The sequence below is a fragment of the Lysobacter concretionis Ko07 = DSM 16239 genome, assembly GCF_000768345.1.
In the GTDB taxonomy this organism is placed as follows: domain Bacteria; phylum Pseudomonadota; class Gammaproteobacteria; order Xanthomonadales; family Xanthomonadaceae; genus Novilysobacter; species Novilysobacter concretionis.
In genome coordinates this window covers 230,687-440,546 of record NZ_AVPS01000004.1, presented here as the reverse complement: position 1 = coordinate 440,546, position 209,860 = coordinate 230,687, and the positions used below count along the sequence as shown (strand labels likewise).

Below are 209,860 nucleotides of genomic sequence, written 5' to 3'. Positions count from 1 at the left end.
AGCTCACTTTCGGCCCGTTTTTACACGAATCCCTGCCGACCCTCTATCTGGTGAACCCCGCGGTTGAGATGACACTGGAGCTATACGTCTCTCAGCAACTCGAGGAGGCGCTGACTGTCCAGTACGAACGAATCAAGGATCGGCGTGTCCGGGACACTTTCGTCAAGCGCCTGGAAAACCAGATCGAGACACTGCTCAAGGACTGCATCGATTGGGACTTGAAAGAGCCGACCGAGGCCCAGCTCAGTTACGCGACGCTTGTAGCCAAGCAAGTTGGCATTTCCCTGCCGAGCGAGGCACGCAAGTATCGGTTCCACGCCGCGATGTTCCTGGAGGGTAATCCCCCCACAGGTTAGCTGACCCCAGAAGTGGAATTTTCTCGTACGCTTTCCCGAGGAGGTTCCAATGAAGAAGTCCCGCTTCACCGACAGCCAGATCATCGCCGTGCTCAAGCAGGCGCAGGCCGGCACGCCCGTCCCGGAGATATGCCGCGAACACGGCATCAGCTCGGCCACGTTCTACAAGTGGCGCAGCAAATTCGGCGGCATGGATGCGTCGATGATGTCCCAGCTCAAGGAGCTGCAGGACGAGAACCGGCGGCTGAAGAAGATGTACGCCGACGCGCAGCTGAGCGCCGACCTGCTGAAGGAAGCGCTCTCAAAAAAATGGTGAGGCCATCTCAACGCCGGGAGATGGCCCGAACAGCGATCGAGGGCGGGCGCACGAACATTCGGCACGCCTGCCGGACCTTCGAATTGAGCGAGACCTGCTACCGCTACCAGGCCACGTCGTCGGACGAGAATGCACGCATCGCCGACTGGCTGGTGCGGCTGACCACGGCGTATCGCGATTGGGGCTTTGGCCTGTGCTTCCTGCACCTGCGCAACGTCAAAGGCTTTGGCTGGAACCACAGGCGGGTCTATCGCATCTACCGGGAGCTGGAGTTGAACCTGCGGATCAAGCCGAAGAAGCGCCTGGTGCGGGAGAAGCCCGAGCCGCTGGCCGTGCCCGATACGATCAACCAGATCTGGTCCATGGATTTCATGCATGACCAGCTCAGCGACGGCCGGAGCTTCCGTCTGTTCAACGTGCTGGACGACTTCAACCGCGAAGGGCTGGGCATCGAAGTGGACCTATCGCTGCCGGCAGCGCGGGTGATCCGTTCGCTGGAGCAGATCATCGAATGGCGCGGCAAACCCCGTGCGATCCGCTGCGACAACGGGCCGGAATACATTAGTGGCGCGCTGCTGGCCTGGGCCGAGCGACAGGGCATCCGGATTGAGCACATCCAGCCTGGGAAGCCACAGCAGAACGCCTATATCGAACGCTACAACCGCACGGTGCGTTATGCCTGGCTGGCCCGGATCCTGTTCGACACCATCGAGCAGGTGCAGGACAAGGCCACGCGCTGGCTATGGACGTACAACCACGAGCGCCCCAACATGGCACTCGGCGGCATTACCCCGATACAGAAACTGGCACGTGCCGCTTAGCTCCACTTTTGGTGTCCGTTAAAAACGGGGGGATTACCAACCCAATTATGCAAAAACGGCCGAATTTCCATAATTATGGAAATCCCGCTCGGCATGCATAATCGTTGGTGAGATGCTCGAAGAGGTGCCTCCTACTTCCCCACAGCCCGTTTTGACGCTGCTGTTCTAGCCCCGATAGCCAGCCCTAATCCCCTGCCCGGCTTGGGCCGCTCCGGCCAGAAGCGGTCTTTAGATTTCTACGAAAGCCAGGCCGGGGAGCTTGGCGCACGCAGCTTCGCATATTCCTTGATAGTCACGAACTGGACCGAACAGACTTCGCAGATGCCTAATGCCCCGAATCATTAAGCTGCGGGAGCGGCCGCTCTAGGTTGTATCCACCGTTCGGCATTTTCACTGAGAACCGACCAAGACCATCCCCGGTGGGTTCACGTCTGACAGATCTCGCCTCGACCCCAGGCGTGTTTGGGCTAAGTCAATCAGTCTGCCGCCTAAGATGGGGTAACCCAGAACCAATTGGGCAACAGCCTGTTGCCCAATTGACGTTGAGGCTGGAGACACCATCTGATGCCTGTGCCAAGCTGAACTTACTGCGCGTTCCCAGCCGAATTTTGGGCAGCAGACTGCTGCCCGAATCGGGGTTGGACAATCATTCAACCAGTTTCGGTTCAATCAATCCGGTTTGACGGTGCTTGCAGCGCCAAGAGACCAATTGCTCGGAAGGCACGGCTGGTGCGCCAAGGTTCGTCCAACAGGCTGTTGGACAATTGCAGCTGGCGTTATTGGCCGCCATTCCGAACGTCGGTTTCCGGCCACAAGCGGACATTCGCAAATAACGATTTGCTCTGCTACGAGTCTCTTCCCCAGGTGTACGAATCCAAGCATTCGTATCCGCCCTAAGTCACAGGATGGCCCCAGCGCTGGCGACCAAGACTGGACGGTCTGCATGCCCTTGGGCGTGGAACGCGCGGCATGGTCGTGGTTCGCACATGCATCCGCAGATCTGTCGCTGCGCAAAGGAAGATCACGGCGCACGAGTACGGTTCGGCGATGACCTTGCCGGTGCTCCCGCGCGGCCACGGCGGCGACATAGGGCCACGCTAGTACTTAGAGTCGTCGAGTTCGTTCGCCCGGCCAGGGTAGTAGCTCAGCTCGAGCGACGAATTCAGCCGGATGACCGCGGTGGTGTGCCAGTAGCGGGTGGGCTCGCTGCCGTAGCCTCCGGCGCGGCGACGCAAGCGCACCAGCCACAGCAAGTCTGCGTCGCGGGCTGCCAGGTACGCGCGCACGAGGTCGGTGCGGCACCACAGGCGCGAGCCTTCGCTTGCACCTTCCTCATGTCGGCTCGACTCGATCCACGCGTCGGCCCGCAACACGGTCTCGCCGGCGGCGTTCTCCCAGGTGCGGTCGAAAGGTTCGACCGATCGCAGGTTGCCGAACGTGGTCGCATCCTTGCTCAACCGCGGGCGCTGCACCGCGCCGTCGGCGCCCAAGGCGTCCGTTTCGTCCAGGTGCGCATAGGCCTCCTCGCGCACGATCCACGGCAGGTAGGCGCATCGCGCCGAGGTCACGCCGTCGTCCTCGTACGCCTGCAGCTGCGGCAGGTACGCCTGGAAGGGCACTTGCGCCGCCACGTCCTTGGCCAGCGCGACGCTCTTGTCCCGCGGCGCCAGCGCCGACATCACCCGGATCTCGATGCCTTCGTTGGATTGCCAGCTGCCGTCGACCGTGAGCCACTCTCCGATCGCCTCGCCGATCCCAAGCAGCGCCTGCAATTCCGACGGGGCCGCGGTGAGGTCCACCGACGATTCGCCGACGATCGTCAACGAGACCCATGCGTCCAGCGGCTGGCGGTCCGTGCCGTCCGCTAGCCACAAGCCGTCGGGGTGCGTCAAAGTCTCGCGCAACAGCCAATCGGCCCAGGGATCGTCCACCTCGTAACCAGGCCACACCACCGCATGCTCGGCGAGCAGATCTCCCGCCACCGAGAACCGGGCGTGCCACGCCAGCTGCTCGCCGTAACCCTGGTATTCCGAGTCGATACCGCGGGAATAGTGGTCCCGCCCCGGCCGTGATCGTCCTTTCCGATCGCTCATGTATGCGATCTCGGCGTCGTGTTGGCGAACCTTGGCGACGAGAGCATCGACCGTTTCCCACTGCGGCCGCCGGAACAGGCGCGCCAGCGGCGAGACGTCGTCCTTGCTGAAGTCGTAATCCAAGTGCAGTTCGGGCTGGGGCTCGGCCATACCTTCGGGGCGCATGGAGGAGAAATCGCTCCCGTAGTAGTTCTTCTCCTTCCTGATCGCGAAGCTCGAACGGTTGACGCGCTTCAGCTTCTGGAGGCGCGCCTTGGACAGGCTCACCTGACCCGCGTCCGCGCACGCCAGCAAGGCCTGCGCCGCGAAATGCCGCCGAAGCACGTGGCGGTCTGCGGAGTCGAACGCGATCGCTTCGAGGAAGTCGGCGTGTCGAGCGATGTCCTTTGGCGCCTCCAGCGCGATGCGGGCCATCGCGATCAGCAACCACAGCTGGGCGTGCTGGTAGAAGACCGGCAGTTCCGGCGCCTGAAAGGGCGCCGCGTCGCGGCGCCGATACTTCGTCACGACGGCATCCAGCACCTCGGCGCGTCCCAGGCGGACCGCCGTGCGCAGGCTATGGGCGGCCAACCACCGCCGCCGAGTGACCGGCGATCCGAGCTGGAACCAGATCATGCCCGCGGTCGCCTCGACCGCATCCCCGGTGAAGCTCAGCGACTCCTGCCATTCGCCGTCCTCGGTGTTGGACGCCAGCCGCGCCGGGCCGCTCTGCAAAAGGCGCGTCAGGGACTGCTCGCCCACGCCGGGCGTGGTTCGCGCATTGAACTCCGCAGCGAAGTTGAGCCACACCGAGGCCGGCACCGGCATCTTGGGACGGGTGAATTCGTCAATCAGGAGCATCAACACGTCGCGACGCTCCAGACCGCAAATCTCCTCGAGGGCGCGGACATGCGAGATCGCCAGGTACTCGAAGGAGATGTACTCGCGCGCGTTCACGCGTGCGATGACCGGCGCGCACGCCTTGAGCGCGTCAGCCACGGCGAGCGAGGCGCCCGCCCATTGCGCCTTGCAGGTGCGCAGCTCCTGTTCCTTCTCGTAGAGGCTCAACATCTCGAGCCGCGCGATGAGCGCGAGATAGTCAGGCCAGGCCTGGAAGGCCACCTTCGGACGCAGCGAATCGAGGACATCGCCCGAGAAGCGCATGTTCCGGTGATGCGTGCGGGCCGCATCGAGAACGCGCCCCACCGCGACCTCATCGAGCGGATCGATGCCATCGGCGAGCTGCAGGATGTGCGCCTTCGCCGCGGCCTGTTCGGCTTCCCAGGTTCGCGGCGAGGCATCGGCGCCCGACGCCCGCCAGTTCGCGCGCGTGTTGTGGTCGTCGCGCTTCACTTCGATCCGGTCTGCAGCGGCGTCCAGGTATTGGCGCTCCCACGCGTTCTCGCCCAGCACCGCGCCGGCAAAGCGGGCGAGCGCGCGGGGCGTGTCCGAGCCCAGTGAACCGGGGTTGTTCTGCAGGTACTGCGTGACGAGTTCGGTGGCCACGCCGGGGGCGCGTGCCGACGGCTTGCTTTCGAAGGTGGCGACAAGCTGCGTCGTCCCGCACACGTACAGCTCCGCCGGGTTGGACAGTCGCAGCAGCGTCATCGCGAGGGTCGCATCGAGCTTGTCGTCCTGGACCAAGGCCCGCACGTACGGCAACAGCGTGTAGTCCAACGAGATCCGACTGCGATCCTGCCATCGCGCCAGCTTGCCCAGCCCGGCCAGACCGGCCGCCCTGCTCATCGCGGCGCCGTAAGAACCCCAGCTGAACTTCTGCTCCTCGCCCAGGTTGAGCTCGCAGATGTTGGACAGAGCGTGGCTCTCACGCTGACCGAGGCCCTCGCCCGTCAAGGCGCCGGCGAAGTGCATTAGCCCCTCGACGTAGCGGTAGTCGCCCGAGCCGATCGCGTCCATCTGCTCGAGCCCCTTGCGGAAATACGCGACTGCTTCGGCGGGGCTGGCCATCGCGATCGCCTGACCGAGTCGGGCGAAGTGCTTCGCGCGATCGGTGACGTCGTGTTCTCTCTCGGTAGCCGCGTTCGCCTTGATCGCCAGCGCACCGGCCATCGCGTGGAAGGCCGGCCGCGATGCCAGCAAGGCGACGAGCCCAATCAGGTTCGACAGGGGGGTGGTGTCCGACTCGCTGGCTGCATCGATGTAAGCGGTCACCTCGTCGGCAGGAAATCCGTCATTCGCAGTGAGAGCTACCGCGAGCAAGCGCTCGCCGACCGCGTTGTGCTGCTGTTGCGCCGAGTGTCCGCCCGAGTGGTAATCCGAAGTGTTGCGCAGCGTGATCCACCGCGCCGTCAGCGGCGACAAGGTTGGGTTGGCGGCCTCCGAGCCGACCAGCGCCTGCGCGGAGTCACGCGCGAGGTCCAGCCACCGCGACAGTCGCCGGGCGATGAACTCCTTGGCCGACGAGTTGTGGCTGTAGTGATAGCGCGAGTCTTCCTTGGCGTCCCGAGCGGCCTTGGCCTTCGCCTGGTAGTCCGCGTCCAGTGAGTCATTGAGGGCCTTGCGGAACTCCTCGTCCGGCAGGTCGGAGGGCAACGTCGCCGCGAGCTCGGCCAGCTCGCGCGGCAGCAGGTGGCGCGGGCCAATCGGCGTGCCGGCCGCACAGCAGGCGATTACCTGCCGGGCGATATAGGTGGCGATCTCACCCGTCCAATACGACGAATCCATGAACACGTGCAGGCTGGGCGGGACCAGCGGCACCGCCGCAAGGATCGCGGTCGCCTGGGCGGGCATGGCCATGCGCACCGCCTTTGCCGCGGCCTCCACCATGCCCTTCACGAGAGCGCGTTCCTCGGGTCGGTAGTGGTCGCGAAGCTTCACCGGACCGCTCGCCGTGCACGTTGCCGCAAGCGACTCGAGCTGGGCGCGCTGCTGCTCCGGATTCCCGGCCGTGTAACGGATCGCTGCGGCGATTGGCCCGATGGACGCCAGTGCGTCGACGCAGGCTCGGATTACCTCGGGCGGGAGGATACGCGCCGCTTCGGGCCGTCGCGCCAGCTCAAACATCGCCTCGGCAACGTCGTACCCGTACTCGGCGCTGACCCAACCCGACAGGTCCCGGGCCGCGGCCGTGCCGTCGCCCTTGAGCAGGCGGCAGAACGGGAGCGACGCCATGTCGAGCACCGTCGGGTGCGCGCGGTCGTGCTCGTCGTTCCTCTGATTGAAATAGTGCTCACGCCACTCGTAGACCCACTGGGCGTGCCAGATCGCCTCGGCGGTCTCGCCCATCAGCGCGTGCGCGATCGCCAGGCGGGCGTGGCGGGAACCGGGCCATTTGGTTCGCGCATCGAACATGCGCCGAAGCGAATCCGGATCGGCCGACGCGACCACCAGATCGGGGTAGTCCAGCAGGTACGTCGTTCCCCGCTGGTCCATCGCCGCCAAGGTCGACAACTCGACCAGCAGGGGCACGAGGCGGTCGAGGTCGTTGACGCGAACGGCGTGCGCCACCGCGGCGCGCAACCGCGCATGGCGAACCGCCTGCTGGCCCACAGTACCGGTGATGCTTGCCGGCAGCCGCTCGTCGAAGGCGAGCTGGAAGAGCTTCTCGCCATCTTCGAGTTGCAGCAGCAGGTCGGGGAGCGTGGTGGCGGCGTAGGCCGACTGGGCCTGCATGGCGAACAGGTTGTTTGCCAGCTCGCGCAGCGGCGCCGCGTCGCCGGCGTACTTCCGCCGGATGAGCGTTTCCGTGGGCTCATCGCGGAACATCAGGCCGTGCTTGGTCTGCTCCAACAGCGGCGACAGGTCCGCAGCGAAGCTGACGACCGCACCTTCGGGCATGCCATTGACCTGAGCGAACTCCTTGAGCGGAACCGGCGGAGGCAGGGTCGCCAGGCCTGCGAGGAAGGCGCGGATGCTGTGCTCGGCATTGCCCAGCTTGCGCGCCTCTACCAGGGCCTGGTCGATGCGGTGCTGGATGAGATCGTCCAAGTCGATTGGCTTGTCGATCTCGCTCGGCGCCAGCAGGTCCGGTTCCGCCGCCAGGTGCTCCAGCACGCGGGCGTTGCCTTTAGACCGGGCCTGCCCCACCTGGACCATGACTTCGGTCAGCTTGGTTACTCGGGTGCGCAGGAACGCCCGGGTTTCCTGCTCGACGAAGGGCTGCAGTTCGAGCGCTTCGGCGGAGATCTCGCCGGTCGCGGCCAGCCGCCGGTGGGTTCGGGCGCTGACGACGACCTGCAGGCCGCCAATGGGAGCGCCATGCTCCAGGCTCTGCAGCAACAGGCGCGGGAACGAATCCTGATTGCGATCGCGGGCGATCTCGCTGGCGTTGTCGATTGCGTCGAGCAGCAGGACTAGCTGCCGGTCCGCCGAGCCCCGGCGCAACGTCGCGACTACCTGCTCCAAGCGCGTGCGGAAGGCGCGGAGGATGTCCTCGCTATGGCTGGTCGATGGCAGCAAGGGGTCGCACAGGCCCCGACAGGCGAGCTCATTGGCGATGTGCACCAGGCCGCGGCTCGGCAGGTGCCTGCTGTCGTCCGACGCACGGTATTGGCCCATGCCGAAGCAGTCGAAGAGGATCGTCTCGTGCTGGTCACCCAGGCGGGCGGCCAACGAGCTCATGAAGACCGTCTTTCCGAAGCCGCCCTCGGCATGCACGACCAGCGGTCGTGTGAGCCGCGGGATGCGTTTGACGGTGTCGTCCAGCTGCACGCGATCGACGACCTTCCCGATCGGCGGAAAACTCGCCGGTGCCGGAAGCAGGTCCCGGTTGTCGGACAGGTGCAGCGCAGCCAGCACGTCCGTGCGCACGATGACGTTGTGGTGCTGCTTGACCAAACCGGCCTTGTCGCGGGCCATGTCGCGGATGTCCGCAAGCCGGCGGCGGGCCATGTGGTCCCTGGCGTCCGACCAGTCCACCAGAGTGAGCGCGAGCTGTTGCTTGTTTTCGCGCAGATTGCCCGTCAGCCCGATCATTTCCAGGCGCGCGGCAAACTCGGCGAGATCCTTGCCCGTCAGCTTGCAGGCGGCCGCCACCTGCTTCGCCTGCGCTTTTGCCTCGCCCTTGAGCGGGCTTCGCGCCGCCAGCCCATTGATGGCCTCGGCCAGCGCGGGCTCGATCGGCCGGTTGGTGACCAGCTCGAAGCGCAACTTCTTCCGTGCCTTCTCGGTACCAAGCGACCTCTTGCAGGCGCGATACGTGCGTGCGAACTTGCCGATGGTCTTCTTGGCGTCGGCCGCACGAAAAGGCTTGTGTTCGGCCGCCTTGGAGTACTTCACTTGAACCGCGACCACGCGATTTGCGTGCTGAAGGGTGGCACTGCGTCCAAAGTACAGGACCGCGTCGGCGATCTCGTTGCCTTCGGTCGAGACACCGCTTTGGTCTTCGTTGGCGAAGCCTTCAACGGCGATGCCGACCAGCTCGTCCCGGGGCAGCAGCAAGCCCAAGCACTTGCGAGCGACCCATGCTTCGTGGAACTCGTGGCCGTCGCGGGAGGCCCGGACGGTGTCCACCGCCGGGCGTGTCCGAGGCTTCGCTTTTGTCTTGGCCTTGGGCGACGCCTTGGGCTTCGGCGCGGCCTTCGGCGGCGTCGCCGTCTTGCGCGTTGCCGTGGATTTTCGCTTCGCCTTTGCCATTACCTGTTCCACCGAGACCCCCTGCAAGGATACCGGGGTGGCGTCTGCCAGGAGCGGCATCGAGGAGCGAGCGGGATATAGTAGTGGGCCCATGACGAAGGGCTATGAAAGGAATGGGATGGGACAGCGCGTTATCGCCGATAACTGGTCACTGCAAGCCGTCAGCGCATTGCTGACGACAGGACTCGACCCCGAGGACAACCCAGGTATCGGCCCGCTCACCGATCCGGCGCAGGCGGCCCAGCCCTTGCCGCAGGCAGTGATCGACATCGAAGCGTTGTTCGACCTGCTGACCGACGTCCTGCTACGCGATCAGATTCTGGTCGATGACCGGTTTCACGACGCCTGGTTCGGCCAAGGTGAGCCGCTCAGCGAACTCGCGAGGCGTTCCATCGTTCGTCCACACGGATTCCTGGATTACCCCGAGCGCCTCGAGGCCCCGAGGAACGGGTTCCTGGCTAAGCTGTTGCTCAACGAGACGATGTCGAAGGAACAGTCGGACAACGAGGCCGCCTGGGACCGGGATCGGACGACGCCACACACGTTCACGTCGCAACTGGTCTGGGGCGGCGCTGGCATGCTGGCACGGGCGTTCGTCTACGCAACGCCATATACGCCGCATCCGCTCCGGCGACGACTCTTCCAGCGCGCTGGCGTCGCATTGCCTAGTCCGCCCACAGCACTGGGTGAATTCAAGCAAGAAATTGCCAAGCACCGAGACCAGTTGTATCCAGCCTCACCGAAGGACGACGGCGTCCTAGGCGTGCACGTCGTCCTTCCGGCCCTGCCTGCGCTCGTGCTCAGAGAGGCTTCGTCGCTCGAGGACATGTTCGTGGTCGCATCGCAAATGCGCGACCGACTTTCCGAAGTGCGCGCGTGGCTAAGCCAGTTCCAGGAGGCCATTTCGGCGGGTGAGTTCAAGGCGATCTCGGTGGAGCGCAAACGTCTGGCTACCTTGGGCAAGGACGTCGGGCGTGCCTTGGGCAAGGCACCGGCGGATGCGCCGACGCTCAACATCGGGTGGGGCTGGTTCAAGCTGAACTTCAAGCCCGATCTCACGGGCTGGATGCCAAAGTTCGATCGCGTGCAGACACAGGTCAGCGCGCTGACCTTCGCTCCAAGCGGCCACAGGGAACTGGTAAAGCTGCTGGGCTTCTTGGGCCACCAGCACTCGTCGGTCGCGACGCGCACCATCGAGCATTTCGCCAAGCGCGCAAGCGTCTTCTAGTTCAAACGTTTTGGGCCCGGTATGTGACCACTGGCCACATTAAGAGGTTCTGCCGAGGTGGCCCAATTGCCGCTTTGGATCGAAAGCCGACCTTCCCTACCCCCGATAACGCCCCCCTAATCGGGATATCACCGTCTTCCCGGGGCGCTGCCGATGACTGCCAAGCCATTCGACTCTGACCATCGGAGCTTGGCCCCATTTGCAAACTCTTCGCCCACATATCAGACAGGCCCCTATTTACTACCCAGAATTCCTGTCGCCGCGAAACCACTTCGAATTGAGCGCCTGATCCAAGCGCTCGTCATCACTCTCTTTGTGTGGGCACTCCATCGAAATCCCTGGCCGTTCAGTAAATAAAGAATCGAACATCCACGGTCTCGGCGAATGCTCAACTGGAAAGAAGATCCAATCGCCCTTCATTTTGGCGAATGGGCGCTCCTGTTTGAACTGCAACTTTTCCCACTCATCCTCATTATTGACATACATTGGGCCAGGCAGCCCCACGCCCACCACCCGAACATTCCTGAGCTGTCGACGAAGCCTTTCCTGATACGCAACGGCACCCGGACACTTCCTGGTCAGAAATACTTGCGTCGCGTCAAATTTCACAAAGTGAATGCTACCGTTGGCTACCAACATCCTCGGGTGGTGATAATCAAAATCGTTGCAAGACCATATGGCGTCCGAGCGCGCGATCGCAAGGATCGGCTCGATAGAATCACCGACCGTTGCGCCGGATTCCTTCCAGCCACGCACACATTCATCGGCGACGAACACGCAATAATGCAGGTGACTCCTCACCAACGTGTAGAAAAGCAAGTCACACGTAGAGTCAGGAAGCCCAACGAGAAATCGCCATCGCTCAACTCGTTCGAACTCTCCAATCGAACCGTGGATACTCGAACACGTCTTCCTCCATAGCCAAAATCCAATTGCAACCGGACAACATTCCAGCAGCTCATCGGGATTTCTCTCATCCTCCTCGAGCTTCTCACCGAACATCCGATAAGGTGTATCCAGACACGCTGGATGACGCCTCCGATAGCGATTGATGAAAATCTGCATAACACGTCGACAAGCACTTCGGTACCGACCGGACAGATCCAGAGTCCATCTGAGTTCCGGATCGGCATGCGAATCTCGATACGATGTCGCGCTGCGGACAGGCGCCTCCCACTGCAATAGAGCCTCCTCCCCCCTACTGTCGTGGGACCAATGAAATGGCGATGAGTAGTCAAGGGCACGGAAGCTAGCCGAGAAGCTGTCAAGAACCGCTCGACGAAGCCACTCCGGACGATGGTTGCGGGCACTGCAGAGCGCCTCCAAGAGAATGTACTTCGCACCCACCGCTTGCAATGGATGCGATTCGTCGATGTGGATAACCCGAACACCGGTCAAGATTTCAAGATCCGTGTTCGCGGGACCCAACCACACGAGAGCGTCTTGAACCCGTTTACTCACCTCCATTAGGAACTCATTGGTATGCTGGGTCTCGATCATCCCGTCCCGCAGCAAACTCCTGCCGCAACTAGGACAGCAAAACGGCTCTTCTTTCGATGATTCGTATCGCAGCCTGTGCTCGCAATGCACGCATGTAGTCTGTAATGTAATTTGATGGACCGGACACTTCTCCACAGCCATGTGCTGATGAAGCCGCAGGTGCACTCCGCTCGCCATGCATTCAGGACAGAAGCGGAGCCACTGTGACCGCCAACGCAGCGGCGTTTCCTTTTTGGTGAGATGTTCTATCACACTCAGATAGTCTCTGAGGGTAAGACCCTGCAACGAAGGCACGAGGGGCGTTTGCTTAACGAAGCGAAGCCACGCCATCTCACCTGAATATCGAAGTGTGGCTGGATGATGCGCCACCATTCCACTATACGATTGTCGAATATGTCTAATGTAAAGAGCACATGGCTTAGCAACGAACCACGCCAGCTTATTTAGTACTGCGTAGATAGACTCTTCGCGAATAAGAGTCTGATCGCACCATGGCACAAAGGGCTTGTCCGATTGTGCGACAGAGGCTTCAGGCATCTTCATAATCCCTCCTTCAGTTTCTGTATGACGATCTCCTCAATAATCGTCTCTGACAAGGTCATATCTTTGGCATCACGATCTTTGAAGGCTATTGCCGCCTCGGCCAAGATAGATGCAACAGCCTCCATAGCCAGTCCGTTTCTTAGTTTTACTGAAGGAACGGTGCGACGGACTACTTCCCACATCATCCCGGCGTGATTCGCGAAGCGGAACCCCCCATCGAACGCCTTCGGAAACAGCAGCTGTGTGTAGGTTAGCTGGCTGCCCACCGGGAACTCGGACTTGCGGTCGACGGCCTCGCAGATGGCCAAGAAGTCCTCCTCCTTTCTGCAGCCTAGAAACTGATACACCGTTTTCATGAAGCGAACACCCAAGTCCGACCGCCCGTCTCTATACAGTTCCTCTCGCCGTTGTTTAAGTTCCCGCTGCCCGAAGAGCACAGTCGTAACTTTGACGCCAGCTCGGGACAAACTGTTGATCACGGCTTTGAGCCAGCCAAATTCCCGATTGTTGAACTCCTGAGCTTCGTCAATCAGGATAAATAGATGTCTGGCTTCCCCCGACAGAGCTAACAATGCGCGATTTACCTGGTCTCGCTTGCCGGCCAGGGTGATATCGACCTTGTGTACGTATCGGATTGACATCAGAATTTGTGCTAGCAGTCTCCCTTCTGCGGATTGCTGATCTTCGGCAGCCTCCAGCCACAACACCCCGCAACCCGCTATCCGTTCCCTGAGCACTGCCTCAATTGCCATGAGGCAAGACGATTTCCCTACCTCAGGGTCTGCCCAGAACGCAATGGACCCCCGCCCTTTCCGAGCAAGTTTCAGCACTCGCGCCACTGCGTCCTGGACCGAACGTGTAGGCAAAATAGCGCTCTCAGTGATTATTGGGTGTTCATTCCAGAGCCGCGCCCGCTCGCCGATGAGCTCATCCAGTGACGTCATTGTTCGCCCCTATTGAATGCCCCAAGATCCTCCATGTTCCACAGCTCATCTTCGTTGCTGGAGGGAAGATCAGGCTCATTAAGTTGATCGATCGCATCCTGCAGACAGTCGCTTGCCGTTTTCGGTGCTGACTGGGCGCGGACCCGTTGCTCTTCAGCAAACGCATTGGCGGCGCCCACCACCCCCTTCGCGTCAACACCTTTCACCCGAGTTAGTCGCTTTGACAAAGCGGCGTTGTGCGCGTTGACTGGGTCTTCGTCGAATCCTACTTCCAAGTATCCGCTGCGTAGGTCACTATTGATATGCCTGCGCGTATCTCGTGAATGAGGTGAGTGTCGCCAACGCCCACGTACAACGACAGTGTCAACTTTTACTCCGTTGTGGAAAACGTCAAACTGGCGAATATCATTGCGATCCACGTGAGCGAAGACTTGTTTGTCGAGCAAGTCCCATCTATCCGCAAGATTCTTGCCGAAATATTCTTCCTCTTCAAAGTATATCTGCGGCCTGCGCCCCTTCTCTCTACTCCCTCGAACAAAGCAAGGAACAATACTTAACTCCAAACCCGCTACGCCAGGTAACAACGGCGGCAACACCGGGAAAATCATCCCCAATCCGTCATCATCATTCACCAAGCTTTGAAGACGCTCCAATGGTCTCGCGCCGTGGTTCCTCTTGCCGACCTTTCCATTATGATCCGCGACAACGGCTTCAATGAGATCGAGCAAATCTGCAAGCCTCACCTGGGCTTTTGTGGCCGCTCCTTCAGGGTCTTGGCGGAGCGGATCAAAGGGATTTGAGCCAGTCGTCGAGGCGACTCTATGAAAGCCTGCTCGTTCAATCTCACCAAAGATGCGCTCTACAACCGGTCGACGATCGAAGCGGCGCACTGGCCCGAAATTCAGATCGCACCCGGCAATATCGCAAACGCGATCAACGACGGAATTGGCAATGTGCGAGAGCGCGTTATCGACTAGCAGTTGGTTAAACCCGCACCAACTGAATGGTCCTCCGAGATCTCCGGGAAATCCTCCGTGCGGCGTATACTCCATCCCTTCTGAAAAAACGTACTTTTCGCGCTTACCTAATGCCGCGTTGATTGTTGCAAGAATATCTTCGCTATTGGCCTCGCGACGCAAAATTGGCAGATAGCCGAGAATAACTGAGCTGCTTCGGTCGGCGCACAAGACAATTGTGACGCGTTGCACCGGAAGCCATCGCGTTATATCTCCAGCTGGTATGCCGATGGAACCGATAAAGTGGCACTTGTGTTCATCGAGTTCGACGACGTCGAACGGCCGAACTGCGGTTAGGCGCGACGCGTAGCCGGTGCCTGTTTTAGATTTTGCCTTCGCCCGGTCACCGAACTGAGTCGCGACAATGTCGTCGTATCGAGCATGGATAAACCTTTTTACATACGCGTTTATGGCACCTTTGGCCTTGGTCTTGGTGTTGAATGGCCATTCAAACTCCGCGACGCCCTTACTACGACATAACGAGATAAATTTCTTATGAGCTGACCTATGTCTCAGCTTGTTCTCGTGACCGCTTGCTCTCTTCGCACTGTTGAGCATGTATTTGTCTAACGCTTCCTTTACGTCTTCGTTCCTCCTGAAGAATAGCTGGAGCGCGCCGCTCAAACCTCCCTGACCATTGCGCCCCGAAGGGATTAGAGATTTAGTCCGCACTGGCGCCTTGACGCGCAGTCTCGGCAACAATCCTCGCCAGCCGAGTTGGCGACCCTCCCCGTCAAAGCAGAGGCAGCGATTGAAGGCGCGTAGAAACGACGTTCTGCTCACTGAACTGTCTTTAAGGTAGTTACTGATAGGTCCACCTGATACGTAGAGGTTGATAGCCTCTGTGAGGATCGCAATGCGCGCCATTTCAGTATCGTCCAGCCCCTCAGTCGAGATTGGATCCCACTCATCCGTACGAATCCAATCTCGCGGCGCCGTTTTCCGCGTGTATCGGACTGTGCTCATGACTCGGTACTTTGGATCAACGTATTTAGTGACCAAGGACGCGTATCGCAATCGGAAGTTGCCTGCCGCTTGCGGAGAACGCAGGCGATCGCTCCGTAAAGAAGGGCTGGACTCTCAACCTCGAGGAACGCACGCGTGAGTTGGCGGATAGTCTGCGGACCACGACGCAACCTAAGTAGGATCTGCAGCTCAAGAGCTGAGATGGGATGCCGACGAACGCGACGAATACATGGAATGATCCGTCGCCAGTTCTCAGTGCGCTGGGTATTTGCGTCCAGATGTGGGAGACGGATTTCAATCCGCCCATCCGACGTATCGAATGGGTCCCTGTAGTCAGCTACAGGCGCTATTTCGCGAGACAGGAAGATCTGATATTCATTGCCTCTCCCGGTCCGAGCATGTGCAAACTCGCGGCCTTCCTTACTTGCTGATCCCGCCTGATCTGTCCGTCGTAGTGGGGAATAGTCAACCTCGGTGAGCCGAGGCTCTCCTTCTAAAAAATAGAACAACTCCATTGCAGCGTCTGAAGAAAGAATCAGAGCTTTGTCGTCGAATGGTGGGCGCACCACCCAAATGTTGAACGGAGCTTCACCTCTTAAACGAATGGCCTCTGCCAGGACGTTGCGACGCTTCTGCGCCGGCGTTGGTTCACGGTTCTTTCTCACTACCTCCTCCCACACCAAGGTGCAAGCGGCGATCGCGCGAAAGAGAGCAAAGTAAACCCTCGACGCATGACTTCCATCGCCATAGGATGACTTGCAATCGGGTGCACGAACCCGTTGCTGCTGATAGCCGGTCCTGCCAGGGGCCGGCTATTTTTTGTTCGTTAGAATTGATCTGGTGGCTAAGTCATTGTTTATTTGGTCATTTCCGCACTCCGAAGGTGGACGACCTCACCGTACCCTGATTGCTGGCATACTGTCCTCAACGGAAATTTGGATATCCGTCTATGGGCCGTCAACATTCCAGCGAGCATGACCTTCTCTGTCCCCGTCTGTGGTCTCGCTTTCTTAAGCGGCACTTCAAGTGTGCTGATCTCGATGACTTGAACGCCCAGTTGCCTCTGCGTATAGAAGATGGGGAGAAGTTCTGCTTTGGCATTGAGCCGATTCCCCTACCGGAGCGTGTACGCCCGCGACTCTTTGAGCGCGCCTACGAGTTGGGGCGAAACCCGGATGGGAACTATGTTCTAGAGCTTGACGACGAGAACTCCCGATTCAATCTGTTCACGCGCGTATCTCAGCGCGTGCCGTGTTCGGAGCCTTGGCTTCTCAAGGACCTACGCCCATACATGCTGGACGAGGTCCCTGCCATCGACTGGAGTTTCTTCATTTTGCCTCGTTTGCTTGCAGCCTTAGACGTCATGCTTGTACACGCTGGGCCACTGGATGGATGGGAGAAAGTTGATCCTGACGGTGTAAGCCAGGCAGAGCAAGTATCTTTCGAAGGACTCGTTGAGGCTGCAGTTCCCCAATGCTTGGCCCTTCTATTCTCAGTTGCCCATATTGCTACGTGGTACCAACCACCTCGGCACCCTGAGGCGCCATCGAACTTTATACGGGCGGCGTATGACGCAGTCGATCAATTCTCAGCTTCGCTTTACCGTCGCGGGTTTGACGATGCAACTCTGATCGGGGAACCTCTTTGCCGGCTATTACGCTCAGCGGTCGCCGACATCCACCTTTGGGGGGCGAGAACAATGCCCTCGGAGGGAAAGTTGGGACCTATGCTAGGCCGTAGATTAATTCTACTTCCAAATTCAGACAGCTTAAGGGTGCCGTTGCAGCAACTGCATTCTCACGGAACCTACGGCTTTGAGATGTTTTTCGCGTCGGCTCGCGACGATAGGCGATTCAACTTCACACATGATGAGCTTGAGTCTGCGGCCCGCGAGCTTTTGGAAGCAAGTTCTCGAGTCAGGGACCGCCTTATAAGCCAAGCCGAGGCTCTATTCATCTAGCGGTCCAACCAATCGCTGCGCGGCTGTTCACACGCGCAAAAAGTATCAGCTACTCTCGATTCTCGGAAAATGTATCAATTACCGTGACTCCATCCAACCACTAAATCCGATACAAAGCCGGAACCGACGTCATTAAGTAATTGATTCACAAAGGATTTAGATGTCCCACTAGCACTGACCCCGGCTACCACCCCGCATGACGCTCACTCCCACGATCCGCACCGAACTCACCGGCCCTTGGTCCGGTTTTGGTTCCCAAAGGCCACTTCTGGACGCCCGAGCCACAACATCGAACCCGAACACATGGCTTGGATGAGCCTCACCGCCAACATCGCCTGTGAGTGGCGCTTGATGAAGCACCTGCGCCCGCTTCAATCCAGACCAGGCCGCCCGTTCGCTGGCAGCGATGAGTAATACAGCGCCAGGTCGTGGATGTCGCCCGGCTCCAGGCGTTCGGCCACGGTGGTCATGATTCCGGCATACGCGGTGCCGCCGCGGTCGCCGCGCTTGAACAGCGACAACTGCAGTTCGATGTAGGCCGCGGGCTGTCCTGCGATGCGCGGATACAGCGCATTGCGCGGACCAGGTCTGGGGCCATGACACTCCACGCAAGACGCGACCCGCCTTGCCGCCGAGCCCTCTTGCGCCAACTGCGCGCCGCGGGCGATTGCCGCGAGTGTGGCGTCATCCCGGCCGTAATCGCTGCGGCCGTCAGTTGTTTCACCGCCGTGGCGGCCGCCCTCCGCCGTGGCGTAGTACTTCGCCATCGTTCGCATCTCATCGAGGTCCAGCCCGGCCGCGACCGGCTGCATCACACCGCTGTGACGGTCGCCGCGGGCATAGGCTTGCAGGCTGGCGAGCAGGTAGGGTTCGCCCTGCCCTGCCACCGAAGGGAACGCACCGTTGCCGTCGCCCTCACCGTGGCGACCGTGGCAGCGTGCGCAGTTGGTCAGCGCCTGCGGCTGCGTGGCCGGTCGGGTCGGGCCGCTCTCGGGAATGGCGGCTTCCCCGCCATAGGCCAGCCGTCGGAATTCCGCCGGTTCCAACGCCGGCAACCGCCGAAGGAAAGCGACCATCGCCCAGATCTCGTCGTCGCGCCGTTGCGACGGCCACGCCGGCATCGCGGTGTACTTGATGCCGTGTTTGACGATCCAGAACAGTTCACGGTCATTCCAGTCATCGACCATCGGGGGCAGGTACGGCGGTTCCGGGACGCTGTGCAACATCACTTCCGCCCGAGGATGGCCCGGTGCCCCGTGGCACGGCAGGCAGCCCGCGGCGTAATGACCGGCACCCTTCAGCACCATCGCCAACGTACCCAACGATTGTTCTTCGGCGGACGGCGACGTTATCCCCAAAGCGTGCGTCTGCACCGAGCGGCGCATCGTGAAGTTCAGCAAGACCCGGGTGATCGGCCAATGCCCCTGGCTGGCGGCCACCGGCATCATGCCGGCCGAGACGAACAACAGCGCGGCCAGGCCGAACACCGTGGCGGCCAGCAACAGTCGGCCAAGCACCATCGCCCACGAGCCCCCGGCGAGGCGCAACCACAGCCAGCGCGGCAGTTTCGCGATCGCGGCCAGCCATCCCCGGATGCCGTACCGGTCAGCCATCGGCCACCGCCGCATGCCGCTCGCGCAGCAGTCCCAACAGCAGCATCAGCGCCCCGGCCATGTAGGCGACGCCGCCGAACAGCAGCATCAGCACCCCGCCCAGGTGCTGGTCCTGCAGCGCGGTCAGGCCGGACCCCACGTCGGCGCCGTGGCCGTAAAGCGGCCGCGCGGCCAGCGCCAGCAGCACGCCGAGCAGGGTCATGTGCATCGAGGTCAGCAACAGCCCGGCGATGCCGGTCGCGGCACGCAGGTGCCGTTGCGCCCCGCTGCCGCCGAACGCGGCCAGCCAGACCAGCAATCCGACCGCGAGGAAGCTGCCCTGCTCGACCACCAGCAAACCCGCCGAGTGCCGCGCCGCGTGGTGTGGCGCCGGCGCATGCCAGGCCCAGACCACGATGAACTCGATGACCGAGGCGACCAGCGGCGACAGCAGCACGGGTACCAGCAACGCCTTTGTCGCGTCGCCGTTGCTCGGCGATGCGTTCGCCGCCAGCCACCGCACCGGATCAAGCCGGCCGCCGGCCACGCCGGCCGCGAGCAACGGCGCGGCGACCGCGACCACCGACATGTGCATACCCATGTGCGCGGCGAATGAATGCCGCGACCATTCCGGCAGCGGCGCGAACCACACCGCGGCCAGCACCGATAAGCCGCAAGCCAGTGGCCAGACGCCGTGGCGGCCGATGCAGGTCATCGGCATGTCCCGAACACCCCGATCACGAACGCGGAATAGACCACCGCGACGAAACTCAGCCCGCACAGCAGCAGCGTCGCGAAGCCCAGGAAGCGGTGGCGATCGTCGGCGCTGGCGGCATCGTGGGGCAACTCCGCATCGCCCCACCGATGCTGACGCCAACTGCGCCAGCCGATGCCGGCGATCACTGCCAGCGCCACGACCGTGTAGGCGACCAGTGCGACCCGCGCCGCGCCCAACGGTGCGGCCACCGTCATCGCCTTCGCGCACCAGATCGCGGCGGTGATGTAGGACAACAGGAAGTGGAGCGCCCACGTCACCGGCCCCGCGGTCAGCAGCCACAGACTGGCGCGGCTTTCAGACAGGACACGGTCCCTGGCCAACCGTCGGCCCGGCGCCGGGGCGGGCCGTGTGCGGGAATCCTGTTTGCGTGGCGTTGTCATCGTCGACCTCAGGCTGCCAGCGGAAAACCGGCAATCGTCGCGACCGTCACCAGCACGGTGATCGCGACGAAATGCCAGTAGAGGGTGACGTTCTGGATGTCGATGTCGTGTTCGGCGGTCATCCGGCCGGCCGCGCGACGGGCGATGCAGTACAGCTGCATGACCACGCCGACCACGATATGCGCCGTGGTCCAGCCAACCAGCAGCCACACCGTGGCCGCATAGGCGTGCCCGGTCGGGTCCATGCCGGTCAGCCACGGCCCCGCCAGCAGCGCGGCGGCGGCCGCTAGCGCGAGCACTGCCCCACTCACAGCAGCGACATGGAAACCGACGCCCGAAGCGCGGCGGTTCAATCCACGCGCCAGCACCGTGGCCGCCCACGCGGCGAGCGCCAGTCCCAGCGCCGACATCGGCCACAGCAGCCCCGGCCCGGCAGTCGGGTCCGGCGGGAAATCCTCGTGCACGGTCCAGAAGAAGAAGTAGCCGAACACGAGGCTGGCGAACGCGGCCATGTCGCCGATCATTGTGATGAACATCGCCCACCACCCCACCGATACCTGCCCGGACGCGTACAACGGCAGGCGCAAGCCGAGGCCGACGTCCTTGGCGGGTTTTTCCGGCACCAGCGCGGTGCCGGTCCACAACCAGACCAGGATTGCGACCAGCGCCAGCACCGCGCTGACGCCTGCGGCGACGTACTGACTGAACACCGGGAAGATGAACGCACCGCCGGTGAACACCGCCGCCCAGAACGTCACAAAGGTAGGCCCCGGCACGCGCAGGCATTGCTCCGGCACCGCATCGACCGGCGAGGTAACCAGCGTCTCGCGCAGGCCTTCCGGCGCGTCGGCGAGATAAAAGCGTCCCTCGTCGACATCGTCCATCAGTCCCGGTTGGTCCCACAGCGGGTAGCGGCTCTGGACGACCGGGATCGACCGCACACCCCACGAGCGGGGTGGCAGATGCGCCAGCCACTCCAGCGTGCCGGCACCCCATGGATTGCGCTCGCAATGGCCGCCGCGGAACGCGGTTCGCAAGGCGTCCAGCAGCAGCACCGCGAACCCGGCTGCGAGCACGAACGCGCCCACCGTCGAGATCAGGTTGAGCAGGTCCAAGCCCTGCCCGCCTCGATAGGTGAACACCCGCCGCGGCATCCCGGCCAGGCCGCTGACATGCATCGGCAGGAACGCGATGTTGAAGCCGGCGAACATCAGCCAGAACGCCAGCCGCCCGAATCGTTCGGACAACTGCTTGCCGAACACCAACGGGTAGAAGTAATAGGTGCCGGCGATCACCGGGAACACCATCCCGCCCATCAGCACGTAGTGCAGGTGGGCGACGATGAAATAGGTGTCGTGGGCCTGGAAGTCGAACGGCGCCAGCGCCACCATGCCCCCGGTCAGTCCACCGAGCACGAAGATCACCAGCGCACCGAGCACGAACAGCATCGGCACCGAACGCACCACCCGGCCGGCCAGCACCGTCGCCAGCAGCGCGAAGATCTGTATCCCGGTCGGCAACGCCACCGCCTGCGAGGCGGCCGAGAAGAACGCCAGCGAGATGTTCGGCAGGCCCGTGGTGAACATGTGGTGGACCCACAGGCCGAAACTCAGGAAACCGGTGCCGACGGCGGCCAGCACGATCCAGCTGTAGCCCACGATCGGATGGCGCGCGAAGGTCGGCACGATCATCGCGACCAGCGCGATCGCCGGCAGGAAGATGATGTAGACCTCGGGGTGTCCGAAGATCCAGAACAGGTGCTGCCACAGCAGCGGATCGCCACCGCGGGCCGGGTCGAAGAACGGCCAGTCGAGCATGCGCTGCAGCTCGAACATCAGGTCGCCGGCGATCAGCGGCGGGAACGCGAACAGGATCATCGCGCCGACCACCAGGATGTACCACGCATACAACGGCATCAGGTTCACGCGCATGCCCGGCGGCCGGGTCTTGAGCACACCGACGATCAGTTCGACTGCGGCGGCGATCGAGGCGACCTCGATGAAGCTCAGTCCCAGCAGCCAGATGTCGGCACCGAGCCCGTCCTGGTACTGCGTCGTCAGAGGCGGGTACATGAACCAGCCACCCTGCGGCGCCGCGTCGAAAAAGATCGAGCCACACACGAACACACCGCCGATCAGGAAGCACCAGAACCCGTACGCGGACAGCCGCGGGAACGGCAGTTCGCGTGCACCGAGCAGCGACGGCAGGATCAGGATCGAGAACGCCTCGAAGATCGGCACCGCGAACAGGAACATCATCACCGAGCCGTGCAGCGTGAACAGCTGGTTGTAGGTGGTCGCGCTGACGAAGTCGTTGTCCGGCAGTGCCAGTTGCACACGCATCAGCAGCGCCAGAACCCCGGCAAACAGGAAGAAGGTGATCGCGGTGACCGTGTACCACTTGCCTACCTGGCTGTTGTTGACCGACGACCAGTAGCGCCAGCCCGTCGGGGTCTTCCAGGCGGCTTCGAGCCGTGCGGCTTGGGCGCGACCGTTCCGGGCATGCCTGCCGGTCATTGCAGGCCCTCCAGGTAGCTTGCGATCGCACGCTGTTCCGCCTCGGGCAGCACTCCGAATTGCGGCATCGTGGCGTCGGGCTTAACCGTATGCGTGTCGGCGATCCAGCGTTGAAACCCCGCCGGGTCGTTCGGCAGGGTGCCGGCGGCCAACTCCAGGCGGCTGCCGACGTGGGTCAGGTCGGGGCCGACCACGCCAGCGGCCGCGGTACCGCGGACCGTGTGGCAGGCGCCGCAGCCATTGCGGCGGAACGCGTGTTCCCCTCGTCGCGCAATTGCATCGAGCGGCGCTGTTGCGGACGCGGCCTGGTGTTCCAGCCAGCGCGCGAACGGTTCTGGCTCCATCACCACCACCGCCAGGCGCATGAACGCGTGCGAGGTGCCGCAGTACTCGGCGCAGGCGCCCTGGAACGTGCCGGTGCGGGTCGGCTCCAGCACCAGCGTGGTGGTGCGGGCCGGGATCATGTCGAGCTTGCCGCCGAGCGAAGGGATCCAGAACGAGTGGATCACGTCGGGACTGGTCAGGATGAACTCGACGCGCCGGCCGACCGGCAAACGGATCTCGTTGGCCAACACCACTGGTACTGCATCGTCGGGCCGGTAGGTCACGCGCCACCACCATTGCTCGCCGGAAACCGCAATCCGCAGGCCGTCATGCGGTGCGGGTTCGCGCAACTGCGGCATCAGTACAAGACCGTGCATCAGCAATGCGCCGAGCACCACGGTAGGGACGACCACCCCGCCGACCACAATCAGCCAGCGGGCGACACGGCGATCCGGCGGATTGTCGCGCCGACGTCCAGCGTGTATCGCGATGCTGACGACCACCACCCAGACCGCGCCGGCGCCGATTGCCATCAACCAGAACAGGCGCGCGATTGTGGCGGCCTCCACTCCACCCGGATCCAGCGCGGAGGACCCGCCGTTGCAGCCGGTCAGCGCGGCGAGCGCAATCCCGACCCCGCAGGCGCGATGCACGGCGCGTCCGAAGCCAAGCCATGTCGGCCGTGGTTTCGTGTCGCCACATCGCATATCCGTCCCTCCGCCTTGGCGGCCCTGTCGAAGCACCGTGATGAGTCGATCGGCACCCGCTCGCCCCTGTCACCGTTGCCGAGGGATGACCGAGATCTTGCCGTCGTTCTCGACCGTCGCCTCCTTGATGTCCTCCAGCCGCTCGATGCCTTGCGTGTAGCGGGCGGACATCAGGATCTCCTGCTCGTCGACGCGCGCCTTGTCGAGATTTTCCTTCAGCACCTTCCCTTCTTTGATCAGGGGCAAGGGCAGCCCTTCCAGCCATCGGTTGGCCGCGGCGGAGTAATGCTTGAAGAATGAGAGCAGGACGCTCATGCCGGTCAGCGTCATGATCAGGATGATCGCGTTGGTGACCGAGTTATCGCTGTCGACCATCGCCTGATTGGTCACCTCGGAAATGATCAGAAGCAGCACCAGCTCGAATGGCGTGGTTTCCGCCAGCGTTCGTTTTCCCGAGATGCGGAAGATGAGCCACAGGAACAGATAGATGATGATTCCGCGCAGCACCGATTCCATCTGACACCACCTCAGGGGTAGACAACGTGGTCAATCGAGAGCGGCGCGGCACCCGCCACGGACACCTGGCCGGTGTAACGCCCGAATGTGGCCGGCCGGAAGCGGATAACGATGCTGATCGGTGAGGTCGCCGACGCCGCCATCAGGAACGCGAACTCGGTATAGCCAACGCCTCCCATCTGCGCATCAGGCGCCGGGACGATGGAATCCACTTCCATGAGATCCATCAGGACGTTGTCGATCCGCAGGCGCACGACGCCGCCCGTCGCGACCGAGGGATGGGCCTGGAACCGGTACTCCGTCGGAGCATGGGATCGCAACAGGCGGTCGTACTCGACCGCCAACGCCTGCGTCGAGCCGGATCGGGCATGGCTGATCGGACCACCGCCGAAAGCCCCGAGCAGCGTCGCTGTCAACAGCAGCGCGATGATGATCCAACCAACACGTTCGACGCGCCACGCGGCGCGGTGATGCCGCATCACCGCGTCCATGCCTGTAGTTGCGTTTTGCTGTTCGTGGTCGGAAGGACTGGAAGGGGTCATGTCGAGGCGGCTGGTGGAGGTTTCATGGCGCCCTTGAGGCCGCCTTGGCCTTTTGGGCCGCGATCAAGCTGCCGACGGGATTCGACTGCTTCCACATTTCGTAATCCTCATCGAGCCGGGCCCGCTCGTCCGGGGAAAACAGCTCGCGCGCCATTTTGAACATCGTCGTCTCTTCTTCCTTGGCGTGATGTTCTATGAACTCGCCGAAGACCTTCGTTCGCCCCGCAAACACGGGAGTTCCCGGAGCGGCGGCATGGACCTCGGGGAGGACGCTGTTTTCGACGGCATGGTGCTCGGCCAGCGCCTCCGCATGGGTCTGCAAGCCATCACGGTCTGCCCGCTCCTTGAACGCGGGGTAGAAGACCTCCTCTTCCCATTTCGCATGGGGTATCAACGCCGACTCGATCTTCCCAAGAAGATCGGCGCGCTTCTTGACCGCGCGGTCTGTCGTCTCCTTGAGGTCGGCGAACAGTCCGCGCAAGACATCGTGTTCGGCCTTCAGCGTTTTCAGGATGTCCTGTGCCATCTGCTTCACCTTGCGTGCGGTCGAGAGACAACCGTCTCCCGCCTGCGGTGCAGGGAAGGTGAATCCATTTCCGCCGGCAGTACGCATGCGCGAATGTGTGGTGCACGTAGGCTTCGATACATGCCAGGCGGATGAACCATTCAGCGTCCTGGCGTTTCCCGCACCGCTCGCGCGCTCGCTGCGCACGCCGCCGGCCATCACCCGTTGCAGCAAGCGCCGCGAAAGCGGACATCTCGGGTGTGCACCATCCGGTTACTGGCCTCCGGGAAAGGCCGAACTCCGGCCGCCCGGAATCTGCGGATCTTTACCTCGGAATGGGCGTTTCGGCATCACACGAAACTGGTGGGCGATGTTTAAGATATGTCCGCCGGGAGTGCTTGCAGATGTGAAACACCGGAGACTCTGCATGATCAGCAACAGCAGCGACCAGGACGGTTCACAGAAAGAAGCGGACCGAAGCGCGCATATCACTTTGTACTGCGCCGACGGATCCGACCGGCAGTTGTCGATGGACAAACTCATGCCGCCCACCCACGACGATGACCTGCTCTGGGTGGATATCGACCGCGATTCGCCCGAGCTTGTTGCTGACGTTTGCCGCGCGCTCCAAGTGCCCAGCGCAGGGTGCACCCATCTCGCCGGACGGGCATCGGCCCCCCAACTGCGGCGCTACGGGAAATTCATGTTCATCCATGCGATCGCGGTCGAGCATCGCGGTGGCCTGGAGTTTGAGGGCACCATGCTGGCGATCGCGGCGGGACCGAATGTGGTCATAACGGTGCACCACAAGCCGATCGAATTTATTCCATCACTGCGAAAGCGTGAGCACGGCGAAACAAAGCTGGGATTATTGACTGCTCCAAGCTTCGTCGCCTCATTGCTCGATTGGCATCTGGACACCTACTTCGACGCGGTTTCGGATTTCGAGGTGGCAGTCGAGCATCTGGAGGAGTCGATCCTGGACGGGTCTCAGAACGAGAGCACACGTCAATTGAGTCGTCTACGGCGCGGGGCATCGTGCCTTCGGCGCATGCTGGCTCCGCACCGTGGCGTGTTCTCCGGTTTGAGCCGTCCCGACTTCGATCCTGAGGATGATGAAGTGACGATCGGACATTTCCGGAGAGTGGACGAGCACTTCAATCGCGCCATGGCCGCGGTGGAAAATACCCGCAGCCTGGTGGTCGGCACCTTCGAACTGTTCAGCAATCAAATCGCCTTGCGCACGAACAGCGTCATGCGCGTTCTGACCTTTGCCACGGTCATCATCGGCTGTCAGACCGTCATCGCGGGCGCTCTGGGCATGAACTTCAAGGCCTCCCTGTTCGAGACCGCCAGTTTCGGCTTCTGGGCTGCGATCGCCGTGATGGTGGGCATCACAATGGTGGCGGCGTGGATCGGCAAGCGGAAAAAGTGGTTCTAGTCTTTACCTCATAACGCCGCTCCAAGACCAGATCCGTCGGGAAGCCCCGGTAATCCCCCCGAACAACCGCCAAGAACACCGACGCCCTGCAACGCCAGATCCAAAGGTGGAGTTGTTCCCCCGTCCTATTTGCACGCCTCATGCACTTTGTCGCCCCAGTACCGCATGAACGCCATGTTCCGTTTGGGGTTTTTCTCATAGGCATTGTCGCGCTGTCGCTTCATCGCCTCACAACGATTGGGCACAGCCCTGACCACCGCACCCATGCGAGGCGCATTCCCCCGGGCGAGGTGTGCAAGGTATGCCGCATCGCTCGCGGATTTTTTCCTGGCGCTATGGATTCGCTGCTGCTCGGCGCTGTTCAGCGGCTCGGGAGTGGCGTCCCAGGTTTTCTTGACCTGCGCTGCATGACTGCAGGGCTCCGACTGGAAGCTGGTTACGCCCCCTTTGTCGACGCACTTGTAAACCGACTGCGCCGAAGCGCCGAAGCTGGCCAAAGCCAGACAGAAGAACCAGGTTCGCATCGCTCCACTCTCCTTGTGAGTTGAGGCGAGCGTAGCAAAGCAGCACCCCCGTCGCCCTGCCCTCGCGGCGGCTTTCACGCAGGACTTCCGTGCGCTGGCTCAAATTGGCTGTTCCCCAGAGTTCTGGAGGCATCCAAAATGACCGTTCGAGACCGAAAAGACCCTCCCGCGCCTGACAGCAAGCCCGGCGTGCGCGAGCTGCCCGAGCAACGGCAGAAGCGGAAAGAGCACGAGAGTGAAAATCAGGACGAAGCATTGGAGGAGACCTTCCCGGCGAGTGATCCTGTCTCTCCGTTCGTGCCCGCCAAGCGTCCCGATTGACCGGCCCCGCCATCAAGCTGACCGCCGTGCCGCCGACCGCATGCGCGTCCAAGCCAGCGCATCCTCCCGCCAATACTGACCACCCAGCGAGAAGATGTTGCGGCCTCTCAACGAGAAGATGTTGCGGCCTCTCCACTTGCCTTCGATGCGATCCGTCGCATCCCAGCTTCGTGGCGCCATCCCCGCCCCGCAATGAAGGTTGGCATCGGCCGAAACCAAATCACCCGGCACCGGGAAAGGTCTGCAGCTCGTCACTGGATCCCCGTCTCCGCCGGGACGAGGGCACTGGTTCGGATCCTTCCTAGAACGTGATGGGCACACGCGCCGTCAAGGTGACATCGGGCGTGTCGCGGGTCACGCCAACGCCGAGGGCGACGTTCAACGTGTAATCGTCGCTGAAGCGGTAGGACGCTCCCAGCAGCAATGTCCCGAGGGTGACCCGGACAGCGCCCGGTGCGTCTCCGCCGTTCTGCTGGGTCTTGCCGACGAAGCTGGTGTCGTAGCCGATGCTGATCGCGGCCTTCTCGTTCAGTGCCAGCCCCATGCCGACGTTGAACCCCCAGATGTCGCCCGCCTCGATGGTGCCGATCGGCTCGCCCACGGTTTGCGGGAATCCTTCCGGCGCCCCAGTCAGCACCGTGCGGACGACATTGCTGCGCTTGAAGTTGTGCAGGTAGCTCAGGCTGCCGAAGAACACCACCGGGTCGGACGGGTACAGCCAGGTGACGCCGGGCTGGATCGCCTGGAAGCCGCTGCCGGTCGGCAGTTCCAGCGGCAGGCCGGTACCGGTGGCATTGGCGACGCAGCGGGTCACGCAGTCGGTGACGACCTCGAACGGGTCCTTGCCGGTGCTGCTCTTGTAGCGCAGCCAGCCGACATAGAAAGGCTTGTCCGGCCCGCCTCGGTTGAGCTGCATGCGCACTGTGGCCTCGACGTCACCGATACCGTTGCCGCTGGCGTTGAACACGTTGTCCACCGCGCTGCCGGTGAAGATCTCGCGACTGACCGTATCGCTGCTGGTGTAGACATAGGGCACCTTGGCCTCGACCTCCAGCCGATTGGTCAGGCCGTAACGACCGGTCAATGCCACTGTGCCGGTGGTGGTCTTGACCTGACGCACGTCAATCAGGCCGATCAGGATGGCCGGGATGATGGTGTAGCCGACCAGCGCGACGCGATTGCTCGAGGAATAGCCGAATTGCAGGGCCGGTTCGAGCACGAAGCTGCCCTTCGGCGTCAGGACGCCAGGCTGGTCGAAGATCTGCGCGACTTCGGGGGGCCGCAGGCTCTGTTCGGGCGCGCGACCGACCGGTTGCGGCTTGCTCCGCGGGTCGGCCGGCGGGGTCCGGGCGACAGCCGATGCAGTGGCGGGCGGCGCCGGAACCGGATCGCTTCGACCCTGAATCCATGGCGCAGCCGCAGTTCCACGTCCGCGTGCCGTCGCCAACCGCTCCTCGTCCAGCGCACGTTGCAGCATCGCAACGCTGCTCTCCTGCTCGACCATCTGGCTGCGCAGCGTGTCCAGGCGTTCCGATTGCTGGTCGAGCTGTCGTTGCAGCGAGTCGAGCCGGGCACCGTGATCGGGTACAGCCTCGGAACCGCCCACGACACTCTGTGCCTGCACCCGCCCGGCGATGGCGAGCGACAGACAACTGGCCATCGCCACCGAGCACACCGTGAAACCCATCGTCCGTTTCTTCATCAGACTGATCTGTCCTGGTTGGGCGAAGACGCCGCCCCACAATGGAATCACGAAGCGATCACGGGGACCCTGCCGCACCCTGCAACGCGCTTTGCAATGCGGCATTGGCATTCAACTCCTGGAACATCCCCAACGTCCCGACTTCCACGTCGAGCGTGGTCAGCGAGCGGATGTCCTGGCCATCGAGGGTGTTCTGGATCACAAGCCCGTTGATCGCACCTGTTGGGTTGAACGTATTTCCGCCTCCAACCTGGACGTGCATGCCCTGCTTCACTTCCGCCAGCCCCTGCGCCTGCTCCGGCGTCATGCGGCCGATATCGGGTATATGCACGCTCGCCGTGGCCACCAGGGCTCCGTTGACATAGACCAGCCGCTCGATGCCGAACGAGGCAACCAGACCCGAAGGCAGCTCGAAACCGCCGCGCATGACATCCAGCTGCCCGGCCGGGACCGCAACCCACTCCGGTCCCAGATGGCGGCTTACCGCATCCACCGGCCCCCCTGCGATGCACGGCCATGCCGCACCACCCAGCAGGCAGGCCAGAAGCAGGCTGCAGCGATCCGTTCTCATCAAATATCTCCTGGCCCGAACTTCGGCATCACGATGTCGTACAGCCCCTGGCGGCCGATTCCCGCCTGCAATGGTGCTGGTGGCGCGGTGCGCCAGTCGCGTGTCTGATTGAACCGGGCGACTTCACGCCGGTTGTGGATCACGAACAACACGCCGTTGTCCCACAGCGCCCGGAAACGGCGGACCGACATCGCCCGCGTGCCGCGTGCCGGATCGCCCAGCAACACCCGCCCGTCACGCAAGCCCTTGATCACGACAAAGTGCCGATAGCCACGGTCGTTGAGCAGCACGATGGCTGGCAGCCCCTCCTCCAGCAGTTTTTCCACAGGCAACTCGAATCCGTCGGCGATGAATCCTTCCGACGCAAGGTAACGACGCATGTCGAGCAGCGAGAACCCCTCCGTACGGATCTTGGGCTGGTTGCCGTGCCGGTACATCTGCAGGAACACCTGCTCCTCGCTGACCGGGTGGCCGTACTGGTAAGTCAGCAAGGTCGCGGTGGCTGCCGATCCGCAACTGAAGTCGTACCGCTGGGCCACCGTGGTCTTGAACCGTGCTTCCTTCAGGCTGGTCAGCTTCAGCGTGTAGCTGCCCCCATGCGGTGTACGCATTTCCACGGATGAGGCAGGGGCCTCCCAAGGCACCATGAGCGTGGCTGCGCCCAGCAACAGTGCAAGCCAGTTCGCCACGCGTTTCACAGCCCCGGATCTGCGAACTGCACATTGACGATCATCGCGTTCTGCACCAGCACGTTGGAGCCGCTGTTCTGGATCACGGTATTGATGCCAGTCGCATCCGCGAACGCATTGCCGGTCAGGGTGTTGGTACCGCTGGTGACATTGTCGGCGTGGTTGCCGGTCACCGTGCCGTTGTTGCGGATGTCGTTCTGGGCATCGCCGCCACGCAGCTTGTCCAGATCGGTGGGTCCGACCGCAACGCCAAAACCGTCGACGTTTTGATGAATCGGCATCGGCAGCTCGCCGGCGTTGGCCGCCATCGTCGGCGCAGTGACGCCGTCCGACAAGTGGAGGGGCAGAACGGAAACATCAGGCTCACCGGTCAGTCCCGGCTCGCCGGCGATTACCGTTCCGAAGCAGCACGCCAGGCCCAAAACCAGGGGGCCCAAAACCCGTGGGCACAACATCAACAGGCCACCCACGCGGGGGCGGCGGACAGCGCAGTATCGGCGCATGATCGATCTCCTTGGATAGCTTGCGTTCCGGCCGGCACATCGACGGCAGTGTCGCCACTGCCGTCCTCCGGACTGCCCGTCACGGGCAGCGCTGGCCGACCCGCATCACTCGTCGCGGCACCGGGCCGCGACGCACGCGGGAACGCTTATTGGCCGCCGACCGACAGGTTGGCCTGGACGGTCACGCCCTGCTGGATCAACGACGCTGCACCGCTGTTCTGGGCAACGACCATGATCCCGGCGGCCGCATTGGCCGAGCCATTCATGTAATTGGACATGTCGAAGCTGCCGGCATCGGCCGAGGTCGAGCCGCCATCGCCGCCGCGCCCGCCGTTGCCACCGATGCCATCACCGCCGGTGCCGCTGCCACCGATGCCCTGCCCGCCATCGCCGCCGCGTCCGGTGCTGGCCGTGGCGTCGCCGCTAAAGCCGGAATCGGCGCTGTCGGCACTGCCGGAATCGGCACTGGCCGTTGCATCAGATGTCGCATCACCCGACGTCGACGTCGCGGCCGTGTCGGAAGTGGCATCGGCCGTCGCATCCGCCGTTGCGTCGGCGGTCGAATCGCCCGCGCGGCGCTCACGCGCATCCGCCGTCGCGCTGGGATACGCATCGGCATAGGTATCGGCGTAGGCAATGGCGCCCGCCGCCGAGTCGGCATCGGAGTCGGACGAGGAACCGGCATCGCCGCTGTCGCTGGATGCGGAGCCAAGACGCACGCTGGCCGCGATCGCGCTGCCGCTGTCGCCGCCGCTGCCGGCAAGCCCGTCGCCACCGCTGCCTTCACCGCCGGTGCCGTCACCGCCATTGCCACCGTCGCCGCCATTGGCATTGCCGGTATTGCGGGCCACGTTGCCGATGTCATAGACGCTGACACCGCTGACATAGCCATTCAGTTCAGTTTTTGCGATGGCCTTGTTGGTGTTGAATGAGCTCGCCCAGTTCGCCGTGGCGGTGCTGTTGTTGTTGGCAGCCGCGCTGCCCTGCCCCGAAGCGTCTGCCTGGCCGCGGTTGTCGCGGTTGTCACCGCTGAAGTCCTCGCTGGCGTCGACATCCACCGCAACGTCAAGGGCGACATCCGTGGTGTCGTTGTCTTCTATGGTCTGGCTGTTGTCACCAGGGCCGGCTTCGTCCGCGGACTGGGCCCATGCCTGGCCGGTAAATCCAAGTGCGATGAGCACTGCCGATGCCACGATGGTTTTGCGAATGCGCATGGTCGTTCTCCTTAAAAAGTGTGCCGGCCGGCAAAAAGGAGGGGGAGGAGCCGGTCATGGCACCCATAGATCAACGCATCAGCCGTGCCAAAACCCCGCCAGGCCGCCGGGCGCCTGCCGCAGCCTTGCCTGGAGCCGGCTGCGGCCGGAGCGTCTGTTTCCTCCCGATGGCAAATCGCCCGGAAAGTGTTTCATTCGTGATACACGCCGGTGGGGAAAACCGCACGGATTGACGATACGCCGCCGGTAAAGGCCGGTAGACCGGACCGGAAACCGACCGGTTCGTCAAACGCAGGTGTATCAATGCCGTTACACCCTTTGTGTCGCGCTTGTTACACCTTTGGCGTTCCAGACTTCCGGAGACCGGACCGCACGCGTTTATTTGCGCGCCGCATTGCGTGCAGCGCGTAACCGGTCGAGCTTTTCCCTGAGCTTGATTTCCATGCCCCGCTCCACCGGCTGGTAGTAGACCCGCTCGCCCATGGCATCGGGGAAGCCGGTCTGGTCCAGCGCGATGCCGCCTTCCGCATCGTGGTCGTACTGATAGCCCCTGGCGTAGCCCAGTTCCTTCATCAGCTTGGTGGGTGCATTGCGCAGGTGCAGCGGAACGTCCTGGGTGCCGTACTGGCGCACGTCCTTCTTGGCCGTGTTGAAGGCGGCATAGACGGCGTTGGACTTGGCGGTGCTGGCAAGATAGATCACCAGTTGCGCCAGCGCGAGGTCGCCTTCGGGGCTGCCGAGGCGGTCGTAGGTATCCCACGCGTCGATCGCCATCTGCTGCGCACGCGGGTCGGCCAGGCCGATGTCCTCGGTTGCCATGCGGGTCAGCCGACGGGCCAGGTAGGCGGGATCGCAGCCACCGTCGATCATCCGGGCAAACCAGTACAGCGCGGCATCCGGGTTCGAGCTGCGCACGGATTTGTGCAAAGCGGAGATCTGGTCGTAGAACTGCTCGCCACCCTTGTCGAAGCGGCGGGTGCGGTCGGCCAGCACCTGGGCGAGCGTGGCCTGGGTGATCTCGCCCTGCTCGCCCAGCGCCAGTTCGGCGGCGATCTCCAGCAGGGTCAGACCGCGGCGGACGTCTCCATCGGCGGCACCGGCGATCTGCATCAGCGCCTCGTCGGACACCTTCAGCCCCTGCCCGCCCAGTCCGTTGTCCTCGTCATCGAGCGCCCGCTGCAAGGCGATGGCGATGTCCTCGGCGGAAACCGCGTCCATCACGTGCACGCGGCAGCGCGACAGCAAGGCGGAGTTGAGTTCGAAGGACGGGTTTTCGGTGGTGGCGCCGACGAACAGGATCGTGCCGCGTTCGATATGCGGCAGGAAGGCGTCCTGCTGGGTCTTGTTGAACCGGTGCACCTCGTCGACGAACAACACCGTGCGGCGGCCTTCGGCAAACCGCTGCGCTGCCTCGGCCAGGACCTGCCGCACTTCGGGCAAGCCGGACAGCACGGCCGATATCGCGCGGAATTCGGCGTCGGTGTACTGCGCGAGCAGCAGCGCGAACGTGGTCTTGCCGCAGCCCGGGGGCCCCCACAGGATCATCGAATGGGCGCGGCCGGATTCGACTGCGCGACGCAGGGCCGATCCGGGCGCCAGCAGGCGGCGTTGGCCGACCATCCCGTCCAGGGCGGCCGGCCGCATCCTTTCGGCCAGTGGACGCAGCGCGCTGTTTTCAACGCTGAGCAGGTCGGCCGAGCGGCCGGAAACGGTGATATTCGGGGTGCGGGATCTGGCCAACGGAGGCGACACTTCGACAAGGCGGGAATCGGGTGGCCAGCGTAACAAAGCCACGGTGTTGCCTACGCACCCAGCCCCGGCGCATTACGGGCTTCGCCCCAATGCGTCCTACGGTGGAGCGGAAGCGGAACGTTGCGCCGCAACGGAAAACGGCGGGATCGCTCCCGCCGTCGGTCACTGAGGTGGATCGGAAGACGTAGGGCGCATTAGCCGCAGGCGTAATGCGCCACATCGTTCAGCCATCGATCACCCGGTGCGCCGGACCTTCGCGCCCGGTGTCGGCGCATTACGGCTTTGCCTGATGCCCTACGTTCAGCCTTCGCCGATCACATCGACGCCCTTGGGTGGCGTGTAGCGGAAGGTGCCAGTGGCAAACGCGGGGTTGCGGCTCCACGAACCGAACTTGATCTCGGTGCGCTGGCCGACGGCGTCCTGCACTTCCATCCTCACCAGTTGGGCGTTGGAGAAGCCGAGCCGCGCGGAGCGGAAGCTGGCTTCGTCCTCGTTCCTGGGCGTCAGGCTCAACCAGGCCAAGCCGTCGGCATCCCCGGCTTCCTTGACCACGAACTTCTTGTCCAGCGTCGCCGGCTCGAACAGTGCCGCCAGCGGGCTGCCCTGCTCTTCCGCGCCTTGCGGGCGCACGGTCACCTGCTCCAGGTCGGGATCGTAGATCCAGACCTTCCTGCCATCGGCAACGATGACCTGCGGGTACGGCTTCACATATTCCCAGCGGAACAGGCGCGGCACCGACAACTGCACGTGGCCGGTGGACGTCTCCTTCAAGCGGTCCTGGGCGTCGTAGACCTGCTGGGTGAACTGCCCATCCAGCCCCTTCAGGCCCTTGGTGAAGCTCGTGAGATCGTCACGCGCTCCTGCAAAGGCGGTACCGGCGACAAGCGTGCCCAGCAGCAGGCCGGCGCTCCAGCGAATCATCTGGTTCATGCAATCGATCTCCGGATCGTGGTCTGGGTGTGGAGTGTGTGGGAGACAGGCTGAATAGGTGTTCGACGCTGGATGGTTCGTTCAGTCCTGGCCGATATCGATGCAAAGCGCACGCGTCGATGTAGGAACGCCGTAAGTCGCGATTGCACGGCGATTCCTGGTGTCGAGACAATCGCGACTTACGTCGCTCCTACGGAAGCTGATCCAGAGCACGACGAAGCGCGGTCGTCGGAAGCCTGTCAATCGCGCGGTGGCGGCGGCGCGAGCACGCTGCGGTCGCCATTGTGCTCCGGCGGGGTGACGATCCCGGCCGCTTCCATCGCCTCCACCAGGCGGGCGGCGCGGTTGTAGCCGATCTTGAGCCGGCGCTGCACGCCCGAGATGGACGCGCGCCGGGTCTCGGTCACCACGCGCACGGCCTCGTCGTACAAGGGGTCGGATTCGTCGCCGCTGCTGGCGGTCTCCGGCAGGCCGGTGGCACCGACCACCACGCCGTCGCCCATCGTCTGCACTTCCTCCAGCACGCCGTTGATGTAGTCGGGGCCGCCGCTGCTCTGCTTGAGGAACTCGACCACGCGGTGCACTTCCTCGTCGGACACGAAGGCGCCATGCACGCGCTCCGGCATCGCCGTGCCGGGCGGCAGGTACAGCATGTCGCCGTTGCCCAGCAGCGTTTCCGCACCGGACTGGTCGAGGATGGTGCGCGAGTCGATCTTGCTCGACACCTGGAACGCGATGCGGGTCGGGATGTTGGCCTTGATCAGGCCGGTGATGACGTCCACCGACGGCCGTTGGGTGGCCAGGATCAGGTGGATGCCGGCGGCGCGCGACTTCTGCGCCAGCCGGGCGATCAGCTCCTCGACCTTCTTGCCGACGATCATCATCATGTCGGCGAATTCGTCGATGAAGATCACGATGAACGGCAGCGGTTCCAGCAGCGGCGCCACTTCGTTGATCTCGGGATTGGGCTTGAACAGCGGGTCGCTCATCGGCTGGCCGGCGTCGATCGCGTCGCGCACCTTCTTGTTGAAGCCGGCCAGGTTGCGCACGCCGACCGCGCTCATCAGCTTGTAGCGCCGCTCCATCTCGGCCACGCACCAGCGCAGGCCGTTGGCGGCCTCCTTCATGTCGGTGACCACCGGCGCGAGCAGGTGCGGGATGCCTTCGTATACCGAAAGCTCGAGCATCTTCGGGTCGATCATCAGCATCCGCACGTCCTTCGCGGACGCCTTGTACAGCAGGCTCAACACCATCGCGTTGACCCCGACCGACTTGCCCGAGCCGGTGGTGCCGGCCACCAGCAGGTGCGGCATCCGGGCCAGGTCGGCGACCGTCGGACGGCCACCGATGTCCTTGCCCAGCGCGATCGTCAACGGGCTGGACGACTTGTCGTATTCCTTCGAGCGAAGCAGCTCGGACAGGTAGATCATCTCGCGCTGTGTGTTCGGCGTTTCCAGTCCGATCACCGCCTTGCCCGGGATCACGTCGACCACGCGTACCGACTTCACCGACAGGCCGCGCGCGATGTCCTTGTCGAGCGAACTGATCTGGCTGACCTTGATGCCCGGCGCCGGCTCGATCTCGAACCGGGTGATCACCGGACCGGGATACGCACCGACCACGGTGGCATCGATGCGGAAATCCTTGAGCTTGAATTCGATCTGCCGCGACAGGGTTTCCAGCGTGTCGGCGTTGTAGCCCTTGGGCTGCGGCTTGGGATCGTCCAGCAACGACAACGGCGGGATACCCGTGCCATCGGCGACGTTGAGCAGCGGGATCTGCTGCTCGCGCCGGGCCCGGTCGCTGCGCTCCACCGCGGCCGGCGCCGGCGGCTCGATCTTCACCGGCGCACGCCTGGCGCGCAGTTCGGTGTCGATCTTGCGCACTTCCTCGCGCTCCTCGCGCATCGCACGGGTCTGTTGCCAGTCGGCGGCCTGCCTGCTGCCGCGGCGGAACAGGCGCGACAGCAGCGGTCCCATCGCCAGCACCCAGTGGCCGATCCTGTCCATTACCGCCAGCCACGAGATCCCGGTCGCCAGGGTCACCGAAACCAGCAGCAACGCGAGCAGGAACAGGTTGCCGCCCACCGGGCCGAAACCGCTGTAGAGCGAACGCCCGACCAGTTGGCCGAGGATGCCGCCCGCGCCGGCGGAGAAATCGAGCACCGGGCCCACGCGCAGCTGCAGCAGGCCGGTGGCCGACACCAGGAAGCCGACGATCCCCACCAGGCGCAGCGCAGGGCCCAGGTCGGCATCGCCATCGCCGTCGATGTCCATGCCGAACAGGGCGATCCAGGCGACCAGGCCGAGCATGACCGGCAACAGAAAAGCGACGTAACCCGTCAGGTACAGCAGCACGTCCGCCAGCCACGCCCCGACCCGGCCGCCGACGTTGTGCAGCGGCGCGGTGACGCTGCCCGACTGCGACCAGCCCGGATCGGTCGGCGAGAACGTGAGCAGGCTGGCGAACAGGTACAACAACAGCGGCGCGATCGCGATCATCGCTATGTCGCGCATCAGCTGTTGCCGCTTCGGCGACGGTCCCGAGTCGCGCGTGGCGTCGGTCGTTTTTTTCCTGCGGGATGCCGTGGACGCTTGCGCCACCGTGATGTTCTGCCTTAGCTAAGTTGCGTTAGCCATTGAATATACGTGAAAAGTACACGTCGGCCGATCAGCGCGGCGGGTTGCAACGCTGCATCCCCGTGTCCGCCTTGTGTTGCCGGTAGGTCGCCGCCAAGCTATCAACCCCATCGGCCGCCTGACCGGGCCACGCCCGACGCCGCTCCGGCGCATCCTCCAACCTTCGCGATTATACCCATGACCCCAAGCAAGCACGCCCGCCTCATCATCCTCGGCTCCGGCCCCGCCGGCTGGACGTCGGCGGTCTATGCCGCCCGCGCCAACCTCAAGCCCTTGCTGATCACCGGCATGCAGATGGGCGGTCAATTGATGACCACCACCGACGTCGACAACTGGCCCGGCGACGCCCACGGCCTGCAGGGCCCGGACCTGATGACGCGCATGCAGGCCCATGCCGAGCGCTTCGATACCGAGGTGGTGTTCGACCACATCCATTCCGCCGACCTGTCGCAGCGGCCGTTCCGGCTGGCCGGTGACAGCGGCGAATACACATGCGACGCGCTGGTGATCGCCACCGGCGCCAGCGCCAAGTACCTGGGCATCGAGTCCGAGACCAAGTACATGGGCAAGGGCGTGTCGGCCTGCGCGACCTGCGACGGGTTCTTCTACAAGGAGCAGGAAGTGGCGGTGATCGGCGGCGGCAATACCGCGGTCGAGGAAGCGCTGTACCTGTCCAACATCGCGCGCAAGGTCTATCTGGTGCATCGCCGCGACAGCCTGCGGGCGGAGAAGATCCTGCAGGACAAGCTGTTCGCCAAGGCCCAGACCGGCAAGATCGAGCTGGTCTGGGATCACTCCGTGGACGAGGTGCTGGGCGATGACACCGGCGTTACCGGCATGCGCCTGCGCTCGACCAAGGACGACCGCACCCGCGAGATCGCGGTCAACGGCTTCTTCGTCGCCATCGGCCACACCCCGAACACCTCGCTGTTCGAGGGCCAGCTGGACATGAAGGGCGGCTACCTGCAGATCAAGTCCGGCCTGGACGGCAACGCCACCCAGACTTCGGTACGCGGCGTGTTCGCCGCCGGTGACGTGGCCGACCAGGTCTACCGCCAGGCGATCACCTCGGCCGGCTTCGGCTGCATGGCGGCGCTGGACGCGGAAAAATTCCTCGACCTGGGCGAGTAGCCGCGTTTGCGGAATGCCTTGAATGGCAGTCCGCGCGGCCGCGAGTGCCCGGACAAGGATGTCCGGGCCGGGCGACCCAGCGCTGGCGATACTTCGCCACGGATGGCTGCCGCCATCTCCGCCGCCATCTCCATTGGGCCATCATGGTGCGTCCATGCCCCGCACCCGCATCATTGCAAACCTCTACGATGTCCCCGCCGAGCAGTGGGACGCGCTGCATGACGGCCGCAACCCGTTCATCCGGCACGCGTTTCTGGCCGGGCTCGAGCAACACGGTTGTCTGCGCCCGGAATGGGGCTGGACCCCGCGACACCTGACCCTATGGGACGGCGACGCGCTGGTGGCCGCCGCGCCGGGCTATCGCAAGGACAATTCCCACGGCGAATTCGTGTTCGACCACGCGTGGGCCAACGCCTACGCGCGGCACGGCCTGGAGTATTTCCCCAAGTCACTGTGCGCGGTTCCCTACTCGCCCGTCACCGGGCCACGGCTGCTGGCGCATGAGCCGGCGCATCGGCGCGCGCTGCTCGCGGCCATGGTGGCCGATGCGGAGCGCGAAGGATGGTCGTCGGTCCACGTCAACTTCCATCCGGGCGACGAAGAGCCGATATTCCAGAACTCCGCAGCCGGCGACGACTGGCTCGCCCGCATCGACGTCCAGTACCACTGGCACAACGACGCGGGCTGGCGGGATTTTGCCGACTACCTGTCCGCGTTCGACCACAAGCACCGCAAGAACATCCGCCAGGAACGTGCCAGGGTCGCCCGCGCCGGGGTGACTTTCCGGGTCGTCGAAGGCGGCCAAGCCAGCGATGCGGACCTGCTCGACATGCACCGTTTCTATCTGCAGACGTTCGCCGAATACGGCAACCACCCGACGCTGAGCCTGGCCTTCCTGCATCACCTGGCGGAAACCATGCCCGGCTCGCTGGTGCTGTTTTTCGCCGAACGGGCCGGGCAGCCGATCGCGGGTGCACTGTGCCTGCGCGGCGGCGACACCTTGTATGGACGTTACTGGGGCGCCCTCGAAACCGTCGCCGGGCTCCATTTCGAGACCTGCTACTACCAGGGCATCGACTACTGCCTGCGCGAAGGGCTGACCCGGTTCGAGCCCGGAGCGCAGGGCGAGCACAAGCTGGCGCGCGGATTCCTGCCGGCCCTCGTGCACAGCCGCCACTGGATCGCCGACCCGTCATTCCGCGCCGCCCTGCGTGACTGGTGCCAACAGGAAGCCGCCTCCGTGCGCCGTTACGCGGCCACCCTCGGCGGCCACTCGCCGTTCAAGCGCGGCGACGGCGACAATGGCCGGCATGCCGATCCAACTGCCCGAACTGCCGACTGATCCCCACGCACCGTTCCCGGACCCGCGCCGGGCCTTGCGCGAACCCGACGGCCTGTTGGCGATGGGCGGCGACCTGTCCCCGCCCCGCCTGCTCAACGCGTATGCCAGCGGGGTCTTTCCCTGGTATTCCGACGGACAGCCGCTGCTGTGGTGGTCGCCCGATCCGCGCACCGTGTTTGAAACCGCCAGCGTGCGCCTGTCGTCGCGCTTCCGGCGCACGCTGCGTCAATCGGACTGGATCGTCACCGCCGACACGGATTTCGACCAGGTCATCGCCGCCTGCGCCCACGCGCCCCGGGCGGGCCAGCCCGGCACCTGGATCACCAGCGGGATGCTCGACGCATACGCCCAGCTGCACCGTCTCGGGCATGCCCACTCGATCGAGGTACGGGCCGGCCCCCGGCTGGTCGGGGGCTTGTACGGCGTGTCGATCGGGCGGATGTTCTTCGGCGAAAGCATGGTCAGCCTCGCCTCAGGCGGCTCCAAGGTTGCGCTCGCCGCCCTGGCCACGCACCTGAGCGAATGGGGCTGGCCGCTGCTTGATGCGCAGGTCGAAAACCCGCACCTGCTCAGTCTGGGCGCCACGTCATGGCCTCGCGATCGCTTTCTCGACCGGGTGCGTGCGCTGGTGGCGCAGGCCGAACCGCCCGGTTCATGGAGCAGGCGGTTCGGCACGTTTCCGGCCCGCCTGCTGGCAAGCGCGGACAGCAGGCCGTCAACCTGAAAATCCCCGGTGCCGGCACCGGGGATGGTGCGAAACATGAACGCGGGGCAGCCTGGTTTTGCGCCATCGACCCGGTCGTGGCAGAATGCCCGGCTTCGCGGCCGCATTCTTGCGCCGCCATTCGAGTGATACAGGAACCACATGGCAAAAGACGACGTGATCGAATTCGAGGGCACGGTGGCGGAAACCCTTCCGAACACCCTGTTCCGCGTGCGCCTCGAAAACGGGCACGAGATCATCGCCCACATTTCCGGCCGCATGCGCAAGAACTACATCCGCATCCTGACCGGAGACAAGGTCAAGGTGGAGATGACTCCGTACGACCTGACCAAGGGACGGATCACCTACCGCAACAAGTGATTGCGGTGGCGTGCGACAGAAAAGGCGGCCATTGGCCGCCTTTTTCGTTGTTCCCGATGATTGCCGATTCCCGGCAAACGACCGGACCGTGCAGTCAGCATCGGCCCGGCTTGTCCGCCATTACCTCACGGTCGCCGGCAACAGCTTCTCCGGCTCGGCCTGCGCATCGACCACCAGCTCGTCGTTCCTGACCTCGATCGTGACCCGTCCGCCGTTCGCCAGCTTGCCGAACAGCAGTTCATCGGCCAACGGGCGCTTGATCTTGTCCTGGATCACGCGGGCCATCGGCCGTGCGCCCATCAACGGATCGAAACCATGCTGGGCCAGCCATTCGCGGGCCTCCGGCGTCGCGGTGATGGTGACGCCCTTCTCGTGCAGCTGCGCCTCCAGCTCGATCATGAACTTGTCCACCACGCGCAGGATGTGCTCGAAGCCGAGCGCGTCGAACTGCACCACCGCGTCCAGCCGGTTGCGGAACTCCGGCGTGAAGCCCTTGCGGATCGCTTCCATCGCGTCGGTGCTGTGGTCCTGCTTGGTAAAGCCAATCGTGCGCCTTGCCGCCTGCGTCGCGCCGGCATTGGTGGTCATCACCAGGATCACGTTGCGGAAATTCGCCTCGCGGCCGTTGGTATCCGTCAGTGCACCGCGGTCCATGACCTGCAACAGGATGTTGAAGATGTCCGGATGCGCCTTCTCGACCTCGTCCAGCAGCAGCACGCAATGCGGGGTCTTGACGATCTTCTCGGTCAGCAGGCCGCCCTGGTCGAAGCCGACATAGCCCGGAGGCGCGCCGATCAGGCGCGACACCGAATGCGGCTCCATGTACTCGGACATGTCGAAGCGGACCAGTTCGATGCCCAGCTGCAGCGCCAGCTGTTTGGTGACCTCGGTCTTGCCCACGCCGGTCGGGCCGGCGAACAGGAAGTTGCCGATCGGCTTGTCCGGATTGCCCAGGCCGGAACGCGACAGCTTGATCGCCGAGGTCAGCGAGTCGATCGCCGGGTCCTGGCCGAAGATCACCATCTTCAGGTTGCGCTCCAGGTTCTTCAGCACGTCCTTGTCGGTGGCCGATACCTGGCGGGCCGGAATCCGCGCCATCTTGGCGACGATGGTCTCGATCTCCTCCACGTCGATCAGCGCCTTGCGCACCCCTTCGGGCAGCAGGCGCTGGCGTGCTCCTGCCTCGTCGATCACATCGATCGCCTTGTCGGGCAGCAGGCGGTCACCGATGTGCTTGACCGACAGGTCGACCGCCGCCTGCAGCGCGTCGTCCTCGTAGGTGACGCCGTGATGGGCCTCGTAGCGGGGCTTGAGGCCCTGCAGGATCTCGAAGGTCTCTCCGACCGTCGGCTCGACGATGTCGATCTTCTGGAAGCGCCGCGCCAGTGCGCGGTCCTTCTCGAAGATTCCGCGATATTCCTGGAACGTGGTCGAGCCGATGCAACGCAGGTCGCCGGAGGACAGCGCCGGCTTGATCAGGTTGCTGGCATCCATCGTGCCGCCGCTGGCGGAACCCGCGCCGATGATGGTGTGGATCTCGTCGATGAACAGGATCGCGTCGGGCAGCTTCTTCATCTGCGCCAGCACCGCCTTCAGCCGCTTCTCGAAGTCGCCGCGGTACTTGGTGCCGGCCACCAGCGCTCCGAGGTCGAGCGCGTAGATGGTGGCGTCGGCCAGCACCTCGGGCACATCGCCGTCGACGATGCGCTTGGCCAGGCCTTCGGCGATCGCGGTCTTGCCCACGCCGGCCTCGCCGACGTACAGCGGGTTGTTCTTGCGGCGTCGGCACAGCACCTGGATGGTGCGCTCCACCTCGTCGGCACGGCCGACCAGCGGGTCGATCCTGCCGTCGTGGGCGAGCTGGTTGAGGTTGATCGCGAATTCCGAAAGCGCATCGGCCTTGCCGTCGCCCTCGCCTTCGACCGGCTGGGCCTCGCCCTCGACATGCTGGTTGTCGCCATCGTCGCCGTGACGGGCGATTCCGTGGGACAGGTAATTGACCACGTCCAGCCGGGCGATGTCCTGCTGGTTGAGGTAGTACACGGCGTGCGAATCCTTCTCGCCGAAGATCGCCACCAGCACGTTCGCGCCGGTGACCTCCTTCTTGCCGGAGGACTGCACGTGATAGACCGCGCGCTGCAACACGCGCTGGAAGCCCAGGGTGGGCTGGGTGTCGCGGTCGACATCGTCGGGCAGCACCGACACCGAGGTCGCGATGGCCTGCTCCAGATCGCCGCGCAGGCGCGGAGCATCGGCATCGCAGGCCTTCAGGACGGCCTCGGCGGACGGGTTGTCAAGCAGTGCCAACAGCAGGTGTTCGACCGTCATGTACTCGTGGCGTGCCTCACGGGCGCGCTTGTAGCACTGGCCGATGCTGTACTCGAGATCCTTGCTGAACATGGGGCGTGTGCCTCCGAAAGCTACTGCAACCCTAGATGGGGGTGCCGGCCCACTTTTCCATGTCGCCGGCAGATCAGGCCCTTTCCATCGTACATAGCAGGGGGTGTTGGTTCAGCCTGGAAAACTCGTTGACCTGCGCCACCTTCGATTCGGCCACCTCGCGCGTGAACACCCCGCAAACGCCTCGGCCACGGGTGTGCACGTGGAGCATGATCTGGGTCGCCTTCTCCGCGGTCATCGGGAAAAACCGCATCAGCACCTCGACCACGAAATCCATCGGGGTGTAGTCGTCATTGAGCAACAGCACCGAGTACAGCGGCGGGCGGGCGATTTCCGGCTTGCCGGTTTCCACCATGACGCCGTGGCCATGGTCGAGTTCGTGGTCGGTATGTCTGGGCATGGCGGGTAGTGTAAATGTCCCGGCCCCGCGACGGGGCCGACCGGCGGGTCGATGGACGCCCGCGCGGGTGGCCGGCAAAATGGCCGCCACGTTGTTTACTGGATCAATCTTGAGCGATCGCGAAAGGCGTTTCTGGCAACCCGATGTCACTGTCGCAACCGTGGTCGTGTGTGCGGGGCGCTTGCTGATGGTCGAGGAGACCTCGCAAGGGCGGCTCGTGCTGAACCAGCCGGCCGGCCATCTGGAGCCCGACGAGAGCCTGCTGGAAGCCGCGCTGCGCGAAACCCGCGAGGAGACCCGTTGGGACGTGCGCCTGACGGCGTTCATCGGCGCCTACCAATGGAAAGCTCCGGTTGCCGATGATGGCCGTGGCGACCGTCATTACATGCGCTTCGCGTTTGCGGCCGAGCCGGTGTCGCACGACCCGGCACGTGATCTGGATACCGGAATCGTGCAGGCCTTGTGGCTGACGCCGGGCGAGCTCCAGGATCAGGCCGGCCGTCACCGCAGCCCGCTGGTCTGGCGTACCGTCGCCGACTATCTGGCCGGACGACGGCACCCTCTCGACCTCGTACAGCAGTTGGCATGAACGCTCCACACCGCCCCTCCCCGCGCACGTCATTCCCGCGCACCATCGTCGGCATGTCCGGCGGGGTCGATTCGTCCGTGGCCGCCCTGCTGCTGCGCGATGCGGGGGAGCCGATCGCCGGGCTGTTCATGCAGAACTGGGCGGACGACGGCAGCGGCGAGTGCCGTGCCGAGGACGACCGCCGCGATGCCGTCGCGGTATCGGGCCGGCTCGGCATCCCGATCCATTTCCGCGATTTTTCCGGCGAATACTGGGCTGGTGTGTTCGAGCACTTCCTGGCCGAGTACGCCGCCGGCCGGACGCCCAACCCGGACGTACTGTGCAACCGGGAAATCAAGTTCAAGCACTTCCTGGATGCCGCCCACGATCTGGGGGCCGACTTCATTGCCACCGGCCATTACGCCCGCATCGATCACGACGGCCGTCGCCACCGCCTGTTGCGCGGCATCGATCGCGACAAGGACCAGAGCTACTTCCTGCACCAGTTGGGACAGGAACAACTGGCAGCGACCCGCTTCCCGCTCGGCGACCTGCACAAGCCCGTGATACGCCAGATGGCGCGGGATGCAGGCCTGCCGACCGCGGACAAGAAGGATTCCACCGGGATCTGCTTCATCGGCGAGCGCGACTTCCGCGAATTCCTCGGGCGCTATCTGCCCGTCCGCGACGGCGAGATGCGCACGCCCACCGGACAGCCCATCGGCCGCCATCCAGGCGTGTTCTATTTCACCATCGGCCAGCGCGAAGGCCTCAACATCGGCGGCGTGCGCGGGTTCCAGGCCGCGCCGTGGTACGTGGTCGGCAAGGACGTGGCCAGCAACGTGCTGTATGTCGATCAGGGCAGCGATACGCCCTGGCTGAAGTCGCAGACGCTCTGGTCGGAGGCCGCGCACTGGATTGCCGGCGCGCCGCCAGCCGGCCGTTTCACCTGCACGGCGCAGACCCGTTACCGTCAACTCGACGAGGCCTGCGAGGTACGCGTCAACGACGACGGCACACTGGAAGTCCGCTTCCTGTGCCCCCAACGTGCCGTCACGCCGGGGCAATCGCTGGTGCTCTACGACGGCCCGGTCTGCCTTGGCGGCGCGGTCATCGCGACCACGGATGCTCCACTCGAACAACGCCTGAGGGCCAACACTGCATGACCGACACCCGCAACAACCGCCTTGCCGACCGCGTGCTCGCGCTGGCCGGCCTGGTCCAGGCCCTGGCCCAGGTGCGCCGGATCGCCGACACCGGGCAGGCCAATGCCGCCGTGGTCGACACCCTGCTGGAATCGGTGTTCCGGATCGACGCCGAGTCGACCGAGGCGATCTATGGCGGACGCGCGTCCCTGCGGCCGGGGCTGATGCTGTTGCGCGATTACTTCGGCGGCAAAGGCCACGATGCCCAACTGCCTCGTCTGGCGCTGGCGGTGATGCAGCTGGAGCGCCGCTTCGCGCGCGACCACGACATGGGCGAACGCGTGCGACGTGGCATCCAGGCCCAGGCGGAGACCGCGGAACGGCTGGGGCGCAGTCATCCGGAAGTCCTGGCCGCGCTGGGCAGCCTGTACGCCGACACCCTGAGCCACCTGCGTCCGCGCGTGCTGGTACAGGGAAACCCCCATTACCTGGGCCAGTCCGATGTGGTTGCCGAAGTGCGGGCGGTGCTGCTCACCGCGGTGCGCGCGGCGGTGTTGTGGCGGCAGATGGGCGGCAGCCTGCTGGATTTCCTGTTGCGTCGGCGCGACATGGCCGCGACCGTGGAAGCACTGCTGCGCTGAGCTTCGGGAGGCGGTATTGCGCCCTGAACGCGGGCAGTTTTTGGCGGCTTCCGGCATAATGACGGGGCTCGAACGCAGCTGATGCACCTTGATCGGGGTTGTCGCGTCCGGATTTCCGGCCAATCCCGGACAAGGTCGCCTGCCCTCCCCCCGCTATTCCAGCCACGGAGCTTCCAAATGGCCGACTCCTTCGCCACACGCGCGCAACTCGACGTCAACGGCAAGTCCTACACCTATTTCAGCCTGCCCACCCTGGGCAAGCGCTTCGACCTGGGCAAGCTGCCCTATTCGATGAAGATCCTGCTTGAGAACCTGCTGCGCCATGAAGATGGCGGCATCACGGTCGGCAAGGACCACATCGAAGCGGTGGCGCAGTGGAATCCGACCGCCGAAGCGTCCACCGAGATCGCCTTCATGCCGGCGCGCGTGGTCCTGCAGGACTTCACCGGCGTGCCCTGCGTGGTCGACCTGGCGGCGATGCGCGATGCGGTGACCCGGCTGGGCGGCAATCCCCGGCAGATCAACCCGCAGATTCCGTCCGAACTGGTGATCGACCACTCCGTGCAGGTCGACGTGTTCGGCCGCCCCGACGCGCTGGACATCAACGGCCAGATCGAGTTCGAGCGCAACAAGGAGCGTTACGGCTTCCTGCGCTGGGGCCAGAAGGCGCTGGAAAACTTCAAGGTGGTGCCGCCCAACACCGGCATCGTCCACCAGGTCAATCTGGAAAACCTCGCCCGCGTGGTGATGGAGCGTGAGGTGGGCGGCGAGCTGCTGGCGTTCCCCGACACCGTGTTCGGTACCGACAGCCACACCACCATGATCAACGGCATCGGCGTGCTCGGCTGGGGCGTGGGCGGCATCGAGGCCGAGGCCGCGATGCTGGGCCAGCCCTCGTCGATGCTCATCCCGCAGGTGGTCGGCTTCAAGCTGACCGGCAAGCTGCCCGAAGGCGCCACCGCCACCGACCTGGTGCTGACCGTCACCCAGATGCTGCGCAAGCACGGTGTGGTCGGCAAGTTCGTCGAGTTCTACGGTGAAGGCCTGCAGCACCTGCCGCTGGCCGACCGCGCGACGATCGGCAACATGGCGCCGGAATACGGCGCGACGTGCGGCATCTTCCCGGTCGATGCCGAGGCGGTGAAGTACCTGCGCCTGTCGGGTCGCAGCGAGGAGCAGATCGCCCTGGTCGAGGCCTACGCCAAGGCTCAGGGCCTGTGGCACGAGCCGGGCCAGCCGGAGGCCACGTACTCCTCGACCATTGGCCTGGACATGTCCGAGGTCAAGCCGTCGCTGGCGGGCCCGAAGCGTCCGCAGGACCGCGTCCTGCTGAGCGACATGAAGGACAACTTCCGCACCAACGTGACCGGCTTCACCGCCCACCGCAGCGTGGGTTGCGCGGACCAGGCACTGAAGGCGGAAGGCGGCGGGCAGCCGCAGGCCGAGCACCTGGCTGCCAAGCCGGTCTCGACCATCCGCCTGCACGACAAGGACCACGCGCTCAGCGACGGTTCCGTGGTCATCGCGGCAATCACCTCCTGCACCAACACCTCCAACCCGGCGGTGATGCTGGGTGCCGGCCTTCTCGCCCGCAAGGCGGTGGCGCGTGGCCTGACCGCCGCACCGTGGGTCAAGACCTCGCTCGGGCCGGGTTCGCGCGTGGTCACCGACTACCTGCAGAAGGCCGGCGTGCTGGCCGATCTGGAAAAGCTCGGCTTCTATGTCGTCGGCTACGGTTGCACCACCTGCATCGGCAACTCCGGCCCGCTGCCGGATGCCGTGTCCAAGGGCATCGCCGAGAACGACCTCGCCGTCGCCGCGGTGCTGTCGGGCAACCGCAACTTCGAAGGCCGCATCCATGCCGAGGTGAAGATGAACTACCTCGCCTCGCCGCCGCTGGTGGTCGCCTATGCGATTGCCGGTACCGTGGACATGGACCTGGCCACCGACTCGCTGGGCAAGGACCGCGACGGCAACGACGTCTACCTGCGTGACATCTGGCCGACCAACAAGGAGATCGGCGACATGATCGCCGCGACCGTCGGACCGGAGCTGTTCGCGCAGAACTATGCCGACGTGTTCAAGGGCGACGCCCGCTGGAACGAGATCGAGTCGCCCGATGGCGAGTCCTTCGCGTGGGACGAGACCTCGACCTACATCAAGAACCCGCCCTACTTCGACGGCATGACGATGGAGGTCGGTTCGATCGACGACGTCCACGGTGCGCGCGTGATGGGCCTGTTCGGCGATTCGATCACCACCGACCACATCTCCCCGGCCGGCGCGATCAGGAAGGACTCCCCGGCGGGCCGTTTCCTGCAGTCGCGCGGCGTGCAGCCGGCCGACTTCAACAGCTACGGTTCGCGTCGCGGCAACGACGACGTGATGGTGCGCGGCACCTTCGCCAACATCCGCATCAGGAACCTGATGCTGGACGACGTGGAAGGCGGCTATACCAAGCACTTCGGCAAGGACGGCGCCAGCGAGCAGATGGCGATCTACGACGCGGCGATGAAGTACAAGGCCGAGGGCGTGCCGCTGGTGGTGTTCGCCGGCAAGGAATACGGCACCGGCTCCTCGCGCGACTGGGCGGCCAAGGGCACCATCCTGCTGGGTGTCAAGGCGGTCATCGCCGAGAGCTTCGAGCGCATCCACCGCTCCAACCTGGTCGGCATGGGCGTGCTCCCGCTGCAGTTCAAGGACGGCGAAAGCGCACTGACGCACGGTCTGGATGGCTCGGAGGTGATCGACGTGACCGGTCTGGACGACGGCGCTTCCAGGACCGCCACCGTCGTCGCGAAGAAGGCCGACGGCAGCGAGAAGCGCTTCGAGGTCGACGTGCTGCTGCTGACGCCGAAGGAAGTCGAGTACTACCGCCACGGCGGCATCCTGCATTACGTGCTGCGGGATCTGGCGAAGAAGGCGGCGTAAGCGCTTTCACGCAAACAGAAAAAGCGGCTTCGGCCGCTTTTTCTGTGGGTGATTGTCCCAATACGCCAGCGCCCCACTGTTGCCCGGACCCGCGTCCGACGGCGTCTACCGCTTGAATCGGGCAGCAATCTCCAATGCGGTCGAATACGGCTCCGGATCATTGCGGTTGCTGAGCAGCACCACCGTCAGGCGCTGCTGCGGATAGCGCACGATCACGTTGCGGAAGCCGATCGTCTCGCCCGAATGCCACAGGCTGTCGCCGGTGATGCGCCAGCCGAAACCGTAGTCGACGTCCGGATCGTCGGTGGTCGTTGCCGCGGCGAACGCCATCCGTCGTGACTCGTCCGCGAGCAGCCGGTCGTCGTAGAGGACCGCGTCCCACTTCGCCAGGTCGTCGATCGAGGAATAGATCCCGCCATCCCCGAGCACCGCGCTGGTCGGACTCTGGTCGGTGCGCGTCCAGACGCCGTCGACTGCCGTATAGCCATAGGCGCGGTGGCTGATTTCCGGGCCGCCGCGCACATAGGCCAGGGTGTTCTCCATGCCGAGCGGCTGGAAGATCCGCTCGCGCAGGAATGCCGGATACTCGTGACCCGAAGCCCGCTCCACGGTCAATGCCAACAAGGCGTAACCGCTGTTGCTGTACCGGTAGGCGGAGCCGGGAGCAAAATAGGTCCGGTCCTGGGCTTCCAGGATTTCCAGCACGTCGGCGTCACGCAGCTGCCTGTCGAACACGTCCGGCATCACGTCCTCGTAGTCGATCAGCCCCGAGGTGTGGGTGAGCAGGTGGCGCAGGGTGATGGCCTCGCCGGCCACCGGCAACGATGGCAACCATTTGCGCACGGGGTCATCCAGATGCAGCCGATCGTCCTCCGCCAACAACAGGATCGCGGCAGCGGTGAACTGCTTGCTCACCGACGCCAGACGGAAATTGGTCTGCGGCCCGACCGCGGTGCCCTGCTCGAGATCGGCCAGGCCGTAGCCGCGACGCAGCACCGGCTGGCCATCCTGCAGGACCAGCAGTGCGGCACCCGGGCCGCTGCCGTCGTATTGCTGCATCAGGCGATCGACTTCCGCGGGCACCGCATCAGCCGCCATCGACTCACCGGAGGAAACACCGCCGGCAATCGCGAAGGCGGAAGCCAACAGCAAGGCGGGAATACGCATGGTGTGCTCCGGATAATGAAGGCATCGGCGGTCCTCAGCGTCCGGTGCATTCGCCGATACGGGTAAACGAAAGGTCTTCGTAGTCGTAGCTGAAGTCCGCATCGGGATCGACCTTGGCCATGGTGAGGTTCTTCGCCTCGTCACCCTCGCCGCCGGCGAAGAACAGCCAGGCCTCGGCATCGACCTGGTCGGCGTCCCAGTCGACCAGATAACGATCGCCGGCGCGCATCACCACGCCGGTCAGCATCGGCGACTTGGCCGCGCTGAACCGCACCACGCCCGATTGCCCGCAGACCGACACCTCGCCGAACCACGGATCGCGCCAGCGCCCCAGCCAGCGCGCCATGTCATCGGCCGAAGCCGGTTTTCGCGCGGCGGCCTCCGGCATCGGGATGGCCGCGGGCGTCGGGGACGCGCGGGCCAGCTCATCGGCATACCGGGTCACGGAGCTGTCCCGATCCGGCGAGGTGAAGTGTTCGACCAGCACCTGGTTGAGCACGGTCCGGGCTGCATCGCCGCTGCCGTTGATCAGCACCACGAAGCCGCTGCGTCGCTCCGGCAGCAGGTGCAGCACGGAGTACATGCCCGACAGGGTGCCGGTATGCGAGACGCTCCATTCGCCATGGATGTCCGCCAACCGCCAGCCGTAACCGTAGGCGCGGAAGTGGCTGTCGTCCCACGCACGCTGGCGGCGCGAGATCGGCAACGGCGTGTGCGGCGTCCACACGGCGCGACGTTGCGTGTCGGAGAGCCAGACCTGTTGCGCTGCTGTGGGCACCAGCCAGTTCTGCGCCCAGACCAGCATGTCGTTGAGGCTGCAGCGGATGCCGCCGGCAGCGGCCGAGGTGATGGCGGCGACCACGGCGTCGTTGCTGCCGGTCACCACGTTGCGCCCGTCCTGGCGCCGGTGCGGCCGGGCGATGTTGCCGACTTCGCGCGCATTGAACTCACCTACCCGGCAGCGCGACAGGCCGAGCGGCTCGAACACCTCGCGCCGCACCAGTGCTTCATAGGACGCGCCACCAGCCGCCGCGGCGACTTCGCCGGCGACTACATACAAAAGATTGTCGTAGGCGTACTGCGACCGGAAGCTGTGCTGCGGCTTCAGGTGCGCCAGGCCGGCGATGATGTCGTCGCGGCCGTAGTGGTTCGGCTCCGGCCACAGCATCAGGTCGCCGGCGCCTTCGCGCAGACCGCTGTTGTGGATCAGCAGGTCGCGCACCTGCATCTCGCGGGTCACCCAAGGGTCGTACATGCGGAACTGCGGCAGGTGCTTCACCACCGGGTCGTCCCAGCGCAGCTTGCCGGCATCGACCAGACGCGCGAGCACGCTGGCGGTCATCGCCTTGGTGTTGGAAGCGATCTTGAACAGGCTGTCGGCCGTGACCGGCTCGCCGGAACCGGCCGCCAGTTCCCCCGCGGTGCGGATGTAGACCACTTCGCCGTCCTCGATCACCCCGACGGCGAGCCCCGGCAACTGGTAGCGCGCCATGACCGCGTCGAAGTGCTCGTCAAGGCGGTGGTTGCCGGGAGAATCCGCCGCGGCTGCACACAGGGGCAGGCACGCGAGGATGGCGAGGATGGAGCGCTTTGCGATGCGGATCATGCGGTTTGCCAGTTCCCTGCCGGCTGCTCGCCGGCGATCATTTCCTCGAAGGACTGCCGACGGCGGATGACCGCGTACCGTCCGTCGTCGAGCAACACCTCGGCCAGCAGCGGCCGCGAGTTGTAGTTGGACCCCATGGAGGCGCCATAGGCGCCCGTGGCGGCGACCAGCAGCAGGTCGCCGGCCTTGCAGGCCGGAAGCTCCCGCGCCACCGCGAAGGTATCGCCGGTTTCGCACACCGGACCCACGATGTCGTACGTCACGGCCGCGCGCGGTGGGCCGGAGACCGGGACGATGTCGTGCCAGGCGTCGTACAGCGAAGGCCGCAACAGGTCGTTCATGGCCGCATCGACCACCAGGAACCGGCGCTGCTCGCCCTGCTTGACGCGTATCACCCGCGTCATCAGCACGCCGGCCTCGGCGACCAGGTAACGTCCGGGTTCCAGCACGATCCGGCCTTCGAAACCGGCCAGTGCTTCGCGGATCACCGCGACATAGGCGCCCGCCTCGATCGGCCGGTCGTGGCCGCGCCGGTAACAGACTCCCAGCCCGCCCCCCACATCGATGCTGTTGATCGTGTGTCCGTCGCGTACCAGCTCACGCCAGAACTCCGCGACCCGCGCCAGCGCCAGCCGGAACGGTTCCAGTTCGAGGATCTGCGAGCCGATATGCACATGCAGCCCGTCCAGCCGCACATGCGACAAGCCGGCTGCGCTGGAGAACCAGCTGCGGGCTTCCGCGATGCTCACGCCGAACTTGTTTTCGGCCTTGCCGGTGGAGATCTTCTCGTGCGCGCCCGCCTCGACATCCGGATTGATCCGGACCGCCGCATGCGCGAGCGTCCGTTGCGAGCTGGCAATGCGGTCGAGCATCAGCAGCTCGTGATGCGATTCGACGTTGAAGCGGGAGACCCCCGCAGCCAGTGCCTCGGCGATCTCGTCCCCGCTCTTGCCCACGCCGGAGAAGACGATCCGGTCCGCCGGAATGCCGGCCCGGAGGCTGCGCCACAGCTCCCCGCCGGACACGATGTCCGCGCCCACGCCGGCCTCGTTCATCAGCTGCAGGATGGCCAGGTTGCTGTTGGCCTTCACCGCGAAACAGATCTGCGCATCCAGACCCTGCAACGCGGCCTGCAACATGGCGATGCGTTGCCGGATCGCGTTCGCCGAATAGGCATGGAACGGCGTCGGCAGCCGGCTGGCGAGATACTCCAGGTCGACCCCGTCAAGACTCGCCGCGTCCGGGGTGGGGACTTCAGCCCGCGGGGCCGCATTCGTCATCAGGTTCATGGCTCGATCGATGTCGCGCGGCGGCAATGCCTGCGCGCATGGTTGTTCAAAATGGGATCCCGGAAAAAAGGCGGCCCGCTTCCGCAGGCCGCCAAGGGGACACTCAGATATCCATCGTCCCGGGTGCCGGCATCAGAAGTTCCAGGTCACCACCAGCTGCGCGTAGCGCGGCGACTGCCAGCGGGTGCCGGTGCCGAAGGTGTCGCGGCGGACGCCAGGCTGGCCTTCGTAGCGGCCACGGACGTTGATCACTTCCTGCTCGTTCAACAGGTTGTAGACCGAGAAGCGGGCCTTGAGGTCGATCCCTTCCACCGGCAGCGCCCACGTCACGCTCGCGCCCACGTTGTACGTCCACGGCATGCGGCCGAAGGCGCCACGCTCGCTGCGCTCGTACACCCGGCTCTGCCACGGATCACCGCTGCCGCAGTTGGCAACGCACAACCAGCCGGTGCCGCCGCCACTGCCTTCGCTGGTCGGGCTGGCAACCGTGCCGCTCTCGCCCGGCCACGTGACGCCGAAGGCGCTGATCGGGCCGCCGGACAGTGCACTGACCGTGCCGCCGACCGACCACACCTCGTTGAACCGGTAGCTGCCACGCAGCTTGATCTGGTGTCGGTGATCGTTGAACAGGTCGCCGTAGCGGTCGTTGTTGGCCGGGTGATCCCAGTGCTGGACCATGCCGGTATCGCCGTAGTTGGTATCGGAGTTGACCGGGCCCTCGTGGTTGCCTTCCAGCTTCGACCACAGGTAGGAAGCGTTGAACGCCCACTTGTCATCCCAGGCGCGGTCGATCTGGAACTCCAGCGCCTTGTAGGTGCGCTTGGGCTTCGAGTACCCGATGACTTCCTCGCTGCCGGCCTTGATGTAGCCCTCCTTCGAGGTGTCGATCGTCACCCAGCCGTCCTGCGCGCAGCCCTGGGCCTTCGTGCCCCACAGGGTCAACTCGTCGCCCGGGTTGGCGATCGGCCAGACGTTGCCGTGGCGCACGCCGCACAGCGCGTTGATGCGCACGTCGTCCATGGCGTTGGGCATGCGGCGGTAGGTCGCGTTGACGCCCCAGGACCAGGCCTGGCTGATCATCGTCTGGAAGCCGAGGATCGCCTCGTCCTGGTAAACCGCATCCAGATCGCGGTCCACCGGTTCGTTGGACAGGTTGTAGCTGTCGTCCACAGGCCCGATCTGGGCGCCGAGGACCGGTGCCATATACGGTGCGCCCGTGACGGGATTGATCTCCTGGCGCCAGCCATTGAGCGCGTAGTAGGTGTACTCGTCGGTCAGGCCGCCGGCGAAGTTGTAGCTGATGATGCTCGTGACCGGCATGTAGTAGCGGCCGAGGTTGCCGAACAACTTGGTGCTGCCGTCGCCCTTCATGTCCCACGAGAAGCCCAGGCGCGGCGACACCAGTTCGTCGAGCTTGATGTAGCTGTTGCCGCCGGCGTCGAAGTTCTCGAAGCTGTCGACGCGCAGGCCAAGGTTGACCAGCAGGTTGGGGGTCACGCTCCAGACGTCCTCGACATAGAAGGCGCTGGTCTCGATGTCGAACACACCGCCGTCCGCGCGACGACGAGCCATCAGGAAGGCGTCCACGCCGCCCGGCACCACGGCACCGTTGCCGAGCACCTGGCCCGGTGACGTACCGTAGGCGGTGAATACCTGGCCGGTCGGACCCGGGTAGCGGGTGGTGCGATCGGTGGTCATCAGCTCGTGGTCCCAACCGAAGCGCAGCAAGTGGTCACCCAGCGCCCACTCGAAGTCCAGGCGCTTCACCTTGCGCTCGTCCTCATGCGAGATCACCGAGCCGCCCGGATGGCAGCCGAGCACCGGTTCGCCCATCGCGCGGTACTGCGGCCCATAGCTGGCGTTGTTGTAGCTCACGATGTCGCACAGCGCATCTGCAGGGGAGCGGTTGAAGCTGCTGCTGCGGTTGATGCCGTACATGCCCTTGGCGGTGAAGTTCTCGCCGAAATGCCCGGTATAGGTGAGCGACCCGCTCTTGCCTCCACTCGACGCCGTCGAGAGGCTGGGCGCATCGCTGCCCACCGTGCCGGAGTCGAAATCGTAGGTATAGACATGGCTGTCAGAGTCGCCTTCATCGGAAAAGGCGAGCAGTTCGAGCAGGTGGTCGTCGGTGATGTTCCAGTCCAGTTTGGTGCCCCAGAACCCGTTGTCGCCCTTGCTGGTGGTCCAACTGTTGCCGGCGTTGTTGGTGAAGCCGGAGTGGCTGTCGCGTTGTTCGTACATCGCAAACAGGAACAGTTTGTCTTCGACCAGCGGGCCGGACGCCCAGACGTTGGTCTTGGCGAAGCTGCTCCGGTCATGGCTGCCGCGTACGTTGACGCGGCCGTCCGCGTAAAAGCGGTCGTCGGCGCTGGACTTCGCGGCACTCGGCTCGAAGGTGACCTCCACTCCGCCCTCGAACTCGTTGCTGCCCGAGCGGGTGACCGCGTTGATCACGCCACCGGTGGCGCGGCCGAATTCGACCGAGTAACCGCCGGTCTTGACCTGGTACTCGCGGAAGAATGCGAACGGGGCGGTCGAGAAGCTCTGCCGACGATAGAAATCAGTGACGTTCAGGCCATTGATGAAAATCGAGTTCTCCGCTACCGAAGAACCGCCGAACGAGATGCCGCCGAACGACGAGTTGCCGCCGACAACGCCCGGTGCCATCAACGCCACCGAGGTCAGGCTCTGCTCGACCGGCAACCGCGCCCACTCCTCGCGGGTGATGTTGGTGGACGATTCGGTGGAGTGCACGTCCACGCGGTTCACCACGCGGTTGCCGACCACCGTCACCGCGCCGAGGTTGGAGATCCCGCCTTCGCTGCCGAGGTTGACCGTGGTCGTGCCGCCCAGGGCGACGCTGACCACGATCGGCTCGCCTACCGGCTGGCCGTTGCGGGTGAGCTGCAGGTTGTAGTCGCCCACCTGCAGTTGACCGAGCCGGTAGGTCCCGTCGGCATTCGCCGTCACGCTGCGGGTCACTCCGGTGCTGGTGCTGGTGACAGTGATCTGGTCCCCACTGACGGCACGACCGGCGACCGAACCGGTGGCACTTTGCGCCATCACCATCGGTGCCATGGTGGATAGACAGGCCCCCAAGGCAATGCAGAGGGCGGCACGACGGAGTTTGGTATGACTGGCCTTCATTGCGGTTCTCCCCGGAACAAATGTGTGTGTTAGTTGGCTTGTGGCAGCAGTTGCCACTCGAAGTCGTACGTCCACTGATCGAAATACAGGTTGCCGCCGTCCCACTCGGCTTCGCCGCGCTGCAGGTCGACGGTTTCCGAACGCGGGTGCTGCTTGGCCGGCACGAACCCGCGCGAGTAGTCGTCGTTGAAGGCGATGCGATACGCGTCCAGGCCGCCGAGGTAAAACCCGGCGAGGTCTGCACTGGCCGCAGGCAGGCGCCCGAAGGTGACGTCCATCGGCACCCAGCCGTACGGAGCCAGGTACATCCAGCCCCAGTCGTGCATGTTGTTGTAGCGGTCGTCGGAGAAGATCCAGCCCGACTGCCAGCGTGCGGGAATGCCGTTCATGCGCAGCAGGGTGATCAGCAGCAGGGTCTGCTGGCCGCAATCGGCGTGGCCCTGTTCCAGCGCGTGCTGGCCGATGTTGGTGATGGTCGAGTACTCGCGGGCGCCGGCCCAGGGGATCGAATCCACTGATGCGAACAGCTTCTGCGCGATCCGGTACGGGTTGGTCTCGTCGCCCACCACCTGCGCCGACTTCAGGCGCATCGCATCGCTGAACACCACATGCGGCGCGCGCTCGGCCACGTAGGGCGCCAGCTCGGGGGTGATCTGTGCCGGCACCACCTTGTCCGGGTCGATGTCGACGTACTGGGCGTGGACGGTGAGCTCGTAGCTGACCGAGAACTGCGTCGGCTTGCCGGCCACCGCCGGCGCTTCCATGTACACCGTGCGCTGCAGCGCCGACTCGGGTGCGAGCTGGTGGCTTGCCGGCATCGTCGAGTGCAGCGTGATGTCGTCCTGCTGCCCCGGGATTGCCCGCGGGAACGGCAACCAGGCGCGGATGGTCTCGCCGGCGGGTACGGCGTCGGGTTTCACCGTCAGCGACTGCGTCACCTGCACGCGTCGCGGCGCCACGGCGCGGTCGCCACTGGCCAGGGCGGCCGCGCGCACTTCGGCATGGTGCGGGTGCGCAGCCTGCAGCGGACTGTCGTAGAAGGTGAGGGGCGTGGCCCGGCGCTGACGCGCCTCCTCGCTCAGACGGTAGAGGTTGGCCGGTCCGCGGTTGAACCAGCGGCGCTCGCCGTCGATCACCCGCGCCTCGATCAGGCCGGCCGCGTCCCAGCGTGCGAACTCGGCATCGGTCATATCCGGAATATCGCGGCGCAGGCGTTTCTTTGCGCCCGCTTCGTCCAGGCTGAAGTCCATCAGGATCCGCCGCATGCGCTCGCGTTCAAACAACAGCCGGCTGCGGACTTCCGCGTCGAGCGAACCGTCCTGCGCCGCCGCTGCCAGAGTGGCTTCGGCCTGCTCGAACCGGCCGTCGTCGACCATCGCTACGACCTCCCCCACCGGATCCTCGGTCGGCATCTGTGCGAACACCGTGCCCGGGAGCAATGCCGCCGACAGCAGCCCGCCCATCAGGAACCACCGCGGAAACCGGCCGGCGGTCCCTTGTCCCTGGCGTTTACGTGTCATCCCCAGTGCGAACCTTTTCAGAGCACCATCCACCCGTGAATACCCCTTTGCACGCAACTTCCCTGGACGTTGTGTAGCACGCCCCGGAGACGGAAGCAATAATATATTCCTTTACTTCGTGATATAAGAATGTTGTATTCCGCGCTGCACCATGACGGCCCGAAGCGGCTGCCCCTGCTCACTATCGGAAGGTCTGACGATGCGATTGCTGCCCCTCGCCGCCGCCACACTCGGTCTAGCCATCGCGCTGGCCGCGCCCCTGCAGGCACGTCAGAACCCGTCGCCGCCCGCGTCCACCACGGTCCCTGCACACGGCGTTATCGGCGTCCCGGACGAAGCCTACCTGACGCCGGAATTCTGGATCGCGCAGATGTCCGCGCCCGACCGGGTCCTGATGGACCGCGCGGCGATCGGTGAGCAGAACGCGCGCTTGTTCGAACTCGATGCGTCCATGCATGACCTGCGCGCCCTGCCCGCCAGCCTGGATCGCGCCACGGTCCGGGACTGGATCGAGAGCCTGTCCACCCGCCCGACCTCCGGACGCTGGGATGTCGAAGGCGTGGCAGTACCGACATCCGTGCTGGACGCGATGGTCGACAACCTCGCCCTTGATGCCACCCCGCCGACCCAGCCGACCCGCTACGGACTGGTTGTCCATCGCGCCGCGTTGCGCGGCTTTCCCACCGCGCAGCGGATGTTCAGCCGGCAGGGCGAGACGGACATCGACCGCTTGCAGGAAAGCGCGTTGTTTCCGGGCACGCCGGTGGTCATCAGCCACCAGAGCCGCGATGGCGACTGGCTGTTCGTGGTCAGCCCGCGCTATGCGGCATGGATCGAGAAGCGGCATGTCGCCGAAGGCAGCGCCGACGACGTGTTCGGTTATGTGGAACGCGCTCCGTACCGGATCATCACCGGCGGTGTCGAGCGCACCGTGTTCACGCGCGAAGAACCGCGGGTCTCGCAGCTTCAACTCGACATGGGCGTCCGGGTGCCGCTGGCCGACGCCGCGCTCGACCAGCCCGTCCATGGCCAGCATCCCTACACCGCGCACGTGCTGAGCCTGCCGGTGCGCGGCGCCGATGGCAGCCTCGCGTTCTCACCGGCACTGCTGCCGCGCCGCGCCGACAGCGCCGCCGACTATCTGCCGCTGACCTCGGCCAACCTGGTCCGCCAGGGCTTCAAGTTCCTCGGCGAGCGCTACGGCTGGGGCCACGCCTACGATGCGCGCGACTGCAGCGGCTTCGTCTCGGAGATCTACCGCAGCATGGGCGTGCAGCTGCCACGCAACACCAGCGCGCAGGCGGTCAGCCCGGCGCTGCAGCACGCGCTGTTTTCCCGCACCGACAGCCGCGCCCGCCGCATGGCCGCGGTCGCAGACCTGCAGGTGGGCGATCTGGTCTACATCCCGGGTCACGTGATGATGGTGATCGGGCACATCGATGGCGCGCCGTACGTGATCCACGACACCAACGGCGGCAGTTATCTGGGCGCCGACGGCAACCTGAAAGCCATGAAGCTCAACGGCGTCTCGGTGACCCCGTTGCTGCCGATGATGTTCAACAAGGACGAAAGCTACGTCGACCGCATCACCAGCATCGTGCGCCCGCACGGCGTGCTGGACGGAATTGCACCGTAGCGCCAAACCCCATCGAATCCCGAGTCCAGACAAGCAACCCATGAAGATCACCCACATCGAATTCGGCATGCTGCGCGTGCCGCTCAAGACGCCGTTCAAGACCGCCCTGCGCACCGTGGACCAGGTCGAGGACATCGTGGTGATGGTGCACACCGACAGCGGCAACATCGGCTACGGCGAGGCGCCGGCCACGGCGGTCATCACCGGCGATACCCACGGCTCGATCATCGGCGCCATCCGCCACTACATCTCGCCGCGGCTGATCGGCGAGGACATCGCCGACCTCAACCGCATCACCCGCCTGATCCAGACATCGATGGAGAAGAACTCCAGCGCCAAGGCGGCGGTGGAGATCGCGATCTACGACCTGTTCGGCCAGCTCTACAACGCGCCGCTGTACAAGATGCTGGGCGGCGGCGACCCGGTCATCACCACCGACATCACCATCAGCGTGGACACGATCGACAAGATGGTCGCCGACTCGATCAGCGCGGTGGATCGGGGCTTCGACTCGCTGAAGATCAAGGTCGGCAAGGACATCGGCGTGGACATGGAGCGCGTCAAGGCGATCTACGCCGCGGTCGAGAACCGCGCCCTGCTGCGGCTGGACGCCAACCAGGGCTGGTCGGCGAAGGAAGCGGTGTACGCGATCCGCGGTCTGGAAGACGCCGGCGTGCGGCTTGAGCTGGTCGAGCAGCCGGTCAAGGCGCACGACCTGGAAGGCATGCGCTACGTCACCGAGCGCGTGCACACGCCGATCATGGCCGACGAGAGCGTGTTCGGTCCGATGGAGGTCATCAAGCTGATCAACATGCGCGCCGCCGACATCATCAACATCAAGCTGATGAAGACCGGCGGCATCTCCAATGCGATCCGCATCGCCGACATCGCCGCGATGCACCAGATCGAGTGCATGATCGGCTGCATGCTCGAGACCAGCATCAGCGTGGCGGCGGCGGTGCACGTGGCGGTGGCCAAAGCCGACGTGATCACCAAGATCGACCTGGACGGACCATCGTTGTGCAAATTCAACCCGGTCGACGGCGGTGTGATCTTCAACGAGTCCGAGATATCGGTGACCGATGCGCCCGGTCTTGGCATCCGCGAGATCCACGGACTGGAACCGATCGACACCGGCACAGCCGCGGCCTGACATGTCCGCCCTGCTGAAGATCCGCTCCCGGCGCGACCAGATGTCGGCGATCGAACGCCGCATCGCCGACTTCGTGCTCGACAATGCCCAGCTGCTGCGCGACTACTCGTCCCAGCAGCTCGCCAACGCGCTGGGCATCAGCCAGTCCAGCGTGGTCAAGTTCTGCCAGAAGCTCGGTTTCAAGGGCTACCCCGACCTCAAGTACTCCATCGGCGAGGCCGTCGCGCGGGCCGACAACGGCGACGAGCCGGTCAACGACGCCGACGCCGATGTCGACTCCGATGACGCCATGGCCTGCGACCTGTGGCGCCGCAAGACCGAAGCCGAAGAGGAAACGCGTTCGATCAACCCGCCCGACACCGTCACCGCGGTTGCCGCAGCCATCGCCGCCGCGGCCGATGGTGGCAAGGTGTTCCTGATCGGCCTGGGTGCGGACGACATCCGCGCCCGTGCGTTCGCGCTCAGGCTGTCGTTGCTCGGCATCCTCGCCGTCCACAACTTCGACCCGGCGCACATGGCCGCCAGCGTCTCGGCCGCGAATGCCGGCGACGTGCTGCTGGTGTTCTCCGAGCACGGCAAGCCACCTCCCCTGTGCTACATCGCGCGTTATTTCCGCGAACGCCAGGGCACGGTGATCTCGATCACGCGGCACACCTCCAATCCGCTGCGCGCCTACGCCAACCTTGCTCTGCTGGTCTCCGCGCACGACGATCGCGCGCACATCGAACCGCTGCTCTACCACTCGGCCTTGCAGCACCTGCTGGACCGCGTCTTCGTCCTGGTGTGCGAAGCCGGGCGCGAGGAGCAACTGCAGGCCAATCTCGAACGGCTCCAGCCCATGCTGGAGCCCTGATGTCAGCGCCCGGATGTCACTGACCTGACCGCCGTTGCCATGCAAGACCAAGGAGTCCGTCCGATGCGTTTGCCCCGCCATTCCCGCTGCACCAGCCTGCGATGGCTCTCTGCCCTCCTGGCTGTCTCGCTGGCCGCCTGCGCCCCGTCCGTGATGCCCGGCACCGCCGCGGTGCCCTGGCACGATGCGCAGCAGCTGGTGCTGGTCACCGTGGCGGATTGGGATGTCGACCACGGCACGCTGCGCACCTATGAGCGCGATGGCGACAGCTGGCTTGAAGCCGCCTCGCCACAGCCGGTGGAGATCGGACGCGAAGGCTCGGCCTGGGGCCTGGGACTGCACGACGCGCAACCCGAAGGCCCGACCAAGCGCGAAGGCGACGGCCGCAGCCCGGCCGGCGTGTTCACCATCGGCGAGGCCTTCGGTTACGCCGCCGGCGCGCAGACCGCCCTGCCGTATGCGCCGATGCAGGCATCCAGCTATTGCATCGATGTCAGCGACTCGCCGCTATACAACCGGATTGTCGATTCGCGCGAAGTGGGTGAGCCGGCCATCGCCGGATCCACCGAGCCGATGCGCCGTGACCTGCATGCCGACGGCGACCTGCGGTACCGCCTGGGCTTCGTGATCGAACACAACCGTGCGGCGACACCAGGCGCGGGCAGCTGCATCTTCGCCCACCTGTGGAAGTCGCCAACCACCGCCACCGCCGGCTGCACCGCGATGGACGACGCGGTCATGGAGTCGTTGCTGGCGTGGCTGCGCCCCGAGCGAAAGCCCGTCTTCGTGCTGTTGCCCGACGCCGAGTACGCACGGCTCCAGGCACCGTGGGGATTGCCGGCCATGGCAGCCGCCCCGTGAGTGCGACGACGCGGGTCCTGCTCTCGCTGGCCATCGGCGCAGCGACCGGCCTGTCGCTGGCCTGGGCCGACGCGGGGCTGGCGATCCGGGTCGCCGACGCGGTGCAGCCGATCGGCCGGCTCTGGCTCAACGCATTGCAGATGACCGTGGTGCCGCTGGTGCTGGCGCTGGTGATTGTCGGCATCAGTTCCGCCGCCGACGCCGCGGCATCGGGACGTATCGCACGCAAGGCCATCGGGGTGTTTGTGGTGCTGCTGTCACTGGCGGCGCTGTTTGCCGCGGTGACTGCGCCGGCGCTGTTGTCGATGCTGCCGCACGATCCGGCCCTGGCCAGCGCACTGGACGGTGGCAGCCGCGAAACCTCCACCCTGCCCGCCCCGGCCGGATGGTCGGACTGGGTGACCGGCGTCATTCCCGCCAATGCCATCGCCGCGGCGGCCCAGAGCGCGATGCTGCCGCTGGTGGTGTTTGCGCTGTTTTTCGGCTTCGCCCTGACCCGGATCGCCCCGGCCAGACGCGCCTTGATGGTCGAGTTTTTCCAGGCCATCGCCGACGCGATGATCGTGATCGTGCGCTGGGCGCTGTGGGCGGCGCCGGTGGGTGTGTTCGCGCTGATCCTCGCCGTCACCGCTCGATCCGGACTGAGCATGCTCAGCGCGCTGGGCATCTACATCGGCCTGCAGTGCGTGCTCTATCTGAGCGTGACCCTCGGCATGCTGCTGGTCGCGGCGGTCTGGGGCGGCGAGCCGATCCGGCGATTCGCCGCGGCCATTGTCCCGGCGCAGGTCGTCGCGGCGAGCACGCAGTCGTCGCTGGCATCCCTGCCCGCGATGCTGGAAGTCGCCAACGACCGGTTGCGGTATCCGACCCACGTCACGGGCCTGGTGCTGCCGATGGCGGTAACGCTGTTCCGCATCACCAGCCCGGTGCAGTACATCAGCGCCGCCGCGTTCATCGCCTGGGCCTACGGTATCGAGCTGGGCGCGGCGCAGCTCGTTGCGGGCAGCGCACTGGCCGTCGTCATCAGCCTCGGTTCGGTAGGCCTGCCCGGCCAGGTCAGCTACATGGCGACCAACCTGCCGGTCGCACAGGCGATGGGTTTGCCGGTCGCACCGCTCGGCCTGCTGCTGGCGGTCGACACGATTCCCGACGTGTTCGCGACACTGGGCAACGTCACCGCCGACCTCACCGCCACCAGCGTGGTCGCACGTTCCGCTGTGCAGGTCGAGCAACCCGGCGTACCGGTGAACGTCGAGCCGTAAGAACGCCGTGATCGTGTCGGGCAGACCCTGCCGGATCAGCCGCAGGGTCATGCCGCCTCGCCGCGCAACTCCGGAATGTCACACCTCGCCATCCGGCTCGAGAACAGCCCCCGCTTCGCCTTGCCAGCCCCCGGACCCTATGCTCCAATCTTTGGAGCGCTGCGGCGCCGCGGATCCGCGCTTTTTCTTCGCGGACGCACCACGCAGACACGCGCCACACAAGCACCACACCAACCAAGGGGATCGCGATGAGTGTTGAACGTCCATGGCTTGACCAGTATCCGGCCGGGGTCCCCGCGCAGATCGATGTCGACGAGTTCCCTTCCATCGTCGCGGTACTGGAAAGCGCGATCGCCAGTTTTCGCGACCGGCCGGCGTTCGCCAACCTCGGCAAGACACTGACCTATGGCGAGATCGACACCCTCAGCGCGCAGTTCGCGGCTTATCTGCTGGGCGAGCTGAAACTCAAAAGGGGCGACCGGGTCGCGATCATGCTGCCCAACTGCCTGCAGTACCCGATCGCAACATTCGGCGTGTTGCGCGCCGGCTTGACGGTGGTCAATACCAACCCGATGTACACCGCGCGCGAGCTCCGGCACCAGCTGGTGGACTCCGGCGCGACCGTGCTGCTGGTGCTGGACAATTTCGGCGACACGGTTGAAGAAGTATTGCGCGACACGGCCGTCACCAAGGTGATCACCACCGGCCTTGGCGACATGCTTGGCGCGAAGGGCGTGATCGTCAATTTCGTTCTGAAGTACATCAAGAAGATGGTGCCCGAGTACCACATCCAGGGCGCGATCCGGTTTGCCGACACCCTCAAACTGGGCCGGAAGCACGCCCTGCCGACGATCGATGTGCATGCCGACGACATCGCCTTCCTGCAGTACACCGGCGGCACCACCGGCTTGGCCAAGGGCGCGATGCTGACCCACCGCAACCTGGTCGCCAACATGCAGCAGGCCGCCGCGTGGGTGGGCACCAACGTGGTGCCGGGCCAGGAAGTCATCATCACCGCGCTGCCGCTTTACCATATCTTCGCGCTGACCGCGAACGGCCTGGTGTTCATGAAATTCGGCGGCCTGAATTACATGATCACCAACCCCCGCGACATGCCCGGCTTCGTCAAGGAGCTCAGGAAGGTCTCGTTCACGGCGATCACCGGTGTCAACACGCTGTTCAACGGACTGCTCAACACGCCCGGCTTCAACCAGATCGACTTCTCCAAGCTTCGCCTGACGCTGGGCGGTGGCATGGCGGTGCAACGCTCGGTCGCCGAGCGCTGGAAAAAGGTCACAGGCTGCACTTTGATCGAGGCCTACGGACTGACCGAGACGTCCCCGGCGGCCTGCATCAACCCGATGGACCTGGCCGAGTACAACGGTGCGATCGGCCTGCCCATCCCGTCCACGGATGCCTGCATCAAGGACGAGGATGGCAACATGCTGCCCACCGGCGAGATCGGCGAGTTGTGCATCAGGGGCCCGCAGGTGATGAAGGGCTACTGGCAGCGGCCGCAGGAGACCGCCGAGGTGATGGATGCCGACGGCTGGCTGCACACCGGCGACATCGCGAAGATGGATGAGAAGGGTTTCTTCTACATCGTCGACCGCAAGAAGGACATGATCCTGGTGTCGGGTTTCAACGTGTACCCGAACGAGATCGAGGACGTGATCGCGATGATGCCCGGCGTGCTCGAAGTAGCCGCCATCGGCATGCCCGACGAGCACTCCGGCGAGGTCGTGAAGCTGGTGGTGGTGAAGAAGGACCCGTCGTTGACCGCCGAGCAGATCACGGCCTACGCGCGCGAGAACCTGACCGGTTACAAACGGCCCAAGGCGATCGAATTCCGCACCGAGCTGCCCAAGACCAACGTCGGCAAGATCCTGCGTCGCGAACTGCGCGATGAGCAGGCCAGATGATCGACTGACTCGGAATCGCGACTGCCCAGTCCCCTCTCGATGAGGGGACTTTTTTTGCTTGCAAGTTCGCGCTGAGGGAAACCAGTGCCCGGAGGCTGTAGACGTATCAGGCGCAGGCCGTAATACGCCGCTCCCATCCCCGAGCCGGTTTGTCGCGGATCAGCCTTCCGGCCGCATGTACGGGAACAGCAGCACGTCGCGGATCGAGGACGAGCCGGTCAGCAGCATCACCAGCCGGTCGATGCCGACGCCCAGGCCGCCGGTGGGCGGCAGACCGATCTCCAGCGCGCGGATGTAGTCGGCGTCGAAATGCATCGCCTCGTCGTCGCCGCCCTCCTTCGCCTCGACCTGGGCCAGGAAGCGCGCCACCTGGTCTTCCGGGTCGTTGAGCTCGGAAAACCCGTTGGCCAGTTCCTTGCCACCGACGAACAGCTCGAAACGGTCGGTCATGCCCGCATCGTCGTCGCTGGCGCGCGCCAGCGGACTGACCTCGACCGGATGACGGGTGATGAAGGTCGGCTGGATCAGGGTGTGTTCGACGGTCTTCTCGAAGATTTCCAGCAGCAGCTTGCCCCAGCCGTATCCCGGCTTGACCGCGACTTTCAGCCGCGCGCAATGGGCGCGCATGGCTTCGATGTCGCGCAGTTCCTCGCGCTTGATCTCGGGATTGTGCTCGAGCACCGCATCGCTCATCGTCCAGCGCCGGAACGCCGGGCCGATGTCGATCGACTGGCCGTCCCATTCGACCTGGGTGGTGCCGAGCACCGACGTCGCAATGTCGCGGATCATGGCCTCGGTCAGGTCCATGACCTCGTTGTAGGTGGCGTAGGCCTCGTACAACTCGAGCATCGTGAACTCGGGGTTGTGCCGGGTCGACACGCCCTCGTTGCGGAAGTTGCGGTTGATCTCGTACACCCGCTCCAGCCCGCCGACCACCAGCCGCTTGAGGTACAGCTCCGGGGCCACACGCAGGTACAGATCCAGGTCCAGCGCGTTGTGATGGGTCGTGAACGGCTTGGCCGTGGCGCCGCCGGGGATGTAATGCATCATCGGCGTTTCCACTTCCAGGAAGCGCCGGCTGTCGAGCCACTCGCGCATCGCCCGGATGATCTTGCTGCGTTTGACGAACACCTCGCGCGCCTCCGGCGAGACGATCAGGTCGACGTAGCGCTGGCGATATCGCTGCTCGACATCGGCCAGACCATGGAACTTGTCGGGCAGCGGACGCAATGACTTGGTCAGCAGGCGCAACTGGTCGACCTTGACCGACAGCTCGCCGGTGCGGGTGCGGGTCAGCACGCCCTGCGCGCCGACGATGTCACCGACGTCCCAGCCCTTGAACGCGGCGTAGGTATCGCCCAGCGCATTGGCCTGCAGGAACAGCTGCAGGCGGCCGGACTCGTCCTGGATCTGCACGAAGCTGGCCTTGCCCATCACCCGCTTGAGCAACAGGCGGCCGGCCACGGCAACACGATGGCCCCTGGCCTCCAGCGCTTCGGCCGTCCACGCCTCCACATCGGCGTAGTCCGCCTGCAGGTCGCCGGCATAGTGGTCGCGACGGAAGTCGTTCGGGAACGCGATCCCCTCGCCACGCAACGCCGTCAGTTTCGCGCGACGCTCGGCGATGAGCCGGTTTTCATCCGGCTTGTTCTCGTCCGGTTGATTGGCGTCGGGCCGGTGGCTTCCATCGCGCGGCGGTGCAGTGTCGGTCATGGTCATTTCATTTGCGGATAAGGAGGCTTGCAGGAGCGGCGCGTGCAAGGAACAACTACTTCTACTTCGCGTCGGAGCGTTTGGCGCCGACTTCCAGGCCCGCCTTCAGGCTGGCCGAGACAAACTCGTCCAGATCGCCGTCGAGCACGTTCTGGGTATCGCTGCGCTCGATACCGGTACGCAGGTCCTTGATCCGGCTCTGGTCGAGCACGTAGTTGCGGATCTGGCTGCCCCAGCCGATGTCGGACTTGGTCGCCTCCACCGCATCGCGGACTGCATTGCGCTTCTGGATCTCCAGCTCGTACAGCTTGCCGGCGAGCATCTTCATCGCGCGGTCGCGGTTGGCGTGCTGGCTGCGCTCGGTCTGGCAGGCCACCACCGTGCCGGTGGGCACGTGGGTGATGCGCACCGCCGACTCGGTCTTGTTGACGTGCTGGCCGCCGGCACCGGACGAGCGGTAGACGTCGGTCTTCAGGTCAGCCGGGTTGATGTCGACCTCGATGTTGTCGTCGATCTCCGGCGCCACGAACACCGAGGTGAAACTGGTGTGGCGGCGGTTGTCGGAATCGAACGGCGACTTGCGCACCAGACGGTGCACGCCGGTCTCGGTCTTCAGCCAGCCGTAGGCGAAATCGCCCTCGACCCGGAACGTGGCGGATTTCACCCCGGCCACGTCGCCGCCGCTGACCTCCATCAGCTCGGCCTTCCAGCCGCGCGACTCGGCCCAGCGCAGGTACATGCGCAGCAGGATCTCGGCCCAGTCCTGCGCCTCGGTACCGCCGGCGCCGGCCTGGATGTCGACGAACGCCGCGGCGTTGTCCATCTCGCCGGAGAACATGCGCTGGAACTCCAGCTCATCGACGGCCTTGGCGTAGGTCTCGACGTCAGCAATCACCGCCTGCGCGGTGTCGTCGTCGCCTTCCATCTCGGCCAGCTCCAGCAGCTCTTCCGCGCCGGTCACGTTCTCGGTCAGGCTGCGGATGCCGGTGACGACCTTGTCCAGCGACGAGCGCTCGCGACCCAGCGACTGGGCCCGCTCCGCATCGTTCCAGACGTCGGGGCTTTCCAGCTCCCGGTTTACTTCTTCAAGACGTTCGACCTTGGTGTCGAAGTCAAAGGTACCCCCTGAGCGCATCCAGCCGATCCTTGAGATCGGCGATGCGCTCGTGGACGGGATTCAGTTCGATCATGTCCGTGATTTCATTGCAAAAGACGACCGCCGATTCTAGCAGGCACAAGGCTTGCCGGCGCCCCGGACTTCTCCGGAGTCCCGTTGATCATCAAGGCGCGCGGCCTGGCCGAGTGGCTCCTTGGCGGCAAACGGCGACCGTCAGGCTCAAGCGGCTTCGCGGTGCACCACGACCAGCTGGATCGCGTCGCCGCCGCGATAGTCGTCGGCTTCCAGCCGGTAGGCGATTCGGACCCGCGCAGGCGGTTCCTGTCCCGTCCAGCCGCCGAACTCGATCGCGTTCAGGCGTATCGCGCCGTGGCCGAGTTCGAGCTTCAGATGCCGCTCACCGACCACGCGCCAGCTCAACACTTCGAATTCGCCATCGAACTGCGGTTCCGGGAAGCCCTGTCCCCACGGCCCGCCATCACGCAATGCGTCCGCGCTGCGACGGGTGAACTCGTTGCCCGCCAGTTCGCCGTCGCTGAGGATCTCGGCCTGCAGCAGTTCTTCGCCCAGCGTGGCGGCGACGCAGTCGCGGAACGCCAGCGCAAAGGCCTCCATCGAAGCGGCGCGCAGTGACAGACCGGCCGCCATCGCATGGCCGCCAAAGCGTTCGATCAGGCCGGGATTGCGCGCATTCACCATCGCCAGGGCGTCGCGGATATGGAAGCCGGGAATCGACCGGGCCGAGCCGCGCAGCATGTCACCGCCCGGCTCGGCCGGGGCAAACGCGATCGCCGGGCGGTGCAGGCGTTCCTTCATTTTCGACGCGACCAGCCCGACCACGCCCGGGTGCCAGTCCGGATCGAACAGGCAGACCGCGAGCGGCGCGCTGGCGGCATCCAGCACCACCTTGGCGAACGCAGCCTCCGCCTCCTCGGTCATCTGCTGCTGGACCGCGCGGCGCTCGGTGTTGATCCGGTTGAGGGTATCGGCGATCCCGCGCGCCTGGTCCATGTCGTCGGTCAGCAGGCACTCGATGCCCAGCGCCATGTCTTCCAGCCGGCCGGCCGCATTCAGTCGCGGCGCGATCGCAAAGCCGATATCACTCGCGCTCAGCCGGGCTGGATCGCGCTGGGCCACCTCGATCAGCGCGCGCAGGCCGGGACAGCCCTGCCCCGCGCGCAGGCGGCGCAGGCCGGCCGCCACCAGGGCGCGGTTGTTGGCATCCAGCGGCACCAGATCAGCGACCGTACCGACCGCAACCAGGTCGAGCAGCCGGGTCAGGTCGGGGCCTTTTCCGTCCACACCGGTATCGAGCCTGCCGGCATCGCGCAGCCGCCGGCGCAGCGCCAGCAACACGTAGAACATCACGCCGACCCCGGCCAGCACCTTGCTCGGGAACCGGTCGCCAGGCTGGTTGGGATCGACGATGGCATCAGCCGGCGGGAGCGTGTCTCCGGGCAGATGGTGGTCGGTCACCAGCACCTGCCAGCCCAGCGCCTTGGCGGCGGCGATGCCGGCGTGGCAGGCGATACCGTGGTCGACGGTGACCAGCAGGGTCTCCCCCGGACCTGATCCGGGGCCGGGCTCCATGGCCGCCAGCTCGGCCACCAGCGCCGGCGACAGGCCGTAGCCATGGATCATCCGGTTGGGCACGGCGTGGGAGACGCGGCGGGCGCCCAGCATCCGCAGGCCACGCACCGCGACGGCGCAGGCGGTGGCGCCATCGCAATCGAAATCGCCCACCACCAGGATGTGGCGGTCGTCCGCGATCGCGTCGGCCAGCAGCGCGGTTGCCGCATCCAGCCCGGACAGCGTGTCGGGCGACAGCAGGTTCGCCAGCTTCGGGCGGGCCTGCTCGATGGCCATCGCGCCGCGGGCGCTGTAGATGCGTTGCAGCAGCGGTGGGATCTGGGTGGGCCACGGGCCGGATTCCGCCGCGATGCGCCGACGGAGCTTGCCGATCGGCTTCACTCGGCCCCGGCCGTTTCGGGGCGCACGAACGAATGCCAGGGACGACGCCAGAATCGCCAGCGCTGCGTACGCGTCAGCGCGAGCTGGAGGCCATCGGCGAAAACAATCGTGGCTCGCGCCAGCCGGCCGGCCTGGAGTTCCGCCAATACCGGCAACCACCAGTCGCGATCGAAAACGGCCAGGTCACGCAGATGGCGCAGGTCGAACAGCTGCCCACCCTCACCCCCCTGCCAGCGCGGCGGCAACGGCCCGCTGCGGGCGCCGGCGGACGTTGCAAAGGCGACCAGGGTGTCGTCGTCACTGAACAGGCTCTGGTGGGACGTGCGGACGGAATCGGGCACCCGGCCCGCGCCCCAGAACCACAACGAGTTGACCGGTGCCAACCCCGCCGCAGCCCGCTCGGCGTTGCGCGGGTGGTTATGCAGGACCACCTGCGCCTCGCTCAGCAGTGCACGCCAACGACGCCCTTCCGGGCCTTCAGGCAACTGGTCGAACAGGTCCGCGCCCAGCGCCTGGTCCAGCGAGGCCATCACCGGCAACGTCGCTCCCGGCGGCAACTGCAGGTACCAGCGGCCCGGGTGCGGCGCGTCGATGGGAAAGCCCATATCGCCAAACAGCGGTTTCAGTGCCGGCAGGAACGCCGCGCTGTCCGCCGCGGTCAGCGACAAGGCCTCCCCATGCGACAACAGGCGGGCGCCGTTGATGTCGGGCTGGATGTAGACCGGATCGGCGCGCAACCAGGCCGACCCTTGGGCGTCACCGGCATCGCGCTGGCGGGTCACCGCTGCGACCGGCCAGCCGCGTGGCAGGATCTCGAACTGGCGCTCCACCGGATCGCCTGCCACCTGCGCACTGTCGGCCCGCCCGAACCAGCGGCCCGCGGACTCCGACAGGCGCTGCCCGCCAAACCGGCTGCGCGCGGGCAGCAGCAGCGTGACCGTGTTCGCCGTCATCCTCAGACGACGTAGCGGACGGCGACGATGTCGTACTCGCGGGTGCCGCCCGGGGCATCGATGGTGATGCTGTCGCCTTCGTGACGACCGATCAGGGCGCGCGCGACCGGCGAGGAAATCGCGATCAGGCCCAGTTTGATGTCCGCTTCCAGGTCGCCAACGATCTGGTAGGTCCGCTCCTCGTCGCTGTCGGTATCGACCAGGTCGACGGTCGCGCCGAACACGATCCGGCTGCCGGCATTGAGGGCGGCGATATCGATGATCTGGGAATTCGACAGCTCGCCTTCGAGCTGCTTGATGCGGCCTTCGATGAAACCCTGCTGCTCGCGGGCGGCGTGGTATTCGGCGTTTTCCTTCAGATCGCCGTGCTCGCGCGCCTCGGCGATGGCATGGATCACGGCCGGTCGCTGGACGGACTTGAGCTCTTCCAGTTCGGCGCGCAGACGCTGCGCACCCTTGGAGGTGATGGGGGCTTGCATGGGTGTTTGATCCTCTGGCCGGCGCATGGCCGGCACGGTGTTTTCCGACAGCATGTTTTCCGACAGCCGATTGTGCCCGGGTCGGTCAGGGCAAAGCTAGGCGGTGGCGTTGACCGTGGCATGCAGCTCCTGCAGCGACCAGACCGGGCCGGTGTCGCGGTAATCGAGCGACAGCAGCAGGGCGCGGGCGCCCGAGATCGTCGTCGAGTAGGTCACCCGCTGCTGCAGGGCCTCGCGGCGGATCGAGAACGAATCGGAGATCGCCTGGCGGCCTTCGGTGGTGTTCACGATGTAGACGATCTCGCCGTTCTTGATCAGGTCGACGATGTGCGGGCGGCCTTCGTTGACCTTGTTGACCAGTTCGCACTCCAGGCCCTGCTCGCGCAGGAACCTGGCCGTACCGCCGGTGGCGACCAGCGAATAGCCGCGCCGGACGAGTTCCTGCGCCACCGGCAGCACGCGCTGCTTGTCCGGATCGCGCACGGAGACGAAGACCTTGCCGCCGGCCGGCAGCCTGGCGATGCTGGCCGCTTCCTGCGCACGCGCCATCGCCGCGCCGAAGTTGCGGCCCACACCCATGACCTCGCCGGTGGAGCGCATTTCCGGCCCGAGGATCGGGTCGACGCCCTGGAACTTGGCGAACGGGAAGATCGCTTCCTTGACCGAGTAGTAGTCGGGAATGATCTCGCTGGTCGCGCCCTGCTCGGCCAGGGTCTTGCCGGCCATGCAGCGCGCGGCGATCTTCGCCAGCGGAATGCCGATGGCCTTGGACACGAACGGCACCGTGCGCGATGCCCGCGGATTCACTTCCAGCAGGTAGATCGTGTCCTCGCCGGCCTCGTCGGTCTGCACTGCGAACTGGGTGTTCATCAGCCCGACCACGTTCAGCGCCTTCGCCAGCGCGACGACCTGCTCGCGCAGGCGCGCCTGGGTGTCGGCCGACAGCGAGTACGGCGGCAGCGAGCACGAGGAGTCGCCCGAGTGCACGCCGGCTTCCTCGATGTGCTCCATCACGCCGCCGATCAGCACGTTGCCGTCCTTGTCGGCAATGATGTCGACATCGACCTCGATCGCGTTGTCGAGGAAACGGTCCAGCAACACCGGCGACTTTTCCGACACACGCACCGCATCGCGGATGTAGCGCGCCAGGTCGGCATCGGAATGCACCACTTCCATCGCCCGGCCGCCCAACACGTAGCTCGGGCGGACCACCAGCGGATAGCCGACTTCGCCAGCCAGCAGCAAGGCCTCTTCGGAATTGCGCGCGATCCGGTTCGGCGGCTGCTTCAGGCCCAGCTTGTCCACCAGTTGCTGGAAGCGTTCGCGGTCCTCGGCCAGGTCGATGCTGTCCGGGCTGGTGCCGATGATCGGCACGCCGGCGGCCTGCAGGGCCTCGGCCAGTTTCAGCGGGGTCTGGCCGCCGTACTGCACGATCACGCCCTTGGGTTTTTCCAGATCGCAGATCTCCAGCACGTCTTCCAGCGTCAGCGGCTCGAAGTACAGGCGGTCGGAGGTGTCGTAATCGGTCGACACGGTCTCCGGGTTGCAGTTGACCATGATGGTCTCGAAACCGTCCGCCCGCAGCGCCAGCGCGGCATGCACGCAGCAGTAGTCGAACTCGATGCCCTGGCCGATCCGGTTCGGGCCGCCGCCGAGCACGATGATCTTGTCGCGGTCGCTCGGGTTGGATTCGCACTCGTCCTCATAGGTCGAGTACATGTACGCGGTCGTGGTGGCGAACTCGGCCGCGCAGGAATCCACGCGCTTGTAAACCGGCCGCACGCCAAACGCGCGACGCAGCGAACGCACCGCGGTCTCGTCGGTGCCGGTCAGCTGCGCCAGGCGTGCATCGGAGAAACCCATCCGCTTGAGCGCACGCATCCGCTTCGCATCCAGCGCGGACAGGCCGGCGTCGGCGACAACCTTCTCCGCGGCGATGATCTCTTCCATCTGGTCGAGGAACCACGGGTCGACGAACGACAGCGCGTTCACTTCTTCCACGCTCATGCCGGCGCGCAGCGCATCGCCGATGTGGAAGATGCGCTCCGGTCCCGGCTCCTTGAGCTCGCGGCGGACAGTGGCGAGACCTTCCTCGCTGGTCAGGTCCAGGCCGGTGGGATCGAGGCCGACCTTGCCGGTTTCCAGTCCACGCAGCGCCTTCTGCAGCGACTCCTGGAAGGTGCGGCCCATCGCCATCACCTCGCCCACCGACTTCATCTGGGTGGTCAGGCGCGAATCGGCCTGCGGGAACTTCTCAAACGCAAATCTCGGAATCTTGGTGACGACGTAATCGATGGACGGCTCGAAGGACGCCGGGGTCGCGCCGCCGGTGATGTCGTTGCGCAGCTCGTCCAGCGTGTAGCCGACGGCGAGCTTGGCGGCGATCTTGGCGATCGGGAAACCGGTTGCCTTCGACGCCAGCGCCGAGGAACGCGACACGCGCGGGTTCATCTCGATCACCACCACGCGGCCGGTCTCGGCGTTGATGCCGAACTGCACGTTGGAGCCGCCGGTGTCCACGCCGATCTTGCGCAGCACCGCGATGGAGGCATCGCGCAGGCGCTGGTATTCCTTGTCGGTCAGGGTCTGCGCCGGGGCGACGGTGATCGAGTCGCCGGTGTGCACGCCCATCGCGTCGAAGTTCTCGATCGAGCAGACGATGATGCAGTTGTCCGCGGTGTCGCGGACCACCTCCATCTCGAACTCCTTCCAGCCCAGCACCGATTCCTCGACCAGCACCTCGTTGGTCGGCGAGAGCTCCAGGCCGCGCTTGACGATCTCCTCGAACTCTTCCTTGTTGTAGGCGATGCCGCCACCGCTGCCGCCCAGGGTGAAGGACGGGCGGATGATGGTCGGGTAGCCGACCGTCGCCTGGATCTCGACCGCCTGCTCGAAGGTCCTGGCCACCGCCGCCTTCGGGCATTCCAGGCCGATCTCGGCCATCGCCACGCGGAACAGCTCGCGGTCCTCGGCCATCATGATCGCGTCGCGCCTGGCGCCGATCAGCTCGACGTTGTACTTCTCCAGCACGCCGTGGTCGGCCAGGTCGAGCGCGCAGTTCAAAGCGGTCTGGCCGCCCATCGTCGGCAGCAGCGCGTCGGGGCGTTCCTTGGCGATGATCTTCTCGACCGTCTGCCAGTTGATCGGCTCGATGTAGACCGCGTCGGCCATTTCCGGGTCGGTCATGATCGTGGCCGGGTTGCTGTTGACCAGCACCACCCGGTAACCCTCGTCACGCAGGGCCTTGCAGGCTTGCGCGCCGGAGTAGTCGAACTCGCAGGCCTGGCCGATCACGATCGGGCCGGCGCCGATGATCAGGACGGTCTTGATGTCGGTGCGCTTTGGCATGTCAGTTGGCCTCCATCAGCGCAACAAAACGGTCGAACAACGGGGAAACATCCTGCGGTCCCGGACTGGCTTCGGGATGACCCTGGAAGCCGAACACCGGCGCGCCGGGGAACTCGATGCCCTGGTTGGAGCCATCGAACAACGAGCGATGGGTGATCCGCACGTGGGCCGGCAGCGTGGCCTCGTCGATGGCGAAACCGTGGTTCTGGCTGGTGATCATCACCCGGCCGCCGTCGTCCACACCCGCGGCCAATTCCTGCACCGGATGGTTGGCGCCGTGGTGGCCGAATTTCATCTTCATCGTCTTCGCGCCGCTGGCCAGGCCGAGCAACTGGTGGCCCAGGCAGATGCCGAACATCGGGATCCGACGATCGATGAACTCGCGGATCGCCGCCACCGCGTAGTCGCAGGGCTCCGGATCGCCGGGGCCGTTGGACAGGAAAATGCCGTCGGGCTGGAGCGCCAGCACCTCGGCCGCCGGGGTCTGGGCGGGCACCACGGTCACCCGGCAGCCACGCGCGGCCAGCATCCGCAGGATGTTGCGCTTGACGCCAAAGTCATACGCGACCACGTGGAAGCGTCCATCGGTCTGCGCAAACACGTTGTTGTCCAGATCCAGCTGGCCGGCGGTCCATTCGTAACGCTCGCGCGTGCTGACTTCCTTCGCCAGGTCCATGCCCTTCAGGCCCGGGAACTTGCGCGCCGCCTCGATGGCCTTGTCGGCATCGATGCCCTCGCCGGCCATCAGCGCACCACTCTGGGCGCCGTGACTGCTCAGCAGCCGGGTCAGTTTGCGGGTGTCGACATCGGCGATCGCCACCACACCGCGTGCAGCCAGCCACTCGGGCAGTGCGATCTGGTTGCGCCAGCTGCTCGGCCGGCGCGGCACGTTGCGCACGATCAGGCCGGCGGCCCAGACACGGCCGGATTCATCATCCTGGTCGTTGATGCCGGTGTTGCCGATATGCGGATAGGTCAGGGTCACCAACTGTCGGGCGTAGGACGGGTCGGTCAGGACTTCCTGATAGCCGGTCATCGCGGTGTTGAACACCACTTCGCCGACCGACAGGCCGGGTGCGCCTACGGAAACGCCCTCGAAGAGGGTGCCGTCTTCGAGGGCAAGGATTGCGGGTTGAGTCACGGGGGAATCGCCTTGGCTGCCAGGGGATGCTGAGTCCATCGAGCGCAGCGCTGACCGGAATGCAGGCTGCAGCAAAGCGCGGACGCGGCTTTGTACCGGTCCGACAAATGGGGTTCAGGCGAACGGGGATTCTAGCGATGAAGTCGCTCCGACGCCAGCGTCTGGTACGCCCGCGGGGACAACATCCGCCCCGATGGATGTGCTGCTCCTGCAGGAGCAACGCGAATCGCGCTCCAAATCCCACTCACGGAACCGACTCTGGATCGCTGCGTCGCTTCTACGGCCGCCGACCCGGCAACGGGACGCGGGGAGCGTTCACAGCATGTCGCGCAGCCGATACCGCCCCGGCTCCCGTCCCGCCAGCCAGACGGCGGCGTGCAGGGCACCGTGGGCGAAGACATCGCGGCTGGTCGCACGATGGACCAGTTCGATCCGTTCGCCGGGACCGGTGAACTGAACCGTGTGTTCGCCGACGATATCGCCGGCGCGCAGAGAGGCGTAACGCGGCTGCGCACCGCCCTGCTCCGCGCGTACACCCAATGCCAGGGCCGTACCCGACGGAGCATCCAGCTTGTGCTTGTGGTGGGACTCGACGATGTCGCAATCCCAGGCCCGCAGCACCGTGGCGGCGCGTTCCACCAGGTCGCCCAGTACCGTGACGCCCAGGCTGAAATTGGCGGCCAGCAGCACCGGAATCCTGCTGGCCGCCGCATCCAGTGCAAGCTGTTGCGACGCAGCCAGTCCGGTCGTGCCCGACACCAACGGCACACCACGCTCCACGCACAGGGCCAATACCGCATCCAGGCCGGCAGGCAGGCTGAAGTCGATGGCGACATCGAACGCGGGCACCCCGTGCAACTCCGACAGGGCGAAGTACGGCAACCTGTCAATCACCCGCTGTGCCGGCTTCCCGCGTGACACCGCGGCAACCACCTGCAGATCGTCTCGCCCGGATGCCAGGCGCAGCAAGGCCTGGCCCATCCGGCCGGTGGCACCGTGGATCAGGATGCGTATGGGTGAATTCATCAGGCGAGGCTAGCTGGCCGCAAACAGGTCGACAAGCGTCGTGCGCGGCCCGGAAGCCATCAGGAGGACGTCATTCGATCCCAGAAGCCCTTCACGCCATCCATGAAGGTCGAGGAGCGCGGCGAATGCCGGCGCGCGTCTTCGCCGGTGAACGTGGCTTCAAGCTGCTGCAGCAATTCGCGCTGCTCGCTGGTCAGGTTGACCGGGGTTTCCATCACCACGCGGCAATACAGGTCACCGGGACGGCGGCTGCGCACGGACTGCACGCCCTTGTCGCGCAGGCGGAACACCTTGCCGGCCTGGGTCTCGGCCGGAATCTTCAGCTCCACTTCGCCGCCCAGGGTCGGCACGCGGATCGCTGCGCCCAGCGCCGCCTGGGTCAGGCGGATCGGCACCTCGCAGTGCAGGTCGTCACCCTCCCGCTGGAAGATCTCGTGCTCACGCACGCGGACCTCGACATACAGGTCGCCGGGCGGCGAGCCGGCCGGACCGGCCTCACCCTCTCCCGTCAACCGGATGCGGTCGCCATTGTCGACACCGGCCGGAATCTTGACCTGCAGGCTCTTGGTGTCCTCGACCCGGCCCTGGCCATGGCATTTCCCGCAGGGGTTCTCGATGGTCTGGCCACGGCCGCCGCAATGCGGACAGCCCTGCTGCATCGAGAAAATGCCGCGCTGGAAACGGACCTGGCCACGGCCATTGCAGGTGCCGCAGGTTTCCAGCTTGCCGTCGGCCGAGCCGCTGCCATCGCAGCTGTCACATTCGTCGAGGGTGGGAATCTCGATCTGCTTCTCGACGCCGCGGACCGCCTCCTCCAGCGACAGCTCCATCACGTAGCCGATATCGGCACCGCGACGCGGGCCGCGCCCACCGCCACCAAAGATGTTGCCGAACATGTCGCCGAAGATATCGCCCATGTCGGCGTAACCGGCGCCGCCACCTGCACCGCCGCCCATGCCGTGCTCGAATGCGGCATGGCCGTGCTGGTCGTACATGCGCCGTTTGGAGGCATCGGAAAGCACTTCATAGGCCTCCTTGCACTCCTTGAAGGCGGCTTCCGAGGTTGCATCGCCCGCATTACGGTCCGGATGGTGCTTCATCGCGCAGCGGCGATAGGCCTTTTTCAGCTCCTCGTCGCTCGCCGTGCGGGATACGCCCAGGACTTCGTAATAATCGCGCTTGCTCATGTGATGCCATTTTCCCCTGCCCCGACGGTTACGGCCGGGACGCGGTATTGGTGAAACAACAAGGGCCCGGGACCAGTGGACGGTCCCGAACCCTTACCCGTGCCCCTCTCGCGGAGGGGCGGACAAATCACTTCTTGTCGTCGTCTTTGACTTCGGTGAATTCGGCATCGACCACGTCGTCGGCCGCCTTGCCGGCACCGGCATCGCCGCTGTCCGCCTCGGCGCCGGACTGCTGGGCCTGCACGGCGGCGAACAGGGCCTGCGCGGCCTCTTCCAGCGCTTTGCTCTTGGCCTCGATCTGAGCCTTGTCGTCGCCCTTCATGGCGGTTTCCACCTCGGCGATCGCCGCCTCGGTCGCACCGATCAGCTCACCCGGCAGCTTCTCGCCGTTCTCCTTGATCGCGGTACGCGCCGAGTGGACCAGACCATCGGCCTGGTTGCGCGCCTGCACCAGCTCGTGGAACTTCTGGTCCTCTTCGCGGTTGGCTTCCGCGTCGGCGACCATCTTCTGGATCTCTTCCTCGGACAGCCCGGAGCCGGCCTTGATCTCGACTTTCTGTTCCTTGCCGGTCTTCTTGTCCTTGGCGGTGACGTGGACGATGCCGTTGGCGTCGATGTCGAACGACACCTCCACCTGCGGCATGCCGCGCGGCGCCGGCTCGATGCCGGTCAGGTCGAAGCGGGCCAGCGACTTGTTGTAACGGGCCTGCTCACGCTCGCCCTGGAGCACGTGCACGGTCACCGCGGACTGGTTGTCGTCGGCCGTGGAGAAGGTCTGCGATGCCTTGGTCGGCACGGTCGTGTTCTTCTCGATGATCTTGGTGAACACGCCGCCCAGGGTCTCGATACCCAGGCTCAGCGGGGTCACGTCCAGCAGCAGCACGTCCTTGACGTCGCCGGCCAGCACGCCGCCCTGGATCGCAGCACCCACGGCAACCGCCTCGTCCGGGTTGACGTCCTTGCGCGGCTCCTTGCCGAAGAACTCGGTCACCGCCTGCTGCACCTTCGGCATGCGGGTCTGGCCGCCGACCAGGATCACCTCGTTGATGTCGCTGGCGCGCAGGCCGGCGTCGTTGAGCGCGGTGCGGCACGGGTCGATCGACTTGTTGACCAGGTCCTCCACCAGCGACTCCAGCTTGGCGCGGGTCAGCTTGATGTTGAGGTGCTTCGGGCCGGAGGCGTCGGCGGTCACGTACGGCAGGTTGACCTCGGTCTGCTGCGCGGTGGACAGCTCGATCTTGGCGCGCTCGGCCGCGTCCTTCAGACGCTGCAGGGCCAGCGGATCCTTGCGCAGGTCGATGCCCTGGTCCTTGTTGAACTCCTCGACCAGATAGTCGATGACGCGCTTGTCGAAGTCTTCGCCACCCAGGAAGGTGTCGCCGTTGGTGGCCAGCACCTCGACCTGCATTTCGCCGTCGATGGAGGCGATCTCGATGATCGACACGTCGAACGTGCCGCCACCCAGGTCGTACACGGCCACCTTGCGGTCACCGCCCTTCTTGTCCATGCCGTAGGCCAGCGCGGCCGCGGTCGGCTCGTTGATGATGCGTTTGACGTCCAGGCCGGCGATCATGCCCGCGTCCTTGGTCGCCTGGCGCTGGCTGTCGTTGAAGTACGCCGGCACGGTGATGACCGCTTCGGTGACCTTCTCGCCCAGGTAGTCCTCGGCGGTCTTCTTCATCTTGGCCAGCACTTCGGCGGAGATCTGCTGCGGCGCCATCTTCTTGCCGTCGCCGGTCTCGACCCAGGCATCGCCGTTGTCATGGCCGATGATGCCGTAGGAGACGTGGTCAAGGTCCTTCTGCACTTCGGGATCGGTGAACTTGCGGCCGATCAGGCGCTTCACCGCGAAGAAGGTGTTCTTGGGGTTGGTGACAGCCTGCCGCTTGGCCGAGGCGCCCACCAGAATCTCGCCGTCCTTGGTGTAGGCGACGATGGAAGGCGTGGTGCGATCGCCCTCCGCATTCTCGATGACCTTTGCCTTGCCGCCTTCCATGACCGCCACGCACGAGTTGGTCGTGCCCAGGTCGATACCGATGATCTTGCCCATGGTCTTGTTTCCTCTGGAATCCTGAATGTTTGCGAATGTTTGGGGCGGTTGATCCGCCGATGACCGCTATCTGGGGGTTGCCCGGCGATGGTTCAAGTTGTGCCGGTTCAAGTTGCCCGCCCAAGTTGCCCGCTCAAAATGCCCGGCTTCACATGGCCCGCCCGGGCGCGGTCACTCCTGTTTGCTCACCACCACCAGAGCCGGGCGCAGCAGGCGCTCGTTCAGCAGCCAGCCCTTCTGGTAGACCTGCACGACCTGTCCCGGCGCATGCTCGGCGCTGTCGACCGTGCTCATCGCCTGATGGTGTTCGGGATTGAATGGCTGCCCGACCGGGTTGACCTCGGCCAGTCCGTTTTCACCCGTCACCTTGAGCAGTTGCCGGAGGGTGAGCTCAACGCCTTCGCGCAAGGCCCCAGGCTCGCCCGCGGCGGCGTCCAGGCCGGCTTCCAGGCTGTCGATCACCGGCAGCAGGGCCGCCAGCAGGCGTTCGTTGGCGAACTTGCGCGCCATCTCGACGTCACGGGCCAGGCGCTTGCGCTGGTTGTCGATATCGGCTCGATCGCGCAAGGCGTCTTCGCGCAGTTGCGCCAGTTCGGCATTGGCGGCCGCCAGCTCGACGGCCAGCGGATTGTTGTCGGCGGGGTTGGTTTCGACGGCCTGCTCGGCCGGATCCCGGGTCGGTTCGGTGGTCATGCTCTGCTCTGGTCCTGGCGCCGCAGGGCGCGTTGTCCTTGACTGCCCCAGCAATGGGGTCGGCGCTGGTCAATTCAAGACAACCCCACGCAGATTGTTCGGCGTCGCCTCCCGGCTCACCGGATGAGACGTCCGTCTGCGAGGCTCCCTGCCCGCCTGTATTACAACTGCGCGCCTACGCCCCGCGACCGTCAGCCTGCACACCGGTCGCACTCCCCTTTAAACTCGCCGCCAGATGCTTACCCACCTCTCACTCAAGCACTTCGCCGTGGTCAGCCAGGCCGAACTCACGTTCGGTCCGGGGCTGACCGTGATCTCGGGGGAAACCGGCGCCGGCAAATCGTTGCTGGTGGACGCGCTCGGACTGCTGTCGGGCCTGCGGGCCGACAGCGGCGTGGTGCGCCATGGGGCCGAGCGCGCGGAACTGGTCGGCGAATTCACCCTCGACGACGTGCCTACGGCTGCCCAGTGGCTGCGGGAGCAGGACCTCGACGAGGACAGTACCGATCCCGATCCGCGCTGCCTGATCCGGCGGGTGATCCGCGCCGACGGCGGCTCGCGCGCCTGGATCAACGGACGCCCGGTCACCTTGGTACAGCTGGGGGAACTGGCTGCGCAGCTGGTCGAGATCCACGGCCAGCACGAACACCAGGCCCTGCTGTCACGCCCCAGCCAGTTGGCGCTGCTGGACGCCTACGCGCGCACGACGGTGGAATGCCGCGCCGTGGCCGAGGCGGCCGGACGCTGGAGCGCCTTGCTGCGCGAACGCGAGGAGTTGTCGGCGCAAGGGGACGTATCGGACCGCATCGACTGGCTTGAGCACCAGCACGCCGAGCTGGAGCGCGAGACGCTGGAGCCCGAGTCGATCGAGCAACTGCTGCTCGACCACCGCCGCCAGGCGCACGCCAGCGACCTGATCGAGGCCAGCGAAAACGCCTTCCGGCAACTCGGCGGCGATGACGGCCCCTCCGTGTCGCGCGCGCTGCAGCAGGTGCGCCATGAACTGCAACGCGTGACCGGGCACGAGCCGCGGCTGAATGAAGTGGACGGCATGCTCGCCGCCGCGGCGATCCAGCTCGACGAGGCCACAACCCTGCTGGACCGGATCCGCGGCGATCTCGACATCGACCCCTCGATGTTCGATGCCATCGAGCGACGCCTCGCCCGCCTTCACGACCTTGCCCGCAAACACCGGGTCGCCCCCGATCAACTGGCCACCCGGCGTGAGGCGCTGGGGCTGGAGCTGGAAGCCCTGCGTGGTGCCGGCGAACGGCTGCGGAAGCTGGACGCTGAAATCGAGACCGCCCGCCTGCACTGGCGCCAGGCCGCCGATGTGCTGGGCGAGAAACGTCGCCAAGCCGCCGGCGTGCTTGCCAAGGCCACCACTGCCCTGATCGGCGAGCTGGGCATGGGTGGTGGCCATTTCCAGATCGCCATCGAACCCTCCGGCTCCGACAAGCCCGACCCCAATGGTGGTGAACGGATCGAATTTCTTGTGGCGGCCAACCCCGGCCAGCCGCCCCGGGCGCTGCGCAAGGTCGCGTCCGGCGGCGAGCTGTCGCGCATTTCCCTGGCGATCGAGGTTGCCGCGCTGGGGCTGGATGCCGTGCCGACGATGGTGTTCGACGAGGTCGACTCCGGCATCGGCGGCGCTGTGGCCGATATCGTCGGCCAGAAGCTGCGTGCGCTGGGAGCGAGCCGGCAGGTGCTGTGCGTGACCCACCTGCCACAGGTCGCCGCGCAGGGCCACGCCCATTACCGGGTCAGCAAGGCCGCCGCCGACGGCGTCACCCAGAGCCAGGTACAGCTGCTGGATGCGGAACAACGCCAGGAGGAATTGGCGCGCATGCTCGGTGGTGTGGAGCTGACCCATGAGGCGCGTGCCGCGGCACGACGCCTGCTCAGCGATGTGAGCTGAAGCGAAAAGCAGGCAACCCGATGTGTGCTGCGCGCTGCGGCGCGCTCGATCACGCCGCGGCTGATGGTTATCGCGGCGCCTTCTTCTTGCGTACGTACAACACCAGCGAGTGGTCCTCGATCTCGTAGCCGTACTGCGCAGCGATGACATGCTGCAGGCGCTCGATCTCCTCGTTCTCGAATTCGATGATCTTGCCGGTATCGACATCGACCATGTGGTCATGGTGACCGCCGCGATCGAGCTCGTAGACCGACTGGCCGGCCTCGAAATTGTGCTTGAGCACCAGTCCCACCGCCTCGAACTGGGTCAGCACCCGGTACACGGTCGCCAGCCCGATGTCCTCGCCCTGGTCGAGCAGTTGCCGGTAGATGTCCTCGGCGGTCACATGACGCGGCTTGGACTGCTCCAGGAACTGCAGGATCCGTATGCGCGGATGCGTCACCTTGAGGCCGGCGTTTCGAAGATTCTGGGTTTCCATCGTGGGCTCCTGACGGGGTCCGCGGCGGGCGGCATACGCCCGGCGACACCGGATGACATGGAAAGCGGGAGGCCGCGCGGCGGCGGCGGCAGTGTATCATCGCCCCGATATCCGCCTGCTGCAGACCCCGATGCCCAAGCACCCATTGCGTACGATCCTGCTCGTCCTTGCCGTCGCCGCGACTACCGCCGGCTGCGGCATCGTCTACCGCCAGCCCATCTACCAGGGCAACCTGCTGGAAGAAAGCGCAGTCAAGCAGTTGCAGGTCGGAATGGACAAGCAACAGGTCCTCGGCCTGCTCGGCACGCCCTCGGTGCAGGACCCCTTCCACCACGACCGCTGGGACTACACCTCCACCCAGCGGCTGGACCGGCTGGCGCGCACCCGCATCAAGAACCTGACCCTCTGGTTCGACGACAGCGGACTGGTGAAATGGGATGGCGATTATTTCCCCGAGCAGGATGCGGAGATCTCCAGGAACTCGGTCAAACAGTTCGGACGCAACCTGGCCAAAGAGAAGAAAAAGTAGGCGGCATAAAGCCGGCTCTCGCCGGTTCGGGCTGCGCTTCAGGCCCCGGACTTTCTCGCGCGGCGACGCCGCGCCTCCTTGGGATCGATCGTCAGCGGCCGCAGCAGTTCAACCCGGTCGCCATCGTGCAGTGGTGTTTCCAACGCCGCATTGATGCCGAACACCGCATAGCCGGTGATGCCGTCGATGCGATCCATGCCCGATGCCTTCAACGCATCGCCCACGCAGGCTCCCGGCGACAACTCCAGCTCGATCCATTCGTGTCGCCCGGGCCAGGCGCAGATCACCCCGACTTTCACTCGACGCCACTCACTCGGCACCGCGGTCGGCGGCACGGATGAAATCATCGACCATGCGGTCGGCAAGCTTCTGGAAACCGATGGCCATCGCAGGTCCCAGCAAGCGCATCGCCGGCTCGAAGCTGAGACTCAGGCTGATCTTGCAGGCCGATTCATCCAGGGCGTGGAACTCCCAGCGCCCCGACAGTTTCCGGAACGGCCCGTCCACCAGCGCCAGATCGATGTGGTGCGGCGCCGAGAACGTGTTCCTGGTCGTGAACCAGGTCTTCAACGCACCCAGTCCCAGATCGAGCCGGGCCACCATGTGGGTGTCGGACGACTCCAGCACCTGCGCCTCGTTGCACCAGGTGAACCGGCGCGGATAGGCAGCCACGTCGTTGACCAGCGCAAACATCCGCGCGGCGGAGTGATCGACAAGGGCGGAGCGCTGGATCGTGGTCATGGGTGTGCGACAGACATCATCCGGTATCACGCCCGGCCCTGGATCGGACACAATAGACGCAATGACAAAAAACAAAGACAACAAGACCGGCAAGGATAAGGGAAAGGCGGGCGGTGGCACCATCGCGCTGAACAAGCGCGCACGCTACGACTACCACCTTGAGGACCGCTTCGAAGCCGGCCTGTCCCTGCAGGGCTGGGAGCTCAAATCGATCCGCGCCGGCCGCGCCAACATCGGCGAAAGCTACGCGGTCGTCCGCGGTGGCGAGATGTTCCTGTTCGGCGCGCAGATGACGCCGGTGATCTCGACCTCCAGCCACGTCGTCGCCGACCCCATGCGCACCCGCAAGCTGCTGCTGCACCGGCGCGAGATCGACAACCTGATCGGGCTGGTGGAGCGCGACGGCTACACGGTGATCCCGACCTCGATGTACTGGAAAGGCAACAAGGTCAAGATCGAGCTGGCGCTGGCCAAGGGCAAGCAGAATCACGACAAGCGCCAGACCAGCAAGGATCGCGACTGGGCGCGGGAGAAGCAGCGGACCCTGCGGGCACACAACAAGAACGCCTGAGTGCCATTGCTCCGGCTGGCCCTGTTGCCAGTAGCCTTGTTGCCCGTTGCGTCAGCCTTCCTCCCTGTCCGGATCGCCCGGCAAGGTGAAGTAGAACGTCGCGCCCTCCCCTTCACGCCCTTCGGCACGGATGGTGCCGCCATGCCGCTCCACGATCCGTTTGGCGGAGGCCAGGCCGATCCCATGGCCTTCGAATAGCGATTGGGGATGCAGCCGCTGGAACGGCCGGAACAGCTTCTGGACGTAGTCCTGCGAGAACCCGGCGCCATTGTCGCGGATGAAAAACTCGTTGCCGCGGTGGCCGAATTCGATCCGCGCCTGGTCGCGGTGGCGGGTGAACTTCCATGCGTTGCCGAGCAGGTTGCCCAGCAGGTTGCGCAGCAGGCTGGAATCCCCCTCGGCATGCAGGTGCGGGGCAATCTCGACCTCGACATCCCGACGTTCCCGGTCGGCGGTGCGCAGATCGTCGATGATTTCGCTTGCCATCCGCGCCAGGTCGACGGGCTCGGTCTTGAGCGCACCCCGGCTGACCCGCGACATCTTCAGCAACGCATCGATCAGCTCCCCCATCCGCCCGGCCGCGCCACGCACCCGGGCGAGGTAGTCCAGCCCGGCCTCGTCGAGCTTGTCCGCATAGCGCTCGGCGAGCACCTTGCTGAACCCGTCGATCGCGCGCAGCGGCGCACGCAGGTCGTGGGAGACGCTGTAGGCGAACGCTTCCAGCTCCTGGTTGGCCTGGCTCAGCTCGCGCGTACGCAAGGCGACCCGCGCTTCCAGCGTGCGGTTCAACGCGCGCACCTTCGCCTCCGCCCGCAGGCGGGCAGTCACGTCCTCGACCTGCACCAGTCCGGCGATCCCCTCACCCACGCTGCCCGGAAGCGGTGAATAGGTAAGTTGGACATGACGTGGCTCGCCGCCCTTGCGATGCAGCCGCCGGGTCTCACGCCGCACGCCTTCGGCATCGCCCGGCTGGGCCGGCTCACGCGCCTCCGCGGGGCTCTCGTCGTCTTCGAAAAAGGCATCGAAACGCTCACCGGCCAGGGCCGCCGATGAAAGGCCCACGATCTTGCCCAGCGCGGCGTTGGCTTCGACGATCCGGCCGCTGTTGTCGAGGATGCCTTTGCCGATCGCGGAGTACTCCATCGCCGTCCGGAAGCGCTCCTCGCTGTGCCGATAGTCCTCGGTCAACCGCAATGCAACGGCGTGGACACGCGACTGGTTGCGCGCAAGCATCCAGGCGATCGCGTACATCAGCAGCGAGGCAAACAGGCCCAGGGCGAGGATGTTCTGCAAGCCGCCCAGACGCGGCACCGCCTCGGCCAGCGGCGGTGAATCGAACTCCATCCGCCAGCGTCGACCATAGTTCTCGAACTCCACCGTGTTCCGGAATGCGGGAGCCGACCCGCCCGCATTGCCCTCCGTGGCGAACAACAGCGAGGGAGTCTGGTCGGTGATATCGAATATGCGGAAGCGGGATTGGCGGTCGGCGAGCACTTCGTCGATGAACGCGTCGACCCGGAATGGCACATACACCCAGCCCAGCATCGACGCCTTGCGCGCTGCAACGGTGTCGGGCCGTTTGGCGTCGCGATACACCGGCAGATACAGCAACAGGCCGGCATCCCCGGGCGACCGGTCCTGCAGCAGATGCACCGGGCCGGACAGCGAAGGCTTGCCGGACTCCATTGCTTTCCTCATTGCGCCGCGCCGGACCGGCTCGGAATACATGTCGTAACCGATGACGGACCGGTTCTCTGCGGTTTGAGGTTCCAGGTAGAGGATCACCCCGAGACTCTCGCGATCCCCATGAGGCCGTACATCCAGCAACCCCCATCCCGCCTGACGCCATTCCTGCTTGAGATCCTCCACCCGCGACTGGCGCAGGTACCCGCTGAATCCGAGACCCGATATGCTCGGGAAACGTCGCGACAACTCCATTCCCTCCACATAACCGAGCCACTGCTGCGGCGTGGGCCGTGTCACCGACGCGAACAGGGAGATGCCGCCACCGGCAAGCAGTTCGAAATTGACCATTCGCTGCTGCAGAAGATCGGCGACGCCCTGGGTTTCGGCGACGAAAGCCAGCTCGCTGGCGCGCAACTCCCGGTCATAGGCGATACGCCATAACGCAAACACCGAAGCCAACGAGGCCAGCAGGACAACCAGTGCCCACAACTGCCCCCGCAAAGGCCGCAGGCGACTGAGAAAGGAGCGTGCCGGGGTTTCGTCGATCGAGGTATCCATCCCCGGAAGCATACAAGGCACACAGCAGGCCAAGAGCCACATGAACAGCTCTTCGTGCACGACACAGGTTCGCTTGTGTACTCGCCATGCAGCCCTATACTGGGCGGGTCAGCAATCTTGTAGTCCCCGGGGGTGCACTGGCTTCGACGGGGGTCGCGAAATCGCTTGGCGCATGCCGAGGGGGTAGCTTTCCTCGTAAATCCAGCTGCAAACTTCTAGTTGCCAACGACGACAACTACGCACTGGCCGCTTAAGGCCTAAGCCCCGAAATCGCTTGTGTCCGTGCTCGCGACGTAGGGTCATCATCACGGAATCGCCGGGAGTGGCCGCCTGCCAGCACCCGGTTAACCCAAAGCAGGCTGGTTCCCGGATGCGCTTCGCGCACCGTGCTGTCCGGGAGCGAGATCCAACGGTGAGCTAAGCATGTAGTGCCGGGGATGGAGTGCCTTCGGACGGGGGTTCGAATCCCCCCACCTCCACCAATTGAACGTGCGAAACCAAGGCCCCGCAAGGCTCTCAAGCTTGCGGGGCTTTTTGTTCGGGCCATGAATGCATGGATGACGTGGTCTGGCCGACGCTGCCTGGCATCATCGGCCCGGTTCCTCCCCGCCTGCGCGAAATCACGCCGGTTTACTCCGGTGCCTGTACGGTGAAGCCATCGACAGAGGAGGCGACGATGTCCACGTTCAATCATTCCACCAGCTTGCGGGAGGCTGACCGCGATCGGCGACCCAATCCGGCTCTTGATGAAACGCCGGAGGAGCGGGCGGCGCGCAAGCAGCACGAGAGCGACAATCAGGACGAGGCACTATTGGAGACTTTTCCGGCAAGCGATCCGGTATCGCCCTTCATTCCTGCAAAGCCGGGAATGACCGCGGCGCTGAGTCTCCTGTAGGCGGTCGCAGACGTTCCAGAAGCCGGTTGGGTGACGGCAAGCTCAATAAAAACGGGCCCTTGCGGGCCCGTTTGTCTGACTCAGATGAGCCCGATCAGTAACGGATAGGCACCAGGGTCAGCTCCACACGGCGGTTCTGCGCGCGGCCTGCCTCGGTGTCATTGCTGGCGATGGGCCGGCTCTCACCGGCGCCGGTAACGATGAAGCGGTCACGCATGAGCCCCCGCGACATCAGGTAGTTGCCCACCGCATCGGCGCGGCGGACGGACAACGTCTGGTTGTAGGCGTCTGAACCGACGCTGTCGGTGTGGCCGGCCACCTCGATGATGGTCTGGTTGTACTCGCTGAGGGTCCGGGCCAGGTTGTCGAGCACGGGATAGAACTGGGGTTGCAGCGAGGAGCTGTCAAAACCGAAAGTGATGTTGTCGGGCATGTTCAAGGTGATGTTGTCGCCCTGACGCACGACACCGACGCCGGTACCGGCCATCTGTTCGCGCAGTGCGCGCTCCTGCCGGTCCTGGTAGTTGCCGATCGCAGCACCCGCCAATCCGCCGACACCGGCACCCACCAGGGCGCGCTGACGACGTTCGGTGGCATCGCTTCCGCTGAGCAAGCCCGCGACCACGCCGGCTACGGCACCAATGGCCGCTCCCTTCTGGGTGCGCGCATTGGGGTTGGGTTGCGCGTAGGGATCCTGGCTTCCGTAGGCACCACCGGGGGTGACGCAGCCGGCGAGCATAGTGCTCAGTGCTGCGGCGGCGAGTACGTACTTGGTCTGGTTCTTCATGATGGCGTGTCCTTTCTTGGTGATGGCATGGGTAACAGGGGCAAAGCTAAACACGTTGTCGTATGAACAAGGTGATTGGGCCATTTCCCTATTCAGGTTCCAGCCGGAGTTCCGTGCGCATGTCCGGATTCGGACGTGGAACGCGTGGTCTGTGAAGAGCGTACGGGAGAGTGTGCCTTGGAACTGGAAACCGATTCCCTCGTGACCGAGACCACAACCGTTTCTTACCACCTGAGCGAACTGGCGATCGCTCTCGACCCCGACTCGCCGCGCCACGCGATGCCGCAACTGGTGGCCGGCGATCGGGCGATCCTGGATATCGGCTGCGGTATCGGTCAGACGCTGGTGGCCTGCGCCCAGGCTCCCGGACGGCGGCTGGTAGGGCTGGATATCGATCACGATTGCCTGACCTATGGACGGCAACATTTCGGGCATATCGAGTTTGTCCACGGAACGGCCGAGCAACTGCCGTTCCGGGAAGGCGCGTTCGACCTGGTGGTGTCCCGGGTTGCGCTGCCGTATTCGGATATCGGGCGATCCCTGCATGAAATCGCGCGGGTGCTCGGCAGCGACGGTCGGGTATGGCTGAGCCTGCACTCATTCGCGAAGACCTGGGCGGAGTTCAAACGATCGCTTGGCCGTCGCGACTACAAGGATGTGCTGTTCCGCGCATACGTGGCGACCAACGGGTCGCTGCTTCATTGCCTCGGCCGGCAATTCCGCTTTCCACGCAACCGGCGATGCGAATCGTTCCAGACATCGTGGGGAATGCGGCGAAGTCTGGAAAAGGCCGGGTTCACCGACATCCATATCCGGCGCGGTGAGCACTTCATCTGTACCGCGCGCAAGCGCGGTGGTGCGCAGTAGCGCTATTCGAAGCTGCCGACCGAGTCGTGGGACAGGTTGTCGAAGCGCGTGTATTCACCGAAGAACTTCAACTTGATCGATCCGGTCGGGCCGTTACGCTGCTTGCCGATGATGATCTCGGCCAGACCCTTGTCGGGCGAGTTTTCCTTGTTGTAGTAGTCATCGCGGTAAATGAACATGATGACGTCCGCGTCCTGCTCGATCGCGCCCGACTCCCGGAGATCGGCCATCACCGGGCGCTTGTCGGCACGGGTTTCCAGCGAGCGGTTGAGCTGCGACAAGGCGATCACCGGCACGTTGAGCTCCTTGGCCAGGTGCTTCAGGGAGCGCGAGATCTCGGAGATCTCGGTGGCGCGGTTTTCGGTATTTCCCGGCACCGCCATCAGCTGCAGGTAGTCGACCACCACCAGGCCCAGATCGTGCTCGCGCTTGAGCCGGCGGGCCTTGGCGCGCAATGCGTCCGGCGACAGGCCCGGCGTGTCGTCGATGAAGATCTTGGATTCCTTCAGCATCCGGATCGCACTGCTGACCCGGCTCCAGTCCTCGTCCTCCAGCTGGCCGCTGCGCAGGCGCTGGGCATTCACCCGGCCGTTGGACGAGATCAGGCGCAAGGCGAGCTGGCTGGCCGACATCTCCATCGAGAACACAGCGACCGCCTTCTTGCTCTTGATGGCCGCGTACTCGGCGATGTTCAGCGCCAGCGTGGTCTTGCCCATCGCCGGACGGGCGGCAAGGATCAGCAGGTCGGTCGGCTGCAGTCCGGCGGTCATCTCGTCGAGCTCGGTGTAACCCGTGGACAGGCCGGTGACCGACCCGCCCGCGGCATAGCGCGTCTGCAGCACGTCGAAGGCTTCCGACAACGCGGTGTTGATCGCGGTGAAGTCGGTGCGACCGCGCGCGCCGGCCTCGGCGATGGCGAATACCTGCTGCTCGGCGGCGGACAGGATTTCGCTGCTCTCCCGGCCTTCGGGCTGGAAGCCGTCGTTGACGATGGTGGTGCCGACCTCGATCAGTTTCCGCAGCACCGCCTTGTCGCGGACGATCTCGGCGTAGGCCTTGATGTTGGCGGCCGACGGCGTGGTGCTGGCCAGCTCGATCAGGTAGGCGCCGCCGGCGACCTGCTCGGACTCGCCCATCGACTCGAACCATTCGCCCAGGGTGACGGCATCGAACGGCTTGCTTTTCTCCGCCAGTTCGCGGATCGCGCGGAAAATCAGCTGGTGGTCGCGCCGGTAGAAGTCGTGCTCGCCCAGGCTGTCGCCGACGGTGTCGTAGGCGTCCGGCGCAAGCATCAGGCCACCGAGCACGGCCTGCTCGGCCTCGATGGACTGCGGCGGCACGCGCAACTGGTCGAGACGTTGATCCGCGCGGCTCTCGAAACGCGAATCGCCGCGGTATTCACCGCGGAAGCCGGGGCGTGCACTCATCGAAAGTAGGGTTCCTGACTAGGGCCATGGCGGCGGAAGCTCGCCGGCCGAATGAGCATCCTAGGGCCGGACGCGCGGAAGGGTTGCAGACAACTCTGTGGATAACCGGTGGACAGCGCGGGACAAGTCCGCCGCCTGGACGCTATCCCATGGACGCGTCTCAGCGATTGCGATCCCGGCTTGGCATCATGCAGAAAAACGAAGGGCACCTTGCGGCGCCCTTCGTCTGGATCAGCGGCGGGACCGGGCACATGACCCGGAACCGTTTGCGGTCAATCAGACCGTTTCGCCTTCGACAACCACCGTGACGGTGGATTCGATATCGGCGTGCAGGTGGATGACCACCTCATAGCTGCCGGTGCGGCGGATCGCGCCTTCGCCCATGATCACCTCGGACTTCTCGACCGCGTAGCCGGCCTTGGTCAGCTCCTCGGCGATGTCACGCGTGGTGATGGAGCCGTACAGCTTGCCTTCGGTCGCGGCGTTGGCGCGGATCGTGATCGATGCGCCTTCGAGCTTGGCCTGGCGCGCCTCGGCATCAGCGTGCAGGGCCTTCGCCTTGGCTTCGTACTCGGCGCGACGGGCTTCGAACTCGGCCAGGTTGGCCGCCGTAGCCGGCGCCGCCTTGCCCTGCGGGACCAGGAAGTTGCGGCCGTAACCCGGCTTGACGTCGACCTTGTCGCCGAGCTTGCCGAGGTTCTGCACGTTCTGCAGGAGGATCAGTTGCATGGTGTTGCTCCGTGTTCGTTAGCGGGGCGCGGGGCCCCGCAACTGGTGGCTGTCCGAACGGACGTTCACCCCGCCTCTACGAAAAGAGGCGGGGAAACAGGCTCAGGCGTTGTGGTTGTCGGTGTACGGGATCAGCGCGAGGTAGCGGGCGCGCTTGATGCACGTGGCCAACTGGCGCTGGTACTTCGCCTTGGTGCCGGTGACGCGGCTGGGGACGATCTTGCCGGTCTCGGTGATGTTCTGGCGCAGGGTGTTGAGATCCTTGTAGTCGATCTCCTTCACGCCTTCAGCGGTGAACTTGCAGAACTTGCGGCGACGGAAAAATTTGGACATGAGTGCGCTGCTCCTATGGGGGCGTGATCAGGCGGTTTCGGCAGCGTCGTCGGAATCTTCCGATTCCGCATCGCTGTTGGCGTCGGACTTGTCGTCGTCGCTGTCGTCGTCACGACGACGGCGCTCGCCACGGTCGGAGCGCTCGGGCTTGTCGCCCTTCTCGTCCTTGAACTTCATGATCAGCGACTGCTCGGTCTCGGCCTCGTCACGCTTGATGACCAGGTGGCGCAGGATCGCGTCGTTGAAGCGGAAGCTGTCGACCAGCTCGTTCAGCACGCCCTGGCTGCACTCGATGTTCATGAGCACGTAGTGGGCCTTGACCAGGTTCGCGATCGGGTACGCCAGCTGGCGACGGCCCCAATCTTCCAGGCGGTGGATCTTGCCTTCGCCGCCTTCGATCAAGCCCTTGTAGCGCTCGATCATGGCCGGCACCTGCTCGCTCTGGTCCGGGTGGACCAGGAACACGATTTCGTAATGACGCATGGTGTTGTCCTTGTGGATATCGGCCTTGCGGCCGGGCAGCCCCCCACAGCCGGATGGCGTGCAGTGGAGCAAGGTTCCGACGGTCAATGCCGCAGGAAGCCGGAAATTATCGCAGTTTTCCGGCCCGTCAACCAGTTGCCGGGCTGTTTATCCGCTGTCCGGGCCCGAATGGGAGGGATCGGCGGCGCCGGCCCATGCCGCGAGCGTGCAGCTATTCCACCTGATCAGGCCCGGTCGGCCGCCGTGGTGAAGCTCTCGCCGCAGCCACATTCGGCGCTGGCGTTGGGATTGCGGAACAGGAACTGCTCGCCCAGCCGCTGCTTGACCAGATCGATCTGGGTGCCGTCCACCTGCGGCAGGCTCAGCATGTCCACATAGATACGCACGCCGTCCTGCTCGAACACGGTGTCTCCCGCGCGCTCTTCCCTGGCAAGGTCGGCATGGTGCTGCCAGCCCGAACACCCGGTCTTGGTGGCACCGAACCGCAGGCCGATCGCATCGGGGGTTTCGGCCAGATAGCGCTGGACACGGGCAAGCGCGGCGGGGGTCAGGGTGATGCTCATAGAACCTCCAGATACATGACGTCAATCATACCGGCCTTGAAGCGCACGCCGGCCTTGCTGCAGGTACCGGCGTTCATGCAAGCACTCCGGTAAACTGCGGCCCTTCCCATATCGGCCCGAACAGGCAAGGAATCAAGGCATGACGGCGGTCCGCGCATGACGACAACCAGCGTCCAACACGCACTCGCCGGCAAGCTGCCCGCGGGCGGCGAAGTCACTGTCCGCGGCTGGGTGCGTACCCGGCGCGATTCCAAGGCCGGGCTGAGTTTCGTCAACGTCAGCGATGGCTCCTGCTTCGCGCCGATCCAGGTCGTGGTGCCCAGCACCCTGTCCAATTACGAGGACGAGGTGAAGCACCTGACCGCCGGCTGCTCGGTGATCGCCACCGGCGAGCTGGTCGCCTCCCAGGGCAAAGGCCAGGGCTTCGAGATCCAGGCCCACACGCTGGAGGTGGTCGGCTGGGTCGATGACCCGGAAACCTACCCGATCCAGCCCAAGGCCCACTCGCTGGAGTTCCTGCGCGAGGTCGCCCATCTGCGCCCGCGCACCAACCTGTTCGGCGCGGTCACCCGCATCCGGCACTGCCTGGCGCAGGCCGTGCACCGGTATTTCCACGAGAACGGCTACTTCTGGATCAGCACACCGATCATCACCACGTCCGATGCCGAAGGCGCCGGGCAGATGTTCCGGGTGTCGACCCTGGACATGGCCAACCTGCCGCGCGACAAGGCGGGTGCGGTCGATTTCAGCCGCGATTTCTTCGGCAAGGAAACCTTCCTGACCGTGTCCGGCCAGCTCAACGCCGAGGCCTACGCGCTCGCGCTGAGCAAGGTGTACACGTTCGGGCCGACGTTCCGGGCCGAGAATTCCAACACCACCCGCCACCTGGCGGAGTTCTGGATGGTCGAGCCGGAGATCGCGTTCGCCGACCTGATGGAGAACGCACGGGTCGCCGAGGACTTCCTCAAGTACCTGTTCCGCGCAGTGCTGGACGAGCGCGAGGACGACATGGCGTTCATCACCGAGCGCGTGCAGAAGGATGCGCTGACCCGGCTGGAAGGGTTCGTCAACGCGCCGTTCGAGCAGATCGACTACACCGACGCGATCACCCTGCTGCAGAAATCGGGGCACAAGTTCGAGTTCCCGGTGGAATGGGGCCTGGACCTGCAGACCGAGCACGAGCGCTGGCTGACCGAGCAGCACGTCGGCCGGCCGGTGGTGGTCACCAATTACCCCGAGCACATCAAGGCGTTCTACATGCGCCTCAACGACGACGGCAAGACCGTCGCGGCGATGGACGTGCTGGCGCCGGGCATCGGCGAGATCATCGGCGGCAGCCAGCGCGAGGAGCGCCTGGACGTGCTGGACGCGCGCATGGCCCAGTTCGGCCTGGATCCGGAGCTGTACCAGTGGTACCGCGATTTCCGCCGTTACGGCTCGGTGCCGCACGCCGGATTCGGACTCGGCTTCGAACGGCTGGTGGTGTACGTCTGCGGGCTGAGCAACATCCGCGACGCGATCGCCTTCCCGCGTGCGCCGGGCAACGCGGAGTACTGATGCCGATGACCTGCCGAGGTGGCAACCCGTGATCCTGTTCTTCGCCCTGCTCTGCCTGGCCGCGGCCATCGCCGGCGCAACCGCGTTCGTGATCTTCTGGCCGCTGACGCTGGTGCACCTGAGGGATCGCCAGCCCAAGCTGCTGGCGGGCTTCGGCCCCAATGCGTTCGCACAACCCTCGGCGTGGACGTGGCTGCTGCTTGGCGGCTACCGCAAGGCGGCCGATCGCAACCTTGACGGACTTGCCACCCCCGCCCGGATCGCCTTGCTGGTGATCATCGGGGGGCTGGTGTGTTCAGGCGTTCTGTATCTGGCTTCGGGGTTGCTGTGATGAGTGCTGAAACGGAAACCACCGGAAGCCAGGAGCAATGGTGGCTGGCGACACTCGGACGCACTGTTGTCTGGGCGCGTCTGCGGGTGCTGGAAGCCGGCACCGCCGAAGTGCTGGACAGCGACGGCAACACCCTGCCCTTCGACAGCGAGGATTCCGCGCGCGCTGCGTTGATGGACGCCGAGTTCGCCGCGCTGGACGGCATGGACGCGGACGATGCCGACGCACGCGGGCTCCGGCTGGAAGATCTGGTTCCGCCACAAGCCGAAGACGACGCGCAATTGCGTGCCCTCATGGTGCAGACCTTCGCCCTGCGGCACTGATCCGGCGTCATCGACCGTACCGCCTTGAGTGGGCGGTTCGGCCTTGGCTGATTTGACTTGGAGGGCAACATGGACCTGAACCTCAGTGGCAGGCATGCGCTGGTATGCGGTGCCAGCCAGGGCATCGGGCTGGCGACGGCGACGGCGCTGGCCGGATTGGGCGCCGATGTGACCCTGCTCGCGCGTCGCGATGCACTGCTGCGTGAACTGGCCGGGCAGTTGCCCAGGATCCGCGATGGACAGGTGCACGGCTGGATCGCCGCCGATGCCGTCGATACCGAACGCCTGCGGGCGCAAGTAGAGGCGCTGGCGGCCGGCAAGCCGGTGCACATCCTGGTCAACAACAGCGGCGGACCGCCACCGGGCACGGTGCACGGCACCGGCATCGCCGCGTTCGAGTCGGCCCTGCGCCAGCATCTGTTCGCCAACCACGCCGTCACCGAAGCGGTCATCCCGGGCATGGAGCGTGATGGTTACGGCCGTATCGTCAACGTCATCTCCACCTCGGTGAAGGAACCCATCAAGGGGCTGGGCGTGTCCAACACCACGCGCTGGGCGGTGGCGGGCTGGGCCAAGACGCTGGCGACCGAGTTGGCACCCAAGGGCATCACGGTCAACAACGTGTTGCCGGGCTCGACCCTGACCCCGCGCATCGACCAGATCATCGATACCACCGTGGCCAGGACGGGGCGCAGCCGCGAGGATGTGTTCGCCGGCATGGTCGCGGAGATCCCGATGGGCCGGTTCGCGCAGCCCGAGGAAACCGCCAATGCGATCGCCTTCCTGTGTTCACCGGCCGCCAGCTACATCACCGGCATCAACCTGCCGGTCGATGGCGGACGCACGCGGTCGCTGTAGCCGCCGCAATACGGTCAAGGACGAAACCGCATTGTCGCTATAAACTAGCGCGATGCGCCTGGCCCACTGGATCGACGGCAAACCCCGCGACGCGATGCGCGGCAGCGGTATCGACGTGTTCGATCCGGCAACCGGAAAGGCGTTTGCGCAGGTCGCTGCCGGCGATGGCGACGATGTCGAGTTGGCGGTCAACGCGGCGCAGGCAGCCTTCCCCGGCTGGTCGTCGCTGCCCCATTCGGAACGCGCACGCTGGCTGGAAAAGCTGGCCGATGCGCTGGAACAGCGGCTGGAGGCGTTCGCCCAGGCGGAGTCGCGCGACGGCGGCAAGCCGATCCGGCTCGCGCGCGACGTGGAAATCCCGCGTGCGATCAGCAACCTGCGGTTCTTCGCCCACGCCGCGACCCAGTTCGCCAGCGAATCCCACCACGGCCAAGCCGGGTTGAACTACACCTTGCGCCTGCCTCTGGGCGTGGTGGCGACGATTTCACCGTGGAACCTGCCGCTGTACCTGCTGACCTGGAAGATCGCGCCCGCGCTGGCCGCCGGCAACACCGTGGTCGCCAAGCCGTCCGAGATCACCCCGGTCAGCGCGACGATGCTGGCCGAGCTGGCGGCGGAGGTCGGTTTTCCGGCCGGCGTCCTCAACATCGTCCACGGCCGTGGCCCCGAGGTGGGCGAGCCGTTGGTGACCCACCCGCTCGTGAAGGCGGTGTCGTTCACCGGCAGCACCGCGGTCGGCCGCCGGATCGCCGGGCTGGCGGCCCCGCTGTTGCGCAAGGTCTCGCTGGAACTGGGCGGCAAGAACCCGACGCTGGTGTTCGCCGACAGCGACTGGCGCGACAACCTCGACACCCTGGTGCGTTCCGCGTTCCAGAACTCCGGCCAGATCTGCCTGTGTGGCTCGCGCATGCTGGTCGAACGCCGCATCTACGATGAATTCCGCGAGGCTCTGGTCGAACGCGCACGGGCGCTGCGCGTGGGCGATCCAGCCGACGAGGACACCGAGCTCGGGCCGCTGGTCTCCCAGGCCCATTACGACAAGGTCGTCGCCGCGCTGCAGCGCGCCCGCGATGAAGGCGGACGCATCCTTTGCGGTGGCACGGCACTCGATCGTCCGGGCTGGTTCGTCGCCCCGACCGTGATTGAAAACCTCGGCCCGGATTGCGCGACCAATCGCGAGGAGATCTTCGGCCCGGTCGTCACCCTGCAGGCCTTCGACCACGACGATGCAGCACTCGCGCTGGCCAATGCCGGCGACTACGGCCTGTCCGCTTCACTCTGGACCCGCGACCTCAACCGCGCCCACCGCCTGGCCGCGCAGTTGCGCGTCGGCATGGTCTGGATCAACACCTGGATGCAGCGCGACCTGCGCACGCCGTTCGGCGGCAGCGGTGCATCCGGCCTCGGCCGCGAAGGCGGCACGGAGGCGATGCGATTCTTCACCGACGCCAAGAACGTCGGTCTCCACATTGGATAACCCCACATGAACTCCCTGAAAGATCTGCTGCAAAAAAACCGTGAATGGGCCGACCGCATCAGCGCGGAGGACCCCGGGTTCTTCGAGCGCCTGTCCCGGCAGCAAGCGCCCGAATTCCTCTGGATCGGCTGCTCGGATTCGCGGGTACCTGCCAACCAGATCATCGACGTCTCGCCGGGCGAAGTGTTCGTCCACCGCAACATCGCCAACGTCGTCGTCACCACCGACCTCAACTGTCTGTCGGTGGTCCAGTTCGCGGTCGACGTGCTCAAGGTCAAGCACATCCTGGTGGTCGGGCACTACGGTTGCGGTGGTGTGCACGCAGCGCTGCATGACACGCGACTGGGGCTGTCCGACAACTGGGTGCGCCACGTCGCCGATGTCGCCGAAAAACATGCGGACAGCCTGCTGAAGTTCGAAGACGACGAGCTGAAACACGACCGTCTGTGCGAGTTGAACGTGCTCGAACAGGTGGCCAACGTCTGCCACACCACCATCGTTCGCGACGCGTGGAACCGCGGCCAGGCACTGTCGGTGCACGGCTGGGTCTATACCCTGCGCGACGGCCGGGTACACGACCTGGGCGCCAACGTCACTTCCGCCGAGACGCTGCCTGCGATCTACGCCGACGCGCTGTCGCGCATCCAGGTCGACCGCGAGGACCGGTGACATGGCCGACGCGATCCGCGCCGCCAGCGCTCCCCGGCCCGTCGGCAGCTACCCGCATGCCCGACGCGTCGGCAGCCAGTTGTTCCTGTCAGGCATCGGCCCGCGCGACCCGGCCACCAACGCGATCCGCGGCAATGTCCACGACGCCGACGGCCGCCTGCTCAGCTACGACATCGACGCCCAGACCCGCGCCACCTTCGCCAACGTGCGCGCGGTACTGGAAGCCAGCGGCGCACGCTGGGAAGATCTGGTCGACGTCACCGTCTACCTCACCGACATGGCGGCCGACTTCCAGCGCTACAACGCGGTATGGGCCGAGTTTTTCCCCGACATCGACACCGCGCCCTGCCGTACAACGCTGGGCATCAGTGCACTGCCGACGCCGATCGCGATCGAGCTGAAGTGCATCGCCGCCCTGGAGGAATGACCGTGCTGCCCAATCCAATCAACCTGCACGCCTGGATCGAGGAGCACCGCCACCTGCTCAAGCCGCCGGTCGGCAACAAGGTGATCCACGACGGCGACTTCATCGTGATGGTGGTCGGTGGCCCGAACGTGCGCACCGATTACCACTACGACGAGGGCCCGGAGTGGTTCTGCCAGATCGAGGGCGAGATGATCCTGCGCATCCAGGAGGCCGGTGAGGACGGCCGCTTCGCGGTACGCGACATCCCGATCCGCGCCGGCGAGATCTTCCTGCTGCCGCCGCGCACGCCGCACTCGCCGCAGCGCATGCCCGGCTCGATCGGGCTGGTGGTCGAGCGCCGCCGCCTGCCGCACGAGGACGACGGCCTGATGTGGTTCTGCGAGCAGTGCAACCACAAGCTGTACGAGGAGTTCTTCCATCTGCATGACATCGAGACGGACTTCCCGCCGGTGTTCGAGCGTTTCTACGCCTCCGTCGACCGTCGCAGCTGCAAACACTGCGGGCATCTCAATCCGGCACCCGACAAGTACGTCATGCCGGACACCTGAGCGGCACGGCTAGACTGCCCGCATGCTCAAGATCGATACCCACGCCCATTACCTGCCGCGCAACTGGCCCGACCTTGCGCGCAAGTACGGCGACCTGCGCTTTCCGGTGATCCATCACACCGAGGACGGGCGTCACCGGATCTACAAGGACGGCAAGTTCTTCCGCGAGATCTGGTCCAAGACCTGGGACCCGCAGGAACGCATCGACGACTACGCCCGGTTTGGCGTGCAGGTGCAGGTGCTGAGCACGGTGCCGGTAATGTTCTCGTACTGGGCGCGGCCGCATCACGCGCTGGAGCTGCACCAGGCGCTCAACGACCACATGGCGGCCACTTGCCGCGATTACCCGCGCCACTACGCCGGCATCGGCACCGTGCCGCTGCAGTCGCCGCGGCTGGCGGTGCAGGAACTGGAACGCTGCATGGACCAGTTGGGCCTGCAGGGGGTGCAGATCGGCAGCCACGTCGGCAGAGCGCCTGATGAACACTGGAACCTTGACGCGCCGGAGCTGTTCGAGTTCTTCCAGGCCGCCAGCGAGCTGGGCGCGGCGATCCTGGTGCACCCCTGGGACATGATGGGCACCGAGAGCATGCCCAAGTACTGGCTGCCGTGGCTGGTCGGGATGCCCGCCGAGCAGTCCCGCGCCGCGTGTTGCCTGATCTTCGGCGGCGTGCTGGAACGCCTGCCGAAGTTGAAGATCTGCCTCGCCCACGGCGGCGGCAGCTTCCCGTACACGATCGGCCGCATCGAGCACGGCTTCAACATGCGCCCCGACCTGGTCGCCACCGACAACCCGCGCAACCCGCGCGAGTATCTGAAGCAGCTCTACTTCGACTCCTGGGTCGCCGATGACGCCGCCCTGCGCTACCTGCTCGACACCTGCGGCGTGGACCGGGTGATGCTGGGCACCGATTACCCCTTCCCGCTCGGCGAGCAGGCACCGGGCTCGGGCATCGACTCGTTGGGACTGGCCGATCCCCAGCAGCAACGCCTGTACCACGGCACCGCGCTGGAATGGCTCGGACTGCCGAAGTCGCGCTTCGAATGAGCGCAGCTGACCGTCCGACGCTCATTGGCGAGCGTCGCCACGGTGATCGCGCCCTGTCGCCCACTTTTTTCGAGACCCTGCCTTCGTGACTGACATCCACTCCCTCGACCATGCCCGCGCGCTCGACGCCGCCGACCCGCTCCCGACCCTGCGTAGCGAGTTCCATATCCCGCAGCACGACGGCGGCGACCAGGCCTACTTCGTCGGCAACTCGCTGGGCCTGCAGCCGCGTGGCGTACGCGCGCAAGTTGAGGACGTGCTCGACAAGTGGTCGATGGAAGCGGTCGAAGGGCATTTCCGCGGCCATTCGCAATGGATGAGCTATCACCGGCTGATGCGCGAGCCACTGGCGCGCATCGTCGGCGCGCAGCCGGAAGAAGTGGTCGCGATGAACTCGCTGACCGCCAACCTGCATTTCATGATGGTGAGCTTCTACCGGCCCACCGCCGGGCGGCCCGCGATCCTGGTCGAGGCCGGCGCGTTTCCGACCGATCGCTATGCGGTCGAGTCGCAGATCGCCTTCCACGGTTTCGACCCGGCCACCGACCTGATCGAACTGGCGCCCGACCAGCCCGGCGGCGTGTTCTCGATGGCGTCGATCGAACGCGCGATCGCCGAGCACGGCCATCGGCTGGCACTGGTGCTGTGGCCGGGCGTGCAGTACCGCACCGGGCAGTCCTTCGACATCGGCGAGATCACCCGCCTCAGTCACGCCCAGGGCGCGATGTGCGGCGTCGACCTGGCCCATGCGGTCGGCAATACGGAGCTGGCCCTGCACGACAGCGGGGTCGATTTTGCGGTGTGGTGCCACTACAAATACCTCAACAGCGGGCCGGGTGCCGTCGCCGGTTGCTTCGTGCACGAGCGCCACGCCCGCAGCGACGTTCCGCGCTTCGCCGGCTGGTGGGGCCATGACGCGGCCACCCGTTTCCAGATGGGCCCGCACTTCCAGCCCACACCCGGCGCGGAGGGCTGGCAGCTGAGCAATCCGCCGATCCTCGGCCTCGCGCCGCTGCGTGCTTCGCTGGACCTGTTCGACCGGGTCGGCATGAAAGCCTTGCGGAAAAAGTCCCTGCGCCTGACCGGCTATCTGGAGTCGCTGATCAGCCAGCGGCTGGACGACACCCTGCAGGTGCTGACGCCGGCGGAGCCCGAGCGCCGCGGTTGCCAGTTGTCGATCCGCGTGCGCGGAGGACGCGAGCAGGGCCGCAGCCTGTTTGAATACCTCGCCGCCAACGGCGTGCTGGGCGACTGGCGCGAGCCCGATGTGATCCGCATCTCGCCCGCGCCGCTGTACAACACGCACGAGGACATCCTGCGGTTCGCCAATGGCGTGGATGCCTGGCGACAGGCGCGCTGACCCGTGATGGCGGCGCTTCGCTATGCTCCGCGAGGTCGCCATCATCTCCCTTGCCCGACGCCGCCACTCCCGCGCGGATCAACGACCCCAAAGGCAGAGTCTTCTTGACGCCCCATCCAGACCAGGCCGGTAGCAACTCGACGGACGCCGGCACAGCCGGAGTTCCCCCGTCCGTGTCCGGCAAGCACCTGACCATCATCGGCGCCGGTCTCGCGGGCGCACTGCTGGCCACCCTGCTCGCGCGGCGCGGCTGGCAGGTCGACGTGTACGAAAAACGCGGCGACCTGCGCGAACTGGGCTACGAGCGCGGCCGTTCGATCAACCTCGCCCTGGCCGAGCGCGGTCGCCATGCCCTGCGCCAGGCCAACGCCGACGATGCGGTGATGGCGCAGACGGTGATGATGCGCGGCCGTATGGTGCATTTCGCCGACGGCCACCTGGACCTGCAGCGCTACGGCCGCGACGACAGCGAGGTGATCTGGTCGGTGCACCGCGGCGAGCTCAATGAAGTGCTGCTCAACATCGCCGAGCAGGCCGGCGCCCGCATCCATTTCCACCACCGGCTCGACAGCGTTGATTTCGACAACCGTATTGCGCGCTTTGGCGACGACCGCAACGACGAGGTGCGCGAGATCCGCTTCCAGAGCCTGGTCGGCGCGGACGGTGCCGGCTCGTCCCTGCGCCAGGCGATGGCGAAGGTCGTCGAGTTGGGCGAGCGCAGCGACTTTCTCGGCCACTCCTACAAGGAGCTGGAAATCCCGCCCGGGCCCGACGGCGGATTCCGGATCGAGCCCAACGCGCTGCATATCTGGCCGCGTGGGCGCTACATGTGCATCGCACTGCCCAACAGCGAGGGCACCTTCACCGTCACCCTGTTTTTGCCGAACCATGCCCTGCCGAACCATGCCCTGCCCAACCACGCCAGCCCGATGCAGGCCGCCGCGCCGGCGGTTCCCGGCTTCGACACCATCACCACCGGTGCCGAGGCGCGCGCATTTTTCGACCGCGACTTCCCCGACGCCTCGCGGCTGATTCCCGAACTCGAACACGACTTCGAGAACAACCCGACCGGCCTGCTCGGCACGCTGTACCTCGACCGCTGGCACCTCGACCGCCGCGCGGTGCTGATCGGCGACGCCGCGCATGCGATGGTGCCGTTCCACGGCCAAGGCATGAACTGCGCTTTCGAGGACTGCGTATCGCTGGCACAACACCTCTCCCGGACCGACGATCGCGCCGAGGCCTTCGCCGGCTTCCAGGCCGAGCGCCTGCCCAATGCGCGCGCGATCCAGCACATGGCACTGGAGAACTACCTGGAGATGCGCGACCGCGTCGATGACGACGACTACCTGCTGCAGCGCGAGCTCGAGCACCTGCTGGCCGCGCGCCACCCCACCCGCTTCGTGCCCCGCTACGCGATGGTCACCTTCCGCCACATGCCCTACGCGCTGGCGCTGGAACGCGGCGACCTGCAACGCGAATTGCTGGTCGAGCTGACCCGCGGCCGCGAAAGCCTCGACGGCCTGGACTGGGACCTCGTCGATGCCGCGGTCGTCGCGCGCCTGTCACCGCTGCCGCCGGAAGACTGACCCGATGCCCGCGACGTTCCTGTTCTACGACCTGGAAACCTTCGGTGCCGACCCGCGCCGCACGCGCATCGCCCAGTTCGCCGCGATCCGCACCGACGCCGACCTCAACCCGGTCGAGGAACCCATCAGCATTTTCGTCAAGCCCGCCGACGACCTGCTGCCCTCGCCCATCGCCACCCTGATCACCGGCATCACGCCGCAGCACGCGCTGCGCGAAGGCATGCGCGAGTGCGACGCGCTGGCGCTGATCTTCGAGGAGATGGCGCGGCCGGAGACCTGCACGCTGGGTTACAACTCGCTGCGCTTCGACGACGAGTTCATCCGCCACGGGCTGTTCCGCAACTTCTTTGATCCCTACGAGCGCGAATGGCGCGGCGGCAACTCGCGCTGGGACCTGCTCGACGTGATGCGCTTCGCCCACGCGCTGCGCCCGGACGGCATCGTCTGGCCGCAACGCGAGGACGGTGCGACCTCGTTCAAGCTCGAGCACCTGGCCGAAGTCAATGGCGTGCGCGAGGGCGATGCGCACGAAGCCCTGTCCGACGTGCGCGCCCTGATCGGCCTGGCCCGCAAGCTCAAGAGCGCGCAGCCGCGCCTGTGGGATTACGCCCTGCGCCTGCGCGACAAGCGCTACGCGGCCAGCCTGCTGGACGTGGTCGCGATGACGCCGGTGCTGAACGTGTCCCAGCGCTTCCCCGCCAGCCGGATGTGCGCCGCGCCGGTGATCCCGCTGGCCCGCCATCCGCACATCGACAGCCGGGTGCTGGTGTTCGACCTGGCGCAGGATCCGGAAAGCCTGCTCACCCTGGATGCCGATGCGATCGCCGCACGCCTGTACGTGCGCGCCGCCGACCTGCCGGCAGGCGAAGAGCGCGTCGCCCTGAAGGAGATCCACCTCAACCGCAGCCCGGCGCTGTCGGCCTGGGACCATCTGCGTCCGGCGGATTTCGAGCGTCTGGGCATCGACCGCGGATTGACCGAGCAGCGCGCCGCGCGCCTGCGCGATGCCGGTCCGGCGCTGGTGGAAAAAGTCCGCGCCGTGTTCGGTCGCCAGCGCGAACACGCACCGTCGGACGTGGATGCCAGCCTGTATGACGGCTTCATCGATGGCAGCGACAAGCGGCTGTTCGCCGACGTCCGCAGCACCGCACCGGAAGCTCTCGGCGAGCGCCGGTTCGACTTCCGCGATGCGCGCCTGCCCGAACTGCTGTTCCGCTACCGCGCCCGCAACTTCCCCGAGCACCTCTCGCCGGAGGAACGCCTGCGCTGGGACGACTACCGCCGCTCGCGCCTGCAGGTGGCATCGGAACTGTCGGAATACAGCTTCGCCAGTTTCGATACGGAGCTGGCGGCCCAGCGCGAACAGCACGCCGGTGATGCAGACCGACTGGCCCTGCTGGCCGAACTCGAGCAGTGGCGCCGCGGCATCGAGCGCGATCTTTCACCGACCGCCGCATGACGACCCTCCCGTCATGCCGAACCCGTTGACCATCACCGCTGCCTCGCCATGCCGACCTATTTCAGCCCTGCCACGTTCAAGTTCTTTCGCGGCCTGACGCGCAACAACTCGCGCGACTGGTTCCATGCGCACAAGGCCGAGTACGAGGCGCACGTCCGCGAACCGTTCCAGCGGCTGCTGACCGACCTGCAGCCGATCCTGGCCGAAATCAGCCTGCACTACCGGGCCGAGCCGGCGAAGGTAGGTGGCTCGCTGTTCCGGATCCATCGCGATACCCGCTTCGCCAACGACAAGTCGCCCTACAAGACCTGGCAGGGCGCCAAGCTGTTCCATGAGCGCTTCCGCCAGGTCGAAGCGCCCTCATTCCACATCCACATCCGGCCCGACCGCTGCTTCGTCGGCAGCGGCCTGTGGCATCCGGGACCGGACACCCTGCGTCGCGTGCGCAATTTCATCCTCGACAACCCGGCCGGCTGGAAAGCCGCCGCGCACGCACCGGGATTCCGCAAGCGCTTTGCGCTGGACGACAGCGAGATGCTGATCCGGATGCCGCGCGGCTTCCCGGCCGAGTTCGAATTCGCCCAGGACCTGCGGCGCAAGAACTTCGTCGGCATGCGCGCTCTGGAGGACGATGTGGTCACCGGCCCGGACCTGCTGGACACGCTCCAGGCCGACCTCGCCGGTCTGGCCGGCTTCACCGACTACCTGTGCGCCGCCGTCGATCTGGAGTTCTGATCGCGGGTATCGGCGCGCCCCCGCGCAACCACGGAGATCCGCCATGAAGAAGCTGCTGACATTGTGCGTCCTGCTCGCCGCACTGCTGGCGGGCTACATCGTCGCTGGCCCCTACCTCGCCTACAGCGCGATGCGCGATGCGGTGGAAACCGGGAACATCGCGAAGCTGGAGAAGCACGTCGACTTCCCCACCCTTCGCGGGAACCTCAAGTTGCAGATCGACGATTACATGCTGCGCCGCGCCGGGCCCGACGTGCAGTCGAGCCTGCTCGGCGCGTTTGCCGTCCGCGTTGCCAGCGGCATGGCCGGCGGCGTGGTGGACGCCATGGTCACGCCGGCGGGACTGGCGGCCCTGCTCGAAGGCCGCACCACCTGGCACCGGATCGGCGGCGAGACCGGCGACGATCCCTACGCGCCCACCCCACCGGCCAATCCGTTGCGCGAACCCAGCTACCGCTTCCAGTCGCCGTCGCGCTTTACCGCCACCGTCCATGGCGAGGATGGCGAGACCGTCCAGTTCGTCCTGACCCGCGACGGCCTGCGCTGGAGGCTGACCGATATTCGGTTGCCCTCGGCACCGGCTGCAACGCGCTAGCCGCATCCACGGGCTTTACGCGCGGCTTCCGCTACGCGCGCGAATCACGCGCTCTTGCGCAGCACCGGCTCCTGCACTTCGTCGGGGTCGGCCAGGAACGCCTCCAGCGAATCGTCCATCGCCTCCATCCAGGGCGTGTGGTGCGGCGGCGACAGGGTGCCGGTCATGGTCGAGCGGTAGCTCTTGTTGCGATAGCCCAGGATGTCGGCCTGCTTGTCGCGGGTCCATTGCTTGAACAGCTCGCCCATGCCCTCGATGTCGAACTCGGGGTAGTCGGTCGGCCCGACCAGGTCGCGGATGTAGGCCGCCTGGAAATCGATATGCGCCGAGGGATCGCCGGCTGCCTCCTCGCGCGCGACCCAGTGCGCGGCATCGGCCGCCATCGCGGCGGCATCGGGCAGCGCGATACGGCCGAGGATCACATCGCGGGCGTACCAGGCCTGCGCGTCGAACATGTTGAAGGTGTAGTACTGGTCCTGCATGCCCAGATAGATCAGCTTCGGGTTGTCGAGCCAGAACACGCCCTTGTACAGGTTCTCCGGATACAGGCGGTTGTGGGTGCGCAGGGTCAGCTCGTCGGCCAGGAACGGGAAGTGGTGCTGGTAGCCGGTACACAGCACGATCGCATCGATCTCGCGCTGGCTGCCGTCGGCAAAATGCGCGGTCCTGTCTTCGACCCGCAGCAGCAGCGGCACCTCGCGGAACGCGTCGGGCCAGTCGTATCCCATCGGCGCGCTGCGGTAGCTGAAGGTCACTGATTTGGCGCCGTATTTGTAGCATTGCGTGCCGATGTCCTCGGCCGAATAGCTGCTGCCGATCAGGAGCAGATCCTTGCCGGTGAACTCGCAGGCATCGCGGAAATCATGCGCGTGCAGGACACGGCCGGGAAACTGTTCCAGCCCCTCGAAATACGGCGTGTTGGGGGTGGAGAAATGGCCGGTCGCGACGATCACGTAGTCGAACTCTTCGGTGGACAATTCATCGGCCTTCATGTCGCGGACCGTCACCGAGAACTTGCCGGTTTCCCCGGAATACTCCACCCACTGCACGGCCGTGTTGAAGCGGATGCAGCGACGCAGGTCGCTCTTCTCTAGCCGGCCCATGATGTAGTCGCGCAACACCGCCCGCGGCGGATACGAGGCGATCGGCCTGCCGAAGTGCTCCTCGAAACTGTAGTCGGCAAATTCGAGGCATTCCTTCGGGCCGTTCGACCACAGGTAGCGATACATGCTGCCGTGCACCGGCTCGCCATGCGCACACAGTCCGGTGCGCCAGGTGTAGTTCCACATGCCGCCCAGGTCGCTCTGCTTCTCGTAGCAGACGATTTCCGGCAGCTCGGCCCCGGCCTTGCCGGCGGCTTCAAAGGCGCGCAATTGCGCCAGGCCGCTGGGGCCGGCGCCGAGGATGGCGATACGAATGGTCACGGATTACATCTCCTGTTGTCTGGGCGGCAATCTGCAATCTGCGAAGACAGCCGCTGTCCACGTCGCAAGGCATCAGCCGGACGAAGGACTGGATTGGCTGTAGATCGTCACGAAGACGACATCGTGCAGCCCACGGATTTGCCCGGCCCGAAGGGGCTTGGCGCGATGGCAGCAGCAGGAGGAACGACGGGCGCCGGACCGCCCGAGGCAAGGTCGCGGCCGAGGTTCGCCTGCTTGGCGCTGCAGAGGGCGCGCGTGCGAGGGCGTGCCCGGAGGAAGGCGACCGGAGCCGCCAGGATCGTTCTGAAACCGTCGCTGGAACCGCCACGAAACAAGCGGTCAGAGGACAAAAAACGAAGCGGTGACTATATCACAGCTGGCTCGACCCGACGAAGCCGCGGGTGACGAAAGCCCGATGGGTCACCCCCTCACGCCATCACTTCGGGGTGCCCTGGGCTTGTCGCCGCCGTCAATCCGGGTTGGCGACCCCGTGCGGCACGTGGCCGGCGGTCACCAGTCCGCGCGCGGATTCGATGTTGTGCTGGGAATCATCGAAAAAGATATCGGCGCCAAACGCTTCCAGGAACGGGCCTTTTGGCCGTCCGCCCAGGAACAGTGCCTCGTCCAGGCGGATGTCCCACTCGCGCAGGGTGCGGATCACGCGCTCATGCGCAGGCACCGAGCGGGCGGTCACCAGTGCGGTGCGGATCGGCGCGTCCTCGCCCATCGGAAAGGCCTCCTGCAAGCGGTGCAGGGCATCCAGGAATCCGCGGAACGGCCCGCCCGACAACGGCTCATCGGCGTGGCTGCGCTCGTGCTCGGCGAACGCCGCCAGACCGCCCTCGCGCGAGACTCGCTCGCCTTCGTCGCCGAAGATCACCGCGTCCCCGTCGAAGGCGATACGCAACTGGTGCTGGCGTTGCAACAGTGCCTTGGCCGGCAGCAGCGTCGCCGCCGCCACCCCCGCCGCCAGCGCGTTGCGGACATCCTCCGCGTGGGTCGACAGGAACAGGTCGGCCCCGAACGGACGGATATACGGGAACGGTGGCGCGCCATTGCTGAAAGCCGCCCGCTTGATCGACAGCCCGTGGTGGGCGATCGAATTGAAGATGCGCAGGCCGGTGTCGGCCGAGTTGCGCGAGATCAGGATCACCTCCACCCGCGGCGCCTCGGGCGGCGCGCCATCATTGAGTCCCAGCAGCTTGCGTACCAGCGGGAAAGCGACGCCCGGTTCGAGCAGGTCGTCCTCGTGGCTGCGCTGGAAATCGGCATACGCGTCCAGCCCTTCGCTTTCGAACAGGCGGTGGCTGTCCTCCAGGTCGAACAGGGTGCGCGAGGAGATCGCGACGATCAGGGGGTCGGCTTGTTGGTCTGGCATGAGGATATTGTGCGCGATCAGGGTCGCAAAGGATGAGACCGCGCAGTGAGGGATCCGGCAATTGCCTGTCGGGCCGGAGCGAAATGGCGGCGGCCCTGTCCGGTTTGCGATCCCGCCAACGTGTATCAGGCATCGACGCGGTGGAAGCAGGCTCGGGAAGCTTGCCCACCGGACGGTGTCGGGAGGCTCCACATCAACTGTTTTGGCCGATGAGCTCGGCGGAGGGAATCCAATGGACTTCAATATCGGCCGGATCGTCGGCCTGCTGTTGCGCACCTTGCCGTTCCTGTTTCTGCGCCTGCTCGTGTACATGGGCATCACGCTGGCGTACATCGTTTTCACCGGCGGCGGCGCGGGCATCGGCTGGCTGTTCGGCAAGGCGGCCAGCAGTGGCGCAACCGGCGCGTTCTGGGGCGGCCTGGCCGGTTTCGGCCTGACCAGCGCGGTGCTGTACTGGGCACGCGAGTATCTGTTGTACCTGGTCAAGGCCGGACATATCGCGGTGCTCGCGCAACTGCTGGACGGCAAGCAGATTCCCGGCGGCCGTGGGCAGATCGATTACGCCAGCCGGATCGTGAAGGAGCGTTTCGCGGAAAGCTCGGTCCTGTTCGGCGTCGACCAGCTGGTCAAGGGCATCCTGCGGGTGTTCAACCGCGTCACCATGCGGGTCGCCAATTTCCTGCCGATCCCGGGGCTGGAGCCGTTGATGAAGCTGGCCAATGCCGTCATCAACACGTCGCTGACCTACGTCGACGAGATCATCCTCGCCCACAACGTGCGCACCGGATCGACCAACCCGTGGGCATCCAGCCGCGACGCGGTGGTGCTGTACGCGCAGAACTACAAGACGATGCTGAAAAACGCGATCTTCGTGACCGTCATCGTGTGGCTGCTGACGCTGGCGATCTTCGTCCTGGTGTTTGCCCCCGTGGCCGCGCTGGCCAGCCTGTTCCCCGGCATCGCCGGGTTCTGGACCTTCGCGCTTGCCGCCGTCACCGCCTGGGGCCTGAAGGCCGCGCTGGTCGACCCGTTCGCGATGGCCGCGTTGATGCAGGTGTACTTCAAGGTCACCCGTGACCAGGCGCCGGACCCGGCATGGAGCGCCAAGCTGGAGAAGATGTCGGACAAGTTCCGCAAGCTGAAGGAAAAAGCGCTGTCCGCAGCACCCGGTCCTGCCGCGTCGACCGCAACTGCGGAGCCGGTCGTTGCGTCGCTCCCGGCAGCACAGGAAGCGGTCGAAGACACGCCCGCCTGAGACTGGTCGGTCAGCGATCCGGAGCCGCAAAGGCCCATCGGTCTTTGCGGTTCAACCGCTGATGAACTGCTCCGCGAGCATCCGTTCCTCGAGGTTGTGCTCGGGATCGAACAGCAACGTCACCGTACGATCCTGCGATTCGCGGATCGTCACCTCCACCACGTCGCGGACTTCGTGCGAGTCGGCGGTGGCGCTGACAGGACGCTTGTACGGATCCAGTACGCGGAAGCGGACTTCGGTGTCGGCCTTGAGCACCGCACCGCGCCAGCGACGGGGTCGGAATGCGGCGATCGGCGTCAGCGCCATCACGTTCGCGCCCAGCGGCAGGATCGGGCCGGAGGCGGAGAAGTTGTAGGCGGTGCTGCCGGCAGGCGTGGCCACCAGCACGCCATCGCAGATCAGCTCTTCCAGCCGGCTCTGGCCATTGAGCTCGATCGCCAGGTGCGCCGCCTGGCGCGTCTGGCGCAGCAACGAAACCTCGTTGTAGGCCAGCGAGCCCATGCTGACGCCCGACTCGGTTTCCACCACCATTTCCAGCGGTCGCAGCACCGCCGGCTCGGCGGCGTGGATGCGCTCGCACAAGCCTTCGATGCGGAAATGGTTCATCAGGAAGCCGACCGTGCCGAGCTTCATCCCGTAGACCGGTTTGCCCAGTCCGCCATGCCGGTGCAGCGTCTGCAGCATGAAACCGTCGCCGCCCAGCGGCACCAGCACATCCGCCCGATCCGGCGGGTGATCGCCATGCAACGCCGCCAATTCCCGGCAGGCGTCCTGCGCCTCCTCGGAGGGGCTGGCAAGAAAGGCAATACGGGGGGTCGCAATCATCGGCGGCTCCGGAATCGTTGGAGTCAGGATAACGCGTGCGCTGCAACTACCGGGACACCGTCCGGGACGATCGAGCCGTCGCGTGGATGGACCATGACCTGACCGCCTGAAAAACAACAGGCGGCGACCCCATGGCCGCCGCCTGTCTGCAACAACCGCCGGCGGGCTACGCGCCTGCCGCGGCAATCTGCGCCAGGCGACGCACCGCGACCGAGACGGTCGGGTAATCCAGCGTCTTCTGGGTGACCAGTTCCGCCAGCATCGACTGGGTGAAACGCAGGCTCTGATCGTCGCGCTGCAGCCACGCCTGGACCTTCTCGCCGGCCGGCTTCTTGCCGCCGCCCGCGAGGATCTGGCCCACCAGCACCCGCTGCTGGGTACCGAGCTCGTCACGCAACGCGCCACGGGCCAGTGCCTGCCAGCGGCCATCCACCGGCAGGGCATCGATCTGCTCATGCAGCCACGGCAGGTTCAACGCCGCACCGAGGTCGAAGTAGGCACGCGACACCTCCACCGGCGACAGCTTGCGGGCATGCGCGATCTCGATGATGTCGCAACCGAACTCGAGCACCGGCAACGCGGCCAGCTGGGTTGCCAATGCGGCCGGCACGCCCTTCGCCTTCCATTCCGCCAACTGGCTGTTGAAGGCATCCCGTCGTACCTGCGACATCGTCTCCTGGAGCGCGGCGTGGACGGCCTTGAAGCCGCTGCCAAAACGCGCCATGGCGGCGGTGATCTCCGGCATCGGGCCCGGCCGCGACAGCAGCCAGCGGGTCACCGAACGCAGCAGTTCCCAGATCGTCTGCAACGCATCGATCTGGACCGACTCCAGCACCTTGCCGTCGAGCGCATCGATCTGCGCCCACAGCGCGCGTGCATCGAGTGCCTCGCGGGCGATGGTGTAGGCCTCGGCCACCTCACCCGGGCTGCGACCGGTGTCTTCCTGCATGCGCAGCGGGAACGTGGCGCCCATCCGGTTGACCATCGAGTTGGTCACCGCCGTGGCGATGATCTCGCGCTTCAGGCGATGGCCTTCCATTGCCTTGGCGTACTTGGCCTGCAGCGGCTGCGGGAAGTAGCGCACCAGCTCCTTGGACAGGTACGGGTCTTCCGGCACGTCCGAATCCACCAGCTGCTGGAACAACACCAGCTTGCTGTAGGACAACAGCACCGCCAGCTCCGGCCGGGTCAGGCCCAGGCCGCGTGCCTTGCGCTCGGCAAACTCGGCGTCCGACGGCAGATACTCGATCTGGCGGTCCAGCAGGCCCTGCGACTCCAGGGTCTGGATGAAGTGCTGCTTGGCGCCCAGGCGCGGCGCGCTCATGCGCTCCATCAGGCTGATCGCCTGGTTCTGGCGGTAGTTGTCCACCAGCACCAGACCGGCGAGCTCGTCGGTCATCGAGGCCAGCAGCTTGTTGCGGGCCGGCAGCGTCAACTTCTTCGCCTTCACCTGCTCGTTGAGCAGGATCTTGATGTTGACCTCGCGGTCCGAGGTGCCTACGCCGGCCGAGTTGTCGATGAAGTCGGCGTTGAGCAGCGCGCCCGCCTGGGCGGCCTCGATACGGCCGAGCTGGGTCATGCCCAGGTTGCCACCCTCGCCGATCACCTTGCAGCGCACGTCGCGGCCGTCGATCCGCAGGCCGTTGTTGCCACGGTCGCCGACGTCGGCGTGACTCTCGGTGCTGGCCTTGATGTAGGTGCCGATGCCACCGTTCCAGAGCAGGTCGACCGGTGCCTTGAGGATCGCGCTCATGAGCTCGTTGGGGCTCATCGCATTGATCGCCGGATCGATCCCGAGCACGGCCTTGACCGGTGCGGTCAGTGCGATCGACTTGGCGCTGCGCGGGAACACGCCGCCGCCCTTGCTGATCAGGTCGCGGCTGTAATCGTCCCAGCTCGAACCGGGCAGCTTGAACAGGCGCTGGCGTTCCTTGAAGGAACTGGCCGCAACCGGATCCGGATCCAGGAAGATGTGGCGATGGTCGAACGCGGCCACCAGGCGGATGTGCTTGGACAGCTGCATGCCGTTGCCGAACACGTCACCGGACATGTCGCCGATACCGGCCACGGTGAACTCTTCCTTCTGGGTGTTCACGCCCAGTGCGCGGAAGTGGCGCTTGACCGACTCCCACGCGCCACGCGCGGTGATGCCCATGCCCTTGTGGTCATAGCCCACCGAGCCACCGGAGGCGAACGCATCGCCCATCCAGAAGTTGTGGTCGGCGGAAATCGCGTTGGCGATGTCCGAGAAGCGCGCCGTGCCCTTGTCGGCGGCCACCACCATGTATGCATCGTCGCCGTCATGACGCACGACGTTGACAGGATGCACGACCTTGCCATCGACCAGGTTGTCGGTGATGTCGAGCAGGCCGTTGATGAACATCTGGTAGCAGGCCACGCCTTCGGCCTGCAGCGCGGCGCGGTCGGACGGCGGACGCTTGACGATGAAGCCGCCCTTGGCGCCGACCGGCACGATGATGGTGTTCTTGACCATCTGCGCCTTGACCAGCCCCAGCACCTCGGTGCGGAAGTCCTCGCGGCGATCCGACCAGCGCAGGCCGCCGCGGGCCACCGGACCGAAGCGCAGGTGGATGCCTTCCACGCGCGGACCGTAGACGAAGATCTCGCGGTACGGAACCGGCTTGGGCGCGTCAGGCACCAGCGTCGAGTCGAACTTGTAGGCGACGTAGCCGCAGTTGGCTCCGCCGACGCCGTCCTGGTAGTAGCTGGTACGCAGGGTCGCTTCGATCACGCCCACGAAGCTGCGCAGGATGCGATCTTCATCGAGGCTGGAAACGCGGTCCAGCAAGGTCTTCAAGGCCGCGTCGATCGCCGCCAGCTGGGCCTCGCGGCTGCCGCTGCGTGCCGCGACCACCGGCTTCAGCGCAGCCAGCACGTTCTCGTCGCCGCCACACAGGCGCTCCATCTGCTGCTTGAACTGCTCCATGCCTGCCTTGACCTCGGCCTTGCTCTCGCGGCCGGTGGCCGGATCGAAGCGGGCCTCGAACAGCTCCACCAGCAGGCGCACCAGCACCGGATAGCGCGAGAACGTCTCCTCGACATAGCTCTGCGAGAACGGCACGCCGACCTGCAGCAGGTACTTGGTGTAGCCGCGCAGCATCGACACCTGGCGCCAGGTCAGGCCGGCGGCGAGGATCAGGCGGTTGAAGCCGTCGTTCTCGGTATCGCCACGCCAGGTGCGCGAAAACGCATCCTCGAAGTTGTCGCCGATGCCTTCGATATCGGCGTCGGGCGTGCTGGTTTCCACCTCGAAGTCCTGGATGTACACCACGTTCCCGTCGGCGTTCAGACGGTGGGGATGCTCGGAGATGACCCGCAGGCCCATGTTCTCCATCATCGGCAGGGCATCCGACAGCGAGATGTCATCGTGCTGGCGGTAGAACTTGAATCGCAGGCCGCCGGCGCCGGGCGCGCTGCGGTACAGGCTCAGGCGAAGATCGTCCGGGCCTTCCAGCGCCGCCAGGTGCTCGACATCGTCAGCCGCGACCGAGACCGAGACATCCTCGATATAGCCCACCGGCAGCGCCTTGCCCAAGGTGCTGGCCATGGCCAGGCCGCGCTCCTCGCCATGACGGCCGACCAGCACTTCCGCCAGGTCATCGCGCCAGTTGCGCACGATCTCGGCCAGCTCGGCCTCGATAGCGGCGTTGTCCACTGGCGGCATGCCGCCGGCGCCGAACTCGCCGGGCTTGGGCCGCACCAGCAGATGCAACTGCGCCAGCGGCGACTCACCCAACACAACCGTCGTATCGATGTGCTCGCCATGCAGCTCGCGCTTCAGCATCGCCTCGATGCGCAGGCGCACGTCGGTGTTGAAACGCTCGCGCGGGATGTAGACCAGCCCCGAGAAGAAGCGGCCGAAGCGGTCGCGACGCAGGAAAAGCTTGCTGCGCACGCGCTCCTGCAGGCCGAGGATGCCGGTGGCGGTCTTCAACAGCTCCTCGCCAGTGGACTGGAACAGCTCGTCGCGCGGCAGGGTTTCCAGAATGTGGCGCAGCGCCTTGCCGCTGTGGCTGTCGGGGGCCAGGCCGGATTGCGCCATGACGTATTCGTGGCGTCGGCGCACCAGCGGGATGTCCCAAGGACGGCGGGTGTAGGCGCTGGACGTGTACAGGCCGAGGAAACGTTCTTCGCGCACCGGCTTGCCGTTGTCGTCGAAGCTCAACACGCCGATGTAGTCCATGTAACCGGGGCGATGCACGGTGGCGCGCGCGTTGGTCTTGGTCAGGATCAGCGCATCCACCGAACCGGAATTCGGCATGTGGGTCGCGGCCAGCGATGCCAGCGCACGCGGCTTGTGGGTGTCCTTGCCACGCAGCAGGCCCAGGCCACTGCCCTTCACTGCCCGCAGCACGTCCTCGCCATCCTGGGCAACCACGTCGTACTCGCGATAGCCGAGGAAGGTGAAATGGTCGTCGGCCGCCCAGCGCAGGAATTCCTGCCCTTCCTGGCGGTCTGCCGCGTCGATCGGCAGCTTGCGTTTGGCCAGGTCGTCGGCCACTTCCAGCATCTTGCCGCGCATGCCGGCCCAGTCGCCCACGATGGCGCGCACGTCATCAAGCACGCTCTTCAGCGCCTGCTCGATGGCCGGCATCGCCTCGGGCGCCAGACGATCGATCTCCAGGTGCATCAGCGATTCGGATGCGCCCTCGCCGACCTTGAGCAGCTTGCCGCTCTTGTCGCGGGTGATCGACACCACCGGATGACCCAGCACGTGCAGGCCGGTGCCGGCTTCGGCGAGCGCCATCGTCACCGAGTCGACCAGGAACGGCATGTCGTCGTTGACGATCTGCACCACCGTGTGCGGCGACTCCCAGCCATGCTCGGCCACGGTCGGATTGAACAGGCGCACCAGCGCGGTGCCGGGCTTGCGCTTGCGCGCGAAATCGAGGATGTCCGCGGCCAGCGCGGCCCAGCCTTCCGGCGTGTGCTTGGACCATTCGTCCTCGCCCATGCGGTGGTAGAAGATGCTGGCGAAGGCTTCGCCCTCGGCGTGCTGCGCTTTCGGCAGAAGCTTGCGGATGACCGCCAGGATCGGCTCCAGCGACACGCCGTCGTCCTTGCCGGCCGTGCGGCGCGTGGCCGTCTTGACCGCGGTGGTCTTCGATTTGGAGGGGGATTTGCCGGCGGCGCGCGCGGGGGATTTACGTCGAGTGCTCATGCGAACTTTAGGTCCAAATGCAGTGAGGCCCACGCTTTCGCGCGGGCCAAGGCTCAGGAGTCAGTACACGGAAAATGGCATGCCGGCCACGGGCGAGGTCCACTGACGGACCTCGCTGCGGCCTGCAACGATCGGGATATCGCGGCGATCGCGGCCGCGTTGCACATGGAAGGCCGCAATCAATCGGCAGCCATGAAGATGTCGGACCGGCATGGTCAGCGCAGGCCGGTTTCGTTGCGGGCGATCACCAGGCGCTGGATCTCGCTGGTGCCTTCGTAGATCTCGGTGATCTTGGCGTCGCGGAAATAGCGCTCGATCGGCATTTCCTTGGAATAGCCCATGCCGCCGTGGATCTGCAGCGCCTGGTGGGCGATCCACATCGCCGCCTCGGAGGCGGTGAGCTTGGCGATCGCGGCCTCATTGCTGAAGCGGCCACCGTGCTTCTCGCTCTCGCCCTTCTGCCAGGCCGCACGAAGCGTCAGCAGCAACGACGCGTCGAGCTTGCATTTCATGTCGGCGATCTTGGCCTGGGTCATCTGGAACGCGCCGATCGGCTGGCCGAAGGCCTTGCGCTCGCGGACGTACTCCAGCGTCGCCTCGTATGCCGCGCGGGCGATGCCGATCGCCTGGCTGGCGATGCCGATCCGGCCGGCGTCCAGCACGCTCATCGCGATCTTGAAGCCCTCGCCCTCCTGACCCAGGACCTCGTCGGCGTTCACCACGTAATCGGTGAATTCGATCTCGCAGGTGGCCGAGGCGCGGATGCCGAGCTTGGGCTCGGTCTTGCCGCGATGGAAGCCGGCACGTCCGGTGTCGATCATGAAGGCGGTGATGCCGCGCGCGCCCTTGTCGGCGTCGGTCATCGCGAACAGCACGATGTACCTGGCCACCGGGCCGGAGGTGATCCAGCTCTTCTTGCCGTTGACCACGTAGCTGCCGTCGGCCTGGCGGGTGGCCTTGCACCGCATCGCGGTGGCATCGGAGCCCGACTGCGGTTCGGTCAGCGCGAAGGCGCCGATCTCCCGCCCTTCGGCGATCGCACGGACGTACAGCTGCTTCTGCGCCTCGGTGCCGAACTTCAGGATGCCGTTGCAGAACAGCGAGTTGTTGACCGACACGATGGTCGAATGCGCGGCATCGGCCGCGGCAATTTCCACCATCGCCAGCACATAGGAGATCGGGTCCATGCCCGCGCCGCCGTACTCGGCCGGCACTTCGATGCCCATCAGCCCGTTCTCGCCCAGGGTGCGGATGTTCTCGAGCGGAAATTCGCCGGTGCGGTCGTGGTGCTCCGCGCTCGGGGCGATCTTTTCCTGCGCGATGCGACGCGCGACGTCCTGGATCATCAACTGCTCTTCGGTGAAACCAAAATCCACGTCGACACCTCTGCTGGTCACGAATCCGGCAATTGTAGCCCTGCGCGACGATTAACCGAACCCGCCGGGGAACCCTCCCGGGATCGGCCTGCTTGACCACCACCTGCTTCGGCAGCAAACTTATCGCTGTATCGCGATAGGTGTATGTATATGGATCTGGAAGGCTGGTCGTCCCGCCTCAAGGTATTTGCCGACGCCACCCGGGTGCGGCTGTTGTCGTTGCTGGAACGCGAAGAACTGACCGTCGCCGAATTGTCGGCCATCACCCGCCTCGCCCAGCCGCGGGTATCCACCCACCTGGCCAGGCTCAAGGAAGCCGGACTCGTGCGTGACCGCCGTGCCGGCGTCTCGGCGTACTACCGTTTCGACGAGGCCGCGCTCGACGATGCCCAGCGTGCGCTGTGGAAAACCCTGCGCGAAGGCAGCGACGATCCGCTGCTGCGCCAGGACGCCGAGCAGGTCGCCGGCGTGCTGGCCATGCGCGCGGCCGACCAGAACTGGGCCGATGCGGTCGCCGGCGACATGGAACGGCATTACTCCCCGGGCCGCACCTGGGAGGCGATGGCGCGCTCCGCCCTGCCACTGCTCGAGCCCGGCGACGTGCTCGACGTGGCCTCCGGCGACGGCGTGCTGGCCGAACTGCTGGCCCCGCATTCGCACCGGTATGTCTGCCTGGATTCCAGCACCAAGGTCGTGCTCGCCGCATCCGCGCGCCTGCGCAAGCTGGAGAACGTGGAAGTGCAGGAAGGCGACATGCACGAGCTGCCGTTCGCCGATGCCAGCTTCGACCTGGTCGTGCTGATGCACGCGCTGACCTATGCCGACCATCCGGCGCGCGCGGTCGAGGAAGCCGGTCGCGTGCTGCGTCCCGGCGGTCGACTCTTGCTGACCAGTCTGGCCAGCCACGAGCACCGCTCGGTGGTCGACGCCTACGGCCACGTGAACCTGGGCTTCAGCGAGAAGGAGCTCAGCCGGTTCGCGACCAAGGCGGGCTTCAACATCGAAAGCTGCGAAACCGTCACCCGCGAGCGTCGCCCCCCGCACTTTGAGGTGATCGCGCTGATGGGCCGCAAGCCCGCCGCCGCCCCGGCACGAAAAGCCGCCAAAACCGGCACCCGCAAGGCAAATTGAGGAATCCGTGATGCAGACCCTGCCCTGGCTCCATCCGGAACGCGCGGAAGCGCTGCAGCGCGGCTTGCGCGAGCGCATCCTGGTCATCGACGGTGCGATGGGCACGATGATCCAGCAGCACGGTTTCGAGGAGGCCGATTTCCGCGGCGAGCGCTTTGCCGAAGGCTTCGATCGCGAGCGGGTGATCGAGGCGCACGCCCACGGCCCCGGTTGCGGCTGCGCGCGCGACCAGCGCGGCAACAACGACCTGCTGAGCCTGAGCCGGCCGCAGGTCATCCAGGACATCCACGCGGGTTACCTCGCCGCCGGTGCGGACCTGGTCGAGACCAACACCTTCAACTCGACCGCGACTTCACTGGGCGATTACGGCTTGCAGCACCTCGCCCGCGAGCTCAACGAAGCCGGCGCGCGCCTGGCCCGTGCCGCCTGCGACGCCGCCGAGGCGGAGACCCCAAGCCAGCCTCGCTTCGTGATCGGCGTGCTGGGCCCGACCAGTCGCACCGCATCGCTGAGTCCCGATGTGAACCGGCCCGGCTTCCGCGCGATCAGCTTCGACGAGTTGCGCATCGCCTATCGCGAAGCGGCCGAAGGGCTGATCAACGGCGGCGCTGACGTGCTGATGGTGGAAACCGTGTTCGACACGCTCAATGCCAAGGCCGCGCTGTTTGCGATCGACGAGGCCTTCGAGGCGCGTGGCGCGCGGTTGCCGGTGATGGTCTCCGGCACGATCACCGATGCCTCCGGCCGCACCCTGTCGGGGCAGACCGCCGAGGCGTTCTGGTACTCGGTGCGCCACGCGCAACCGGTTTCCATCGGCCTGAACTGCGCGCTGGGCGCGAAAGAACTGCGCCCGCATGTCGATACGTTGTCGCGCATCGCCGACACCCATGTCAGCGCGCATCCCAACGCGGGCCTGCCCAACGCATTCGGCGGCTATGACGAGACGCCCGAGGACATGGCCGGAATGCTGCGCGAGTTCGCCCAGTCCGGACTGCTGAACCTGGTGGGCGGCTGTTGCGGCACCACCCCGGCCCATATCGCCGCGATCGTCGAGGCCGTGCGCGGCCTTGCGCCGCGTGAAATCCCCCGTCTGTCCGACGCGGCGTAACGGAAACAACCATGGCCACCCTCGCCCGTCACACCCGCCTCAGTGGATTGGAACCGCTGACGATCACGCCCGAAAGCAACTTCATCAATGTCGGCGAACGCACCAACGTCACCGGCAGCGCGCAGTTCAAGAAGCTGATCAAGGACGACCGCTTCGACGAGGCGGTCGCCGTCGCCCGGCAGCAGGTCGAGAACGGCGCGCAGGTGCTGGACGTCAACATGGACGAGGGCCTGCTGGATTCCGAGCAGGCGATGGTCACCTACCTCAACCTGATCGCCGCCGAGCCCGACATCGCCCGCATCCCGGTGATGGTCGACAGCTCGAAATGGAGCGTGATCGAGGCCGGGCTGAAATGCCTGCAGGGCAAGGGCATCGTCAACTCGATCTCGATGAAGGAAGGCGAGGCCGAGTTCCTGCGCCAGGCGAGGCTGGTGCGCCGCTACGGCGCGGCCGTGGTGGTGATGGCGTTCGACGAGGAGGGCCAGGGCGACACCGTGCAGCGCAAGGTCGATATCTGTTCGCGCGCCTACCGCCTGCTGACCGAAGAGGTCGGCTTCCCGCCCGAGGACATCATCTTCGACCCCAACGTGTTCGCGATCGCCACCGGCATCGAGGAGCACAACGACTACGCGGTCGCGTTCATCGAGGCGGCGCGCGAGATCAAGCGCCGTTTTCCGTACTGCCACGTCTCCGGCGGCGTTTCCAACGTCAGCTTCTCGTTCCGCGGCAACGAGGCGGTGCGCCAGGCCATCCACGTGGTGTTCCTGTACCACGCGATCAAGGCCGGCATGGACATGGGCATCGTCAATGCCGGCGCGCTGCCGCTGTACGACACCCTCGACGCCGAGTTGCGCAACGCGGTCGAGGACGTGGTGCTGAACCGCCATGCGGAAGCCACCGAGACGTTGCTGGCGCTGGCGGAGCGCTACCGCGGCAGGAAGGGCGAGAAGAAGGTCGAAGATCTGTCCTGGCGCGAGCAGCCGGTGCGCGCGCGGCTGAGCCATTCGCTGGTGCAGGGCATCGACCAGTGGATCGAGCAGGACACTGAGGAGGCGCGCGCCGAAGCCGCCCGTCCGCTGGACGTGATCGAAGGCGCATTGATGGACGGCATGAACGTGGTCGGCGACCTGTTCGGCGCCGGCAAGATGTTCCTGCCGCAGGTGGTCAAATCAGCGCGGGTGATGAAGAAGGCCGTGGCCTACCTGCTGCCCTTCATCGAGGCCGAGAAACTGCGCACCGGCGACACCGGCAAGACCAACGGCAAGATCGTCATGGCCACCGTCAAGGGCGACGTCCACGACATCGGCAAGAACATCGTCGGCGTGGTGCTGGCCTGCAACAACTTCGAGGTGATCGACCTGGGCGTGATGGTGCCTTCGCAGGTGATCCTGAACCGCGCCATCGCCGAGAACGCCGACATGATCGGCCTGTCCGGCCTGATCACCCCGTCGCTGGAGGAGATGGGCCACGTCGCCCGCGAGATGCAGCGCCAGGGCTTCACCATGCCGCTGCTGATCGGCGGTGCGACCACCTCGCGCGCGCACACCGCGCTGAAGATCGACCCGTTCTACAAGCCGGCCACGATCTGGGTGAAGGACGCCTCGCGCGCGGTCGGCGTGGCACAGACCATGATCAGCCCCGAGCAGCGCGACGCGTTCGTGGCCTCCACCGCCTCCGACTACGCCGAGATCCGCGAGCGCCATCGCAACCGCGGCAGCGGCAAACGGCTGGTGTCGCTGGAGAAGGCCCGCGGCCAGCGTTTCGACGGGGGTTGGGACGACTACACCCCGCCAGCGCCGAAGCAGGCGGGCCTGCACGCGTTCGACGACTACCCCCTGACCGAGCTGGTGGACCTGATCGACTGGACGCCGTTCTTCCAGGCATGGGAGCTGGCCGGCCGCTACCCGGCGATCCTCACCGACGAGGTGGTCGGCGCCTCGGCGAGCGAACTGTTCCGCGACGCGCAGGCCATGCTCCAGCGCATCATCGACGAGAAGTGGCTGACCGCGAAGGCGGTGTTCGCGCTGTGGCCGGCCAACAGCGATGGCGACGACGTGATCGCCCGCGTCGACGGCAAGGACGAGACCATCCACTTCCTGCGCCAGCAGGTCGACAAACCGCCCGAACGCCCGGACTTCTGCCTGGCCGACTTCATCGCCCCGCAGGGCAGCGGCAAGCAGGACTGGATCGGCGCGTTCGCGGTGACGGCCGGCATCGGCATCGAGCCGCATATCAAGCGCTTCGAGGCCGACCACGACGACTACAACGCGATCCTGCTCAAGGCGCTGGCCGACCGTCTCGCCGAGACCCTGGCCGAACGACTGCATCAGCGAGTGCGCAAGGAGTTCTGGGGTTACGCGCCCGATGAGTCGCTCGACGCGGAAGCGCTGATCGACGAGAAGTACCTCGGCATCCGCCCCGCCCCCGGCTACCCGGCCTGCCCCGAGCACAGCGAGAAGGCGACGATCTTCCGCCTGCTCGACCCGACCACCAACGCCGGCATGACCCTCACCGAGAACTTCGCAATGACCCCGGCCGCCGCGGTGTCGGGCTACTACTTCAGCCATCCGCACAGCCAGTACTTCGTCGTCGGCCGGGTATCGAAGGAACAGGCGATCGACTATGCGCGGCGCAAGGGCGTCGACCTGGCCCAGGCCGAACGCTGGCTCGCCTCGAATCTGGATTACGACCCGGAATAAGATTCCTCGCCCGACTCCCGGGAAGTCGACGGGCCGGGGCGGGGCGCGACCTGCAGACCTTCGCGGCCAATGTCCCCCGGCCTCCGCCTGCGGCGGATGCCTCCTCCTTTATTTCGCCGCGAAGGCCCGCACGTCGCGTCGATGCTGTCGGATCGCGGACAGCCGGGCAGCCGGGCCTGCCCTTCCGGCAGCGCACCCTCGAACGCCGGGTGTGAATGCCCTTGGGTGTGAAATAAAGGAGGAGGCACCGGCTTCATCGGTGCCGGAGGACATTCACACCCAAGGGCATTCACACCCGGCGCCGCGGCCAACCACGGATACCGCGCTTTCCCCTCGGATGGGGAAAGAACCCGGAACAAGCCCGCCGGTTGGATCTGAGTTGGAGTATCACCAGACCAGATCGTCAGGCACCTGGTACTGCGGGTCGGCGTAGGGGTCATCGGCGGCAGGCGCATCGGGGTCGACCTTCAAGGCGACCGATGGCGCAAAGATCTGCTCAGCCTGGGCCAGCAACTCGGCGGTGACCAGCAGGTAGCGCCCGTCCATCTGCAGCACGCCCAGCTCGCCGGCATTCAGCGCCTTGAGCTGGTCGGCAGTGACGTGGATGCGCTTGATCTTGCCGCCGTACGGGAAGTGCCGGGCGATATCGGCGGCTTCGTCATTGAGGGCCTTGTCCTTCACCAGTTCGGCCAGCCGCGCGCGGGCTTCCCGCCGCAGGCGCGCTTCCTCCTGCCTGGCTTTTTCCGCGGCAATGCGCTCGTCCTTCTCGCGCTGGGCACGGATGGCGTAGGCCTTGGCCAGATCGATGTCCTCGCGCGAGCGCGAGTCGCCCGACGCCGGCCGGCCCTTCCCGCCACGGGACTGACCGGGACGGCCTGCCCCGGAACGCGATGCTTCCGGGCGACCGGCTCCCGAAGGGGCCGGGCCAGTCGGCTTGTCCGCCCGGTTCCCCGCAGCACCGGACCGCTGATTCGGCAAGCGTCGTCCGTGCCGCGCATCGGCCGCCTTTCGATCCGGCCGGCCGTCGCGCGAACGCTCCGCGGGACGCGTGGGTTCCGGGGCCGGCTTGAAGCCCAGGCCCAGCAATTGGTTACGGAGTGTGTCGTTCATATCGATCTTTACCGGACCCGCCACGTGCGCGGGAAACAACCGCTCAGTAGTGCGGCGGCGGGGGCTCACCGGCCGGGTCGGCCGAGAGCGGATTGGAAGACAGGGAGAGACGCAGCTGCTTCAGCTCCTGCAGCGCGCGATGCAGCAACAAGGCATTGCGTGCCTCCTCGTCGCGGGCGGCGGCAAGCGCATCGCTGAGTTCGCCGATGTGGTGCTCCTGGAACGACAGCCGGGTTTCCAGATCGACCAGACGTTGCTCGATGGCGGTCTCCGATGCAGCATTCATTGGGCAGGCAAGCTCCTGATCGATCGGCCACGACCGATGCCGTAATAGGCGATACCGGCCGCTTCCACCTCATCGGGTTGATACAGGTTGCGCCCGTCGAAAATGGCCGCATCGGCGAGCTCCCGGCGGATGCGGGAAAAATCCGGGCTGCGGAACTGTTTCCACTCCGTCACCACCACCAGCGCATCGGCGCCGGCCAGCGCGGCGTATTCCGAATCGCACAGCAGCAGGTCCTCGCGCTCGCCGAAGATGCGCCGGGTTTCGGACGCCGCCTCGGGGTCGAACGCCTGCACCTTCGCACCCGCCGCCCACAACTGTTCCAGCAATCGCCGGCTCGGCGCGGCGCGCATGTCATCGGTATTGGGCTTGAAAGCCAATCCCCACAGCGCAAATGTCTTGCCGGCCAAAGCACCGTTGTAATGGCGCTGAAGCAGCTCGAACAGATGGCTCTTCTGGCGCTCGTTGACCGCTTCCACCGCATCCAGCAGGCGCGGCTCGAAGCCGTGCTGATGGGCCGTGCGCGCGAGTGCCTGCACGTCCTTGGGGAAACACGAGCCGCCGTAACCCGCGCCCGGATAGATGAACTGCCAGCCGATGCGCGGGTCCGAGCCGATGCCCTGGCGGACCATCTCGACATCTGCGCCGACGCGTTCGGCGATGTTGGCGATCTCGTTCATGAAGCTGATCTTGGTAGCCAGCATGGCGTTGGCGGCGTACTTGGTCAGCTCCGCCGAGCGCACGTCCATGACCACGAACCGGTCCCGGCTGCGCACGAACGGCGCATACAGGCGACGCATCGTCTCCACGGCTTCGGCGTCGTCGGTACCGATGATGATGCGGTCCGGGCGCATGAAGTCGTTGACCGCATCGCCTTCCTTGAGGAACTCGGGATTCGACACGACCTCGAAATCGACCTGCACGCCACGCGCCGCCAAGGCAGCGGCGATCGTGGCCCGCACCTTGTCGGCGGTGCCGACGGGAACGGTCGATTTGTCCACCACCAGGGCGGGCATCTGCAAGTGCTGGCCGATGGTGTTCGCCACCGCCAGCACATACTGCAGGTCGGCACTGCCGTCCTCGTCGGGTGGCGTTCCCACCGCGATGAAGATCACCTCGCCGTGTTCGATCGCCATCATCGGGTCGCTGGTGAAACGCAAGCGTCCCGCCGCGTGATTCGCACGCACCATCGGCGCCAGGCCCGGCTCGAAGATCGACACCTCGCCACGGTTGAGCCCGTCCACCTTGGCCTGGTCGATATCGACGCAGATGACGTCGTGACCGACTTCCGCCAGGCAGGTGCCGGTGACCAGGCCGACATAGCCGGTGCCGAAAATACTGATGCGCATACGCAAGCCCGTCCTGCTTGATAAGGCCCGGCAACCAACGGCTGCTGGAATGCTTCTGGGTGCGAAACCCGGTTACTGCTGGTCCGGCGCCTGCACGATGTCCAGCAGCTCGACCTCGAACACCAGCACCGCGTTCGGACCGATCGGGCCGCCCGGCGTACCGGTCGCGCCGTAACCCAGATCGCTGGGGATCCAGAAGCGGTAGGTGCTGCCGACCGGCATCAGCGCGATGCCTTCGGTCCAGCCCGGCACGACCTGCTGCAGGGAAAACACCGCCGGCTCGCCCCGGTCATGCGAGCTGTCGAAGGTCTCGCCATCCAGCAAGGTGCCCTTGTAATGCACGCGCACCACGTCGTCCGCGGTCGGCTTCGCGCCGGTGCCTTCGGTCAGCACCTGGTACTGCAGGCCCGAGGCGGTGGTCTTCACGTCCGGCTTGGCGGCGTTGGCGGCCAGGAAAGCCTCGCCTTCGGTCTTGTTCTTCTCCGCCGCGGCGGCAATCTCGGCGGCGCGTTTGGCCTGCAGCCGCTGGCCGAACGCCTCGGCCACCTGGGCGGCCTGCTCATCGGTCATCAGCGACTTGCCGCCGGCCAACCGGGTCTTGATCGCCTTGGACAGCGTGTCGATGTCGATCTCGTCCTTGACCGGTTCGAGCGACTTGGCCAGGTCCAGGCCGATCATGTAACTGACCTGCTCCTTCTCGTTGGCCAGCCCCTTGATCTTGAGCGTGTCGGCGGAGCCCGCTTCCGCGGTCTTGTCGGCATTGGCGGTATCGGCCTTGTCGCCCGGCTGGCAGGCGGTGATCGCCAGGGTCAAGGTGGCGGCGGCCAGGATGGCAGCGGCGTGGCGCGGGAACTGGATCATGGACATGGAACTCCTGGAAATGGGGCGCAGGGCGTGAGGGGACCGATAACGGACACGACGCGAGCTATTGGCACGCCCGACACCAGGGCCGGGCGCGCGATGTTGGCGCTGGGTTGAGCCTGTAACGCCATGTGGTGGCGCCGTGGTGGCGGGGCCGCTGACGCCGCCTGCCGTCACGCTATCGCCGCTGCTATTTGATGATGGCCTGCAATTCGACATCGAACACCAACGTCGCATTCGGGCCGATCGGGCCACCCGGGGTGCCCTTGCTGCCGTAGGCCAGATCACCGGGAATCCAGAAGCGGTACTTGCCGCCCACCGGCATCAGGCCCAGGCCTTCGGTCCAGCCGGCGATGACCTGGTTGAGACCGAACTCGGTCGGCTCGCCGCGCTCGTAGGAGCTGTCGAACACCGTGCCGTCCAGCAGCTTGCCCTCGTAGTTGACCCGGACCCGGTCCGTCGCCCGCGGGCGCTCGCCCGACCCTTGGCGCAACACCATGTACTGCAGGCCCGACGGGGTGCTGAACACGCCCTTGACCTGCTTGTTGGCGGCCAGGAACCGCTCGCCTTCGGCACGGTTGGCATCGCCCACCGCCTGCGCCTTGGCGGCCATCTCGCCCTGCATCTTCTGCGAGAACGCATCGCGCACGGCGTTGATCTGGGTTTCGTCCAGCAACAGCTTGTCGCCCGCGAACGTCGCCCGCACCCCTTGCAGCAACACCGGCAGGTCCAGCTCATCCTTGATCGACACCAGCGAACGACCCACGTCGGCGCCAACCAGATAGGCGACCTTCTGCTTGTCGACTTCGGGAATCTGCGCGTCCGCGGGCGCTTGGCCGGCACGCGAGGCAATCCGCATCATCAGGGCCTGGCCGGTGGCCTGGACATCGGCTTCGGCAATCAGCGGCTCCTTGCCCTGGAAGGCGTTGCTGATCGCGCGTTCAAACGCGGCCAGATCGATATCCGGTGCCGCCGGGGTGATGGAACGGGCGATATCGTGGCCCACCATGTAGCTGGCTTTGGCGCGGTCGGAATTGAGCAAGTTCTTGTCCTGGGCTGGAGCGTTCTGCGCGGCGGCAGCAACGGGTAATACCACCACGGCGCCCAACAGCGTCGCAGAGGTCAACAACACGGCAGCGCCGCGCACGAAAGGCTTCATCCGGATTGCTCCTGTCGGTGGCCATGGGGATGGCGCAAAGCGGCTATTGTCGCGACCCGGCGCACTGCGGGCAATCGCAAATCCTGAATCGCGTTGTGTCGCAGGCGATTCCCGCCACGGAACAGACGGATCGGGACGTCTCAGCGTACTGGGCGCGGGCTTTTCAGCGCCGTTTCTATCGCGGCCACCAGGGCCTTGTCGCCCGGCTCGGTCTTGCTGCCGTAACTGGCGAGCAGCTGCCCATCGCGGCCGATCAGGTACTTGTGGAAGTTCAACCTGGGCGCCTCGCCGGCGGCTTCGGCCAGTTCGCGGTACAGCGCCGTGGCCTCATCGCCCACCACGTGCACCTTCTCGAACATCGGGAACTTCACGCCGTAGGTCAGCGTGCGGAACTCGCGGATGTCGTCCTCGTCCTGGAACTCCTGCTCCTTGAAATCCCCCGACGGGAAACCGAGCACAGCGAAACCCTGATTCCCGTATTTGGCGTGCAGTGCCTCCAGCCCCTCGAACTGGGGTGTGAAACCGCACTTGCTCGCGGTGTTGACCACCAGCAGCACGTCGCCGGCATAGGACTGGCGCAGGTTCACCGGTTGTTTGCCCGCCAGCGGCCGGAAGCTGTGGTCCAGCAGGCCCGTGGCCGCGCCGGCCAGACCGGCGATCAGTACGGTGCCGGCGATGGCGGCGATGGCGGCGATGGCGGCAACGGGGAAGGCAAGACGGCGCATGGCGGTATCTGCAGAGGGCGGCGGCCAAGTATGTCTTTTGTCATGCGAAAAACTAGTTGACGCTGCGTGTCTTAGTGTTATAGTTGCATACAACACCGACTGACCAATCAGCAGGATGTGCCCATGAACCGCGAGATCAACAACACGCTTTCCGCACTGGTCGCCAGTGGCGCCCTGCTGGTCGCCGTGCTGGTACTGGCGTCGCCGGCCCCATCCGACCTTTCGCCGATCGGCCAGGATGCTACCCGGATCACCGGGCTCGACACCGACGCCCTGTTGGCCGATGCCATGGGGCATGCGACCCCGGCGAGCGATTCCGGCTCCCTTTCAACCAGCTCCACCGCAACAGACTCCACTCCCACGCGCTCTACAGGGACGAGCTCGCGATGGCATCACGGCTCCCTCGCGATGCCCTACTTCTCATTCGTTCCCCGGGGTTGACCCAATGACCGCATTCCAATGGAGCGATGGCGCTCCGATCTATCGCCAGCTGAAAGAACGCGTCGTGGCAATGATGCTCGACGGCGTGCTCAAACCCGGTGACGCCCTGCCGTCCGTCAGGCAGGTCGCCGCCGAGTACCAGCTCAATCCAATCACGGTCTCGCGCGCCTACCAGGAGTTGGTGGACGAGGCTCTCGTCGAAAAACGCAGGGGTCTGGGCATGTACATGACCGAAGGTGCGGCAAAAAAACTGCTTGCAAGTGAGCGGGACCGCTTCCTCACCGAGGAATGGCCACTGGTGCTGGAACGCATCATGCGACTGGGTTTGAGCACCGAGGAGTTGCTGGCTCCTGCATCGATCAAGGCAGGTGCCCAATGAATGCCGCCATCCAACCCGGCACGGGCACCGGCAATGCCGTGGTCAATGCCGGCAACCTGCGCAAGCTCTACAAGAACAAGGCCGCGCTGGACGGCACCAGCTTCACGATCCCCGCCGGCCGCATCGTCGGGCTGATCGGCCCCAACGGCGCGGGCAAGACCACCGCGCTCAAGGCGATGCTTGGCCTAATCCCGTTCGAGGGACAGATGAGCGTCCTGGGCCGGGACCCGCGCACGTCGCGCGACGAGTTGATGCGCGATGTCTGCTTCATCGCCGATGTCGCCGTGTTGCCGCGCTGGATCCGGGTGGGCGAGGCGATCGAGTTCGTCGCCGGGGTGCACCCGCGCTTCGACCGCGCCCGCTGCGAACGCTTCCTCAAGGGCACCAAGCTGACCCCGAAGATGCGGGTGCGCGAGCTGTCCAAGGGCATGATCGTGCAGCTCCACCTGGCCCTGGTGATGGCGATCGACGCCCGCCTGCTGGTGCTCGACGAGCCGACCCTCGGCCTGGACATCCTGTATCGCAAGCAGTTCTACCAGCGCCTGCTGGAGGACTATTTCGACGAGGACAAGACGATCCTCATCACCACCCACCAGGTCGAGGAGGTCGAGCACATCCTCACCGACGTGATGTTCATCCGCGACGGCAAGATCGTCCTGGACAGCGAGATGGACACCCTCGGCGAGCGTTTCGTCGAGGTGCTGGTCAACGCCGACCGGCTTGAACCGGCACGGGCGTTGAACCCGCTGGACGATCGCTCGCTGCCGTTCGGCAAGACCGTGATGCTGTTCGACGGTGTGCCGCGCGACCAGCTCGACGCATTGGGCGAAACCCGCACGCCGGGACTGGCCGACCTGTTCGTCGCCACCATGAAAGGGACCTACGCATGAACGCCGTTGTCGAATCCCGTTCCGTGCCGCAGCCGGCGGCACCCCACCCCATCCACGCCACCCACAAGTTCAGGTTGCTGCTGCGACGCGAGTTCTGGGAGCACAAGGGCGGTTTCCTGTGGGCGCCGCTGATCGCCGGCGGCATCTCCCTGCTGCTGACGCTGATGGCAGTGATCGTCGGCGAAGTCGCCGCGCAACGCGCCATCGGCGCGGGCAAGCTCACGATCGACGGCAATGTCGTGGTCAACGGCCTGGATCTGAGCGTGCTCAGCGGCAAGCTGGATGCGGAAAAGATGCAGCAGCTCGCCCAGGGCATCGACCTGTCGCTGCTGATGGCGGCGCTGTGGCCCTTCATCGTGCTCGCGTTCGTGGTGTTCTTCTATTGCCTGGGCGCGCTGTATGACGACCGCAAGGACCGGAGCGTGCTGTTCTGGAAATCGCTGCCGCTGTCGGACGCCCAGACCGTGCTGTCCAAGGTGGTCAGCGCCACCCTGGTGGCACCGTTGCTGGCGGTCGCCGCCGGCGTGGCGACCATGATCGGCTTCATGGTGTTGCTGAGCGCCGTGGTGATGTTGCACGGCGGTAATCCGGTCACGCTGCTGTGGGGGCCGGGCAATCCGCTCAACGTGCTTGCCAGCCTGCTTGCCGCGGTGCCGGTGTTCGCATTGTGGTCGTTGCCAACCGTGGGCTGGCTGCTGCTGTGCTCGGCCTGGGCGCGGACCAAGCCGTTCCTGTGGGCAATCATGGTGCCGCTGTTCGCCGGCATCTTCGTCAGCTGGTTCGAGCTGATGAAGGTGTTCAACCTCGACTCGTCATGGTTCTGGTCGAACGTGGTCGGACGCATGCTGCTCGGCACGGTTCCCGGCGCAGACCTGCTCTACCGCGGCAACGCCAGCGGCATGGTCGGACCCGACAGCGCGCAGGGCCTGCTGGAATACCTCTCCGCAAGCAACACCCTGTCGAGCCTGGCGATGCCGGAACTCTGGATCGGTGTAGTCGCCGGCGCCGCGATGATCTTCGTCGCCATCCGCCTGCGCCGCTGGCGCGACGAAGGCTGACTAAGGCTGACTCGATCGAACCCTCCCTCCCTGCCGGCCGCGCCGCCGGCAGGGTCGACACGACCTCCCGGAGTATCCGATGCGCAAGATCATCCTCGGCGGCGTCATTCTCGCCAGCACCGTGCTGTTGCCCCTGGCGGCGATGGCCGGCCCATCCTGCCAACACTCCGCGCCACGCAACCTGGCACTCGACCTGGACGGCGTCAGAACGGTGTTGTTCGAGATTGGCCCCCACGACCTCCAGGTCCGGGCCAGCGCCACGCCCAACAACCGCGTCGAAGGCGTGGCATGCGCTTCGGATGCCACGTACCTGCCAGAACTCACACTCGACCAGGTGAAGTCCGGTGACCGGCTCACCGTGCGCCTGCTGAGCAATGGCAACGCCGGCAGCGGCGTCGTTCTCAACCTGTTTGGCATGAAGCGGTACGCGTACATGAAGTTGCAGGCCGGCGTTCCGGACAACGTGCTGGTCCAGCTCAAGGTCGGCTCGGGCGATGCCGGCATCGACGGCGCGCGCGAGGCCCGCATCGACATCGGCTCCGGCGACGCCACGGCCCACCGCATCCGCGGCCCGCTCACCGCGAGCGTCGGCTCCGGCGATCTCGTCTCCGAGGACATCGGTGCCCTGCAACTGCAGTCGATTGGTTCCGGCGACGCCACGTTCCGGAATGTTCGCGGCCCGGCGAAGATCGGCAGCATCGGTTCCGGCGACCTGAAAATCACCGGCAGCCAGGGCCCGGTCGACATCGGCTCGGTCGGCTCCGGGGATGTCGAGCTGCGCGACATCGGCGGCGACATCACCGTCGGCTCGATCGGCTCGGGCGACATCGAGGTCAATGGCGCGCGCGGCGACCTCGTCGTGCGCTCGGCCGGAAGCGGCAACGTCGACCACCGCGGTGTCGAAGGCACGGTCAACCTCCCGCGAAAGCACTGACGCTCGCCATAGCCCTCAACAACAAGGAATCAGCATGAACATCCGCCCTGCCCGCCTCGTACTGCCGCTGATCTGCCTGTCCTGGCTCGCCGCCTGCACCAATCCGGCCAGCAACTCCCACGACGCCGTGACCGACGGCCTGAGCCACGCCTCCGAGCAGATCCGCGGCGCGTCCGACAAGGTCAGGGAGGAACTCGCCCACGGCAATATTTCGCTGTCCAGCGATGACGCCAACGCGCCGGACGCGGCCATCACGCCGCAGGGCGAGCTGCTGATCGACGGCCACAAAGTGGCCACCGACGCGACCCAGCAGGCCCTGCTGATGGACTACCGGACGCAACTCGCCGGCATCGCCCAGGCCGGTGCCAACATCGGCCTGCAGGGCGCCGATCTGGCGATGAAGGCGATGGGCGAAGCGGTGAAAGGCGTCTTCAACGGCGCCAGTGAGGACGACATCAAGCGCGCCGTGGAAGCCCAGGCCAGCGGCATCGAACAGGAAGCCAGGAAGCTCTGCGATCGCCTTCCGGCCCTGCTGTCGGCCCAGCAGAAACTGGCCGCGGCGCTCCCGGAGTTCAGGCCCTACGCCTCGATGGAGCAGTCGGAAATCGACGACTGCCACAACAATGGCTTCTTCGATGCGGATCGGGGCCAGACACGAAGCGAGGCGCGCGACCAGATGCGCAATGCGACCCGGACCGGCATCCGCGACGGGATTCGCGGCAGCATCCAGCGCGTCGCCCAAGCCGCTGGCATCGCCAGCGCCGGCACCGGTGACACGGTTGAGATCAACGGCGTCCGCTTCTTGCTGCCGCCGGGCGGCGTGTCGACCGAGGCGGCCAACGGTGTCACCCGTATCGAAGTCAGCAATGGGCTGCGGGTGAAACTGGTCGATGGCGAACTGTGGATCAATGGCAAGCGCTATCCCGCCCCGAAAGCCGGCGGCGAAATCGATCTACGCACACCTGACACGGTCAAGGTGGACGGAGTCGTGGTCAGCGCGACCTGACCTGGGCGCAGCGACACGCGTCGAGCCCTACCGCTGGATCCCGCCCCGGGTCAGCGCGACCGGATCCAGCAGGTGCCGCAATGCCTGCTCGGTCATGCCGGTGACTTCCACCGCCACCTCCAGCACCGGGCGCTGCTGCCTGTAGGCCTGCTTGGCAATCGCCGCGGCCTTCTCGTAGCCGATCACCGGGTTGAGTGCGGTGACCAGGATCGGATTGCGCTGCAGCGCATCGGCAACGACGTCGCGACGCACCTGCAGGCCGGCGATCACGTTGTCGGCCAGCAACCGCATGGTGTTGCCCAGCAGGCCGATCGAATCCAGCAGGTCCAGCGCGATCAGCGGCAGCATCACGTTGAGCTGGAAGTTGCCGCTCTGCCCGGCCACGGTGATCGCGGTGTGGTGGCCCATCACCTGCGCGCAGACCATGCAGGCCGCCTCCGGGATCACCGGATTGACCTTGCCCGGCATGATCGAACTGCCCGGCTGCAACGCCGGCAACTCGACTTCGCCCAGCCCCGCCAATGGCCCGGAATTCATCCAGCGCAGGTCGTTGGCGATCTTCATCACCGCCACCGCCAGCACGCCGAGTTGCCCGGACAGTTCCACCGCATCGTCCTGCGATGCCAGCCCTTCGAACTTGTTCTCGGCCGACTCGAACCGGGTTTTTGCCAGCGTCGACAACGCCTTCGCCATCGCCTTGCCGAAACGCGGGTCGGCATTGATGCCAGTGCCGATGGCCGTGCCGCCAATGGGCAGCCGGCGCAGACGCTTGAGCGTGTCCTCGATCCGCGCCTGCGCCGAGGCCAGCTGCGCCGACCACGCACCGAACTCCTGCGCGAATGTCAGCGGCATGGCGTCCATGAGGTGGGTGCGGCCGGTCTTGGTGATCCTGCCCAGCGCCTTGCCGCGCCGGTCGATGGTCCGTCGCAGGTGCTTGAGCGAAGGCAGCAGCGATTCGACCGTGGCCAGTTGCGCCGACACCCGCAGCGCGGTCGGGATCACGTCGTTCGAACTCTGGCCCAGATTGACGTCATCGTTGGGATGCACCGCCTTGCCGCGCACCGAGCGCGAGGCGAGCGTGGCGATCACCTCGTTGGCATTCATGTTGCTGGAGGTACCCGAGCCGGTCTGGAACACGTCGATCGGGAAGTGGGCATCGAAGTCGCCGGCCGCGACACTCAGCGCGGCCTTGTGGATCGCCGCCGACCGGCCCTTGGGCAACAGGCCAAGATCGCCGTTGACCTGGGCCGCCGCCGCCTTGACCAGCCCCAGCGCGCGGATGAATCCACGCGGCATCGGCCGGCCGGAAATTGGAAAATTCTCCACCGCGCGCTGGGTCTGCGCGCCCCACAAGGCATCGGCGGGCACCTGGAGCTCGCCCATGCTGTCGTGTTCGATGCGGTAATCCTGCCTGGCCATGACGTCCTCCGTATGAAGAAGTCGAGGATACGCCGGCGCGGTAATGCTTTCGTGGAAGAGCGCATGGAGTACGCATCGAGCGCGCGCGGCCATGCACATGGCGCTCGTGGGCATTGCGTCGGCAAGTCACTATGCAGGAGCGACGTCAGTCGCGAACGCGCCGAGTCCGCAGCGGCGACGTGGCTCGATGGATCCAGAGGTCTCCGCCATCTGCTCTTGCCGCCCGCCGCGAGTGGGCGCTCGCTGGCCCGTGCAACGGTGTACAGGTCGCGACTCACGTCGCTCCTACATGTTCCGTACGTGTCCGGGCTTGTGCGCGGCGGTGGAACCGGCCGCGCGGTAGAATGCGCGGCCGTCTCACCAGCCCTGATGCCATGCCCGCCAACATCGATTCCCGCCTGCTCGCCCTGTCTCCGCTTGATGGCCGCTATGCCGGCAAGGTCGATGCGCTGCGACCGATCTTCTCCGAGTTCGGCCTGATCAAGGCGCGGGTCAAGGTCGAGGTCGAATGGCTGCTGGCGCTGGCCGGCGAACCCGGCATCGAGGAACTGGCTCCGTTCTCGGCGGAAGCCACCGCACGCCTGCGCGCCCTCGCCGATGGCCTGTCGGTCGAAGACGCGGCGCGGGTCAAGGAGATCGAGCGCACCACCAACCACGACGTCAAGGCGGTGGAGTATTTCATCAAGGAACGACTGGCCGGTGACGCAGAACTGGGCCCCGCGCTCGAGTTCGTCCACTTCGCCTGCACCTCCGAGGACATCAACAACCTGAGCTACTCGTTGATGCTCAACGAGGCGCGCAACACGGTGATGGTGCCGCGGCTGGACGAGTTGATCGCCAGGCTGCGCGCGATGGCGCACGAATACGCCGCCCTGCCGATGCTCTCGCGCACCCACGGCCAGACCGCCTCGCCGACCACCGTCGGCAAGGAGATCGCCAACGTCGTCGCCCGCCTGCTGCGCCAGCGCGAGACCCTGATCGCCGCGCCGATGCCGGGCAAGATCAATGGCGCGGTCGGCAACTACAACGCCCACGTGGCGTCATATCCCGGCATCGACTGGCCGAAATTTTCCGAGGCGTTCGTCACTTCGCTGGGTCTGACCTGGCAGCCGTACACCACCCAGATCGAGCCGCATGACGGCATCGCCGAGCTGTGCGACGTGCAGAAGCGCATCGACACCATCGCCATCGACCTGTGCCGCGATATCTGGGGCTACATCTCGCTGGGCTACTTCAAGCAATCGGTGAAGGCCGGCGAAGTCGGCAGCTCGACAATGCCGCACAAGGTCAACCCGATCGACTTCGAGAACGCCGAGGGCAACTTCGGCATCGCCAACGCCCTGCTGGAGCATTTCTCCGCCAAGCTGCCGATCAGCCGCTGGCAGCGCGACCTGACCGATTCGACCGTGCTGCGCGCGTTGGGCACGGCGTTCGGCCATGCGCTGATCGGCATTGACGCCCTGCTGCGCGGCCTGGGCAAGCTGTCGGCCAATCCCGAGCGGCTGGCCGCCGACCTGGACGCGTCCTGGGAGGTGCTGGCGGAAGCCGTGCAGACCGTGATGCGCCGCTACGGCCTGCCCAATCCGTACGAACAGCTCAAAGAACTGACTCGCGGCCACGGCATCAACGAGGCCTCGATGCGTGAATTCATCAGCGGGCTGGATCTTCCCGCTGACGCCAAAAAGCGGCTGTTGGAGATGACGCCGGGCAGCTACACCGGCCACGCCGAAAAGCTCGCCCGCGGGATATAGGAAGGCCTGAAGAACCGTCGTCATGAGTGAATCGAGCCAACCAGTGCCGCCCATCGAGATCGACGCACGCGCCTTGCCTCCGCTCGGCATGTCGCCAGCCGAGTTCCTGCGCGTCTACTGGCAGAAACGTCCCCTGCTGATCCGCAATGCGTTCCCCGATTTCGTCTCGCCCATGCAGCCCGACGATCTCGCCGGGCTGGCCTGCGAGGACGGCGCACTGTCGCGGCTGATCTCGCACGACAAGGCGAACGATCGTTGGGCCGTCCAGCACGGGCCGTTCCCGGAGGAGATGTTCCCGGGCCTGCCGCACCAGGACTGGACCCTGCTGGTGCAGGACGTGGACAAGTGGGACGCGGATATCGCCGAACTGATCCGTCACTTCAGCTTCCTGCCGCGCTGGCGGATCGACGACGTGATGGTGTCGTTTGCCGCCCCGGGCGGCTCGGTCGGCGCGCATGTCGATCAATACGACGTGTTCCTGCTGCAGGCCGTCGGCCATCGCCGCTGGCAGATCGATGCGACCGACAGCCCGCCGCTGGATTTCCGCGACGATGTCGAACTCCGGCTGCTGCGGCAGTTCACTCCCAGCCACGACTGGGTGCTCGGCCCCGGCGACATGCTCTATCTGCCCCCGGGTGTGCCCCATCACGGCGTCGCCGAGGACGCGTGCCTCACCTTCTCGTTCGGCATGCGCGCACCGTCGGCGGCGGAATTGCTGGGCGATCTGGCGGACACGTTGGCCGCCGCGGCAGACGAATCATCGCGCTACCGCGATCCCGGCCTCACGCCAGCCGACGATCCCGGCGAAATCGATGCCGCCGCGATGACCCGCGTGATCGCCGCGCTGGACCTGTTGCGCAGCAGCGACCCGGAACAACTGGGCGACTGGTTCGGCAACTTCATCACCGTTTACCGCAACGCGGTCGATGTGATCCCGCCGGAACTGCCGCCGGGCGAGCTGCCGCGCTCGCGCATCGAGATCGAATGGGACCTGCAGCACGGCGCCGTCCTGCACCGCCACCCGTACTCGCGGATGGCCTGGCGCCAGTCCGCCGGCGGCGCGCGCTTGCATGCCAATGGCGAAGGCCACTCGTTGCCGGTGGCCGATGCAAAACTCGTCGCGAACGCCCCGACCCTGGATGGCACGACGTACGCCGCCCTGTCCGAAACCGGCCGCAACTGCGTCTTCGACCTCATCCAGGCCGGCCATTACCACCTCGCACTCGACGAGGACGACGAAGCATGAGCCCGGCATCCTCTTTTCGTGTCGAACCGGTCGACTACGGCATCGGCCTGCCCGACTTGCGCGCCGTCCGGGAAACCGTGTTCGTGCGCGAGCAGGGCGTCCCGCTGGCACTGGAATGGGACGAGCTGGATCCGCATTGCCACCACGTCATCGCCCGCGATGGCAACGGCAACCCGATCGGCACCGGCCGGCTCACCCCCGATCGCAGCATCGGCCGGATGGCGGTACTGGCCGAATGGCGCGGACGCGGCGTCGGCGATGCATTGCTGCGCGCCCTGATCGACCGGGGCCGCGACCTGGGTTGGCCGGAGTTGTCCCTGCACGCCCAGGTCCAGGCGATCGGCTTCTACGCCCGGCATGGCTTCCTGCCGCACGGCGAGCGGTTCCAGGAGGCCGGCATCGAACACCAGGCCATGCGCGCCTTGCTGGACGCGGACAATCCCGTCGGATCCCGCGCAGCCGCCATCGCCGCGGCCCTGGGTGTGATCGGCAGCGCCCGACGCCAGCTGACCATCTACAGCCGCGAGCTGGATCCCGGCCTGCTCGACGCGCCCGAAGTGCTGGAAGCCCTGCGCCGCTTCGCCGTCGGCCAAGGCGAGACGCGGATCCTGCTGCACGACCCGGCGACTCCGCAGCGCACGCTCTCGCCGCTGATCACGCTGTCCCAGCGCCTGCCCAGCATGTTCGCATTCCGCGCCATCGAGGAGCCAGGCGACCAGTCGTACCCATCGGCTTACCTCGCCAACGACCGCGGCGGCTATTACTTCCGCCCGCTCGCGGGACGACTGGAAGGCGAGACCTGCCTCCACGCCCCCGCACGTGCGCGCCAGTTGAAAACGACTTTCGACGCCGTCTGGGAACGCTCCCGCCCCTGTACCGAATACCGGGCGCTGGGAATCTGAGCCCGGACACCGCCAGCGCGCATTCCAACCTGAACAGGGACGCACCCACTCACGCGTTTATATGCAACACCGCGTCCCATTTGCCCGTTTCCGCCAACTTCCGGCGCCGCCCTGCCTGCCCGAGCGGCTATAATTCGGGGCTTCGGGTGTCTGGAAAGCGGTTTTTGGGTCACCCGAAACACCTCCCTCTCCCTCTTTCGAGTTTAGCGACGCCATCGTGGCCAATCTCCTGAAGCAGTTCTCGCAGTCATCGCAGCTGGGTACCAGCGGCGCCTATATTGAAGACCTGTACGAGCAGTACCTGGTCTCCCCCGATAGCGTCGGGTCCGAATGGAAAGCCTATTTCGACGGCTTCTCGGGTCGCGAAGCCGGAGACGTGCCGCATTCGGCCGTCATCGACAGCATCATCGAGGCCGCCAGGCACGCCGGGAAGCCGGTCGCCGGGGGATCGGGTACCGCGGACGAGCGCGAACGCTTCGTCGGCAAGCTGATCACCGCCTACCGCTCGCGTGGCCATCTGGGCGCCGACATCGACCCGCTGGGCCTGGTGGAGAAGCCGGACGCTCCGGATCTCAACCTCGGTTTCCACGGCCTGTCCGGCAGTGACCTGGCCGACGAGTTCAGCACCGGCGGCGTCGCGGGCAAGGACCGGATGAAGCTGGGCGACCTGCTCAGCCTGCTCAAGGCGACCTATACCGGCTCGATCGGCAGCGAGTTCATGCATATCGCCGATGCCCAGCAGCGCCGCTGGGTGTACGAGCGGCTGGAAAAGGCCGGCGGCAAGTACGGCCGCAGCGCCGACGACAAGCGCCGGATCCTGGACCGCCTGACCGCCGCCGAAGGACTGGAGCGCTACCTGCACACCAAGTACGTCGGCCAGAAGCGCTTCTCGCTGGAAGGCGGCGATGCGCTGATCCCGTTGATGGACACCACCATCCGCCGCGCCGGTGAGCAGGGCGCCAAGGACGTGGTGATCGGCATGGCCCACCGCGGCCGCCTCAACGTGCTGGTCAACACGCTGGGCAAGTCCCCGCGCAAGCTGTTCGACGAGTTCGAAGGCAAGTTCGACCACAACGAACTGGCCCACGCCGGCGACGTGAAATACCACATGGGCTTCAGCGCCGATGTCGCCACTCCCGGCGGCCCGGTGCATCTCGCGCTGGCGTTCAACCCCTCGCACCTGGAAATCGTCGATCCGGTCGTGGCCGGTTCGGTGCGCTCGCGCCAGACCCGCCGCGGCGGTGACAGCCGCAAGCAGGTGCTGCCGATCCTGATCCACGGCGACGCCGCTTTCGCCGGCCAGGGCGTGGTGATGGAGCTGTTCCAGATGTCGCAGGCCCGCGGTTTCCGGGTCGGCGGCACGGTCCACATCGTGGTCAACAACCAGGTCGGCTTCACCACCAGCGCGCGCGAGGATGCCCGCTCCACGCTGTACTGCACCGACGTGGCCAAGATGGTCGGCGCGCCGATCCTGCACGTGAACGGCGACGACCCGGAAGCGGTCGCGTTCTGCGCCGAACTGGCGCTGGACTTCCGCAACACCTTCGGCAAGGACGTGGTCATCGACCTGGTCTGCTACCGCCGCCACGGCCACAACGAGGCCGACGAGCCGGCCGCCACCCAGCCGGTCATGTACCAGGTGATCCGCCAGCACAAGACCCCGCGCGAGCTCTATGCCGAGAAGCTGGTGGCCGAAGGCACCCTGTCGGCCGCGGACGCGCAGGCGGTGGTCGACAGCTACCGCGACAAGCTCGACGCCGGCGAGGTCACCACCGAACTGGTCGCCGTCAAGCCCGACGAGTTCACCGTCGACTGGACCAGGTTCCTCAAGGGCAAGCTGTCGGACGTGGTCGACACGACGTTCGACTCCGACAACCTCAAGCAGCTGGCCAAGCGGATCAACTCGATCCCGGCCGAGGTCAAGCTGCACCCGCGCGTGGCCAAGATCTACGAGGACCGTCGCAAGATGGCGGCCGGCGAGCAGGCCGGCGACTGGGGCTTCGCCGAGAACCTGGCCTACGCCAGCCTGCTCAGCGACGGCTACAAGCTGCGCCTGGTCGGCCAGGACTGCGGTCGCGGCACGTTCTTCCACCGCCACGCGATCCTGCACGAGCAGACCACCGACGACTACTACCTGCCGCTGCGCGAGCTGGTGCAGGATCCGATGGACGTGGAGATCATCGACTCGCTGCTCAGCGAGGAAGCGGTGATGGCGTTCGAGTACGGCCATGCGACCGCCGACCCGAACACGCTGGACATCTGGGAAGCGCAGTTCGGCGACTTCGCCAACGGCGCGCAGGTGGTGATCGACCAGTTCCTGTCCTCCGGCGAGGCCAAGTGGGGCCGGCTGTGCGGGCTGGCGCTGTTCCTGCCGCACGGTTACGAAGGCCAGGGCCCGGAGCACAGCTCGGCACGCCTTGAGCGCTTCCTGCAGCTGTGCGCGCTGGACAACATGATGGTGTGCACGCCGACCACCCCGGCGCAGGCGTACCACATGATCCGTCGCCAGATGCACATGCAGACCCGCAAGCCGCTGGTGGTGATGACGCCCAAGTCGCTGCTGCGCCACAAGCTGGCGGTGTCGTCGCTGGACGAGCTGGCCAACGGCGGCTTCCAGACCCTGATTCCGGATGCCAAGGCCGACCCGAAGAAGGTCAAGCGGGTCGTGGTGTGCGGTGGCAAGGTCTATTACGACCTGGTCGAAGACATGATCAAGCGCGGCGCCGACGACGTGGCCATCATCCGCGTGGAGCAGCTGTACCCGTTCCCGCGCGAGGCCCTGACCGCCGAGCTCAATCGCTACGCCTCGACCAGGGACGTCGTCTGGTGCCAGGAAGAGCCGCAGAACCAGGGTGCGTGGTACCAGATCCGCCACCACCTCACCGCCTGCGTGACGGCCAAGCAGGCCCTGCATTACGCCGGCCGCAGCAGTTCGCCGTCGCCAGCCGCCGGTCACATGTCCGATCACCTGATCGAGCAGGCCCAACTGGTGGCCGATGCGCTGGTCAACCCGCTCCAGGGCGAGTCGTCCGCGGAATGAGTCCGACATGAGCCGGCCCGGTCGATTCCGGGCCGGCTTATAGTCAGTGGCCTGTGCCACGCCGTTTATTGCCGGTTGGGCGGGATCGCCCGTCACCCAACCGATCCACCCCTCGCCATTCGTCCCACTCAACAAGTTACCCAGGATGCCTTCCCCATGAGCACCGAGATCAAAGTTCCGGTTCTGCCCGAATCCGTCTCCGACGCCACCATCGCCACCTGGCACAAGAAGCCCGGCGATGCGGTCCGGCGCGATGAGAACCTGGTCGACCTCGAAACCGACAAGGTCGTGCTGGAGGTTCCTTCGCCGGTTGACGGCGTGCTGAAGGAAATCAAGTTCGACACCGGTGCTACGGTGACCAGCGAGCAGTTGCTGGCCATCGTGGAAGCCGGCGCCGCGCCCGCCGCGGAAGTAAAGGCGGACAAGGCGATCGATGCCAAGAACGACGCCGCGGCCACCGACGTGGCCCAGCCGGTGCAGGCCAAGGCGACCGCTGCGGCAGCACCGGCGGGATCTTCCAGGACCGCTGATTTGCCGCCTGGCGCACGCTTCACCGCGAACAAGGAAGGCATCGACCCGGCCAACGTCGAAGGCACCGGCCGTCGCGGCGCGGTGACCAAGGAAGACCTGCTGAACTACGCCAAGAATGCCGGCGTGGGCAAGGCTGGCGGCGCCCGCCCGGAAGAGCGCGTGCCGATGACGCGCATGCGCCAGCGCATCGCCGAGCGCCTGATGGAGTCGAAGAACTCCACCGCGATGCTGACCTCCTCCAACGAGGTCAACATGTCGGCCGTCATGGCCATGCGCAAGTCGCAGGGCGAGGCGTTCCAGAAGGCCTACGGCATCAAGCTGGGCTTCATGAGCTTCTTCGTGAAGGCCGCCGCCAACGCACTGCAGCGCTATCCGCTGGTCAACGCCTCGGTCGATGAAAAGGACATCATCTACCACGGCTATTCGGACATCTCGATTGCCGTCTCCACCGACAAGGGCCTGGTCACGCCGGTGCTGCGCAATGCCGAGTCGATGAGCTTCGCCGAGGTCGAGCAGGCCATCAACGACTACGCTGTCGCAGCACGCGAAGGCGGCCTGAAGCTGGAAGACCTGCAGGGCGGCACCTTCACGATCACCAACGGCGGCACCTTCGGCTCGCTGTTCTCCACCCCGATCATCAACCCGCCGCAGAGCGCCATCCTGGGCATGCATGCGATCAAGGAGCGGGCGATCGTCGAGAACGGCCAGGTCATCGCCGCGCCGATGATGTACATCGCGCTGAGCTACGACCACCGCATCATCGACGGCAAGGACGCGGTGCTGTTCCTGGTGGACATCAAGAACCAGCTCGAAAACCCGCACCGCATGTTGCTGGGCATGTGATTCCGGCCGTTCCCCGACCGGTACGAGCATGACCCTCCGAAGCCCCGGCCAGCTGGCCGGGCGCTTTCCGCACCAAGCCAAGGATCCTTTGAGATGAGCGAACAACAGAACTTCGATGTCGTGGTGATCGGTGCCGGTCCCGGCGGCTACGTGGCCGCGATCCGCGCCGCGCAGCTCGGCCTGAAGACCGCCTGCATCGACGCCGCACTGGGCAAGGACGGCAAGCCGGCGCTGGGCGGCACCTGCCTGCGCGTGGGCTGCATCCCGTCCAAGGCGCTGCTCGACAGCTCGCGCCAGTTCCACAACCTGACCCACATGTTCGCCGACCACGGCATCTCGGCCGAGAAGCCGAAGATGGACGTCGGCGTCATGGTGGGCCGCAAGGACAAGATCGTGAACCAGTTCACCGGTGGCATCACGATGCTGTTCAAGGCCAACAAGGTCACCCCGTTCCACGGCTTCGGCACCCTGCATGCGGGCAACGTGGTCAAGGTGAAGCAGCACGACGGCTCCGAGGTCGAGCTGAAGGCCGCCAACGTGATCATCGCTGCCGGTTCGGATTCCATCGAACTGCCGTTCGCCAAGTTCGACGGCGACAAAATCGTCGACAACGTCGGCGCGCTGGACTTCACCGAGGTGCCCAAGCGCCTGGGCGTGATCGGTGCGGGCGTGATCGGCCTGGAGCTGGGCAGCGTCTGGAAGCGCCTGGGTTCGGAAGTGACCATCCTCGAAGCCCTGCCCGGCTTCCTGGCAGCGGCCGATGCGGACATCAGCAAGGTCGCCGCGCGCGAATTCAAGAAGCAGGGCCTGGACATCAAGCTGGGCGCGAAGGTCAGCAAGGCCGAGATCAAGAAGGACGGCGTCCACCTCACCTACACCGACGCCAAGGGCGAGCAGAGCCTGGTGGTCGACAAGCTGCTGGTGGCCGTGGGCCGCCGCGCCGCCACCAAGGGCCTGCTGGCCGACGGTACCGGCGTGAAGGTCAATGAGCGCGGCCAGATCGAGGTCGACGAGCATTGCCACACCGGTGTCGATGGCGTCTGGGCGGTCGGCGACTGCGTGCGCGGCCCGATGCTGGCGCACAAAGCGTCCGAGGAAGGCATCGCGGTGGCCGAGCTGATCGCCGGCCTGCCCGGCCACGTCAACCTGGATACCGTGCCCTGGGTGATCTACACCGAGCCGGAAATCGCCTGGGTCGGCAAGACCGAAGAACAGTGCAAGAGCGAAGGCATTCCGTACAAGACCGGCAGCTTCCCGTTTGCCGCCAACGGCCGCGCCGTGGCGATGAACGAGCCCGCCGGGCTGGTCAAGGTCATCGCCCATGCCGAGACCGACCGCGTGCTGGGCGTGCACCTGTGCGGGCCGAACGTGTCCGAGCTGGTCCACAGCGGCGTGATCACGATGGAATTCAAGGGCGCCGCCGACGACCTGGCCCGCATCTGCTTCGCCCACCCGGCACTGTCGGAAGTGGTCCACGAAGCGGCCATGGCGGTCGACAAGCGCGCGATCCACAAGGCGAACTGATCGCCCCGACGGGCGAACGGATCGCGGCGCAGACCGACCTGGAACCACACACGGCGCACCTCGGTGCGCCGTTTTCATTTACCTCTTTTGATCACCACTCGAGTGATCACCAGTCGAACGCCCGCCCTGGTGGTCGACTCCAGCAGGAATCCGCCCCATGAAATCCGTCTGCGTCTATTGCGGCTCCCACTCCGGCTCCCGCCCGGTCTATGCGGAACGTGCCGCCGAGCTTGGAAATCAACTTGCCGAACAGGGCCTGGCGGTCATCTACGGCGGCGGCAACGTCGGTCTGATGGGGATCATGGCCGATGCCGCGCTGGCCGCAGGCGGCGAGGTGATCGGCGTGATTCCCGAGCAACTGGTCACCTGGGAAGTCGCCCACCGCGGCCTGACCCGGCAGGAGGTCGTGGGCAACATGCACGAGCGCAAGGCGCGCATGTTCGAACTGTCGGACGGCTTCATCGCCCTGCCCGGCGGCTTCGGTACCCTGGACGAGATGTTCGAGATGCTGACCTGGCGGCAGTTGGGGCTCGGCAACAAACCCTGCGCTTTCCTCGATGTGGACGGATTCTACGAGCCGCTGATCGCCATGATGGACCGGATGGTCGGCGAGCACTTCGTGAACGCCGAGCAGCGCCTCGACCTGTGGCACGGCGAGGACATCGATGGGATGTTGTCGTGGATGCAGGCCTATCGGCCGGCAAACGCCGACAAGTGGCTCGAAGAGAAGCGACGCAACGCGGTGCGCTGATCCATTCCCCCACACTGCTCCAATCCAGACTGCAACCCACGGCACGGACAACCGCCGGTACCGATCGAATGAGGACGACATGACCAACACCACCCCAGCCACTTTCAACGCCTTCCGCATCCACAACGACGCGGCCGGTTATCGCAGCGGCATCGAAGCGATCTCGCTGGACGACCTCGCTCCCGGCGAAGTGGTGGTCAAGGCTGTCCATTCTTCGATCAACTTCAAGGACGCACTGGCAGGCACCGGCCAGGGCAAGATCCTGCGTCGGTTCCCGCTGGTCGGCGGAATCGATGTCGCCGGGCACGTGGTCGCATCCACCGATCCGGCCTTCAAGGAAGGCGATGCGGTGCTGGCGACCGGCAGCGGGCTCAGCGAGACCCGTGACGGCGGTTACAGCGAGTACGTGCGTCTGGAAGCGCAATGGACGATTCCGTTGCCGGCCGGCCTGAGCCTGCGCGAAAGCATGATCCTGGGCACCGCAGGCTTCACCGCCGCACTGGCCTTGTTCCGGATGACCGAAAACCGGCAACGCCCGGACATGGGGCCGTTGGCCGTCACCGGCGCGACCGGTGGCGTCGGCTCGCTGGCGGTCGACATCTTCAGCCGCGCCGGTTTCGAGGTCCACGCCATCAGCGGCAAGGCCGACCAGCACGCCTACCTGCGGGACATCGGCGCCAGCCAGGTACTCGGCCGGGAGGCCCTTGCCACGACCCGCCCGATGGAATCCGCGCGCTTTGGCGGTGGCCTGGACAACGTCGGCGGCCCGATGCTGACCAGCCTGCTGGCCCAATGCGCGCCTTACGGCAATGTCGCCAGCGCCGGTCTGGCCGCCTCCGCCACGCTGGATGCCACCGTCATGCCCTTCATCATCCGCGGCGTGTCGTTGCTGGGCGTGGCCTCGGCCGGTACAGCACGCGACATCCGCGAAGCGGTCTGGCAGCACCTCGCCAGCGACTGGAAGCCCGTCCACCTGGAACGCATCTGCACCCGCGAAGTCACCCTGGCCGAGCTGCCCGGGGTATTTCCGACCATGCTCGCCGGCGGCTCACTGGGACGGACACTGGTCACCCTCTGAGCCGTTTGGCGGTCACGACTTACGCGGCTACAATCCAACGGTCTACTGGGGAAAACACATGGCGCGCATTCTGATCGTCGACGACTCGCCGTCGCAATTGATGGGCATACGCCGCATCGTCGAAAAACTCGGCCACGAAGCACTGACGGCCGAAGACGGTGCCGCCGGCGTGGACGCCGCCAGGCGGGAACTCCCCGACCTGGTATTGATGGACGTGGTGATGCCGAACCTCAACGGGTTCCAGGCCACCCGCTCGATCTGCCGCGACGCCGCCACCAAACACATCCCGGTGGTCCTGGTCACCACCAAGGACCAGGAGACCGACCGCGTCTGGGGCATGCGCCAGGGGGCGAAGGCGTACATCACCAAGCCGTTCAACGAGTCCGACCTGGCGGAAATACTCGGTCAGTTGCTGCAGGCCTGACACCATCCGGCAAACCCGGTCACGGGCCGCATAGCCCGCCGCACACCGGATTTTCGCCCGCGCGATGGTGCGGGCATCACTCCCGGCGCCAGTCCTTCCCGAAGGCATCGCGCATGGCTTCGTACGCGCCCTTCTGTGCGTCCGTGGTCGGCTTGGGCGCCAGCACTTCCAGCTCGACGATCTGATCGCCGCTCGCCGATGCGCCCGGCAGGCCACGACCGCGCAAACGCAGCTTGCGGCCTGCTTCGGAATTGGCGGGAATCTTCAAGTCCACCGAACCACCCAGCGTCGGCACGCTGATCGTCGCTCCCAACGCGGCTTCCCACGGGGCAATCGACAGGACGTGGATCACGTTGCGCCCGTCCACCTCGAACTGCGGATGGGCGGCGTATTCGATTTCCAGCAGCAAACCGCCGCCATGACTGCCCTGCCCGGCCAGCCGGATCGCCTGGCCTTCGCGGATGCCCTTGGGCACGCGCACGTCCAGGGTCTTGCCGTTGATGGCGATGCGCACGCTGTCGCCGGCGTATACCGTTTCCAGCGGCACCGACAATTTGGCCCGGGTATCCGCGGCCGCCCGTGGCTGCCCGTGCGCCGACCGCTGGCCGAAGCCATTCCCGCCAGCACCACCGGCACCGGCGCGCCCCCGACCGAACAGGCTTTCGAAGAAATCGCTGAAGCCGCCACCGGCACCGCCTCCAGCAAAAATCTCCTCGAAATCGACCCCGCCCCCGCCCGGACCACCAAAACCACCCGGCGGCGGACGCACCTCGTCGCCCGGACGGTAGCCCCGCGCGCGCAACTGGTCATAGGCCGCACGCTTCTGCGGATCGCGCAACGCTTCATAGGCCTCGTTGACCGCCTTGAACTTCTCCTCCGCGCCGGCCTCCTTGCTGACGTCGGGGTGGAACTTGCGCGCCATCCTCCGATAGGCCGTCTTGATCTCGGCGTCTCCGGCGCTCGCCTCGACACCGAGGGTCTCGTAGTAATCCTTGAAATGCATCAATCGCTCCAGAAGCGTTCCGCGTGACGTGGACGCAGGATATCCCCAGGGATGAACGCGGGGTGTATCGGCCATCCTTCCAGATGGTCACGACGCGGGCCCGGTTCAAGCGCTGCCGGCACGCTTTTTCTGTTCTTTCGCCTGCATTGCGGTGTTGACGCGGAATTTAGAAGCCCGCGCCTACACTGCCTTTCTACACAGGAGAATCCCATGAGCATCCAAGTTGGCGAACACCTTCCCGACGTCCCGCTGCAGCGCATCCACGATGGCGTCCAGACCGTGGATACCGCCAGGTTGTTCGGTGACAGCAAGGTGGTGATCTTCGCCGTCCCGGGCGCATTCACGCCAACCTGCTCGGAGAAACACCTGCCCGGATTCGTCGAGCATTACCAGCAGTTCCGCGACAAGGGCATCGACGTGGCCTGCATATCGGTCAACGACCCGTTCGTGATGCAGGCGTGGGGCCAGAGCCAGAACGTGCCCGAGGGCCTGATGATGCTGGCCGACGGCAATGCCGTGTTCACCCGGGCACTGGGGCTGGAATTGGACGCCAGCTCCTACGGCATGGGAACCCGCGCCAAACGCTTCTCGCTGTACGCCGAGAACGGCGTGGTCAAGCAGCTTTTCGTGGAGGCACCGGGCGAGTACCGGGTGTCCTCGGCCGAACACATGCTGTCGCAGCTTTCCTGATCTTCCCTCCGCCACGGAGATCGACATGAATACGCAACAGTCCTCATCGAACAACTCCCCGTTCGTCAGCGACCTGGCGGCAATCCGCAAGCGCGCGCGCCAGCATGTCGACAAGGGAGCGATCACCGACAGCTACACCGCCGACCGGGAGACCGTGATCCGGCTGTTGAACGAGGCGTTGGCAACCGAGCTGGTCTGCGTGCTGCGCTACAAGCGCCATTACTTCATGGCCAGCGGGCTGATGGCCGATTCGATCAAGGCCGAGTTCCTGCAACATGCCCAGGAGGAGCAGGCCCACGGCGACCTGATCGCGGAACGCATCGTCCAGTTGAGGGGCGAGCCCGACTTCAACCCCGAAATCCTGGCGGGGCGTGCGCATGCCGAATACGTCGAAGGCAGCGACCTGCGCGACATGGTGAAGGAAGACCTGGTGGCCGAACGCATCGCGATCGACAGCTACCGCGAGATGATCAACTACATCGGCAACAAGGACACCACCACCAAGCGCATCCTAGAATCCATCCTCGCCCAGGAAGAGGAACACGCCGACGAGTTGTCGGACATGCTCGACGGCTGGATCGGCAGCTGACCGGAACCGCACGCCTGGAACCAGAAACGCCGCCCATCCCGGGCGGCGTTTCTGGTTGTCACGGCAGCTGCAACAGCCGTCAGTCCGGCGAATCCGTCGAAGGCTCCCCATCTTGGGGAGCGATTACCGAGGGATCGACATCCACAGGCGCAACCTCAACCTCGGCGCCATCAGTGGGATCCACTTCCAACTCCTCGTCCAGCGACGCATCCAGCCGTTCGACCGCCTGCAGGGTCTCGTTGTCCGCCAGCCGCATCAGGGTCACGCCCTGGGTGTTGCGGCTGACCTGCGAGATCTCCGAGGCGCGCGTGCGGACCAGGGTGCCGCCGTCCGAAATCAGCAGGACTTCGTGGGTCTCGGTGAGCTGGACCGCTCCGACCAGCTGGCCGTTGCGCTCGGAGGTCCGCAGCGCGATCACGCCCTGCGTGCCGCGCCCCTTGCACGGGTACTCCGCCAGCGGAGTGCGCTTGCCGAAGCCGCGCTCGCTCGCGGTCAGGATGTCGCCGTCGCCTTCGACCACGATCAGGCTCACCACCTTGCCGCCCTCGCCCAGACGCATGCCGCGCACGCCGCGGGCGGTACGGCCCATCGAACGCACGGTCTCCCCGGAGAACCGGACCGCCTTGCCCTCGCTGGAGAACAGCATGATGTCGCAGTGGCCGTCGGACAGGCCGACGCCGATCAGCGCATCGCCGTCGTCCAGGTTGATCGCGATCTTGCCGCGCTGCAGCCGGTAGGCGTATTCGCTAATCGGGGTTTTCTTGACCACGCCATTGCGGGTCGCGAAGAACACATAACGCTCGCCTTCGTAGTCACGCACCGGCACCACGGCCTGCACCTGCTCGTCGGGTTCCAGCGGAATCCAGTTGATGATCGGCCGGCCGCGCGCGGTCGGACCCGCATCCGGCAACTGGTACACCGGCAGCCAGAACACGCGGCCGGCGCTGGTGAAGGTCAGCAGGGTGTCGTGGGTGTTGACCAGCCACAGGCTGTCGATGAAGTCCTCGTCCTTGGTCGCCGCCGCGTTGCGTCCGCGGCCACCGCGCTTCTGTGCCCGGTAGGTGCTCACCGGCTGGCGCTTGGCGTAGCCGGAATGCGACAGCGTCACCACGACATCCTCGGGCGCGATCAGGTCGAGGATGTCGAGGTCTTCCTCGCTCTCGCGGATCTCGCTGCGGCGTTCGTCGCCGAACTCCGCCTTGACGTTCTCCAGCTCGGTGCGGATCACGTCGAGCAGCACGTTCGGATCTTCCAGGATCTCGATCAGGCCGCGGATGGTCTCCAGCAGCAGCTTGTACTCGTCGGTCAGCTTCTCCTGCTCCAGCCCGGTCAGGCGGTGCAGGCGCATTTCGAGGATCTGCTGGGCCTGGGTCTCGGTGAGCTGGTAGCGGTCGTTCAGCAGGCCAACGCCCTTGGGCAGGTCCTCCGGCCGCGAGGCCTCGGCACCGGCGGCGCCGAGCAGCGCCCCCACCAGTCCCGGCTCCCAGGACTTGGCGAGCATGCGCTCACGCGCCTCGTTCGGGTTCGCCGAGGTCTTGATCAGCTCGATCATCTCGTCGATGTTCGCCAGCGCGACGGTCAGGCCTTCCAGCACGTGCGCACGGGCGCGCGCCTTGCGCAGATCGAAGATGGTCCGGCGGGTGACCACTTCGCGACGATGGCGCACGAAGGACTGCAGAATCTGCTTGAGGTTCAGCAGCTGCGGCCGGCCATCGACCAGCGCCACCATGTTGATGCTGAACGACGACTCCAGTTGGGTCTGCTGGTAGAGGTTGTTGAGCACCACCTCAGCGGAATCGCCGCGCTTGATCTCGATGTAGATGCGCATGCCGTCCTTGTCGGACTCGTCGCGCAACTCGCTGATGCCTTCGAGCTTCTTTTCCTTGACCAGCTCGGCGATCTTCTCGATCAGCCGCGCCTTGTTGACCTGGTAAGGAATCTCGGTGACCGCGATCGCCTCACGGCCGTTGTCGGCGACCTCGATATCCGCCTTGGCGCGCATGCGCACGCGGCCGCGACCGGTGTGGTACGCGTTGATGACCCCGGAGGTGCCGTTGATGATGCCGGCGGTCGGGAAGTCCGGACCGGGCACGTGCACCATCAGGCCGTCGATGTCGATCCCGGGGTCGTCGATCAGCGCGATCGTCGCGTCGATGATCTCCGACAGGTTGTGCGGCGGGATGTTGGTCGCCATGCCGACCGCGATGCCGGCGGAACCATTGATGAGCAGGTTCGGGATCCGGGTCGGCATGACCGTCGGCTCGAATTCCTTCTCGTCATAGTTGGGCTGGAAGTCGACGGTTTCCTTCTCGATGTCCGCCATCAACTCATGGGTGATCCGGGACATGCGCGCTTCGGTGTAACGCATCGCCGCGGCGGAGTCGCCATCGACCGAACCGAAGTTGCCCTGGCCATCCACCAGCAGGTAGCGCAGCGAAAACGGCTGCGCCATGCGCACCAGCGTGTCGTAGACCGACTGGTCGCCGTGCGGATGGTATTTACCGATCACGTCACCGACGATTCGTGCCGACTTGAAGTACGGCTTGTTGGCGTGCGCGCCGAGCACGCTCATCGCGTACAGGACGCGCCGGTGCACTGGCTTGAGTCCGTCCCGAACGTCCGGAAGCGCGCGGCCGACGATTACGCTCATCGCGTAATCGAGGTAGCTGCGACGCATCTCGTCTTCGAGGTTTACCGGGATGATTTCCTTGGCAAGATCGGCCATCAGGTTTCCGTGTTTAGCGAGAGCGATACTGCTTGCAGCAACCGGAAACCACCCCTGACGCTTTCAACGACCGCCTCTTGAGAGGCCACTGAGAGTTGCCACTGGAACCAGCAACGAAACGCGCTACCTGCAGGGCTTTCCGATCTGCGACAGGCAGATGAAAAAGACAGGAAATGATAGCACACGCGGCACCCTCATGCCTCGCTGAATTTCCGGCGAAACAAGGACTTAGCGAATATTTCCCGTCATCGCGGCATCACGCGCGCTCAGCTGCCGAACGCTGCCTGCATCGCAACCGCATCGGGGCGCTCGATCACGCCGCGCTCGGTCACGATCGCATCGATCAACCCGTGGGGGGTGACATCGAACACCGGATTCCACGCCTGGATCCCTGCGGCCGCCGTCGCCACGCCGCCGATGCCGAAAAGCTCCTGCGGGTCGCGCTCCTCGATGTGGATCGCATCGCCGGAAAGCGTGCCCATGTCCACCGTCGACGAGGGGGCCGCCACCATGAATTTCACCCCATGGTGGCGCGCGGCGATCGCGAGCTGGTAGGTGCCGATCTTGTTCGCGCTATCGCCATTGGCGCAGATGCGATCCGCACCGACCACCACCCATTGGACCTTGCCGGACTTCATCAGGTGGGCGGCAGCGGCATCGGCGATCAGGGTGGGCATGATGCCGTCCTGCTGCAGCTCCCACACGGTCAGGCGCGCGCCCTGCAGCCAGGGCCGGGTCTCGCCGGCAAACACCTGCGCGATGCGGCCTTGCGCCACTCCGGCGCGGATCACGCCCAGGGCGGTGCCGAACCCCGCTGTCGCCAGGGAGCCGGTGTTGCAGTGGGTCAGCACACCGCTGCCCGGCGCGATCAACGCCGCACCCAGCGCGCCCATATGGCGGTTGGCGGCAAGGTCCTCGCGGGCGATCAGGTCGGCTTCGCGGGTCATCACTTCGCGCCAGTCCGTACCGGCGTCGACAAGCTTGCGACGCATCCGCGCCAAGGCCCAAGCCAGGTTGACCGCCGTCGGCCGCGCCAGATTGAGATGGTCGATCGCCGGATCGAGCTTGCGCGCCGCCTCCCCGCCATCCGCCGCCTCGATATCGGCGGCGGCCAGCACCAGTCCCCACGCCGCCGCGATCCCGATCGCCGGCGCACCGCGAACGGTCAACGCGTGGATCGCCTCGTACACCGCCTGACTGGTGCGGCAGGTCACGTATTCGACCTGGAACGGAAGCTTGCGCTGGTCGAGCAGTTCCAGCGCGTCGCCGGTCCAGCGGATCGGGCGGATGCGGTCGTAGCGGTCGAAATCGAAGGTGTCGGTCATGGGGAGATTCCAGGCGTTGCGGTGCGATGGGCGATGGCGATACGTGATGCCGCGGGAAGGTGATCGGATTGGCGTGACGGCATTGCAATTGTAGGAGCGGCTTCAGCTGCGACCTGCACATCACTTCCTGGCCAGTGAGCAATCACGGCAGTCGTGTGATGGCCAGGCCCGAACAACAAAGCCGTAACGTGGGGCTTTGCGCATTCGCGGCAGATGGCAATTCAGGCGTGGGCGAAGTCGAATGCGAGCACGTCGGCGATGCGGTCGGTGCCGAGCATCGCCATCATCAACCGGTCGACCCCCAGCGCCACGCCGGCGCATTGCGGCAGTCCTGCCGCCAGTGATGCGAGGAAGCGTTCATCGCGTGGCGGCACGGCATCGCCGCGATGTTCGCGGATCCGACGGTCGCGGTCGAAGCGCGCGCCCTGCTCCACTGGATCGCTCAGCTCGTGGTAACCGTTGGCCAGTTCCAGCGGACCCAGGTACAGCTCGAAGCGCTCGGCGACCGGCGGCTGGCCGTCGCCGTCATCGCGCAGACGCGCGAGGGCGCATTGCGAGGCGGGGTAATCGTGGATCGCCAGCATCCGGTCGGCGCGGAAGTCCGGTTGCAGGCGATGGGTCATCAGCAGGTCCAGCCAGTCGTCGCGGGTCAGGCCTTGCGGATCGATGACCACCTCGCCCAGGGCGTCGCGCAATTCGCTGTCGGTGGCGGTCATCGGATCCACTCCCAACCGCTCGCGGTAGAGATCGCGGTAGCGGACCTGGACCAGCGGCACCTGGCGATCCACCAGGGACAACGCCGCATTGATGACGTCCGCGGTTTCCTCGACCAGCGCGCGGTGATCCCAGCCCAACCGGTACCACTCGAGCATGGTGAACTCGGGGTTGTGGCGACCGCCCGCCTCACCATCGCGGAACACACGGCCCAACTCGTAGCAGTCGCCGAACCCGGCTGCCAGCAGGCGCTTGAGCGGGTATTCCGGCGACGTCCGCAGCCAGCGCGTGCGCGGCGCGCCGTCGGTGCGGCCGCTGAAGGGCAGCGAGAACGAGGCGATGTTCGGCTCGGTATTGCCGGCGACCGACATCACCGGCGTCTCGACCTCGGTGACACCGCGCTCGGCGAAGAACGTGCGGATGCGCGCGTTGAGGGCAGCGCGCAGGCGCAGGGCGTCGAAGCTTGCGGTGGGTTGCCAGTCGGCGGTCATTGCTGCAGTTAAAACCGATGTAGGAGCGACGTAAGTCGCGAATGCGCAAGGAATTGGATGTTCAGTGGGTCGCGACTTGCGTCGCTCCTACATGGCACTGCTGCAGTCATTCGTGTTCGGTCAGAAAGGCAAGCAGCCGGGCCTCATCCCAGACCTCGACACCAAGTTCTTCGGCCTTGGCGAGCTTGGAGCCGGCGGCTTCGCCGGCCACCACGAAGCTGGTCTTCTTCGACACGCTGCCGGCGGACTTCGCGCCCAATGCTTCCAGGCGCGCCTTGGCTTCATCGCGGGTCATCGCCGAGAGGGTTCCCGTCAACACCACGGTCTTGCCCTCAAGCGGCCCGACGGCCACGGCATCCACAGCAGGAACCAGTGCGTCCAGCCGGGCCAGGGCATCGCCACACTGCGTCAGCAGCTTCGCGTTGTCCGCGTCCTCCAGCCAGGCGGCCAGCGCGGACGCCGTATCGGCCGGCAGGCCGGCGCTGATGAAATGGTGGTGCGGTGCATCCTGCAACGCAGTTGCGTCGGGAAACACGGCGGCCAGCTGCTCCGCGCGCAGGCGGGTGAGCCTGGGGATTTCCAGATCAACCAGCAACGCCGCCAACGTCAGGCCGTCCCGCAGCTTCGGCGATGGCGGGTGCGCATCGCCGATCGTCACGCCGCGCGCCAGCAGCTGGTCGATGACCTGCTGGTTGCCGGGCTGGTCGAAGAAATGGCCGATCGAACGGGCCACTTCCGCGCCGATATCCGGCACGCGTTTGAACAGCGGCCACGGCAGGTGGCGGATCAGTTCAAGGTCGCCAAACCAGTGCGCCAGCGCCTTCGCGGTGCTCTCGCCGACGCGCTGGATCCCGAGCCCGAACAGGAAGCGCTCCAGCGTCGTGCGGCGGCTGCGGTCGATCGCCTCGATCAGGTTCTCGGCCCAGCGGGTCGCGACCTTGCCCGACTTCACCGTTTCCGGGATGGTGCCAGCCCGTTCGTCGCCACGACGCTTCATCTCCAGCAGGTCGTCGAGGGTCAGTTTGTACAGGTCCGCCACCGAGGTGACGTAGTCGAAGTCCGACAGATCCTCGATGTAGCGCTCGCCCAGGCCGTCGATGTCCATTGCCCGCCGCGAGGCGAAGTGGCCGATGGCCTCCTTGCGCTGTGCCGCGCAGGTCAGCTCGCCCGAACAGCGCCATACCACCCCGCCTTCCTCGCGCAGGATTTCCGAACCGCATACCGGGCAGTGCGTCGGCATCGCCCAGGCGACGGCGTCCGGTGCGCGCAGGCCCGGCACGACGCGGACGATCTCCGGAATCACGTCACCGGCACGGCGCACAATCACGGTGTCGCCGACGCGCACGTCCAGCCGGGCGATCTGGTCCGCGTTGTGCAGGGTCGCGTTGGTGACCACAACCCCGGCCACCTGGACCGGTTGCAGGCGCGCGACCGGCGTCACCGCGCCGGTCCGCCCGATCTGGACCTCGATCGCCTCCAGCACGGTCGACTGCTCCTGCGCCGGAAACTTGTGCGCGATCGCCCAGCGCGGCGCACGCGAGACGAAGCCCATCTCGCGCTGGCCGGCATAGTCGTCGAGCTTGTAGACCACGCCGTCGATGTCGAATGGCAGGTGGTCGCGGCGCTCGCCGATGCGCCGGTAGTAATCCAGCAGACCGTCGACACCGCTCACCACGCGGCTTTCGGCGCTGACCGGGAAGCCCCACCCGCGCAGTTGCCGCAATGTCGCCGAATGGGTGTCGGGCAACGCGCCGTCCTCGACCATGCCGACCGCGTACGCATAGAACGCCAGCGGCCGACGCGCGGTGATGCGCGGATCGAGCTGGCGCAGCGACCCGGCCGCACCGTTGCGTGGATTGGCCAGGACCTTGCCGCCCTCGGCCAGCATCCGCTCGTTGTAGCGCTTGAACCCCGCCAACGGCATGTAGACCTCGCCGCGCACTTCCAGCACCCCGGGCCAGCCCGTACCGCGCAGTTGCAACGGGATCGCCCTGATCGTGCGCAGATTGGCGGTGACGTCCTCGCCGCTGGCACCGTCGCCGCGGGTCGCGCCCTGGACGAAACGGCCGTGCTCGTAACGCAGGCTGATCGCCAGCCCGTCGAGCTTGGGTTCGACCGAGAACAGCGGATCCTTGCGGCCGAGGTTCTGCTCGATCCGGCGCACGAAGTCGGCGACCTCGTCCTCGGCGAACGCATTGCCCAGTGACAGCATCGGCAGCGCATGCACGACGGTGGCGAAGGCGCCCGACGGCGCGGCACCGACGCGCCGGGTCGGCGAATCGGCACTGGCGAGCTCGGGATGCGCGGCCTCCAACTGCTCGAGTTCACGCAACAGCCGGTCGTACTCCGCATCCGGAATCTCGGCGTCGTCGAGCACGTGATAGCGGTAGTTGGCGTCGTCGAGCTGGCGGCGCAGCGCGGCAATGCGGGTGGCGGGATCGGTCGTGGCAGGCATCAGGCTTCTATCGCAAGGGTTGCGGTCATCGGAGTCATCAGGCCGCGGGAAGCGCAATCCGATACCGCGGGAGCCTCCACAGCGTGACCGCGAAGGCGTGGAGATCCTGTACTGGTTGTCGTGAGCGCCTCAGCCCGCCCGTCGCTTGCGCGTCCACCCGATCAGCGCGCTCACCGCCACGCCGGCCATCGCGCCCATCAGGCCGTGGGCGGAGTTGAACCCGCCGATCGGATACCCGACCGCGATGCCCGCCGCGAAACCGGCCAGGACGAAGCCTGCATGCCGCCGCTGGACGATGAGCTGCCGGGCTTCGCGCGCACGTTTTTGCTGCAGCTCCTGCTCGATCTTCAGATCCGGCTCGAGCATGGCCGTGACGATGGCTTCGGCCTGAATCCTGTCCATGACGGCGTGGTCCTTTTGTGGTCTGGCGGTTTCATGCAGACGGCAAAGCGTCTGCCCGGAAGCGGCTTACCAGCGCGCCGGCCTGGTCAGTGACGGTGCCTCGCGCTGGCGGTCGTAGGCGCGCAGTTCCTCGCGGATATGGCCGATGCGCTGGCGACCCAGGTTGTTGCGTTGCTCGTCCAGGACGATGCCGCCGAGCAGTTCGGCCATGCGTTCGGCGGTCGGCAGCATGGTTTCCCAGGCGTCGAGGGCGGACACCGGCGCCGGCAGGGTCAGGAAGAAGGCGATCGCGGGCGTCTCCAGCTCCTGGATGTTCGCCATGTCGAAGTTGCCCGGCTTCATGATGTTGGCGACGCTGAACACCGGGCCGCGGTCGGATTGCTGTTCGACCAGGCGGTGGAAGACGCCCATGTAGCCATACACCAGCCCCGCCTTTTCGGCCGCCACGACAATGTCCGGCCCGTGCAGTTTCTCGCCCGCGCGCGCGGCCAGGTACAGGGTCACGATCTTGTCGAACTCGTCGCTGACACGGCGTCCGAGTTCGCCACCGGCGGAGCCGTCGAGGGTGCGGTCGAACAGCTCCAGTTCGGCCTGGGTAGTGGCTTCACCCACGGGCGTTCCGGACTCGGCCAATCCGCTTTCCATCTGCTCGCCGAGGGTCGGCTCGCGGCGGGCATCCTCGCCCTGGCCGTCGCGCGGCAGACGACGGCCCTGGCCGGGCTTGCGGGGCCGGCCGAAGAACACGATCGCGCCGACCACGAACAGGCCGGCGATCAGGATGGCAATCCGCAGCAGGGTCTCATCGGACATCGGTTTTGCTCTCCGGGCTCGGGCGGGGCTTCGTGGCAACGTGCTTCATGGCAGCAGGCTTCATGGCACAGGTTTCGCGGCATCAGGCTTGATGGCGATGGACATCACGGCAATGCGCATCACGCGGCACCGACCAGACGGGTGGCCTCGGCCAGGTCGACCGACACCAGGCGGCTGACGCCCGGCTCGCGCATGGTGACGCCGGCCAATTGCTGCGCGGCTTCCATCGTCGCCTTGTTGTGGCTGACAAACAGGAACTGTACCTGCTCGCTCATCTCGCTGACCATCGCCGCGAGCCGGCCGACGTTGGCCTCGTCCAGCGGCGCATCGACCTCGTCGAGCAGGCAGAACGGCGCCGGATTGAGCTGGAAGATCGCGAACACCAGCGCCACCGCGGTCATCGCCTTCTCACCGCCCGACAGCAGCGAGATGTTCGACACCCGCTTGCCGGGCGGGCGCGCCATGATCGCCACGCCGGTGTCCAGCAGGTCCTCGCCGGTGAGTTCCAGATAGGCGTGGCCGCCGCCGAACAGGCGCGGATACAGCTGTTGCACGCCGGCATTGACGCGGTCGAAGGTGTCCTTGAAGCGGCCTCGGGTCTCGCGGTCGATCTTGCGGATCGCTTCCTCCAGGGTCTCCAGCGCGGTGGTCAGGTCGACGTCCTGCGCGTCCAGATACTCCTTGCGCTGGCTGGCTTCGGCGTGTTCGGCGATCGCCGCCAGGTTGACCGGCTCCAGCCGCCGCAGCTTGCCGTCCAGCTCGTTGACGGTCCGCTCCCACGCCGCCGGTTCCATCTCGTCGGTCAGCGTGTTGACGACGTCGTCCAACACGAAGCCGGCCTCGACCACTGCCTCGACGAGCGCCTCGGCCTTGAGCAGGATCGCCTGCTGCTCCAGCCGGCGTTGGCCGATCGCCTCGCGCTGGGCGAGCGCCTGCTCGTCGCGCTGCTGGCGGGTCTGCTCGAACCGGCGCAGGTCGTTGTCGATGCCGTCCACCGCGGTGCGCGCGGCAGCGAGTTTCTGCTCGGTCTGCACGCGTTGTTCCAGCGTGACCTGGCGCTGCTCTTCCAGTTGCAGCACCGGGCTGTCGCCCTCGGCCAACTGGCTGGCCAGTTCACCCAGGCGCGAGTCGAGCTGGCCGCGCTGACCGCCCATCCGGTCCAGCGCCTGGGTCAGCGAGGCGACTTGGGCGCGCTGGGATTCCAGCGTGAGCGCGAGCGCATGGGCGGCGTCGCGGGACTCGCGGGCCATGGTGCGGGCGCGGTCGCGGGCTTCGCCGAGGGTGCGGCGTTCGTTGTCGAGCGCGTGGCGGGCGTCCTCCAGCTCGGTCATGCGCATGACCGCTTCTTCCTGGCGGTTGCGCGCCTCGCGACCCTGCTCGCGGGCCGCTTCCAGCGATTCGGACAGCTGTGCCAGTTCCGCCTCGATCTTCTCGATCCGGCCACGCGCCGAATCCAGCCGGCCCTGCTGGCTCTGCAGCTGGCCGGCCAGCTCGGAGACGCCGCGGTGGGCCATGTACAGGGTGCGCTGGGCGTCCTCGCGCTGCTGCTCGGCCGCCAGCAGGCGATCGCGCAGCTGGGTCAGGTTGGCGTCGAGTTCGTGCTCGCGTGCCTGCAGGGTTTCGATCTCGTTGCGCAGCGACTGGATCTCGCGCTCGCGCAGCAAGGCGCCCTGTTTGGCCGCGCCCGAGCGCAACACGCGCAGCCAGCCGGCACCGAGACGTTCGCCGTTTCGGGTGATCACCGACTCGCCAGCGGCAAGGCCGGCCAGCAGCGTACGCGCGGCCTGCAGATCCTCGGCGCCATGCCACTGGGACAGGATCCGCCGGATCGCGATCGGCCCGCGTACTCGCGACGCAAGCGAGGTCGGCGCGAAATCGACCGCGTCGTTTTTTGCCGCGACCAGCGCCAACCGGCCTTCGCCGAGTTCACCGATCGCATCGACCAGACTTTCCGGCGACTCCACCAGCACGCCTTCGATCAGCTGGCCCAGCGCGCTCTCCACCGCGTTTTCCCAGCCGTCCTCGACCACCAGCATTTCGCCGACGCGCGCAGCCGAATCCAGCCCGCGCGCCTGCAGCCAGCCCAACGCCGCACCCTGCTCCTGGCCCAGCGCGGCGTGCTGCAGGGTTTCCAGCGACGACAACCGGCCGCGTGCGGCCTGTGCCTGCTTGCGCACATCGGCCAGCGCGGATTGGGCGGCGCGTTGCTGCTCCTGCAACTGGTCGACGCCGGCTTTCCGGCTTTCCAGCGCGTCGGTGAGGCTGTCCAGCGACAGCTTGCGGGCTTCGTGATCCTCCTCCAGCGCCGCGAACGCCTCGGCCAGCGAGGCCAGGTCGAGGCCGGCGCGCTCGGCGGTCAATGCCTCGCGGCGGCGGTCGGCATCCATCGCCTGGCGGTCGAGATGCTCGATGCGGGTGCGCTCGACGTCCGCCGCGCGGGTGGCTTCGGACTGCGCGCGGGTGTGTTCGTCCCAGCGCTGCTGCCAGGCGGCCAATGCGGCCTCGGCCTCGCGCAGGGCGTCCTGGCGGGCGAGGTCCTCCTCACGCAACTGTTCCAGCCGCGGCTCGTCGTGCTCGATCGCCGCGCCGAGCACCTCCAGCCGCGACTGGTCGCTGCCGATGTGTTCGGCGATCTGTGCCAGCTGGCTCTGCGCCTCGTCGCGCGCCTTCAGCAGGCGCGAGGACAATTCGCGCTGGTGCTGGATCTGCTGCTCGATCCGGGCCAGCGCGCCGCCGACCTCGTAGCTCTCGGCCTGCGCCTTGTTCAGCGCCTCGGCGGCTTCCTCGCGGCGCACGCGGCCGGTCTCGATCTCGCGCTCGGCCTCGCGCTGCTCGGCGATCAACTGCTGCAGGCGGGTTTCCTGCTGGGCCAGCTTCTCGCGCTGGGCCTGCAGCTTGCGGTCCAGGGCGCGGTGCTCCAGCGCCTTCCACTCGGCATCCCTGACCTTCCGTTCGGCCTGGATGGCCTGGTACTGCTCGGCCTGGCGGGCCTGCCGGCGCAGGTGTTCGAGTTGCTTGCCGACCTCCTCGCGCAGGTCGCTCAAGCGGTCCAGGTTCTCGCGGGTGTGGCGGATGCGGGTCTCGGTCTCCTTGCGGCGCTCCTTGTACTTGGAGATGCCGGCGGCCTCCTCCAGGTACACGCGCAGGTCCTCGGGCCGGGCCTCGATGATCTGGCTGATCATTCCCTGCTCGATGATCGAGTAGCTGCGCGGCCCCAGTCCCGTACCCAGGAACAGGTCGGTGATGTCGCGCCGACGGCATTTGGCGCCATTGAGGTAGTACTGGCTGGCGCCGTCGCGGCTGACCAGGCGCTTGACCGAGATCTCGTCGAACGCGCCGTACTCGCCGGTGATGGTGTGGTCGGAGTTGTCGAAGATCAGCTCGACGGTGGCCTGCGATACCGGCTTGCGCGACGAGGAGCCGGCGAAGATGACGTCGGTCAGCGAGTCGCCACGCAAACGGCTGGCCGAGCTTTCGCCCATCACCCAGCGCACGGCGTCGATGATGTTCGACTTGCCGCAACCGTTCGGCCCGACCACGCCGGTCATGTTGGTCGGCAGGTGCAGGGTGGTCGGATCGACGAAGGATTTGAAGCCGGACAGCTTGATCGTGGACAGACGCATGCGTCGCGGGAGCCTCTTGAGCGCCGCGCGGGCGCTGCCGTTGATATCGCTTGGGAGTTGATGAACCGAGTTTGGAACGGGAAAGGCCGGGAGGATCAAAAATACCGGACCGGTCCCGACTATTGACCCGCCTGCCCGAAGATACGCGGTAATGCACGGGCCGTCGGCGAGTATAGCGGCCGGTATCGCGGCCGGTGACCGACCGTCGCAGGCGGCAAGACAGGCACGGTGGAGACCCGCCGGTATCGCCATTCACATCCGCGGCAGCGGATCACCGGTCAGGGCAGGACCCGCTTGAACGGCCGCACCTCGGTACGCACGTAGACGCCGGCGGCGACATACGGGTCCGCGTCGGCCCAGGCCCGGGCGGCTTCGAGTGATTCGAACTCGGCCACCACGAGGCTGCCACTGAAACCCGCCGGACCCGGATCTTCTGCGTCGACTGCCGGGCACGGCCCCGCCAGCAGGAGGCGGCCGAGGTCGCGCAGGCTTGTCAGCCGGGCCAGATGCTCGGACCGTGCCGCCTGGCGGCGTTCCAGCACATCGTTGCCGTCATACCCTTCGATCACGTACCACATGCGTTCGGACTTCCTTCAGGACAACCTGGTTCGGGACAGACTGAATTGTAGGCCACGCCTGCCTGCAAGCCGCTGGACAGCGCTTTCGCCACCCCGTAACCTAGCGGGCACCCTGAGGCAGGAAACAGTCAGCGTCCGGCATGGTCCCGACGTCGTGACGTCCGTCAGTGCGATGTTCGCCAGCGTGACCTTCGCCAGCACAGCCGTTTGCCAGCGTGATGTCCGCACCCCGCGACCGGCACTGTCTTCCGCAACTCATGCTTTCACGTCCAGCTTTACACCCAGCGTGCTTCACACCCAGCGTGTCCCCACACTCTGGATGCTCCATACAGGTATGTCCCATACCATTTTCGAAACCCGGCCTCGACGCCCTGGAACCGTCTTCCGCCACGTCCGACGCGTGACGCACATGCGGAGTCGCACCGACAGGTCGCCCGAACCGGTATTGGCACAGCGCACGGATCCGATGCCGCGCCCCCGGCGCATCGTTCCAGCACCGCCCCTGGCAGTTCGCAGCACCGGCAGGCCGACACCTGCAACGCAACATCACTGATCCCGGCCGCATGATTCCGGTGCGATCAGGATTTTTCCGGGATTTTCCCGGGGATTTCGCTCCAGGCAGTCTGCTTTCTTTCCGGACCGGATTGGCCGGCTTCCAATGAGACAACCGCAATTGACGGTTCCATTCGAAGCTTCGTAACGATTCCGCTCCACCAGTACTCGATACCGCAGCGCCACGACCCGGAGGGGTCGGCCCCGCATGACCAACGACCCCGCGCCCGGCGCGACCGCAGAAAACCTGGACACACCGCAACCGGACGGGGAAACCCTGAAGCCGGTGCCTCCGCGCCAGCAGGAAATGCCGCTGGCGATGGTGCACGGCCAGCCGGTACTGCAGATTCCGCAGGACCTGTACATCCCGCCGGATGCGCTGGAAGTCATCCTCGACGCGTTCGAGGGCCCGCTCGACCTGCTGCTGTACCTGATCCGCCGGCAGAACCTGGAGATCCTCGACATCCCGGTGGCGGAGATCACCCGCCAGTACGTCGACTACATCCAGGCGATGCACCACCTGCGGTTCGAACTGGCGGCCGAGTACCTGGTGATGGCCGCGATCCTGGCCGAGATCAAGTCGCGCATGCTGCTGCCGCGCGCGGTCGCCGAAGAGGATCTCGAGAACGACCCGCGGGCCGAACTCGTCCGCCGCCTGCAGGAGTACGAGCGTTTTAAGAAAGCCGCCGAAGACATCGACGCCCTGCCCCGCCAGGATCGCGACACCGTCCCGGTACAGGCTTTCGTGCCGGATCGGGCGTCGGTCAAGCTGCCGCCGGAGGTTGATCTGCGCGAGATGCTGCTGGCCCTGCACGAGGTGTTCAAGCGGGCCGAGCTGTACACCCAGCATGCGATCAAGCGCGATGCCCTCAGCGTCCGCCAACGCATGGGCGAGCTACTGACCCGGCTGGCCGACGGCGCCTTCCACCGCTTCGATGAGCTGTTCGAGGCGCGCGAAGGGCGACTGGGGGTGGTGGTGACGTTCCTGGGCCTGTTGACGCTGGCCAAGGAGCAACTGGTCGACATCGTCCAGGAAGCACCATTGGCGACGATCTACGTCAAATCGCTGGCGCTGGGCACCGATCCGTCGGAGATCCAGCTCAGCAGCGAGTTCGACGAAGCCGCCAACGACGACGCCACCACCTGACCGACCCGGCACCACGACCTTCTTCCTTCCACCGAATCATCCATGGACCAGACCCTGATCACCCGAATCGTCGAGGCTGCCCTGCTCGCGGCCAACCAGCCGCTGACGCTGGCCCAGCTCAACGAGCTGTTCGCGGCCGACGACGAGCAAACCCCCGCCGGCAGCGTCGCCCAGGCACTGGAAACCCTGCAGGCCGACTGCGCCGGCCGCGGTGTCGAACTGGTCGAGCTGGCCTCCGGCTTCCGTTACCAGGTCAAGGCCGACGTCCACCCCTGGGTCGCCCGTCTGTGGACCGAGCGCCAGACCCGCTACACCCGCGCGACGCTGGAAACGCTGGCACTGATCGCCTACCGCCAGCCGATCACCCGCGGCGAGATCGAGCAGGTCCGCGGCGTGGCGGTCAGCAGCAACATCATCCGGGCGCTGGAAGAGCGCGAATGGATCCGCGTGGTCGGCCACCGCGACGTGCCCGGCAAGCCGGCCCTGTTCGGCACCACCAAGGGCTTCCTCGACTACTTCGGCCTCAAGCGCCTGGACGAGTTGCCACCGCTGTCGGAACTCAAGGAGATCGGCGAGCTGGAGCCGCAGTTGCAGTTCAACGACGAGGACGGCGCGAAGCCGCCACGCACGATCGACGCCGGCGGCATCGGCACCGACGCCGGAACCGGCGACGACCACAAGCACGGCCAACACCATCCGGACACCCACACCGATGCCGGCGCGGATACCCGCGACGGCACCACCGACCCCACCCCCGCGCCTGTCGACGACAGCCACGGGAACGACGACACCGATGCCGACACTGCGCCGACACACGACGCGATCGACGCAGACGATTCCATCCCCGCCCACCCTGCCATCGAGACGATGGAAGACCGCGGATCACTCGAAGAGGACGACGCCGCACTGGCCTCGTCGGAGCAACAGAAATGACTGAAGAAACCCGCCGCAAGCTGTCACTCAAGCACGGCAACGACACCGACGGCACCCCGCGCCTGCAGGAGCGCCTGCACAAGGTGCTCGCCCAGGCCGGCCTCGGTTCACGCCGGGCACTGGAGCAGCGCATCGCCGATGGCCTGGTCAAGGTCAATGGCGAGGTCGCCCAGGTCGGCGTATCGATCGGCAGTGGCGACAAGGTCGAGATCGACGGCCGCCAGTTCGTCGCCAGCGCGCTGACCGAACCCTCCCGCGTGCTGATGTACAACAAGCCCGAGGGCGAGGTCACCACCCGCGAAGACCCCGAAGGCCGCGCCACCATTTTCGATGCCCTGCCCGCCCTGAAGGGCGCGCGCTGGATCGCGATCGGCCGGCTGGACATCAACACCACCGGCCTGCTGCTGCTGACCACCGATGGCGAGCTGGCCAACACCCTGATGCACCCCTCGTTCGAGGTGTCGCGTGAATACGTCTGCCGCGTGCGTGCGCCGGAAGGCCAGGACCACGTCGAGGACGCCATCGCCGACCGCCTCAAGCGCGGCGTCGCACTGGAAGACGGCCCGGCGAAGTTCGACGAGGTCGAGCGCATCGGTGGTGCCGACTCGCACGACTGGTTCCGGGTGGTGGTGAAGGAAGGCCGCAACCGCGAAGTGCGTCGCCTGTGGGAGTCGCAAGGCTGCCAGGTCAGCCGCCTGAAGCGGATCAAGTACGGCTCGATCGACCTGCCGCGCGAACTGCTGCGTGGCCAGTCGCAGGAACTGTCGACCGAACGCGTCGACACGCTGCGCAAGGAACTCGGGCTGGAGGATGGCGCCCCGTCGGCGCTGACCCTGCTGCCGGTGATCGGCCAGCGCAAGGCCGCCAAGTCGACGATCAACCTCTCCGGTCGCGCACAGAGTCCCGGCTATGTCGGCGGCCACGTGACCGCGGCCGACGAAGGCCGCGAACTGCGCCGTTTCGACAACGTCCGCGAGGATCGCGGCCGTGGCCGCGGCGCGCCCAAGCGCCATGGTGGCCTGACCGTCAGCGGCGAAGCGGCGGCCAAGCAGTCGCAGCGTCCGTTCAAGCAGCGCGCACCGAAGGGCCAGCAGCCGCTGCCCGACGGCAACCCGGCGGCGTTCCGCACCTGGTACGTGCCCGACGGCGTGAATACCGGCCCCAGCGGGCACCGCAATGCCGATGGCCGCGGCCCGAAAAAGCCTTACGGCAAGCCCGGTGGCGGTGGCGGTTACAAGGGACGCAGCGAACGCGGCCCGGGTGGCGGCGCGGGGGCCGGCGGCCAGCGCAGCCCGCGTCCGTACGGCCACCCCGGCAATGCCCCGAGCTTCCCGTCCGACCATGCCACTCCCGGTGGCTTCAATCCCTACGGCGACAAACCGCGTGGCCCGCGCGGACCGGGCGGCAATCCCGGCGCGCGTCCGGGCGGCCCGCGCCCACCGGGCGGTCGTCCGGGTGGCAACCGCCCGGGCGGTCCCGGCCCGCGCCCCGGTGGTCCCCGTCCGGGTGGCCCGCGCGGCGGCCGTCCCGGCGGCGGTGGACGCGGTGGTCCGCGCAGCGGTGGTTGAGCCCGGAGACTCTCGCACTGCAACATGAAGCCAGCGTCCATGGGTTCCCGCCTGCGCGGGAACGACGGAAGGCCGGTTTACCCGGACCTTCCTGGCGAGAACCGAAACAGCAAAAGGGGCGCCTGTCAGGGTGCCCCTTTTCTGTTTGGCCTCGTTTGATGGATCTGGCTCATCCTTGCCCGGATCGAGCAGACCGGCTCAACCCTCAGCGCGGAATCGCCAGATGACGCGCTTCGATCGGATTGCCCATGCCGCGCGGCGTAGTCTGGATCACGGCATCGGCCGGCATGGGGGCGCCGTGTTGCAGGTGTGCCCAGGTACGGTCGAGCGCTTCGTAGACATACGGCAGCAGCGGCAGGTACTGGGCACCGTAGACCGGCAGACCGAGGAAGGCGTCGAAGTGCTGGGTGTTTTTGACCTGCCAGTGGTGCACATCCCGCCCGGCCGCCTGCGCCATCGCCACGTATGGAGCACTGCTGAAGGCCGGCGGTACCAGACCGTCGTCCAGACCGTGGATCACCATCACCGGCAGACCTTCGCGCGGCACGTCGGCGCGGATCGCCGCGATGCCTTCACGTATGCGATCGGCGGCATTGCCTTCCCCATCCCACAGGGCGCGCAGGCATTGCAGCTCGGCCAGCGGCGCTGCCGGATCGAAGGCCGGCGAAACGATGTTGACGCCATTGCCGGGGGGAATACCGGCCGCTTCGGATGACCACGTGGCCCGCTCGATGGCGGTGGCCGGACGCGGACTGCCATCCGCCGCAATCGCCGAGAACGAATACCCGCACGGATGCTCGCCCACCCCGTAGCGCCCGTAGGCCGACGCGTAGGTGACCGCCACCGCGCGCCACAGATCGAAGGCAACGCTGATCGATCCGGCCCGCAAGGCCTCGTCGGTCCAGCCGTTGGCGCGCAGGGTGTCGTAGGCGGACTGCTGCTGCTCGACCAGCGTGCTGCCGCTCAGCAGCCCGGACTGGGCGAGCGCGGCGCAATGGGCGGCGGCGGTCGGCATCGGCGGAATGCCCAGCGCGGGCAACGCGCACGGCATCAGCAAGGCGGCCTCGGTGGTGTAGTCGTAGATCGGGCGCGCACCGGCGACGGTTACGTTCGGCTCGCCGGCGACCACGGCATCCAGCCAGTCCGCGCCGTCCTCGGCCGCGCGCAGCACCGCGCCGCCGCCGTTGGAGATGCCGACCGCGATCACCGTGGTGTTGTCGAAGGTGAACCGCTCAGCCTGCGGGAACGCCTCGTCCAGCGCCTGCAACGCGAACTGCGCCGCCTGCTTGACGTGCCTGCCCCAGTCGGCCTCGGGGTTGTCGCGCGAATGCGCGTGCTTGAACGCGACGCCGCTGCCGCTGTCCGGTTGCGGCACGAACGCCAACCCGTCGGCGGGCGCGCCCACCGTGCCGTCCACGCGCACGCCCAGACCCGCGTCGAGGTCGAAATAATCGCTGCCCGCGCCCTTGTCGGTGTAGGCCACCGCGCAGCCCTTCGGCAGCGCCCACGGTGCGGCGACCGCAATCGCACCGAGCACGCCGCGCGAGCCGGATGCCGGCGCGACGACGATGCAACGGGCCTGCTGGTCGAAATTGTCCGGTACCTGCACCAGTACCCGGTGTGGCTGGTGGGCGCCGGGGATGCGCGCCAGCGCCTGGTATTCGCGGCCCGGAGCGGGCGCGAGACTGCCGTACAGATCTCCGTAGCCGCCGCCCGGTGCGAGGTCGGCGATGCCGCGCCAGTTGCTCCAGATCGCCCGGCGGCGCACTTCCTCCACGGTCGGCGCGGCGGGATCGGCAAACGCCGGCGGCACCATCGCGCGCAGGCCGTCCAGACCGAGGCCGGCGGTCAGCAGGTCGTCGGCACCGCGATGTTCGCTCACGCGCATCGATTCGAAGGTGGTGGCATCGACACCCATCGTGGAGCCTCCCTGGTGGGCGGATGTCGCGCAGCCGGCGATCAGGGCCAGCGCGGCGAGCATGGATACTGCAAGCAAGGCAACAGGCGTGGATTTTTTCATGCATCGACCTTAGCAAGCGCGCCCGCGCCGACCATCGTACTTTCGTACCACGCCATGCCCGGGGCCACTTGCTAGGCTGGCAGCCTTCACGAGCACCGCCTCTTCCCGATGCCTTCCCTGCTGATCGCCGACGACCACCCGCTGTTCCGTGCCGCATTGCGAGGCGCGGCGGCGGACGCCGTGGCCGACCTGACCGTGCACGAGGCGGACTCGCTGGACAGCGTACTCGCGGTACTGGAAGCCGAGCCGGACATCGACCTGGTGCTGCTGGACCTGCACATGCCCGGCAATCACGGGCTGGCCGGGCTGGCGGCGATCCGCGCGCAATACCCGGCCGTGGCGGTGGTGGTGGTGTCGGCCAATGACGATCCGCGCGTGGTGCGGCGCGCGCTCGACCACGGCGCGGCGGGCTACCTGCCCAAGAGCTCCGGTCTGGATGAATTGCGCGGCGCGATCCGTGCGGTGCTGGCCTGCGAGCAATGGCTGCCGCCGTCCCTGCGTGCAGCGGTGTCGCGCACCCAGAGCTCCAGCACCGACGCCGACCTCGCCGCGCGTCTGGCCAGCCTGTCGCCGCAGCAGTTCCGGGTGCTGACCTTCGTCGCCGAGGGCCTGTTGAACAAGCAGATCGCCGACCGGCTGGATGTGCAGGAGCGCACGGTGAAAGCGCACCTGTCCGCCATTTTCGAGCGCCTGGGCGTGCGCAACCGCACCCAGGCCGGCGTGGTGTTGCGCGAGCTGGAACTGACCGATCCGGCGCGCCAGCTGGAAGGCTGAGTGGCTTCGCCGGGGATGCTCTGAGCAATCCGCTTTTGATCGTCACTCCCGCGTCCGACTGGACTTCCTACGGTCGTAGGCGGGACAAGCGCGCAGCGCGCAGATCGTCCGAAAAGGACGACCCGCAGGGCGAGCACAGCGAGTCGCCCATGAACGTGCCAATCAACGACTTGACGTCCATGGATCTTGCGATCCCCGGCCCGCGCGCATAGCGCTTGGGCGTTCGATCGGACGCGAGCCAGTGGCTCGCAAACGCCCGACCTCACCCCCGCCTTCGCGGGGATGACGACAGTCGTGGGGATGACGGCAGTCGTGGGGATGACGGCAGTCGAGGAATGACGGCAGGATCCGGGCTTCGCTAATCCAGCCGCCGGCTGAAGCGCAGGATCGCCACCGTCATCATCACCGCGGTGAACGCTGCCAGCGCGAGCATCTCCAGCCACATCTCGCCCAGCCCGGCACCGCGCAGCATGACGCCGCGGATCAGGCGCAGGAAATGGGTCAGCGGCAATACCTCGGCAAACCAGCGCGCGGCCGCCGGCATGCCGTTGAACGGGAACATGAAGCCCGACAGCAGGATCGACGGCAGGAACACGAAGAACGTCATCTGCATCGACTGGAACTGCGACTTCGCGCGCGTCGATATCAGCAGGCCCAGGCTCAGGTTGGCCAGCACGAACAGCCCCGACGCGAGGTAGACATCCAGCAGGCTGCCGCGCACCGGCACCTGGAAGATCCACATCCCCAGCAGCAGGATCAGGGTGATCTGCACCAGCCCGATGCCGATGTAGGGCAGCACCTTGCCGACCATCAACTCGGCGGTGCTCAGCGGCGTGGCGATCAGCAGTTCCATGTTGCCGCGCTCGCGTTCGCGCACGATGGCCACCGCGGTGAACATCACCATCGTCATGGTCAGGATCACTCCGATCAGGCCGGGCACGATGTGGATCGCCGAGCGCCGTTCGGGGTTGTAGAAGCTGACCACGTTGATGGCCGGGGCCGGTGGCGATGACGTGAGTGGCCGGACTCGCCCGGGGTCGTCCAGCGGCATCTGCGCCAGTTGCATGGCCGCGCTCTGCACGGCGGTATCGCTGCCGTCGACCAGCACCTGCACCGCTTCGCGGCCCTCGATCCGGCGGCGCTCGAAGTCGGGCGGAATCACGATGCCGATGCTGATGGTTCCGCGGCGGATCAGCGACATCAGCTCCTGCGGGGTGTCGGCCTGGGCGACCGGCTTGACCACGCCGGTGGCGAACAGGTCCATCACGACCGCCCGCGACGCCGCGGTGTTGGCCTGATCCGCCACCGCCGTCGGCAGGCCGCGCAAGGTCATGTTGATCGCGAATCCGAACAGGATCAGCTGGATCACCGGAATGCCGATGATCATCGCCAGCGTCATCCGGTCGCGGCGGATCTGGCGCAACTCCTTGATCGCCACCGCCGAAAGCCGGCGCCAGTTCATTGCCGCGCCTCCGGCGCGGAAGGCGGCGAATCGTCCCGGGTTCGTGCGAGTGCCGAACCCGCTGCTCCTGATTGCCGGCCTTTGCGGGTCACATCGACGAACACGTCCTCCAGACTGGGCGGGCTATCCACCAATTGCGCGTGCAGCCCGGCATCGGCCAGCGCCTGGCGCACGCGCGGGGCGGCATCGACGCCCTCATCGGCCAGCACCCGCAGCTTGTTGCCGATCTGCGCGACGCTGAGCACGCCGGCCACATCGACCAGCGCGCGCTGCGCCTGCCGGGGCTGCCCGGCCTGCACCTCCACCGTGCGTCCGGCGAGGCGGGCGGTGAGTTCGTCGGGTGTGCCGTCGGCCACCAGTCTGCCTTCGTCGAGGATCGCCAGCCGATGGCAGCGCTCGGCCTCGTCCATGTAATGGGTGGAGACGAGGATCGTGGTGCCGGTATCGGCCAGCTCGAACAACTTCTCCCAGAAATCGCGGCGCGACTCGGGATCCACCGCGCTGGTGGGCTCGTCCAGGAACAGCAGTTCGGGCCGGTGGACAATCGCGCACGCGAGCGCCAGCCGCTGCTTCTGGCCGCCGCTCAGGCTGCCTGCAAGCTGCTCCTGACGGTCGCCGAAGTGGTACTGCGCGACCAGGTCATCCACACGGGTGCGGGTCTCGGCTTTCGACAGCCCCTGCACCGCGGCCATGAACTCCAGGTTCTCGCGCACGCCCAGGTCGTCGAACAGCGAGAATTTCTGGGTCATGTAACCGATGCGCTGACGCAGCTTGGCGGTCTGCTCGGGAATGCGCAGGCCCAGCACCCGGATGTCGCCGTCGGTGGGGGTCAGCAGGCCGCAGAGCATCCGGATCGCGGTCGATTTGCCCGAACCGTTGGGGCCCAGGAAGCCGTACACGCTGGCCTTGGGAACGCTCAGGTCCACGTGATCGACAGCAACGACGGGGCCGAAGTGCTTGGTCATCCCGCGCGCGAGAATGACGGGCTCGCAGCTTTCCGGATCGCGCGCGGCGTCAACCGCCCTCGCCGGCGCCTGCTCCGACATCAGTCTTTGCCCGGCAGGAACTCGACCCGCACCGGCAGCCCGGCCGGCAGCGCTGCCGCGTCCGCCGCGGTGAGGTCGATCTCGGCGAGGTAGCTCAGCCGTGCCACGTCATCGCCGATCAGCGCGTAGTACAGGGTGAAGCCCGGCTCGCTGCGCACCATCCGCACCTTTCCGTCCAGCGCCTGCGGACGACCGTCCACGAACACCTTGACCGGCTGTCCCACGGTGACGTTTGCCCGGATGGGTTCGGGCACGTAGACCCGCGCATACGGCGCGTCGCCCACCAGCATCACCGCCAACGGCGCGCCGACCGGAGCCTGGTCGCCCAGCCTGTACGGCAGGCTGTCGATCACGCCTGCGCGCGGCGCCACCACGCTCAGTTTGTCGAGGCTCACCCGTTGCGCGGCGACCTGCGCGGTGGCCGCTTCCAGAGCGGCTGCACCCTGCGCGATCCGCTCCTTGCGGGTGCCGTGTTCCAGCTCGTCCAAGGCCGCCTGCGCGGCGCGGGCATTGGCGGCAGCGGTAACGGCCGCAGCCCGGGCGTTGTCGACATCGGCGGCGGCCACCAGTTGCTGACGGCCAAGCGGTCGCAGGCGGGCGTAATACGCATCGGCCTCGCGGGCCTGCGCCTGTGCGGCGGCGACTCCGGCGCGGGCGCGGGCGATTTCCTCGGCGCGCGGACCGGCCTCAAGTTCGTCCAGTGCGCTGCGCTGGCCCGCTGCCTGGGCCTGCAGTGCGCGCGCGGTCGAGCCGGTGGCGGTCTGTTCCAGCTGCAACACCGGTTGCCCCCGGACGACCCGCTGCCCCTCGCGCACATGGATCGCCACGATCCGCTCGGCCGCTGGCGCTGGCAGGGTGATGCGGTCGAACTCCAGCGTGCCCAGCGCCTGCGGTGGCGACTCGGCGCAGCCGGCGAGCAGCACGGCCACCACTCCAGCCATCGAGACGACGCGCCAGTGGAAGCACTTCAGGCGGACGGACGGCATGCATCGACTCCTCGGGTTGATCTGTGCACCCGGACAGGCGCGCACCAGACTACGGCGCAAACGGTAAGGTGCGGCCTGTCGGAGCCGGGTGAGCCGCGGTTGTGATGCCGCTTCGCACCTCGCTCGCGGCCAGCAGCCGGTCGAGCACGGATTTCAGCGCCAACGGCTTGAGCGGTTTGGCCAACAGCGAATGACCGGCCTCCATCACCGCGCGACGGACGGCATGGCCGGTATCGGCACTGAGGATCAAGGTGGGGCGCGCGCCGTGGGCGCCCGACAGGTCGGCGGCCAGGCCAACGCCGGTATCGCCGTCGTCGAGGTGGTAATCGAACAGCCACAGCGCGGCGGCGGATTCGGCCATGCGCGCCTGCGCGCCAGCGCGGTCTGCGGCGTCGAGCACCTGGCAACCCCAGCCACGCAGGATGCCGGCGAGCGCCGACAAGGCCAGCGGGTCGTTGTCCACCAGCAGCACGGGCAGGCCCGCCAGGCCGCGCGTCACCGGCGATGTCGACACGGCCCGGGCCGAAGCCATCGCGACCTGCACTGCGAACACGGTGCCCCGCCCCGGCATGCTGCGCAGGCTCAACGGCGCATGCAGCAACTGGGCGATGCGGTCGGCGATCGACAGGCCCAGTCCCAGCCCTTGCCCCGGTGCATCGTCGCCGCGGCGGAACTCCTCGAAAATCGCCGTCTGCATCGCCGGCTCGATGCCCGGCCCGGTGTCGTGGACTTCGATCCGCCACCCGCCACCACTGCGGCGGACACCCAGCAGCACGCTGCCGGCCTTGGTATAGCGCACCGCGTTGGCGAGGAAATTCTGCAGCGCCCGCCGCAGCAGTTGTGGATCACTGTGGACCCACGCAGCGGTGGGCACGAAGCGGAACGCCAGCCCACGCGCGGCGGCGATCGCGCTGAACTCCGAGGCCAGCGGCTCCAGCACCTCGGCCAACGGGAAATCCCGTGGCTCCGGCACCAGCCCGCCCGCCTCCAGCCGCGACATGTCCAGCAGCCCGGTCAGCAGGGCACTGGTGGAATCCAGCGCGCCGCCGATCTGCGCCAGCACGTCGCGCTGCGCCTGTCCGGCCAGCTGGGTGGACAACGCGTCGGTGAACAACTGCGCGGCGTGCAATGGCTGCATCAGGTCGTGGCCGATCGCGGCCAGGAACCGGCTCTTGGCGTCGTTGGCGCGCTCGGCCTCGCGGGTGGCGACCTGCAGGTCGGCGGTGCGCTCGACCACGCGGTGTTCCAGCGTCTCGTTGGCCTGCAGCAGGCCCGCCTCGGCACGACGGAAATCGGTGACGTCGGTGAAGGTCGCCACAAAGCCGCCGCCCGGCATCGGGTTGCCGCGGATCTCGATGATCGCGTCCTCCGCGATGCCACCGCCGGCGGTCGCGGCACCCGGCATCACCCGCTCGGTCAGGTGCGGCGTGCCGGCGCGCATGAACGCCAGCCGCCGTTCCAGCGCACGTTCGATATCGCCCTGCGGCGGCAGCTTTTCCAGCGCCCAGCGCGACAGGTCGGCAATCGGCCGGCCGACCTGCAGCAGCTCCGGCGGGTACTGGAACAGCTCGGCGTAGCGCCGGTTCCACGCCACCAGCCGCAGTTGCGCATCGACCACGCTGATGCCCTGGCTCATGTTCTGCAGCGCCGCCTCCAGCACGCGCTGGTTGAAACGCAGGTCGGCCGAGGCCTCGCCGACGATCGTCGCGACCGTATCCAGATCGCGCCCGGTCTCCCGCCGCGCCGCATCCAGCAACACCCGCGCCGACGCCGAGCCGAGCACGGCTGCCAGCTCGCGCTCGATCCCGGCCTCGACCGGCACCGGCACCGCACCGGCAGCGGGCACGCCACGCAGCAACTGCAGCACCCGTTCGCGCGGCAGGAACCGCAGGCTTGCATCGCGCAGGGTCTTGGCATCCAGACCGCGATAGCTGCGGCGCGGCGTATCGCGGCGCCAGATCCAGCCCAGCACCGTGGCCAGCGTGCCCAGGAACAGGCTTGCCCCCACCGCACGCCCGAGCCGGCTCCAACCGGTCAGGCCAAACAGGCCATCGGGCGAGAGCAGGTGCAGGCCGAACGGCCCGGCTTCGATCCACGCCGGCGGCGGCCCACCCAGCTCGAACATCGTCGGCAGCAGCAACACCCACGCCCACGCCGCGAACCCGACCACCACTCCGATCACGGCCGCGCGCGGCGGCGTCTGCGACCGCCACACCGCGAACGCCAGCGCCGGGGCCAGCGTCGCCAAGGCCGAGAACGACACCGCGCCCACATCCGCCAGCGCCTCGTTGCCGCCGACCAGCCGGCTGTAACCCCAGGCCAGCAGCATGATCACCACGATGCCGCAGCGACGCAGCAACAACACACTGCCGCGCAGGTCGCTGCCGTCGTTGCGCGACCAGGCGCCACGCAGCAGGCCCGGCGCGAACCAGTGGTTGCCGATCATCAGGCCGAGCGTCAGCGTGCTGACCACCACCATGCCGGTGGCCGCGCTGAGCCCGCCGAGGAACGCGAACAGCGCCAGCCCCTCGTGCCCCTGCGACAAGGGCAGCGCCAGCACGTACATGTCCGACGGCACCGCATCGCCCAGCAACGCCGCGCCGGCCGTCGCCAGCGGCAACACCGGCAACGCGATCAGCACCAGGTACAGCGGGAACTGCCAGCGCGCGGTGCGCACGTCGCGCTCATCGCGGCACTCGACCACGCCGATGTGGAACTGGTGCGGCAGGATGAACATCGCCAGCGCGCCCAGCAGCACCAGCGGCACAAAACCGCCCGACGGCTCGGCGGGAATCGCCTCCTGCAAGGGCAGCTCCTGCAAGGCAACGCCAGTGCCCGCCCCCGCCACGTCCAGCCCGAACCAGACAAACGCACCGATCGCCAGCATCGCCGCCAGCTTGAACACCGACTCGAACGCCATCGCCAGCACCAGGCCGCGGTTGTGCTCGGCCGCACTCGCCCGCCGGGTGCCGAACAGCATCGCGAACACCGCCATCGCCAGCGCGACGTACAGGGCGCTGTCCTGCCAGGCCGGCGCGGTGCTGCCCGCATTGCTGGTGGTCAGCATCGCGAAACTCATCGCGACCGCCTTCAACTGCAGCGCGATGTAGGGAATCAGTCCGAGCGCGGCGACCAGGGTGACCGTCGCCGCCAGCCACGCGTCCTTGCTCAGCCGGGTGGCGATCAGATCGGCGATCGAGGTCGCATTGGTCTCGCGCGCCAGCCGCACCAGCCGGATCATGAAACCGACCGCCAGCGCGTACAGCAGGATCGCGCCGAGAAACGTCGGCGGCAGCGGCCAGCCATACCGCGCCGCCTGGGTGACGGTGCCGTAGAACGTCCACGACGTGCAGTGCACCGCCAGCGACAACGCATACACATGCCGCCAATGCCGCGCGAATACCGTGGGATGGCGCTCGGCATACAGCGCCGCCCCGAACATCAGTCCAAGCCAGGCCAGACTTGCGAGGGCGACGACAGTGAAACTCAGCATCCGGCGAGCATAACGCGGCGCTGCGCATTTTCAGGCGTGGCGACCCGCCAAACGCGATGGCCACCACCACCCGGTTTGTGCAGGAGCGACGTCAGTCGCGACCTGCACATCGCAGCCGGCGTACGTCGGTACGGATCCCGCAAAACGCTAAGACGCGGAGGGAGCTGCGATACCCAACCCGACCCCGGTCGCCAGCTCGACGAACCCGGGAAACGACGTGGCGACATTCGCGATGTCGTTGATCCGCACCTCGCCACCGGCAAGCTGCGCCGCGACCGCGAAGCTCATCGCGATGCGGTGGTCGCCGTGGCTGTCGATGCTGCCGCCGCCAAAACGTCCGCCCTCGATCACCGCGCCATCCGGGGTTTCCCGGATCGCGATGCCGAGCGTTCGCAGGCCGGCCGCCATCGAGGCGATGCGGTCGGATTCCTTGACCCGCAATTCGGCCGCGCCACGCACCACGGTGGTTCCGCTCGCGCAGGCGGCGGCGACGAACAGCGCGGGGAACTCGTCGATCATGTCCGGCACCAGTGCCTCGGGCACCTCGATGCCGTGCAACGGTGCGTGGCGCACGACCAGGTCGGCCACCGGCTCGCCGCCGTTGTCGCACGGGTTTTCCTCGCGGATATCGGCGCCCATCAAGCGCAACGCTTGCAACAGGCCCGTGCGGCGGGGGTTCATGCCGACCGCTGCCAACCGCAGTTCCGAACCCGGGACCACGCTGGCCGCGACCAGGAAATACGCCGCCGATGAGAAATCCGCCGGAACGTCCACCCGCGTGGCGCGCAGGCGATGGCCGCCGCCCAGCCGGGCGATGCCGGGACCAAACTCGATCGGCCAGCCGAACGCCGCCAGCATGCGCTCGGTGTAATCGCGGGTCGGGTGTGGCTCGCGCACGATGGTCTCGCCGTCGGCGTACAGGCCCGCCAGCAGCACCGCCGACTTCACCTGCGCGCTGGCCACCGGCAGGGCGTAGTCGATGCCGTGCAACGCCTGGCCACCGGTGATCTGCAGCGGCGGCACGCCATCGGTGCCCGTCCGGATTCGCGCACCCATCGTCGCCAGCGGTTCGGTCACCCGCCGCATCGGTCGCTTGGACAGCGAAGCATCGCCGACCAGCACGCTGTCGAACGCCTGCCCCGCCAGCACGCCGGCGAGCAGGCGCATGCCGGTGCCGGCGTTGCCGCAATCCAGCGCCGCGTCGGTCCCCTGCAAGCCGTGCAGGCCGACGCCGTGGACGGTGCAGCGGGTCGCCTCGGGCGTCTCGATGCGCACACCCAACTGGCTGAAGATGCGCGCGGTCGCGCGGGTGTCCTCGCCTTCCAGGAAGCCGTGGATCTCGGTGACGCCTTCGGCCAGCGCACCCAGCATCACCGCCCGGTGCGAGACCGACTTGTCGCCCGGAACCCGTACTTCGCCCCGCAAGCTGCGGCCGGGTGCGGCGATCCAGTCCTGGCGTGTCCGGCCGCGGGTGGCGTCGCTCATGCCATCGCTCACAGGATCGCCGCCGGGCAGCAGCCGAGCACCCGGACCTGCCCGGCGAACGCCTCCAGCCCGGCCAATGCCAGCCGCATCGATTCCTGCGCCACATGGCCGCGCCCGATGGGGCCGGGGCGGGATTCAATCCGAGTCGATTCAATCCGAGTCAGGTTCAGACCGTGCCGCGCCCGCTTGCCCGCCGCCGGTGCCTTGGTATGGCCGGCCATCTCAACCGTTCCTTTTGCAGAAGTCGCCCATGAATCCGGCGAGCGCCAGTGCGCCGGCTTCGGGCATCGCGTTGTAGATCGATGCGCGCATCCCGCCCAGCACGCGATGCCCCTTCAGCGAGATCAGTCCCGCCTCCTTCGCCTCGGCCAGGAAGCGGGCATCCAGTCCGTCGTCATGCAGCGAGAAGACGACATTCATCCGCGAACGTGCGTCCACCGCGACGGTGTTGCGATAAAAACCACCAGATCCGTCGATCGCCTCATACAGCACCGCGGCCTTGCGTGCGTTGCGCCGGGCGAATTCCGCCACACCGCCTTCGGCCAGCATCCACTTGAACACCAGTCCGGCCAGATACCAGTTGAAGGTCGGCGGGGTGTTGAGCATCGAACCGGCACGATCGTGGGCACGGTAGTCGAGGATCGGCGCGCGTGGCTGGCCGGCGCGCCCAAGCAGGTCGCGCCGCACAATCACGACGGTGATTCCGACCGGGCCGAGGTTCTTCTGCGCGCCCGCATAGATCACCCCAAAACGGGATACGTCCAGCGGCTCGGCGGCGATGCTGGAGCTGAAGTCGCCGATCAGCGGCACGTCGCCGACATCGGGGATATCGCGGAACTCGACGCCGTGGATGGTTTCGTTGGCGGTGTAATGGACGTAGGCCGCATCGCCGGACAGCGTCCACTCGTCCCGCGCGGGAAGATCGCGATAGCCATCGACCGAGGTGTCGGCGGCGATATGCGCCATCACGTAGGGCTCGGCCTGCTTCAGGGCCGTCGCCCCCCAGTGGCCGGTGAGCACATAATCGGCCGCCTGGCCGGGGTCGGCGAAATTCAACGGAATCAGCGCCTGCTGGGTGGTCGCTCCGCCCTGCAGGAACAACACGGCGTAGTCGTCCGGGATCGACAGCAGTGTGCGCAGGTCCGCTTCCGCCTCTTCTGCCACCTGCATGAACTCCGGCCCGCGATGGCTCAGCTCGAGCACCGATGCGCCCGCGGCGCGGCGGTCGAGAAATTCGGCCTGGGCCTGCTGCAATACGGCTTCCGGCAAGGTCGCCGGACCGGCGCTGAAGTTGTAGGGGCGAGGCATGGCGGCTTTCCTATGGGTGTCTCCCAAAGGTATGCCGCACCGCAGCAACATGCAAAGCCCGAGGGCTGTCCCGTGTCCGGGTCAGCGCGCCCCGTACAGCAGCAACAGGGCCAGTGCGCCGGCAAGCAGTACCGCGGCGAGCAGCAGCCACGGCATGCGGCGCATCGACGAGGCCACCGGCGAGCGGGTCGGCTCCGCGGACGACGGGGCGTCCGCCATCCCGACGGCGGTGGGCGCCGCCGCCGCGAAAACGGGCGATACGTACGGGGCTTCCAGCAGGAAACGCTGGTTCGCGCCAAAAACGATCTGGTCGCCCGGCAGCAGCAACCCTTCGCGCACCTGGTAGCCATTGACCACGCTGCCGGCCGGTGATCCCAGGTCGCGCAGCACGATGCCTTCGGGGTGCGGTTCCAGGCGCGCATGGCGATCGGCGAATCCGGGCTCGGCGATGCACACGTCCGATTCCGCCAGGCGTCCGACCACACAGGACCGGTCGAGGTTGAAACAGCGTCCGTGATGGATTCCGCCCACACCGCGCAACACCACGTGACGCAACACGTCCGGCACGACGGTGGGGACATCGGGCAGTGCCCGCGGTGACGGCCCCAGCAGGACCAGTTCGACGCCGTCCATGTGCACCGTGTCGCCAGCGCGCAGCATCGCCATCCGCCGCACCGGACGACCGTTGACATGCAGCCCACGTGTCCCCTCACGCAATTGCAGCCAGGCGCCACGACGGTCGACACAGAACTGGATGCGGGCATTGTCCGCACGGTCCACCAGACAGGGTTCGCCGTCGGCATCATGACCGACCGCGTGCACGCCCCGGCTCAGGACCAGGTCGGCACGTTCACGGTTGGGAAATCGCAGTCTGAGGGTATCCACGCGGGCAAAATCTAGCACGGCCACGCAGCCGCGCCCATCGCGTCGACGTGCCGCTTTGAGCCGGCACGCCGCGCCGCCACAATACCGGCTTGCCCAAGGAGACCTGCATGGCCCGCATCGACATCCACCATCCCCACACCCTGGCGCCAGACCGCGCCCGCCAGTCCGTGCAGGAGGTGGCCGACAAGTTGACCGAGCGCTTCGGGGTCGACTGCCGATGGGATGGCGACACGCTCCACTTCACCCGCAGCGGTATCGAAGGCTGCATCGCGCTGCTGCCGGACCAGTTGCACGTCACGGCGGATCTGGGGTTCCTGTTCGGCGCGATGAAGGGCCCGATCGAGGCGGAATTGCGTCGGGTTCTGAGTGAACGGTTCAGCTGATCCGGACACGAGTCAACGTATATTTGGCCGCCCGGGCGAGCCAACCGCCGGTCTTCCCACACTACCTGTGAGTCCCGCATGCCGAGTGCCTCCTTCCTGACGACCGCCCTGTTGATCGCCGTGGTGCTTGGCGGAATCGCCAGCGCATGGTTGTGGCTGGTCTACAACCAGAACCAGGTGACTGCCGGCGGCCTGCGGGCCCTGGCTGCAATGCGTTGGCGCGAGTCCTCCCGTTTCATCATCGAGGCGCTGGAAGACCAGGGCTTCACCGCCAGCCGGTTGTCACCCGATGCCGACCGCGGACAGAACGCCGATCTGCTGCTCAACCGTGGCGACCAGACCTGGCTGCTCAGCTGCAAGCAGGGCGTCGATTACCGCGTCGACGCGTCGATGGTCGACCACCTGTCCCGCGCCGTCCGTGACAGCGCCGCAAGCGGCGGCATCCTCGCCACGCTGGGCCGCATCCAGGCCGATGCCCGCAAACACCACCAGGGTATCGAACTGATCGACGGCGCGACCTTGTGGCCCTTGATCAGCCCCTTGCTGCCGCCCAGCCTGCACCGGGAGCTGGTATCGCGCGCCCGTACCCGCACCGTCCGTGCCACCGTGGCGGCATGGTTGCTGGCTCTGGTCGCCGGTGTCGGGGTAGCCGCCGCGTTGGCAGGCTGGGGCGCACCGTCGCAGGCGCCAGGCACGAGCCGTTCGACCGTATCCCCGCCGTCGGCCGTCGCCGCTCCGGGCGCAAGCCGTCAGCCGACCCCGGCCGGATCATTGCCGCTGGCACTCAGCGAAGAAGAGCAGAGGGAAGACATCGTCCGTGCGGTCTCTGCCCTGCCCGGCATCCAGCTTGCGTCCTGGGCCACCCGTTCGACCCTGCTGGTGCAGGTCCAGGCCGATGCAAGCCAGCAGCAGGTCGACGCTGTCTGCGCCGCGCTCAAGCGTCACGAAACCCTGAGCAGTTCACGGGTCCAGCTGCAGCCGCCACCGGACAGCGATGTCCCGGTCAGGTTCCTGCAGTGCGCGCCGTACTAGGCATCAGGATTGCCCGGGCACACGACACGCTCCCGGACCATCACCTGCGCTAGGTCGTCATCCCCGCCGAACGCATCAGCAGCTTCAACGCGTAGGCCACCGCCGTCAGGCCCGCCACGCTGGCCAGCCATATCACGGCCAGCCAGCCGATGCGTTTCCACCAGTGGCGCGATGGCGACGGCCGCATCAGTGGTATCCCTCGCCGGCCCTGACCTTGCCGCGGAACACCCAGTACGCCAGCGCGGTGTAGCCCAGGATGATCGGGATGATGAGCAAGGCGCCCACCAGCGTGAAACCCAGACTCTGCGGCGGTCCGGCGGCCTGCCAGAAGGTGATGTCGGGCGGCAGGATGTTCGGCCAGATACTGATGCCCAGACCGCTGTAGCCGAGAAACACCAGCGCCAGCGTGAGCAGGAACGGCGAGAGGTGCGAGTCGCCCTTCAGCGCGCGCAACAGGCCGTACATCGCCACGCCGACCAGCAGCGGCACCGGCGCGAGAAACAGGAGGTTCGGCAGGCTGAACCAGCGCCGGGCGATGGCCGGATGGGCCAGCGCGGTCCAGACGCTGACGATCACTATGGCCGCCAGCAACGCCCACACCCAGTGCCGGGTCCGCAGGCGCAGGTCGCGGTGAAGCTCGCCTTCGGTCTTGATCAGCAGCCACGTGCTGCCCAGCAGCATGTAAGCGACCACCAGCCCGACACCGGTGAACAGCGAGAACGGGGTGAGCCAGTCGAACGCACCGCCGACAAAGCGGTCCCCATCCATCGCAAAACCGTTGATGAAGGCACCCAGCACCACGCCCTGGCAGAAGGTCGCGCCGTAGGATCCGGCGATGAAGGCCAGGTCCCAGACCCACTCGCGCTCAGCCGCCACCTTGAACCGGAACTCGAACGCAACGCCGCGGAAGATCAGCGCGACCAGCATCAGCACCAGCGGCAGGTACAGCGCGCTCAGCACCACCGCATAGGCCAGCGGAAAGGCCGCCAGCAGTCCCGCGCCGCCCATCACCAGCCAGGTCTCGTTGCCGTCCCAGACCGGCGCGACGGTGTTCATCATCACGTCGCGGTCGTGCTTGGCCGGGAAGAACGGGAACAGCATCCCGACGCCCAGGTCGAAGCCGTCCATGACCACGTACATCATGATCGAGAACACGATGATCACGCCCCACACCAGTGGAAGGTCGATGCCCATCAGTTCGTCTCCTCCGGCGATCCGGCGCCCGTACCCGCTGCGTAGACACCAGCGAAGCCGGCGCCCGACGCCTCCCCATCGGTCGCCGCGGACATCGGCCGCCCCGGCTGATGCAACTGGCCGGGGCCACCCTCCGGTGGCGAGTCTGCGTCCCCCGTGGACGGGCCGTGGCCGATGATGCGCAGGGTGTACACCGTGCCCGCGCCGAACACCAGGAAATAGACCACCACGAAGATCGCCAGCGACACCCCCATCTGCGCGGTGCTGTGCGCGGACACGGCATCGGAGGTTCGCTGCAGGCCCTGCACGATCCACGGCTGGCGGCCGATCTCGGTGGTCGACCAGCCGGCCAGGATCGCAACCAGCCCGGCCGGCCCCATCCACAGCGCAAAACGCATCAGCGGCCGGGACGCGTACACCCGGCCGCGCCACCGCAGCCACGCGCCGCACAACCCCAGCGCGATCATCAGCACGCCCAGTCCGACCATCAACCGGAAGGTCCAGAACACGACCGTGGAGTTGGGCCGGTCCTCACGCGGAAACTCCTTCAGGCCCGGAAACTCGCCGTCCAGGCTGTGGGTCAGGATGAGGCTCCCCAGTCGCGGGATCTCGAGCGCGTACCGGGTCCGCTCCTGCTCCATGTCGGGGATGCCGAACAGCGCCAGCGGCACGCCCTGCCCCGGCCGGCCCTGGTCTGAGGCGTTCTGCCAATGGCCTTCCATCGCGGCGATCTTGGCCGGCTGGTATTTCAGCGTGTTGAGGCCGTGGAAATCGCCGATCACGGCCTGCAGCGGCGCGGTCACCAGCACCATCCACAACGCCATCGACCACATGGTCCGGACCGCCGCCGTGTCGCGTCCGCGCAACAGGTGCCATGCCGCGCTGGCGCCGACCAGCAGCGCCGTGGCCAGGAACGCCGCCACCACCATATGGGTCAGCCGGTACGGAAACGATGGATTGAGGATCACCATCAGCCAGTCGACCGGCACCACGCGGCCGTCGATGATTTCGTGCCCCTGCGGGGTATGCATCCAGCTGTTGGAGGCGATGATCCACGTCGAGGAGATCAGCGTCCCGGCCGCCACCGCCGCGGTGGAAAACAGGTGCAGGCCCGGGCCGACGCGCTTCATGCCGAACAGCATCACGCCCAGGAAACCGGCCTCGAGGAAAAACGCGGTCAGCACCTCGTAGGTCAGCAACGGTCCGGTGATGCCACCGGCGAAGCGCGAGAACCCGCTCCAGTTGGTGCCGAACTGGTACGCCAGCACGATGCCCGACACCACGCCCATGCCGAACGCGACGGCGAACACCTTCAGCCAGAACTGGTACAGATCCAGATAGACGCGGCGCCTGGTGTACAGCCACGCGCTCTCCAGCACCACCAGATAGCTGGCCAGCCCGATGGTGATGGCCGGAAAGATGATGTGGAAGGAGATCGTGAAACCGAACTGGATCCGGGACAGCAGCAGCGCGTCAAGTTGCATGATCGCTTCGGGCCCGCCTGCGGAGACCCGCCGATTGTCCCGCCGCCCGGGTCACGGCCGCGTGTGCGGCCGCCGTGTCCGGTCTTCGGGAGCTACGCTTCCGGGTATCCCTGGTACAACTCGATGATTTCCTTGCGCAGCAGATGCTCGATGCGCATACGATCGCGGAACGACAACTGCTGGGCCATCTCGCTGAACAGGTAATCGTCCAAGTTGAAGTTCTTCAGGTGCATCTTCGTGTGGAAGAGGTTTTCCTGATAGACGTTCACGTCGCGGCACTCGTACCTGTCCAGCAGCCGCTTGTGGATCGACTCCTGGATCGAGTTGATCTTGTGGTCGATGAAAAGCTTCTTGCCCCTCGCGTTGCGGGTGAAGCCGCGCACGCGGTAATCCATGATCACCACGTCCGAATCGAACTGCTTGATCAGGTAGTCCAGCGCTTCCAGCGGCGAGATCAGGCCGCAGGTCGCCACGTCGATGTCCACCCGGAAGGTCGCGATCCCGTTGTGCGGGTGCATTTCCGGATAGGTGTGGACGGTGATGTGGCTCTTGTCCAGATGCGCGACCGTGCGCTTGGGCTTGTCGTTGGACGCGTTGTGCTCCGGCAGCGCCGGACGGTCGGACATCAGGATCGTCACCGACGCGCCCTGCGGATCGTAATCCTGCCGGGCCACGTCCAGCACCGTGCCGCCGATGATCTCGACCACCTGCAGCAGGATTTCGGTCAGCCGGTCGGCGTCGTATTCCTCGTCGATGTATTCGATATAGCGCTGGCGCTGGGTCTCCGACACCGCGTAGGAAATGTCGTAGATGTTGAAGCTCAACGACTTGGTGAGGTGGTTGAACCCTTCCAGCTTCAGCTGGCCACGAGGCTTGCCCATCAATCTTGCCCGGGGTCGTGCATGACTTCGGCGAACGCCGCGGCCACGCGGTCCACGTTGTCGTCGCGCAGGCCGGAGACGCAGATGCGCCCGGAATTGACCGCATAGATGCCGTGCTCGACCCGCAGCCGCTCGACCTGCGCCGCGCTCAGGCCGGTGTAGCTGAACATGCCGCGCTGGCTCAGCAGGTAGTCCACGTTCAAGGACGGCGCGCGCGCCTTCATGCCGGCATGCAGGCGATCGCGCATCCGCAGCATGCGCGTGCGCATTTCGCCGACTTCATCCATCCAGTCCTGGCGCAGCGCCGCATCGGCGAGCACGCGCGCAATGATCTTGCCGCCGAAGGTCGGCGGGCTGGAGTAGTTCGCCCGGATCGACATCTCCATCTGACTGAGCAGGCGTTTGGCCTCGTCGGCATCCGCAGACACGCCCACCAGCGCGCCACAACGCTCGCCGTACAACGAGAAGGTCTTGGAGAACGACACGCTCAGCAGCAGCGAGATCCCCGCATCGACCATCGCGTGCACCGCGTAGCCGTCCTCGTCGATGCCTTCAGCGAAGCCCTGATAGGCCATGTCGAGGAACGGCAGCAGGTTGCGCCCGGCGATCACCTTGATCACGGCGTCCCACTGGTCGCGGGTCAGGTCGGCACCGGTCGGGTTGTGGCAGGCCGGGTGCAGGATGACGATGCTGCGTGCCGGCATCGCCTGCAGGTCGGCCAGCATGCCGTCGAAGTCGACGCCGTTGGTGGTCGCGTCGAAATAGCGGTAGCTGCCGACCTTGAAACCGGCGGCCTCGAAGATCGCCTGGTGGTTCGGCCACGACGGTGCACTGATGAACACCTGCGAGTCGGGGAAATAGCGCTTCAGCAGGTCGCAACCGACCCGCAGCGCGCCCGAGCCGCCCAGCGACTGGATCGCCACCGTGCGCTCGCCGACCTTCCGGTAGCGGTCGCTGCCCAATACCAGTTCGGTGACCAGATCGCGGTACTGCTTCGAGCCGGCAATCGGCTGGTAAGGCGTCGGCCCCAGATCGGCCGCCAGCACCGGACGCACCGCGGCCACCGAGCGCAGGGTCGGGATCGCGCCGTTCTCGTCCTGATAGGCACCGATGCCCAGGTTGACCTTGTCGGCGCGCGGCTCGGCCAGGTACGCCTGCTGCAGCGAAAGAATGGGATCACCGGCGTAAAGCGGCAAATGGCTGAACATGGCCAGCTCCTGATAGGAAAATTGTGGGCGGGAGGCACCGGCCTGGCGACGGAAGCACCGTCGCGGATCAAACAAGCGGCAGGGCCAGCGCGCTATTGTCGCGCAGGTGGCGGGGAATAGCAGCCGGCGGTTCATGAGCAACCCGCGTTCACACCAGACGCCACTGGCGAAAATTCCACCAGTGGCGCCTGTACTTCCTGCCCATTTGCTTCCTGTCGCGTGCCTCACACCGCGGGCGGATCGGACTCCCTGGCGAAATGCCGGTGCCGGGTCAGCGCCTTGAGGAACGGGCCAACTGCCGCTTTTCCGGATTCGGCCAGCAGCACGCCTTCGTCCTTCCTGTCCTGCGCAATGCCCGCCTGCGTCAACAACCCACTCGCCGCACCCAACGCGAGGATGGTCTTGCAATGCCGGTACTGGTCGCGGATGAACTCCGCCATCTGCCCCATTCCGGCCAGCGTGGCGACCGCCTCGGCACCGTCGGCGAGCACGAGCGCATCGAACAGGACGGAGGGCTCGTTCTCGAGCGATGCGGCGGCCTCCATCACGTCACCCTCTGCCGTCGTAAATGGACCGATCCGCGGACCAACCAGCCGTCCCTCCGCGCCGGCATCGCGCAAGGCGGCCTGGATCGCAGCGACGCCCTCGCCCACCACGCCATTTGCCACCACGATCGCGACCTTTCGCGTCCGTATGCCGTCGCCGGGATAGGCGGTCATCGACAACGCCGGCGATACCCGGACTTCGGGCTTGGGTGGCTTCGCGATCGCGCGCGGCATGGGTTCGGGGAGGTTCATGCCCAGCCCCTCCGCCACGCCCTGGGCAAGCTCGCCGGAGACGTTGCGCAGCATCGACAGGATGCGCTGCCGCACCGCCGGCACGGTCACCTTGCTGAGCTCGAACCGGTAGGCGGCGATGATGTGCGCCTTCTCGGGCGCGGATTGGCTCTCGAAAAACAGCGCCGCCTGGTTGAAATGCTCGGCGAACTTCTCCGCCTTGCCACGCACTTCGTCCTGGGTAACGGGTTCCGGAAACGGAACGAAACCCGCCGCCCCGGCCTGGAACGGGCAGCCGCCGCCCAGCGAGTTGGGCTCATAGCTGACCCGCCCGCGGTGGATGGCCTGCCGGTGCATGCCGTCTCGCTGGTTGTTGTGGACCGGCGCCACGGACGAATTGATTGGCAGCTCATGGAAGTTCGGACCGCCCAGACGCGTGATCTGCGTATCGACATAGGAGTGGATGCGCCCCGCAAGCAACGGGTCGTTGCTGAAATCGATGCCCGGCACGACGTGCGCGGTGCAGAACGCGACCTGCTCGGTCTCGGCGAAGAAATTGTCCGGATTGCGGTTGAGCACCATTCGCCCGACCGGGGTGATCGGTACCAGCTCTTCCGGCACGATCTTGGTCGCATCAAGGACATCAAAGCTGAATTTGTCCGCCTGCTCCTCCGTAAACACCTGCAGGCCGAGCTCCCATTCGGGGTATTCGCCGGCCTCGATCGCCTCCCACAGATCGCGCCGGTTGTAGTCCGGGTCGGCGCCGGCGATCTTGACCGCCTCGTCCCAGACCAGACTGTGGGTGCCGAGTTTCGGGGTCCAGTGGAACTTGCAGAACACCGACTTGCCGGCTTCGTTTACCAGCCGGAAGGTGTGCACGCCAAATCCCTGCATCATCCGGAAACTGCGCGGAATCGCGCGGTCGGACATCAGCCACATCACGGTGTGGATCGATTCGGGCATCAGGGAAATGAAATCCCAGAACGTGTCGTGTGCCGAAGCCGCCTGCGGCATCGCGTTGTGCGGTTCGGGCTTCACCGCATGGACCAGATCCGGGAACTTCATCGCGTCCTGGATGAAGAACACCGGCATGTTGTTGCCCACCAGGTCCCAGATGCCTTCGTCGGTGTAGAACTTCACCGCGAAGCCGCGCACGTCACGCGCGGTGTCCTTGGAGCCGCGCTCCCCGGCGACGGTCGAAAAGCGCACGAACAGCGGCGTGATCTTGCCCGCCTCCCGGAACGGCGCGGCACGGGTCAGGTCGGTCAACGGCCGGTAGTTCTCGAAATAGCCGTGCGCGCCCGATCCGCGCGCATGCACCACCCGCTCGGGAATGCGCTCGTGGTCGAAGTGGGTCAGCTTTTCGCGAAGGATGAAGTCTTTCAGCAGCGCCGGCCCCCGCAGGCCGGCTTTCAACGAGCTCTGGTTGTCGGCCAGTCGGACGCCCTGGTTGGTGGTGAGCACCTGCCCGCCGGCGTCGGCCCGCACACGGTCCAGCGGCGCAGCGGCGGGGTCGTTTCCGCCTTCTGCGGCGCCCCCCACTTTCACGGAGTGGTTTGCCTCCGACAAGGTACTGGCGCCGACGCTCGACGATGCCGGCGCAACGTGCTGGCCTTCGGACGGGCGCACGGCGTTGGCGTGCCCGTACTCGGCCGCCTTGGTTGCGTTGAACGGCATCGCCGACGAGGTCGCCTCGACATCGGCCGCCTGCTGCGCCACAGGATCGTCGCCCCCCGACGGCCGATGCCTCCCTCTCGCGCCATCAGTGCCGCGTGTGTCGGCCTGGGGTGCTGCTTTCCTGTCGGCTCCACGATTCTTGCGGGTCGCCATTGCCCTGCCTCCGGGTGTGTGCATTCCAATGACTGCACAAGCCAGGAACGCTAGACCCCGTCGCGTGAGAGCAGAGTCAGCGGCGACTCGAACCCGGCACGTCATTCAGACGACGTTCCGCGCCCGCCACCCGACCCGGCATCGGGTGAGCGACGCTGAGCCCGGCGGGATCACCATCGCGTCGGGCGCGCTCAGCCTCCGTGCCGGGGACCGCCGGTCACGGGCGGGTAAAATCCAGCGCTCTCGCCGGAGCACTCCGCTCCGGCAAGCACGTGAGCCGCTGCCCATCGACACATCGACCGTCTCGCCGGTTTCACCCCCGCCGCACCGCGTCGCTCTCGGCGGGCGGTCCTGCCCATGCACCTGATCCTGCTGAGCGCGCTGTGCAGCGTGCTGGTCTCGGTGCTGCTGAAGCTGGCGCCGCGTGGCCGGCTCGACGTGGCGCAGATGGTCACCTGGAACTACTTGGCTGCCGCGGTGCTGTGCGCGTTGCTGTTGCGGCCGGGCCTGGGCGGCCTGCGCGGTGGTGCGCAATGGCTGGTGCTGTTGGCACTGGCGGTATTGCTGCCAACGCTGTTCCTGGTGTTGGCCGCGGCGGTGCGACAGGCGGGCATTGTGCGGACCGATGTCGCCCAGCGGCTGTCGCTGCTGCTGTCGCTGGTGGCAGCCTTCACCGTGTTCGGGGAACAGGCCGGAGGCATCAAGCTGGCCGGACTGGCGCTGGGTCTGATCGCGGTGGCGGGGATTGTCATGCGCCCCGCCAACGGCGGTGCGACGGGTCCAGGCGCTTGGCTGCCGTTGCTGCTGGTGTGGGTCGGCTTCGCCGTGGTCGACGTGCTGCTGAAACTGGTCGCCCAGTCCGGCACGCCTTCGATGGCGTCCCTGCAGGTCGCGTTTGTACTGGCGTTCGTGCTGATGCTGGGCTGGCAGATTTCACGCCATCTGCGTGGCGCCTCCCGCTTCGGCATGACGAATCTGGGTGCCGGACTGCTGCTGGGCCTGCTCAACTTCGGCAACATCGTGTTCTACGTCCGCGCCCACCAGGCGCTGCCGGACAGCCCGGCGGTGGTGTTCGCGGCGATGAACATCGGCGTGGTGGTGCTCGGAACACTGGTCGGGGTGTTGGCATTCGGCGAGAAAACCAGCCGTTGGAACCGCGCAGCGATCGTTCTGGCGATCCTCGCGATTGCGCTGATCGCCTACGCGCCGCGTCCCTGACGGCTGCCTCGACCGCGACGCGTCTACAACGCCAGGCGCAGGTGCTGCAGCTCCGCGCCCGCCGCACCGCGCAGATGCACGTCGGCCAAGGCCTCGTGCGCGCTCGCTCCCGGGTCGATCAGCAGGATCCGCGCGCCGTTCTGGCGGGCCATCGCCACCAGCGATGCGGCAGGCTCCACCACTCCGGAAGTCCCCACGACCAGCAGCAGGTCACAGTCGCGGATGCAGGCCTGCGCCTGCTTCCAGGTGTCCTGCGGCAGGCCTTCGCCGAACCAGACCACGCCCGGCCGGATCGGGCCACCGCAATGCGTGCACACCGGCGGTGGCAGACGCGGCACCGATCCGGACTCGGGCGGCGCGATGAACTCCCCGCCGGGCCGGTCGCAGGCAAAGCAACGCAGCTTCAGCAGCTCGCCGTGCAGGTGCAGCACCCGCGTCGAGCCCGCCCGCTCGTGCAGGTCGTCCACGTTCTGGGTGATGACGGTGAACCCGGGCCAGCGCTGCTCGAAGGACGCCAACGCGCGATGACCGGCATGTGGTTGGACCGTGCCAAGTTGCGCCATGCGCGCTGCGTACCAGCCCCATACCAGCTCCCGATCGGACCGGAACGCCTGCGGCGTGGCCATCTGTTCGGGCTTCCATTTCGACCACAGGCTGTCGCTGCCGCCACGAAACGTGGCGATCCCGCTTTCGGCGGACATGCCCGCGCGGGTGAATGCGGCCGGGCGCTGGCTGGATCGCAGCAGTTCCACGGCGGCCGAAAAATCCGTCACGGCGACCTCCCCCCGTCGTTACGCTGCGCCAGCTTCGCCGCCACCCCACCCTGCCGCTGGACGCTGTGTGTGACCGCCGTGGCCAGTGCGGCATCGCCCGCCCACAGCTCGACCGACCTCTTTGCGCGGGACACGCCGGTGTAGAGCAGTTGGCGCGACAGGATCCGGCTTTCGGCGTCGGGTGGCAGCAGCACGGCGACGTGGGCGTATTCGGAGCCCTGGCTCTTGTGGATGGTGATCGCGAAAGCACTCTCGTGCGGCGGCAGTGCATTGGGAGCGAAGCTGCGGAAGCGTCGGGCCGGCTGCGCGTCATCGCCGGCGACGGATTCGGGGCTGCCTTCAAACCAGACCCGCAGGTGTCCGTCCGCGTCGGCCAGGCAGATGCCGACGTCGCCGTTGAACAGGCCGGCGGTGTAGTCGTTGCGGACGATGATCACGGCGCGGCCGGGGTACCACTCGCGGCCGGGCTCTTCGTCCCACTCCTTGCGCAGGCGGTGTTCGATGGCCTGGTTGACCGCCGTCGCGCCGTACGGGCCTTCGCGCATGGCGCACAGCAACTGGCGCCGGGCGAGCGCGTCCAGGGCGGCCTCCACCGGACCCTTGCCGCTGGCGTCGGTGACACCGTCGCTGGAGGCGCGCAGCTCGTCGGTCTTTGCGATCCGCTTCGACCAGCGCTCGACCTGCCGGCCGAGTTCCTGCGGGGTGTCGATGGCGATGTGCCTTGCATGTTCCGCGGCGGCGGCCATCGCCAGCTGCAGCGCTCCGGCATCCCCGGCGTTGATGGCCTGGTTGATGTCCACCAGATACTGCTCGGCGCGGAAGCTGTGACGCAGCTTCACCAGATCGTCGGTGTCCGTTGCGTCGCCGGCACGCTCCTCATCACCACCTTCCCCGGCAGCAGGATCCATGGCGGTGACCAGGTCCATCAGCACCGAACCGGCCGCGACCGAGGTCAGCTGGTCGGCATCGCCGACCAGGATCAGGGTGGCATCGGGTCGGACGGCGTCGAGCAGGCCGCGCAGCATGGCCAGGTCGACCATGGAGGCCTCGTCGACGACCACGATATCGGCGGGAATCGGATCCTTCGCATCGCGCGCGAATACGTTGTCGTACGGCCGGTACCCGAGCAGGCGATGCAGGGTGAGCGCTTCATGGTCGGGCACGTTTTCCAGCAGCGGGAGCCAGTCCGCAGGCAGGGGTTTGTCGGCGTGCCGACGCAGCTTCTGCTTGCCCTCGCGCAGGGACTGCACCAGCCGCTGGGCGGCCTTGCCGGTCGGCGCGGCCACCTGGATCGTCAGCGGCCGGGACGACGGACGTTGCAGCATCAGCAACATGCGCAGCACGGTGGTGGTCTTGCCGGTGCCCGGCCCGCCGGTCAGCACGAACAACTTGCGCCCGGCGACGCGGCGGACCGCGAGCCGTTGCTGCGCGACCGTGTTGTCGTCGATGCCGTGGAACAAGGTGTCGATATCGTCTTCGGCGACGGTGACGGCATCGGCCTGATCACGCCGTCGCATGACCGCATCGGCCACCGCGACTTCGTGCCGGTAATTGCGCCACAGGTAGAACCGACCGTCGGCATCCAGCACGAACGGAACCGGGGTCGCGGCATCGGTGTCCGGGCTGCCGACCATCGGTTCGGCGGCCAGCGCGGCAATCTCGGCCTCGTTCAACGCCGGCATTTCGCTGCCGCTTTCGACACCGCCGGACAGCCACAGGGCGGTGTCGCCGCGGCCGTCGGCCAGGCTCGCCCAGGCGGCCACCCTGGCCAGCAGCGTCGAGCCTTGATGGCCGATCACCCAGCGGTACAAGGCGCGTTCCAGCGGGCGCCAGGCTTCGGCAAACGACCCGGCTGGCAGCGCGTCAAAACCGTAGCTCATGCGGCCTCCTGTATGCGGTTGGCGAGGACGGCATCGACCGCGTCGATCAGCTCGTCGCTGAAACGGTGCGCCCAGATCCCGGCGCCGGGCACCTGGGTCGGGGCCACGCCGACCGCCCGCACGAACAGGTAGATCGCCTCGCCCAGCTGTGTGCTGCGGTCGTAGGCCGGGCCGATGCGCTGGCGCAGGTAGCGATCGACCGCGACCACGTACAGCAGTGCCTGGAAGCGGTAATGGCTGGCGTCCATCGCCTGCCGCAGTTGCGCGGGCGCGTACATCGACAGCAGGCCGTCCTTGCCCAACTGGTTGCCCTTGTAGTCGAGCACGTAGAAGCGCCGGTCGTGCTGGAACACGAGGTCGATTTTCCCGTTCATGATCCCGCGCAAGTGATGACGCGGGCTTCGGGGTATCAGGTCGGGCTCGCCGGCATCGGCGCAGGCCTCACGCAGGCGCTGCACTGCCACGCCGTCCAGCGCGTAGTCGAAACCCATTTCCGCGCGCAGGTGTTCTTTGGGCAGCTCACCCAGCCGGACGGTGTGGCCGTCCGCCAGCTCCATCGGCGTGTCCAGCGTGGTCTGGATGCGGCGCGCCAGCCGCTTGACCAGCAGCTCCACGTCGATGTCGCCCAGCCGCACGCCGCTGTCGAGCAGGTGGTGGCGGATCAGTTCGTGCTGCGCCGACATCGGCTGGCCGACCTGGCGGAACTCGAACATCGCGTGCAGCGCGTTGCCGAAGTCGGCCCCGCCGACCGGGGCGAGTTCGAGCAGTTCGCGGTGGGGGGTTTCATCGGTTTCCAGGTTTGTCGCTGACTCGCGGGGAACCTCCGTGAACGCGCCCGCCAGGTCCGCTTCTTCGGCACCGCCTGCTTCATCGCTGGCCGGGCCGTCCTCGGTCGTACCGTGCGCGAACCGCGACCGGGTCAGGCTGGTGAAACTCCACTTGAACTCGAACGGGGTGTTGCGGGGTTCGGGCAGGGCCTGGCGGATGACCGGCCCGGCTTGCAGCGGCGGCTGGTACACGCGCTCGGGCCACAGCCAGTCGTTGCGGTTCCAGGCGATATGTCCATGCAGGGACGACGGCGGCGCGGCTTCGTCGAAGCCCGGCAACAGGCGCTCGATCATCGCGTCCAGTGGTGCGCGGTGCGGGTCCGTATTGGCCGCCCCGCCCTTCTTGTCCTTCGCACGGCCGGGCGGCAATACATAGATGTGGCAGGCATACCGGGCGCGCGTCATGGCGACGTACAGCAGGCGGAAGCGCTCGTCCTGGCCCTCCTGGCGGTAGCGCGCCCGGTCGGCGTCACCACAGCCCGGCAGGCGCTCGCCGCTTTGCGCGTCGTGCAGGATCTCGATCGTGTCATTCGTGTTCTGGGTGTTCGCCCACATCAGCGGCAGCATCACCACCGGGAACTCCAGTCCCTTGCTCGCGTGCACGGTCATCAGCCGCACGCGGGCGGCGTCGGATTCGATGCGCAGCTGCATCTCGTCCGCGGCGTCGCCGTCATCGGCCTTGCGGCGGGCGCGCTCTTCGGCCAGCCAGCCCAGCAGTTGCTCCGGGCCGGCAAACCTCTCGCTGGCGGTCTGCAGCAATTCACCCAGATGGCGCAGGTCGGTCAGGGAGCGCTCGCTGTCGCCGGAAGCAAACAGACGCGGCGTGGCCTGCCGCGTCACCTCCTGCACCAGCGCCAGGACGCCGCGGGTGCGCCAGATGTCACCCAGCGCTGCGTAGTCGTCGGACAGCGCCTGCCAGTGCTCGGGGCGGTCACGAAGTGCCAGCAGGTCCGCGTAGGTCTTGCCGCCCAGCCGCGTCGCCAGGGCCGCCTGCACCGCGCCTTCATCGCGCGGGTGTTGGGCGGCGTACAGCACGATCTGCAGTTCGCGCGCCCAGTCGGACTCGAACACGCTGCTGCGGACCGAGGACACGCAAGGCACGTTGCGCGCGCTCAACAGCCGCCGTAAACGGGTGATGTCGCCGTTGGCCGGCAGCAGCACGGCGATATCACCCGGCACCAGCGGGTTGCCCCCGATAGAGTGCCGGCCCGGCGTCAGCAGTTCGACGATCTGGTTGGCGCAACCTTCCAGCGCGGCGCTGCGACGACTGTCGGCGTCGTCCGGGCAATCGGGCCAGTAATGCAGCTGCAGGGGTCGGGTGCAGAGCCGCCCGTCCACTTCGTACGGCGCGTCGTCGCAACGGGCACTGGCGTTGACCGGCTCGTAGCGGATCTCATGGCTGTCATCGGTGCTCAGCTGGGCGCCGGCCAGGTCGTAGAACGCATTGCAGGCGGCCACCATCTCGCGCGAGGAGCGGTAGTTGGTGTCCAGGCTCAGGTGGCTGCCGGCATCGCGGCGGGCCTTGAGGTAGGCGTGGATGTCGCCGCCACGGAAGCGGTAGATCGCCTGCTTCGGATCGCCGATCATCACCAGCCGGCCGCGCTGGCCACCGTCGGACGCGCGGTAGATCCGGTCGAGGATGCCGTACTGCAGGGCATCGGTGTCCTGGAACTCGTCGACCAGCGCCACCGGCCAGGCCGCGAACAGGCGCTCGGCCAGGACACTTCCGCCAGCGGGCAAGGCGCGGGCGACCCGTTCGATCAACTCGTCGAAGGTGACCTGGCCGCTGGCGGTCAGGCGGTGGTGACGCCAGGTCTTGATCTGCTCGACCCAGTGCTGCCAGGCGGCGAATCTGGCTTCGTGATTCGGCCATTGCGCCTGGTCTTTCTGATGGATCGCCAGCGGCTTCAGTGCCTCGGCAGCGTCTGCTGCGAAGGCGAGGACCTTCTGGATGTCGGGATCATCGAGATGGTCGTCGGCGATCTGATCCGATACCGGCTCGGGCGTGAGGTTGGCCAGCGTCTTCGGTATCAGGTCTGGGTCACGCGGCTGCGATTCGAGGAAATCGGCCAGGTGGGTCAGCGCGTTTTTGAGCGCTGTTTTTCTTGGCTGGAATATCTTCCTGCCCACCAGTTGCCGGATCGGATCGACCCAGTCCGACGACAGAACAACCTCCGGCGCCTCCGTCAACGCCCGCAGCCGCACCGACACGCCCGGGGCCGAATACGCCTTGAGGTACTGTTTCAGCTTGCCGATCGAATCGACATCCAGCACCGGCAGGCCCGAATCCGGCGCCTGGGTCTGCTGCCGCCACACGTCCTCGGCGAGCGTCTGCAGCATGCTTTCCGACGACACCAGCTCGCCCAGGCCAAAGGCGCTGCCGCTCTCGAACGGGTAGTCGACGAGGATCTTCCGGCACAAGCCGTGCAGAGTACCGATGGGCGCGAGGTCGAGCTCGGCCTGGGCCAGGCGCAGGCGCTGGATGTCGTGCTGGATGCGTTCCCGGGCCGCGGCGCCATCGGCCGTGCCGGTCCAGTGCCCGTACAGCCATTGCCGATCCACCGGGTCGCTGTCGTCCGCTTGCAGGCCGTTGTCCAGCAGGCTGCGGCCGTACCGCTCGGCCTCGATCAGACGGGCACGGATGCGCTCGCGCAACTCCCCCGCCGCCGAGTCGGTGAACGTCGTCACCACGATCTGTTTCGGCGACAAGCCCTGCTCCAGCAGCAGACGCAGGTACAGCACCGAGATCGTCCAGGTCTTGCCGGTGCCGGCGCTGGCCTCGATCAGGCTGCGGCCGCCGGCCTCCAATGGCAGGTTGCGCCAGCTGTCCGGCTGCAGCTGTTCCGTCGGGTGTTGGGTCTGGTGCTGGGTCGGGTGTTGGGTGGGGTGTTCCATTGATACGACGGCGCTCATACGGCGACCTCCTGTGGCACCACGAGGGTGATCAGATCGCGCAGGCGATGGGCCGTCTCCAGCAGTGATTCGTAGCTGGCGGTGTCGTCGAACTCGCGCTCGCCGGCCAGCAGGCGACCGTAGCCCGGGGCGTAGTCGCGCTCGCCGGTATTGAAACCACCGACCCATGACGCGCGGGCCTTCTGCGCAGACTCGGCGGCCGACCACGAGGTCCTGGGGAAATACCGCAGCGGCGCAGTCCGGGACTCGCGATAGAAGTCGACCAGCCCTTCCACCTGATCCTCCAACTGGGCCAGCATCCGCCGCCGCAACGCATCGTCCCCGTTGCGCACGGCCTGCATGAACGCGTCGTTCCAGACATCGAAGCCGCCTTGCCAGACGCCGGCGCCACCACCCTTCTCCGGTGCAGCCACCACGCAGGCGCGAACCTCGAACCTGCCGGCCGGATCGTCCAGCCGCGCCAGTGCCCATTCGAGGAAAAACGTCACCCGCTCCTTGAAGCCCAGATCCTTCTCCGCCTTGCCCGGAAACACCTCGTGGACCCAGCGCGTGCCGTCCACGTCGTAGACCTTGCGCAACTCGCCCTGCAGGCGGGCGCCGTCCGTCCCGCGCAGCGGGCGATCGATCAGCAGCGGCGTCGCTTCCGGCAATGCGGGGTCGAACAACGCGTGCCCATCAATGGTCGCCAACAATGCCGCGACTTCTTTGCGGGTCGTGGACCAGGCTTCATCGCCGACCGTCCCCGGCGGCACCATGCCGGTCAGCCGCATCCACTCCGGGACGTCTTCCGGCACCGCTTTTTCCGGCACCGACACGGCGGCGTTGAACACGCGCTTGGCGATCTGGTCCAGGCCTTCGAATTTTGCTTCCAGCCGTTCGCGGTCGCGCAGGCGATCCTCGCTCAACGCGTCCAGCCGCAGACGGAGTCCATCGGCCAGAAGGTGTCTGGCGGGGTCGCGGAAATAGGCGAACACCTGCCGCAATGCGATGGACGATGACGTTTCGTCGGCCGCGTCCACGGCCGTGCCGTCGACGAAGGACCATCCGGACAACGCCGCGTGGTCACCGGCATCCATGGCCGCGTGGCTGTGGCTGAACGAGAACAGCGCCCGGTCGCTGCCATCGAAATAGCGCGCATCAAATGGCTGCAGCGGGTGCTTGATGTGCCACGGCCGGCCGATGTCCGCGTCACCCGATTGCGTTGCGGCCGCGTTCGCCAGCGCGTCCAGCAGTTCGACCAACGGTGCGGCCGGATTGCGCGGCTTGCCGTCGCGCACGCCCTCGCCGATGTAGCTCAGGTGCAGCATGTCGCGCGCGGACATCACGGTTTCCAGGAACAGGTAGCGGTCGTCGCTGCGCACGTCGCGGTCGCCGAGGCGCCGGTGGGTCGTCATCAGGTCCAGACCACCATCGCTGCCGGCACGCGGGAAGTCGCCGTCGTTGAGGCCGAGCACGGCCACGACACGGAACGGAATCGCGCGCTGCGGGACCATGCCGCAGATGGTCACACCGCCCATCAGGAAGCGCTGACGCTCCGGCGTGGCCGCCAGGCGCTCCAGCAGCACCTCGCGCACGACGCTGAACTCCAGCTCCGGATCAAGCGAGGAAGCCGGATCGCCCTGCTTCGGCTCGCTGGCGATCGCACGGATGAACCGGCGCACCTGCGCCTCGGCCTCGCGCGCGCTGGCATCCCGCGTGTCGATGCGGAACAGGGCGTCGAAGACCTGCTCCAGCCACGTGGCCCATTCACTGGCCCGCCGGGTCTTTCTGCCGGCCGCGTGGAGGTGTGCCAGTTGCACCAGCAAGCCATCGAGCGCACCAAGAAGCGCGGCCTGCGGACCGTGGACACCGGCCAGCGGCGCAAGCGTGCTGCCGTCGGGCAGCGTCACGGCATTGGCGCCGGCGTCGGTCACGGCGCCCATGAGGTAACCGGCCATCATCCGGTCCATGCCCCAGGCGAAGGTGTGTTCGTCGATCGCCGGCACACCCAGGTCGCTGCGGAACCGGCCATCCAGCGCCCAGGCCACCCGGCTGTTCTGCAACCAGCCGACCAGCACCGCGATGTCCGCGTCGGCCAGTTCGAAACGGCGGGCGATTTCCGGCACGCCCAGCAGGTCGACGACTTCGGGCGCGGTGATCCGCGACTGGGGCAGGTCCAGCAGCCGCCGGAAGGCTTCCAGCAACGAATGCGAACGCGCCACCGCCACGTCGGCGATGTGGTACGGCAGCGGGCCCTGGTGTTCACCGGCCGCGCCGAACACCGCCGGCAGCAGCGACACGTAGGCCTGGATGTCGGGCGCCATGACGACGATGTCGCGCGGCAGCAGGTCCGGGTTGTCCACCCGCGCCTTCAACAGCGCGTCGCGCAGCACCTCCAGCTCGCGCAGGCGGGTATGGCAGGCGTGCACCCGCAGCGAAGCGTCGTCGCGCTGGCTGGCATGACCGCCCACCGGCGCCAGCAGCTCCGGGGCGAATCGACGGATGCTTTCCTGCAGCCGCGGCAGGCGGTTTCCATCCGGTGCCTCCTCGGACTTGTCACCCCAATGGCGGATATCGACGCCCACCTCCAGGCCGTCCAACGCCAGCAGGAAGTGCTGCCCCATCCGGCCCCAGGCGCCCAGCAGCGGGTGGCGCTGCTGCAGGAAGAGGCTTTCGGTCGCCTGCCCGTAGGGGTCGGCCTCGACCTGCTGCCGCAACGTCTCGCGGTCGCCGCGCTGATCAAGCCAGTACTCCCGGCACGGGTCCGGCACATACAGCACCACCGGCCGGCGCTGCGCCACGGAGGCCAATACGCCCAGCTCCGACGGCGCCAGATGGCTGATGCCGAACACGTGCAGCGGCTCGGCTTCATCGACGATCGGCTGCCCGCCCAGCAAGCTCGCCCGCACCTGCTTCAACAACTCGCCGCGATGAGGATGACCGACCTGCTGCCGCAGTTTTTTCCACAGCGACGCCAGCAGATCGTGCCCGCGCGAGTCGCCGCCCGCCAATTCCGGCAGGCGCTTGCCGACCGCCCACGCATCCAGCCAGTCGGGCCGGTACACGATGTACTGCGTGTAGATGCGCGCCAGCCGGTCGGCCAGCTGGAACCGGCGGCGCGCCTGGTCGCTGCCTTCCAGATACCGGTGAACCTGTGCATCGTCCAGCGTCGGCAGGATTTCGTGGATGCGCCAGCGCAGGCCGCCACGCTGATACGGCGCCAATGCGACCGCCGACTCGCCCTGCACTTCCATCGCCAGCCGGTCCAGCCAGGCACTGGGCAGGACGATGTCCAGATTGGCCGCAATGCCGCTGATACCGCCCTCGCAGCGCCGGCGCGCGAGCTCGGTGGACAGCCACTGCTTCATCCCCGGATGGGCCGCGATCACCGTCTGCGGCGCGAGCACCTGGCTTGGCGGATGCTGGCCGATGAAATACGCCAACGCTTCCAGCAGGCCTTCCAGCCGGCTGGCCCGGTAGACGATCAGTCCACGGTCGATTTCTTCCAATGCGGGCCCCTGCGGATCAAGACGGTGCGGTCATTCCCGACCCGCCCCGTGCCGACCGGCATGGGCGGATCGGGGTGCGGGGTCGTGCCGGGCGACAATGGATTTTGCTGCGCCAACGTACTACGGACGCATCTCATTGGGTGAGACAGACGAAGCGCGATGGCGAATAACCACTTGCCAAAAATCCCCCGCTTCGCTGTATACTGCGCGGCCCCCGGGCGGTTAGCTCAGCGGTAGAGCATTGCCTTCACACGGCAAGGGTCGCAGGTTCGATCCCTGCACCGCCCACCAGTGGAAAGCCTTACACAGCAAGCATTACAGCGAAAACCGGCCTAGTGTCGGTTTTTTCGTTTCTGGCCCGTAACAGCACGGTAACAGCAGGCCGCGCACTCAGCAGGCAAAAGAAGACCCTCGCCAGCGCACGGCATGGCGGGGTCAGTGCCGGCCACCATTGCGCCGTAGCTCTCCGTGTCGAACTGGGCCCGCGCCGGGTGGCGGCATGGGCCAGGTCAGCATCGTTCCAGCGGTGCCAGGGACGGTTGCTCATGATGGCGAGTCAGAAGGGCGTACACGCTTCAGGCAGGTCGATATGGGCCGGGGGGCAGCCGCAGCCCTTGCGCGACGTTCTGGGCAGCCTGGACGGCCATTGCTCACGCTATCGGATCGGGGGTTGCTCGTGACCTGCCCTTAGCGATTGAACTACGCTTGGCGCACGTGCCGGCATCGCTCAGGTTGTGGCGATTTTCCCGAATCGCGGGCACAAAAAAGCCCCGGCCCGGATTGTCCGGAACGGGGTCAGTGTGATTTATACGCCAGCTCGGCAGCGCCAGACGGTTGGCTATTTTTTCACCAAGTCTTTGGACTTACCGATGATGCGAAGGGGGCAGATCGGTCAGGGCGTGAAGGGGTCTCAGACTTTTATGCCCCCCGTATCCTTGCCGGTCGCCTCTCCGACACGTCGCGCGGTTCTCGCCCTCGGCCCTCTCGGGGTTGGGAACGCGATGAACTCCACGCGCTCCCCGGCTGCCAGGCGCACGTCGCCTTCAATGGTGGCAAAGCTCACGAACACGTCAGCGCTGCCTGCGTCCGGTGTCACGAAGCCAAACCCGCGCGCATCATCCCAATGGGCGACCGTGCCGGTGTGTGTTTCCTCTGTCATGTTTCGTCCCTCGCAATAAAAGAAAGCCCCCGCCGGTTAGGACGGGGGCTAGCGCCTGTTTCTTTCGCCGGTAGGCAAACCAGCCGCTCAGGGGGTTAGGTTCCTAGCAGGCCCCAGTCGCGAACCCCTGCTAGGAGTCTTATGGGACGATGGCGGGAAGGGTCAGCTTCCGCACGGCGTTCACGTCCAGCACCTCCAGACCCGCGCGCATCTCGGCAAGGATCATGATCAGGTTCCGGGTGAAGTAATCCGCGTGGCTGTTGCTCACCAGCACGCTGACCTTCTGGCGATCCAGCACCGTGGTGAACGCGGTGTCGACCACCAGCGCCGAACGGGCCGCGATGCTCGGCGTGGTCACGATGCGGGTGTTCCACAGCGACGGCGGTACCGGGACGGTCGGCGAACCGAACACGTACTCATCATCGGTTTCGTTCTTGCGGGTCAGCTGGATGCGGAACCAGTCCATCGGATTCATCAGCACCAGACCGGGCGCATAGCCCGCGTTCGCCATCGCCACCAGCGCCTCGCCGATGATGTCCGCCTCGGTCGTGCCGATGGTCGGAACGAACGCCGATGCCTGGGTCAGCAATCCGTTGATCTGCCCAGCGCCACCGGCACCGTTGATCAACTGGTGTTCCAGTCGGGACAGCACCTTGTGGGACAGCACCGAATCAACCTGCGACTTGAGCGTGTTCACGTCGTCCAGCACCTGCCGCGATGCGGTCGTGTGGCCGGCGATGGTCGCCACGATGGCCGACTGCTTGACGCCCGCAAAGGTGATGCCCTGCTTTTCGTCGCCTTCCTTGATCTGCTCGGTAGCATCGCCGGTCGCGTTGAGCTGCACGAACTCCACCGAATCCGTCTTGACCGGACGCGACGGCAATACGTCCATCAAGCGCAACGGACGCTGCGGCTTCAGCACCGCTCCATCGCGGCGCTCCGGCTGGCTCGGGTAGAACGTGCCATCGGTCGGGACGAAGTTCTCGTTACCCATCGCGGCACGGATGCCTGCGTCGATGTTGAGTCGCGCGGTGCCCTGATTCCATTCCTTCAGCGCAGCAAACGCGGGGTTCTCGCCGATGCCCTTGGTGACGCTGGCACCAACCGAGACCGCCAGGCGGTTGCCGACCGTGGCCCCGCCCATCTCGCGGGCGGCCTGACCCGTGGCCACGCCTTCGATCTCGCTGCGGATCGCGCGCAGCTCGTCGGTGTGGTGTTCCTTGAACTCGGCGAAGGCGGTATTGATCTCGCCGACCAGCTCGTTAATGTTTGCAGTCATTGCAGTTGTTCCTTTGAATTGGGGAGTCGATACAGACCTGCCGCATGCAATGGGGTTACGTCGCGTAAACCCCTTTGCCCGGTCGGTTTCCGTGTCCGGTTGCACGTTCCGCACCTCTTGTCCCGGCGTCGCGCGCGAGACTGGTCATTCGATTGGATCGCCCGAACCGAAGTAACCGAGGGGGTGACGTGCACCGCGCCCGCCGTATGTGGCGGGGCTTGTTGTTTCGCAGGCAGCGCCCGGCATGCCTGTTACCGCAGATGACAGCGCCCGGCATGTCATCTGCATTTCGCTAAAATTCTTGACTCATGAAAGGCTAAAAATGCTTCGCCGCTTCAGTTGCCGTAGCAGCTTGTCCAAAGACTCTGGAGACAGCGCCTGTGCCACGCCCAACCGAAGCGAGCGGGACACGCCGTAATCGCGTAGCAGCCATTCCAGTTCCCGGCGCTTGATCGCATGTTGCTTGTGGTCGCCCATGCCGTCCTCCTGCGCCCGCCGAATCACTCAGGCGGGGTCGTGTTCTGAATTGTGGATGCGTGAAGTTTGGGGGTGGCTCGGTGTCCGGTGTCGACCTCTCCAGACTTTCCATGCCCCCCCTCACAGAGCGCCCGGATATCGCGCCGGGCATCGCGTGGTGGCTCTGGTCGGGTCGGGTGTAGGGCCACAACAACAGTTTGCCTAGAAGCGGGGGCGCAGCGTTCCCGATCGGTAGCGACCCACTGCCTGGTCGATTCCACGGGACAACCAGCGCGCGGCATCGGTGCGCAGTCGCAGGAACTCACCATTGCGCATTCGCAGTGCCTTGGCTGCCACGCCGGCCGGACGGCACCGCCTCGACGCCACCAACGCCATCGCATCGGTGATCGCCGCAACGGCCACCAGCGGCTCGCAGTGCCACGCCAGTGACGCGCAGCGAGCAAGGTAGCGCCTGACCTCGGGGGCGCGCTCCTGACCGCCTGTTTGCCACCAGACCAGCAAATGGTCGCCGTATGGGTTGCCGTGCCCTGCGAAGCCACGGCGGCCCGCACACAGTCCGGCCCAGGTCGGCGGGACGTGCTCTCGATAGCGGGCCGCGTCGAACTCACCGTCCACCGCCTTGACGCAGGGACAGCAGCCACTGGGTCGCGGTGGTCGCCGCCTCGCTGTTGTTGTGCCGGTCGGGATGGCACAGCCGGATCAAGCGGGGCAGCATCTCGGCAGGCACCGCTGCCGGGGGCGCTCGCCTGGTCGTCGCGGGCTTGGCGTTGGTCTCGCGCCAGCAAGGCAGGCAGAGCCGCTTCCAGTCGTCGGCAGAGTCGCGGGGGAACCCAGCCCCGCACCGATCGCACCGGGCGTTCACAGCGCCACCTCGACGCAGTGACGGCAGCCCTCGCCATCGCACCTAGGACACTCGTCTGCGTTAGTTGCGTTAGTTGCGTTAGTTGGGGCTTCAACGGAACTAACGCAGTCCCCCGACTGCGCGTTAGTTGCGCGTGGGGGTATGGGGGTATCTAACCAACGCGGATTTGTGGTGATTTTTTCACCACCTGCGGGGGCAGACTGCGTTAGTTCGGAAGGCTGCCAGCACTCCCGGACGTTCCTTGACGGCGTGGTGTACGTCGCGCGGACGATGCGCCCCTCTCGAGCGAGTCGAACGATTGCCGCCCGCACGCGCTTGCGGCCACTCTTATCGCGGTAGACCTTCCCCAGCTCGGGAAGCGCCTCCAGTGCATGCACCGTGGTATGCGGGCCAGCCGTGGAAGTCGTGATGATCTCGCCCGACTCCACTGCCACGCGCACCACCTCGAACACGTGGTCAGCGTCGGCACTGGCGATCAAGTCGGCGCTTGCGTTCGCGCTCGCCGTGTCCACCGCGACGGGGATCAACACGCCCAAGTCATTCCATGCCAACCGCACCGGGTCAGCTTTCTTGGCGAGGTTGCATTTCTCGTGGCGTAGCTCGATCGCGCCATCCTCGTCGACCAGCGCCAACCGGCTGCGGGCCGAGTTGTGCCAGGCCGTGCTGCCGGAGTAGTTGTTGCCGCTGCCTCCGCTGCGCGCGGCGTGCTTGTCGATATGGGCCAGCAACACCAGACCGGCGTCGTTGGTCTTCGCGATGCCCGCCAACCGGCGCATGAAACCCCGCACCTGCCTGCGGTCGTTTTCGTTGCCGTCGAATCCATCCGATGCGTTGTCGACCACGATCAAGCCAGCCCCGACGCATGCGGCCTCCATCTCGACCATCAGGGGCGTCGGCACCAACGTGCGGTTGCCGTGGTCGTTCAACTCGGTCATCAGCGCCGCATCGCCCTGCGTGCCGTCGAAGATGCGCACGTTCGCGGCCACCAGTTCCGAATCTAGGCGGTACGTCTCCACGATCCTGCGCAGGGTGAAACGTACCTTGTCGCCGGAGTCCTCCAGGCTGATAAACACGCCTTTGCACTGCTCGAACTCGAACCCAGCCCAGGGTCGCCCGCACGCGGTATGCGCGACCATCAACAGCGCGCCGTTGGTCTTGCCACCACCGCCATGACCACCCAGCAAGGTCGCCACGCCGCGCGGGATGATCGGGGCAGCCACGAAGCGCGGGGCCACCACCTTGGCGCTCATCAGGTTGCCCACCTCGACCTCGATCAAACGCGGCTCGGGCGGCTCATCATTGGCATCATCCGCGTCGGGTTGATCCGCCTGCTTCCATTCGCCACGCCGGCACTTGTCCAGTGCACCGTCGAAGGCGCGCCGGATCTCATCGGCAGGAACCTCGCGCGTCCACCGGCCCCGTGCGGCCTCGGCAAACAACGCCGCCAGCGCCGCGTCGGAACCCAGCCCGTCGAAGTGAACCTGCCGTGCGAATCGCGCCGCCAGCTTCAGCAGATCGCCGTGGCGCTCCTCGCTCACCACACGCTCGCCAGTGCCCGTTGCATGCTCTTGCCGGGGGGTCTCCTTGGACGCCTGCGGGAACGCTGCCAGCACCTCGACAGCACTGTATGGCGGCTCGCCCGATTCGTGGATGATGCGGGTCTGGAACGGCTCGCCCTTGCGGTGCACGAACCCCGGAAGGCGCATCACGCGCGATGGATTGCACACGCTGGGGTCGCTGCCGTACCGCGCCGCAATCGCCTGTTGCGTCGGCTTGAACGCATCCACGCCCATGCCGTCGACCAGCCAATAGGCGTGGTACTTGCCGGCGCTCGATTCAACAATCAGGTGCGGGTCCAGGTCGAACGTGTCCGGCATCGGCGTGCCATCGAAGTCGGCGAACACAGCCCGGACGCGGACTATCTCTGCATCCTTACCACCACCATCGCCGACCACCACGAACACGCCGCGCCCGTTGCCGTTGTCCAGTTGCAGGTCGGTGGCCACGTCGACCAGCGCGCCGGCGTAGTTCTTGCCGCCACCGCTGCCCGTATCGGCGAACGTGCGGAAGTGCCACGACTCGCCATCGGGATCAAGCACGGCCAGGAAGCGTTGCGCTTCGTGCACGTCTACAGCGATGGGGGTATGATCGGAAACGAAGCTGCCCGCTTCAATGTTTTCCGCGCCTCGACCCTCGCCGGTCGGGGCGTTTTCATGTGCGGGCCTCATTGGGCCACCGCCATGACGATCGCGTGTACCTGCTCGCCGGGTGTGTAGCGCTTGCGCTGAAGCACGTCAGCCAATGCCTCGACGGCCCGCCAATGCTTGCGCACCAACTGCTTGGCGGTAGCCCAAGCCTCGCCCTCGGCTTCGCGTGGATCGGGTAGCAGTTCAGCGCGTGCACGCATCGCTTCGTGATCCCCGCTGCCGCCACCAAACAACGCGATCTCCATCGCACTGCGCCGCGAATGCCTCGCTTCGGCAATGACGCCGGCCGCCAGACCGATCATGTCGATCAAGGCGGAGTCCCGGCGAACCGGCACCACGATGCCCTGAGCCAAACATTCCTTGACGCTGGCCGGGTGCACCATCGAACTGCCCTCGACCAGCCCCTGCGCATGTACCGCCACGCCGCGCTCGGTGATGATCTTGTCGCCCGTCCGCACTTCCTGTTTGGTGCGCATGTGTACGCCGTCGATCCACTGGCCTTGGATGACGCCCACCACCGCGTGGCCGGCCTCGTGGATCGCCAGGACGCGGGGGTATTTGACGGCAGTCATTCCGCCACCTCCTGCGCCAGGACGGCCACCAGTTGGCTGGCGCTGCGGTGCATGCCGTGCAACTGATTGGCGATCCGATCGGCACCATCCCGCGTGGGGTTCGTGCGTAGCGTTTGCAGGGCAGCGGCTAGCGCGTCGGTGGCGTCGATCAACTCCGCGATGCGGTCGGCGCTGGGGCGGCCATAGATGGCGCGCAGGGCGGCAATCTCGGGGGCGGTCATACCACGGCCCTCCGCTCCACGTCCCGCGCCCGGTACGAAACCGGCCGGCCGGCGTTGCTCTGCTTTTGCAGGAAGTCCACCCATGCCTGCACGGCTTCGGGCTTGGCGAAGCGGCGACGGCCGACAAGGAACGTGTCCAGGTGGCCGGCCTTGATGGCGTCGTGGATCAGCGGGAGGGATTCGCCAGTTGCCTCGGCAATCTGCGCCAGTCCCAGTTTGAACGGTTGAATCTTCTTCAATTTTTTGCCCCTTGTTACGTCGCGAGGGGGTCGCGACTGGGGGCAGACTAGGAACGCTGCGCGGAACTGTAGGAGCTACGGTTCCTTGTTTTCTCCCTGCACCCGGCGGACATAGCGCGGGGTCGCGCCGGTCTTGCGTGCGACGGTTGCGACCTTGGCGGAATCCGGGCCGGCGTAGGCACTCAGCGCGGCAAGGATCGCGGCCCGCTTGGATTCAGGGCCACGCCGCGCCTGCTTGCTCGCCTTCGCGCCTTTGCGGCCTCCGTGCTTTTGTTTCTGCCCAGCCATCGCGAGGGGTTTGGCTTGAACCATCTTTTGACGCGCTCGCATAAGCTGAAACAGTAGACCGGCCGTTTCTCGTTCATTGGCCCGGAAGGCAGCGAACGCCTGCGCCCGATGCCGCAATAGCTCATCTCGTGCGCTGCATTCGTAAAGGCCAGTCAACCACACGTCGAAAGCTGCAACTTGAAAGCCGAATTCAGCGTCTCCCCAAGTATCGAATGTGACCTGCTCGGGGTCGTCGCACTCGCTAAAGTCTGCGAAGTCCTGCGCGATGTGAGTCCATTTAGGCAGGCCGCTCATTGCATCGCCCCCAGCTTAGCCACAGCAGCCGCCAGGTGGTCAGGCGCGAGGTGGGCGTAACGCAGCGTCATCTTGATGTCGGAGTGGCCTAGCAACTCGCGCACGGTGTTTAGGTCCACGCCGCCCATGACCAGCTTCGATGCGAAGTCGTGGCGTAGATCGTGGAACCGGAAGTCGATCAACTTGGCGTCGGTGGTCAGGCCGGCCCATGATTTCTTGATGCTGCCCATACGCGCGCCGCCCTCGCTCGGGAACACCAGCCCGGTGCCGTCGCTCTGCTTCTTCCATCGGGTCAGCACATCGGAAGCCTCGATGTTCAGGGGCACGTGGCGGGTCTTTTCAGACTTCGCCGATGCCGCCGTGACGGTCAGCATATTGGCCGCAAGGTTGACCGTCTTCCACTCCAGACCGAACAACTCGCCACGCCGCAAGCCGGTGTTCATGGCGAGCAACACCATCGGCGCTAAGTGATCCGTGAAGCCGTCGTCCGGCCACAGCGGATGCCCGGCAGTGCCTCGCGCTTCGTGCCATGCGTTGTGCCGCTCACGGCTGGCCCTACGGGTGGCCTCACGGGCCGCCAGCGCCTCGCGTAGCGCCTTGGCTTCATCGGTCGTCAGGTAGCGCACCACGTTGCCGGTCGTGACCCTGGAAGGCTTGACGCCGGTCAGCGGGTGCACCTTCAGCAGCTTCCATTCCACGGCCTTGGCGAGCGCGGCTTTGATCCCAGCTAGGTCGCGGTTGGTGGTCGCCGTGGTCACTCCCTTGCGACGGCGCGCGGTGATGATGCTCTCCACGGCCTTTTGGTCGATATCCGGCAACGGGGTAGCCGCCAGCTTGGCGAACACGGACAGGATGCGGTTAACAGCTTCCGTGCCCCGCTTCAGCTCGTGCTTTACCCATTCCTGATAGTCGCCCTCGACGAACTCGCGCAGGGTCAGCGGCTTGTCGGCTACCGGCTTGCTCGCCTGAATCACGGCCAGCGGCGCGCCGTGTTTATCGGTCTCGACCAGCCCATCCCGCGCTTTTTTTCTCGCCGCCTCGACGGTGACGCCCGGCCACTTGCCAAGCGAGCGCGAGCTAGTCCGCGACCATTGGACGTTGAACGACTTGACGCCGGACGGCTGCACGCGCAGGAACAATTGCGGAACCTGCGTGTCCCAAACCCGGTAGGGGTCGCCCTCGGGTTTTGCACCCTCGACAACAGCCGGTGACAACTTGCGCGAGACCTTCATAATCACTCCGTAACTGCACCGTAACAGCAGGCCGAAGGATACCGCGAAATGTCGCGAAATGTCGCGGCCTTATTTATCAATGACTTACATTGCAACTCGCTGATACCAAAGGGTTAAAATACGCCTTCACACGGCAAGGGTCAGTTGTTCGATCCCACTACCGCCCACCAGGACAATCACGAAAAAGCCACCTTCACCGGGTGGCTTTTTTGTTGTGGGCGTTTGTTGTGGGCGCAAATCGGGGGAGCAGGCAGGCTTCGGCCCTCGTGTCCTCGCGTCGTCGCGCCGGATGGCGGCGGCTACGATAGGTGCCCGATCCACCGGCACTGGAGCCTTCCCATGAACGACACCCGGCTGTACCACAACCCGCGCTGCTCCAAGTCACGCGGGACACTGGAACTGCTGCAACAAAACGGCATCAACCCGCAGGTCATCCACTATCTGGACACGCCTCCCACCGTGGATGAGCTGCAGGAACTGCTGCGGATGCTCGGCGTGCCGGCGCGGGAGCTGCTGCGTACCGGCGAGACCGAATACGCCGAACTCGGCTTGGCCGATCCGGACAAATCGGATGCGGAGCTGATCGGGGCGATGGCCTCCCATCCGCGCCTGATCGAGCGGCCAGTCTTCGTCCATGGCGGACGGGCCGTGATCGGCCGGCCACCCGAGCGGGTGCTCGAACTGCTCTGAGCTGCCCATCTGGACCGGGCCGCCCGCCTCCCGCCTCAGCCTGCGTTGCGCATCGCTAGTACGACTTGCTTTCCTGCATCGACTGCACGTGGGCGGGTGCCGCAAACGAGTCGCTGCGCGCAGCGGCCCAATACTTCTGGAACACCGCGTGTTCGGGAATGCCGGCCAGCAACTGGCCGGGCTTGAGAAACCGGTACAGCGCGGCCAGCGAGCGCACCTCGATCGGCGACACCCGGCGCAGGATGTGCTCCGGCCCGACCTCGCCCGGGCTGCTCAAACCCGCCGCACACAGCAGGTCGCGCAACGCGATCATCGTGTTGCGATGGAAGCCGTGCACGCGGATCGACTTGTCGGTGACATCCAGCCCTTTCCAGCGCGCCGGGTCCTGGGTCGCCACGCCGGTCGGACAGCGGTCGGTGTGGCAGCTCTGGGCCTGGATGCAGCCGACGGCGAACATGAAACCACGGCCGGAATTGCACCAGTCCGCCCCCATCGCCAGGGTGCGGACGATGTCGAAAGCGCTGATGATCCGTCCCGCACCGCCGATCCGGATCTCGTCACGCAGTT

167 protein-coding genes, 1 tRNA gene and 1 other RNA gene (1 of these 169 only partly in view) are annotated in these 209,860 nt (G+C 66.1%); 69 read left to right on the top strand and 100 right to left on the bottom strand.

The window, feature by feature from the left end; all coding sequences use genetic code 11:
* Together N792_RS14095 and N792_RS06465 are read left to right on the top strand one after the other, a co-directional pair.
* The coding region (locus N792_RS14095; protein ID WP_052103566.1) for a hypothetical protein at positions 1–356 on the top strand (356 nt) is incomplete at its 5' end.
* A 49-nt stretch (positions 357–405) separates the two neighbouring features.
* Positions 406–1,493 (top strand): IS3 family transposase gene (locus tag N792_RS06465; protein ID WP_224743842.1). Its coding sequence is split into 2 segments (ribosomal slippage): positions 406–658 and positions 658–1,493, totalling 1,089 coding nucleotides; the frame shifts between segments, so codons are not numbered across the junction.
* Positions 1,494–2,590: 1,097 nt separating this feature from the next.
* Here N792_RS06465 and N792_RS06460 read toward each other — a convergent pair.
* Entirely contained in the window at positions 2,591–9,160 is a 6,570-nt protein-coding gene (locus N792_RS06460; protein ID WP_156969313.1) for an NACHT domain-containing protein, read from the bottom strand.
* Positions 9,161–9,251: 91 nt separating this feature from the next.
* Between N792_RS06460 and N792_RS06455 the strand changes: the two genes are divergently transcribed.
* Entirely contained in the window at positions 9,252–10,388 is a 1,137-nt protein-coding gene (locus tag N792_RS06455) for a hypothetical protein (protein WP_156969312.1), read from the top strand.
* Positions 10,389–10,628: 240 nt separating this feature from the next.
* Here N792_RS06455 and N792_RS06450 read toward each other — a convergent pair whose 3' ends face one another.
* The 11 genes from N792_RS06450 to N792_RS06405 form a co-directional block, all read right to left on the bottom strand.
* Positions 10,629–11,165, bottom strand: coding sequence for a hypothetical protein (locus N792_RS06450; RefSeq protein ID WP_156969311.1), 537 nt, complete (start codon positions 11,163–11,165; stop codon positions 10,629–10,631).
* Between the two features lie 1,262 nt (positions 11,166–12,427).
* On the bottom strand, positions 12,428–13,375 hold the full coding sequence (locus tag N792_RS06445; RefSeq protein ID WP_036193481.1) for an AAA family ATPase: 948 nt from the start codon (positions 13,373–13,375) through the stop codon (positions 12,428–12,430).
* A complete protein-coding gene (locus N792_RS13970; RefSeq protein ID WP_224743843.1) occupies positions 13,372–15,357 on the bottom strand; it encodes a hypothetical protein in 1,986 nt (661 codons plus the stop codon). The genes N792_RS06445 and N792_RS13970 overlap by 4 nt, the downstream gene beginning before the upstream one ends.
* A gap of 2,331 nt (positions 15,358–17,688) precedes the next feature.
* The gene (locus N792_RS06440) at positions 17,689–18,930 is read right to left on the bottom strand and encodes a c-type cytochrome (protein WP_052103563.1); all 1,242 of its coding nucleotides are present in this window, start codon (positions 18,928–18,930) and stop codon (positions 17,689–17,691) included.
* Positions 18,923–19,630, bottom strand: a complete 708-nt coding sequence (locus tag N792_RS06435) for a cytochrome c oxidase assembly protein (protein ID WP_084105466.1) — start codon at positions 19,628–19,630, stop codon at positions 18,923–18,925. The genes N792_RS06440 and N792_RS06435 overlap by 8 nt, the downstream gene beginning before the upstream one ends.
* A complete protein-coding gene (locus N792_RS06430) occupies positions 19,621–20,007 on the bottom strand; it encodes a hypothetical protein (protein ID WP_198025573.1) in 387 nt (128 codons plus the stop codon). The genes N792_RS06435 and N792_RS06430 overlap by 10 nt, the downstream gene beginning before the upstream one ends.
* Positions 20,008–20,075: 68 nt before the next feature.
* Positions 20,076–22,583 carry a cytochrome c oxidase subunit I gene (gene ctaD / locus N792_RS06425; protein WP_036193479.1) on the bottom strand — a complete coding sequence of 836 codons (2,508 nt, stop codon included), beginning with the start codon at positions 22,581–22,583 and terminating at the stop codon, positions 20,076–20,078.
* Complete coding sequence (gene coxB / locus N792_RS06420; protein WP_052103561.1) at positions 22,580–23,560, bottom strand: cytochrome c oxidase subunit II; 981 nt, start codon at positions 23,558–23,560, stop codon at positions 22,580–22,582. The genes ctaD and coxB overlap by 4 nt, the downstream gene beginning before the upstream one ends.
* A 123-nt stretch (positions 23,561–23,683) precedes the next feature.
* Positions 23,684–24,130, bottom strand: coding sequence for a DUF421 domain-containing protein (locus N792_RS06415; protein ID WP_036193477.1), 447 nt, complete (start codon positions 24,128–24,130; stop codon positions 23,684–23,686).
* Between the two features lie 11 nt (positions 24,131–24,141).
* Complete coding sequence (locus N792_RS06410) at positions 24,142–24,621, bottom strand: hypothetical protein (RefSeq protein WP_036193474.1); 480 nt, start codon at positions 24,619–24,621, stop codon at positions 24,142–24,144.
* A gap of 73 nt (positions 24,622–24,694) precedes the next feature.
* The gene (locus N792_RS06405) at positions 24,695–25,285 is read right to left on the bottom strand and encodes a hemerythrin domain-containing protein (protein WP_224743846.1); all 591 of its coding nucleotides are present in this window, start codon (positions 25,283–25,285) and stop codon (positions 24,695–24,697) included.
* 319 nt (positions 25,286–25,604) lie between these two features.
* On the opposite strand from N792_RS06405, the gene N792_RS06400 reads away from it, so the two are divergent.
* A complete protein-coding gene (locus tag N792_RS06400) occupies positions 25,605–26,618 on the top strand; it encodes a magnesium transporter CorA family protein (RefSeq protein WP_036193472.1) in 1,014 nt (337 codons plus the stop codon).
* A 125-nt stretch (positions 26,619–26,743) separates the two neighbouring features.
* Here the strand turns inward: N792_RS06400 and N792_RS13435 are convergent, their stop codons facing one another.
* Positions 26,744–27,142: a DUF4124 domain-containing protein gene (locus N792_RS13435; protein WP_052103559.1), complete on the bottom strand. Its 399-nt coding sequence runs from the start codon at positions 27,140–27,142 to the stop codon at positions 26,744–26,746.
* Between the two features lie 138 nt (positions 27,143–27,280).
* Between N792_RS13435 and N792_RS13760 the strand changes: the two genes are divergently transcribed.
* Positions 27,281–27,463 carry a hypothetical protein gene (locus N792_RS13760; protein ID WP_084105462.1) on the top strand — a complete coding sequence of 61 codons (183 nt, stop codon included), beginning with the start codon at positions 27,281–27,283 and terminating at the stop codon, positions 27,461–27,463.
* A 301-nt stretch (positions 27,464–27,764) separates the two neighbouring features.
* Here the strand turns inward: N792_RS13760 and N792_RS06390 are convergent, their stop codons facing one another.
* The 8 genes from N792_RS06390 to N792_RS06355 all read right to left on the bottom strand — a co-directional run bounded on the left by N792_RS06390 (position 27,765) and on the right by N792_RS06355 (position 37,427).
* Positions 27,765–29,165 (bottom strand): autotransporter outer membrane beta-barrel domain-containing protein, encoded by a 1,401-nt coding sequence (locus N792_RS06390; RefSeq protein WP_036193470.1) that lies wholly within the window; start codon positions 29,163–29,165, stop codon positions 27,765–27,767.
* A gap of 58 nt (positions 29,166–29,223) precedes the next feature.
* Entirely contained in the window at positions 29,224–29,736 is a 513-nt protein-coding gene (locus tag N792_RS06385; protein ID WP_052103557.1) for a hypothetical protein, read from the bottom strand.
* Complete coding sequence (locus N792_RS06380) at positions 29,736–30,347, bottom strand: C39 family peptidase (protein ID WP_224743847.1); 612 nt, start codon at positions 30,345–30,347, stop codon at positions 29,736–29,738. The genes N792_RS06385 and N792_RS06380 overlap by 1 nt, the downstream gene beginning before the upstream one ends.
* A gap of 83 nt (positions 30,348–30,430) precedes the next feature.
* Positions 30,431–30,928 (bottom strand): hypothetical protein, encoded by a 498-nt coding sequence (locus tag N792_RS14170; RefSeq protein ID WP_224743848.1) that lies wholly within the window; start codon positions 30,926–30,928, stop codon positions 30,431–30,433.
* Between the two features lie 146 nt (positions 30,929–31,074).
* Positions 31,075–32,142 (bottom strand): hypothetical protein, encoded by a 1,068-nt coding sequence (locus N792_RS06370; RefSeq protein ID WP_036193468.1) that lies wholly within the window; start codon positions 32,140–32,142, stop codon positions 31,075–31,077.
* 378 nt (positions 32,143–32,520) lie between these two features.
* A complete protein-coding gene (locus N792_RS06365) occupies positions 32,521–33,786 on the bottom strand; it encodes a replication-associated recombination protein A (RefSeq protein ID WP_084105486.1) in 1,266 nt (421 codons plus the stop codon).
* A gap of 408 nt (positions 33,787–34,194) precedes the next feature.
* Positions 34,195–34,824 (bottom strand): outer membrane lipoprotein periplasmic chaperone LolA, encoded by a 630-nt coding sequence (gene lolA / locus N792_RS06360; RefSeq protein ID WP_036193465.1) that lies wholly within the window; start codon positions 34,822–34,824, stop codon positions 34,195–34,197.
* 239 nt (positions 34,825–35,063) lie between these two features.
* On the bottom strand, positions 35,064–37,427 hold the full coding sequence (locus N792_RS06355; protein ID WP_036193463.1) for a DNA translocase FtsK: 2,364 nt from the start codon (positions 37,425–37,427) through the stop codon (positions 35,064–35,066).
* A gap of 213 nt (positions 37,428–37,640) precedes the next feature.
* Here N792_RS06355 and trxB point away from each other — a divergent pair, with 213 nt between their 5' ends.
* The 4 genes from trxB (at position 37,641) to infA (ending at position 41,020) form a co-directional block, all read left to right on the top strand.
* The gene (gene trxB, locus N792_RS06350; protein WP_036193459.1) at positions 37,641–38,594 is read left to right on the top strand and encodes a thioredoxin-disulfide reductase; all 954 of its coding nucleotides are present in this window, start codon (positions 37,641–37,643) and stop codon (positions 38,592–38,594) included.
* A 154-nt stretch (positions 38,595–38,748) separates the two neighbouring features.
* Complete coding sequence (locus tag N792_RS06345; protein WP_052103556.1) at positions 38,749–39,936, top strand: GNAT family N-acetyltransferase; 1,188 nt, start codon at positions 38,749–38,751, stop codon at positions 39,934–39,936.
* Complete coding sequence (gene aat, locus N792_RS06340) at positions 39,905–40,660, top strand: leucyl/phenylalanyl-tRNA--protein transferase (protein WP_036193602.1); 756 nt, start codon at positions 39,905–39,907, stop codon at positions 40,658–40,660. The genes N792_RS06345 and aat overlap by 32 nt, the downstream gene beginning before the upstream one ends.
* A gap of 141 nt (positions 40,661–40,801) precedes the next feature.
* Entirely contained in the window at positions 40,802–41,020 is a 219-nt protein-coding gene (gene infA, locus N792_RS06335) for a translation initiation factor IF-1 (RefSeq protein ID WP_036193457.1), read from the top strand.
* Between the two features lie 120 nt (positions 41,021–41,140).
* Here the strand turns inward: infA and clpA are convergent, their stop codons facing one another.
* Complete coding sequence (gene clpA, locus N792_RS06330) at positions 41,141–43,420, bottom strand: ATP-dependent Clp protease ATP-binding subunit ClpA (protein WP_036193455.1); 2,280 nt, start codon at positions 43,418–43,420, stop codon at positions 41,141–41,143.
* Between the two features lie 73 nt (positions 43,421–43,493).
* Positions 43,494–43,820: an ATP-dependent Clp protease adapter ClpS gene (gene clpS, locus N792_RS06325; RefSeq protein ID WP_036193452.1), complete on the bottom strand. Its 327-nt coding sequence runs from the start codon at positions 43,818–43,820 to the stop codon at positions 43,494–43,496.
* A gap of 109 nt (positions 43,821–43,929) precedes the next feature.
* Here clpS and N792_RS06320 point away from each other — a divergent pair, with 109 nt between their 5' ends.
* The 4 genes from N792_RS06320 to acnA all read left to right on the top strand — a co-directional run bounded on the left by N792_RS06320 (position 43,930) and on the right by acnA (position 49,105).
* Complete coding sequence (locus tag N792_RS06320; RefSeq protein ID WP_036193449.1) at positions 43,930–44,409, top strand: NUDIX hydrolase; 480 nt, start codon at positions 43,930–43,932, stop codon at positions 44,407–44,409.
* Positions 44,406–45,554 carry a tRNA 2-thiouridine(34) synthase MnmA gene (gene mnmA, locus N792_RS06315; protein ID WP_036193447.1) on the top strand — a complete coding sequence of 383 codons (1,149 nt, stop codon included), beginning with the start codon at positions 44,406–44,408 and terminating at the stop codon, positions 45,552–45,554. The genes N792_RS06320 and mnmA overlap by 4 nt, the downstream gene beginning before the upstream one ends.
* Positions 45,551–46,174 (top strand): high frequency lysogenization protein HflD, encoded by a 624-nt coding sequence (gene hflD, locus N792_RS06310; protein ID WP_036193445.1) that lies wholly within the window; start codon positions 45,551–45,553, stop codon positions 46,172–46,174. Before mnmA ends, hflD begins: the two co-directional genes overlap by 4 nt.
* Positions 46,175–46,255: 81 nt before the next feature.
* Positions 46,256–49,105, top strand: coding sequence for an aconitate hydratase AcnA (acnA, locus tag N792_RS06305; RefSeq protein ID WP_425478849.1), 2,850 nt, complete (start codon positions 46,256–46,258; stop codon positions 49,103–49,105).
* Positions 49,106–49,210: 105 nt separating this feature from the next.
* On the opposite strand, the gene N792_RS06300 is transcribed toward acnA, so the two are convergent.
* The 5 genes from N792_RS06300 to N792_RS06280 form a co-directional block, all read right to left on the bottom strand.
* The gene (locus N792_RS06300; protein ID WP_156969320.1) at positions 49,211–50,203 is read right to left on the bottom strand and encodes a serine hydrolase domain-containing protein; all 993 of its coding nucleotides are present in this window, start codon (positions 50,201–50,203) and stop codon (positions 49,211–49,213) included.
* A 103-nt stretch (positions 50,204–50,306) separates the two neighbouring features.
* Positions 50,307–51,878, bottom strand: a complete 1,572-nt coding sequence (locus N792_RS06295) for a serine hydrolase (RefSeq protein ID WP_036193442.1) — start codon at positions 51,876–51,878, stop codon at positions 50,307–50,309.
* A complete protein-coding gene (gene lysA / locus N792_RS06290; RefSeq protein ID WP_052103577.1) occupies positions 51,875–53,158 on the bottom strand; it encodes a diaminopimelate decarboxylase in 1,284 nt (427 codons plus the stop codon). The genes N792_RS06295 and lysA overlap by 4 nt, the downstream gene beginning before the upstream one ends.
* 141 nt (positions 53,159–53,299) lie before the next feature.
* Entirely contained in the window at positions 53,300–56,314 is a 3,015-nt protein-coding gene (locus N792_RS06285; protein WP_036193440.1) for a TonB-dependent receptor, read from the bottom strand.
* A gap of 29 nt (positions 56,315–56,343) precedes the next feature.
* Entirely contained in the window at positions 56,344–57,726 is a 1,383-nt protein-coding gene (locus N792_RS06280; protein ID WP_036193598.1) for a transglutaminase-like domain-containing protein, read from the bottom strand.
* A gap of 307 nt (positions 57,727–58,033) precedes the next feature.
* Between N792_RS06280 and N792_RS06275 the strand changes: the two genes are divergently transcribed.
* From N792_RS06275 to N792_RS06250, 6 genes are all read left to right on the top strand, one after another.
* Entirely contained in the window at positions 58,034–59,470 is a 1,437-nt protein-coding gene (locus N792_RS06275) for a C40 family peptidase (protein WP_036193439.1), read from the top strand.
* 40 nt (positions 59,471–59,510) lie between these two features.
* Entirely contained in the window at positions 59,511–60,623 is a 1,113-nt protein-coding gene (locus tag N792_RS06270; protein WP_036193438.1) for a dipeptide epimerase, read from the top strand.
* Between the two features lies 1 nt (position 60,624).
* Positions 60,625–61,476, top strand: a complete 852-nt coding sequence (locus N792_RS06265) for a MurR/RpiR family transcriptional regulator (RefSeq protein WP_036193437.1) — start codon at positions 60,625–60,627, stop codon at positions 61,474–61,476.
* Between the two features lie 63 nt (positions 61,477–61,539).
* Positions 61,540–62,337, top strand: a complete 798-nt coding sequence (locus N792_RS06260; RefSeq protein WP_052103552.1) for a L,D-transpeptidase family protein — start codon at positions 61,540–61,542, stop codon at positions 62,335–62,337.
* Positions 62,334–63,599 carry a dicarboxylate/amino acid:cation symporter gene (locus N792_RS06255; RefSeq protein ID WP_036193436.1) on the top strand — a complete coding sequence of 422 codons (1,266 nt, stop codon included), beginning with the start codon at positions 62,334–62,336 and terminating at the stop codon, positions 63,597–63,599. Before N792_RS06260 ends, N792_RS06255 begins: the two co-directional genes overlap by 4 nt.
* Positions 63,600–63,847: 248 nt before the next feature.
* A complete protein-coding gene (locus N792_RS06250) occupies positions 63,848–65,521 on the top strand; it encodes a long-chain fatty acid--CoA ligase (RefSeq protein WP_036193435.1) in 1,674 nt (557 codons plus the stop codon).
* Positions 65,522–65,680: 159 nt separating this feature from the next.
* Here the strand turns inward: N792_RS06250 and lysS are convergent, their stop codons facing one another.
* The 11 genes from lysS to grpE all read right to left on the bottom strand — a co-directional run bounded on the left by lysS (position 65,681) and on the right by grpE (position 81,199).
* Positions 65,681–67,234: a lysine--tRNA ligase gene (gene lysS, locus N792_RS06245; protein WP_084105484.1), complete on the bottom strand. Its 1,554-nt coding sequence runs from the start codon at positions 67,232–67,234 to the stop codon at positions 65,681–65,683.
* 61 nt (positions 67,235–67,295) lie between these two features.
* Positions 67,296–68,424, bottom strand: a protein-coding gene (prfB, locus tag N792_RS06240) for a peptide chain release factor 2 (protein ID WP_156969308.1) whose coding sequence is annotated in 2 segments (ribosomal slippage) — positions 67,296–68,348 and positions 68,350–68,424 — 1,128 coding nt in all. Because the reading frame shifts where the segments join, the coding sequence is not laid out codon by codon here.
* Positions 68,425–68,570: 146 nt separating this feature from the next.
* On the bottom strand, positions 68,571–70,322 hold the full coding sequence (gene recJ / locus N792_RS06235; protein WP_036193434.1) for a single-stranded-DNA-specific exonuclease RecJ: 1,752 nt from the start codon (positions 70,320–70,322) through the stop codon (positions 68,571–68,573).
* Positions 70,319–71,275 (bottom strand): hypothetical protein, encoded by a 957-nt coding sequence (locus N792_RS06230; protein ID WP_036193432.1) that lies wholly within the window; start codon positions 71,273–71,275, stop codon positions 70,319–70,321. Before N792_RS06230 ends, recJ begins: the two co-directional genes overlap by 4 nt.
* Before the next feature lie 2 nt (positions 71,276–71,277).
* Entirely contained in the window at positions 71,278–71,742 is a 465-nt protein-coding gene (gene greA / locus N792_RS06225) for a transcription elongation factor GreA (protein ID WP_191150533.1), read from the bottom strand.
* Positions 71,743–71,850: 108 nt separating this feature from the next.
* Positions 71,851–75,102 (bottom strand): carbamoyl-phosphate synthase large subunit, encoded by a 3,252-nt coding sequence (gene carB / locus N792_RS06220; protein ID WP_036193429.1) that lies wholly within the window; start codon positions 75,100–75,102, stop codon positions 71,851–71,853.
* A 1-nt stretch (position 75,103) separates the two neighbouring features.
* Positions 75,104–76,243 carry a glutamine-hydrolyzing carbamoyl-phosphate synthase small subunit gene (gene carA / locus N792_RS06215; RefSeq protein ID WP_036193426.1) on the bottom strand — a complete coding sequence of 380 codons (1,140 nt, stop codon included), beginning with the start codon at positions 76,241–76,243 and terminating at the stop codon, positions 75,104–75,106.
* 315 nt (positions 76,244–76,558) lie between these two features.
* The gene (dapB, locus tag N792_RS06210; RefSeq protein ID WP_084105454.1) at positions 76,559–77,269 is read right to left on the bottom strand and encodes a 4-hydroxy-tetrahydrodipicolinate reductase; all 711 of its coding nucleotides are present in this window, start codon (positions 77,267–77,269) and stop codon (positions 76,559–76,561) included.
* Positions 77,270–77,328: 59 nt separating this feature from the next.
* The gene (gene dnaJ, locus N792_RS06205) at positions 77,329–78,456 is read right to left on the bottom strand and encodes a molecular chaperone DnaJ (protein WP_036193424.1); all 1,128 of its coding nucleotides are present in this window, start codon (positions 78,454–78,456) and stop codon (positions 77,329–77,331) included.
* Positions 78,457–78,583: 127 nt separating this feature from the next.
* Positions 78,584–80,506, bottom strand: a complete 1,923-nt coding sequence (gene dnaK, locus N792_RS06200) for a molecular chaperone DnaK (RefSeq protein ID WP_036193423.1) — start codon at positions 80,504–80,506, stop codon at positions 78,584–78,586.
* 171 nt (positions 80,507–80,677) lie between these two features.
* The gene (gene grpE, locus N792_RS06195; RefSeq protein ID WP_036193422.1) at positions 80,678–81,199 is read right to left on the bottom strand and encodes a nucleotide exchange factor GrpE; all 522 of its coding nucleotides are present in this window, start codon (positions 81,197–81,199) and stop codon (positions 80,678–80,680) included.
* A gap of 235 nt (positions 81,200–81,434) precedes the next feature.
* Between grpE and recN the strand changes: the two genes are divergently transcribed.
* The gene (recN, locus tag N792_RS06190) at positions 81,435–83,117 is read left to right on the top strand and encodes a DNA repair protein RecN (RefSeq protein ID WP_036193420.1); all 1,683 of its coding nucleotides are present in this window, start codon (positions 81,435–81,437) and stop codon (positions 83,115–83,117) included.
* A gap of 67 nt (positions 83,118–83,184) precedes the next feature.
* Here the strand turns inward: recN and fur are convergent, their stop codons facing one another.
* A complete protein-coding gene (fur, locus tag N792_RS06185) occupies positions 83,185–83,595 on the bottom strand; it encodes a ferric iron uptake transcriptional regulator (protein WP_036193417.1) in 411 nt (136 codons plus the stop codon).
* 145 nt (positions 83,596–83,740) lie between these two features.
* On the opposite strand from fur, the gene N792_RS06180 reads away from it, so the two are divergent.
* Entirely contained in the window at positions 83,741–84,124 is a 384-nt protein-coding gene (locus N792_RS06180) for an outer membrane protein assembly factor BamE (RefSeq protein WP_036193588.1), read from the top strand.
* 38 nt (positions 84,125–84,162) lie between these two features.
* On the opposite strand, the gene N792_RS06175 is transcribed toward N792_RS06180, so the two are convergent.
* Together N792_RS06175 and N792_RS06170 are read right to left on the bottom strand one after the other, a co-directional pair.
* Positions 84,163–84,471: an RnfH family protein gene (locus N792_RS06175; RefSeq protein WP_052103550.1), complete on the bottom strand. Its 309-nt coding sequence runs from the start codon at positions 84,469–84,471 to the stop codon at positions 84,163–84,165.
* The gene (locus N792_RS06170) at positions 84,434–84,865 is read right to left on the bottom strand and encodes a type II toxin-antitoxin system RatA family toxin (RefSeq protein WP_036193415.1); all 432 of its coding nucleotides are present in this window, start codon (positions 84,863–84,865) and stop codon (positions 84,434–84,436) included. The genes N792_RS06175 and N792_RS06170 overlap by 38 nt, the downstream gene beginning before the upstream one ends.
* Before the next feature lie 61 nt (positions 84,866–84,926).
* On the opposite strand from N792_RS06170, the gene smpB reads away from it, so the two are divergent.
* Positions 84,927–85,436, top strand: coding sequence for an SsrA-binding protein SmpB (gene smpB / locus N792_RS06165; protein WP_036193412.1), 510 nt, complete (start codon positions 84,927–84,929; stop codon positions 85,434–85,436).
* 51 nt (positions 85,437–85,487) lie between these two features.
* Here the strand turns inward: smpB and N792_RS13425 are convergent, their stop codons facing one another.
* A complete protein-coding gene (locus N792_RS13425) occupies positions 85,488–87,680 on the bottom strand; it encodes a CHASE domain-containing protein (RefSeq protein ID WP_052103548.1) in 2,193 nt (730 codons plus the stop codon).
* A gap of 128 nt (positions 87,681–87,808) precedes the next feature.
* Between N792_RS13425 and ssrA the strand changes: the two genes are divergently transcribed.
* Positions 87,809–88,162, top strand: a transfer-messenger RNA (tmRNA) gene (gene ssrA / locus N792_RS13755).
* A gap of 194 nt (positions 88,163–88,356) precedes the next feature.
* Complete coding sequence (locus N792_RS13420; RefSeq protein WP_425478852.1) at positions 88,357–88,575, top strand: hypothetical protein; 219 nt, start codon at positions 88,357–88,359, stop codon at positions 88,573–88,575.
* Positions 88,576–88,669: 94 nt separating this feature from the next.
* Here the strand turns inward: N792_RS13420 and N792_RS06150 are convergent, their stop codons facing one another.
* Positions 88,670–89,362 (bottom strand): YiaD family glycine zipper/OmpA-like lipoprotein, encoded by a 693-nt coding sequence (locus N792_RS06150; RefSeq protein ID WP_036193407.1) that lies wholly within the window; start codon positions 89,360–89,362, stop codon positions 88,670–88,672.
* 177 nt (positions 89,363–89,539) lie between these two features.
* Here N792_RS06150 and N792_RS13415 point away from each other — a divergent pair, with 177 nt between their 5' ends.
* Positions 89,540–90,229 (top strand): class I SAM-dependent methyltransferase, encoded by a 690-nt coding sequence (locus N792_RS13415; protein ID WP_052103547.1) that lies wholly within the window; start codon positions 89,540–89,542, stop codon positions 90,227–90,229.
* A 2-nt stretch (positions 90,230–90,231) separates the two neighbouring features.
* Here the strand turns inward: N792_RS13415 and N792_RS06140 are convergent, their stop codons facing one another.
* The 5 genes from N792_RS06140 to N792_RS06120 all read right to left on the bottom strand — a co-directional run bounded on the left by N792_RS06140 (position 90,232) and on the right by N792_RS06120 (position 93,764).
* The gene (locus N792_RS06140) at positions 90,232–91,656 is read right to left on the bottom strand and encodes a replicative DNA helicase (RefSeq protein WP_036193405.1); all 1,425 of its coding nucleotides are present in this window, start codon (positions 91,654–91,656) and stop codon (positions 90,232–90,234) included.
* 276 nt (positions 91,657–91,932) lie between these two features.
* Positions 91,933–92,385: a 50S ribosomal protein L9 gene (rplI, locus tag N792_RS06135; RefSeq protein WP_036193404.1), complete on the bottom strand. Its 453-nt coding sequence runs from the start codon at positions 92,383–92,385 to the stop codon at positions 91,933–91,935.
* A gap of 102 nt (positions 92,386–92,487) precedes the next feature.
* Positions 92,488–92,718, bottom strand: coding sequence for a 30S ribosomal protein S18 (gene rpsR, locus N792_RS06130; protein WP_036193402.1), 231 nt, complete (start codon positions 92,716–92,718; stop codon positions 92,488–92,490).
* A gap of 27 nt (positions 92,719–92,745) precedes the next feature.
* On the bottom strand, positions 92,746–93,201 hold the full coding sequence (rpsF, locus tag N792_RS06125; protein ID WP_036193582.1) for a 30S ribosomal protein S6: 456 nt from the start codon (positions 93,199–93,201) through the stop codon (positions 92,746–92,748).
* Between the two features lie 224 nt (positions 93,202–93,425).
* A complete protein-coding gene (locus N792_RS06120; protein WP_036193401.1) occupies positions 93,426–93,764 on the bottom strand; it encodes a HesB/IscA family protein in 339 nt (112 codons plus the stop codon).
* 156 nt (positions 93,765–93,920) lie between these two features.
* On the opposite strand from N792_RS06120, the gene asnS reads away from it, so the two are divergent.
* The 14 genes from asnS (at position 93,921) to N792_RS06050 (ending at position 106,740) form a co-directional block, all read left to right on the top strand.
* Positions 93,921–95,321 carry an asparagine--tRNA ligase gene (gene asnS / locus N792_RS06115; RefSeq protein WP_036193400.1) on the top strand — a complete coding sequence of 467 codons (1,401 nt, stop codon included), beginning with the start codon at positions 93,921–93,923 and terminating at the stop codon, positions 95,319–95,321.
* Positions 95,322–95,349: 28 nt separating this feature from the next.
* Entirely contained in the window at positions 95,350–95,652 is a 303-nt protein-coding gene (locus N792_RS06110) for a hypothetical protein (protein WP_036193399.1), read from the top strand.
* Positions 95,652–95,975 (top strand): hypothetical protein, encoded by a 324-nt coding sequence (locus N792_RS06105; protein WP_036193398.1) that lies wholly within the window; start codon positions 95,652–95,654, stop codon positions 95,973–95,975. The genes N792_RS06110 and N792_RS06105 overlap by 1 nt, the downstream gene beginning before the upstream one ends.
* A gap of 69 nt (positions 95,976–96,044) precedes the next feature.
* Complete coding sequence (locus tag N792_RS06100) at positions 96,045–96,833, top strand: SDR family oxidoreductase (RefSeq protein WP_036193397.1); 789 nt, start codon at positions 96,045–96,047, stop codon at positions 96,831–96,833.
* Between the two features lie 52 nt (positions 96,834–96,885).
* A complete protein-coding gene (locus N792_RS06095; RefSeq protein ID WP_036193396.1) occupies positions 96,886–98,310 on the top strand; it encodes an aldehyde dehydrogenase in 1,425 nt (474 codons plus the stop codon).
* Between the two features lie 6 nt (positions 98,311–98,316).
* A complete protein-coding gene (can, locus tag N792_RS06090) occupies positions 98,317–98,979 on the top strand; it encodes a carbonate dehydratase (RefSeq protein ID WP_036193395.1) in 663 nt (220 codons plus the stop codon).
* A gap of 1 nt (position 98,980) precedes the next feature.
* Positions 98,981–99,406, top strand: coding sequence for a RidA family protein (locus N792_RS06085; RefSeq protein ID WP_036193394.1), 426 nt, complete (start codon positions 98,981–98,983; stop codon positions 99,404–99,406).
* Positions 99,407–99,408: 2 nt separating this feature from the next.
* A complete protein-coding gene (locus N792_RS06080; protein WP_036193579.1) occupies positions 99,409–99,954 on the top strand; it encodes a 3-hydroxyanthranilate 3,4-dioxygenase in 546 nt (181 codons plus the stop codon).
* A gap of 22 nt (positions 99,955–99,976) precedes the next feature.
* The gene (locus tag N792_RS06075) at positions 99,977–101,002 is read left to right on the top strand and encodes an amidohydrolase family protein (RefSeq protein ID WP_036193393.1); all 1,026 of its coding nucleotides are present in this window, start codon (positions 99,977–99,979) and stop codon (positions 101,000–101,002) included.
* Between the two features lie 85 nt (positions 101,003–101,087).
* Entirely contained in the window at positions 101,088–102,362 is a 1,275-nt protein-coding gene (kynU, locus tag N792_RS06070; protein ID WP_036193392.1) for a kynureninase, read from the top strand.
* Positions 102,363–102,535: 173 nt separating this feature from the next.
* Positions 102,536–103,951: an FAD-dependent oxidoreductase gene (locus N792_RS06065; protein ID WP_224743849.1), complete on the top strand. Its 1,416-nt coding sequence runs from the start codon at positions 102,536–102,538 to the stop codon at positions 103,949–103,951.
* A gap of 4 nt (positions 103,952–103,955) precedes the next feature.
* Entirely contained in the window at positions 103,956–105,410 is a 1,455-nt protein-coding gene (gene sbcB / locus N792_RS06060) for an exodeoxyribonuclease I (protein ID WP_036193390.1), read from the top strand.
* Between the two features lie 48 nt (positions 105,411–105,458).
* Positions 105,459–106,145 carry a DUF2461 domain-containing protein gene (locus tag N792_RS06055; RefSeq protein ID WP_036193389.1) on the top strand — a complete coding sequence of 229 codons (687 nt, stop codon included), beginning with the start codon at positions 105,459–105,461 and terminating at the stop codon, positions 106,143–106,145.
* 43 nt (positions 106,146–106,188) lie between these two features.
* On the top strand, positions 106,189–106,740 hold the full coding sequence (locus N792_RS06050) for a DUF2939 domain-containing protein (protein ID WP_036193387.1): 552 nt from the start codon (positions 106,189–106,191) through the stop codon (positions 106,738–106,740).
* Between the two features lie 44 nt (positions 106,741–106,784).
* Here the strand turns inward: N792_RS06050 and N792_RS06045 are convergent, their stop codons facing one another.
* Both N792_RS06045 and N792_RS06040 read right to left on the bottom strand, forming a co-directional pair.
* Entirely contained in the window at positions 106,785–108,164 is a 1,380-nt protein-coding gene (locus N792_RS06045; protein ID WP_036193386.1) for a flavin-containing monooxygenase, read from the bottom strand.
* Positions 108,165–108,633: 469 nt separating this feature from the next.
* Positions 108,634–109,542 carry a 5'-nucleotidase gene (locus tag N792_RS06040; RefSeq protein ID WP_036193385.1) on the bottom strand — a complete coding sequence of 303 codons (909 nt, stop codon included), beginning with the start codon at positions 109,540–109,542 and terminating at the stop codon, positions 108,634–108,636.
* A gap of 232 nt (positions 109,543–109,774) precedes the next feature.
* Between N792_RS06040 and N792_RS06035 the strand changes: the two genes are divergently transcribed.
* Positions 109,775–110,797, top strand: coding sequence for a hypothetical protein (locus N792_RS06035; protein WP_036193382.1), 1,023 nt, complete (start codon positions 109,775–109,777; stop codon positions 110,795–110,797).
* 51 nt (positions 110,798–110,848) lie between these two features.
* Here the strand turns inward: N792_RS06035 and N792_RS06030 are convergent, their stop codons facing one another.
* The 3 genes from N792_RS06030 to N792_RS06020 all read right to left on the bottom strand — a co-directional run bounded on the left by N792_RS06030 (position 110,849) and on the right by N792_RS06020 (position 118,201).
* Positions 110,849–111,622 (bottom strand): NAD kinase, encoded by a 774-nt coding sequence (locus tag N792_RS06030; RefSeq protein WP_036193381.1) that lies wholly within the window; start codon positions 111,620–111,622, stop codon positions 110,849–110,851.
* A gap of 166 nt (positions 111,623–111,788) precedes the next feature.
* On the bottom strand, positions 111,789–116,804 hold the full coding sequence (locus tag N792_RS06025; protein ID WP_036193379.1) for an NAD-glutamate dehydrogenase: 5,016 nt from the start codon (positions 116,802–116,804) through the stop codon (positions 111,789–111,791).
* 215 nt (positions 116,805–117,019) lie between these two features.
* Positions 117,020–118,201 carry an acyl-CoA dehydrogenase family protein gene (locus N792_RS06020; RefSeq protein WP_332248773.1) on the bottom strand — a complete coding sequence of 394 codons (1,182 nt, stop codon included), beginning with the start codon at positions 118,199–118,201 and terminating at the stop codon, positions 117,020–117,022.
* 129 nt (positions 118,202–118,330) lie between these two features.
* Here N792_RS06020 and N792_RS06015 point away from each other — a divergent pair, with 129 nt between their 5' ends.
* From N792_RS06015 to metH, 3 genes are read left to right on the top strand one after another with little or no spacing between them, the layout of a single operon-like run.
* Entirely contained in the window at positions 118,331–119,311 is a 981-nt protein-coding gene (locus N792_RS06015) for an ArsR/SmtB family transcription factor (RefSeq protein WP_052103545.1), read from the top strand.
* A 10-nt stretch (positions 119,312–119,321) separates the two neighbouring features.
* A complete protein-coding gene (locus N792_RS06010) occupies positions 119,322–120,419 on the top strand; it encodes a homocysteine S-methyltransferase family protein (RefSeq protein WP_052103543.1) in 1,098 nt (365 codons plus the stop codon).
* A gap of 11 nt (positions 120,420–120,430) precedes the next feature.
* Complete coding sequence (gene metH, locus N792_RS06005; RefSeq protein ID WP_036193376.1) at positions 120,431–123,118, top strand: methionine synthase; 2,688 nt, start codon at positions 120,431–120,433, stop codon at positions 123,116–123,118.
* Between the two features lie 387 nt (positions 123,119–123,505).
* Here the strand turns inward: metH and N792_RS06000 are convergent, their stop codons facing one another.
* From N792_RS06000 to N792_RS05975, 6 genes are all read right to left on the bottom strand, one after another.
* Positions 123,506–124,228: a DUF2058 family protein gene (locus N792_RS06000; RefSeq protein WP_036193375.1), complete on the bottom strand. Its 723-nt coding sequence runs from the start codon at positions 124,226–124,228 to the stop codon at positions 123,506–123,508.
* Positions 124,229–124,271: 43 nt separating this feature from the next.
* Positions 124,272–124,514, bottom strand: coding sequence for a SlyX family protein (locus tag N792_RS05995; protein WP_036193374.1), 243 nt, complete (start codon positions 124,512–124,514; stop codon positions 124,272–124,274).
* Positions 124,511–125,860 (bottom strand): UDP-glucose dehydrogenase family protein, encoded by a 1,350-nt coding sequence (locus N792_RS05990; protein ID WP_036193373.1) that lies wholly within the window; start codon positions 125,858–125,860, stop codon positions 124,511–124,513. The genes N792_RS05995 and N792_RS05990 overlap by 4 nt, the downstream gene beginning before the upstream one ends.
* 72 nt (positions 125,861–125,932) lie before the next feature.
* Entirely contained in the window at positions 125,933–126,727 is a 795-nt protein-coding gene (locus N792_RS05985; RefSeq protein WP_191150463.1) for an FKBP-type peptidyl-prolyl cis-trans isomerase, read from the bottom strand.
* Positions 126,728–126,911: 184 nt separating this feature from the next.
* On the bottom strand, positions 126,912–127,880 hold the full coding sequence (locus tag N792_RS05980; RefSeq protein ID WP_036193371.1) for an FKBP-type peptidyl-prolyl cis-trans isomerase: 969 nt from the start codon (positions 127,878–127,880) through the stop codon (positions 126,912–126,914).
* Positions 127,881–128,020: 140 nt separating this feature from the next.
* Positions 128,021–128,605, bottom strand: a complete 585-nt coding sequence (locus tag N792_RS05975; protein ID WP_052103541.1) for a glutathione peroxidase — start codon at positions 128,603–128,605, stop codon at positions 128,021–128,023.
* Between the two features lie 123 nt (positions 128,606–128,728).
* Between N792_RS05975 and N792_RS05970 the strand changes: the two genes are divergently transcribed.
* From N792_RS05970 to N792_RS14090, 6 genes are all read left to right on the top strand, one after another.
* Positions 128,729–129,046: a hypothetical protein gene (locus N792_RS05970; protein ID WP_036193370.1), complete on the top strand. Its 318-nt coding sequence runs from the start codon at positions 128,729–128,731 to the stop codon at positions 129,044–129,046.
* A 4-nt stretch (positions 129,047–129,050) separates the two neighbouring features.
* Positions 129,051–129,425, top strand: a complete 375-nt coding sequence (locus tag N792_RS05965) for a GntR family transcriptional regulator (protein ID WP_036193369.1) — start codon at positions 129,051–129,053, stop codon at positions 129,423–129,425.
* Complete coding sequence (locus N792_RS05960; protein WP_036193368.1) at positions 129,422–130,315, top strand: ABC transporter ATP-binding protein; 894 nt, start codon at positions 129,422–129,424, stop codon at positions 130,313–130,315. The genes N792_RS05965 and N792_RS05960 overlap by 4 nt, the downstream gene beginning before the upstream one ends.
* A complete protein-coding gene (locus tag N792_RS05955; protein ID WP_224743850.1) occupies positions 130,312–131,373 on the top strand; it encodes a hypothetical protein in 1,062 nt (353 codons plus the stop codon). Before N792_RS05960 ends, N792_RS05955 begins: the two co-directional genes overlap by 4 nt.
* A gap of 79 nt (positions 131,374–131,452) precedes the next feature.
* Positions 131,453–132,307 (top strand): GIN domain-containing protein, encoded by an 855-nt coding sequence (locus N792_RS05950; RefSeq protein WP_036193367.1) that lies wholly within the window; start codon positions 131,453–131,455, stop codon positions 132,305–132,307.
* Positions 132,210–133,313 (top strand): YggN family protein, encoded by a 1,104-nt coding sequence (locus N792_RS14090; protein ID WP_232219995.1) that lies wholly within the window; start codon positions 132,210–132,212, stop codon positions 133,311–133,313. The genes N792_RS05950 and N792_RS14090 overlap by 98 nt, the downstream gene beginning before the upstream one ends.
* Positions 133,314–133,340: 27 nt before the next feature.
* Here the strand turns inward: N792_RS14090 and N792_RS05940 are convergent, their stop codons facing one another.
* Positions 133,341–134,732 carry a class II fumarate hydratase gene (locus N792_RS05940; protein ID WP_036193366.1) on the bottom strand — a complete coding sequence of 464 codons (1,392 nt, stop codon included), beginning with the start codon at positions 134,730–134,732 and terminating at the stop codon, positions 133,341–133,343.
* Positions 134,733–135,106: 374 nt separating this feature from the next.
* On the opposite strand from N792_RS05940, the gene purB reads away from it, so the two are divergent.
* From purB to N792_RS05895, 9 genes are all read left to right on the top strand, one after another.
* Complete coding sequence (gene purB / locus N792_RS05935; RefSeq protein ID WP_036193365.1) at positions 135,107–136,483, top strand: adenylosuccinate lyase; 1,377 nt, start codon at positions 135,107–135,109, stop codon at positions 136,481–136,483.
* A 22-nt stretch (positions 136,484–136,505) separates the two neighbouring features.
* The gene (locus N792_RS05930; RefSeq protein ID WP_036193364.1) at positions 136,506–137,729 is read left to right on the top strand and encodes a cupin domain-containing protein; all 1,224 of its coding nucleotides are present in this window, start codon (positions 136,506–136,508) and stop codon (positions 137,727–137,729) included.
* Positions 137,726–138,631 carry a GNAT family N-acetyltransferase gene (locus N792_RS05925; RefSeq protein WP_084105450.1) on the top strand — a complete coding sequence of 302 codons (906 nt, stop codon included), beginning with the start codon at positions 137,726–137,728 and terminating at the stop codon, positions 138,629–138,631. The genes N792_RS05930 and N792_RS05925 overlap by 4 nt, the downstream gene beginning before the upstream one ends.
* A gap of 217 nt (positions 138,632–138,848) precedes the next feature.
* On the top strand, positions 138,849–141,671 hold the full coding sequence (locus N792_RS05920; RefSeq protein ID WP_036193363.1) for a 2-oxoglutarate dehydrogenase E1 component: 2,823 nt from the start codon (positions 138,849–138,851) through the stop codon (positions 141,669–141,671).
* A 156-nt stretch (positions 141,672–141,827) separates the two neighbouring features.
* A complete protein-coding gene (sucB, locus tag N792_RS05915; RefSeq protein ID WP_036193362.1) occupies positions 141,828–143,045 on the top strand; it encodes a dihydrolipoyllysine-residue succinyltransferase in 1,218 nt (405 codons plus the stop codon).
* Between the two features lie 93 nt (positions 143,046–143,138).
* Positions 143,139–144,569 carry a dihydrolipoyl dehydrogenase gene (gene lpdA / locus N792_RS05910; RefSeq protein ID WP_036193361.1) on the top strand — a complete coding sequence of 477 codons (1,431 nt, stop codon included), beginning with the start codon at positions 143,139–143,141 and terminating at the stop codon, positions 144,567–144,569.
* A gap of 157 nt (positions 144,570–144,726) precedes the next feature.
* Positions 144,727–145,320, top strand: a complete 594-nt coding sequence (locus N792_RS05905; RefSeq protein ID WP_036193360.1) for an LOG family protein — start codon at positions 144,727–144,729, stop codon at positions 145,318–145,320.
* Positions 145,321–145,399: 79 nt separating this feature from the next.
* Positions 145,400–146,398, top strand: a complete 999-nt coding sequence (locus tag N792_RS05900) for a YhdH/YhfP family quinone oxidoreductase (protein ID WP_036193359.1) — start codon at positions 145,400–145,402, stop codon at positions 146,396–146,398.
* Positions 146,399–146,456: 58 nt separating this feature from the next.
* Positions 146,457–146,822 (top strand): response regulator, encoded by a 366-nt coding sequence (locus tag N792_RS05895; RefSeq protein ID WP_036193358.1) that lies wholly within the window; start codon positions 146,457–146,459, stop codon positions 146,820–146,822.
* Positions 146,823–146,898: 76 nt separating this feature from the next.
* Here N792_RS05895 and N792_RS05890 read toward each other — a convergent pair whose 3' ends face one another.
* The gene (locus N792_RS05890; protein ID WP_036193567.1) at positions 146,899–147,825 is read right to left on the bottom strand and encodes a DnaJ C-terminal domain-containing protein; all 927 of its coding nucleotides are present in this window, start codon (positions 147,823–147,825) and stop codon (positions 146,899–146,901) included.
* 210 nt (positions 147,826–148,035) lie between these two features.
* On the opposite strand from N792_RS05890, the gene N792_RS05885 reads away from it, so the two are divergent.
* Both N792_RS05885 and N792_RS05880 read left to right on the top strand, forming a co-directional pair.
* Entirely contained in the window at positions 148,036–148,515 is a 480-nt protein-coding gene (locus N792_RS05885) for a peroxiredoxin (RefSeq protein ID WP_036193356.1), read from the top strand.
* A gap of 25 nt (positions 148,516–148,540) precedes the next feature.
* Positions 148,541–149,104 (top strand): ferritin-like domain-containing protein, encoded by a 564-nt coding sequence (locus tag N792_RS05880; protein ID WP_036193354.1) that lies wholly within the window; start codon positions 148,541–148,543, stop codon positions 149,102–149,104.
* A 79-nt stretch (positions 149,105–149,183) separates the two neighbouring features.
* Here N792_RS05880 and gyrA read toward each other — a convergent pair whose 3' ends face one another.
* From gyrA to N792_RS05840, 8 genes are all read right to left on the bottom strand, one after another.
* Positions 149,184–151,829 carry a DNA gyrase subunit A gene (gene gyrA / locus N792_RS05875; protein ID WP_036193353.1) on the bottom strand — a complete coding sequence of 882 codons (2,646 nt, stop codon included), beginning with the start codon at positions 151,827–151,829 and terminating at the stop codon, positions 149,184–149,186.
* Positions 151,830–152,095: 266 nt separating this feature from the next.
* A complete protein-coding gene (gene mtnA / locus N792_RS05870) occupies positions 152,096–153,154 on the bottom strand; it encodes an S-methyl-5-thioribose-1-phosphate isomerase (RefSeq protein WP_036193352.1) in 1,059 nt (352 codons plus the stop codon).
* Between the two features lie 221 nt (positions 153,155–153,375).
* Positions 153,376–154,359: an EF-P lysine aminoacylase EpmA gene (gene epmA / locus N792_RS05865; RefSeq protein WP_036193351.1), complete on the bottom strand. Its 984-nt coding sequence runs from the start codon at positions 154,357–154,359 to the stop codon at positions 153,376–153,378.
* Positions 154,360–154,465: 106 nt separating this feature from the next.
* The gene (gene ligA / locus N792_RS05860) at positions 154,466–156,814 is read right to left on the bottom strand and encodes an NAD-dependent DNA ligase LigA (protein ID WP_036193350.1); all 2,349 of its coding nucleotides are present in this window, start codon (positions 156,812–156,814) and stop codon (positions 154,466–154,468) included.
* 129 nt (positions 156,815–156,943) lie between these two features.
* A complete protein-coding gene (locus N792_RS05855; protein ID WP_036193349.1) occupies positions 156,944–157,216 on the bottom strand; it encodes a hypothetical protein in 273 nt (90 codons plus the stop codon).
* Positions 157,217–157,282: 66 nt separating this feature from the next.
* Positions 157,283–158,026 carry a cell division protein ZipA gene (zipA, locus tag N792_RS05850; protein WP_036193348.1) on the bottom strand — a complete coding sequence of 248 codons (744 nt, stop codon included), beginning with the start codon at positions 158,024–158,026 and terminating at the stop codon, positions 157,283–157,285.
* A gap of 119 nt (positions 158,027–158,145) precedes the next feature.
* A complete protein-coding gene (gene smc, locus N792_RS05845; protein WP_036193347.1) occupies positions 158,146–161,649 on the bottom strand; it encodes a chromosome segregation protein SMC in 3,504 nt (1,167 codons plus the stop codon).
* 278 nt (positions 161,650–161,927) lie between these two features.
* On the bottom strand, positions 161,928–162,227 hold the full coding sequence (locus N792_RS05840; protein ID WP_036193346.1) for a YciI family protein: 300 nt from the start codon (positions 162,225–162,227) through the stop codon (positions 161,928–161,930).
* Positions 162,228–162,987: 760 nt separating this feature from the next.
* Here N792_RS05840 and N792_RS05835 point away from each other — a divergent pair.
* The 3 genes from N792_RS05835 to N792_RS05825 are packed head-to-tail and all read left to right on the top strand — an operon-like array spanning position 162,988 to position 166,427.
* Positions 162,988–163,926: a segregation and condensation protein A gene (locus tag N792_RS05835; RefSeq protein WP_036193345.1), complete on the top strand. Its 939-nt coding sequence runs from the start codon at positions 162,988–162,990 to the stop codon at positions 163,924–163,926.
* A gap of 42 nt (positions 163,927–163,968) precedes the next feature.
* Entirely contained in the window at positions 163,969–164,859 is an 891-nt protein-coding gene (gene scpB / locus N792_RS05830; protein ID WP_036193344.1) for an SMC-Scp complex subunit ScpB, read from the top strand.
* A complete protein-coding gene (locus N792_RS05825; protein WP_036193343.1) occupies positions 164,856–166,427 on the top strand; it encodes a pseudouridine synthase in 1,572 nt (523 codons plus the stop codon). Before scpB ends, N792_RS05825 begins: the two co-directional genes overlap by 4 nt.
* 205 nt (positions 166,428–166,632) lie before the next feature.
* On the opposite strand, the gene N792_RS05820 is transcribed toward N792_RS05825, so the two are convergent.
* Entirely contained in the window at positions 166,633–168,423 is a 1,791-nt protein-coding gene (locus N792_RS05820; protein ID WP_224743851.1) for a 3-hydroxybutyrate oligomer hydrolase family protein, read from the bottom strand.
* A gap of 132 nt (positions 168,424–168,555) precedes the next feature.
* Here N792_RS05820 and N792_RS05815 point away from each other — a divergent pair, with 132 nt between their 5' ends.
* Positions 168,556–169,221, top strand: coding sequence for a response regulator (locus tag N792_RS05815; RefSeq protein WP_036193342.1), 666 nt, complete (start codon positions 168,556–168,558; stop codon positions 169,219–169,221).
* A 358-nt stretch (positions 169,222–169,579) separates the two neighbouring features.
* On the opposite strand, the gene N792_RS05810 is transcribed toward N792_RS05815, so the two are convergent.
* The 8 genes from N792_RS05810 to N792_RS05775 form a co-directional block, all read right to left on the bottom strand.
* The gene (locus N792_RS05810) at positions 169,580–170,683 is read right to left on the bottom strand and encodes an ABC transporter permease (RefSeq protein WP_036193340.1); all 1,104 of its coding nucleotides are present in this window, start codon (positions 170,681–170,683) and stop codon (positions 169,580–169,582) included.
* Positions 170,680–171,663, bottom strand: a complete 984-nt coding sequence (locus tag N792_RS05805; RefSeq protein ID WP_084105482.1) for an ABC transporter ATP-binding protein — start codon at positions 171,661–171,663, stop codon at positions 170,680–170,682. The genes N792_RS05810 and N792_RS05805 overlap by 4 nt, the downstream gene beginning before the upstream one ends.
* Before the next feature lie 65 nt (positions 171,664–171,728).
* Complete coding sequence (locus N792_RS05800) at positions 171,729–172,715, bottom strand: HlyD family secretion protein (RefSeq protein WP_052103538.1); 987 nt, start codon at positions 172,713–172,715, stop codon at positions 171,729–171,731.
* 49 nt (positions 172,716–172,764) lie between these two features.
* Positions 172,765–176,208 (bottom strand): hybrid sensor histidine kinase/response regulator, encoded by a 3,444-nt coding sequence (locus tag N792_RS05795; RefSeq protein WP_052103536.1) that lies wholly within the window; start codon positions 176,206–176,208, stop codon positions 172,765–172,767.
* A gap of 147 nt (positions 176,209–176,355) precedes the next feature.
* A complete protein-coding gene (gene aroA / locus N792_RS05790; protein WP_036193339.1) occupies positions 176,356–177,693 on the bottom strand; it encodes a 3-phosphoshikimate 1-carboxyvinyltransferase in 1,338 nt (445 codons plus the stop codon).
* An 8-nt stretch (positions 177,694–177,701) separates the two neighbouring features.
* A complete protein-coding gene (locus tag N792_RS05785; RefSeq protein ID WP_036193338.1) occupies positions 177,702–177,914 on the bottom strand; it encodes a hypothetical protein in 213 nt (70 codons plus the stop codon).
* Between the two features lies 1 nt (position 177,915).
* On the bottom strand, positions 177,916–179,001 hold the full coding sequence (gene serC, locus N792_RS05780) for a 3-phosphoserine/phosphohydroxythreonine transaminase (RefSeq protein ID WP_036193337.1): 1,086 nt from the start codon (positions 178,999–179,001) through the stop codon (positions 177,916–177,918).
* A gap of 81 nt (positions 179,002–179,082) precedes the next feature.
* Positions 179,083–179,886, bottom strand: coding sequence for an FHA domain-containing protein (locus N792_RS05775; protein ID WP_084105446.1), 804 nt, complete (start codon positions 179,884–179,886; stop codon positions 179,083–179,085).
* Between the two features lie 107 nt (positions 179,887–179,993).
* Here N792_RS05775 and N792_RS05770 point away from each other — a divergent pair, with 107 nt between their 5' ends.
* Positions 179,994–180,269, top strand: coding sequence for a polyhydroxyalkanoic acid system family protein (locus tag N792_RS05770; protein WP_036193334.1), 276 nt, complete (start codon positions 179,994–179,996; stop codon positions 180,267–180,269).
* 78 nt (positions 180,270–180,347) lie between these two features.
* Positions 180,348–181,301: a restriction endonuclease gene (locus tag N792_RS05765; RefSeq protein ID WP_036193332.1), complete on the top strand. Its 954-nt coding sequence runs from the start codon at positions 180,348–180,350 to the stop codon at positions 181,299–181,301.
* Between the two features lie 49 nt (positions 181,302–181,350).
* On the opposite strand, the gene N792_RS13745 is transcribed toward N792_RS05765, so the two are convergent.
* From N792_RS13745 to N792_RS05740, 6 genes are all read right to left on the bottom strand, one after another.
* Positions 181,351–181,488 carry a DUF2474 domain-containing protein gene (locus N792_RS13745; RefSeq protein ID WP_084105444.1) on the bottom strand — a complete coding sequence of 46 codons (138 nt, stop codon included), beginning with the start codon at positions 181,486–181,488 and terminating at the stop codon, positions 181,351–181,353.
* Positions 181,488–182,495, bottom strand: coding sequence for a cytochrome d ubiquinol oxidase subunit II (gene cydB / locus N792_RS05760; protein ID WP_036193330.1), 1,008 nt, complete (start codon positions 182,493–182,495; stop codon positions 181,488–181,490). The genes N792_RS13745 and cydB overlap by 1 nt, the downstream gene beginning before the upstream one ends.
* Complete coding sequence (locus N792_RS05755; protein WP_052103530.1) at positions 182,495–183,979, bottom strand: cytochrome ubiquinol oxidase subunit I; 1,485 nt, start codon at positions 183,977–183,979, stop codon at positions 182,495–182,497. The genes cydB and N792_RS05755 overlap by 1 nt, the downstream gene beginning before the upstream one ends.
* Positions 183,980–184,071: 92 nt before the next feature.
* The gene (gene speD, locus N792_RS05750) at positions 184,072–184,860 is read right to left on the bottom strand and encodes an adenosylmethionine decarboxylase (RefSeq protein WP_036193329.1); all 789 of its coding nucleotides are present in this window, start codon (positions 184,858–184,860) and stop codon (positions 184,072–184,074) included.
* A complete protein-coding gene (locus N792_RS05745; RefSeq protein ID WP_269572097.1) occupies positions 184,860–186,074 on the bottom strand; it encodes an amino acid aminotransferase in 1,215 nt (404 codons plus the stop codon). Before N792_RS05745 ends, speD begins: the two co-directional genes overlap by 1 nt.
* A gap of 218 nt (positions 186,075–186,292) precedes the next feature.
* Positions 186,293–188,563 (bottom strand): catalase, encoded by a 2,271-nt coding sequence (locus N792_RS05740; protein ID WP_269572096.1) that lies wholly within the window; start codon positions 188,561–188,563, stop codon positions 186,293–186,295.
* A gap of 468 nt (positions 188,564–189,031) precedes the next feature.
* Here N792_RS05740 and N792_RS05735 point away from each other — a divergent pair, with 468 nt between their 5' ends.
* Positions 189,032–189,892: an EamA family transporter gene (locus N792_RS05735; protein ID WP_036193323.1), complete on the top strand. Its 861-nt coding sequence runs from the start codon at positions 189,032–189,034 to the stop codon at positions 189,890–189,892.
* Positions 189,893–189,915: 23 nt separating this feature from the next.
* Here N792_RS05735 and N792_RS05730 read toward each other — a convergent pair whose 3' ends face one another.
* From N792_RS05730 to recC, 4 genes are read right to left on the bottom strand one after another with little or no spacing between them, the layout of a single operon-like run.
* The gene (locus N792_RS05730; protein ID WP_036193321.1) at positions 189,916–190,665 is read right to left on the bottom strand and encodes an SIR2 family NAD-dependent protein deacylase; all 750 of its coding nucleotides are present in this window, start codon (positions 190,663–190,665) and stop codon (positions 189,916–189,918) included.
* On the bottom strand, positions 190,662–192,545 hold the full coding sequence (recD, locus tag N792_RS05725; protein ID WP_052103528.1) for an exodeoxyribonuclease V subunit alpha: 1,884 nt from the start codon (positions 192,543–192,545) through the stop codon (positions 190,662–190,664). Before recD ends, N792_RS05730 begins: the two co-directional genes overlap by 4 nt.
* Positions 192,542–196,285, bottom strand: coding sequence for a UvrD-helicase domain-containing protein (locus tag N792_RS05720; protein WP_191150464.1), 3,744 nt, complete (start codon positions 196,283–196,285; stop codon positions 192,542–192,544). The genes recD and N792_RS05720 overlap by 4 nt, the downstream gene beginning before the upstream one ends.
* The gene (gene recC / locus N792_RS05715; protein ID WP_052103526.1) at positions 196,282–199,773 is read right to left on the bottom strand and encodes an exodeoxyribonuclease V subunit gamma; all 3,492 of its coding nucleotides are present in this window, start codon (positions 199,771–199,773) and stop codon (positions 196,282–196,284) included. Before recC ends, N792_RS05720 begins: the two co-directional genes overlap by 4 nt.
* A gap of 216 nt (positions 199,774–199,989) precedes the next feature.
* Between recC and N792_RS05710 the strand changes: the two genes are divergently transcribed.
* A tRNA-Val gene (locus tag N792_RS05710) sits at positions 199,990–200,064 on the top strand.
* Between the two features lie 619 nt (positions 200,065–200,683).
* Here N792_RS05710 and N792_RS05705 read toward each other — a convergent pair.
* The 10 genes from N792_RS05705 to N792_RS05660 all read right to left on the bottom strand — a co-directional run bounded on the left by N792_RS05705 (position 200,684) and on the right by N792_RS05660 (position 208,603).
* The gene (locus N792_RS05705; protein ID WP_052103525.1) at positions 200,684–200,932 is read right to left on the bottom strand and encodes a cold-shock protein; all 249 of its coding nucleotides are present in this window, start codon (positions 200,930–200,932) and stop codon (positions 200,684–200,686) included.
* Positions 200,933–201,071: 139 nt separating this feature from the next.
* The gene (locus tag N792_RS05700) at positions 201,072–202,211 is read right to left on the bottom strand and encodes a phage major capsid protein (RefSeq protein WP_052103523.1); all 1,140 of its coding nucleotides are present in this window, start codon (positions 202,209–202,211) and stop codon (positions 201,072–201,074) included.
* A 306-nt stretch (positions 202,212–202,517) separates the two neighbouring features.
* The gene (locus tag N792_RS05695) at positions 202,518–202,688 is read right to left on the bottom strand and encodes a hypothetical protein (protein ID WP_156969304.1); all 171 of its coding nucleotides are present in this window, start codon (positions 202,686–202,688) and stop codon (positions 202,518–202,520) included.
* A gap of 201 nt (positions 202,689–202,889) precedes the next feature.
* Positions 202,890–203,303 carry a hypothetical protein gene (locus N792_RS14085; protein WP_036193314.1) on the bottom strand — a complete coding sequence of 138 codons (414 nt, stop codon included), beginning with the start codon at positions 203,301–203,303 and terminating at the stop codon, positions 202,890–202,892.
* Between the two features lie 243 nt (positions 203,304–203,546).
* The gene (locus tag N792_RS05685) at positions 203,547–205,556 is read right to left on the bottom strand and encodes an AAA family ATPase (protein WP_198025572.1); all 2,010 of its coding nucleotides are present in this window, start codon (positions 205,554–205,556) and stop codon (positions 203,547–203,549) included.
* A 218-nt stretch (positions 205,557–205,774) separates the two neighbouring features.
* A complete protein-coding gene (locus N792_RS05680; RefSeq protein WP_036193309.1) occupies positions 205,775–206,329 on the bottom strand; it encodes a hypothetical protein in 555 nt (184 codons plus the stop codon).
* Positions 206,326–206,550, bottom strand: coding sequence for a hypothetical protein (locus N792_RS05675; protein WP_036193307.1), 225 nt, complete (start codon positions 206,548–206,550; stop codon positions 206,326–206,328). Before N792_RS05675 ends, N792_RS05680 begins: the two co-directional genes overlap by 4 nt.
* Positions 206,547–206,789 (bottom strand): hypothetical protein, encoded by a 243-nt coding sequence (locus tag N792_RS05670; protein ID WP_036193305.1) that lies wholly within the window; start codon positions 206,787–206,789, stop codon positions 206,547–206,549. Before N792_RS05670 ends, N792_RS05675 begins: the two co-directional genes overlap by 4 nt.
* Before the next feature lie 75 nt (positions 206,790–206,864).
* Entirely contained in the window at positions 206,865–207,371 is a 507-nt protein-coding gene (locus N792_RS13965; RefSeq protein ID WP_156969303.1) for a hypothetical protein, read from the bottom strand.
* Entirely contained in the window at positions 207,368–208,603 is a 1,236-nt protein-coding gene (locus N792_RS05660) for a site-specific integrase (RefSeq protein ID WP_036193301.1), read from the bottom strand. The genes N792_RS13965 and N792_RS05660 overlap by 4 nt, the downstream gene beginning before the upstream one ends.
* Positions 208,604–208,942: 339 nt before the next feature.
* Between N792_RS05660 and arsC the strand changes: the two genes are divergently transcribed.
* Positions 208,943–209,293 carry an arsenate reductase (glutaredoxin) gene (gene arsC / locus N792_RS05655; RefSeq protein ID WP_036193299.1) on the top strand — a complete coding sequence of 117 codons (351 nt, stop codon included), beginning with the start codon at positions 208,943–208,945 and terminating at the stop codon, positions 209,291–209,293.
* A gap of 55 nt (positions 209,294–209,348) precedes the next feature.
* Here the strand turns inward: arsC and N792_RS05650 are convergent, their stop codons facing one another.
* Positions 209,349–209,860: the final stretch of an FMN-binding glutamate synthase family protein gene (locus N792_RS05650; protein WP_036193297.1), read on the bottom strand. It continues 1,114 nt past the right edge of the window; 512 of the gene's 1,626 nt are visible here — the last part of the coding sequence; the start codon falls outside the window, past its right edge — the gene reads right to left on this strand; its stop codon occupies positions 209,349–209,351.

Excerpts from the sequence above, each read along its gene's own strand:
- N792_RS06390 (WP_036193470.1), bottom strand. The coding sequence starts at position 29,165 with ATGAAGAAACGGACGATGGGTTTCACGGTGTGCTCGGTGGCGATGGCC.
- rplI (WP_036193404.1), bottom strand. The coding sequence starts at position 92,385 with ATGCAACTGATCCTCCTGCAGAACGTGCAGAACCTCGGCAAGCTCGGC.
- N792_RS06285 (WP_036193440.1), bottom strand. The coding sequence starts at position 56,314 with ATGAAGGCCAGTCATACCAAACTCCGTCGTGCCGCCCTCTGCATTGCC.
- N792_RS06260 (WP_052103552.1), top strand. The coding sequence starts at position 61,540 with ATGCGTTTGCCCCGCCATTCCCGCTGCACCAGCCTGCGATGGCTCTCT.
- mnmA (WP_036193447.1), top strand. The coding sequence starts at position 44,406 with ATGAACGCTCCACACCGCCCCTCCCCGCGCACGTCATTCCCGCGCACC.
- N792_RS05785 (WP_036193338.1), bottom strand. The coding sequence starts at position 177,914 with ATGGCCGGCCATACCAAGGCACCGGCGGCGGGCAAGCGGGCGCGGCAC.
- fur (WP_036193417.1), bottom strand. The coding sequence starts at position 83,595 with ATGGAAACCCAGAATCTTCGAAACGCCGGCCTCAAGGTGACGCATCCG.
- N792_RS06030 (WP_036193381.1), bottom strand. The coding sequence starts at position 111,622 with ATGATTGCGACCCCCCGTATTGCCTTTCTTGCCAGCCCCTCCGAGGAG.
- lpdA (WP_036193361.1), top strand. The coding sequence starts at position 143,139 with ATGAGCGAACAACAGAACTTCGATGTCGTGGTGATCGGTGCCGGTCCC.
- mtnA (WP_036193352.1), bottom strand. The coding sequence starts at position 153,154 with ATGACCGACACCTTCGATTTCGACCGCTACGACCGCATCCGCCCGATC.
- N792_RS06055 (WP_036193389.1), top strand. The coding sequence starts at position 105,459 with ATGCCGACCTATTTCAGCCCTGCCACGTTCAAGTTCTTTCGCGGCCTG.
- N792_RS06105 (WP_036193398.1), top strand. The coding sequence starts at position 95,652 with ATGAGTGCTGAAACGGAAACCACCGGAAGCCAGGAGCAATGGTGGCTG.
- N792_RS06440 (WP_052103563.1), bottom strand. The coding sequence starts at position 18,930 with ATGGCTGACCGGTACGGCATCCGGGGATGGCTGGCCGCGATCGCGAAA.
- N792_RS05930 (WP_036193364.1), top strand. The coding sequence starts at position 136,506 with ATGAGTGAATCGAGCCAACCAGTGCCGCCCATCGAGATCGACGCACGC.
- N792_RS06170 (WP_036193415.1), bottom strand. The coding sequence starts at position 84,865 with ATGACCACGATCCAGCGCTCCGCCCTTGTCGATCACTCCGCCGCGCGG.
- N792_RS05980 (WP_036193371.1), bottom strand. The coding sequence starts at position 127,880 with ATGAAGCCTTTCGTGCGCGGCGCTGCCGTGTTGTTGACCTCTGCGACG.
- N792_RS05960 (WP_036193368.1), top strand. The coding sequence starts at position 129,422 with ATGAATGCCGCCATCCAACCCGGCACGGGCACCGGCAATGCCGTGGTC.
- N792_RS06280 (WP_036193598.1), bottom strand. The coding sequence starts at position 57,726 with ATGCCGACCGAGGATCCGGTGGGGGAGGTCGTAGCGATGGTCGACGAC.
- dnaK (WP_036193423.1), bottom strand. The coding sequence starts at position 80,506 with ATGGGCAAGATCATCGGTATCGACCTGGGCACGACCAACTCGTGCGTG.
- N792_RS05720 (WP_191150464.1), bottom strand. The coding sequence starts at position 196,285 with ATGAGCGCCGTCGTATCAATGGAACACCCCACCCAACACCCGACCCAG.
- N792_RS06075 (WP_036193393.1), top strand. The coding sequence starts at position 99,977 with ATGCTCAAGATCGATACCCACGCCCATTACCTGCCGCGCAACTGGCCC.
- sbcB (WP_036193390.1), top strand. The coding sequence starts at position 103,956 with ATGCCCGCGACGTTCCTGTTCTACGACCTGGAAACCTTCGGTGCCGAC.
- N792_RS06365 (WP_084105486.1), bottom strand. The coding sequence starts at position 33,786 with ATGCGGCCGGCCGCCCTGGACGGGATGGTCGGCCAACGCCGCCTGCTG.
- N792_RS05660 (WP_036193301.1), bottom strand. The coding sequence starts at position 208,603 with ATGAAGGTCTCGCGCAAGTTGTCACCGGCTGTTGTCGAGGGTGCAAAA.
- infA (WP_036193457.1), top strand. The coding sequence starts at position 40,802 with ATGGCAAAAGACGACGTGATCGAATTCGAGGGCACGGTGGCGGAAACC.
- N792_RS06445 (WP_036193481.1), bottom strand. The coding sequence starts at position 13,375 with ATGACGTCACTGGATGAGCTCATCGGCGAGCGGGCGCGGCTCTGGAAT.
- N792_RS06435 (WP_084105466.1), bottom strand. The coding sequence starts at position 19,630 with ATGCCGATGACCTGCATCGGCCGCCACGGCGTCTGGCCACTGGCTTGC.
- N792_RS05940 (WP_036193366.1), bottom strand. The coding sequence starts at position 134,732 with ATGGCCAGGCAGGATTACCGCATCGAACACGACAGCATGGGCGAGCTC.
- N792_RS13760 (WP_084105462.1), top strand. The coding sequence starts at position 27,281 with ATGACCGTTCGAGACCGAAAAGACCCTCCCGCGCCTGACAGCAAGCCC.
- N792_RS06270 (WP_036193438.1), top strand. The coding sequence starts at position 59,511 with ATGAAGATCACCCACATCGAATTCGGCATGCTGCGCGTGCCGCTCAAG.
- N792_RS06140 (WP_036193405.1), bottom strand. The coding sequence starts at position 91,656 with ATGAGTGCACGCCCCGGCTTCCGCGGTGAATACCGCGGCGATTCGCGT.
- N792_RS05880 (WP_036193354.1), top strand. The coding sequence starts at position 148,541 with ATGAATACGCAACAGTCCTCATCGAACAACTCCCCGTTCGTCAGCGAC.
- cydB (WP_036193330.1), bottom strand. The coding sequence starts at position 182,495 with ATGGGCATCGACCTTCCACTGGTGTGGGGCGTGATCATCGTGTTCTCG.
- N792_RS05680 (WP_036193309.1), bottom strand. The coding sequence starts at position 206,329 with ATGACTGCCGTCAAATACCCCCGCGTCCTGGCGATCCACGAGGCCGGC.
- zipA (WP_036193348.1), bottom strand. The coding sequence starts at position 158,026 with ATGTCCGATGAGACCCTGCTGCGGATTGCCATCCTGATCGCCGGCCTG.
- N792_RS14090 (WP_232219995.1), top strand. The coding sequence starts at position 132,210 with ATGGCGCGCGCGGCGACCTCGTCGTGCGCTCGGCCGGAAGCGGCAACG.
- N792_RS05755 (WP_052103530.1), bottom strand. The coding sequence starts at position 183,979 with ATGCAACTTGACGCGCTGCTGCTGTCCCGGATCCAGTTCGGTTTCACG.
- gyrA (WP_036193353.1), bottom strand. The coding sequence starts at position 151,829 with ATGGCCGATCTTGCCAAGGAAATCATCCCGGTAAACCTCGAAGACGAG.
- N792_RS05995 (WP_036193374.1), bottom strand. The coding sequence starts at position 124,514 with ATGAATGCTGCATCGGAGACCGCCATCGAGCAACGTCTGGTCGATCTG.
- N792_RS13425 (WP_052103548.1), bottom strand. The coding sequence starts at position 87,680 with ATGGATACCTCGATCGACGAAACCCCGGCACGCTCCTTTCTCAGTCGC.
- aroA (WP_036193339.1), bottom strand. The coding sequence starts at position 177,693 with ATGAGCGACGCCACCCGCGGCCGGACACGCCAGGACTGGATCGCCGCA.
- N792_RS05965 (WP_036193369.1), top strand. The coding sequence starts at position 129,051 with ATGACCGCATTCCAATGGAGCGATGGCGCTCCGATCTATCGCCAGCTG.
- N792_RS05900 (WP_036193359.1), top strand. The coding sequence starts at position 145,400 with ATGACCAACACCACCCCAGCCACTTTCAACGCCTTCCGCATCCACAAC.
- N792_RS05955 (WP_224743850.1), top strand. The coding sequence starts at position 130,312 with ATGAACGCCGTTGTCGAATCCCGTTCCGTGCCGCAGCCGGCGGCACCC.
- N792_RS05770 (WP_036193334.1), top strand. The coding sequence starts at position 179,994 with ATGGCCCGCATCGACATCCACCATCCCCACACCCTGGCGCCAGACCGC.
- arsC (WP_036193299.1), top strand. The coding sequence starts at position 208,943 with ATGAACGACACCCGGCTGTACCACAACCCGCGCTGCTCCAAGTCACGC.
- N792_RS06370 (WP_036193468.1), bottom strand. The coding sequence starts at position 32,142 with ATGCGCATTCGCAAAACCATCGTGGCATCGGCAGTGCTCATCGCACTT.
- metH (WP_036193376.1), top strand. The coding sequence starts at position 120,431 with ATGGCCACCCTCGCCCGTCACACCCGCCTCAGTGGATTGGAACCGCTG.
- N792_RS05890 (WP_036193567.1), bottom strand. The coding sequence starts at position 147,825 with ATGCATTTCAAGGATTACTACGAGACCCTCGGTGTCGAGGCGAGCGCC.
- N792_RS05895 (WP_036193358.1), top strand. The coding sequence starts at position 146,457 with ATGGCGCGCATTCTGATCGTCGACGACTCGCCGTCGCAATTGATGGGC.
- smc (WP_036193347.1), bottom strand. The coding sequence starts at position 161,649 with ATGCGTCTGTCCACGATCAAGCTGTCCGGCTTCAAATCCTTCGTCGAT.
- recN (WP_036193420.1), top strand. The coding sequence starts at position 81,435 with ATGCTTACCCACCTCTCACTCAAGCACTTCGCCGTGGTCAGCCAGGCC.
- N792_RS06295 (WP_036193442.1), bottom strand. The coding sequence starts at position 51,878 with ATGATCCGCATCGCAAAGCGCTCCATCCTCGCCATCCTCGCGTGCCTG.
- N792_RS13420 (WP_425478852.1), top strand. The coding sequence starts at position 88,357 with ATGTCCACGTTCAATCATTCCACCAGCTTGCGGGAGGCTGACCGCGAT.
- clpA (WP_036193455.1), bottom strand. The coding sequence starts at position 43,420 with ATGTTCAGCAAGGATCTCGAGTACAGCATCGGCCAGTGCTACAAGCGC.
- carB (WP_036193429.1), bottom strand. The coding sequence starts at position 75,102 with ATGCCAAAGCGCACCGACATCAAGACCGTCCTGATCATCGGCGCCGGC.
- ctaD (WP_036193479.1), bottom strand. The coding sequence starts at position 22,583 with ATGACCGGCAGGCATGCCCGGAACGGTCGCGCCCAAGCCGCACGGCTC.
- N792_RS06460 (WP_156969313.1), bottom strand. The coding sequence starts at position 9,160 with ATGGCAAAGGCGAAGCGAAAATCCACGGCAACGCGCAAGACGGCGACG.
- N792_RS06150 (WP_036193407.1), bottom strand. The coding sequence starts at position 89,362 with ATGAAGAACCAGACCAAGTACGTACTCGCCGCCGCAGCACTGAGCACT.
- N792_RS14170 (WP_224743848.1), bottom strand. The coding sequence starts at position 30,928 with ATGCGCCGATACTGCGCTGTCCGCCGCCCCCGCGTGGGTGGCCTGTTG.
- lolA (WP_036193465.1), bottom strand. The coding sequence starts at position 34,824 with ATGAACCAGATGATTCGCTGGAGCGCCGGCCTGCTGCTGGGCACGCTT.
- N792_RS06010 (WP_052103543.1), top strand. The coding sequence starts at position 119,322 with ATGCAGACCCTGCCCTGGCTCCATCCGGAACGCGCGGAAGCGCTGCAG.
- N792_RS06085 (WP_036193394.1), top strand. The coding sequence starts at position 98,981 with ATGGCCGACGCGATCCGCGCCGCCAGCGCTCCCCGGCCCGTCGGCAGC.
- N792_RS05855 (WP_036193349.1), bottom strand. The coding sequence starts at position 157,216 with ATGGACAGGATTCAGGCCGAAGCCATCGTCACGGCCATGCTCGAGCCG.
- grpE (WP_036193422.1), bottom strand. The coding sequence starts at position 81,199 with ATGACCACCGAACCGACCCGGGATCCGGCCGAGCAGGCCGTCGAAACC.
- N792_RS05800 (WP_052103538.1), bottom strand. The coding sequence starts at position 172,715 with ATGCCGTCCGTCCGCCTGAAGTGCTTCCACTGGCGCGTCGTCTCGATG.
- sucB (WP_036193362.1), top strand. The coding sequence starts at position 141,828 with ATGAGCACCGAGATCAAAGTTCCGGTTCTGCCCGAATCCGTCTCCGAC.
- epmA (WP_036193351.1), bottom strand. The coding sequence starts at position 154,359 with ATGACCGCCGACTGGCAACCCACCGCAAGCTTCGACGCCCTGCGCCTG.
- N792_RS05675 (WP_036193307.1), bottom strand. The coding sequence starts at position 206,550 with ATGACCGCCCCCGAGATTGCCGCCCTGCGCGCCATCTATGGCCGCCCC.
- dnaJ (WP_036193424.1), bottom strand. The coding sequence starts at position 78,456 with ATGAGCAAGCGCGATTATTACGAAGTCCTGGGCGTATCCCGCACGGCG.
- clpS (WP_036193452.1), bottom strand. The coding sequence starts at position 43,820 with ATGCCCAGACATACCGACCACGAACTCGACCATGGCCACGGCGTCATG.
- N792_RS05925 (WP_084105450.1), top strand. The coding sequence starts at position 137,726 with ATGAGCCCGGCATCCTCTTTTCGTGTCGAACCGGTCGACTACGGCATC.
- N792_RS06405 (WP_224743846.1), bottom strand. The coding sequence starts at position 25,285 with ATGCGTACTGCCGGCGGAAATGGATTCACCTTCCCTGCACCGCAGGCG.
- N792_RS05765 (WP_036193332.1), top strand. The coding sequence starts at position 180,348 with ATGCCGAGTGCCTCCTTCCTGACGACCGCCCTGTTGATCGCCGTGGTG.
- hflD (WP_036193445.1), top strand. The coding sequence starts at position 45,551 with ATGACCGACACCCGCAACAACCGCCTTGCCGACCGCGTGCTCGCGCTG.
- N792_RS05695 (WP_156969304.1), bottom strand. The coding sequence starts at position 202,688 with ATGGGCGACCACAAGCAACATGCGATCAAGCGCCGGGAACTGGAATGG.
- N792_RS05735 (WP_036193323.1), top strand. The coding sequence starts at position 189,032 with ATGCACCTGATCCTGCTGAGCGCGCTGTGCAGCGTGCTGGTCTCGGTG.
- N792_RS13745 (WP_084105444.1), bottom strand. The coding sequence starts at position 181,488 with ATGCGGCCGTCGCCATCGCGCCACTGGTGGAAACGCATCGGCTGGCTG.
- recD (WP_052103528.1), bottom strand. The coding sequence starts at position 192,545 with ATGAGCTACGGTTTTGACGCGCTGCCAGCCGGGTCGTTTGCCGAAGCC.
- ligA (WP_036193350.1), bottom strand. The coding sequence starts at position 156,814 with ATGCCTGCCACGACCGATCCCGCCACCCGCATTGCCGCGCTGCGCCGC.
- N792_RS06380 (WP_224743847.1), bottom strand. The coding sequence starts at position 30,347 with ATGCGTACACCGCATGGGGGCAGCTACACGCTGAAGCTGACCAGCCTG.
- N792_RS05840 (WP_036193346.1), bottom strand. The coding sequence starts at position 162,227 with ATGTGGTACGTGATCGAAGGGTATGACGGCAACGATGTGCTGGAACGC.
- N792_RS05970 (WP_036193370.1), top strand. The coding sequence starts at position 128,729 with ATGAACCGCGAGATCAACAACACGCTTTCCGCACTGGTCGCCAGTGGC.
- N792_RS06230 (WP_036193432.1), bottom strand. The coding sequence starts at position 71,275 with ATGACGGCGAACACGGTCACGCTGCTGCTGCCCGCGCGCAGCCGGTTT.
- serC (WP_036193337.1), bottom strand. The coding sequence starts at position 179,001 with ATGCCTCGCCCCTACAACTTCAGCGCCGGTCCGGCGACCTTGCCGGAA.
- N792_RS13435 (WP_052103559.1), bottom strand. The coding sequence starts at position 27,142 with ATGCGAACCTGGTTCTTCTGTCTGGCTTTGGCCAGCTTCGGCGCTTCG.
- N792_RS06025 (WP_036193379.1), bottom strand. The coding sequence starts at position 116,804 with ATGAGCACTCGACGTAAATCCCCCGCGCGCGCCGCCGGCAAATCCCCC.
- N792_RS05885 (WP_036193356.1), top strand. The coding sequence starts at position 148,036 with ATGAGCATCCAAGTTGGCGAACACCTTCCCGACGTCCCGCTGCAGCGC.
- N792_RS06120 (WP_036193401.1), bottom strand. The coding sequence starts at position 93,764 with ATGAGCATCACCCTGACCCCCGCCGCGCTTGCCCGTGTCCAGCGCTAT.
- N792_RS05985 (WP_191150463.1), bottom strand. The coding sequence starts at position 126,727 with ATGTCCATGATCCAGTTCCCGCGCCACGCCGCTGCCATCCTGGCCGCC.
- N792_RS06175 (WP_052103550.1), bottom strand. The coding sequence starts at position 84,471 with ATGATTTCATCCGTGCCGCCGACCGCGGTGCCGAGTGAGTGGCGTCGA.
- lysA (WP_052103577.1), bottom strand. The coding sequence starts at position 53,158 with ATGACGAATGCGGCCCCGCGGGCTGAAGTCCCCACCCCGGACGCGGCG.
- N792_RS06300 (WP_156969320.1), bottom strand. The coding sequence starts at position 50,203 with ATGGCGGCTGATGCGGTGCCCGCGGAAGTCGATCGCCTGATGCAGCAA.
- rpsR (WP_036193402.1), bottom strand. The coding sequence starts at position 92,718 with ATGTCCAAATTTTTCCGTCGCCGCAAGTTCTGCAAGTTCACCGCTGAA.
- N792_RS05990 (WP_036193373.1), bottom strand. The coding sequence starts at position 125,860 with ATGCGCATCAGTATTTTCGGCACCGGCTATGTCGGCCTGGTCACCGGC.
- N792_RS06035 (WP_036193382.1), top strand. The coding sequence starts at position 109,775 with ATGGACTTCAATATCGGCCGGATCGTCGGCCTGCTGTTGCGCACCTTG.
- N792_RS05815 (WP_036193342.1), top strand. The coding sequence starts at position 168,556 with ATGCCTTCCCTGCTGATCGCCGACGACCACCCGCTGTTCCGTGCCGCA.
- asnS (WP_036193400.1), top strand. The coding sequence starts at position 93,921 with ATGACGACAACCAGCGTCCAACACGCACTCGCCGGCAAGCTGCCCGCG.
- N792_RS06265 (WP_036193437.1), top strand. The coding sequence starts at position 60,625 with ATGTCCGCCCTGCTGAAGATCCGCTCCCGGCGCGACCAGATGTCGGCG.
- N792_RS13970 (WP_224743843.1), bottom strand. The coding sequence starts at position 15,357 with ATGAGCACAGTCCGATACACGCGGAAAACGGCGCCGCGAGATTGGATT.
- acnA (WP_425478849.1), top strand. The coding sequence starts at position 46,256 with ATGCACCTTGATCGGGGTTGTCGCGTCCGGATTTCCGGCCAATCCCGG.
- rpsF (WP_036193582.1), bottom strand. The coding sequence starts at position 93,201 with ATGCGTCATTACGAAATCGTGTTCCTGGTCCACCCGGACCAGAGCGAG.
- N792_RS06000 (WP_036193375.1), bottom strand. The coding sequence starts at position 124,228 with ATGAACGACACACTCCGTAACCAATTGCTGGGCCTGGGCTTCAAGCCG.
- N792_RS06040 (WP_036193385.1), bottom strand. The coding sequence starts at position 109,542 with ATGCCAGACCAACAAGCCGACCCCCTGATCGTCGCGATCTCCTCGCGC.
- lysS (WP_084105484.1), bottom strand. The coding sequence starts at position 67,234 with ATGACCGACACTGCACCGCCGCGCGATGGAAGCCACCGGCCCGACGCC.
- N792_RS06050 (WP_036193387.1), top strand. The coding sequence starts at position 106,189 with ATGAAGAAGCTGCTGACATTGTGCGTCCTGCTCGCCGCACTGCTGGCG.
- N792_RS05825 (WP_036193343.1), top strand. The coding sequence starts at position 164,856 with ATGACTGAAGAAACCCGCCGCAAGCTGTCACTCAAGCACGGCAACGAC.
- can (WP_036193395.1), top strand. The coding sequence starts at position 98,317 with ATGAACTCCCTGAAAGATCTGCTGCAAAAAAACCGTGAATGGGCCGAC.
- N792_RS05905 (WP_036193360.1), top strand. The coding sequence starts at position 144,727 with ATGAAATCCGTCTGCGTCTATTGCGGCTCCCACTCCGGCTCCCGCCCG.
- N792_RS05810 (WP_036193340.1), bottom strand. The coding sequence starts at position 170,683 with ATGAACTGGCGCCGGCTTTCGGCGGTGGCGATCAAGGAGTTGCGCCAG.
- N792_RS06095 (WP_036193396.1), top strand. The coding sequence starts at position 96,886 with ATGCGCCTGGCCCACTGGATCGACGGCAAACCCCGCGACGCGATGCGC.
- N792_RS05795 (WP_052103536.1), bottom strand. The coding sequence starts at position 176,208 with ATGCTGAGTTTCACTGTCGTCGCCCTCGCAAGTCTGGCCTGGCTTGGA.
- N792_RS05705 (WP_052103525.1), bottom strand. The coding sequence starts at position 200,932 with ATGACAGAGGAAACACACACCGGCACGGTCGCCCATTGGGATGATGCG.
- N792_RS13965 (WP_156969303.1), bottom strand. The coding sequence starts at position 207,371 with ATGAGCGGCCTGCCTAAATGGACTCACATCGCGCAGGACTTCGCAGAC.
- N792_RS06455 (WP_156969312.1), top strand. The coding sequence starts at position 9,252 with ATGACGAAGGGCTATGAAAGGAATGGGATGGGACAGCGCGTTATCGCC.
- N792_RS06100 (WP_036193397.1), top strand. The coding sequence starts at position 96,045 with ATGGACCTGAACCTCAGTGGCAGGCATGCGCTGGTATGCGGTGCCAGC.
- N792_RS06275 (WP_036193439.1), top strand. The coding sequence starts at position 58,034 with ATGCGATTGCTGCCCCTCGCCGCCGCCACACTCGGTCTAGCCATCGCG.
- N792_RS05975 (WP_052103541.1), bottom strand. The coding sequence starts at position 128,605 with ATGCGCCGTCTTGCCTTCCCCGTTGCCGCCATCGCCGCCATCGCCGCC.
- N792_RS06410 (WP_036193474.1), bottom strand. The coding sequence starts at position 24,621 with ATGGACGCGGTGATGCGGCATCACCGCGCCGCGTGGCGCGTCGAACGT.
- N792_RS06415 (WP_036193477.1), bottom strand. The coding sequence starts at position 24,130 with ATGGAATCGGTGCTGCGCGGAATCATCATCTATCTGTTCCTGTGGCTC.
- purB (WP_036193365.1), top strand. The coding sequence starts at position 135,107 with ATGCCCGCCAACATCGATTCCCGCCTGCTCGCCCTGTCTCCGCTTGAT.
- trxB (WP_036193459.1), top strand. The coding sequence starts at position 37,641 with ATGACCCCAAGCAAGCACGCCCGCCTCATCATCCTCGGCTCCGGCCCC.
- N792_RS05950 (WP_036193367.1), top strand. The coding sequence starts at position 131,453 with ATGCGCAAGATCATCCTCGGCGGCGTCATTCTCGCCAGCACCGTGCTG.
- N792_RS06400 (WP_036193472.1), top strand. The coding sequence starts at position 25,605 with ATGATCAGCAACAGCAGCGACCAGGACGGTTCACAGAAAGAAGCGGAC.
- N792_RS05700 (WP_052103523.1), bottom strand. The coding sequence starts at position 202,211 with ATGACTGCAAACATTAACGAGCTGGTCGGCGAGATCAATACCGCCTTC.
- N792_RS06345 (WP_052103556.1), top strand. The coding sequence starts at position 38,749 with ATGCCCCGCACCCGCATCATTGCAAACCTCTACGATGTCCCCGCCGAG.
- smpB (WP_036193412.1), top strand. The coding sequence starts at position 84,927 with ATGACAAAAAACAAAGACAACAAGACCGGCAAGGATAAGGGAAAGGCG.
- scpB (WP_036193344.1), top strand. The coding sequence starts at position 163,969 with ATGGACCAGACCCTGATCACCCGAATCGTCGAGGCTGCCCTGCTCGCG.
- N792_RS06250 (WP_036193435.1), top strand. The coding sequence starts at position 63,848 with ATGAGTGTTGAACGTCCATGGCTTGACCAGTATCCGGCCGGGGTCCCC.
- aat (WP_036193602.1), top strand. The coding sequence starts at position 39,905 with ATGCCGATCCAACTGCCCGAACTGCCGACTGATCCCCACGCACCGTTC.
- N792_RS05835 (WP_036193345.1), top strand. The coding sequence starts at position 162,988 with ATGACCAACGACCCCGCGCCCGGCGCGACCGCAGAAAACCTGGACACA.
- N792_RS06015 (WP_052103545.1), top strand. The coding sequence starts at position 118,331 with ATGGATCTGGAAGGCTGGTCGTCCCGCCTCAAGGTATTTGCCGACGCC.
- dapB (WP_084105454.1), bottom strand. The coding sequence starts at position 77,269 with ATGAATTCACCCATACGCATCCTGATCCACGGTGCCACCGGCCGGATG.
- speD (WP_036193329.1), bottom strand. The coding sequence starts at position 184,860 with ATGGGCAAGCCTCGTGGCCAGCTGAAGCTGGAAGGGTTCAACCACCTC.
- N792_RS06385 (WP_052103557.1), bottom strand. The coding sequence starts at position 29,736 with ATGAGAACGGATCGCTGCAGCCTGCTTCTGGCCTGCCTGCTGGGTGGT.